At 70.6% G+C, this 228,437-nt stretch carries 218 protein-coding genes and 1 riboswitch (2 of these 219 cut by a window edge); of the genes, 130 read left to right on the forward strand and 88 right to left on the reverse strand.

Going from position 1 to position 228,437, the window contains the following annotated elements; translation table 11 throughout:
- From KZJ41_RS26570 to KZJ41_RS26600, 7 genes are all read right to left on the reverse strand, one after another.
- Positions 1-869 carry the 5' end (the start) of an acyl-CoA dehydrogenase gene (locus KZJ41_RS26570; protein ID WP_231772320.1) on the reverse strand. Its footprint begins 1,333 nt before the window's first position, so 869 of the gene's 2,202 nt are visible here — the first part of the coding sequence; its start codon is at positions 867-869; its stop codon lies off the left edge, out of view.
- 3 nt (positions 870-872) lie between these two features.
- The gene (locus KZJ41_RS26575) at positions 873-2,009 is read right to left on the reverse strand and encodes a steroid 3-ketoacyl-CoA thiolase (protein WP_029546581.1); all 1,137 of its coding nucleotides are present in this window, start codon (positions 2,007-2,009) and stop codon (positions 873-875) included.
- A 118-nt stretch (positions 2,010-2,127) separates the two neighbouring features.
- A complete protein-coding gene (locus tag KZJ41_RS26580) occupies positions 2,128-3,333 on the reverse strand; it encodes a DegT/DnrJ/EryC1/StrS aminotransferase family protein (RefSeq protein WP_006941691.1) in 1,206 nt (401 codons plus the stop codon).
- A gap of 29 nt (positions 3,334-3,362) precedes the next feature.
- On the reverse strand, positions 3,363-4,562 hold the full coding sequence (locus KZJ41_RS26585; protein WP_102800566.1) for a lipid-transfer protein: 1,200 nt from the start codon (positions 4,560-4,562) through the stop codon (positions 3,363-3,365).
- Positions 4,559-4,969, reverse strand: a complete 411-nt coding sequence (locus KZJ41_RS26590; RefSeq protein ID WP_006941693.1) for a MaoC/PaaZ C-terminal domain-containing protein — start codon at positions 4,967-4,969, stop codon at positions 4,559-4,561. Before KZJ41_RS26590 ends, KZJ41_RS26585 begins: the two co-directional genes overlap by 4 nt.
- A complete protein-coding gene (locus tag KZJ41_RS26595; protein WP_006941694.1) occupies positions 4,966-5,376 on the reverse strand; it encodes a Zn-ribbon domain-containing OB-fold protein in 411 nt (136 codons plus the stop codon). The genes KZJ41_RS26590 and KZJ41_RS26595 overlap by 4 nt, the downstream gene beginning before the upstream one ends.
- On the reverse strand, positions 5,376-5,939 hold the full coding sequence (locus KZJ41_RS26600) for a MaoC family dehydratase N-terminal domain-containing protein (RefSeq protein ID WP_006941702.1): 564 nt from the start codon (positions 5,937-5,939) through the stop codon (positions 5,376-5,378). The genes KZJ41_RS26595 and KZJ41_RS26600 overlap by 1 nt, the downstream gene beginning before the upstream one ends.
- A 140-nt stretch (positions 5,940-6,079) precedes the next feature.
- Here KZJ41_RS26600 and KZJ41_RS26605 point away from each other — a divergent pair, with 140 nt between their 5' ends.
- Positions 6,080-6,655: a TetR/AcrR family transcriptional regulator gene (locus KZJ41_RS26605; protein WP_006941703.1), complete on the forward strand. Its 576-nt coding sequence runs from the start codon at positions 6,080-6,082 to the stop codon at positions 6,653-6,655.
- 52 nt (positions 6,656-6,707) lie between these two features.
- On the opposite strand, the gene KZJ41_RS26610 is transcribed toward KZJ41_RS26605, so the two are convergent.
- The 7 genes from KZJ41_RS26610 to KZJ41_RS26640 all read right to left on the reverse strand — a co-directional run bounded on the left by KZJ41_RS26610 (position 6,708) and on the right by KZJ41_RS26640 (position 14,259).
- Positions 6,708-7,874, reverse strand: a complete 1,167-nt coding sequence (locus KZJ41_RS26610; protein ID WP_006941704.1) for a CoA transferase — start codon at positions 7,872-7,874, stop codon at positions 6,708-6,710.
- Positions 7,871-9,106 carry an acetyl-CoA C-acetyltransferase gene (locus KZJ41_RS26615; protein ID WP_006941705.1) on the reverse strand — a complete coding sequence of 412 codons (1,236 nt, stop codon included), beginning with the start codon at positions 9,104-9,106 and terminating at the stop codon, positions 7,871-7,873. The genes KZJ41_RS26610 and KZJ41_RS26615 overlap by 4 nt, the downstream gene beginning before the upstream one ends.
- Positions 9,093-10,790, reverse strand: coding sequence for an AMP-binding protein (locus KZJ41_RS26620; protein WP_006941706.1), 1,698 nt, complete (start codon positions 10,788-10,790; stop codon positions 9,093-9,095). Before KZJ41_RS26620 ends, KZJ41_RS26615 begins: the two co-directional genes overlap by 14 nt.
- Complete coding sequence (locus KZJ41_RS26625) at positions 10,787-11,644, reverse strand: alpha/beta fold hydrolase (RefSeq protein WP_006941707.1); 858 nt, start codon at positions 11,642-11,644, stop codon at positions 10,787-10,789. The genes KZJ41_RS26620 and KZJ41_RS26625 overlap by 4 nt, the downstream gene beginning before the upstream one ends.
- Positions 11,641-12,375, reverse strand: a complete 735-nt coding sequence (locus tag KZJ41_RS26630) for a hypothetical protein (RefSeq protein ID WP_006941709.1) — start codon at positions 12,373-12,375, stop codon at positions 11,641-11,643. The genes KZJ41_RS26625 and KZJ41_RS26630 overlap by 4 nt, the downstream gene beginning before the upstream one ends.
- Positions 12,372-13,568: an acyl-CoA dehydrogenase family protein gene (locus KZJ41_RS26635; RefSeq protein ID WP_006941711.1), complete on the reverse strand. Its 1,197-nt coding sequence runs from the start codon at positions 13,566-13,568 to the stop codon at positions 12,372-12,374. The genes KZJ41_RS26630 and KZJ41_RS26635 overlap by 4 nt, the downstream gene beginning before the upstream one ends.
- 88 nt (positions 13,569-13,656) lie before the next feature.
- Entirely contained in the window at positions 13,657-14,259 is a 603-nt protein-coding gene (locus tag KZJ41_RS26640; protein ID WP_029546592.1) for a TetR/AcrR family transcriptional regulator, read from the reverse strand.
- A gap of 123 nt (positions 14,260-14,382) precedes the next feature.
- Here KZJ41_RS26640 and KZJ41_RS26645 point away from each other — a divergent pair, with 123 nt between their 5' ends.
- The 3 genes from KZJ41_RS26645 to KZJ41_RS26655 are packed head-to-tail and all read left to right on the forward strand — an operon-like array spanning position 14,383 to position 16,828.
- Positions 14,383-14,877, forward strand: coding sequence for a nuclear transport factor 2 family protein (locus KZJ41_RS26645; RefSeq protein WP_006941715.1), 495 nt, complete (start codon positions 14,383-14,385; stop codon positions 14,875-14,877).
- Positions 14,874-15,215: a DUF485 domain-containing protein gene (locus KZJ41_RS26650; protein ID WP_006941716.1), complete on the forward strand. Its 342-nt coding sequence runs from the start codon at positions 14,874-14,876 to the stop codon at positions 15,213-15,215. The genes KZJ41_RS26645 and KZJ41_RS26650 overlap by 4 nt, the downstream gene beginning before the upstream one ends.
- Positions 15,212-16,828 carry a cation acetate symporter gene (locus KZJ41_RS26655; protein ID WP_006941717.1) on the forward strand — a complete coding sequence of 539 codons (1,617 nt, stop codon included), beginning with the start codon at positions 15,212-15,214 and terminating at the stop codon, positions 16,826-16,828. The genes KZJ41_RS26650 and KZJ41_RS26655 overlap by 4 nt, the downstream gene beginning before the upstream one ends.
- Positions 16,829-16,893: 65 nt before the next feature.
- Here the strand turns inward: KZJ41_RS26655 and KZJ41_RS26660 are convergent, their stop codons facing one another.
- The 4 genes from KZJ41_RS26660 to KZJ41_RS26675 form a co-directional block, all read right to left on the reverse strand.
- Positions 16,894-17,082, reverse strand: coding sequence for a hypothetical protein (locus KZJ41_RS26660; RefSeq protein WP_003938775.1), 189 nt, complete (start codon positions 17,080-17,082; stop codon positions 16,894-16,896).
- A 138-nt stretch (positions 17,083-17,220) separates the two neighbouring features.
- On the reverse strand, positions 17,221-17,757 hold the full coding sequence (locus KZJ41_RS26665) for a DinB family protein (protein ID WP_050036084.1): 537 nt from the start codon (positions 17,755-17,757) through the stop codon (positions 17,221-17,223).
- A 95-nt stretch (positions 17,758-17,852) separates the two neighbouring features.
- Positions 17,853-18,035, reverse strand: a complete 183-nt coding sequence (locus KZJ41_RS26670; RefSeq protein WP_006941721.1) for a hypothetical protein — start codon at positions 18,033-18,035, stop codon at positions 17,853-17,855.
- A gap of 97 nt (positions 18,036-18,132) precedes the next feature.
- On the reverse strand, positions 18,133-18,273 hold the full coding sequence (locus tag KZJ41_RS26675) for a hypothetical protein (RefSeq protein WP_006941722.1): 141 nt from the start codon (positions 18,271-18,273) through the stop codon (positions 18,133-18,135).
- 145 nt (positions 18,274-18,418) lie between these two features.
- Between KZJ41_RS26675 and KZJ41_RS26680 the strand changes: the two genes are divergently transcribed.
- The 5 genes from KZJ41_RS26680 to KZJ41_RS26700 all read left to right on the forward strand — a co-directional run bounded on the left by KZJ41_RS26680 (position 18,419) and on the right by KZJ41_RS26700 (position 23,521).
- The gene (locus KZJ41_RS26680; protein ID WP_102800567.1) at positions 18,419-18,841 is read left to right on the forward strand and encodes a MerR family transcriptional regulator; all 423 of its coding nucleotides are present in this window, start codon (positions 18,419-18,421) and stop codon (positions 18,839-18,841) included.
- Positions 18,842-18,953: 112 nt separating this feature from the next.
- Positions 18,954-19,895, forward strand: a complete 942-nt coding sequence (locus tag KZJ41_RS26685; RefSeq protein ID WP_231386039.1) for an aldo/keto reductase — start codon at positions 18,954-18,956, stop codon at positions 19,893-19,895.
- Positions 19,896-20,028: 133 nt separating this feature from the next.
- Positions 20,029-21,024, forward strand: a complete 996-nt coding sequence (locus KZJ41_RS26690) for a LacI family DNA-binding transcriptional regulator (protein WP_006941725.1) — start codon at positions 20,029-20,031, stop codon at positions 21,022-21,024.
- A 55-nt stretch (positions 21,025-21,079) separates the two neighbouring features.
- Complete coding sequence (aroQ, locus tag KZJ41_RS26695; protein WP_006941726.1) at positions 21,080-21,538, forward strand: type II 3-dehydroquinate dehydratase; 459 nt, start codon at positions 21,080-21,082, stop codon at positions 21,536-21,538.
- 153 nt (positions 21,539-21,691) lie between these two features.
- Positions 21,692-23,521 (forward strand): sugar phosphate isomerase/epimerase and 4-hydroxyphenylpyruvate domain-containing protein, encoded by a 1,830-nt coding sequence (locus tag KZJ41_RS26700; RefSeq protein ID WP_102800568.1) that lies wholly within the window; start codon positions 21,692-21,694, stop codon positions 23,519-23,521.
- A 7-nt stretch (positions 23,522-23,528) separates the two neighbouring features.
- On the opposite strand, the gene KZJ41_RS26705 is transcribed toward KZJ41_RS26700, so the two are convergent.
- Positions 23,529-24,533 (reverse strand): NAD-dependent epimerase/dehydratase family protein, encoded by a 1,005-nt coding sequence (locus KZJ41_RS26705; RefSeq protein ID WP_006941728.1) that lies wholly within the window; start codon positions 24,531-24,533, stop codon positions 23,529-23,531.
- 123 nt (positions 24,534-24,656) lie between these two features.
- Between KZJ41_RS26705 and KZJ41_RS26710 the strand changes: the two genes are divergently transcribed.
- Positions 24,657-25,658, forward strand: coding sequence for an MBL fold metallo-hydrolase (locus KZJ41_RS26710; protein ID WP_006941729.1), 1,002 nt, complete (start codon positions 24,657-24,659; stop codon positions 25,656-25,658).
- A gap of 34 nt (positions 25,659-25,692) precedes the next feature.
- Here KZJ41_RS26710 and KZJ41_RS26715 read toward each other — a convergent pair whose 3' ends face one another.
- The 4 genes from KZJ41_RS26715 to KZJ41_RS26730 all read right to left on the reverse strand — a co-directional run bounded on the left by KZJ41_RS26715 (position 25,693) and on the right by KZJ41_RS26730 (position 30,389).
- On the reverse strand, positions 25,693-27,720 hold the full coding sequence (locus KZJ41_RS26715; protein ID WP_006941730.1) for a TerD family protein: 2,028 nt from the start codon (positions 27,718-27,720) through the stop codon (positions 25,693-25,695).
- Positions 27,721-27,833: 113 nt separating this feature from the next.
- Positions 27,834-28,520: a hypothetical protein gene (locus tag KZJ41_RS26720; RefSeq protein ID WP_006941731.1), complete on the reverse strand. Its 687-nt coding sequence runs from the start codon at positions 28,518-28,520 to the stop codon at positions 27,834-27,836.
- Positions 28,521-28,601: 81 nt separating this feature from the next.
- Positions 28,602-29,687 carry a DUF475 domain-containing protein gene (locus KZJ41_RS26725; RefSeq protein WP_006941733.1) on the reverse strand — a complete coding sequence of 362 codons (1,086 nt, stop codon included), beginning with the start codon at positions 29,685-29,687 and terminating at the stop codon, positions 28,602-28,604.
- Between the two features lie 126 nt (positions 29,688-29,813).
- Positions 29,814-30,389 (reverse strand): TerD family protein, encoded by a 576-nt coding sequence (locus tag KZJ41_RS26730; RefSeq protein WP_006941734.1) that lies wholly within the window; start codon positions 30,387-30,389, stop codon positions 29,814-29,816.
- Positions 30,390-30,623: 234 nt separating this feature from the next.
- Between KZJ41_RS26730 and KZJ41_RS26735 the strand changes: the two genes are divergently transcribed.
- The 11 genes from KZJ41_RS26735 to KZJ41_RS26785 all read left to right on the forward strand — a co-directional run bounded on the left by KZJ41_RS26735 (position 30,624) and on the right by KZJ41_RS26785 (position 43,628).
- Positions 30,624-31,745 carry a hypothetical protein gene (locus tag KZJ41_RS26735; protein WP_044476232.1) on the forward strand — a complete coding sequence of 374 codons (1,122 nt, stop codon included), beginning with the start codon at positions 30,624-30,626 and terminating at the stop codon, positions 31,743-31,745.
- Complete coding sequence (locus KZJ41_RS26740) at positions 31,742-32,932, forward strand: HpcH/HpaI aldolase/citrate lyase family protein (protein ID WP_029546599.1); 1,191 nt, start codon at positions 31,742-31,744, stop codon at positions 32,930-32,932. Before KZJ41_RS26735 ends, KZJ41_RS26740 begins: the two co-directional genes overlap by 4 nt.
- Positions 32,929-34,197 carry a phosphoribosyltransferase family protein gene (locus KZJ41_RS26745; protein WP_006941746.1) on the forward strand — a complete coding sequence of 423 codons (1,269 nt, stop codon included), beginning with the start codon at positions 32,929-32,931 and terminating at the stop codon, positions 34,195-34,197. Before KZJ41_RS26740 ends, KZJ41_RS26745 begins: the two co-directional genes overlap by 4 nt.
- Positions 34,194-35,300, forward strand: coding sequence for a cysteine protease StiP family protein (locus tag KZJ41_RS26750; protein WP_006941747.1), 1,107 nt, complete (start codon positions 34,194-34,196; stop codon positions 35,298-35,300). Before KZJ41_RS26745 ends, KZJ41_RS26750 begins: the two co-directional genes overlap by 4 nt.
- A 35-nt stretch (positions 35,301-35,335) precedes the next feature.
- Positions 35,336-36,181 carry a hypothetical protein gene (locus KZJ41_RS26755; RefSeq protein ID WP_044476233.1) on the forward strand — a complete coding sequence of 282 codons (846 nt, stop codon included), beginning with the start codon at positions 35,336-35,338 and terminating at the stop codon, positions 36,179-36,181.
- 17 nt (positions 36,182-36,198) lie between these two features.
- Positions 36,199-37,503, forward strand: a complete 1,305-nt coding sequence (locus KZJ41_RS26760; protein WP_006941749.1) for a TerD family protein — start codon at positions 36,199-36,201, stop codon at positions 37,501-37,503.
- Between the two features lie 4 nt (positions 37,504-37,507).
- Entirely contained in the window at positions 37,508-39,013 is a 1,506-nt protein-coding gene (locus KZJ41_RS26765; protein WP_006941750.1) for a TerD family protein, read from the forward strand.
- Between the two features lie 243 nt (positions 39,014-39,256).
- Positions 39,257-40,819, forward strand: coding sequence for a long-chain-fatty-acid--CoA ligase (locus tag KZJ41_RS26770; protein ID WP_102800191.1), 1,563 nt, complete (start codon positions 39,257-39,259; stop codon positions 40,817-40,819).
- Positions 40,816-41,874 carry an MBL fold metallo-hydrolase gene (locus KZJ41_RS26775; protein WP_006941752.1) on the forward strand — a complete coding sequence of 353 codons (1,059 nt, stop codon included), beginning with the start codon at positions 40,816-40,818 and terminating at the stop codon, positions 41,872-41,874. Before KZJ41_RS26770 ends, KZJ41_RS26775 begins: the two co-directional genes overlap by 4 nt.
- Before the next feature lie 4 nt (positions 41,875-41,878).
- Positions 41,879-42,754 (forward strand): LysR family transcriptional regulator, encoded by an 876-nt coding sequence (locus KZJ41_RS26780; RefSeq protein WP_050036093.1) that lies wholly within the window; start codon positions 41,879-41,881, stop codon positions 42,752-42,754.
- A gap of 4 nt (positions 42,755-42,758) precedes the next feature.
- The gene (locus KZJ41_RS26785; protein ID WP_043799932.1) at positions 42,759-43,628 is read left to right on the forward strand and encodes a LysR family transcriptional regulator; all 870 of its coding nucleotides are present in this window, start codon (positions 42,759-42,761) and stop codon (positions 43,626-43,628) included.
- 62 nt (positions 43,629-43,690) lie between these two features.
- Here the strand turns inward: KZJ41_RS26785 and KZJ41_RS26790 are convergent, their stop codons facing one another.
- Positions 43,691-44,899 (reverse strand): acetyl-CoA C-acetyltransferase, encoded by a 1,209-nt coding sequence (locus KZJ41_RS26790; protein ID WP_029546606.1) that lies wholly within the window; start codon positions 44,897-44,899, stop codon positions 43,691-43,693.
- A gap of 52 nt (positions 44,900-44,951) precedes the next feature.
- On the reverse strand, positions 44,952-45,692 hold the full coding sequence (fabG, locus tag KZJ41_RS26795; protein ID WP_006944004.1) for a 3-oxoacyl-ACP reductase FabG: 741 nt from the start codon (positions 45,690-45,692) through the stop codon (positions 44,952-44,954).
- A 207-nt stretch (positions 45,693-45,899) separates the two neighbouring features.
- Between fabG and KZJ41_RS26800 the strand changes: the two genes are divergently transcribed.
- Positions 45,900-47,084: an acyl-CoA dehydrogenase family protein gene (locus KZJ41_RS26800; protein ID WP_029546608.1), complete on the forward strand. Its 1,185-nt coding sequence runs from the start codon at positions 45,900-45,902 to the stop codon at positions 47,082-47,084.
- Positions 47,085-47,324: 240 nt separating this feature from the next.
- Here the strand turns inward: KZJ41_RS26800 and KZJ41_RS26805 are convergent, their stop codons facing one another.
- From KZJ41_RS26805 to KZJ41_RS26820, 4 genes are all read right to left on the reverse strand, one after another.
- Positions 47,325-49,007: a class I adenylate-forming enzyme family protein gene (locus tag KZJ41_RS26805; RefSeq protein WP_065923593.1), complete on the reverse strand. Its 1,683-nt coding sequence runs from the start codon at positions 49,005-49,007 to the stop codon at positions 47,325-47,327.
- A 10-nt stretch (positions 49,008-49,017) separates the two neighbouring features.
- The gene (locus KZJ41_RS26810) at positions 49,018-49,782 is read right to left on the reverse strand and encodes an SDR family NAD(P)-dependent oxidoreductase (RefSeq protein WP_006944010.1); all 765 of its coding nucleotides are present in this window, start codon (positions 49,780-49,782) and stop codon (positions 49,018-49,020) included.
- A gap of 37 nt (positions 49,783-49,819) precedes the next feature.
- Positions 49,820-50,950: an acetyl-CoA C-acyltransferase gene (locus KZJ41_RS26815; RefSeq protein ID WP_006944012.1), complete on the reverse strand. Its 1,131-nt coding sequence runs from the start codon at positions 50,948-50,950 to the stop codon at positions 49,820-49,822.
- Between the two features lie 135 nt (positions 50,951-51,085).
- Positions 51,086-52,426 (reverse strand): MFS transporter, encoded by a 1,341-nt coding sequence (locus KZJ41_RS26820; RefSeq protein WP_006944017.1) that lies wholly within the window; start codon positions 52,424-52,426, stop codon positions 51,086-51,088.
- A gap of 315 nt (positions 52,427-52,741) precedes the next feature.
- On the opposite strand from KZJ41_RS26820, the gene KZJ41_RS26825 reads away from it, so the two are divergent.
- From KZJ41_RS26825 to KZJ41_RS26835, 3 genes are read left to right on the forward strand one after another with little or no spacing between them, the layout of a single operon-like run.
- The gene (locus KZJ41_RS26825) at positions 52,742-54,007 is read left to right on the forward strand and encodes a CoA transferase (protein WP_065923333.1); all 1,266 of its coding nucleotides are present in this window, start codon (positions 52,742-52,744) and stop codon (positions 54,005-54,007) included.
- A complete protein-coding gene (locus tag KZJ41_RS26830; RefSeq protein WP_006944025.1) occupies positions 54,004-55,197 on the forward strand; it encodes an acyl-CoA dehydrogenase family protein in 1,194 nt (397 codons plus the stop codon). Before KZJ41_RS26825 ends, KZJ41_RS26830 begins: the two co-directional genes overlap by 4 nt.
- Before the next feature lie 34 nt (positions 55,198-55,231).
- Positions 55,232-56,389, forward strand: coding sequence for an acyl-CoA dehydrogenase family protein (locus tag KZJ41_RS26835; protein ID WP_065923332.1), 1,158 nt, complete (start codon positions 55,232-55,234; stop codon positions 56,387-56,389).
- A gap of 99 nt (positions 56,390-56,488) precedes the next feature.
- Here the strand turns inward: KZJ41_RS26835 and KZJ41_RS26840 are convergent, their stop codons facing one another.
- The 8 genes from KZJ41_RS26840 to KZJ41_RS26875 form a co-directional block, all read right to left on the reverse strand.
- Positions 56,489-57,319, reverse strand: coding sequence for a sugar phosphate isomerase/epimerase (locus tag KZJ41_RS26840; RefSeq protein ID WP_065923331.1), 831 nt, complete (start codon positions 57,317-57,319; stop codon positions 56,489-56,491).
- Positions 57,316-59,046 (reverse strand): FAD-dependent oxidoreductase, encoded by a 1,731-nt coding sequence (locus tag KZJ41_RS26845; protein WP_050036096.1) that lies wholly within the window; start codon positions 59,044-59,046, stop codon positions 57,316-57,318. The genes KZJ41_RS26840 and KZJ41_RS26845 overlap by 4 nt, the downstream gene beginning before the upstream one ends.
- Entirely contained in the window at positions 59,043-60,137 is a 1,095-nt protein-coding gene (locus KZJ41_RS26850) for a Gfo/Idh/MocA family protein (protein WP_029546613.1), read from the reverse strand. Before KZJ41_RS26850 ends, KZJ41_RS26845 begins: the two co-directional genes overlap by 4 nt.
- Positions 60,137-60,973: an aldo/keto reductase gene (locus KZJ41_RS26855; protein ID WP_065923330.1), complete on the reverse strand. Its 837-nt coding sequence runs from the start codon at positions 60,971-60,973 to the stop codon at positions 60,137-60,139. The genes KZJ41_RS26850 and KZJ41_RS26855 overlap by 1 nt, the downstream gene beginning before the upstream one ends.
- On the reverse strand, positions 60,970-62,922 hold the full coding sequence (locus KZJ41_RS26860; RefSeq protein ID WP_065923329.1) for an FAD-dependent oxidoreductase: 1,953 nt from the start codon (positions 62,920-62,922) through the stop codon (positions 60,970-60,972). The genes KZJ41_RS26855 and KZJ41_RS26860 overlap by 4 nt, the downstream gene beginning before the upstream one ends.
- Positions 62,919-63,857, reverse strand: coding sequence for a shikimate dehydrogenase (locus KZJ41_RS26865; RefSeq protein WP_065923328.1), 939 nt, complete (start codon positions 63,855-63,857; stop codon positions 62,919-62,921). Before KZJ41_RS26865 ends, KZJ41_RS26860 begins: the two co-directional genes overlap by 4 nt.
- 68 nt (positions 63,858-63,925) lie before the next feature.
- Positions 63,926-65,290 (reverse strand): MFS transporter, encoded by a 1,365-nt coding sequence (locus KZJ41_RS26870; protein ID WP_065923592.1) that lies wholly within the window; start codon positions 65,288-65,290, stop codon positions 63,926-63,928.
- A 146-nt stretch (positions 65,291-65,436) separates the two neighbouring features.
- Entirely contained in the window at positions 65,437-66,330 is an 894-nt protein-coding gene (locus tag KZJ41_RS26875; protein WP_006944055.1) for a LysR family transcriptional regulator, read from the reverse strand.
- 132 nt (positions 66,331-66,462) lie between these two features.
- Between KZJ41_RS26875 and KZJ41_RS26880 the strand changes: the two genes are divergently transcribed.
- Positions 66,463-67,155, forward strand: coding sequence for an SDR family NAD(P)-dependent oxidoreductase (locus KZJ41_RS26880; RefSeq protein ID WP_006944056.1), 693 nt, complete (start codon positions 66,463-66,465; stop codon positions 67,153-67,155).
- Positions 67,156-67,306: 151 nt separating this feature from the next.
- Here the strand turns inward: KZJ41_RS26880 and KZJ41_RS26885 are convergent, their stop codons facing one another.
- Both KZJ41_RS26885 and KZJ41_RS26890 read right to left on the reverse strand, forming a co-directional pair.
- Positions 67,307-68,491, reverse strand: a complete 1,185-nt coding sequence (locus tag KZJ41_RS26885; protein WP_006944057.1) for a 4-hydroxybenzoate 3-monooxygenase — start codon at positions 68,489-68,491, stop codon at positions 67,307-67,309.
- A 98-nt stretch (positions 68,492-68,589) separates the two neighbouring features.
- Positions 68,590-69,354, reverse strand: a complete 765-nt coding sequence (locus KZJ41_RS26890) for an IclR family transcriptional regulator (protein WP_044476359.1) — start codon at positions 69,352-69,354, stop codon at positions 68,590-68,592.
- A gap of 57 nt (positions 69,355-69,411) precedes the next feature.
- On the opposite strand from KZJ41_RS26890, the gene KZJ41_RS26895 reads away from it, so the two are divergent.
- The 9 genes from KZJ41_RS26895 (at position 69,412) to KZJ41_RS26935 (ending at position 74,534) form a co-directional block, all read left to right on the forward strand.
- Positions 69,412-70,032: an AIM24 family protein gene (locus tag KZJ41_RS26895; RefSeq protein ID WP_006944059.1), complete on the forward strand. Its 621-nt coding sequence runs from the start codon at positions 69,412-69,414 to the stop codon at positions 70,030-70,032.
- An 11-nt stretch (positions 70,033-70,043) separates the two neighbouring features.
- Positions 70,044-70,790 (forward strand): AIM24 family protein, encoded by a 747-nt coding sequence (locus KZJ41_RS26900; protein WP_251549899.1) that lies wholly within the window; start codon positions 70,044-70,046, stop codon positions 70,788-70,790.
- Complete coding sequence (locus KZJ41_RS26905) at positions 70,787-71,542, forward strand: AIM24 family protein (RefSeq protein ID WP_006944062.1); 756 nt, start codon at positions 70,787-70,789, stop codon at positions 71,540-71,542. The genes KZJ41_RS26900 and KZJ41_RS26905 overlap by 4 nt, the downstream gene beginning before the upstream one ends.
- Before the next feature lie 196 nt (positions 71,543-71,738).
- Positions 71,739-71,936 carry a bacterioferritin-associated ferredoxin gene (locus KZJ41_RS26910; protein WP_006944063.1) on the forward strand — a complete coding sequence of 66 codons (198 nt, stop codon included), beginning with the start codon at positions 71,739-71,741 and terminating at the stop codon, positions 71,934-71,936.
- 45 nt (positions 71,937-71,981) lie between these two features.
- On the forward strand, positions 71,982-72,458 hold the full coding sequence (gene bfr / locus KZJ41_RS26915) for a bacterioferritin (RefSeq protein ID WP_006944064.1): 477 nt from the start codon (positions 71,982-71,984) through the stop codon (positions 72,456-72,458).
- Entirely contained in the window at positions 72,455-72,919 is a 465-nt protein-coding gene (locus KZJ41_RS26920) for a carboxymuconolactone decarboxylase family protein (RefSeq protein WP_006944065.1), read from the forward strand. Before bfr ends, KZJ41_RS26920 begins: the two co-directional genes overlap by 4 nt.
- Positions 72,920-72,964: 45 nt before the next feature.
- Positions 72,965-73,426, forward strand: coding sequence for a MarR family winged helix-turn-helix transcriptional regulator (locus KZJ41_RS26925; RefSeq protein ID WP_006944066.1), 462 nt, complete (start codon positions 72,965-72,967; stop codon positions 73,424-73,426).
- A gap of 17 nt (positions 73,427-73,443) precedes the next feature.
- Entirely contained in the window at positions 73,444-73,734 is a 291-nt protein-coding gene (locus KZJ41_RS26930) for a GNAT family N-acetyltransferase (RefSeq protein WP_006944067.1), read from the forward strand.
- 17 nt (positions 73,735-73,751) lie between these two features.
- Complete coding sequence (locus KZJ41_RS26935; RefSeq protein WP_006944068.1) at positions 73,752-74,534, forward strand: putative protein N(5)-glutamine methyltransferase; 783 nt, start codon at positions 73,752-73,754, stop codon at positions 74,532-74,534.
- A gap of 10 nt (positions 74,535-74,544) precedes the next feature.
- On the opposite strand, the gene KZJ41_RS26940 is transcribed toward KZJ41_RS26935, so the two are convergent.
- On the reverse strand, positions 74,545-75,066 hold the full coding sequence (locus KZJ41_RS26940; RefSeq protein ID WP_006944073.1) for a CGNR zinc finger domain-containing protein: 522 nt from the start codon (positions 75,064-75,066) through the stop codon (positions 74,545-74,547).
- 26 nt (positions 75,067-75,092) lie between these two features.
- On the opposite strand from KZJ41_RS26940, the gene KZJ41_RS26945 reads away from it, so the two are divergent.
- The 7 genes from KZJ41_RS26945 to KZJ41_RS28535 all read left to right on the forward strand — a co-directional run bounded on the left by KZJ41_RS26945 (position 75,093) and on the right by KZJ41_RS28535 (position 80,709).
- Entirely contained in the window at positions 75,093-75,263 is a 171-nt protein-coding gene (locus KZJ41_RS26945; RefSeq protein WP_006944075.1) for a hypothetical protein, read from the forward strand.
- 32 nt (positions 75,264-75,295) lie between these two features.
- Positions 75,296-75,817, forward strand: a complete 522-nt coding sequence (locus KZJ41_RS26950) for a DUF1992 domain-containing protein (RefSeq protein ID WP_006944077.1) — start codon at positions 75,296-75,298, stop codon at positions 75,815-75,817.
- Between the two features lie 264 nt (positions 75,818-76,081).
- Positions 76,082-76,990, forward strand: coding sequence for a polyphosphate polymerase domain-containing protein (locus KZJ41_RS26955; protein ID WP_006944080.1), 909 nt, complete (start codon positions 76,082-76,084; stop codon positions 76,988-76,990).
- Positions 76,991-77,059: 69 nt separating this feature from the next.
- Positions 77,060-77,737, forward strand: a complete 678-nt coding sequence (locus KZJ41_RS26960) for a DUF4956 domain-containing protein (protein ID WP_006944084.1) — start codon at positions 77,060-77,062, stop codon at positions 77,735-77,737.
- Positions 77,737-79,299 carry a CotH kinase family protein gene (locus KZJ41_RS26965; protein ID WP_251549901.1) on the forward strand — a complete coding sequence of 521 codons (1,563 nt, stop codon included), beginning with the start codon at positions 77,737-77,739 and terminating at the stop codon, positions 79,297-79,299. Before KZJ41_RS26960 ends, KZJ41_RS26965 begins: the two co-directional genes overlap by 1 nt.
- A 234-nt stretch (positions 79,300-79,533) precedes the next feature.
- Positions 79,534-80,115: an AAA family ATPase gene (locus tag KZJ41_RS26970; RefSeq protein WP_006944086.1), complete on the forward strand. Its 582-nt coding sequence runs from the start codon at positions 79,534-79,536 to the stop codon at positions 80,113-80,115.
- A 207-nt stretch (positions 80,116-80,322) separates the two neighbouring features.
- A complete protein-coding gene (locus tag KZJ41_RS28535) occupies positions 80,323-80,709 on the forward strand; it encodes a sigma factor-like helix-turn-helix DNA-binding protein (protein ID WP_044476360.1) in 387 nt (128 codons plus the stop codon).
- Here the strand turns inward: KZJ41_RS28535 and KZJ41_RS26980 are convergent.
- Both KZJ41_RS26980 and KZJ41_RS26985 read right to left on the reverse strand, forming a co-directional pair.
- A complete protein-coding gene (locus KZJ41_RS26980; RefSeq protein WP_006944088.1) occupies positions 80,627-82,261 on the reverse strand; it encodes an MDR family MFS transporter in 1,635 nt (544 codons plus the stop codon). The two genes, KZJ41_RS28535 and KZJ41_RS26980, sit on opposite strands and share 83 nt — an antisense overlap.
- Positions 82,258-82,872 carry a TetR family transcriptional regulator gene (locus KZJ41_RS26985; protein WP_006944090.1) on the reverse strand — a complete coding sequence of 205 codons (615 nt, stop codon included), beginning with the start codon at positions 82,870-82,872 and terminating at the stop codon, positions 82,258-82,260. The genes KZJ41_RS26980 and KZJ41_RS26985 overlap by 4 nt, the downstream gene beginning before the upstream one ends.
- Before the next feature lie 171 nt (positions 82,873-83,043).
- Here KZJ41_RS26985 and KZJ41_RS26990 point away from each other — a divergent pair, with 171 nt between their 5' ends.
- Positions 83,044-84,219, forward strand: coding sequence for an ATP-binding protein (locus KZJ41_RS26990; RefSeq protein WP_102800201.1), 1,176 nt, complete (start codon positions 83,044-83,046; stop codon positions 84,217-84,219).
- A 5-nt stretch (positions 84,220-84,224) separates the two neighbouring features.
- Here the strand turns inward: KZJ41_RS26990 and KZJ41_RS26995 are convergent, their stop codons facing one another.
- Positions 84,225-85,409, reverse strand: coding sequence for an ROK family protein (locus tag KZJ41_RS26995; RefSeq protein WP_043799978.1), 1,185 nt, complete (start codon positions 85,407-85,409; stop codon positions 84,225-84,227).
- A gap of 168 nt (positions 85,410-85,577) precedes the next feature.
- On the opposite strand from KZJ41_RS26995, the gene zwf reads away from it, so the two are divergent.
- From zwf to KZJ41_RS27070, 15 genes are all read left to right on the forward strand, one after another.
- Positions 85,578-87,041 carry a glucose-6-phosphate dehydrogenase gene (gene zwf / locus KZJ41_RS27000; RefSeq protein WP_006944101.1) on the forward strand — a complete coding sequence of 488 codons (1,464 nt, stop codon included), beginning with the start codon at positions 85,578-85,580 and terminating at the stop codon, positions 87,039-87,041.
- The gene (gene edd, locus KZJ41_RS27005; RefSeq protein ID WP_029546631.1) at positions 87,038-88,870 is read left to right on the forward strand and encodes a phosphogluconate dehydratase; all 1,833 of its coding nucleotides are present in this window, start codon (positions 87,038-87,040) and stop codon (positions 88,868-88,870) included. Before zwf ends, edd begins: the two co-directional genes overlap by 4 nt.
- 11 nt (positions 88,871-88,881) lie before the next feature.
- Positions 88,882-89,505 (forward strand): bifunctional 4-hydroxy-2-oxoglutarate aldolase/2-dehydro-3-deoxy-phosphogluconate aldolase, encoded by a 624-nt coding sequence (eda, locus tag KZJ41_RS27010; RefSeq protein WP_006944104.1) that lies wholly within the window; start codon positions 88,882-88,884, stop codon positions 89,503-89,505.
- 184 nt (positions 89,506-89,689) lie between these two features.
- A complete protein-coding gene (locus KZJ41_RS27015) occupies positions 89,690-90,856 on the forward strand; it encodes an ROK family transcriptional regulator (RefSeq protein WP_006944105.1) in 1,167 nt (388 codons plus the stop codon).
- A 213-nt stretch (positions 90,857-91,069) separates the two neighbouring features.
- Positions 91,070-92,512: a sugar porter family MFS transporter gene (locus tag KZJ41_RS27020; protein WP_065923320.1), complete on the forward strand. Its 1,443-nt coding sequence runs from the start codon at positions 91,070-91,072 to the stop codon at positions 92,510-92,512.
- Positions 92,513-92,556: 44 nt separating this feature from the next.
- The gene (locus KZJ41_RS27025; protein WP_006944107.1) at positions 92,557-93,543 is read left to right on the forward strand and encodes an ROK family glucokinase; all 987 of its coding nucleotides are present in this window, start codon (positions 92,557-92,559) and stop codon (positions 93,541-93,543) included.
- A gap of 196 nt (positions 93,544-93,739) precedes the next feature.
- Positions 93,740-95,020 carry an aldolase/citrate lyase family protein gene (locus KZJ41_RS27030; RefSeq protein ID WP_029546632.1) on the forward strand — a complete coding sequence of 427 codons (1,281 nt, stop codon included), beginning with the start codon at positions 93,740-93,742 and terminating at the stop codon, positions 95,018-95,020.
- Positions 95,008-96,342: an allantoinase AllB gene (gene allB / locus KZJ41_RS27035; protein WP_043799987.1), complete on the forward strand. Its 1,335-nt coding sequence runs from the start codon at positions 95,008-95,010 to the stop codon at positions 96,340-96,342. The genes KZJ41_RS27030 and allB overlap by 13 nt, the downstream gene beginning before the upstream one ends.
- Positions 96,339-97,307 carry an allantoicase gene (gene alc / locus KZJ41_RS27040; protein ID WP_102800203.1) on the forward strand — a complete coding sequence of 323 codons (969 nt, stop codon included), beginning with the start codon at positions 96,339-96,341 and terminating at the stop codon, positions 97,305-97,307. The genes allB and alc overlap by 4 nt, the downstream gene beginning before the upstream one ends.
- A gap of 174 nt (positions 97,308-97,481) precedes the next feature.
- On the forward strand, positions 97,482-98,864 hold the full coding sequence (locus tag KZJ41_RS27045) for a uracil-xanthine permease family protein (protein WP_006944112.1): 1,383 nt from the start codon (positions 97,482-97,484) through the stop codon (positions 98,862-98,864).
- Entirely contained in the window at positions 98,800-99,900 is a 1,101-nt protein-coding gene (locus tag KZJ41_RS27050) for an isopenicillin N synthase family dioxygenase (RefSeq protein WP_373566453.1), read from the forward strand. The genes KZJ41_RS27045 and KZJ41_RS27050 overlap by 65 nt, the downstream gene beginning before the upstream one ends.
- On the forward strand, positions 99,897-100,667 hold the full coding sequence (locus tag KZJ41_RS27055; protein ID WP_006944115.1) for an alpha/beta fold hydrolase: 771 nt from the start codon (positions 99,897-99,899) through the stop codon (positions 100,665-100,667). Before KZJ41_RS27050 ends, KZJ41_RS27055 begins: the two co-directional genes overlap by 4 nt.
- 9 nt (positions 100,668-100,676) lie before the next feature.
- On the forward strand, positions 100,677-101,567 hold the full coding sequence (locus tag KZJ41_RS27060; RefSeq protein WP_006944116.1) for a MoxR family ATPase: 891 nt from the start codon (positions 100,677-100,679) through the stop codon (positions 101,565-101,567).
- An 8-nt stretch (positions 101,568-101,575) separates the two neighbouring features.
- Positions 101,576-102,691, forward strand: coding sequence for a VWA domain-containing protein (locus tag KZJ41_RS27065; RefSeq protein WP_006944118.1), 1,116 nt, complete (start codon positions 101,576-101,578; stop codon positions 102,689-102,691).
- A complete protein-coding gene (locus KZJ41_RS27070; RefSeq protein ID WP_006944119.1) occupies positions 102,684-103,823 on the forward strand; it encodes an XdhC/CoxI family protein in 1,140 nt (379 codons plus the stop codon). Before KZJ41_RS27065 ends, KZJ41_RS27070 begins: the two co-directional genes overlap by 8 nt.
- A 22-nt stretch (positions 103,824-103,845) precedes the next feature.
- Here the strand turns inward: KZJ41_RS27070 and KZJ41_RS27075 are convergent, their stop codons facing one another.
- Positions 103,846-105,312 (reverse strand): aminotransferase class I/II-fold pyridoxal phosphate-dependent enzyme, encoded by a 1,467-nt coding sequence (locus KZJ41_RS27075; protein ID WP_006944120.1) that lies wholly within the window; start codon positions 105,310-105,312, stop codon positions 103,846-103,848.
- A gap of 216 nt (positions 105,313-105,528) precedes the next feature.
- Between KZJ41_RS27075 and KZJ41_RS27080 the strand changes: the two genes are divergently transcribed.
- From KZJ41_RS27080 to KZJ41_RS27095, 4 genes are read left to right on the forward strand one after another with little or no spacing between them, the layout of a single operon-like run.
- A complete protein-coding gene (locus tag KZJ41_RS27080; protein WP_006944121.1) occupies positions 105,529-106,035 on the forward strand; it encodes a (2Fe-2S)-binding protein in 507 nt (168 codons plus the stop codon).
- The gene (locus KZJ41_RS27085) at positions 106,032-108,419 is read left to right on the forward strand and encodes a xanthine dehydrogenase family protein molybdopterin-binding subunit (RefSeq protein WP_102800086.1); all 2,388 of its coding nucleotides are present in this window, start codon (positions 106,032-106,034) and stop codon (positions 108,417-108,419) included. The genes KZJ41_RS27080 and KZJ41_RS27085 overlap by 4 nt, the downstream gene beginning before the upstream one ends.
- Positions 108,416-109,273, forward strand: coding sequence for a xanthine dehydrogenase family protein subunit M (locus tag KZJ41_RS27090; RefSeq protein ID WP_043796811.1), 858 nt, complete (start codon positions 108,416-108,418; stop codon positions 109,271-109,273). Before KZJ41_RS27085 ends, KZJ41_RS27090 begins: the two co-directional genes overlap by 4 nt.
- 20 nt (positions 109,274-109,293) lie before the next feature.
- Positions 109,294-109,971 (forward strand): SRPBCC family protein, encoded by a 678-nt coding sequence (locus KZJ41_RS27095; RefSeq protein ID WP_006944129.1) that lies wholly within the window; start codon positions 109,294-109,296, stop codon positions 109,969-109,971.
- 109 nt (positions 109,972-110,080) lie between these two features.
- Here KZJ41_RS27095 and KZJ41_RS27100 read toward each other — a convergent pair whose 3' ends face one another.
- From KZJ41_RS27100 to KZJ41_RS27110, 3 genes are read right to left on the reverse strand one after another with little or no spacing between them, the layout of a single operon-like run.
- Positions 110,081-112,795 (reverse strand): molybdopterin cofactor-binding domain-containing protein, encoded by a 2,715-nt coding sequence (locus KZJ41_RS27100; protein ID WP_102800087.1) that lies wholly within the window; start codon positions 112,793-112,795, stop codon positions 110,081-110,083.
- The gene (locus tag KZJ41_RS27105; RefSeq protein ID WP_006944137.1) at positions 112,792-113,601 is read right to left on the reverse strand and encodes a xanthine dehydrogenase family protein subunit M; all 810 of its coding nucleotides are present in this window, start codon (positions 113,599-113,601) and stop codon (positions 112,792-112,794) included. Before KZJ41_RS27105 ends, KZJ41_RS27100 begins: the two co-directional genes overlap by 4 nt.
- 4 nt (positions 113,602-113,605) lie before the next feature.
- Positions 113,606-114,976 (reverse strand): 8-oxoguanine deaminase, encoded by a 1,371-nt coding sequence (locus KZJ41_RS27110; RefSeq protein WP_006944138.1) that lies wholly within the window; start codon positions 114,974-114,976, stop codon positions 113,606-113,608.
- Between the two features lie 142 nt (positions 114,977-115,118).
- On the opposite strand from KZJ41_RS27110, the gene KZJ41_RS27115 reads away from it, so the two are divergent.
- Positions 115,119-116,591 (forward strand): PucR family transcriptional regulator, encoded by a 1,473-nt coding sequence (locus tag KZJ41_RS27115; protein ID WP_029546639.1) that lies wholly within the window; start codon positions 115,119-115,121, stop codon positions 116,589-116,591.
- 10 nt (positions 116,592-116,601) lie between these two features.
- Here KZJ41_RS27115 and pucL read toward each other — a convergent pair whose 3' ends face one another.
- The 3 genes from pucL to uraD are packed head-to-tail and all read right to left on the reverse strand — an operon-like array spanning position 116,602 to position 118,365.
- Positions 116,602-117,516, reverse strand: coding sequence for a factor-independent urate hydroxylase (gene pucL / locus KZJ41_RS27120; RefSeq protein ID WP_065923315.1), 915 nt, complete (start codon positions 117,514-117,516; stop codon positions 116,602-116,604).
- 4 nt (positions 117,517-117,520) lie between these two features.
- Positions 117,521-117,847 (reverse strand): hydroxyisourate hydrolase, encoded by a 327-nt coding sequence (gene uraH / locus KZJ41_RS27125; RefSeq protein ID WP_006944145.1) that lies wholly within the window; start codon positions 117,845-117,847, stop codon positions 117,521-117,523.
- Positions 117,844-118,365 (reverse strand): 2-oxo-4-hydroxy-4-carboxy-5-ureidoimidazoline decarboxylase, encoded by a 522-nt coding sequence (gene uraD, locus KZJ41_RS27130; protein ID WP_065923314.1) that lies wholly within the window; start codon positions 118,363-118,365, stop codon positions 117,844-117,846. The genes uraH and uraD overlap by 4 nt, the downstream gene beginning before the upstream one ends.
- A gap of 155 nt (positions 118,366-118,520) precedes the next feature.
- Here uraD and KZJ41_RS27135 point away from each other — a divergent pair, with 155 nt between their 5' ends.
- Positions 118,521-119,423, forward strand: a complete 903-nt coding sequence (locus KZJ41_RS27135; protein WP_029546642.1) for an LLM class F420-dependent oxidoreductase — start codon at positions 118,521-118,523, stop codon at positions 119,421-119,423.
- A gap of 19 nt (positions 119,424-119,442) precedes the next feature.
- Here KZJ41_RS27135 and KZJ41_RS27140 read toward each other — a convergent pair whose 3' ends face one another.
- On the reverse strand, positions 119,443-120,171 hold the full coding sequence (locus KZJ41_RS27140; RefSeq protein WP_065923313.1) for a metalloregulator ArsR/SmtB family transcription factor: 729 nt from the start codon (positions 120,169-120,171) through the stop codon (positions 119,443-119,445).
- A gap of 92 nt (positions 120,172-120,263) precedes the next feature.
- On the opposite strand from KZJ41_RS27140, the gene KZJ41_RS27145 reads away from it, so the two are divergent.
- The 5 genes from KZJ41_RS27145 to KZJ41_RS27165 all read left to right on the forward strand — a co-directional run bounded on the left by KZJ41_RS27145 (position 120,264) and on the right by KZJ41_RS27165 (position 125,205).
- Positions 120,264-120,713, forward strand: coding sequence for a hypothetical protein (locus KZJ41_RS27145; protein ID WP_006944152.1), 450 nt, complete (start codon positions 120,264-120,266; stop codon positions 120,711-120,713).
- An 81-nt stretch (positions 120,714-120,794) separates the two neighbouring features.
- Positions 120,795-121,271, forward strand: coding sequence for a hypothetical protein (locus KZJ41_RS27150; protein ID WP_006944153.1), 477 nt, complete (start codon positions 120,795-120,797; stop codon positions 121,269-121,271).
- Between the two features lie 13 nt (positions 121,272-121,284).
- Positions 121,285-123,111 carry a glycoside hydrolase family 15 protein gene (locus tag KZJ41_RS27155; protein WP_065923312.1) on the forward strand — a complete coding sequence of 609 codons (1,827 nt, stop codon included), beginning with the start codon at positions 121,285-121,287 and terminating at the stop codon, positions 123,109-123,111.
- A gap of 52 nt (positions 123,112-123,163) precedes the next feature.
- Positions 123,164-123,805 carry a hypothetical protein gene (locus tag KZJ41_RS27160; protein WP_006944155.1) on the forward strand — a complete coding sequence of 214 codons (642 nt, stop codon included), beginning with the start codon at positions 123,164-123,166 and terminating at the stop codon, positions 123,803-123,805.
- Complete coding sequence (locus tag KZJ41_RS27165; RefSeq protein WP_029546646.1) at positions 123,802-125,205, forward strand: FAD-binding oxidoreductase; 1,404 nt, start codon at positions 123,802-123,804, stop codon at positions 125,203-125,205. Before KZJ41_RS27160 ends, KZJ41_RS27165 begins: the two co-directional genes overlap by 4 nt.
- 46 nt (positions 125,206-125,251) lie before the next feature.
- On the opposite strand, the gene KZJ41_RS27170 is transcribed toward KZJ41_RS27165, so the two are convergent.
- Entirely contained in the window at positions 125,252-125,698 is a 447-nt protein-coding gene (locus KZJ41_RS27170; RefSeq protein WP_080688420.1) for a MarR family winged helix-turn-helix transcriptional regulator, read from the reverse strand.
- 241 nt (positions 125,699-125,939) lie between these two features.
- Here KZJ41_RS27170 and KZJ41_RS27175 point away from each other — a divergent pair, with 241 nt between their 5' ends.
- Positions 125,940-126,587, forward strand: coding sequence for a maleylpyruvate isomerase family mycothiol-dependent enzyme (locus tag KZJ41_RS27175; RefSeq protein ID WP_029546648.1), 648 nt, complete (start codon positions 125,940-125,942; stop codon positions 126,585-126,587).
- A gap of 65 nt (positions 126,588-126,652) precedes the next feature.
- On the opposite strand, the gene KZJ41_RS27180 is transcribed toward KZJ41_RS27175, so the two are convergent.
- The 3 genes from KZJ41_RS27180 to KZJ41_RS27190 all read right to left on the reverse strand — a co-directional run bounded on the left by KZJ41_RS27180 (position 126,653) and on the right by KZJ41_RS27190 (position 129,384).
- Entirely contained in the window at positions 126,653-127,318 is a 666-nt protein-coding gene (locus KZJ41_RS27180; protein ID WP_050036127.1) for an FMN reductase, read from the reverse strand.
- Positions 127,315-128,460: an LLM class flavin-dependent oxidoreductase gene (locus tag KZJ41_RS27185; RefSeq protein ID WP_006932509.1), complete on the reverse strand. Its 1,146-nt coding sequence runs from the start codon at positions 128,458-128,460 to the stop codon at positions 127,315-127,317. The genes KZJ41_RS27180 and KZJ41_RS27185 overlap by 4 nt, the downstream gene beginning before the upstream one ends.
- 93 nt (positions 128,461-128,553) lie before the next feature.
- On the reverse strand, positions 128,554-129,384 hold the full coding sequence (locus KZJ41_RS27190; RefSeq protein ID WP_043796829.1) for an oxygenase MpaB family protein: 831 nt from the start codon (positions 129,382-129,384) through the stop codon (positions 128,554-128,556).
- Between the two features lie 258 nt (positions 129,385-129,642).
- On the opposite strand from KZJ41_RS27190, the gene KZJ41_RS27195 reads away from it, so the two are divergent.
- Together KZJ41_RS27195 and KZJ41_RS27200 are read left to right on the forward strand one after the other, a co-directional pair.
- Positions 129,643-130,323 carry a class I SAM-dependent methyltransferase gene (locus tag KZJ41_RS27195; RefSeq protein WP_043796830.1) on the forward strand — a complete coding sequence of 227 codons (681 nt, stop codon included), beginning with the start codon at positions 129,643-129,645 and terminating at the stop codon, positions 130,321-130,323.
- 47 nt (positions 130,324-130,370) lie between these two features.
- Positions 130,371-131,210 carry a triacylglycerol lipase gene (locus KZJ41_RS27200; protein WP_102800088.1) on the forward strand — a complete coding sequence of 280 codons (840 nt, stop codon included), beginning with the start codon at positions 130,371-130,373 and terminating at the stop codon, positions 131,208-131,210.
- A 9-nt stretch (positions 131,211-131,219) separates the two neighbouring features.
- On the opposite strand, the gene KZJ41_RS27205 is transcribed toward KZJ41_RS27200, so the two are convergent.
- Positions 131,220-132,203, reverse strand: a complete 984-nt coding sequence (locus tag KZJ41_RS27205) for a DUF389 domain-containing protein (RefSeq protein WP_102800089.1) — start codon at positions 132,201-132,203, stop codon at positions 131,220-131,222.
- Positions 132,204-132,341: 138 nt separating this feature from the next.
- On the opposite strand from KZJ41_RS27205, the gene KZJ41_RS27210 reads away from it, so the two are divergent.
- From KZJ41_RS27210 to KZJ41_RS27225, 4 genes are all read left to right on the forward strand, one after another.
- Positions 132,342-132,692 (forward strand): sigma factor-like helix-turn-helix DNA-binding protein, encoded by a 351-nt coding sequence (locus tag KZJ41_RS27210; protein WP_006932498.1) that lies wholly within the window; start codon positions 132,342-132,344, stop codon positions 132,690-132,692.
- Positions 132,644-133,090 carry a hypothetical protein gene (locus KZJ41_RS27215; protein ID WP_065923311.1) on the forward strand — a complete coding sequence of 149 codons (447 nt, stop codon included), beginning with the start codon at positions 132,644-132,646 and terminating at the stop codon, positions 133,088-133,090. The genes KZJ41_RS27210 and KZJ41_RS27215 overlap by 49 nt, the downstream gene beginning before the upstream one ends.
- Positions 133,091-133,135: 45 nt before the next feature.
- The gene (locus KZJ41_RS27220; RefSeq protein ID WP_037201237.1) at positions 133,136-133,627 is read left to right on the forward strand and encodes a DUF6069 family protein; all 492 of its coding nucleotides are present in this window, start codon (positions 133,136-133,138) and stop codon (positions 133,625-133,627) included.
- Positions 133,628-134,027: 400 nt separating this feature from the next.
- A complete protein-coding gene (locus KZJ41_RS27225) occupies positions 134,028-135,197 on the forward strand; it encodes a globin domain-containing protein (protein ID WP_043796911.1) in 1,170 nt (389 codons plus the stop codon).
- Between the two features lie 13 nt (positions 135,198-135,210).
- Here KZJ41_RS27225 and KZJ41_RS27230 read toward each other — a convergent pair whose 3' ends face one another.
- From KZJ41_RS27230 to KZJ41_RS27250, 5 genes are all read right to left on the reverse strand, one after another.
- Positions 135,211-135,702, reverse strand: coding sequence for a TspO/MBR family protein (locus KZJ41_RS27230; RefSeq protein ID WP_006943512.1), 492 nt, complete (start codon positions 135,700-135,702; stop codon positions 135,211-135,213).
- A 35-nt stretch (positions 135,703-135,737) separates the two neighbouring features.
- Positions 135,738-135,968, reverse strand: coding sequence for a hypothetical protein (locus KZJ41_RS27235; protein ID WP_029546658.1), 231 nt, complete (start codon positions 135,966-135,968; stop codon positions 135,738-135,740).
- Positions 135,969-136,184: 216 nt separating this feature from the next.
- Complete coding sequence (locus KZJ41_RS27240; protein WP_251549906.1) at positions 136,185-138,770, reverse strand: cation-transporting P-type ATPase; 2,586 nt, start codon at positions 138,768-138,770, stop codon at positions 136,185-136,187.
- Positions 138,771-138,950: 180 nt separating this feature from the next.
- Positions 138,951-140,252: an MFS transporter gene (locus tag KZJ41_RS27245; RefSeq protein ID WP_029546660.1), complete on the reverse strand. Its 1,302-nt coding sequence runs from the start codon at positions 140,250-140,252 to the stop codon at positions 138,951-138,953.
- Between the two features lie 101 nt (positions 140,253-140,353).
- Positions 140,354-142,021 (reverse strand): class I adenylate-forming enzyme family protein, encoded by a 1,668-nt coding sequence (locus KZJ41_RS27250; RefSeq protein WP_251549908.1) that lies wholly within the window; start codon positions 142,019-142,021, stop codon positions 140,354-140,356.
- 288 nt (positions 142,022-142,309) lie between these two features.
- On the opposite strand from KZJ41_RS27250, the gene KZJ41_RS27255 reads away from it, so the two are divergent.
- Positions 142,310-144,628, forward strand: a complete 2,319-nt coding sequence (locus KZJ41_RS27255; protein ID WP_251549910.1) for an FHA domain-containing protein — start codon at positions 142,310-142,312, stop codon at positions 144,626-144,628.
- Between the two features lie 16 nt (positions 144,629-144,644).
- Here KZJ41_RS27255 and KZJ41_RS27260 read toward each other — a convergent pair whose 3' ends face one another.
- A complete protein-coding gene (locus tag KZJ41_RS27260; RefSeq protein WP_029546661.1) occupies positions 144,645-145,223 on the reverse strand; it encodes a hypothetical protein in 579 nt (192 codons plus the stop codon).
- A 153-nt stretch (positions 145,224-145,376) separates the two neighbouring features.
- On the opposite strand from KZJ41_RS27260, the gene KZJ41_RS27265 reads away from it, so the two are divergent.
- Positions 145,377-146,363: a GlxA family transcriptional regulator gene (locus tag KZJ41_RS27265; protein ID WP_006943609.1), complete on the forward strand. Its 987-nt coding sequence runs from the start codon at positions 145,377-145,379 to the stop codon at positions 146,361-146,363.
- A 7-nt stretch (positions 146,364-146,370) separates the two neighbouring features.
- Here KZJ41_RS27265 and KZJ41_RS27270 read toward each other — a convergent pair whose 3' ends face one another.
- Positions 146,371-148,740: an FdhF/YdeP family oxidoreductase gene (locus KZJ41_RS27270; protein WP_251549913.1), complete on the reverse strand. Its 2,370-nt coding sequence runs from the start codon at positions 148,738-148,740 to the stop codon at positions 146,371-146,373.
- A 167-nt stretch (positions 148,741-148,907) separates the two neighbouring features.
- Between KZJ41_RS27270 and KZJ41_RS27275 the strand changes: the two genes are divergently transcribed.
- The 29 genes from KZJ41_RS27275 (at position 148,908) to sfnG (ending at position 180,627) form a co-directional block, all read left to right on the forward strand.
- Positions 148,908-150,482: an FMN-binding glutamate synthase family protein gene (locus tag KZJ41_RS27275; protein WP_102800091.1), complete on the forward strand. Its 1,575-nt coding sequence runs from the start codon at positions 148,908-148,910 to the stop codon at positions 150,480-150,482.
- A 107-nt stretch (positions 150,483-150,589) separates the two neighbouring features.
- Positions 150,590-150,760, forward strand: coding sequence for a hypothetical protein (locus KZJ41_RS27280; RefSeq protein ID WP_155951821.1), 171 nt, complete (start codon positions 150,590-150,592; stop codon positions 150,758-150,760).
- A 25-nt stretch (positions 150,761-150,785) separates the two neighbouring features.
- Positions 150,786-150,863, forward strand: a complete 78-nt coding sequence (locus KZJ41_RS28640) for an Ms4533A family Cys-rich leader peptide (RefSeq protein ID WP_368681482.1) — start codon at positions 150,786-150,788, stop codon at positions 150,861-150,863.
- Between the two features lie 210 nt (positions 150,864-151,073).
- On the forward strand, positions 151,074-152,105 hold the full coding sequence (locus tag KZJ41_RS27285; RefSeq protein ID WP_006943619.1) for a sulfate ABC transporter substrate-binding protein: 1,032 nt from the start codon (positions 151,074-151,076) through the stop codon (positions 152,103-152,105).
- Between the two features lie 10 nt (positions 152,106-152,115).
- Positions 152,116-152,994: a sulfate ABC transporter permease subunit CysT gene (gene cysT, locus KZJ41_RS27290; protein WP_373566454.1), complete on the forward strand. Its 879-nt coding sequence runs from the start codon at positions 152,116-152,118 to the stop codon at positions 152,992-152,994.
- Positions 152,991-153,797, forward strand: coding sequence for a sulfate ABC transporter permease subunit CysW (cysW, locus tag KZJ41_RS27295; RefSeq protein WP_010594194.1), 807 nt, complete (start codon positions 152,991-152,993; stop codon positions 153,795-153,797). Before cysT ends, cysW begins: the two co-directional genes overlap by 4 nt.
- Positions 153,794-154,807, forward strand: a complete 1,014-nt coding sequence (locus KZJ41_RS27300) for a sulfate/molybdate ABC transporter ATP-binding protein (protein WP_102800092.1) — start codon at positions 153,794-153,796, stop codon at positions 154,805-154,807. Before cysW ends, KZJ41_RS27300 begins: the two co-directional genes overlap by 4 nt.
- Positions 154,808-155,088: 281 nt before the next feature.
- On the forward strand, positions 155,089-156,060 hold the full coding sequence (locus KZJ41_RS27305) for an amino acid ABC transporter permease (protein WP_251549915.1): 972 nt from the start codon (positions 155,089-155,091) through the stop codon (positions 156,058-156,060).
- Positions 156,057-156,839, forward strand: a complete 783-nt coding sequence (locus tag KZJ41_RS27310) for an amino acid ABC transporter ATP-binding protein (protein ID WP_251549917.1) — start codon at positions 156,057-156,059, stop codon at positions 156,837-156,839. Before KZJ41_RS27305 ends, KZJ41_RS27310 begins: the two co-directional genes overlap by 4 nt.
- Positions 156,840-156,859: 20 nt before the next feature.
- Complete coding sequence (locus tag KZJ41_RS27315) at positions 156,860-157,819, forward strand: ABC transporter substrate-binding protein (protein WP_251551055.1); 960 nt, start codon at positions 156,860-156,862, stop codon at positions 157,817-157,819.
- Positions 157,820-157,846: 27 nt separating this feature from the next.
- A complete protein-coding gene (locus tag KZJ41_RS27320) occupies positions 157,847-158,977 on the forward strand; it encodes an FAD-dependent oxidoreductase (protein ID WP_251549919.1) in 1,131 nt (376 codons plus the stop codon).
- On the forward strand, positions 158,974-159,477 hold the full coding sequence (locus KZJ41_RS27325) for a GNAT family N-acetyltransferase (RefSeq protein WP_029546671.1): 504 nt from the start codon (positions 158,974-158,976) through the stop codon (positions 159,475-159,477). The genes KZJ41_RS27320 and KZJ41_RS27325 overlap by 4 nt, the downstream gene beginning before the upstream one ends.
- Positions 159,478-159,554: 77 nt before the next feature.
- Entirely contained in the window at positions 159,555-160,544 is a 990-nt protein-coding gene (locus tag KZJ41_RS27330; RefSeq protein ID WP_251549921.1) for an LLM class flavin-dependent oxidoreductase, read from the forward strand.
- A gap of 12 nt (positions 160,545-160,556) precedes the next feature.
- The gene (locus tag KZJ41_RS27335) at positions 160,557-161,978 is read left to right on the forward strand and encodes an MFS transporter (protein WP_251549926.1); all 1,422 of its coding nucleotides are present in this window, start codon (positions 160,557-160,559) and stop codon (positions 161,976-161,978) included.
- A 45-nt stretch (positions 161,979-162,023) separates the two neighbouring features.
- A riboswitch (SAM riboswitch) is annotated at positions 162,024-162,115 on the forward strand.
- 204 nt (positions 162,116-162,319) lie between these two features.
- Positions 162,320-163,951 (forward strand): ABC transporter substrate-binding protein, encoded by a 1,632-nt coding sequence (locus tag KZJ41_RS27340; protein ID WP_029546675.1) that lies wholly within the window; start codon positions 162,320-162,322, stop codon positions 163,949-163,951.
- Between the two features lie 3 nt (positions 163,952-163,954).
- A complete protein-coding gene (locus KZJ41_RS27345; protein ID WP_029546676.1) occupies positions 163,955-164,986 on the forward strand; it encodes an ABC transporter permease in 1,032 nt (343 codons plus the stop codon).
- Complete coding sequence (locus tag KZJ41_RS27350; protein ID WP_029546677.1) at positions 164,979-165,872, forward strand: ABC transporter permease; 894 nt, start codon at positions 164,979-164,981, stop codon at positions 165,870-165,872. The genes KZJ41_RS27345 and KZJ41_RS27350 overlap by 8 nt, the downstream gene beginning before the upstream one ends.
- Positions 165,869-167,470: an ABC transporter ATP-binding protein gene (locus KZJ41_RS27355; protein WP_029546678.1), complete on the forward strand. Its 1,602-nt coding sequence runs from the start codon at positions 165,869-165,871 to the stop codon at positions 167,468-167,470. Before KZJ41_RS27350 ends, KZJ41_RS27355 begins: the two co-directional genes overlap by 4 nt.
- Positions 167,460-168,563 (forward strand): LLM class flavin-dependent oxidoreductase, encoded by a 1,104-nt coding sequence (locus tag KZJ41_RS27360; protein WP_006943649.1) that lies wholly within the window; start codon positions 167,460-167,462, stop codon positions 168,561-168,563. The genes KZJ41_RS27355 and KZJ41_RS27360 overlap by 11 nt, the downstream gene beginning before the upstream one ends.
- A gap of 14 nt (positions 168,564-168,577) precedes the next feature.
- Entirely contained in the window at positions 168,578-169,948 is a 1,371-nt protein-coding gene (locus KZJ41_RS27365) for an NtaA/DmoA family FMN-dependent monooxygenase (protein ID WP_029546679.1), read from the forward strand.
- Positions 169,945-170,721, forward strand: coding sequence for a DUF1684 domain-containing protein (locus KZJ41_RS27370; protein WP_029546680.1), 777 nt, complete (start codon positions 169,945-169,947; stop codon positions 170,719-170,721). Before KZJ41_RS27365 ends, KZJ41_RS27370 begins: the two co-directional genes overlap by 4 nt.
- Positions 170,718-171,872, forward strand: a complete 1,155-nt coding sequence (locus KZJ41_RS27375; protein WP_029546681.1) for an LLM class flavin-dependent oxidoreductase — start codon at positions 170,718-170,720, stop codon at positions 171,870-171,872. The genes KZJ41_RS27370 and KZJ41_RS27375 overlap by 4 nt, the downstream gene beginning before the upstream one ends.
- A gap of 242 nt (positions 171,873-172,114) precedes the next feature.
- Positions 172,115-172,693, forward strand: coding sequence for a hypothetical protein (locus KZJ41_RS27380; protein ID WP_029546682.1), 579 nt, complete (start codon positions 172,115-172,117; stop codon positions 172,691-172,693).
- A 171-nt stretch (positions 172,694-172,864) separates the two neighbouring features.
- Positions 172,865-174,037: an LLM class flavin-dependent oxidoreductase gene (locus KZJ41_RS27385; protein ID WP_029546683.1), complete on the forward strand. Its 1,173-nt coding sequence runs from the start codon at positions 172,865-172,867 to the stop codon at positions 174,035-174,037.
- A 1-nt stretch (position 174,038) separates the two neighbouring features.
- Complete coding sequence (locus KZJ41_RS27390; RefSeq protein WP_006943657.1) at positions 174,039-175,253, forward strand: SfnB family sulfur acquisition oxidoreductase; 1,215 nt, start codon at positions 174,039-174,041, stop codon at positions 175,251-175,253.
- A 122-nt stretch (positions 175,254-175,375) separates the two neighbouring features.
- Entirely contained in the window at positions 175,376-176,593 is a 1,218-nt protein-coding gene (locus KZJ41_RS27395; RefSeq protein ID WP_029546684.1) for an acyl-CoA dehydrogenase family protein, read from the forward strand.
- On the forward strand, positions 176,590-178,002 hold the full coding sequence (locus KZJ41_RS27400; RefSeq protein ID WP_006943659.1) for an LLM class flavin-dependent oxidoreductase: 1,413 nt from the start codon (positions 176,590-176,592) through the stop codon (positions 178,000-178,002). The genes KZJ41_RS27395 and KZJ41_RS27400 overlap by 4 nt, the downstream gene beginning before the upstream one ends.
- A gap of 29 nt (positions 178,003-178,031) precedes the next feature.
- On the forward strand, positions 178,032-179,405 hold the full coding sequence (locus KZJ41_RS27405) for a styrene monooxygenase/indole monooxygenase family protein (RefSeq protein WP_029546685.1): 1,374 nt from the start codon (positions 178,032-178,034) through the stop codon (positions 179,403-179,405).
- Between the two features lie 100 nt (positions 179,406-179,505).
- Positions 179,506-180,627, forward strand: a complete 1,122-nt coding sequence (sfnG, locus tag KZJ41_RS27410) for a dimethylsulfone monooxygenase SfnG (RefSeq protein WP_029546686.1) — start codon at positions 179,506-179,508, stop codon at positions 180,625-180,627.
- 10 nt (positions 180,628-180,637) lie between these two features.
- Here sfnG and KZJ41_RS27415 read toward each other — a convergent pair whose 3' ends face one another.
- From KZJ41_RS27415 to KZJ41_RS27435, 6 genes are all read right to left on the reverse strand, one after another.
- Positions 180,638-181,129: an NADPH-dependent FMN reductase gene (locus tag KZJ41_RS27415; RefSeq protein ID WP_029546687.1), complete on the reverse strand. Its 492-nt coding sequence runs from the start codon at positions 181,127-181,129 to the stop codon at positions 180,638-180,640.
- A 228-nt stretch (positions 181,130-181,357) separates the two neighbouring features.
- Positions 181,358-181,870 (reverse strand): winged helix-turn-helix domain-containing protein, encoded by a 513-nt coding sequence (locus KZJ41_RS27420; RefSeq protein ID WP_029546688.1) that lies wholly within the window; start codon positions 181,868-181,870, stop codon positions 181,358-181,360.
- A 101-nt stretch (positions 181,871-181,971) separates the two neighbouring features.
- On the reverse strand, positions 181,972-182,535 hold the full coding sequence (locus tag KZJ41_RS27425; protein WP_029546689.1) for a flavin reductase family protein: 564 nt from the start codon (positions 182,533-182,535) through the stop codon (positions 181,972-181,974).
- Between the two features lie 64 nt (positions 182,536-182,599).
- The gene (locus KZJ41_RS28645; protein WP_353852504.1) at positions 182,600-182,671 is read right to left on the reverse strand and encodes a putative leader peptide; all 72 of its coding nucleotides are present in this window, start codon (positions 182,669-182,671) and stop codon (positions 182,600-182,602) included.
- A 95-nt stretch (positions 182,672-182,766) separates the two neighbouring features.
- Positions 182,767-183,612 (reverse strand): NADPH-dependent oxidoreductase, encoded by an 846-nt coding sequence (locus KZJ41_RS27430; protein ID WP_029546690.1) that lies wholly within the window; start codon positions 183,610-183,612, stop codon positions 182,767-182,769.
- A gap of 94 nt (positions 183,613-183,706) precedes the next feature.
- A complete protein-coding gene (locus KZJ41_RS27435) occupies positions 183,707-184,825 on the reverse strand; it encodes an LLM class flavin-dependent oxidoreductase (protein ID WP_029546691.1) in 1,119 nt (372 codons plus the stop codon).
- A 498-nt stretch (positions 184,826-185,323) separates the two neighbouring features.
- Between KZJ41_RS27435 and KZJ41_RS27440 the strand changes: the two genes are divergently transcribed.
- From KZJ41_RS27440 to KZJ41_RS27475, 8 genes are all read left to right on the forward strand, one after another.
- Complete coding sequence (locus tag KZJ41_RS27440) at positions 185,324-186,388, forward strand: isopenicillin N synthase family oxygenase (RefSeq protein ID WP_029546692.1); 1,065 nt, start codon at positions 185,324-185,326, stop codon at positions 186,386-186,388.
- Complete coding sequence (locus tag KZJ41_RS27445) at positions 186,385-187,224, forward strand: MetQ/NlpA family ABC transporter substrate-binding protein (protein ID WP_029546693.1); 840 nt, start codon at positions 186,385-186,387, stop codon at positions 187,222-187,224. The genes KZJ41_RS27440 and KZJ41_RS27445 overlap by 4 nt, the downstream gene beginning before the upstream one ends.
- Positions 187,221-188,231 carry a methionine ABC transporter ATP-binding protein gene (locus tag KZJ41_RS27450; RefSeq protein ID WP_029546694.1) on the forward strand — a complete coding sequence of 337 codons (1,011 nt, stop codon included), beginning with the start codon at positions 187,221-187,223 and terminating at the stop codon, positions 188,229-188,231. Before KZJ41_RS27445 ends, KZJ41_RS27450 begins: the two co-directional genes overlap by 4 nt.
- Entirely contained in the window at positions 188,228-188,896 is a 669-nt protein-coding gene (locus KZJ41_RS27455; protein WP_029546695.1) for a methionine ABC transporter permease, read from the forward strand. Before KZJ41_RS27450 ends, KZJ41_RS27455 begins: the two co-directional genes overlap by 4 nt.
- A 119-nt stretch (positions 188,897-189,015) precedes the next feature.
- Positions 189,016-190,059, forward strand: a complete 1,044-nt coding sequence (locus tag KZJ41_RS27460; protein ID WP_006943674.1) for a YeiH family protein — start codon at positions 189,016-189,018, stop codon at positions 190,057-190,059.
- 169 nt (positions 190,060-190,228) lie between these two features.
- On the forward strand, positions 190,229-192,190 hold the full coding sequence (locus tag KZJ41_RS27465; protein ID WP_029546696.1) for a gamma-glutamyltransferase family protein: 1,962 nt from the start codon (positions 190,229-190,231) through the stop codon (positions 192,188-192,190).
- A gap of 138 nt (positions 192,191-192,328) precedes the next feature.
- On the forward strand, positions 192,329-192,757 hold the full coding sequence (locus KZJ41_RS27470) for a CBS domain-containing protein (RefSeq protein ID WP_029546697.1): 429 nt from the start codon (positions 192,329-192,331) through the stop codon (positions 192,755-192,757).
- Positions 192,758-192,838: 81 nt separating this feature from the next.
- Positions 192,839-193,510 (forward strand): hypothetical protein, encoded by a 672-nt coding sequence (locus tag KZJ41_RS27475; protein ID WP_029546698.1) that lies wholly within the window; start codon positions 192,839-192,841, stop codon positions 193,508-193,510.
- On the opposite strand, the gene KZJ41_RS27480 is transcribed toward KZJ41_RS27475, so the two are convergent.
- The gene (locus KZJ41_RS27480) at positions 193,501-195,258 is read right to left on the reverse strand and encodes a cutinase family protein (protein ID WP_251549940.1); all 1,758 of its coding nucleotides are present in this window, start codon (positions 195,256-195,258) and stop codon (positions 193,501-193,503) included. The genes KZJ41_RS27475 and KZJ41_RS27480 overlap by 10 nt on opposite strands.
- Before the next feature lie 197 nt (positions 195,259-195,455).
- Between KZJ41_RS27480 and KZJ41_RS27485 the strand changes: the two genes are divergently transcribed.
- The 3 genes from KZJ41_RS27485 to KZJ41_RS27495 all read left to right on the forward strand — a co-directional run bounded on the left by KZJ41_RS27485 (position 195,456) and on the right by KZJ41_RS27495 (position 198,119).
- Entirely contained in the window at positions 195,456-196,016 is a 561-nt protein-coding gene (locus tag KZJ41_RS27485) for a dihydrofolate reductase family protein (RefSeq protein WP_029546700.1), read from the forward strand.
- Positions 196,017-196,074: 58 nt separating this feature from the next.
- A complete protein-coding gene (locus KZJ41_RS27490; RefSeq protein ID WP_029546701.1) occupies positions 196,075-196,491 on the forward strand; it encodes a TIGR03618 family F420-dependent PPOX class oxidoreductase in 417 nt (138 codons plus the stop codon).
- Between the two features lie 308 nt (positions 196,492-196,799).
- On the forward strand, positions 196,800-198,119 hold the full coding sequence (locus tag KZJ41_RS27495) for an aromatic acid/H+ symport family MFS transporter (RefSeq protein WP_029546702.1): 1,320 nt from the start codon (positions 196,800-196,802) through the stop codon (positions 198,117-198,119).
- Between the two features lie 110 nt (positions 198,120-198,229).
- On the opposite strand, the gene dnaB is transcribed toward KZJ41_RS27495, so the two are convergent.
- The 5 genes from dnaB to rpsF all read right to left on the reverse strand — a co-directional run bounded on the left by dnaB (position 198,230) and on the right by rpsF (position 203,540).
- Entirely contained in the window at positions 198,230-201,445 is a 3,216-nt protein-coding gene (gene dnaB / locus KZJ41_RS27500) for a replicative DNA helicase (protein ID WP_251549942.1), read from the reverse strand.
- A gap of 472 nt (positions 201,446-201,917) precedes the next feature.
- Entirely contained in the window at positions 201,918-202,373 is a 456-nt protein-coding gene (gene rplI, locus KZJ41_RS27505) for a 50S ribosomal protein L9 (protein ID WP_006932315.1), read from the reverse strand.
- Between the two features lie 19 nt (positions 202,374-202,392).
- Positions 202,393-202,635: a 30S ribosomal protein S18 gene (gene rpsR / locus KZJ41_RS27510; protein ID WP_003938621.1), complete on the reverse strand. Its 243-nt coding sequence runs from the start codon at positions 202,633-202,635 to the stop codon at positions 202,393-202,395.
- Positions 202,636-202,678: 43 nt separating this feature from the next.
- On the reverse strand, positions 202,679-203,188 hold the full coding sequence (locus tag KZJ41_RS27515) for a single-stranded DNA-binding protein (protein WP_006932313.1): 510 nt from the start codon (positions 203,186-203,188) through the stop codon (positions 202,679-202,681).
- Positions 203,189-203,252: 64 nt separating this feature from the next.
- On the reverse strand, positions 203,253-203,540 hold the full coding sequence (rpsF, locus tag KZJ41_RS27520) for a 30S ribosomal protein S6 (protein WP_003938619.1): 288 nt from the start codon (positions 203,538-203,540) through the stop codon (positions 203,253-203,255).
- Positions 203,541-203,670: 130 nt separating this feature from the next.
- Between rpsF and KZJ41_RS27525 the strand changes: the two genes are divergently transcribed.
- From KZJ41_RS27525 to KZJ41_RS27540, 4 genes are all read left to right on the forward strand, one after another.
- The gene (locus KZJ41_RS27525) at positions 203,671-205,014 is read left to right on the forward strand and encodes a glycosyltransferase 87 family protein (RefSeq protein ID WP_206530792.1); all 1,344 of its coding nucleotides are present in this window, start codon (positions 203,671-203,673) and stop codon (positions 205,012-205,014) included.
- Positions 205,011-205,610, forward strand: coding sequence for a GNAT family N-acetyltransferase (locus KZJ41_RS27530; protein WP_006932307.1), 600 nt, complete (start codon positions 205,011-205,013; stop codon positions 205,608-205,610). The genes KZJ41_RS27525 and KZJ41_RS27530 overlap by 4 nt, the downstream gene beginning before the upstream one ends.
- 76 nt (positions 205,611-205,686) lie before the next feature.
- Positions 205,687-206,037: a CD225/dispanin family protein gene (locus tag KZJ41_RS27535; RefSeq protein WP_006932305.1), complete on the forward strand. Its 351-nt coding sequence runs from the start codon at positions 205,687-205,689 to the stop codon at positions 206,035-206,037.
- Positions 206,038-206,048: 11 nt separating this feature from the next.
- Positions 206,049-206,462, forward strand: coding sequence for a DUF2752 domain-containing protein (locus KZJ41_RS27540; protein WP_043796892.1), 414 nt, complete (start codon positions 206,049-206,051; stop codon positions 206,460-206,462).
- 99 nt (positions 206,463-206,561) lie between these two features.
- On the opposite strand, the gene KZJ41_RS27545 is transcribed toward KZJ41_RS27540, so the two are convergent.
- The 3 genes from KZJ41_RS27545 to KZJ41_RS27555 form a co-directional block, all read right to left on the reverse strand.
- Positions 206,562-208,139, reverse strand: coding sequence for a glycosyltransferase family 87 protein (locus KZJ41_RS27545; protein WP_029546708.1), 1,578 nt, complete (start codon positions 208,137-208,139; stop codon positions 206,562-206,564).
- Positions 208,140-208,148: 9 nt separating this feature from the next.
- Positions 208,149-210,665, reverse strand: a complete 2,517-nt coding sequence (locus KZJ41_RS27550; RefSeq protein ID WP_231385975.1) for a transglycosylase domain-containing protein — start codon at positions 210,663-210,665, stop codon at positions 208,149-208,151.
- Between the two features lie 346 nt (positions 210,666-211,011).
- A complete protein-coding gene (locus KZJ41_RS27555; RefSeq protein WP_065923290.1) occupies positions 211,012-211,434 on the reverse strand; it encodes a DUF5318 domain-containing protein in 423 nt (140 codons plus the stop codon).
- A gap of 94 nt (positions 211,435-211,528) precedes the next feature.
- On the opposite strand from KZJ41_RS27555, the gene KZJ41_RS27560 reads away from it, so the two are divergent.
- The 5 genes from KZJ41_RS27560 (at position 211,529) to KZJ41_RS27580 (ending at position 215,517) form a co-directional block, all read left to right on the forward strand.
- Positions 211,529-212,359 (forward strand): DUF1707 domain-containing protein, encoded by an 831-nt coding sequence (locus tag KZJ41_RS27560; RefSeq protein ID WP_029546711.1) that lies wholly within the window; start codon positions 211,529-211,531, stop codon positions 212,357-212,359.
- A gap of 23 nt (positions 212,360-212,382) precedes the next feature.
- Positions 212,383-213,210, forward strand: a complete 828-nt coding sequence (locus tag KZJ41_RS27565) for a DUF1707 domain-containing protein (RefSeq protein ID WP_029546712.1) — start codon at positions 212,383-212,385, stop codon at positions 213,208-213,210.
- Positions 213,207-213,758, forward strand: a complete 552-nt coding sequence (locus KZJ41_RS27570) for a hypothetical protein (protein WP_231385976.1) — start codon at positions 213,207-213,209, stop codon at positions 213,756-213,758. Before KZJ41_RS27565 ends, KZJ41_RS27570 begins: the two co-directional genes overlap by 4 nt.
- Positions 213,759-213,878: 120 nt before the next feature.
- Complete coding sequence (locus KZJ41_RS27575; RefSeq protein ID WP_006932293.1) at positions 213,879-214,436, forward strand: PadR family transcriptional regulator; 558 nt, start codon at positions 213,879-213,881, stop codon at positions 214,434-214,436.
- Positions 214,429-215,517 (forward strand): inositol-3-phosphate synthase, encoded by a 1,089-nt coding sequence (locus KZJ41_RS27580; RefSeq protein WP_006932291.1) that lies wholly within the window; start codon positions 214,429-214,431, stop codon positions 215,515-215,517. Before KZJ41_RS27575 ends, KZJ41_RS27580 begins: the two co-directional genes overlap by 8 nt.
- A gap of 96 nt (positions 215,518-215,613) precedes the next feature.
- Here KZJ41_RS27580 and KZJ41_RS27585 read toward each other — a convergent pair whose 3' ends face one another.
- From KZJ41_RS27585 to KZJ41_RS27595, 3 genes are read right to left on the reverse strand one after another with little or no spacing between them, the layout of a single operon-like run.
- Positions 215,614-216,366, reverse strand: a complete 753-nt coding sequence (locus tag KZJ41_RS27585) for an SDR family oxidoreductase (RefSeq protein ID WP_006932290.1) — start codon at positions 216,364-216,366, stop codon at positions 215,614-215,616.
- Positions 216,363-217,433 carry a phosphotransferase family protein gene (locus KZJ41_RS27590; RefSeq protein ID WP_029546714.1) on the reverse strand — a complete coding sequence of 357 codons (1,071 nt, stop codon included), beginning with the start codon at positions 217,431-217,433 and terminating at the stop codon, positions 216,363-216,365. The genes KZJ41_RS27585 and KZJ41_RS27590 overlap by 4 nt, the downstream gene beginning before the upstream one ends.
- On the reverse strand, positions 217,430-218,680 hold the full coding sequence (locus KZJ41_RS27595; protein ID WP_029546715.1) for an acyl-CoA dehydrogenase family protein: 1,251 nt from the start codon (positions 218,678-218,680) through the stop codon (positions 217,430-217,432). The genes KZJ41_RS27590 and KZJ41_RS27595 overlap by 4 nt, the downstream gene beginning before the upstream one ends.
- 82 nt (positions 218,681-218,762) lie before the next feature.
- Between KZJ41_RS27595 and KZJ41_RS27600 the strand changes: the two genes are divergently transcribed.
- Positions 218,763-219,326: a TetR/AcrR family transcriptional regulator gene (locus KZJ41_RS27600; protein WP_006932287.1), complete on the forward strand. Its 564-nt coding sequence runs from the start codon at positions 218,763-218,765 to the stop codon at positions 219,324-219,326.
- Here KZJ41_RS27600 and KZJ41_RS27605 read toward each other — a convergent pair.
- Complete coding sequence (locus tag KZJ41_RS27605; protein WP_029546716.1) at positions 219,304-220,023, reverse strand: class I SAM-dependent methyltransferase; 720 nt, start codon at positions 220,021-220,023, stop codon at positions 219,304-219,306. The genes KZJ41_RS27600 and KZJ41_RS27605 overlap by 23 nt on opposite strands.
- Positions 220,024-220,139: 116 nt before the next feature.
- Between KZJ41_RS27605 and KZJ41_RS27610 the strand changes: the two genes are divergently transcribed.
- Positions 220,140-220,844, forward strand: a complete 705-nt coding sequence (locus KZJ41_RS27610) for a TetR/AcrR family transcriptional regulator (RefSeq protein ID WP_029546717.1) — start codon at positions 220,140-220,142, stop codon at positions 220,842-220,844.
- Here the strand turns inward: KZJ41_RS27610 and KZJ41_RS27615 are convergent.
- The 6 genes from KZJ41_RS27615 to KZJ41_RS27640 all read right to left on the reverse strand — a co-directional run bounded on the left by KZJ41_RS27615 (position 220,747) and on the right by KZJ41_RS27640 (position 227,695).
- A complete protein-coding gene (locus KZJ41_RS27615; protein WP_373566455.1) occupies positions 220,747-222,948 on the reverse strand; it encodes a transglycosylase domain-containing protein in 2,202 nt (733 codons plus the stop codon). The two genes, KZJ41_RS27610 and KZJ41_RS27615, sit on opposite strands and share 98 nt — an antisense overlap.
- Positions 222,949-223,058: 110 nt before the next feature.
- Entirely contained in the window at positions 223,059-223,256 is a 198-nt protein-coding gene (locus KZJ41_RS27620; RefSeq protein WP_006932283.1) for a hypothetical protein, read from the reverse strand.
- Positions 223,253-224,104 (reverse strand): carbohydrate ABC transporter permease, encoded by an 852-nt coding sequence (locus KZJ41_RS27625; RefSeq protein ID WP_006932281.1) that lies wholly within the window; start codon positions 224,102-224,104, stop codon positions 223,253-223,255. Before KZJ41_RS27625 ends, KZJ41_RS27620 begins: the two co-directional genes overlap by 4 nt.
- Positions 224,101-225,183 carry a carbohydrate ABC transporter permease gene (locus KZJ41_RS27630; protein ID WP_029546719.1) on the reverse strand — a complete coding sequence of 361 codons (1,083 nt, stop codon included), beginning with the start codon at positions 225,181-225,183 and terminating at the stop codon, positions 224,101-224,103. The genes KZJ41_RS27625 and KZJ41_RS27630 overlap by 4 nt, the downstream gene beginning before the upstream one ends.
- A 14-nt stretch (positions 225,184-225,197) precedes the next feature.
- On the reverse strand, positions 225,198-226,475 hold the full coding sequence (locus KZJ41_RS27635; protein WP_006932272.1) for an ABC transporter substrate-binding protein: 1,278 nt from the start codon (positions 226,473-226,475) through the stop codon (positions 225,198-225,200).
- Between the two features lie 146 nt (positions 226,476-226,621).
- A complete protein-coding gene (locus KZJ41_RS27640; RefSeq protein ID WP_029546720.1) occupies positions 226,622-227,695 on the reverse strand; it encodes an ABC transporter ATP-binding protein in 1,074 nt (357 codons plus the stop codon).
- Between the two features lie 85 nt (positions 227,696-227,780).
- On the opposite strand from KZJ41_RS27640, the gene KZJ41_RS27645 reads away from it, so the two are divergent.
- A protein-coding gene (locus tag KZJ41_RS27645) for a DUF2786 domain-containing protein (RefSeq protein ID WP_065923284.1) crosses the window boundary here: on the forward strand, positions 227,781-228,437 show its 5' portion. The gene runs 153 nt beyond the window's last position; 657 of the gene's 810 nt are visible here — the first part of the coding sequence; its start codon is at positions 227,781-227,783; the stop codon falls past the right edge of the window.

Below are 228,437 nucleotides of genomic sequence, written 5' to 3' on the forward strand. Positions count from 1 at the left end.
AGCCGCTGCTGCTCCCGGCCCTGCTGCACCGACCGGGCCGCGTCCCACGCTGCGGCACAGGCGATCTCGCTACGCACCAGCATCATCGCAGCCTTGTGCTGCACGGCCTGGAAGCTGCCCACCGGGCGGCCGAACTGGTGCCGGTTGCGGACGTGGTCCACGGCGGTGTCCAGCGCCCACGCCGCAAGCCCGGCCGCCTCGGCGCCGAGCACGGTGTTGACGATCAGCTGCACGTCGTCGTCGTCGATCGCCGGGAGCAGGTGCTCGGGCGTGATCGCCGCTCCGGACAGTCGCAGTCGTCCCACCGAGCGGGTGGGGTCCACGCCGTCGGCGAGCTCGACCTCTCCGGCCGCGGGCGGGAGCCTGAACCACACGGGCGCGCCGTCGGCGGTGGCGCGCACGATCACCTCGTCGGCGCCGGGCAACCCGAGCACCGGCTCGGAGACACCGGTGACCGTCCATCCCCGCCCCGACGTGATCGCGACGAGACCGGGGGTGGTGACGGCGGCACCGGTCGCTCCGTCGGCGAACCGCCGCAACAACTCCGCCGCGGTGCCCTCGGCCGGGAGGGTGGCGGTCAGCGCGCCGGCCACGACGGTGGACACCCATGGCCCGGGTACCAGGGCGCGGCCGAACTGCTCGGCCACGACCGCGAGTTCCGGCAGTCCCGCCCCACCGCCGCCGTGCTCCTCGGGCAGGTGCAGGGCGTGCAGGCCCTGCGCGATGCACGCATCCCAGATCTCGGGCCGCTTGCCCGCCGCCAGGTCGGCGAACGCGGCGCGGGTGCGTTCGATCGGGGCATGGCGACGGGCGAGGCCCGCGACGGAGTCGGCAAGGTCGCGATGGTCGGCGTCGAGTGCAATGGCCATGACTTACATCCGTTCCAGAATCATGCACGTGGTGGCAGCCGACGCGCAGATGGCGATCATCGCGACCTGCCGGTCCCGGCGTTCGAGTTCGTCGATCGCGGTGGCCAGCAGCCGGATTCCGGTGGCGCCGGCCGGGTGACCGAGGGCGATGGCACCGCCGCCGACGTTGAGCACGTCCGGGTCGACCTTGTGCACCTGGGCGAACGACATCGGCACGGCCGCGAAGGCTTCGTTGACCTCGAACAGGTCCACGTCGGCGACCGTCATCCCGGTGCGGTCGAACAGCACCTGCGCCGCGGCCACCGGACCGTCGAGCATGAACTCGGTGTCGCCGCCGATGACGCACTGCGCGAGCAGCCGGGCCCGCGGCGCCGCACCGAGTTCACGTGCCCTGTCCTCGGACATCAGGACCGCGGCGCTCGCCCCGTCGGACACCTGCGACGAGGTGCCGGCGGTGTGGAGACCGCCCTCGATCGTGGCACGCAACCGCGCGAGCGCCTCCATGCCGGTCTCGCGCAGTCCCTGGTCCCGGGTGACCGTGGTGTCGCCGTCGTCGCTCGGGACGGCGACGGGGATGATCTGCCGGTCGAACCACCCGGCGTCCCAGGCGTCGCGCGCCCGCTGCTGCGACCGCAGGCCGAACGCGTCGAGGTCCTCGCGGGAGAAGCCGCGGTGCCGGGCGATGCGATCGGCCGCCGTGTACTGGTCGGGGGTGTCCACCGACCACGACGCCGGCCGCGGGGTGCCGGCGCCGGTGCCGACCTTGTAGGTGAGCGGGACCCGCGACATCAGTTCGACGCCGCACGCCAGGCCGACCTCGAGGGTGCCGAGCGCGATCTGCCCGGCGACGAGATGCACCGCCTGCAGCGCGGTGCCGCACTGGGCGTCGATGGTGGTGGTCCCGGTGTGGGACGGCAGGCCGGCGTGCATCCACGCGGTGCGGGTGATGTTGCCGAACTGCTCCCCGATCGGGGTGACACACCCGCCGACGGCCTGCTCGACGAGGGTGGCATCGAGGTCGAGCCGGTCGAGCACGCCGCGTTGCGCGAGACCGAGCAACTCGGCGGCGTGCAGACCGGAGATCCAGCCGTCGCGCTTGCCGAAGGGGGTGCGTGCGGCGTCGACGATCACGGGCTTCATGCGGGCACCTGCACCCGGGTCCACTGCCGATTGTCGAGCCCGCGGACCTCGCGCCCGAATTCGTCGACGAGGCCGAGGCTGTCGCAGATGCGGCCGGTGAAACGAGACGGCACGGCGGTCACCTCCACTTCGCGGCGAAGGCGTGGATCGCGTCGGTCACGCGGGTGACCTCCTCGTCGGACAGCCCGTGGCTCATGCCGAGCGTCATGCCGCGCTCGAACACCGCATCGGCCTCGGGCAGGCCTTCGTCCGGCACGCGGTGCTCAACGCCCGCCATCATCGGGTGGCGGGTGATGTTGCCGCTCCACACGGTTCGCGTGTCGATGCCCTGCGCGTCGACGAATTCCTGCAGGTCGCTACGGGAGAACGGGGCGTCGGCGGTGACCGTGACGGGATAGCACAACCAGGCGGTGTCGAGTTCATCGGTCTCCACCGGCGTGCTGAAGAACTCGGGGTAGGCGCCGTACGCGGCGGTGAACTCCGCGAAGGTCTTGCGGCGCCGCTCGTAGTTCTGCGCGAGCTTGTTCAGCTGCACGACACCGTAGGCGGCGCCGAGTTCGGACGGCTCGAAGTTCCACGGCAGCAGGTCGAAGATGAAGTCGTTGTCGTAGTCGACCCCGTCCAGATCCTCCCGGAAGACGCGTCCACGTCCGTTGCCGAACAGGTTCGGCTCGGATCGACGTCCCCACCGGCGCAGCAGGAGTGCGCGATCGCGGGTCTGCTCGTCGTCCATCATGACCATGCCGCCGGTGCCGGCACACGTGATGATGTGGGCCATGGAGAAGCTGGTGACGGTCAGGTCGGCGCGCGCGCCGGTGGGCGTGCCGCGCAGCCGGGCGCCGAGGGTGTCGCAGGTGTCCTCGATCACCTTCAGGTCGTGCCGGTCGGCGACGGCCCGGATCGCGTCCCAGTCCGGGCAGTTGCCGGCGAGGTTCGGGATGAGCACGGCGCGGGTCCGGTCGGTGACCATCGCCTCGATCCTGGTGACGTCGACGTTGAACGTGTTCGGTTCGACGTCGACGAAGACCGGTATCAGGCCGGCGCGCACGAGGGGCGCGACGTCGGTGGAGAAGGTCAGCGGCGAGGTGATGACTTCGCTGCCCTTCGGCAGATCGAGCAGCTCGACCGCGAGGTACAGGCCGGAGGATCCGGAGTTGCACATCACGCCGTACTGCTTCCCGGACAGCTCGGGGATGCGGCGTTCGAGCTCGAGGACGTTCTTGCCGATGCGCAGCCCCTGATGGCCGCTGCGCAGGACGTCGACCACCGCTCGGATTTCGTCCTCGCCGTGGGTGGCGCGGGCATAGGTGATGCGTTCGGTCATGTCGGGACTTCCTCTGGATGGGTGGTCGGTCAGTTGTCGGTGGAGAGCACGAGTGCGCTGTGCGGCACCGGGGAGCCGCCCGTGACCAGAACGTTCGCCACGTCCTTGCCGGGCTGGTTCACCGACGTGCCGCGGATCAGCCGCACGCCCTCGGCGATTCCGTTGACGCCGTGGATGTATCCCTCGCCGAGTTGTCCGCCGTGGGTGTTGACGGGCAGACGGCCGTCGAGTTCGAGGTTGCCGTCCGCGATGAAGTCCTTGGCCTCGCCGCGGGCGCAGAACCCGTACTCCTCGAGTTGCAGCAGCACCATCGGGGTGAACGCGTCGTAGAGGATTGCGGCGTCGATGTCGTCCGGATCGATGCCCGCCTGATCCCAGAGCTGCCGTGCCACCAGCTCGACCTCGGGCATCTCGTCGATGTCCTCGCGGTAGTAGCTGCTCATGGAGATCTGCTGGGGCCCGACGCCTTGCGCGGCGGCGGAGACGACGGCCGGCGGGTGCGGCAGGTCGCGGGCCCGCTCGGTGCTGACGATCACCAGGGCCTGTCCGCCGTCGCTCTCCTGGCAGCAGTCGAGCAGCCGCAGCGGGTCGGCGATCATCCGGGAGTTCTGGTGCTCGTCGAGGGTGATGGGCCGCTCGTAGAACCATGCCTTGGGGTTGTTTGCGGCATGCTTGCGCGACAGCACGGAGATGCGGCCGAAGTCGGCGCTGGTCGCGCCGTACTTGTGCATGTAGCGCCGGGCGAGGAACGCCTCCTGCTGGGCGGGGGTGAGCAGCCCGTAGGGATTGATCCAGTTGCGGTATTCCTGATCGGTGTTGGCCGTGTAGGCGAACGGCGGCGGGCCGGCGCCGAACCGGGTGCCGGAACGTTCGTTGAAGGCCCGGTAGACGACCACGACGTCGGCGACACCGCTCGCGACGGCGAGCGCCGCCTGCTGCACGGGTGCGCATGCGCCGCCGCCGCCGTGCGGGATGCGGCTGAAGAACGTCAGTTCGGGGATGCCGAGTGCGCGGGCGACCGCGATCTCGGGGTTGGTCTCCATCGTGAACAGCGCGAAGCCGTCCACCTCCTCGACGCCGATCTGTGCGTCCTCGAGCGCGGCGAGCACACTCTCGCAGGCCAGCTGCCATTCGCTGCGCCCGGAGTTCTTGGAGAATTCGGTGGCGCCGATGCCGACGATCGCCGCCCTGCGGGCGAAGCCCCCGCCGGGAATTATCCTGCCGCTCATCGTGTCTGTCCTTCGTACGGTGCGACGGTGACCTCGGCGGTCACGTGCGTTCCTCGGGCGTTACGGCCGAGCACCTCGACGGTGACGGCGCCTGGGTCGACGCGGGTCACCGTCCCGGTCAGGCGCATGGTGTCGCCGGGAAAGTTGGGGACGCCCAGCCGCAGTGCGACGCGGCGGATGCGGGCGGTCGGCCCGGCCCAGTCGGTGATGTAGCGGTCGACGAATCCGTTCGTCGAGTTGATGCTCATGAAGATGTCGGGCGTGCCGCGCTTTCCGGCTGCGCCCGGATCGTGGTGCACGTCCTCGAAATCCTGGGAGGCGATGGCGGTGGCGACGATGGTGCTGCGATCGAGGGGCAGGTCCAGTGCCGGCAGTTCGGTGCCGACGGACACGGTCGGCAGGCTCATGCGGCACCTCCGCCCGGAAGACGCAGCTGCGGCAGGATTTCGCCGTGCGCGTGCTCGGCGAAGCCGACCTCGAGCTCCATGCCGATCTGCAGCCGGTCGTGCTCGACCCCGGCGATGTCGGCGACGATCCGGATGCCCTCCTCGAGGTCGATCAGCCCGACCGCGAGGGGATAGTCGAAGGACGGGTCCTTCGGGTGGTGGATCACGGTCCAGCTGTGCAGGGTGCCGCGGCGCGACGACTCGACAGCGTCCCATTTGAAGGAGCGGCACTTCGGGCACGCCGGTCCCGGCGGATGCCGGAGCGCGCCGCAGTCGCTGCAGCGCTGGATCTCGAGCCGGCCCTCGCGGGCGGCTGCGAACCAGAACTCGTTGTCCTGGGTGACGGTCAACCTGGGAACGGCCGTCATCACGCCTCCTCGGTGGTGTTCGGATTGAAGCGGAGCAATCGGAACCGCTCCTCGACGAGCAGTTCGCCGTGCTGGTTCTCGTAGCGTTTGTGCAGGGTGACGAAGCAGCCGCGGCCCAGGCCGGTGTGCTTGACCGGGGAGATCGACTCGATGGTGAAGTGCGCGGTGACGTGGTCGCCCGGGACGAGTTCGCGGTGGTAGTCCTGCTCGGCGTTGGTGGCGACGACGGAGGTGAAGCCGTGCCGGTCGAGCAGTGTCATCAGCGCGGAGTAGGCGAAGTCCTCGGTCCGTCCTTCGGCGCGCAGCCGCTGCACCTCGCGCCAGCGGCGGTAGCCGGCCATCACCCACGTCGAGATCATCGCGGGCGGGCACACCACGTCCGGTCGTCCGGTCGCGCGGGCCGCGTCCCGGTCGACGTAGACGGGGTTGTAGTCGTCGTGGGCCTCGACCCAGTTCCGGATCATCGCCTCGTCGACGGCGTACCGGGCCACCCGGGCGGGCTCGGCCACCTTCCCGACGTACTGTTCGAACTCGCGTTCCAACTCCTGTTCCAGCGTCGGCATGTCCGCACCACCTTTCTTGAGCAAGCGCTTGGTGCAGTACCGTAGGCGCGGGCGCCCCGCCAGGACTGCCCACTCCCACTCAGTTGGAACAGAGGGCGGAAAACTCGCGCCGAACCGGCGAATCGGAAGGTGAGGTAACCATGACGTCGGACCGACGCGACGAGATCATGCGGCTCGCGGCCGAACTCTTCGCGACCAAGGGGATCGGGCCGACGACGGTCCGCGACATCGGCGAACGCGCCGGAGTGTTCTCCGGCAGCCTGTACCACTTCTTCAGATCCAAGAATGCACTCGTCGCCGAGATCCTCAGCGGCTTCATGGCCGACATCGACCAGCGCTTCCGGCGCGTCGTGGAGACCTCGACGAGTCCCCGCGAGACTGTGCGCGGCCTGATCCACCAGACCCTCGTCGTGATCGAGGAGCATCCCCATCCGACGGCGATCTACCAGCAGAACCGGCAGTACCTGCGCGACAACGGCCTGCTCGACGTCGTCGACGCACCGTCGCGCACGGTGCGCGACTACTGGCTGACCACGATCGCCACCGGCGTCGCCGACGGCAGCTTCCGCTCCGACATCCCCGCCGAGGTCTTCTACCGCACGGTGCGGGACGCGCTGTGGGCGAGCATGCACTGGCCGGGACGGGACGGATACACCACCGACGAGTTCACCGACGTGCTCGTTGCGCTGTTCTTCGGCGGTTTCGCCGAGGAGTGACCGGGCTCGTCACCGGACCGAACGGCGCTCAGCGCACTCGACACGGCCGCGGTCAGCGCGCTCCGCCGGGTTCGTCTCCACGCTCGGGGGAGAGACCGAGTTCTTCGAGTACCTCTCGGGTGTGCTGCCCGTGGCGCGGCGCCGGGCGCGCCTCGGTGTACGTCCCGTCCCAGCGCAACGGGGAGCGCGCCGTCGGCACCGGGCCGACGCCGGGCTGCTCGACGCGTTCGATCACCGCGTACTCGCGGGCGGCCACCTCGTCCATGGTCCGGTACGGCGCCCACAGCACCCGGCTGCCGGACAGTTCCTTCTCGATCTCGGCGAGCGTGCGCGCCGCGAACCACGGACGCAGGATCGCCGTGATCTCGTCGCGCGCGGCGTAGCGGTCACCCTCGTCGGCGAACCGCAGCCCGCGGTGCCGTTCGAGCGCCGCGAAGACCTCGGCGGTGCCGGTGACCTCGACGAGCGATCGCCACTGTGCGGGGGTGAGGCCGACGACCATGACGGCGCGGCCGTCCGCCGTGGCGAAGTCGGACCCGTAGCTGCCGTAGAGCGCGTTGCCCTGCCGGTCGCGGGCCGAGCCGCGTTCCTCGGCCTCGGCCAGCCAGCCCATGCTCACGACCGCGGACACCGCGACGTCCTCGAGCGCGAGCTCGAGGTACGCGCCCTCCCCCGTGCGGTCCCGCCTGCGCAGCGCGGCGACGATGCCGAGGGCCGCCTGCACCCCGGTGATCAGGTCCCAGGCCGGGAGCACGTGGTTCACCGGGGCCGCAGCATCGACGGGCCCGGTCATGAGAGGCAGCCCGACAGCGGCGTTGACCGTGTAGTCCACGGCGGGGGTGCCGTCGGCGTTGCCGGCGATGTGCAGGTGGATCAGGTCGGGTCGTCGCGCGGCGAGCACCTCGTGGGCGAGCCACGGTGCGTGGGCCGCGTTCTCGAGCACCACCCCGGACCGGGCGATCAGCTCGGTGACGACGGCACGACCGTCCGCACTGCGCAGGTCCACCGCGACGGACCGCTTCGCCTGGTTCAACCCCGTCCAGTACAGGCTCGCCCCCGACTCCGCGAGGGGCCACCGCCCGCCGTCGACCGCGCCGGCGACCGGATCGACACGGACCACGTCGGCACCGAGCTCGGCGAGGATGCGCCCGGCGGTCGGACCGGCGACGAAGCTCGACAGGTCGACGACGCGGATCCCCTCGAGCGGCCGGGTCGTCATGCGGCCCTTTCGAAGATCGCCGTCAGCCCCTGCCCGCCACCGATGCACATCGTCTCGAGGCCGTAGCGCGCCCCGCGACGATCCAGTTCGCGCAGCAACGTGGCGAGGATGCGCACGCCGGTCGCCCCGACCGGGTGGCCGAGCGAGATTCCCGAACCGTTGACGTTCGTCCGCTCGAAATCGGTTGTCCCGAAGTTCCATTCACGGGTCACCGCGAGTGCCTGCGCCGCGAACGCCTCGTTGAGTTCGATCAGGTCGATGTCGGCGAGCGTCAGGCCGGCGCGCTTCAGGGCCTTCTCGGTGGACGGCACCGGGCCGATGCCCATCTCCGCCGGCGCGACGCCGGCCACCGCCCAGGTCACCAACCGGCCCAGGGGACGCAGGCCCAGGCGGTCCGCCTGCGCGCGGGTGGTGACGAGACAGGCTGCGGCACCGTCGTTCTGACCGCTGGCGTTGCCCGCGGTCACCGTCGCCTCCGGATCCTGCGCCGCCATGATCGGCCGCAGTTTCGCGAGGGTGTCGACGGAGGCGTCCGCGCGCGGATGCTCGTCCCGGTCCACGATGCGGTCGTCGCCCTTGCGCTGGGGCACCGCCACCGGCACGATCTCCTGCGCGAACACCCCGGATTCGATGGCGGCCACCGCGCGCCGGTGCGATTCGACGGCCAGCTCGTCCTGTTCGCGTCGGCCGATGCCGTACTTGCGGCGCAGGTTCTCGGCGGTCTCGAGCATCCCGCCGGGGACGGGATGGTGACGGCCGCCGGCGGTGACCCGGCCGCGGGCGAGGCGGTCGTGCAGGGCGGCCGGAGCCCCCTTGGCACCCCACCGCATCGATTCGGTGTAGTACTCGGCGCGGCTCATGGATTCGACGCCACCGGCGATCACGACGTCGGCGACGCCGGTCTGCACGCGCATCGCCGCGTCGAGCACGGCCTGCAGCCCGGACCCACACCGGCGGTCGAGCTGCAGGCCCGGCACCGTCACCGGCAGGCCCGCGTCGAGCGCGGCGACGCGGCCGATCGCGGGGGCCTCGCCGTTGGGATAGCACTGGCCGAAGATCACGTCGTCCACCGACTCCGGGTCGATGCCCGTGCGCGCCAGCAGTTCCGAGATCACCCCGGCGGCGAGGTCGGTGGCGGGGACGTCGACGAACGCCCCGCCGTACCGGCCCACCGGTGTGCGCAGCGGTTCGCAGATCACCACATCGGTTGCGGTCACATCAGTTGCGGTCACGTCGGAAGTCCCTTTCGCGGTCGGTCCATTGCTGCGCCCACTCACGCAGTTCCACGGCGCGGATCTTGGTGCCGTTGCCGCCCACCGTCGTGGGCATCGTCTCGATCACGTGGATCGTCGCCGGCACCTTGAACGCGGCCAGCGTCTCGGCGCACCACGCCTTCAGCGATGCCGCATCGAACTCGACGGCGTCCTCGACGGGGACGACGAACCCCACCGCCCGGGTGTAGCCGCCCTCGCCGGTGATGCCGACGACCTTCGCGGTCCGCACCCCGGGGTGTTCGGCGAGACGGTGCTCGATCTCGGCCGGGTCCACGAGAAACCCCCGCAGCCGCAGCACGTCTCCCATCCGGCACACGTAGGTGTAGCCGCCGTCTCCGGTCGCGACGGCGAGGTCGCCGCTGCGGAACCAGCCGTCGGCGGTGAATGCGCGGCGGGCGGCATCGGGGTTGCCGAGGTAGGCGTCGACGACGTTGGGGCCGCGCACCTGCAGCTCGCCCTGTTCCCCGTCCGGGAGGACACGGTCGTCGAGCGGGTCGGCGATGCGGACGTCGACCGACGGGTCGACCGGGCGGCCGCCGCCGTTCCAGCGCACCGACTCCGGGTCGCCGGCCGACCACAGCAACGCCAGCGCGAACACCTCGGACGACCCGAACACGCCCGAGGTGTGGGCGCCGAACTCGTCGCGCGCCCAGCGGGCGATCTCGTGCGAGCGGCCGAGGAAGTCGGCGATGCCGAGCCACTTCAGCGCCGACAGGTCGGCGCGCATCTCGGCGTGCCACGTGTCGTGGAGCCGGCCGAACAGGTCGTCGCCCCCGACAACGTGCGTGACGTACAGCTGTTCCATGCGGCGCAGGGTCGCCGCGGCATCGAAGACCGGCTCCATCAGCAGCGCGGCACCGCCGGCGAGCGCGGCCATGGCGGTGCTGTAGCCGAACACCCCGGAGACCGGCAGCACGCACAGCGCGACGTCGCCGGGCTCGACCCGCATGATCGCGGCGTCGGCGCGAGCGTGCCGCACGATCGCCGAGTCGCGGTGGGCGGCGAGCTTGGGGGTTCCGGTGGAGCCGGACGTGGTGAACGCGACGGCCAGCGGGTCCGCCGGATCGTCCTCCGCGCCGGCGGGCGTGAGCGTCGCGGTGTCGGGCGTGTCCGGGGCGCGCACGCCGCGGGTGTCGCCGCCGCCCGCGCACCAGGACCCGGCGCCGAGGTCGAAGGGGGCCGGATCGGCGGATCCCCCGCCGGGTTCGGCGACGACCGCGACCGCGGGAGCCGGCACCGCGGCGACCTCCGAGGCGGCACGGAGCGTGCCGAACAGGTCCAGGCCGTGGAAGCCGGCCGCGACGGCGACGACCGCCGGCCGCGCCGCGGTGAGGATGTGGGCCACCTCGGCGGTGTTGTAGCGGGTGTTCACGCCGATCACGTGGGCGCCGAGCGCCGCGGCCGCGAACTGCCACACGAGGGCGTCGGACCAGTTGGGCAACAGCACCGCGATGCACCGGCCGCGCCGGACGCCGACGGCCGCGAGTTCGGCCCGCACCGCCTGCACGCGGCGCCGCAGCTCCGCCCTGTTGCAGATCAGCAGCCGCCCGTCGGCGACGTCGTAGGTGGCGACGGCACCGGGATCGGCGGCGACGAGGTCGTCGAGGAACGCGGCCAGTCCGGAGGTGGTGGTCGCGGTCATGACAGCACCTCCGCGGTGGCGCCCCGCAGGTCGGTCAGCCACGAGTCGGCGAGGACGGCGAAGCCCTCCACCTCCTCCATGGGATAGTGGCCGACGCCGTCGAGCCGGGTGAACCGCGCCCGTCCCGGCGAGATGTCGTTGATCCGGACGGCGAGGTCCGCGACGGCGTCCGGGTCGAGCCACGGATCGTCGGCCCCGACGACGAGGTGGAGCGGGCAGGTCAGCAGCGGCAGCCGGTCGCGCACGTCGTGGGTGCCCCAGCCGATGAGGTCGGACGACGAGATCTCCGGGTCCTCCCGCTTGTGCATGAGGGCGATCCGGTGCGCCGTCGCGGCGGGTACCGAACGCCCGACGGAGGCGAGGGTGCCCAGATAGGTGCGTTCGGCGCGCGACGGCCCGGCGACGTCCTCGAGTTCGCGGCGCAGACCCGAGACATTGACGCGGCCGGGGCCGGCCTCGGCCTCCATCGCGACGGCGCCGGCGAGCGGCCGGTCCGGTCGGGTGGCGAGTTCGAGGGTCAGCTTGCCGCCGATCGAGCAGCCGAGCACGTACGGCCGGTGCACGTCGAGCGCGTCGAGCAGGGCGGTGAGCCAGTCGCCGTACGTGGTGAGGCTGGTGACCGGTCCGTCCGGGGCGGGCTCGGATCGGCCGTGTCCCGGCAGGTCGGGCACGAGCACGCGGTAGCCGCGGGCCGCGAGGTCGTGGGCGACGTGCCGCCACTGCACCCCGCTCTGCCCGGCGGTGTGGATGCACAGCACGGTGGGAAGCGCGTCGGGGGCGTGTTCGCCGGCGGGGGTGACGATCTCGACGAATCCGAGGGCTCCGTCGATGTCCAGGTAACGGGCCTCGATCATGAGCGGGCCTTTCTCGCGACGGCACGGGCGTGGCCGATGATCAGGTTCAGCGGTTTGGTGAGCCGAAGATACTCGTATCCGTCTCCGGTGGAGGAGAATTCGCCGCCGATTGCGCGGCGCATGAAGTCGTCGTGCGCACCGAGGATCAGGTCGACCCAGGTGTGGTCGGGTGCGACGAACGTGAAGGTGGCCCCGTGCGGGGTGCGCCGCGTGACGTCGACGATGCGGCCGCGGTAGATCCGCAGGTGCAGTTCCCGGTCGCCACAGCGGAGGCCGACGGTGCCGTCCCAGGTGGCCAGGGCGGACCCGAAGGCGGGGTCGGCCTCGAGGTGGTCACGGAGCAGCTCACCCCAGGCCGGAGTGCAGAAGTCCAGTGCCGGAACAGGTTCGGATGGCGTGGCGAGCCGCCAGGTCTCGGTGCCCTCCTCCCGCACGGCGCCGGCGGCATCGAGCACGCGGACGAACCGCTCGGCGGTGGTGCCCTCGACGCGGGTGACGACGGCCTCCGACCGGATCCGGTCCACCGCCGTGACCGGCGTGATCGCCGTCCAGCGCAGTCCCGTGCGGTGCGCGGCGGGCACGGGCGGGGTGAGCAGCTCGGCGGCGACGGTCCCGAGCGCGAACGTCCCTGTCGGGAGGACGATTCCGGACTCTGCGAGCAGGTCGGCGGCCATCCGGCCGGAACCGGCGGTGCGATCGCCGACGCGGAGGGTGTTCAGTGTGGTGCTCATGCGGTTTCCGGCCTTCCGAGCAGCTCGTCGGAGATGATGCGCATCTGGATCTCGCTGGTGCCTTCGAAGATCTTCGTCAGGCGGGCGTCGCGCCAGTGCCGTTCGACCTGGAAGTCCGTGGTGTAGCCGGCACCGCCGTGGATCTGCACGGCCTCGCTGGTCACCTGCTCTGCCATCTCGGTGGCGACGAGCTTGCACATCGACGCCTCGAGCGAGCAGCGCCGCCCGGTGTCGATGTCGGTGGCCACGGAGTACATCAGCTGGCGGGCCGCCTCGATGTCGGCCGCCATCTTCGCGATCTTGAACCGCAGGTGCTGGAAGTCCCCGATGGGACGGCCGAATTGGCGCCGGGTGTGTACGTAGGCGATCGAGTCCTCGAGGGCCGCACGGGCGAGGCCGATCGCGCGGGCCGCGGTGTGGGCCCGGCCGACCTCGAGCCCGGAGACGGCGAGATAGAAACCCTTGCCCTCCTCGCCGAGCATCTTGCCGGCGGGGATGCGGAAGTTGTCGAACGACAGCTCCCAGGTGTGCCAGCCGAAGTAGCCGATCTTGCGGACCTTGGTGCCCGAGATTCCCTCCGGGAACACGCCGCGCTGCTTCTCGACGAGGAACGCGCTGATCCCGCGGTGCGGCTTGGCCGGATCCTTGTGCGGATCGGTGCGGGCGAACAGCACCAGGTAGTCGGCCTCGTCGGCGTAGGTGCACCACATCTTGGTGCCGTTGACGACCCATTCGTCCCCGTCGCGGGTCGCCCGGCAGGAGATGTTGGCGACGTCGGAGCCGGCCTCCGCCTCGGACAGGGCGTACGCGCCGAGGTATTCGCCGCGAGCCACCTTCGGCAGCAGGGCGGCCTCCTGCTCGGGAGTGAAGCCACCGCCCATGCCGTTGCCGCGGGCGAGGAGACCGGACACGCTCATCCAGGCCCGGGACAGCTCCTCGGCGACCAGGCAGTACTCGAACACGCCGAGACCGAGGCCGCCGTGCTCCTCGGGGATCATGATGCCGAAGAACCCGATCTCGGCCATCTCCTTCTTCAGCGAGTCGGGGATGGTGCCCTGGACGGGGTCGAGCTCGTTGGCGACGGGCAGCACCTTCGTCATGGCGAAGTCACGGGCGAGGTCGCGGATGGCGAGGCGCTCTTCGGTGAGGTACCGCGGAGTGTCGGTACGGGGCTGCGACGGCCGGTGGGTCATGGGGGACTCCCTCGGGGAACCAGAATCTGGTTATTAACGCTTGTTCACCAAGTACAGCACGCCCCCGCCCGGGCGTCAACGCCGGAGTTCAGGCGGGGCGGTATCCGAGCAGGTTGAGCGCGTACCGGCCGTAGTCGTCGGCCACCTCGGCCGCGCCGAGCGGCCCGTCCGGGCGGAACCACAGCGGGATACCGGCGCACATCGTGAGGACCGCGGTCACGGCCTGGTGCACGTGCGGAACATCGAAAATCCCTATCCGGGAACCCTGTTCGGCGATCTCGACGAACAGCTGCTCCTGCGCGTCCCGCGAACCGACCACCCGCTTGCGATCCACCTCGCCGAGATACCGGAGCTCGGTGTTCGCCACCAGGCACTCACGCGGATTACGGGCGGTGAACAGCGCGTGCGCCACCACGGCGGCCCGCCAGCGCTCGGCGGGATCCGTACCCGCCTTGCGCAGCGCGTTGCGCGTGGCGGTGAATTGCTCGTCGCTGGCCGCCCGGAGGATCTCGACGAGCAACTCCGACTTGTTCTCGAAGTGGTTGTAGACGTTCGCAGCGCTGCAACCAGCACGATTGGCGATGGTGCGCATCGTCGCGCCGTGGAAACCGGCCGCGAAGAACTCGTCGAGCGCCGCGTCGAGGATCCGGTCCCGGACGCCCATCAGGGTCGTGCCCGATCGAGTGTTCATGAGATGGAGGGTAGAGGCCCAGGTCGGGACCAGCAAGAAGCCGGTCTTGACGGTGCGGTTGCCGCCCGTCTATGGTCCACCTCACATGAACATGCGTTAACCACTTCTTCGGAGGGCGCACCTGTGACCACCATCCCCGACATCACGCTCACCGAGCGCATCACCCGCCTCGAGGACCTCGAGGCGATCCGTTCGCTCGACGCCCGCTACTGCCGTCACCTCGACGACGGCGACTGGGACGCCCTGATGGACCTGTTCACCGACGACGGCGAGTTCGACGGCCTGTCCCATCCCCGCGGCAAGGCCGAGATGCGCGAGTTCTTCGCCGGCCTCGCCGCCGGAGGGCTGACCACGTTCTGGCACTTCATCACGAACATGGAGATCGACCTCGACGGCGACCGCGCCACCGTGCGGTCCTTCCTGTGGCAGCCCTGCGTGACCGACGGCGCCCCCGCCATCGCCGCCGGCCGCTACACCGACGAGGTGGTCAAGGTCGACGGCCGTTGGCGCTACCGGGTCAAGCAGGTCCGCTTCCACTTCTTCGGTCCGCTCGAGCAGGGCTGGGACGAGAACCTCTTCGCGCTGGAGACGGCACGCCGGGCGGCGGTGCGGCCGTGACCGAGTTGCAGACCGGAACGCAACCGACCTGGAGCGCGATGCTCTCCCTGCCCGAGGTCGTCGAACTGCGCCGCCGCCGGCGCACCGTCACCAACTCCCTCGGCGCCCTCGCGATCACGCTCTTCGCGTCCTTCCTCGTCGGCTTCGCCTACTTCCCCGAATTCCTCGGTGACACCGAGCTCCTCGGAGTTCCCCTCTCGCTGTGGGTCGTGTTCTCCCAGTTCGCCGGGACGTGGGTCCTCGTCTACGCCTACTTCCGGCTCACCCGCATCTACATCCAGCCCGCCGCCGACGCCGCCGTCGCGGCCGTCCTCGAGAACCAGGAGCGTGCGGCATGACCGGCGACGCCGACTACCTCGCGATCGCGATCTGCGCGGCGGTGATCTCGCTGACCCTGTGGGTCACGTTCGCCGTGTCCCGGCGGGCCCGCAGCGCCGACGGATTCTTCGCCGCCGGCCGCTCGATCTCGAGCTGGCAGAACGGCTTCGCGATCGCCGGTGAATTCATCTCGGCCGGAAGCTTTCTCGGAACCACCGGCCTGATCTTCTACAAGGGCGTCGACGGCGCCGTCATCCTCTGCACCTCGGTGATCTCGTTCCTGCCCGTGCTGTTCCTGCTCGCCGAGAAGATGCGCAACGTGGGCAAGTACACCCTCGCCGACGTACTCGTGTTCCGCACCGAGGCACGCAGCGTGCGGGTCGTCGTGGCGTTGAGCACCATCGCCACCGGCACCTTCGTGTTGCTCGCGCAACTCGTCGCGGCCGGGGTGCTGCTCGAGTCGGTCTCCGGTATCCCGTTCTGGCTGTCCGTCATCGTCGCCGGCACCCTCATGGGCATCTACGTCTTCGTCGGCGGCATGCTCGCCACCACGTGGGTGCAGGTCATCAAGTCCACGATCCTGTCGGTCCTCGCGATCGTGGTCGGGCTGGGCATCCTCGCGCAGTTCGGGTTCAGCTTCCCGAAGGTCCTCGACACCGCGACCGAGCACGCGGTTGCGGGCGAGGCCGTCCTGTCCCCGGGCCTGATCTTCGGGCAGACCAGCGCGCTGAACCTCGTCTCGTACTCGCTGGCGTTCGCGCTCGGCACGGCGGGCATGGCGCACATCCTGATCCGCTTCTTCACCGTCCCCGAGGCGAGCACCGCCCGACGCTCGCTGGGCTGGACCGTCGCGCTGTGCAGCATGTTCTACCTGATCGTCATCGTGATGGGCTTCGGCGCCGCAGCCCTGCTGGGGGACGGCGGCGCCGATCGGGTCGGCGCCGGCGGCAATCTCGCGGCGCCCGTGCTCGTCACCGAACTCGGCGGGGGCGTGGGCACGATCGGCGGCTCGATCGCCCTCGCGATGGTCGCGGCGGTCGCGTTCGCGAGCATCGTCGCCGTTGTCGCCGGCGTGGTGATCTCCGCCGCGGGCACCTTCGCCCGCGACATCTGGCCGGCGCTGACCCGCAAGCCGCCGGTGGACGAACTCGACGTCACGGCGCGCACGCGCGAGGAGAACGCCCAGGCCCGTGTCGCCCGGTTCGGTGCGGTGGCGTTCAGCGCCGTCGCGATCGGGCTGACCATGCTGATCGGCGACGACACGAACATCACCTACTTCATGGGAATGGCGTTCATGGTGGCCGGCAGCGCCCACCTGCCGTCGCTGGTGCTCAGCCTGAACTGGCGGCGCTTCAACAGCACCGGTGCCGTGTGGGGAATCCTCACCGGCCTGGTCTCGACCATCGTCAGTCTCATGCTCACCGAGGCGCTGTGGCTCGGCAGCGGCCCGGCACCCCTGACGATCCAGCTTCCGGTGATCGTCACCATGCCGCTCGGCCTTGCCGCGTGCGTCGTCGGCTCACTCGTGGCCGAGAAGCGACGCGGACGCTCCGCGCACGAGGACGAGAAGTTCGCCGAGATGCTGGTGCGCGCGGAAACCGGGATCGGGGCCGAGGTCGCGACCGCCCACTGACGACGACGCAGGCGGGCACCCGCACTCGGCCAGGTCCGAGCGGGGTGCCCGTCGCGTCGCCGTCGTCAGGGCAGGTCGAACAGCGTCGGATGGTCCTGCTGCGCCTGTTCGGCGAGCACCGCGCCGTGTCTCTCGCACATCTCGCGTGCGATGTGTTCGGGGCACGCGAGTTCGCGACCGATCTGTTCCCAGTCCCACCCGGACGCGTGCAGTTCCCAGGCGACGCGGCCGTCTTCGTCCCAGAGTGCCGACATGGCCCGATACTGCTCCGTGTCGAGCGCACGGCCAACGACATTCGTGCGCGTGTCGCGGATCGGGCTGCCGTCCCGCGACCGAAAGTGCTTCCCGCGCTCGTACGGACGCGCGCGGGAAGCACCGCCGCGCGCGGACGTCTAGTCGAAGGTCATGCCGGCGTCGGTGCCCTGCTGCATGGTGGTGTTCGCCCCGTCGAGGGATTCGCGGATGATGTCGGCATGACCGCTGTGGTGGGCGGTCTCCCGGATGATGTGCAGCAGCACCTTTCGGGCGCTCCACCACTGTCGCTCCGGCGCCCACGGCGCGGTGGGCAGCGGCACCTGCAGGTCGAGGTCCGCGAGGCCGGCGACGAAGGCCTCCGTCTGCTCCGCGATCGCCTCGTACCGCTCGAGCAGGCCGGCGACGGTCTCGTCGTCGCGCATGTAGTACTGCTCCATCGCGGACTCCATGTCGAACTCGGCGGTGTCGTCGAGTGTGCGGATCGTGTCGATCCAGTGCTGCTCGGTGGTCGAGACGTGCTTGAGCAGCCCACCCAGGGTCAGGTCGCTGACGGTGCTGCGGGTGCGGGCCTGCTCGTCGTCGAGGTTGCGGAGGGTGATCAGAAACATCTTCCGCTGCTCGGCCAGCATGTCGAGGATGTCGGCCCGTTCTCCGGAGAGGGTCCGCTCGGTCATGTCGCTTCCGCCCTTCGTGATGTCGATTCTGCGGCTACGACTACGACGGTAGGGACGAATGCGGACAGTTTTGGTCCTCGATAGGTGACCGGAAATCAGGTGGCGAAGAAGACCGCACCGGTCACCGGCACGAGCGTCAGGAACAGGACCGACAGGACGAACAGCGTGATCGTCAGCTTCCTGTTCCATCCGCCGCGCGTTCCGCTCGCGGCGAGCACGAAGAGCACGAATCCGACGCAGATGGACACGATGCCCACGATCACGGGTGTCTCGATCATCTGTTCATCATCCATCTGTTCGTCATCGCGGAGGGCCGCGCACCGCGCCCACGGTGGGCGGCGTCGGGAACGGCGACGTCCCCGACGCCGCCCGTGCTCAGCCCGGGCAGTGGATGGTCACGTGGCCGCATTTGACGGACGCGCTCGCGGTGGCGGCGTTCGCGGCGCCTGCGGTGCCGAGGACGACGGTGAACAAGGTCGCGACGACCGCGACGGTGGTGCGGATCCGGGTCTTCATGGCAGCCTCCTGAGGGTGGTGAGAAACGGGGTTCGCCCATCGTCGGCCGCCATCCGGGTCCTCGACAGGCACCCTGTGGTGCCGATGCGGCCACCCCGGATCGCCTTCGGAGCGCAGGACCACCCCCGAGGCGGATCATGAAGCCATGACGACCGCCCCTTCCGCGACGACCGTTGCGACCATCGCCGAGGCCGCCGAGCGCACCGGTCTGACCACCCACACCCTCCGCTATTACGAGCGCGACGGCCTCATGCTGCGTGCAATCGGCCGCTCCTCCTCCGGCCACCGGCTCTACACCGAGGACGACCTCTCCTGGGTGGTGCTGCTGACCCGGCTGCGGGCGACGGGCATGCCGATCCGCGAGATCCGCGAGTACGCGGCCCTCTGCCGGGCCGGCGGCGGCAACGAACAGGACCGCCTCGCGCTGCTCCGCGCGCACCGGGCGCGGGTGCTCACCCAACTCGACGAGGTGACCGAGCACCTCGCCGCGATCGACGGCAAGATCGACATCTACCTCTCCCGGACGAGCGGCCGCGACGACGGACCGTGCGAGAGCGCTCGCGCTTGACTTCGAGCGCGCTCGAAGGTCTTGACTCGACGCCATGACCACGAACAACACCTCCCGGCCCCCACTCGGCACCCGCACGCTCGGCACCGCGTCGCCGCTGACGGTCTCGGCGATGGGACTCGGGTGCATGGGCATGTCCGAGTTCTACGGCACCGGGGACGAGGCCGAGGCCGTCGCCACCATCCGCCGGGCCCTCGAGCTCGGCGTGACGTTGCTCGACACCGCCGACATGTACGGGCCGTTCACCAACGAGAACCTCGTCGGCCGCGCCGTCGCGGATCGCCGCGACCGCGTCGTCCTCGCGACCAAGTTCGGCAACGAGCGTGCCGAGGACGGCACCCGCCTCGGCATCAACGGCCGGCCCGAATACGTCCACACGGCCTGCGACGCGTCGCTCCGCCGCCTCGGCGTCGACCACATCGATCTCTACTACCAGCACCGCGTGGACAAGACCGTGCCGATCGAGGACACCGTCGGCGCGATGGCCGAACTGGTGCAGGCGGGGAAGGTCCGCCATCTGGGTCTGTCGGAGGCGTCCGCGGAGACGATCCGCCGGGCCCACGCCGTCCACCCGATCACCGCGCTGCAGACCGAGTACTCGCTGTTCACCCGCGACATCGAGGACGAGATCCTGCCGGCCCTGCGTGACCTCGGCATCGGGCTCGTGCCGTATTCGCCGCTCGGGCGCGGCATCCTGACGGGCGCGATCACGGCGCCGTCCGATCTCGAGAGCTCGGATTCTCGCCGCACCGCGTATTTCCCGCGATTCCAGGGTGCGGCGCTGGAGGCGAACCTGGCGCTCGTGACCGCCGTCCGCCGCCTGGCCCGGTCCAAGAACTGCACCCCGGGTCAGCTGGCACTGGCGTGGGTCCTCGCCCAGGGCGACGACGTGGTCCCCATCCCGGGGACGAAGCGGGTGCGTTTCCTCGAGGAGAACGTCGCGGCCGCGGCCGTGTCGCTCACCGCGGACGAGCTGGGCGCGATCGAGTCGGCGGTACCCCGGGAGGCGGTCGTGGGGGAGCGCTACGGGGACATGTCCAGCATCGACGGGTGAGCGACGCGTCGCCCGCTGGGTACGGTCGGCGGGCGACGCCCAGGCCGCCCCTCCGTGCAAGCGGTTACATGCAGCTTGACAAAGCGATGTAACCGCTTGCACAGTGGGTGGACCCCACACCCGAGGAGAACCCATGGCGACGCTTCGCGAGGTCGCAGCGCGCGCCGGCGTCTCGACCGCCACGGTCTCACGCGTGTTCTCCCGCCCGGAGGCCGTCAGTCCCGACACGCGCGCGAAGGTGTTCACCGCCGCGGAGGCACTGTCCTTCACCCCCAACCCCACCGCCCGCTCGCTCGCCCTCGGCCGCACCCACAACCTGGGCTTCCTCGTCCCGGACATCCGCAACCCCGTGTTCGGCCCCGCCGTCGAGTCGGCACAGGACCGGGCCCGCGCGCGCGGCTACTCCCTCTTCGTCGCGGCGGGCGAGGGACGGTCCGCGGACGAGCTGGACCTCGTCCGCGCGATCGCCCGGCAGGTCGACGGACTGGTTCTGATCGCCCCGCGCATGTCCGACACCGACCTCGAGGACCTCGCACGGGTCACGCCCGTCGTGCTCGTCAACCACACTGCCGGCGATCTGCCCGCCGTGCTGCTGTCCTCCGACGACGGCATGGTCGAGGCCGTCGAGCATCTCGCCGACGCCGGGCACACCGCCGTCACCTACCTCGGCGGCCCCGAGTACTGGCTCGCCCAGCGCCGCCGCCTCGCCGCCTTCGTGGAGGCCTGCGCCGGCCGGGGCATCACCGGCACGGTGCTCGGCCCCCTCGAGCCCGACTTCGTCGTCGCGGGCCGGAAGGCGGCCGAGGAACTGGTCGGCACCGGGACGACGGCCATCGTCGCGTACAACGACCAGGCCGCCGTCGGCCTCATGCAAGGATTCGCCGAGCACGGACTGCGGGCGGGCCGCGACTACTCCGTCGTCGGATTCGACGACTCGTGGCTCTGCGCGATGACCTCGCCGCCGCTGACCACCGTGCATCTCGCGTTCGACGAGGCCGGCGTGACTGCGATCGACCTGCTGTGCGACGTCCTCGAGGGAAAGACCACACCCCGCGCTGCGCCCGTGGAACTCGGCACCCACCTCGTCGTGCGCTCGAGCACCGTGACCGCCGGCCTGCCCGTCGGCTGACAGACCCGACCGGGAGATGCCCCCGGAACACGAAGAAAGCAAAGGAGATTCGTCCATGACCTCGGTGCTCGTCCTCAACGGCCCCAACCTCAACCTGCTCGGCACCCGCGAGCCCGGCGTGTACGGCGCGCAGACCCTCGAGGACGTGGAGACCCTGTGCCGCAACGTCGGCAAGGAACTGGGCGTCGACATCGACTTCCGGCAGTCCAACCACGAGGGCGTCCTCATCGACGCCCTCCACGACGCCGGCGCCGCGGTCGCCCGCGGGGAGTCCCTCGGGGTGGTGTTCAACGCGGGCGCCTACACGCACACCTCGGTGGCCCTGCACGATGCGATCAAGGGCGCCCACGTACCGCTCATCGAGTTGCACATCTCCAACGTCCATGCCCGCGAGGGGTTCCGCCACCACTCCTACATCTCCCCGGTCGCGTCCGGGATCATCGTGGGTCTCGGCGTCGCCGGCTACGAGTGGGCGCTGCGCGCGCTCGTGGCCCAGCGCACGGCGCAGGCGTAACCGGCGCCCCCACACCCCGAGACCGGTCCCCTCGCGCGCGACCCGCGGCGAGCCACCCCTGCCGATACCGGTGTGCGGGGCGAACCCGCCCTCGCGCACCGGTCCCCGATTCCGAGTCCGCCCGCACAGGCGGCACCGTGGAGGAGCCCGACCATGACCCACCCCCGTCCTGGGACCAAGCGCGCCAAGGCAATCGCCACCGTGTGCCTGTCCGGCACCCTCGAGGACAAGCTCGTCGCCGCCGCCCACGCCGGGTTCGACGGCATCGAACTGTTCGAACCCGACCTGATCGGCTCCCCGCTCACCCCCGCGGCGGTGCGCGAGCGCTGCGCCGAACTCGGGCTGAGCATCCCGCTGTATCAGCCCTTCCGCGACTTCGAGGCCGTCCCGGCCGAGATCCACGCCCGCAACATGCGCCGCGCGCGGCACAAGTTCGACGTGATGGAACAGCTCGGCACCGACCTCGTGCTGGTGTGCTCGTCGGTGTCGCCGCACACCGTCGACGATGTCGATCTCGCGGCCGCGCAGCTGCGGGAACTGGCGGATGCGGCAGCGCAGCGGGGCATGCGGATCGCCTTCGAGGCGCTGGCGTGGGGCCGCCACGTGAACACCTGGCAGCGCTCGTGGGAGATCGTGCGCCGGGCCGATCATCCGGCCCTCGGGCTGTGCCTCGACAGCTTCCACATCTTCTCCCGCACCAAGGACGTCGCCGGCATCGCGGACATCCCGGGCGAGAAGATCTTCTTCCTGCAACTCTCCGACGCACCGGAGATGGACATGAACGTCCTGCAGTGGAGCCGCCACTACCGGGTGTTCCCGGGCGAGGGCGAGTTCGATCTCGTCGGACTCGTCGGGCACGTCCTCGCGGCGGGTTACACCGGGCCGCTCTCGCTCGAGGTGTTCAACGATGTGTTCCGCCAGGCGGCGCCGGTGCCGACGGCGATCGACGCGATGCGCTCGCTGCTCGATCTGGAACTGCGGCTCGACGGTGACCCCAACCCGGTACAGGTGCGCGGGCACGCGTTCACGGAGATCGGAACTCCGCCCACCGCTGCGGAGCCGGTCCGTGCGGCCCTCGCCTCGCTCGGCTTCACCCACTCGGGGCAGCATCACAGCAAGCCGGTGGAGCTGTGGGAGCAGGGGGATGCGCGGGTGCTGGTGAACACCTCGAACCCGGCCCACAGCGCGGCCGAGGGCGCGGCCGTCACCGCTCTGGGGATCGAGGTCGCGGACGTCGGCGCCGTCTCCCGGCACGCCCACGAGCTGCTGGCACCGCAGCTGGCGCGGGTCGTCGGCCCGGGTGAGGCACCGTTGTCCGCAGTGGTCTCCCCGGACGGCACCGCCCTGTTCCTGTCGTCGCGGAGCGACGGCCCGGCGAACTGGCGCAACGACTTCCGCCCCACCGGCACGACGCCGACGACGGCGGTGGGCGTGCGGTGCACCGAGTACGTCGCGCTGACCCAGGCCTACGACCGATTCGACGAAGCCACGCTGTTCTACCGGTCGGTGCTGGGCCTGACCGACGCCGAGGCCGCCGAATACGCGGGACCGTTCGGCTTGGTGCGCAGCCGCGTCCTCGCCACGGACGGTTTCGAGGTCGGCCTGGTCGCACCCGTGCTCCGTCGCGGCGAATGGGCACCGGGCGTGCGGCACCCCCAGCACATCGCGTTCGGTGTCGATGATGCGGTGGAAGCCGCTCGCGCCCTGCATGATTCGGGAGCGCCGGTGCTCGAGATCCCCCGCAACTACTACGACGATCTGGATGCGCGCCTGGCTCCGGATCCGGAAATGCTTGCCGCCCTGCGGGAATACAACGTGCTCTACGATCGGGACGAGGACGGCGGCGAGCTGTTCCAGGTGTTCACCAAGGTCGTCAGTGCCCGGGTGTTCTTCGAACTGGTGCAGCGGCGCGGCGGCTACCGGGGTCACGGCACGGTCAACGCCCCGATCCGCATGGCCGCGCACGCGGCCGCACGACGCTGACCCACTGCTACCGGGCGCCACCCACCGCGCTCGCCAGCGCCGCGAGGGTCTGGGCGCTCGTGTAGTGCGGCTGCCAGCCGAGCTGCGTCCGGGCCCTCGTCGTGTCCATCACGACGGACGTGCGGCCCGTGTGGATCCACTCGACCATGGAGGGCAGGAACGGCAGCCGCGCCACCACGGCCGACGCGGCCGTCGCGACCGACGCCGGGACCCGGATCGGCCGGGCGCCGAGCGCGGCCGCGACGTCCGACAGCGACACCACCCCGTCGCCGGCGATGTTGTACGCGCCGGGCGGCCCCTCGGACGTCACGGCGGCGACGACGGCACTCGCGACGTCGTCGTGGTGCACGAGCTGGAGCGGATGACCGGGGTCCGGGAACACCGGGCGCGGCAGGGGCAGGGCGCCGGCGGCCTTCCGCACGGCCCCGGGCAGATGCCCGGTGACCTGCCGCCACGGCATGGCATCGGCCAGGGCGGTCGCGTGCGGCCCCGCGACGATGCAGGGCCGCAGCACGAACACCTCGAGGTCCGATCCGCGGGTGACCTCGTCGAGCACCCGCTCGAGTTCGGCCTTCTGTTCGGAGTAGTAGTGCTCGTGCGAGCCACGCGTGGGCACGTCCTCGGAGAGCGGGGTCGGATTGTCGGGGTGGTATCCGTACGCGGCGACGGACGAGGTGTACACGAGACGCCGCGGCCGGGCGGCGGCAACCGTCGCCTCGAAGACGTTGCGGGTCCCGGCGATGTTGATCCGGTGACTCTCGGCGCGCGAGCCCATGATGACGAAGGCCAGGTGCACGACGACGTCGGCCTCCGCGACCAGGGCGTCGACGGCGCCGCGGTCGAGGATGTCGCCCTGCCGGTACTCGGTCTTGGTCCAGCCCTGCCGGGCAGGATCGAACGGGCCTCGCGCCATGCCGAGGATCCGATCGATGCGCGGGTCCTGTTCGAGGGCCGCGACCGCGGCCCTGCCGATCTCGCCGGTGGGGCCGGTGACCGCAACCGTCGTTCCCATGGGATCCCCTTCGCTCGTGACGCCGTCCGTGCGATTCATACCGCGTTCCCGGGCCGGCCGGGGGCAAACCACGGTCCGGCTCGTGCGGTTAGACTCACCGCCACTGCGGACGGGGGGCGAACGGTGGGCGACGGCGGGTTGACGCAGATCGGCGACGGGGTGTGGGCGGTTGTGCGGACGCCGGGCGGCTGGGGAGAGGCGAACACCGGTCTCGTCGTCGATGCGGGCACGGCGTCGCTGGTCGTGGACACCGCGTGGGACACGCGGCTGGCGCGGCGGATCGCCGAGGCACAGCAGCTGCTGGTGTCGCGGGCACCGATCACCGAGGCCGTCAACACCCATTCCGACGGCGACCACTGGTGGGGCAACGACACGCTTCCGGCGACGGCCCGCATCACGACGAGTGCGGCCGCGCTGCGCGGCATGCGCGAGGATCTCCCTCCCGCCGCGGTGGCGGCGCTCGCGGCGGCCGGACGTCCGCTCGCCGCGCTGCCCGGGATGCTGGGCGCCGCGGCCGCCTACATGCGCCGGGTGCCGGGCGGCGCCCGCCTGCCGCTGCGATCGCCTCGGCTGCCCGACCACACATTCGACACAGTCCTGCGGCTCGATGTGGGGCAACGTCCGGTCCAGCTCGAGCGCCTCGGGCCGTGCCACACCGCCGGGGACCTCATCGCGCACGTGTCGGACGCCGGCATCGTGTTCGCCGGCGATCTGCTGTTCATCGGCTCGACCCCGATCCTGTGGCACGGGCCGCTGGAGAACTGGCTCGCCGCGATCGACCGGCTGCTGGCCCTGGACGCGGACCTCTACGTGCCCGGTCACGGGCCGCTGTGCGGACCCACGGAGATCCGCGAGTTGCGCGCCTACTGGGTGTGGCTCGAGCAGGCCGGCCGGGAACAGTACGCGCGCGGCGCCGGGCCGCTCGAGGCGGCCCGGCAGCTGGTGCGGGATCCCGAATTCGTCCGGTGGGGCGACTGGATCCACCCGGAGCGGATCGTCCTGAGCCTGAGCACGCTGTTCTACGGGTGGGACGGGCATCCGCCGGCGGCGCCGACCGTCGTGCGACGGGCGCGGGCGTTCGCCGACGCCGAGACGCTGCTGCGCGAGTTGTCCGCGAAACGATGAAGGGCCCGCCGGTAGGGCGAGCCCTCCCCCGGGCCTATTCGAACTCGGAAGCAGCCGGTTCGCCGAGAGGTGCCGGTTTGGGAGCAGCCGGCACCCACCCCCTCAGGGGCTGGACGACACCGGCATAGAACGAGTCGGTGGAAGAGGTCACGCTGGTGATGAATCCGGCGGCAGTTCCCGACCGTCGGCCTCCCATAGGGAAGCCCTGCTGAAGGGTGAAGCTGACGATCCGGCCGTCCCTCCCCTCGGTGAGGATCTTGGAATCGGCACGGACGGCGTCGAGATGCTCGCAGGCTTCGTTTCCGCGCTCGGAGAAGACTGCTTCCACTTGGACATCACCCGGTGCGTCCTTCAGTTGCCTCAGCAACCAGGACAATCGACGTGCCGAAGTGCCTTCGTCAGGAGCATCGATGGTGGTCCGGCAGCGGACACGGTTGGTGCGGAGATCGGCCACTACCACGAGATCACCGGCTGTTTCCGGAATACGGAGAAGGGCCTCGAGAGTCCCCTCGGACGCCAGCTTTTCTGCGAAGTAGGCGTTTCGTGCACTCGGGTCGTTGTTGTATCGCCGAGGTAGAACGTGTTTGACCGTCACTCCCAATTCAGCGGTCAAACGAAGCGCAAGATGCCGCGCCAAGGACACCCACGTGTCCGCCACTGCTGCCGCCTTCTTGTCGCCCGCACGCAAAGTTCCTGACGCGACGGCATCTCGGACCCCAACCCAATGGCGTCCCATGTCGACGAACTCGGCCGCACCGGACCGGGGGTGGTCCAGGTAGCGAAGAAACTCACCGAGAATCCACGCCTGCAGCGCATCGTCGACACCGCCGTGGGACAGAAGCATGCGAGCTTCGTGCGCTACCTCCGACCAGGACAGATGCCGCAGGGCCACCTTGGCGAGTTTGCGGCGGTCGACCTCGATGGGAAGCTCTCCCGCACTGGCAGGAATGTCGTTCGAAAGACTCACGACGACGTCGTACTTGTTCTTCCGCGCGACATCGAGATAGTTCTCCAACTGTTCCCGTCTGAGCTTGCCGTTCCCCGTCTTGACCTCGAGCAACGCGGTCCAGAGTTTGGCGCCACGCGACACCTTCAGCACGGCGTCGGGAATCACCTTCGACTCGCCCTGGGCGTACTGCACTTCGCAATAACCCTCGAACGCACCTGCCGGCGCCCCGACTCGGGAACAGATGGCACGGGCGAAAGGACGTACCGCCTGCATAGCCGCAACAAGCGCGGACGTTGCCCTGCGTTCCTGCTCTTCGCCGCTACCCACTCCAGCTACGGAGAAGAGTCGCGCAGGTTGCCAGGCGTCGTGCTCTGCGAGCTTGAAATCGATCGGCTTCGCCTTTGTGACAACTCGCCTGGTGGTTCGTACGCCGCGCCGCTTCGCTGAAGGTGCGGCGGATGTGCCGGCGTGGTCCTCGATGACATCCGCGACCGGAGCGGTCGGTGCCTCCCCGGCATCGGTGTGAGCGGAGTCGCGCACTGAGACGGTGTCACCGGCGTCGTGCGACGGTCCCCCCGGTTCCTCGTCGATGTCGACGCCGAAATCCGTCGCGAGCGCGGACAGACCGGAATCCCATCCTTGCCCGACAGCACGGACCTTCCATTCGCCGTTGCGCCGATAGATCTCCCCGAAAACGAAGGCAGCTTCGCTGGTCGCGTCTGCGGTCACGTACTCCGCCACCGGATGCCCTGCAGGGTCGACCACTCGCAGGGTGAGCTTGCCCAGGTCTCCGAATCTCCCGGTACCGAGGCTTCCCGCGAGCGCCACCGTGTGTACGTCGGCGGGCACGTCCGAGAGAACGACAGCGATCCGCGCCTGCGCTCCTTCTTCGGTTGTACTCGTGCCGAGGAACCGTACGGACCCGTCGGCGGACTCCGGCTGGTTGTAGAAGACGAAGTCCGCGTCCGAACGTACCTTTCGTTCGGAGCCGAGCAGCAGCGCCGAAGCGTCGACCTCGACCTCCGATTCGACCCACCCGACGACCACGTCGATCTGCGACAGGTCACTCGGCAGAGTGATGTTCTGTCCCTTGGACAGAATCGGAGATGTCACGGCAAACCCCCTGAGTAGTCGGCATCGTTCCACCCGAAGGGGTGAACCTCTGAAGGGATCGCTGTCGGCCCGATATTCGTTGCAGCCGAATGCCACCATCGGGCGCGATGGTGCTACTTGCGGCCCGGGGCCCAGTTCATGCCCCAACCGTAAGCACGATCGAGGTCGGACTGGCTGCCGTCGACGTACTCGACGAGCCGCGAGACGCTGATCTCGCGGCCGGTGTTCTGCAGCATCGCGATGGCACAGATGCGTGCGCCATTGTTCGGCGAGTCGAGGCGCACCTCGATCTGCGGTCCGGAGGGCGGAGTGAGGGTGACGACACCGTCCACGGCAGCCCAGTTCGGGGCGCCCTCGTAAATCATCGCGAAGATCAGGATCCGCCGGAATCGTTCGGGTTGGCCCAGGTCGATGCGCATGGTCTCACCGCCGGATACGGCGCCGGTCCGGTCGTCGCCGTCGAGTGCGATGAACGGGGGTTTCTCCAGCGCACCGAAGCTGTTCCCGAGGGCCTGGACGACGCCCTTGGAGCCGTCGGCAAGCTCGTAGAGGCAGGCGAGGTCGAGGTCGATGCCGCGGCCCGTCGCGCCACCCGTGAGCTTGGCGAGGAACCCCTGCTTCCGTGGGGCCGGGGATCCGCCCTGGGACCAGTTCAGGTTCACCTGGGTGATCCCTCGCTCCGCTCCGGACTTGGCGAGGCCGACCGTCGGAGCGGCCTTGGTGAGGCTGATCTTGCTCAGGCCGACTCCGCCCTGCTTGTCGCCGGGGTTCTTCGAGGGTCGGGTGTAATCGATTGCCATGGGTAAGACCTTTCCCTGGATACGAAGATGGGAACCCTCGATCGCTCGAACCGATCGAGGATTCCCATCGAAGTCGTGCGGTCAGGCGGCGACGGTCGCCTTCGCCTCCTGACGATTGCGGCGGATGCTGCTGGCGAACGCGGCACCGATGAGCGCGACCCCCACGAGACCCGTGACGATCTCGTTCACGTGATGGCCGATCGAGTACAGCAGGATGAACGCGAGCGCACCGATCGCCCAGTGCGCGCCGTGCTCGAGGTAGCGGTACTCCGAGAGGGTGCCCTTGCGGACGAGGAACACCGTGATCGAGCGGACGAACATCGCGCCGATGAAACCGAGGCCCAGGGCGATGATGATCGGGTCCGAGGTGATGGCGAACGCGCCGATCACGCCGTCGAAGGAGAACGACGCGTCGAGCACCTCGAGGTAGAGGAACAGGAAGAACCCGGCCTTGCCGGTGGCCTTGGCCAGCTGGGTGGGCCCGCCCGTCGGCTCTTCCTCTTCCTCGGGGATGTGGAACAGCTCGCCGAGCCCGTTGACGACGATGTAGGTGATCATGCCGAGCACGCCGGCGATCATCACGGTGGAGACCTTGTCCTCGGGAGCGAGGATCGTGGCGGTCAGCACCAGCAGCACCGAGGCGGTGACGACCTCGAGCTGGTCCAGCTTGCCGGCCCGCGCGAGCGGACGCTCGAGCCAGGCCAGCCACTTGATCTCGCGTTCCTCGAAGATGAAGTTCAGGAACAGCATCAGCAGGAACATGCCACCGAACCCGGCGATCTGCGGGTGGGCGTCGGTGATGATGGTCTCGTAGCTGGGGCTGCCGTCGGGGAAGTACGCGGCGTCGTTCGGCGGCGGGTTCAAGGCGAGGTCGAGTGCCTCGATCGGACCGAGGCCGGAGGCGATCCACACGATGAGCAGCGGGAAGATCAGCCGCATGCCGAACACGGCGATGAGGATGCCGATGGTGAGGAAGATCTTCTGCCAGAATTCGCTCATCCGCTGCAGCACGGTGGCGTTGATGACCGCGTTGTCGAACGAGAGCGAGACCTCGAGGATGCCGAGGATCGCGGCGAGGAACAGGGCCTGGGGTCCGCCGTAGAGGAAGGCGACCACCAGGGAGACGACGGTGACGGCAAACGATATGCCGAAGATGCGCAGAACCACGAAGCGTGGCCTTTCTGTCTGGATCGGGGCGGTGCAGGGTGGTTACTGCAGCAAATTATCGGTGAACCAAGGAAAGCGGCCCCCGGCGACGAAGCCGGGGGCCGGATCCGGAATCCGGATGCGACGTCAGACGTTGACGCCGTAGTCGCGGGCGATGCCCGCCAGGCCGGACGCGTAGCCCTGGCCGATGGCGCGGAACTTCCACTCCGCACCGTGCCGGTACAGCTCACCGAAGACCATGGCGGTCTCGGTGGAGGCGTCCTCCGACAGGTCGTAGCGGGCGAGCTCGTTGCCGTTGGCGCGGTCGACGACGCGGATGTACGCGTTGCGGACCTGTCCGAACGACTGGCTGCGGGAGTCGGCGTCGTAGATCGAGACCGGGAAGAAGATGCTCTCGATGTTGGCCGGCACGGCGCTCAGGTCGACGTTGACGACCTCGTCGTCGCCCTCGCCCTCGCCCGTGCGGTTGTCGCCGATGTGCTCGATCGAGCCGTCCGGGGACTTGAGGTTGTTGAAGAAGACGAAGTGCTGGTCCGAGACGACCTTCTTGTCGGCGCCGGTCGCGATCGCGCTGGCATCGAGGTCGAAGTCGGCACCGGTGGTGCTGCGGATGTCCCAGCCGAGGCCGACGGCCACGGCGGTGAGGTTCGGCGCTTCCTTGGTGAGGGAAACATTGCCGCCCTTGGTCAAGCTGACGCCCATGCGGGGTCCTTTCGATCTGTCGGTCCGGACGAGGTGCCCGGGCGGGCACGCCCGATTTGCGCGTGTCACTCCACCCTAATAGCTGTTCCGCGCCGACGCCCCATGCTCGAGGCGCGCGCACGGGGCCGAACCGCGCGGACCAGTACCATTCGGGGCGTGGCGAGCCGATGGACGCGCCGCCTCTTCGGCGGTGGGAGCACCGACGATCCGGTGGCCCGTGGCGCCTACGACGCGATGGTCGCCGCGTTCCTCGACATGGACCGCCGCCAGTCCGTCGCCGAGGCCGCCGTCACGGCCTCGCACGACCTCGCGCCGCAGCGCGGGCTGCGCCGCGAGTGGGAGCCCGTCCGCGAAGCCTGTTACCGCGCGGCCGAGACGTACCTGCACCTCGCCCGCACCGAACCGACCGATCCGCTCGCTCCCGCCCCGGCCTACGAACAGGCTCTGCAGCAGATCGGTCTCGCCACCCGCACCCTCGACCAGTTCTACGATCGCCACCGCGCACACCTCGAGCATTCGGTCGCGGTGGCACAGACCGTCCCGCAGCTCGCCCGGCAGGTCCGCACCGAGGCGCAGGCCGCGGCGGCGCTGGTGGACGCGCCCGAGCACGCCGCATACGCCGACTACCCGTCCGTGCGGGCCGCGGCGAACGCGCTCGACGCGGAGGTCCGCGCCCTGGATTCGGCGGTGGGAACCGGCGCCGTCCGAACGGCGGCACGGCGGGCCGAGGAGGCGGCCATCGCCCTGCGTCGCGCCCTCGCGCAGGCGCCGGACAAGGCCGAGTCCGCCCGGAAAGCTGTGGCATCCGTCACCACCCGCCTGTCGGCGGTCCGCACCCGCGCCGAGAGCCTGGCGCCGGCGTTCTCGGCCCTGCTGCGCGAGTTCAACGCGGCCAGCTCCGCCGACCTGTCCGGCAACGAGCGCGCCGCCCGCGAGTTCCTCGACCGGGCCGACGCCGACGTGACCGCGGCGCGAACGGCTTCGGCCGGGAACCGGCCCGAGCAGGCGCTCGAGCTGACCGCGGCGGCCCGGGCATCGCTCACCCAGGCGGAACGCTACGTCGACGCCGTCACCGAGCGGCTGTCCGTCCTCCGCGCGGTCCGCCGTGATCCGGCCGCGAAGGTGGAGCAGGTACGGTTCCGTCTGCGCGACGCGCAACAACTCGCGGTGCAACGGGGGTTGACCGCAGAATGGGGATCGGTGCTCGACGCGCAGCTCGATCGGATCGACAGGGCAGTCGGTTCGCTCACCGGCGTACACCCCGACTACTGGGCGTACGTCCGAGAGCTCGACGCCGTTTCGCGCTTCATCGCCGGCGTGGTGCAACGAATGAGAGGACGAACGGAAGAGGCATGAGTGGGGGAACCTTCGCCGATATGCGCACGATGCACCATTTCCACCACATGGACCGCGCGACCCGGGACACGCTGTTCCTGCATCCGCCGCAGGCATTCTCCGATGCCGACGAGCGCGATCGGCTCGCCGTCGCGCTCGGGGCCACCCTGTACGTCCCGGCCACCCGCGCGGATCTGACCGCCACGATCGCCCGCCGAGCCCGCGAGGGTGTCGCCTCGATGGTGATCGACCTCGAGGACGCCGTCGCCGATCATGAGGTCGAGGACGGCCTGCGCAACGCGGTCGCCACCCTCGACGAGCTCGCCGGCACCGCGGCCGCGACGATGCTGCTGTTCGTCCGGGTGCGCACCCCCGACGGTGTCGACCGCATCGCCGACATCCTGGGGCCCGGCGTCACCGCGTTGACCGGATTCGTTCTGCCCAAGTTCACCGCGGCGTCGGGGCCGGCCTTCCTCGATGCGGTGGCGGCGGCGTCCGAGCGGCTCGGCAAGCACCTGTACGCGATGCCGGTGCTCGAGTCCGCCGAGCTGGTGCACCGGCAGACCCGCGACGGCGAGCTGCAGCAGATCGCGGCACTGCTCGCCGGGCACCGTGACCGGGTGCTGGCGGTACGGATCGGGGCCACCGACATGTGCGGCACGTTCGGCATCCGCCGCGACCGCGACCTGACCATCTACGACGTACGCGTGGTCGTCGACGTCATTGCGGATGTCGTCAACTATCTCGGCCGCACCGACGGCACCGGATTCGTCATCACCGGTCCCGTCTGGGAGTACTTCGCCGATCACGAGCGCATGTTCCGCCCGATGCTGCGGGCCACGCCGTTCGCCGAGCACGACGCGGTGATGTTCCGCCAGCAGCTCGTCAGCCGGGATCTCGACGGGCTGCTCCGCGAGATCGCCCTCGACCGGGCGAACGGCATCCAGGGCAAGACCGTGATCCATCCCTCCCATGTGGCCGCGGTGCACGCCTTGTCCGCGGTCACCCACGAGGAGTACCACGACGCGGTCGACATCCTCGGCGGCGACGCAGGTGGCGTGCAGGCCTCCGGCTACCGCAACAAGATGAACGAGCGGCGTCCGCACCGCACCTGGGCGCAGCAGACGTTGCTGCGCGCCTCGGTGTTCGGCGTCACCAACAAGGGAGTCACTTTCGTGGACCTGCTGACGGCATTGGTGGACCGGTGACCGCGGGGTTGCAGTCACCCTGGGCGACGGAGCAATTCGGCCTGGAACTGCAGCACTTCGACTCGGCGACCGGCGACACCGTGCCGGACCTCGTCGTGCCGGGGCTGCGCCGCAACCCCCGTCGCGCACACCTGCTGGTCTCCACGGTGCTCGGCAAGCACATTCCCACCGACCCGGCCGCGGTCATCGGCGCGGGTGACCGGCTCGGCGATCTCGTCGCGGACCTGCTGGGCTCCGCCGCGCACGACACGGTCGTACTCGGATTCGCCGAAACCGCAACGGGCCTGGGTCATTGTGTGGCCAGCCGGCTGCGAGCGCGCTGCTACCTGCACTCCACCCGGCGTGACGTGCCCGGCGCCGGCACCTTCGCCGGGTTCGAGGAGGGCCACTCGCACGCCACGTCGCACCTGCTCCAGCCGACGTCGCCGGAGCTGTTCGCGAACGACGCACCGCTGGTCCTGGTGGACGACGAGATCTCCACCGGCGCCACGGCCGTCGACGCGATCCGGTCCCTGCACCGGCACCATCCTCGCGCCCGGTACGTCGTCGCGTCGCTCGTGGACATGCGCACCGCCGATCACCGTCGCGCGGTCGACGAGGCGGCCGCCGAACTCGGCGCCCGGATCGACCACGTGAGCCTCGCGGCGGGACACACGATCCTTCCCGACGGGCTCGTCGAGCGGGTCGCCGCACTGCCCGATCCGGATATGAATCCCGTTGCCTCACAAAGAGGCTCCGTGGATTTCGTGACGTTGCCGTGGCCGGCGACCGTGCCCGACGGCGGGCGGCACGGCTTCCTGCGCACCGACACCGCGGCTTTCGACGCCGCGATCGAGCACACGACCGAGGCCGTGGCCACCGCCCTCGGACCGGGACGGCCGGTCGTCGTGGTGGGCCACGAGGAACTGATGTACCTGCCACTGCGCATCGCCGACGCGCTCGCCCGCCGGGGGACCCCCACGCGGTTCCAGACCACCACCCGCTCCCCTGCGTACGTCCGGGACGTGCCCTGCTACCCCCTTCGGCGCGGATTCACCTTCATCGCACCCGAACCCGACGATGTCCCGCGGTACCTGTACAACGCGCGGTGGCCGGAGGAACGGGCACGGCTGCTGCTGGTGCTCGACGATCCCGCCGACACCGATCGCCTCCGGGCCGACGGTGGCCTGCTCGACGTGCTGACCGCCGCCGGGGAGGACGTGGTCGTCGCCGTCGTGCCCGCCACCGACCCGTCGGTGCTGCGCGCCGCCCGGGAGGGACGATGACCGTTCCGCTGGCCGGACCCGACTTCGGCTCCTACGCCCCGGACGAGGTGCGGTGGCTCCTCAAGGACCTCTCGCACGTCGCCCTCGAGGCCGACATCGCCGAGCGCGAACGCCGCATCCAGTCGGGTCTCGCCCACTACGCCGAGACGCTGCCGATCGAATACCAACCCGATGCCGCCTACCGCGAGCTGTTCGACAAGGTACTCGCCGCGACGGCGGGGCGCCTCGCCCACGCCGTCGGTACGGTCACCGAACTGCTGCTCGCCGAACGGGGCCGGGATCTGACGCTCGTATCACTGGCCCGCGCCGGCACTCCCGTCGGCATCCTGATCCGTCGCTGGGCGCAGCGGCACCACGGGCTGGACCTGCCGCACTACGCGGTGTCGATCGTGCGGGGCCGTGGCATCGACGTCGCCGCCCTCGACCACGTGACGGCGCGTCACGATCCGGCCTCGGTGGTGTTCGTCGACGGCTGGACCGGCAAGGGCGCCATCGCCCGCGAACTCGCGGCGGCCCTGGCCGAGTACCGGGCCGCGGGCGGTCCGGAACTCTCCGGCGACCTCGCCGTGCTCGCCGACCCCGGGTACTGCGTGCGGACCTACGGCACCCGCGACGACTTCCTCATCGCCTCGGCGTGCCTGAATTCCACTGTCTCCGGCCTGGTTTCACGCACCGTCCTCAACGAAACCCTGATCGGCCCGGGCGAGTTCCACGGCGCCAAGTTCTACGCCGAACTTGCCGGCGAGGACGTCTCGGCCGTCCTCCTCGACACCGTCGCTGCGGAATTCGGCGACCGGGACGCCGCAGTCACCGCCGCCGGGGACATCCTGCGGTCCGACCGCACCCCCACGTGGGCGGGCTGGGAGTCGGTGGAGAGGGTACGGGCCGAGTACGGCATCTCCACCGTCAACTACGTCAAGCCCGGTGTCGGTGAGACCACCCGGGTGCTGTTGCGGCGCGTGCCGTGGCGGGTGCTGGTCCGCGAGGCCGATGCCGAGGAGCACGCGCACATCCGGATGCTCGCCGCAGCCCGCGACGTGCCGGTCGAAACGGTTCCCGACCTGGCGTATTCCTGCATGGGACTGATCAAGGATCTGCCGTGACCACCGCCCTCGTCGCGACCGACCTCGACCGCACGATGATCTACTCGCGCGCCGCGATGGGCGAATCGCCCGTCGTCGACCGCGATCTGGTGTGTGTCGAGCACTACGACGGTGCGCCCCTGTCGTACCTGACCGTCACGTCCGCGCAGCGCCTGCGCGACCTGGCCGCCGCCGCGGTGGTGGTGGTGCCGACCACCACGCGCACCCCGGAACAGTTCCGGCGCATCGCGCTGCCCGGCGCACCGTGGCGCTACGCGATCGCCAGCAACGGCGGCGTGATCCTCGCCGACGGTGTGCCGGACACCGGGTGGCGGCAGGCGGTGGACGCGGGCGTGCGCGCCGAGGGCGCCGGACTCGACGAGGTCACCGCCGAACTGCGGCGCCGCGTCTCCGACGACTGGGTGCACAAGTTCCGCATCGCCGACGAGCTGTTCTGCTATCTCGTGATCGACGTCGCCGCCCAGCCGGTCGGATTCCTCGACGAATGGGACCACTGGTGCCGCGGCCGCGGATGGAGCGCCTCGCAGCAGGGCCGCAAGCTGTACACGATGCCGTCGGCGGTGTGCAAGAGCAAGGCCGTCGCCGAGGTCCGCCGGCGCCTGGTCGCCGACGGAACGCTCGCCCCGGATGCCGCGGTACTCGCCGCCGGGGACGGAGCGCTCGACGCCGAGATGCTGATCGCCGCCGACGCCGCGATCCGGCCGCGGCACGGCGAACTCGAGGCGCTGGACTGGCGGCACCCGACGGTGACGGTGACCCGGGAAACGGGGATCCGGGCCGGCGAGGAGATCCTGGCCTGGTTCGCCCGATACGCCCGGATCGGCGCGGGTTCGTACAGTGGCAGTGACGCTCCATGTTCCCCAAGACAGAGTTTCCAGTAACAGTGAGGACCCCTCCCGTGCCCGTATCTCTCGCCAAGGGTCAGAACGGCCCCCTCACCGCCACCGACGTCGTCGTCTCGCTCGAGCTGACCACCCCGGCCGACCTGTCTGCCCTGTTGGTCAAGGCCGACGGCAAGGTGCGCTCCGACGCCGACTTCGTCTTCTTCAACCAGCCGAGCGGGCCGGGGGTGCGGCTCGTGCCGGGCGCTCCCGGGCAGGCCGCGTCGCTGGCCGTGTCGCTGAACCAGGTGCCGGCAGACATCGACCAGGTGCGCGCGGTCATCACCCTCGACGACGCGTCGAGCAGCTTCGGTCGCTTCGCCCCGCCGTCAGCGCGGGTCTCCGACACCGCGGGCAACGTCCTCTACGAGTACCGGATCGACGGGCTGAGCAGCGAGTCGATCGTGATCGCCCTCGAGCTGTACCGGCGGCAGGGCGCGTGGAAGGTGCGGGCCGTCGGCCAAGGATACGCGGGCGGGTTCGCCGCGCTCGTGACCGATCACGGGGTGAGCGTCGACGACGCGCCCGCGGCGGCGCCGCAAACGGCTCAGCCCGCACCGCAGCCTGCGCAGCCCGTGCCGCCGTCGGTCCCGGCCGCGCCGCCCGTACCGCCGGCCTACTCCACGCCGCCGCCTTCTGCTCAGCAGCCCTACCAGCAGCCGGCCCCGCCGCAGCCGTACGTGCAGGCCTCCGCGCCGCAGCCGGCGCAGGACGCCCAGCCCGAGGTCAGCCTCACCAAGAGCCGGCCGGTCAGCCTCGTCAAGGGCCAGAAGGTCACCCTCCGCAAGGAGGGCGGTGTGGCCCTGACCTACCTGCGCATGGGGCTGGGCTGGGATCCGATCGCGAAGCGCGGTCTGTTCGGCAACCGTGCCGCCGACATCGACCTCGACGCGTCGGCCGTGCTGTTCGCCGACCAGAACCTCGTCGACGTCGCGTACTACGGCCAGCTGCGGTCCAAGGACGGCTCGGTCCAGCACCAGGGCGACAACCTCACCGGCGAGGGCGCCGGCGACGACGAGGTCGTGCTCGTCGACCTCACCCGGGTCCCGGCCCACATTACGACGGTCATGTTCATCGTCACCTCGTACAAGGGGCACACCTTCGAGCAGGTCGCGAACGCGTTCTGCCGGCTGGTGGACGGCACCAACAACGCCGAGCTGGCCCGCTACACCCTGCAGGGCGGTATGCCGTTCACCGGCATGGTGATGGCCAAGGTGTACCGGCAGGGGCAGGACTGGAAGCTTCAGGCGATCGGCGAGGGCATCCAGGCCAAGCATCCCGGGGAGGCCGCGCCGCAGCTCGGCCGGTTCCTGGTGTCCTGACGCCGTGACGGGGAGATTCGCGGCGGGGCAGAACGCCCCGCTGACGGCGCGCCGGGTCCGCTTCACGGCGCGCGCGGCAGGGCCGCTGGACGTGTGCGCGCTGGTGGTCGACGCGAACCTGCAGGTACGCACCTCCGCCGACGCCGTGTTCTACAACCAGCCCGGGGCGCTGGGCGTGGACCTGGCCGGCGACGCCGTCGTCGTGGATCTCGACCGGGTGTGCCCGCAGGCCGCCGCGGTGCTGTTGGCGGTCTCCTCGGACCGAGGGCCGGTGGGCGCGCTGTCCACCGACCTGACCGGGCCGCCCGGATCCGGGCCGGCGACGTTCGACGCGCCCGCCGGCGGTGCCGAGTCGGCGGTGATCTGCTGGGAGTTGTACCGCCGCGACGGCGGATGGAAGCTGCGGGCGGTGGGCCAGGGGTATACCGGTGGACTCGCCGAACTGTTCCGCGCGCACGGAGTGGACGTCGACGACGAGCCGGCTCCGCCCTCGCCGGATACCCCGGCGACGGTGCCGGTCGAACCGGAGCAGGCGTGGGAGCGGACCTGGCAGATCTTCGAGGACGCATCCCGCTCTGCCGCCGCGTTGGTCTCCGCGCACGACTACGCACTGCACCGGCTCGACGAGGAACTGTCCGCAGCCGTCTCCGACCCGGCCCGCCGCACCGGACCGGCCGCCGACCAGGCTCGGGCCGAGGCGAATCGGCGATGCGACGAGCTGATCGCCGCGGCTCGGGCCCGGCACGCCGCCGACACCGCGTTGTTGACCGAGGAACTGCGCGCCGTCGGCGCGGCCCTGCCCGCGGCGATGGCCTCGTGGGACGCACCGGCGTGGCAGCGGCCGGGTCTCGGCGGAAACGGGCTGCGGATAGGCGAACTCGGGGCCCCGGATCGCGACTCGCCGACACTTCCGTTGTGCCTCCCGTTGCCGCTGCGGCGCCCGCTGTGGGTCGACGGGGACTCCGTCGCCGCCGCCCCGATCGTGTCGGCCCTCGTGGTGCGGCTCCTCGCGGCGCACCCGGCGGCGCGACTCGACATCGTCGACACGGCCGGTGCGTTGTCCGCCCTCACCGATGTGGTGTCCTTCGCAGTGACGAGCCCGGTCGTCCGCGACGTCCCGGACATCGGACCCCGGCTGCGCGACGTGGCGCACACGGTCGATCTCGCCGCCCTGGCCGCGGCCGCGGATCCGGGTGCCGAGCCACCGGCGCCACGGATCGTGGTGCTCGCGGGTATCCCGCACGGCTACACCCGTGACGATCTGAGGCACGTCATCCGGATCGTGGAGGCGTCTGCGACACAGCCGGTTTCGGTGATCATCGTCGGCGAGGACGACGGTGTGACGGACGAGCCGTTGCTGGACCTGCTCTCGCAGGAGGCTCAGCACCTACCGGTGGCGCCGGGCACCCACATGGCCGATCCGTGGACCGGCACCGACTGGCAGCTCACGTTGGACACTGCGCCGGACCTCGACGGGCTCCGCCGCGTCGTCGCTGTGCTCGGGCGCTGAGCCTCGGGCTGAGCCGAACATCCGCGCGCGGCCGTGCTCCTTGCGCGCGTCCGTCGGGGACCGTACCCGCGCAGGAAGCACCTCCGCGCGCAAGGACAGTCGCGCGCCGCCGGTCCCGACATAGGCACTCGCTATCGGTCGCTGTGGATCTTGGACTTTGTTCCGCCGAGGCGCTGGTGATCGACTGATCGGGCACGGCGGCCCGACATCGAGGCGCTCGCCGAACGGAACGAGGAGTGGGATGTGAGCGGTCTGCACCTTCCGCAGCGGGTCCGGCAGCACGCGGCGGAACGGCCGGACGCACTTGCACTGACCTGCGGCGACACCACCGTCACCTTCGCCGAACTCGATCGGCGCACCAATCGGCTCGCGACCGCCCTGAGCGGTCTGGCCCGCCGCGGCGGTCGGATCGGAGCGCTCCTGCGCATGCGGCTCGAGGCCGCCGAGACCTTCGTCGCCTGCGGGAAAGCGGGGCTGGTGTTCGTCCCCCTGAACTGGCGGCTCACCCCGGCGGAGGCCGCCCGCATCGCCGAGGACGCGGAACTCGACGTGCTCGTCGTCGAATCCGGGTTCGCAGCGGCAGCCGAGGCGATCCGTGCCGCACTGCCCGGCCTGCCCGTCGTCCTCGTCGACACCGATCCCGGCGACGACCTGCTGCCCGGGGCGTGGACGTGGGAACGGCTCACCGCCACCGGCGCCGACACCGATCCCGGCCGCGGCGACGACCCCGACACGACGCTGCTGCAGCTGTACACCTCCGGCACCACCGGCACGCCGAAGGGGGTGCTCATCACCCACCGCAACCTCCACAACGACGAGGAGGGACAGCGCATCTACCACTGGCGGCCCGACTCGGTGGCGCTGAACGCGATGCCGCTGTTCCACATCGCCGGGGCCGGATGGCTGAGCACCTGCCTGTCCGCCGGTGTGCACGCCGTCCTGCTCGGCGAGTTCCAGCCACGCACCGTCGCGTCGCTCGTCGAACGCCATCGCATCACCCATGCGTTCCTGGTGCCCGCGACCGTCCAGATGCTGCTCGACCTGCCCGGCCTGGACACGTTCGACCTGTCGAGCCTGCAGTTGATCTTCTACGGCGCCTCCCCCGTCACGCCGTCGATGCTGCGCCGAGCCGTGCACACCCTCGGATGCGGATTCGTCCAGCGCTACGGGATGACGGAGACGAGCGGCTCCGTCACCGCGTTGCGCGTCGAGGATCACGACCCGACCGGTCCCCGCTCCTACCTGCTGCGCTCGGCAGGCCGTCCCATGCCCGGTGTGGAGATCGCCATCCGCGACGTGGCGACCGGGGAGGACCTGCCGGTGGGAGGGTCCGGCGAGATCGTGTGCCGCTCCCGCCACAACACGTCCGGCTACTGGCGGCGCCCGGAGGAGACCGCGGCGCTGTTCACCCACGACGGGTTCCTGCGCACCGGCGACGCCGGCCACCTCGACGAGGACGGCTACCTGTTCGTCACCGACCGGGTGAAGGACATGATCATCACCGGCGGGGAGAACGTCTACCCGATCGAGGTGGAGTCGGTGCTCGCCGAACATCCCGCCGTCGCCGAGGTCGCCGTGGTCGGGGTCCCCGACCGCAAGTGGGGCGAGGCCGTCACCGCCGTCGTGCGGGTGGCCGACGGTGCCGCCGTGCCGGACGAGAGCGAACTGGTCGCGTTCACCACCAGCCGGCTCGCCTCCTACAAGAAGCCGCAGCGCATCCACTTCGTGAGCGAGCTGCCGCGCAACGCCAGCGGCAAGATCCTCAAGCGCACGTTGCGCGACACCCTCGCGGGGGAGGTGTCGTGACCGCGGTCGAGGTCGTCGGCGTCGTGCAGCAGGAGGCGTGGCGGCGCGGCGAGCTGCCACCGGTCGAGCAGGTCCGGCCCGGGCTGTGGTCGATTCCCGTGCCCATGCCGAAGAACCCGCTGCGCTACGTGCTGGTCTACGCGCTGGCCCTGCCCGACGGCCTGGCCCTGATCGACGTCGGCTGGGACTCCGAACAGTCGTGGCAGGCCCTGGTCGACGGAATCCGGCAGACCGGGCACGACATCACCGAGGTCCGGTTCGCGGCGATCACGCACCTGCACCCGGACCACTTCGGCCTGGCGCCGCGGCTGCGCGAGGTCAGCGGTGCCGCACTGGCGATGCACGCCGCCGACGCGTCGCTGCTCGGCCACCACACCGCCACGGATCGGGAAGGGTTCACCGCGGCCTGGGCCCGGCAGCTGGCCCGGCTCGGAGCCCCCGAAGAGGTCCGATCGGGCGAGGTCATGGAACTGGTCCGGTTCGGGCCGCGCGAGTCGCTCGACGTCGTGCTCGACGACGGCACCCCCCTGGATCTGCCGGGCTGGGACCTGCACGCCGTGTGGACGCCCGGCCACACCCCCGGCCACCTGTGCTTCGTCGATCGCACCCACGAGCTGGTGTTCAGCGGCGACCACATGCTCCCCCGCATCAGTCCCAACATCTCCACCGTCCCGGGCGAACTGCCGAATCCGTTGCACCGCTACCTGCTGTCGCTGCACGCCACCACGAGCCTGCCCGACGGCGAGGTCTTCCCCGCCCACGAATACCGCTTCCGCGGTGTCGCTTCCCGCGCGCAGGCGCTGCTCGGCCACCACGAGGAACGTCTGGCCGAGATCGCCGAGGCCGTGTCCCGGCATCCCGGTTCCACGGCGTGGGAGGTCGCCACGCGGATCTCGTGGTCCCGTCCGTTCGAGACGATGTCGCCGCGTCTGTGCCGGCTCGCGGTGCGGGAGACCGACGCCCACCTGTTGGTTCTCGCCGACCGGGACGTGGTCACCGGGTGCGGTACCGACCCGGACCGCTGGATGCCGGCAACCGCCGTCCCCGTACGATGAGCCGGTGGACCTTCACCTCATCACCTATTTCGTCGCGGTCGTCGACCGGGGTGGGATCACGAAGGCCGCCCAGTCCCTCTACATTTCGCAGCCGTCGCTGTCGCAGGCCATTCGCACACTCGAACGTCGGCTCGGCACAACCCTGTTCGACCGGACCGGGCGCCGGCTCACGCTCACCGAGGACGGCCGCCGGCTCGACGTAGCGGCGCGCCGCATCCTCGCCGACGTCGAACGGGCGAAGGCGAAGGTCGCCGCGGTACGCGAACTCGCCTCGGGCCGCGTCGACGTGGTGACGTACTCGTCGTTCTCGTTCGACCCGATGATCGAGCTCGCCCGCCGCTTCCGTGACCGCTACCCGCACATCCTGGTGCGGATCGTCGACACGGACGGTCCCGCCGGGGTGCACACCGCGCTGCGCCGCGGCGAGGCGGAGATCGGCGTGACCGACCTGTCGGTCGAGCACGCGGGCATGATCACCGTGCCGCTGTTCGAGCAGGAGCTCGTGCTCGCCCTCCACCACGACCTCGCGGCCGACCTGCCGGACCCGATCCCGCGCACCCGTGTGCGGGACGTACCCCTCGTCGTCGATCTCGGCGACCGGACCAACGCCGCGAAGGCGGGCGGGCTGCTCGCCGAGAACGCCGCCAATGTCGTCGTCGACTGCGCCCACCCGGCGGCGACGTGGGGACTGGTGTGCCTGGGCACCGGCGCAACGGTGGTGCCCAGGCCGGTGGCCGAACAGCAGATGCCCACGGTGACGGTGCGGCCGCTGGAGCCGCCACTGACCCGGCCCGTCGGACTCGTGCTGCGGGCGGGCGAGCCGTCGCCGGCCGCGGCGGCGTTCCTCGACGTCGCCTCGACACTGCGGCAGGGAGTGTAGGACTGTGGATTTCCGGCAGGTGGAGTACTTCCTCGCGGTCGTCGAGAACAACGGCATCAACGGGGCCGCGACCGCGCTCGGCGTCGCGCAGCCGACGGTGTCGCAGGCCCTGCGCAGCCTCGAACGCGAGCTCGGCGTCGAGCTGTTCCACCGCATCGGTCGCGGCATGGTTCTCACCGCGGCGGGCCGCAGCCTCATCGGCCCGAGCCGGCAGATCCTGCGTGACGTGACCGCGGTCGAGGAGTTGCTCGCCACGTCGGACGGCGCGGTGGCGGGCCGGCTCGACATCATGGCCTTCCCGGCACTGTCCGCCGGCCCGCTGGTGGAGCTGATCGCGCGGTTCCGCCGCGAATATCCCAAGGTCGCGGTGCGGTTCTCGGCCCTGCAGGACGAGGAGCTGGTCGCGTCGCTGATCCGCGACGGTCACTGCGAGTTCGTCGTTGCGCACCTGCCGCTCGAGGGCGGCGACGGACTCGAGGTGATCGAGCTGGGCGAGCAGGAGTGGTGGCTGGCGTATCCGCCGGGATCCGAGCTGCCGGAGGGCCCGATCCACCTGTCCGAGCTGCCGGACATCCCCATGGTGTTCGCGCCGACCGGTGGGTCGATGGTCGATGCGGTGGAGTCGGCGCTGCGCGCGGCCGGTGCCCGTCCGGAGATCTCCGTCCTGGTCGGCCAGCGCGAAGTCCGGCTGCCGATGGTGGCAGCCGGACTCGGCGGGTCGATCGTGGATCGGGTGCCGGCGGAGGCCGCCGGGGACCGGCTCGTGGTGCGCGCATGCGAGCCGCGGCTGGTGGGCACGTACGGGCTCGCGTTCGATCCGGCGACCCTGTCTGCGGTGGGTCAGGCGTTCGTCGACCTGGTACGGCGGCGCTGACGCGCCGGTGCGTCCTTTGAGTTGCTCCCACAGCCCAAAGGACGCACCGGCCGCGAAGCGGCCTACACCCTCTCGAACACCGCGGCCAGACCCTGACCGCCGCCGATGCACATCGTCTCGAGGCCGTAACGGCCGTCGCGGCGGTGCAGTTCCCGGGCGAGCGTCGCCAGCATGCGGCCGCCGGTCGCGCCGACCGGGTGGCCCAGCGAGATGCCGGACCCGTGGACGTTGGTGCGCTCGAAATCGGCTGCGCCGAACTTCCATTCGCGAGTCACCGCGAGTGCCTGCGCCGCGAAGGCCTCGTTGAGTTCGATCACGTCGACGTCGGCGAGCGTGATGCCGGCCTTGGCGAGGGCCTTCTCCGTGGCCGGAACCGGGCCGATGCCCATGATCTTCGGAGCCACACCGGCCAGGCCCCAGGACACGACCCGCACGAGCGGGGTCAGGCCCAGCTCCGCGGCGCGCTCGGGGGTGGTGACGAGGCACATGGACGCGGCGTCGTTCTGGCCGCTGGCGTTACCGGCGGTGACCGTGGCCTCGGGATCCTGCTTGCCCATGATCGGCTTCAGCTTCGCCAGCGACTCGACGGTGACGTCCGGGCGGGGATGCTCGTCGGTGTCGATGACGTCGTCACCGGAGCGGGTCGTGACGGTGACCGGGACGATCTCCTCGGCGAGGATGCCGTTCTTCTGCGCGGCGACGGCGCGGGCGTGCGAGGACACCGCGAGCTCGTCCTGTTCGAGCCGGCTGATGCCGTAGTCGCGGCGCAGGTTCTCGGCGGTCTCGATCATGCCGCCGGGCACCGGGTAGAAGCGGCCGCCGGCGGTGGCCCGGGCACGCACGAGGCTGTCGTGCATCTGCACGCCGGTGCGGGCGCCGCCCCAGCGCATGTCGACGGAGTAGAACGAGGCGTTGCTCATCGACTCGGCACCACCGGCGACGACGACCTCGTTGTCGCCGTTGCCCACCTGGAGCGCAGCCTGGATGACGGCCTGCAGGCCGGAGCCGCAGCGACGGTCGATGTGCATGCCGGGCACCGTGATCGGCAGGCCCGCGTCGAGCGCGACGACGCGGCCGATGGCGGGGGCCTCGCTGTTGCCGTTGCAGTGGCCGAGAATGACGTCCTCGATCGCGTCGGGGGCGATTCCGGTGCGGTCGAGAAGACCCTTCAGTGCGGCGACACCGAGGTCGACGGCGGTGAGGGACTTGAACATTCCGCCGTAGCGGCCGATGGGAGTGCGGACGGGCTCGCAGATGACTACTTCGCGCATGACGACCTTCGGGAGAGGAGAGTGATTGTGAAAGAGACTGTGAGACAGGGACTCACATGAATCGGCCGCCGGTGACCTCGAGTACCGTACCGGTCATGTACGAGGACATGTCGGACGCGAGGAAGAGGGCCACGGACGCGATCTCGGACACCTCGCCGGGCCGGCCCATGGGGATCTCGCTCATCTTCTGATCCCAGGCCTTCTGCGGCATCGCCTCGGTCATCGCGGAACGGATCAGGCCCGGCTGGATCGCGTTGACCCGCACGCCGTGGTGCGCCATCTCCTTCGCGGCCGCCTTGGTGAGGCCGACGATGCCCGCCTTCGCGGCCGAGTAGTTGGTCTGGCCGACCATGCCGACCTTGCCGGAGAGCGAGGAGATGTTGACGATGGCGCCACGCTTGGAATCGCGCATGATCGCCGACGCCTTGCGGGTGCCGTGCCAGGTGCCCTTGAGGTGGACGGCGATCACCAGATCGAAGTCCTCCTCGGTCATGGTGCGCATCGTCGCGTCGCGGGTGATGCCGGCGTTGTTGACGACGACGTCGAGCGAGCCGAACCCGTCGACGGCCTCCGCGAGGAGCGTGTCCCACTCCTCCGCGTTCACCACGTTGCACCGCACCGCCCGGGCCACCTCGCGGCCACCGAGCTTCTCGGCGGCGGCTGTCGCGGCATCGAGGTCGAGGTCGCCGAGGACGACCCGGGCGCCGGCGTCGACGAACTCCTGTGCGATCGCGAAACCGATGCCCTGAGCGCCTCCGGTGATGACGGCGGTTCGGTTCTCCAGCAGTGACATGAGGTTCCTTTCGCACGAGCCCACCCGGTCCGGGGACGGTGGGAAGGCACCGATGAATCGAGGACGCGGGCGACGCCCGTCGGCTGATGCTCCGAATATACCGAGAGGACCGGTGATTCGACCCCGCCCCATTCATCGACAGTGCCTATGTGGCGATGGGGTGATTCGTATTGGACACCCGCCGCCCCGGAAACCGATGGTGGATTCATGACAACCTCGACTGCGACGCCGGCTGCCCAGGTCGACGACGACGACTTCCAGGAAATCCTCGCCCAGACCCGCGCGTTCGTGCGCGGCGTGGTGGTGCCGCGCGAGCAGGAGATCGCCGACACCAACGCGATTCCGGACGACATCCGCACCGCTGCCAAGGAGATGGGCCTGTTCGGGTACGCCATCCCGCAGGAGTGGGGTGGGCTGGGCCTGAACCTGGCGCAGGACGCCGAGCTGGCGATGGAGCTGGGCTACACCACGCTGTCGCTGCGGTCGATGTTCGGCACCAACAACGGCATCGCCGGGCAGGTCCTCGTCGGGTTCGGCACCGACGAGCAGAAGGCGCAGTGGCTCGAGAAGATCGCCTCCGGCGAGGTCGTCGCGTCCTTCGCGCTGACCGAGCCCGGCGCCGGCTCGAACCCGGCCGGGCTGCGCACCAAGGCCGTGCGCGACGGCGACGACTGGATTATCACCGGTGAGAAGCGGTTCATCACCAACGCCCCGCTCGCGGACCTGTTCGTCGTCTTCGCCCGCACCCGCCCCGCCGACGAGAACGGCACCGGCATCGCGGTGTTCCTGGTCCCGGCCGACACCGACGGGGTGCAGGTCGGCGCCAAGGACCGCAAGATGGGCCAGGAGGGGTCCTGGACGGCGGACGTGCACTTCACCGACGTGCGGGTGCCGGCCGCGGCGCTGGTCGGCGGCAGCGAGGACGTCGGCTACAAGGCCGCGATGACCTCCCTGGCCCGCGGGCGGGTGCACATCGCGGCGCTGTCGGTGGGGCAGGCGCAGCGCGCGCTGGACGAGTCGGTCGCGTACGCGGCGACCGCGACGCAGGGCGGCACCGCGATCGGCAACTTCCAGCTGGTGCAGGCGATGCTCGCCGATCAGCAGACCGGGGTGATGGCCGGGCGGGCGCTGGTGCGCGACGCGGCGCGGGCGTGGGTGGAGGGCACCGACCGGCGGATCGCACCGTCGGTGGCGAAGCTGTTCTGCACCGAGATGGTCGGCAAGGTCGCCGACCTGGCGGTGCAGATCCACGGCGGCACCGGGTACATGCGGGAGGTGCCGGTCGAGCGGATCTACCGGGACGTGCGGCTGCTGCGCCTGTACGAGGGCACCAGCGAGATCCAGCGTCTGATCATCGGCGGCGGACTGGTCAAGCAGGCCCAGCGCGGCTGACCCCGGAACGCGACGAGGGGCGGTGCCTGTCGAAGGCACCGCCCCTTTTCGTCTGTTCGTCCGAGCGAATGTATCGCTCACCTCGTCAGACCGACAGCATGGTCCATTCGCTCGGCGACGCGGCGACGCGGCGACGCGGTGACGCGGTGACACGGCGACACGGCGACACGGCGACACGGCGACACGGCGACACGGCGACAGGGCGACAGCCGGGCACCGTCGCGGTACCCGGCTGCCGGTTCAGCGTGAGGCCGCGGCCTGCTCGATCCGGGCCCGCAGATCCGTCTTGAGCACCTTGCCCGCCGCGGAGGTGGGCAGCGCGTCCACGAGGACGACCTCGCGAATCTTCTTGTAGGGCAGGACCTGCTCGGCAACGAATGCCATCAGCTCGGCAGGGTCGGGCTGCGCGCCCGGCACCGGCACCACGAAGGCGACCGGTTCCTGCCCGACGTTGCCGGCCTCGCGGCCGACCACCGCCGCCGTCGACACCGCAGGATGGGACACCAGGATCTCCTCGAGCTCACGCGGATACACGTTGTAGCCCTTGTAGATCAGCATGTCCTTGGCGCGGTCGCAGATATAGACGTAGCCGTCGGCGTCGCGGTAGGCGATGTCGCCGGTGTCGAGCCAGCCGTCCACGTACTGCTGGGCCGTGATCTCGGGATGGCCGAGGTAGCCGTCGGTCACCTGAGGCCCACGGACCCACAGTTCGCCGCGCTCGCCCTCGCCGAGGACGACGCTCGGATCGTCCTGGACCCGGATCTCGATCTCGGTGTCGAAGACGGGCAGGCCCACACTGCCGAGACGATAGGTGGACCCGATGATCAGCGGCATGGCGGTGACCACACACGTGCCCTCGGTCAGGCCGTAGCCCTCGGCCACGCGGGCGTTCGGGAACGCCGTACCGAGCGCCTCGAGCGTGACGTGGTCGATCGGCGCCGCCCCCGACGACACGACCCGCACCGACGTGGTGTCACGGCGGGCGACGTCGGGGTGGGTGGCCAGCGCATGCCACATGGCCGGGCTGCCGGTGATGTAGCTGGCGCGGTGCCGCTCCACGAGCTCGAGCATGCGGGCGGGGTCGAAGCGGCCCGCGAGCACCTGGGTGAGGCCGCACAGCAGCAGGAACGACGTGTTGATCAGCGCGTGGGCATGGAACAGGGGCGACACGACGACGGTGGCGCCCTCGCCGGGGATCACCCCGTGCACATCGAGACCCTCGATCGGGCGCAGCGCGACCAGCCCGTCGCCGGTGGTGACGACCTGGTGGGCGGCCCGCCACCCGCACATCTGGGTCACGTTGGCGACCACGTTGCGGTGCAGCACGCGCACGCCCTTGGAGATGCCGGTGGTACCGCCGGTGAAGGCCAGGTGCGCGACGTCCGTTCCGGCGACCTCCGCCGGCGTGAACGCCGTGGGCTGCCCGGCGAGGAACTCGTCGTACCGCACGACGGCCGCGGAGGTGGGGGCCACCTCCACCGGCTCGTCGGAGACCACCACGATCGTCACGGCCGTGGTGCCCGCCGCGGCGCCGAGGAGGACACCGAGCTGCTGCGGCTGGGTCACCGCCGCCACGGCGCCCGTCTCCTCGATCTGCTTGCGCAGGCCCGGTTCCGGTTGCAGCGGGTTGACCAGCGTCACGGTGGCGCCGGCCCGCAGCGCACCGTAATAGGCCACGATGAACTCGATGCAGTTGCCCACGTGCAGCAGCACCACGTCGCGCGGGGCGACACCGGCTCCCTGCAGGGCGGAGGCGAACTGCGCGGAGCGCTCGTCGAGCTCGCGGTACGTGCACACCCGTTCCCCGTCGACGATCGCCGGGCGGTCGCCGTAGAGGGCGGCCATGCTCGGCGCCCACACGCCCATCGTCACGTCCGGGTAGGACAGCGACATCGTCGACGGATCCGGCAGGTTCATGGTCATCCGTCCCACCTCAGCGCGGGGCCATGCGGATGGCACCGTCGAGACGGATGGTCTCACCGTTGAGGTAGCCGTTCTCGAGGATGTTGGTGGCCAGCCGGCCGAACTCGTCGGGGCGGCCCAGGCGCGCCGGGTTCGGCACGGTCTTCTCGAGCGAGGCACGCACATCGTCGCGCAGGCGCGCGAGCAGCGGGGTGTCCATGATGCCCGGCGCGATGGTGTTGACGCGGATGTTCTTGCTGGCCAGATCGCGGGCGGCGACGACGGTCATGCCGACGATGCCGGCCTTGGACGCCGAGTAGTTGATCTGGCCGATCTGCCCCTCGAAGGCGGCGACCGACGCGGTCATGACGATGGCGCCACGCTCGCCGTCGACCGGCTCGAGCGCGGCCATGCGCTCGGCACCGAGACGCAGCGCGTTGAACGAGCCGATCAGGTTCAGCCGGATCACGAACTCGAAGTCCTCGAGCGAACCGGCCTTGCCCTCCTTGTCGAGGACGCGCATCTTCCGGCCGGCGCCGGCGCAGTGCACGAGTCCGCGCAGGCCGCCGCGCTCGTGCGCGACGTCGAGGGCGGCGGCGAACTGCTCGGCGTCGGTGACGTCGGCGGCGGCGAAGGCCGCGCCGTCACCGAGGGAGCTCGCGACGTCGGCACCCGGCGAGCCAGGCAGGTCGATGAGGGTGACGGTGCCGCCGGCGTCGAGGACGCGGCGGGCGGTGGCCAGGCCGAGACCGGAGGCGCCGCCGGTGATCGCGACGGAAAGACCCTTCAGTTCCATATCTTTCGTTCCTTTTCGTGAAATGCGAAGCGGGGTGTCAGAGCAGTTCGAGGATGGTGGCGTTCGCCATGCCGCCGGCCTCGCACATCGACTGCAAGCCGTAACGGATGCCGTTGTCGCGCATGTGGTGCACGAGACGGGTCATGAGGATCGCGCCGGAGCCGCCGAGCGGGTGGCCGACGCCGATGGCGCCACCGAGGGGGTTGAGCCGGTCCATCGCGGCGCCGGTCTCGATCTGCCACGCGAGCGGCACCGGGGCGAACGCCTCGTTGATCTCGAAGGCGCCGATCTCATCGATGGACAGGCCCGACCGCTTCAGCGCCTTCTCGGTGGCCGCGATGGGACCGGTGAGCATGATGACCGGATCGTCGGCGGCGACGACGGCGGTGTGGATGCGGGCCATCGGGGTCCAGCCCTGCGCCGCGGCGTACTCGCTCGTGGTGATCAGCAGGGCACCGGCGCCGTCGGAGATCTGCGAGGAGTTGCCGGCGTGGATCACGCCGTCCTCCTTGAACACGGTCTTCAGCTTGGCCAGGGACTCGAGGCTGCCCCCGCGGCGGATGCCCTCGTCGGCGCTCAGGCCGGCGATCGGGGCGAGTTGCCCGGCGAAGGCGCCGGCGTCGGTCGCGGCCGCGGACAGCTCGTGCGAGCGCAGCGAGTACTCGTCGAGCGCGGTGCGGGACAGGCCCCACTTCTCGGCCATCATCTCCGCGCCGGTGCCCTGGCTGAAGCCCTCGACACCGAACCGCTCGAGAACCTCGGCCGGGAAGTGCTCACCGTTCTTGCTCGCGCTGCCCATCGGGACGCGGCTCATCGACTCCACGCCACCGGCGACGACCACGTCGCTCTGACCGGAGATCACGGTAGCCGCGGCGAACGAGACGGCCTGCTGGCTCGACCCGCAGGCGCGGTTCACGGTGGTGGCCGGAACCGTCTCGGGCCAGCCGGCGGCGAACACGGCACTGCGTGAGACGATTCCGGCCTGCTCGCCGACCTGGCTCACGCAACCCCACACGACATCCTCGACCGACGCGGGATCGAGCCCGGTGCGGTCGGCGAGGGCCCCGAGCACGTGTGCCGACAGGTTGGCGGGATGGATCTCGGACAGGGCACCGCCACGGCGCCCGATCGGAGTACGGACGGCATCGACGATCACGGCATCGCGCATGGGGATTCCTTACTGCAGTAGAAGAGCGAGGAGCGGAGACGACGACCGGCCGGGTGGTGGTCCTCGATATCGAGTCGATCACGCACCCGGCCGGTGGGGAAAGGACATTCGGTGGATGACTCCGTTAGGCGGAAGCTATGCCTTCGCGGTGGCGTCCGACTCGCCCCGGATGACGGCGCGGTCGCGCTCCGGGTTCGCGAAGATCAGGACGAGGATCGCCGCGACGATGCCGAGTGCACCGATGACCTGGAAGGCGGTCGCGTAGCCCTCGGCCGGGGTGGCCGCGTTGTCGACGAGCACGCCGGTGCCGTAGGGGGCGACCAGGCCGCCGACCGCCATCAGTGCGAGGAACACGCCCATCGTGCCTGCGGTCTGCTGCGGCGGGCACAGCTCCGAGATGGCGGCGTTGATCAGGGGGAAGACGATCGCGCCGAAGCCGTAGCCGATGGACACGGCCGCGACGGCGAGGCCGGGGGTGCCGATGCTGGGCAGGAAGACCAGGACCGAACCGCAGACGAGGACGCCGATGCCGGGAACGATGATCCGCACGACCCGGGAGCGGTAGCCGCGCTGGGCGAGCCGGTCGGTGACCGAACCGGAGGTGACCATGAGGACGAGACCGACGATCGACGGCAGGGCGAACATCGAACCGGCCTGCAGGGCGCTGTAGCCGAGGCCCACCTCGAAGTAGGAGGGCAGCCAGGTCAGCACGACGGTGGTGAGCGCGTAGACGACCATGATCAGGACGGCGCAGCTGATGAACGTGCGGGTGAGGAAGATCTTCTTCCACGGCACCGACGGTTCGGTGGATGCGGTGCCGGTCCCCTTCTTCACGGCCGTCGCGGTGAACGGGCCTTCCTTCCAGCCGGTCAGCCACGAGGCCATCCACACGGCGCCGAGGATCGACAGGGAGACCAGGGCGGCCCGCCAGCCCCACTCGACCGTGATGTAGGCGAGGATCGGGGCGAGAGCGATCTTGGCAACCGACGCCGAGCCGGCGAGGAAGGCGCCGGGCAGACCGCGCTTGGCCGGGGGATGCCAGGAGTACGCGGCGGTGTGCATGAGCGCCGAGCTGGGGCCTTCGGCCAGGCCGAGCAGCATGCGGGTGACGATCAGCATCACCAGGCTCGCCGAGACGACCAGCGGCAGCATGACCACCGACCACATCGCGGCCAGCGCAAGCAGCGCCCACCGCAGGGTGAGGTATTTGTTGAGCGGGCCGGCCAGGAAGCCGCCGAGTGTGAAGGTCACGAAGAACAGGGATCCGACGAGGCCGATCTGGGAAGAGGACAGTCCCAGCTCGCGAGCCAGCGGCTGCGCGATGATGCCCAGCACCGCCTTGTCGGCGTAGTTGACGACGTACAGGAAGATCACGAGGCCGGTCATGCCCCATGCCTGCTTGCCGCTGACGAGTGGTGCCGCCCCCTTCGGCGGGGCGCCGTGCGCTGCGTCGTGCGAGATTTCGCCAGTGGTCACCGGAGTGTCCCCTTAATGGCTCGAAGGGATATATCGATCGGACGGTGCGTCGGCGATCGAAGGAGATGCACCGATCAGGCGCTCGGGATCCATTCAACGTGGTCTAGGTCACTGAGGCAATGTCCCGTCGACGAATCGATCGATCGTCGAAACCTATGGACTTCCGGCCCTCCAATGCGAGGGCCATTGATCGGCGCTAACCGACCTATAGCCGAACGGTGTTGGCCCTGTGGCCCGGCGGTGCTGCATATTTGCTCGGACAGCTTCGCCGGCGCGCCCTGGGCTCCGGCGTCCGCCCGGATGAGGACAGGCGATATGAACTCCACTGCTTCCATCGACGAGCTTCCCTCGTCCACCGCGCCCCTGGCCGGTGTGCGGGTCATCGAGGTCTCGAGTTTCATCGCAGCCCCACTGTGCGGCATGACGCTCGCGCAGCTCGGCGCCGAGGTCGTCCGCGTCGACCCGATCGGCGGCGCTGCCGACTACCACCGGTGGCCCGTCACCGAGGACGGCGAGTCCATCTACTGGGCGGGCCTGAACAAGGGCAAGCGCTCCCTCGCGGCAGATTTCCGGGACCCGAACGCGCACAAGCTGATCCGGGACCTCATCACCGACGCCGGGGTGCTCGTCACCAACGCCGCGGGACGCGACTGGCTCAACTACGACGAGCTCGCCACGATCCGCCCCGATCTGATCCACGTGCAGGTCCTGGGCCGCGCGGACGGCGGTTCCGCCGTCGACTACACCGTCAACGCCGCCGCGGGCTTCCCGCTCGCCACCGGCCCCGTCGGCCACGCCGGACCGGTCAATCACCTGTTGCCGGCGTGGGACGTCGCATGCGGTCTCTACGCCGCGCTCTCGGTCGCGTCCGCGGTGCACCGCCGCGAGGTCACGGGTGCAGGCGCGAAGATCGTGCTCCCCCTCGAAGACGTCGCCCTCGCCACCGTCGGCAACCTCGGCTACCTCGCCGAGGCCCAGCTCGGCGGGCCCGACCGCGACCGGATCGGCAACGCCGTCTACGGCACCTACGGTCGCGATTTCACCACCTCCGACGGCGCGTCCTTCATGGTCGTCGCGCTGACCCCGCGCCACTTCCGCGACCTGACCGAACTGACCGGCACGACGGCCGCGGTCGACGCGCTCGAAGCCGCCCTCGGCGCCGACTTCCGCGACGAGGGCGCCCGCTACCGCCACCGCGAGGTACTCGACGCGTTGTTCGCCGTGTGGTTCCGCGAGCACACCGCCGCCGAGGTGGAGACCGCCCTGTCGGGCACCTCGATCCTGCACGAGCGGTACCGCACCTTCGCCGAGATCGCGAAAGACCCTCGCGTCACCGCCAATCCGATGTTCCAGTACGTCGAGCAGCCCCGCGTCGGCGGGCACCTGGCCCCCAGCCTGCCGATGTCGTTCGACGGCCTCCACCCCGCACCCCGGCCGGCGCCGGCCAACGGCGACGACACCGCCGCCGTCCTCAGCGAACACCTCGGCCTGACGCCCGAGGAGATCGATCGTCTCGCCACCGACGGGACCGTCGGTGTCCCCGCCGGCACCCTCCCCGCCCTCGAGAAGGACTTCGCATGACCCGTCTCGCCCAGACCCTCGGCCTCACCGAGTTCCAGACCGAGATCCTCGCCACCGTCCGGCAGTTCGTCGACCGGGAGATCATCCCGAACGCGCAGGAACTCGAGCACTCGGACACCTACCCGCAGGCCATCGTCGATCAGATGCGGGAGATGGGCCTGTTCGGGCTGATGATCCCCGAGGAGTACGGCGGGCTCGGCGAGTCGCTGCTCACCTATGCCCTGTGCGTCGAGGAACTCGCCCGCGGCTGGATGAGCGTGTCCGGCGTGATCAACACCCACTTCATCGTCGCCTACATGCTGCGCCAGCACGGCACCGACGAGCAGAAGAACTACTACCTGCCGAAGATGGCGACCGGCGAGACCCGCGGCGCCTTCTCTATGTCCGAGCCGGAACTGGGCTCGGACGTCGCCGCGATCCGCACGAAGGCCAAGCGTGACGCCGACGGCGACTACGTGATCAACGGCCAGAAGATGTGGCTGACCAACGGCGGCAGCTCGACCCTCGTGGCCGCGCTGGTGCGCACCGAGGAGGGTGCCGCCAAGCCCCACGAGAATCTCACCACGTTCCTCGTGGAGAAGCCCGCCGGCTTCGGCGAGGTCGTCCCCGGCGTCACCATCCCCGGCAAGATCGACAAGATGGGCTACAAGGGGATCGACACCACCGAGCTGATCTTCGACAACTACCGCGCCAAGGCGACCGATGTCCTCGGTGGCACTCCCGGCCGCGGCTTCTACCAGATGATGGACGGCGTCGAGGTCGGCCGCGTGAACGTCTCCGCCCGCGCCTGCGGCGTCGCCATCCGCGCGTTCGAACTCGCCGCCCGGTACGCGCAGCAGCGCACCACCTTCGGCAAGCCCATCGCGCAGCACCAGGCGATCTCCTTCTCCCTCGCGGAGATGGCGACGAAGGTCGAGGCCGCTCATCTGATGATGGTCAACGCCGCGCGGCTGAAGGACTCCGGCGAGCGCAACGACGTCGCCGCCGGCATGGCGAAATACCTCACCAGCGAGTACTGCTCGGAGGTCACCCAGGCCAGCTTCCGCATCCACGGCGGCTACGGCTATTCCAAGGAGTACGAGATCGAGCGGCTCATGCGCGAGGCACCGTTCCTGCTCATCGGCGAGGGCACCAGCGAGATCCAGAAGACGATCATCAGCAAGGGCGTACTGCGCAGCTACGCACTCTGATCCGCATCGACCCCATTCGAAGGAGAACCTTTCCGTGCAGCGAACCGTGTTCAACGAGGACCACGAGGCCTTCCGCAAGCTCGTCCGCGACTTCATCGCCAAGGAGGTCGCGCCGGTCCACCACGACTGGGAGGTCGAGGGGCATCCGCCGCGCGACTTCTACCGCCGTCTCGGTGAGCTCGGCGTGCTCGGCATCCAGGTGCCCGAGGAGTTCGGCGGGGGCGGCGAGAAGTCCATCAAGTTCAACGCCGTCGTCGCCGAGGAGACGGCCGCCGCGGGCGTGTCCTTCGGCAGCTACTCGGTGCATTCCAACCTGATCCTGCCGTACCTGCTCGAGTACGCTTCCGAGGAGCAGAAGCAGCGCTGGCTGCCCGGATTCGCCTCGGGTGAACTGATGTTCGCGATTGCGATGACCGAGCCCGGCACCGGGTCGGACCTGGCGAACATCTCGACGACGGCGAAGCTGTCGGCCGACGGCAGCCACTACGTCGTCAACGGCGCGAAGACGTTCATCACCGGTGGTGCGCTCGCCGACCGCATCCTCGTGGTGTGCCGCACGGCGCCCGCCACGCCGGAGGACCGCCGCGCGGGGCTGAGCATTCTCGTCGTCGACACCACCTCCGAGGGCTTTGCCGTGGGCCGCAAGATCGAGAAGATCGGCCTCAAGGCGTCCGACACCGCCGAGCTGTCCTTCACCGACGTGAAGGTGCCCGTGACGGACCGGCTCGGCGAGGAGGGATCCGGATTCTCGTACCTGACGCACAATCTCGCGCAGGAGCGGCTGACCATCGCATTCGGCGCATCGGCGTCCTCGGCCGCGGCGCTCTCGCACGCGATCGCGTACGTCAAGGACCGCAAGGTGTTCGGCAAGCCGGTCGCGTCGTTCCAGAACACCAAGTTCGTCCTCGCCGAGTGCGCCACCGAGGTCGAGGCGATCCGGCTCATGGTCGACCGTGCCCTCGACCTGCACGACGCGGGCGAGCTGACGGTCGCGGACGCGGCGAAGGCCAAGCTGTTCTGCACCGAGGCCGCCGGCCGGGTCATCGACAAGTGCCTGCAGCTGCACGGCGGCTACGGCTACATCACCGAGTACCCGATCGCGCGGCTCTACGCCGACACCCGCGTCAGCCGCATCTACGGCGGCACCAGCGAGGTCATGAAGACGATCATCGCCAAGGATCTCGGGCTCTGACCTCCGCCCGCACAGGATCCGTGCGGAGAACCGGAATCCGCCCACGCCACGGCGTGGGCGGATTCCGGTACTGCGAGCGAATTCGGTTGCGCTCCGGATTCACTCGACGATCGCGGTGGCCGGGACACGTCCGAGCACGGCCCTGGTGGCGGTGACGAGCTGCTCGAGCCAGGCGTCCGTGCCGATCGCCTGGCGCAGCGGCTCGTTCGGCAGCTCGATGCTCACCGGCAGCCCCTCCGGCAGGGCGGACCAGATCGCCGGCAGGTCGATGCCGCCCGTGCCGGGCACGAGCCTTTCCTCCCGGGCGTGCCGGATCAGTTCGGCGTGATCGCGCGGGGCGGGGGTGGCGCCGTCGCACATCTGGGCGTAGTGCAACCACTCGCGCGGGATGGCCGCCAGGTCGGCGACGGTCGTGGAAGAGCGCGCGACGTGCAGCGCGTCGACGAGCACACTGCGGGCCGGACCGTCGGCCCCGGCGACGATCTCGACGGCCGTCTTCGCGTCGGGAACCGCTGTCCACGGCATGAATTCGAGGCTCGCAACGATGCCGTAGGAGGCGCACAGCTCCGCCAGCCGCGCGTAGGAGTCGGTGAGACGGGCCCGGTCGGGGTCGTCGCCGCCGACCAGGACGGCCCGCGCCCCGAGCCGCGCGCCCGCCTCGAGCAGCGGAGCGTAGTCGGACGGGTCGAAATCCGGACCGAGACGGATGATCTCGAGATCAAACACCTCGACCGGGGAATCGGCGAGACGGCGGACGAGCGCGGAGAGCGCGGCGTCGTCCTCATGCAGCGGGTAGGCCGTGGTGCCGGGCGCCGCGGGCAGCAGACGCAGTCCGATCGTGTCGAATCCGTGCCGTTCGGCGAGATCGACGTGCTGCAGCGGCGGGGTGTCGAGGACGGTGAGGGCGGCGAGGCCGAGCGGGGTGCTCATCGGGTGGCTCCTGTGGTCGATGCGAGGCGGCGTCCGGTCAGGTACCCGAAGGTCATTGCCGGGCCCAGATTGATTCCGCCGGAGGGGTAGTGGCCGCCCATTACGCTGGACTGGTCGACGCCGACCGCGAACAGACCGTCGATCGGCCGGTCCTCGCGGTTCAGCACCCGGGACGACGAGTCGGTGACCAGGCCGGCGAACGTGCCGAAACTGCCGGGGACGACCTTGACGGCGTAGAACGGTCCGCGCTCGAGCGGCGCGAGGGACGGGTTGGGCCACGGGTTGTCCGCATCCCCGGACTTGACGTTGAACGGGGTGGTGCCGCGGCCGAATTCGGGATCCTCCCCGAGGCGTGCGCTCTCGTTGAACGCGGTGACGGTCTTCTCGAGCCCGTCCGGGTCGACGCCGATCCGCTCCGCGAGTTCGCGGAGCGTCCGGCCCTTCGAGAGGTATCCGGATCGCAGGTAGGGCCACGTCGGGATCGGGAAGGGCTTGGCCATGCCGAGCGGGAAGTACCGCAGGTACTGCTGGTCGGCGATCAGCCAGGAGCAGATCTCCTCGCCGTCCGGCACCTGTTCGACCATTGCCAGTGTGTAGTCGTGATATCCGAGCGCCTCGTTGACGAAACGGCGCCCGTCGGCCAGCACCCCGATGACACCGGGCTTTCCGCGGTCCAGGATGTGCGGGAACACGCCTTGCCTGCCGTTGCGGTACCGGACGAGGGATACGGGACAGTATGCCACCGGCGAGGCGAGCGAACGGTCCAGGCGGCCACCGACGGATTCGCCCAGCGAGATGCCGTCACCGGTCGTCGTCGACGGCGTGAGCGTCCAGTGTTCGCGTCCGGTCGGGGTGCGGGGGAACAGCTCTCGCCGCCGGTCGAGGTCGCGGGTGAACCCGCCGGTCGCGAGGACGACACCCCGGCGGGCGGACACCGTGTAGGCGCCGTCGGGGCCCTCGAGCCGGACACCGACGACACGGCCGGACGGGTCGGTGACGAGTGCGGTGGCGGCGGTGGCGACGCGGATGTCGGCGCCGGCATCGAGTGCGGAGCGCAGCAGCCGGCCCACGAGCGCCGTCCCGTTGACCAGTTGCTGGCCCCGACGCCTGGTGGCGAGGTCGAACATGTGGGTCGAGACGCGGCGCGCGCAGTGCAGGAACGCCCGGCCCGAGCGGGTCGAGTGCAGGAAGGCCTGCAGGTCCGGGCCGGCCATGATGCCCATGCCGAGGAACGAGGTCTCGTACAGCTGCCGCCGCAGCAGCGCGGCGACGTCGGGTCCGAGGCGGCGCAGGCTCACGGGCTTCGGCGCGACGGAGCGGTGTCCCGTGCCGGCGCCGGGGGTGTCACCGTGGATGTCGGCGATGGCGGCGCCGGGGACGAACTGCAGCGCCGTGTGGTGTTCGAAGAACTCGACCATCTCGGGGGCACCGTCGAGGAGCGCGTCCACCTTGGCGGCATCGAAGTTGTCCCCGAGCCGGTGTTCGAGGTAGCGGCGCGGCTCCGAGCGGTCCTCGTGCACCCCGTCGGCGTGGGCGAACAGGGTCCGCGGCGTCCACATCCACCCGCCCGACCAGGCGGTGGCGCCGCCGCACACGTCCGCCTTCTCGACGACGAGCACGGAGGCGCCCCCGTGGGCGGCAGCCACGGCCGTGGACAGGCCGCCCGCGCCGGACCCGACGACAACCACGTCGTAGGTGAGGGATTCGGACACTGTGTCGGGGGTCATCGGAGCTCCTTGCCGGACGAGACGAGGGTGGGTGCGGGCGCGAGGTCGACGACCCGGCCGGTGCGGGAGGATTCGTAGATCGCGGCGACGACGGCCAGGGAGGCGCGGGCGTCCCGCCCGGTCACCGCGGGCCGGCGGCCGGTCAGCACGGACTCGGCGAAGTCCTGGACCTGCAGGGTGTGGAAGTCGGCGAGGCCGGCATTGACGTCGCGGACGTCGAGATTGGCGTCGACCTCGGGGGAATACGGGGTTCGCAGCTCCACCTCGCCCGGCGCGGTCCACAGCTCGTTGACGCCCTCACGCCCCTCGGGGAACTCGAGGACGCTCGCGATCGCCCCGGTTGCGCCGATCACCGTCACGCGGTTGCCGAGGTTGTGGTTGGCGCCGGTGGTGGCGGTGATCGTCGCGGTGCCACCGGAGGCGAACGAGACGACGGCCGAGGCGCTGTCCTCGGTTTCGATGTGCTCGCCGTGGAAGCGGGTGCCGACGAAGCCACTGACGCGGACCGGCGCGCCCATGAACCACTGCAGCATGTCGATCTGGTGTACGGCCTGCGTCATGAGGACGCCCCCGCCGTCGGTGTCCCACCGCCCGCGCCACGCGTCGGCCGAGTAGTAGGTCGACGGGCGGTGCAGGATCACCGACACCTCCCCGAGGACGGGAACGCCGAGGCGGCCGTCGTCGATCGCCGCCTTGATGCGGCGCGCCGCGGGCCAGAATCGGCGCTGGAACAACACCCCGAAGGTGATGCCCGCGCGGTCGGCGGCCGCGATCATCCGGTCGGCCGCGGCCACGTCCACCGCGATCGGCTTCTCGCACAGCACGTGGATCCCGGCCTCGGCGGCGGCGAGGACGATCTGTTCGTGCACGGGGTGTGGTGTGCAGACGGTGCAGGCGTCGAGGCCGAGAGCGAACAACTCCGCCACCGATCCGACGGCGTGGGCGATGCCGTGCCGGGCGGCGAATGCGCGAGCGCGCTCCAGGTCGGGGTCGCAGCACGCGACGACCTCGACGCCGGGCACCTGCTGCAGTGCGTGCGCATGGTTGCCCGCGATCTTTCCGCATCCGACGATGCCTGCACGAAGGGGCATCAGAAGTGTTCCTCTCGTTCGACGTCCCGGGCCGCGGCTTCGCCGCGGTCGAGACGGTTCAGCGCGGCGACGTCCGCCGCCGTGAGTTCCACGTCGACGGCGGCCAGATTCTCGGACTGGCGCGCCGGGTTCGCCGACCGCGCGACCGGCACGACGCCCTGCGCGAGGTGCCAGGCCAGCACGACCTGCGCGCGCGTGCAGCCGACGCGGTCCGCGATCGAGGCGACGACGGGGGCGCCGAGCACCTCGCCGCGGCCGAGCGGGCTCCACGACTGGGTGAACACCCCGAGCTGGTCGTTCGCGCGGCGGACGGGCAGGCGGGCCAGCGACGGGTCCATCTGGATCTGGTTGACGGCGGGAGCCTCCCCGGTCTCGGCCACCACCTTGCGCAGATGGTGGCCGAGGAAGTTGGAAACCCCCACGTAGCGGACGAGCCCGGCGTCGCGGCACTCGAGCATGGCCTCGAAAGCCGCGGCGTACCGGTCGAACCGCGGCAGCGGCCAGTGGATGAGGAACAGGTCGAGCCGCTCGAGGCCGAGGCGCTCGAGGCTCCGCTCCACGGCACCGCGAACGTCGCCGGAAACATGGTCGCTGCCGCGGAGTTTGGTGGTGACGAACAGGTCGTCGCGGGGCACGCCGCAGGTGGCGAGGGCGGCGCCGACGGCGTCCTCGTTCCCGTAGATCGCTGCCGTGTCGATCAACCGGTATCCGGCCTCGATGCCGGCGAGCACGGCGCGCGTGGCGTCGGGCCCGACGAGGGGCCAGGTGCCCAGGCCGAGGCGCGGCAGCGCGGTGCGCACGGAATCCGGTGCCGGCGCGGTGGTCTCCGGGTTCACGCGTCGGCCCCCACGCTCGAATCGGCGGCCGCGGTGATGCGGACGGCGACGTCGGCGGCCGTGACGAGCGCGGCATGAAGGGAGCCGCCGTCGCCGCTCGCGTCCCCGACGGAATGGACGCCGAGCCGCGGCGCGAGCCGCCGCAGCTCGGTCAGCAGGCCGGCGCGTGGCTCGACGCCGTGCGAGACGAGCAGTTCCCCGGGCGCGGGCACGGTGCGCTGTTGCCCGTTCGTCGAGATGACCACCCGGTCGGCCTCGATGTGCGTGACGACGGACGACAGGTACGTGGTGAGGTTCTCGCTCGCCGCCAGCCGGGGCAGCAGGACGATCTTGCCGCGACGGCCGACATCGTGCGCGATCGTCTCCTGCGGACCGATCATCACCACCCTCGTGCCGTGCTGGAGCAGGTCGTCGGCCACCGCCGCGGCCTCCCGGTCGGCACCGAAGATCGTGATCGACTCGGGTGCGGGGTCTCCGGAGGCGAGGAACTCCCGCACGTCGCGGATCCGTCGCGTGCCGGCACCGGGAAGGTCGATCGCCGGTCCGCGCCCGCCGGTCGCGAGGACGATCGCGTCGAAGTCGAGCGGGGCCAGCGTGGCGGCATCGACTCTCGTACCGGTGTGGCAGGTGACATTCAGGTCCGCAAGTTCGTCGCGGTACCAGTCGACGATCCGGTGGTATTCCGGGTACTCGTGCAGCCGGGAGGCCAACGCGAAATCGCCACCCAGACTGCCGCGTTCGTCGTACAGGTCGACGCTGTGGCCCGCCAGGGCGAGCTCACGCGCGGCCGCCGTGCCGGCCGGTCCGCCGCCCACGACGGCGACGCGCACCGCGGTCCCGGCCGGCTTCGAGGGCTGCTCGAGTTCGCGACCGACCCACGGGTTGACCGAACACGGGATCGGCCCGGCCGCCAGGCTGTCGATGCAGTAGTTGCAGGCGATGCAGGGCCGGTACCGGCCCCCGTCGAGGGCACGGTTCGGGAAGTCCGGGTCGGCGTGCAGGGTCCGGGCCATGCTCACGAAGTCGGCCCGGCCGGAGGCGATGATCTGCTCCGCCGTCTCGGGTGAGCTGATCCGGCCGGCGACGCCCACCGGGATGTCGAAGTCGCGGGCATACGGTTCGGCGTACGGGGCGAGCAGACCGCGCTGCCACTCCCCCGGCTGGATGATCCACTGCCCCGACTCGTAGTTGCCCGCCGAAACGTCGAGGAAGTCCAGCCGGTGCGTGTCGATCGCGTCGATGCGCTCGCGCGTCGTCTCCGCGTCGAGCCCGCCGTCGACCGCCTCGAAGGCCGAGAAACGCAGTCCCAGAGTGATACCCGGCGCCATGGTGCGGACCGCGTCGATGACCCGGTTGACGAACAGCGTCGGCTCGGCCCACTCGTCGTCGCGGTGGTTGTATGCGGGCGAGAGGAACTGGTGGATGAGATAACCGTGCCCGCCGTGCAGGGAGATCACGTCGACGCCGGCCTCCGCGCAGCGTGCCGCAGCCTCACCGAAGCACTCGACGAGGTGCTCGATGTCGTCGCTGTCGAGCTGCTCGGGCATCTCGCCGCCGACGACCGCGCACGGGATCGGGGTGGGGGCGACCGGGACGAATCCGCTCACCGCGCCCTGCGCGGTGCGGCCCCCGTGGTTGAGTTCGACACCGACGAGCGCGCCGTGGGCGTGCACCGCCTCCGCCATCCGGGCGATGCCGGGGATGCGTTCGTCGACGTCCACACCCATCTGGCGGATGCGGCCCTTGCCGTCGGCCCGCACGTAGCTCGCCTCGGTGAAGACGAGCGCGGCGCCTCCGGCGGCACGTCGCTCGAGGTAGGCAATGTAGCGGTCGGTCATCGTGCCGTCGAGTTCGCAGTAGTTGCGTTCCATGGGCGCGGACACGAAGCGGTTGCGCAAACGGACCGAACCCATGTCCAGCGGTTGCGCGAAGGACGCGGTGGTGTTCATTCCATCTCCTGGTGGGCATCGGGACGTCCGGCCGGCGCACGGTCCACCGGCGCGGCCACGAGAACCCGGTCCGAGATCAGCTCGTCGAGGTGCTTCCGCATGCGGTCGACGTCGGGACGGATCCCGGTCAGCAGCGCGAACGTGTCGGCGGCCTGGGCGACGAGCATCTGCCCGCCGTCGAGCACGTCGCAGCCGAGAACCGCTGCGGCCGCGATCAGCTCGGTTCGGATCGGCCGGTAGACGATGTCCGCGACCCACAGCCCGGGGTGCAGGGCGCCGGTGTCGAACGGCGTTCCGGGGTGGCCGACCATGCCGATCGGCGAGGCGTTGACCACCCCGGTGCACGTGCGCAGGGCGGCGGGGATCGCCTCCGCCGGCAGAGCCGTGGCCCGTGTCGCGGGGAAGGCGGTGGACAGTCGCGCGCAGACGTCCGCGGCGCGGGCGGTGTCCACGTCGGCGATCCGCAGGTCCGCCACACCCGCGGCTGCGAGCGCGTAGGCCACCGCCGAGCCCGCACCGCCCGCACCGACCAGCACGACCGCATCCAGGGCGGCATCGGGCAGCCCGCGGCGCAGCGCCGTGAGGAATCCGCTGTGGTCCGTGTTGTGGCCGATCAGGCGCCCGTCCCGGACGACGACGGTGTTGACCGCGCCGAGCAGGCGGGCGTTGTCGGACAGGCCGTCGAGGGCCGGGATGACGACCTGCTTGCACGGGTGGGTGATGTTCAGGCCGGTGCAGCCGCCGGCGACGACGGCGCGCACCAGGTCGCCGGTGCGTTCGACGGGAACGTTCTCCGCCTCGAGGTCGAGCAGTTCGTAGCGGTAGTCGCTCACACCGAGTGCGGCGGCCTCGCGCTCGTGGAGGGCCGGCGACAGGGACGAGGCGATGCCTGCCCCCACGAGCCGGATGCGGTGGCGGGCGGTGGACGGGGTCACGGTTACTCCTACGGGGGTGGGACGGGCCCGTGGCCCCGGCGCGTCGGGCGCCGGGGCTCGGTGGCCGGTCAGACGTCGCTGCGGACGAGTTCCTGCGCCGGTCGCGCCGCCGGCGCCGGGCGACGCTCGCCCAGGTCCTCGGTGGGGGTGCGGTAGGTCTCCGGACCGGTGAGGGCGGCGATCGACGACAGCACCGCGAAGCCCAGGCACATCCAGGCGACCGGGGCCCAGTTGCTGGTGTCCCCCGCCGAGAGAATCTGCGCGACGGCGGGTGTGAATCCGGCGACGAGCAGACCGAGCATGAGGCTCACGGCCATGCCCGTGTACCGGACCCGGGCCGGGAACTGCTCCGGGAAGTAGGCCGGGTAGACACCGTTCGGCATGGCGTAGAAGAAGCCGATCAGCACGATCCCCGAGGCGAACACCAGTGGCGTGCTGCCGGTTCCGATGGCGTGGAAGAAGGCGAACACCATCGCGCCCGAGCCGAGGGCACCGAACACGAACACCGGCTTGCGGCCGATCCGGTCCGCGAGGAGCCCGGCCACGGGCTGGCTGAGCACCGCCACGAAGTTGGCGGCGGCGATCGCCCACAGCATCGTGGAGCGCTCGAAGCCTTCGACCTGCACGGCGTAGGCGAGTGCGAAGACGTTGACGATCGTGTTGATCATGGCGAACGTGGCGCTGAGGCTGATCCGCAGGACGGTGCGCCAGTGCGAGCGGAACATCTCGACGACCGGCAGGGTGGCGGTCTCGCCGTTCTCCTGGAGTTCCTCGAACACCTCGGGCTCGTCGAGCTTGCGGCGCAGCCACACCGCGACCACCGTGACGACGATGCTGAGCCAGAACGGCACCCGCCAGCCCCACGAGTACAGCGCCTCGTCGGGCAGCGATGCCACCGGGATGAACACGAGGCTCGAGATGACGATGCCGAACATGATGCCGCTCATGGTGAACGACGTGAAGAACGAGCGCCGGTGCGCCGGGGCGTGCTCGAGCGTCAGAGACGACGAGCCCGGGGATTCACCACCGGCCGACAGGCCCTGCAGCAGGCGCAGCAGCACCAGGATCACCGGCGCGGCGATGCCGATCTGCTCGTAGGTGGGCAGGCAGCCGATGACGAACGTGGCAATGCCCATCAGCATCAGGCAGGCCAGGAGGGCGTTGCGCCGGCCGAACTTGTCACCCCAGTGCCCCCACAGCACGGCGCCGAGCGGGCGGGCGATGTATGCGACGCCGAGGGTGCTGATCGACAGCAGCGTCGAGGTGGCTCCGTCGCCGGGAAAGAAGATCTTCCCGAAGACGAGGGCTGCGGCGGAGCCGTAGATGAAGAAGTCGTAGTACTCCAGGGTGCTGCCCAGGAAACCGGAGATGGCCGCCCGGCGGGCGTTCTCGTTCGGTCGTCCGTCGGGGCCGGCAGCGTGCGTGTTCGCCATGGCGTTCCTTTCGTCCCAGGATCCGACGGACGCCGAGTCGGCCATTCGGTGATGGCCCTCACAGTCGCCGGAACGAGACGAGCGTGACACGCCGCACTATGCAGCGTCCAACACTGAAAAAGTCTCAGATAAAGACCCTTATCGTCTCAATCGGGCGTCGGAAGAATCTCCTCGGCGACCTTCAAGGCCACCTCGAGCGCCGGCGACACGCGCCGGGGCGACCAGCCGATCCCGTGGTGCATGTAGACGGATTCTCCGGCGAGGGGGACGAAGACCGTGCCCGGCGGCGTGATCGTCGCGATGCTCGACGTCATCAACGCCACCCCCACGCCGGCCGAGACGAGCACCAGGATCATGTACGGGTCGGTGATCTCCTGGACCACGCGCGGGCGGAACCCCGCGTCGAGGCACGCACGCATGGCGCTCTCCTGCAGGGCCGACCCCGCCGACAACGGGGTGGTGATGAAGCCGTCGTCCGCGAGTTCGTGCAGGTCGATCTCCGGCTCTCCGGCGAGCGGGTGGTCGGAGGGCAGCACGGCACCGAACGACTCGCGGCGGATCAGCCGGGTGGCCACCGCCGTGGACTGGACCGGCAGCCCGACGAACGCGAGATCCAATGCACCACTTTCTAATTGGGTGACCGCCTCGCGGGTCATGATGCGGCCGACGAGGTCGAGCTCGATGTCCGGGTAACGCTGTCGCAGCGCCCGGGTCAGCGGCGGGAGCGAAAGATGGTTCAGCACACCGGTGAACCCGATCTTGATGCGGCCGTACACGCCGCCGGCGGACGCGCGCGTGGCCTGCCGTGCCGTCTCGACGCTTTCGAGGATGTGGTAGGCGTGGGGCAGGAAGGCGTGACCGCCCGCCGTGAGGGCGACGCTGCGCGTATTGCGCTCGAACAACGGCACACCGAGGTCCTTCTCGAGCTTGCGCACCGTCTGACTCAGGGGTGACTGCGCCATCTGCAAGCGGGCGGCGGCCCGGCCGAAGTGCAGCTCCTCCGCGACGGCGACGAAGGCCTGAAGCCAGCGGATCTCCATGTCGATCCCTTCGGGGACTTGACGACTGCACCTACAGCCGTATATCCAGATTCATACATGGTGCGTCTCCGATTGTTTCGATTTCGCACATGGATTCAGACTACTATCCACACACCGGCGAGGAGCAGCCGTATGGTGACCTATCCCTCGGGCGCGACCGCGCTCGTCACCGGCGGGGCGAGCGGAATCGGCGCGGCCTGCGCGAGGCGGCTGTCCGCCGCGGGCGTCCGGGTCGTCACCGCCGACATCGCGGACGGCGCCGACGAACGCGTCGACGTCACCGACCCCGCCGCCGTCGAACGGCTGCGAGAACGCCTGGGCCGGGTCGACATCCTCGTCAACAGCGCCGGCGTCGTGGGACCCTCGGCGCCGCTGGTCGACACCGAGCTGTCCGACTGGCACCGCACGTTCCGCATCAACGTCGACGGCACGTTCCTCGCATGCCGCGCCTTCGTTCCCGCGATGATCGGCGCCGGCTGGGGCCGGGTGGTGAATCTGGCGAGCATCGCGGCCAAGGACGGCAATCCGAAGCAGAGCGCCTACTCGGCGTCCAAGGCCGCGGTGATCGCGCTGACGAAGTCGCTCGGCAAGGAGATCGCGACGACCGGGGTGCTCGCCAACGTGGTTGCGCCCGCGGCGGTGGAGAGCCCGATGAACGCCGGAACGGATCCGGCGATCCTGGCGCGGTCGCAGAGCCTGACGCCGATGGCCCGGATGGGCAGGCCGGACGAGATCGCCGAACTCGTCGCCTGGCTCTCCTCGGACGCGCTGAGCTTCTCGACCGGCGCCGTATACGACGCGAGCGGCGGCCGCGCGTCGTACTGACGGTCCGCACTCGGCCGACGAGCGGGAGGTTTCCGCGTCCAGCGGGAACTTGTCGTCGGAGCTACTCGGCCGACGCCGCCGTCCCGGCCCGCTCGGCGCGACAAGCTCCCGTTCGACCCGGAGCAGGCTGCGCGCGGAGGGCGTCGGCGCGTCAGACCAGGGGCCACCCGGTGTACTGCTCGGCGATCAGGGTGCGTCCGGCGACGGAACGGGTGATCGCGTCGAGCTCGGCGTCCTGGCGCTTGTTGTCGAACGGGCTGCTGCCCGGGTGGGCGTGCAGCATCGACGACATCCACCACGAGAAGTGCTGGGCCCGCCACACGCGCGGCAGCACTTCCGCGGTGTAACCGTCGAGCCGGCCGCGTTCACCGCGGGTGAGGTACTCGTCCATCGAACGGGCCAGCACGAACACGTCCGCGACCGCGAGGTTGAGCCCCTTGGCGCCGGTCGGCGGGACGGTGTGCGCGGCATCGCCGGCGAGGAACAGGTTGCCGTGCTGCATGGGCTCGCACACGAAGCTGCGGAACTGCAGGATCGACTTCTCGAAGATCCGGCCGTCCTTGACCTCGGCCCCCTCCCCGTCGACCCGGGCGTGCAGTTCGCTCCAGATGCGGTCGTCGGACCAGTTGGCGACGTCGTCGTCCGGGTCCACCTGCAGGTAGTGCCGCTGCACGTCGGCGGTGCGGGTGGAGATCAGTGCGAAGCCCCGCTCGTGCCGGGCATAGATCAGTTCCTCCGACGAGCGGGGCGCCTCGGCGAGGATGCCGAGCCAGGCGAACGGGTACTGCCGGAAGTGGTCGGTGCGCACCTGCGGCGCCGGAATCAGACCGCGGGTGCCGGTGCGCGAGCCGTCGCAGCCGGCGACGAGCAGCGCGTCGAGGCGCTGCGGGTTGCCCTGCGCGTCGGTGTAGGTCAGGTACGGCCGATCGGTGAGGTGGTCGTGGACCTGCACGTCGGAGACACCGAAGCGGAGGTCGCCACCGTCGGCGAGACGGCGGGCGATGAGGTCCTTGTTGACCTCGTGCTGCGGGTAGACGGTGACCGCGCGCCCGACGAGTTCGTCGAACGCGATGCGGTGACCCCTGCCGCCGAAACGGAACTCCACGCCGTGGTGCTCGTAACCCTCGGCCTTCAGCCGGTCGCCGACGCCGGTCTCGACCATGAGGTCGACGGTGTTCTGCTCGAGCACGCCGGCGCGGATGGTGGCCTCGATGTCCTCCCGCGAGCGCGCCTCGAGCACGACGGACTCGATGCCGCGCAGGTGCAGCAGGTGCGACAGCATCAGCCCGGCGGGGCCGGCGCCGACGACGGCGACCTGGGTGCGGGATTCGCTCATGGGGGACTCCTCGGGATCGGGAAGCGGTGACGACCCTCACTGTCCCGAAGGAAGGTCCACGTCGTCACCCCCCACTTTCACTCAGCGAAAGACGGCTTTCAGGTCAGCCGCCGGGAGATGCCGCTCGCCGCCGCTCGCATGGCCGGGATCAACGGCGCGGGATCCGCATCGATCGACACCACCACCGATATCGCCGCGACGACCCGGCCGGAACGCTCCCGGATCGGTGCCGCCATCGCCATCGTGCCCACGTTCAGGTATTCGCGGCAGATCACGATGCCGGTGCGGCGGACGCCGTCGAGCACGCGCCGCAACCGGGCCTCGTCGGTGATCGTGGCGGGGGTGAACCGTTCGAGCCCGGCATCGAGCACCTCCTGCAGCAGCTCGGGCCCGCCGTGGGCGAGCAGCACCAGCCCACCGCTCGACGCGTGCAGCGGCAGCCGGCCGCCCGCCCGGCCGACCACGGCCACGGCACCGCGCGCCGACAACCGCTCGACGTAGAGCGCCTCGAGCCCCTCCCGGACGACCAGCTGCACGTTCTCCCGGGTCGCGTCGAACAGGTCCTCGAGATAGGGCATCGCCACCTGGCGCAGGCCGTGCGCGCGGGGCGCGAGGGCGCCGAGCTCCCACACCCGCACCCCGACCTGATAGCTGCCGTCCGCACGGCGTTCGAGTGCCCCGGCGTCGACGAGCTGGCCGCACAGCCGGAACACCGTCGGCAGGGGAAGCCCGGTCCGGCGGCTCAGTTCCGACTGGGTCAGGCGCGGGCGCTCGGCGGTGAACGCGCCCAGCACGGCGAAGGCGCGGCCGAGCAGGGTCCGGTCGGGAACATCGGGCACGCACCCATTGTGGGGTGTCCGCATCGGGCGGGCGCGAGCCGGAAGGGCGCACCGGCGGCCGAGCGTCTATCGTGTTCGCGCATGCGACTGGTCGAGAGATCGAAACGGGTCATAGAGGCGCACCTGAACAACACCAGCATCCGGGCACTGTCGGGGTCGATGGTGGCGTACGAGGGCCAGGTGCAGTTCAAGTCGGCCGGATTCGGCGGCGGCGAGGGCGTGCTGGCCGGCCTGCGGCAGCGGGCCACGGGTGAGGGCCTGTCGCTGATGGAGTGCGCCGGCAACGGCGTGGTCTATCTCGCCCACCAGGGGCAGGACGTCACGGTGCTCGAGTTGAACAACGAGACGCTGCAGGTCGAGTCGGAGCAACTGCTCGCCCTGAACGGCAACCTCACCACGAACGTCACGTTCGCCGGGGTGCGCGGCAACATGAGCGGCCAGGGCCTGTTCACCACGACGGTCACCGGCAGCGGGCAGGTCGCGCTGCTGTCGGCCGGTGGCCCACTGATCCACCTCGAGGTCTCGCCGCAGTACCCGCTCGTCGTCGACCCGGACGCGTTCGTGTGCGCGAAGGGACAGTTGAGCCAGTCGTTCGTCACCGACGTCTCGTGGCGCACGTTCGTCGGTCAGGGCAGCGGCGAGGCGTTCTCGCTGCGGTGGGACGGCATGGGCGTCGTGTCCATCCAGCCGGCGGAGCGGTGAGGGAGGCAGCGATGACGGAGGCAGCGATGACGGAGGCAGCGATGACGGAGGCAGCGGTGTTCTCGAAGATCAACGGCAAGGTCGTCAAGGTCGATCTGAACCAGTCCGGGCCGGTCGTCGCCCGTCGCGGCGCGATGCTGTTCTACACCGGCATGGTGCAGTTCGCTCCGCACCAGGTACCCGGGGCCGGTGCGATGCCGGGCATGGGCGGGATCGCCGGGATGGCGGGACGGATGATGCAGGGCGAGCACGAACGCACGATGCTCGCGCAGGGCAACGGCGTGGTGCACTACGGCTTCCGCGGCCTCGAGGTGCACGTGGTGGACCTGTCCGCGGGCGGCGAGCTGCGGGTGGAGGCGTCGCGGCTGCTGGGATACACCGCGAGCCTGCAGAGCTCGGTGGTGTCGATGTCGGCGCCCCCGACCGGGGGCGGCGGTGGCGGTGGCGGCTTCCTGGGCGCGCTGCGCAGCGCCGCCACCGGCATGGTGACCGGCACCGGCATGTTCACCACCCAGCTGTCCGGGCGCGGGGCCGCGGTGCTGCTCGGGCACGGTGGATTCCTCGAGCTGCAGGTCGGCGGGCCGGCCCCGGTCGTCGTCGACCCGCAGTCCTTCATCGCCGCCCACGGACCGGTGCGGACGGAACTGAAGTCCGCGATGAGCTGGCGCACCGCGGGGCGCAGCGGCGGCGAGGGCCTCCAGCTCGAATGCACCGGTCAGGGCATCGTCTACGTGCAAGCGTCAGAGGAGAAACTGTGAGCGTCGTCCTGAACCCGTCCCACCTCGTCGGCAGCGACAACCTGCCCGGCAACCACTACGCCTTCTGCATCGACCTGCAGAGCCCGTGGTTCCTGTCCAAGGGCGCGATGATCGCCTACTACGGGCAGGTGCAGTTCACCTCGCTCACCCACGGACTGCAGGGGCAGCTGCTGCAGATGGTGGCGCACCAGTTCTCGGCCCCGCTGTACATGGGTGACTACGTCGTCGCCGAGGGGTACGGGAAGCTGATCCTCGGTGACCGTGGGTACGACATCAACTCCTACGACCTCGACGACGGCAACCTCACCATCCGGGCCGCGAACCTGCTCGCGTTCGAGCCCGGGCTGTCGCTGAACCAGTCGATCGTGCCGGGCTTCCTCACGCTGATCGGGACGGGCAAGTTCCTCGCGTCGTCGAACGGGCCCGTGATGTTCGCCGAGCCGCCGCTGCGGGTCGATCCCGAGGCGCTCGTCGGGTGGGCGGACTGCCCGTCGCCGAGCCATCACTACGACGAGGCGTGGGTCAACGGCTTCGTGGCGGCGGGGGCGCGCATGTTCGGTGTGCAGTCCGGGGAGGAGCGGCAGTTCGACTTCACGGGCGCCGGGACCGTGCTCATCCAGTCCAGCGAGAAGGTGATCGACGACAGCGCGATCGTCCGGACCATCGAGGGACAGCTACCGGGTCTGACCCCCGGCGGTCTGCAGCGGATCAACCAGGTGGTGGCGTCGCAGTTGCAGTCACAGCAGCACTGAACTCGGCAGCCCTGAACTCGGCAGCCCTGAACTCGGCAGCCCTGAGCCCGGCAGCACCGGCCTCAGGGCACCCCGGGCCGGGACTGGGCACTTACCCGGGGCGCCCGAGGCCGGATTGTGACTACGCTCACAGGTAAGCCACACCTCATTGAGGTAAGGTTTGGTGAACCTAAGTAGTACGTCCAGGAGGGTCTCGATGATCGTCTGCAGCTGCCACGCTCTCTCGCACCGGCACATCGAGGCCCACATCGCTGCCGGGGCGCGCTGCACCCGCGAGATCGGCGCGGCCTGCCGCGCCGGCACCGACTGCGGACGGTGCGTCCGAAATATCTCGGCGATCGTTCGCGCATCCCGCGAGCGGGATGAGAGGATCGAACTCGAGACCGCCGTCTAGACCCCTACCCGGCGGTCGATCCGCGTTCGGTCCCCGGGAGGCGCCATGAAGGGCGACAAGAAGGTCATCGAGTACCTCAACGAGCAGCTCACCGCCGAGCTCACGGCGATCAACCAGTATTTCCTGCACTCGAAGATGCAGGACAACAACGGCTGGACCAAGCTCGCCGCGCACACCCGCGCCGAATCCTTCGAGGAGATGCGGCACGCCGAAACCCTCACCGACCGGATCCTGTTCCTCGAGGGCCTGCCCAACTACCAGCGGCTCGGCACGCTGCGGCTCGGCGAGACGGTCAAGGAGATGTTCGAGGCCGACCTGCAGGTCGAGATCGAGGCCCGCGACCGCCTCCGCAAGGGCTCCGAGTACATGCGCTCGGTCAGCGACATCACCTCGGCCCGCATCTTCGAGGAGATCCTCGCGAACGAGGAAGAACACATCGACTACCTGGAGACCCAGCTGGGCCTGCTCGAGCAGCTCGGCGAAGCCCTCTACATCTCCGTGCACGTATCGCCGCCGGAGTGAGCGAGGCGCGCGTCCCGATCGACAAGCAGACCCGCCCGGTGTACCGGGCGCAGATCGAGGTAGCCAAAGCGATCCGCCAGGCCACGGCCGACGCCGGACTCGAGCGTCGGCTCGTGGAGCTGGTGAACGTACGCGTCTCCCAGATGAACGGCTGCGCCTACTGCCTGGACGTGCACGTCCGGGACGCCCTGCGCGAGGGCGAGACCACCCAGCGACTCGCGGTGCTGCGGGCCTGGCGGGAGACGGACCTGTTCACCGAGCAGGAGCAGGCCGCTCTCGCCCTCGCCGAGTCGATCACCACGCTGCCCGACAGTCACCTGCAGGACCGGGACTACGACTTCGCGCGCGCCCGGCTCACCGAGGACGAACTCTCCGCGATCGCGTGGGTTGCCGTGGCGATGAACGCGTTCAACCGGATCTCCATCGTCAGCCGGCACCCGGTACGTCCCCCGCAACAGTGACGGCCGAATTGATTTCCTGAGCAACCACCCGGTTATTCTCGACGGATGACGAAGACCCGGTGGCTCAGCGACGACGAGCAGCGCACCTGGCGCGCCTACCTCGACAGCACCCGGCTGCTGATGAGCGCCCTGGACAAGCAGCTCACCCAGGACTCCGGGATGTCCCTCACCGACTACGAACTGCTGGTCGCCCTCTCGGAGGCCCCCGGCCGGCGGCTGCGCATGCGCGCCCTCGCCGACGCCGTCGTCACGACCCGCAGCGGCGTCACCCGCGCGATCAGCCGCCTCGTCGACGCCGGCTGGGTGCAACGCGTCGAATGCGACGAGGACAAGCGCGGCATGCTGGCCGAACTCACCGAGGCCGGCGCCGCGAAGCTGGCCCAGGCCAGCCCCGGACACGTCGAGGCCGTACGCTCCTACGTGTTCGACCTGCTCAGCCCTCAGGACGTGACCCGCTTCGGTGACACGTACACCGCGATGCGCGCGCACCTGCTCGACAACACCTGAACAGCCGGAGGAATGCCATGAGCGACCCGTCCGTCGTCGCCGTCCACAATCCGCAGCAACAGCGCTACGAACTGCGCGACGGCGACACCGTCGTCGGCTACACCCAGTACCACCCCGACGGCGACGTTCAACTCGTGTTCGACCACACCGAGGTCGACCGCGCCTACTCGGGCCAGGGCCTGTCGAGCACGCTGGTGCGGTTCGCGCTCGACGACGTGCGTGCCCGCGGCAAGCGGGTGGTGGCGATCTGCCCGTTCGTCGACGGCTTCATCGACAAGCACCCCGAATACAAGGATCTCGCCGACTGAGACCGGGACACGGCCGCATGCCGACTCCGCCGGATCCCTCCGCCGTCGCGGCCACCCTGCGGCGCGCGGGTTGCGTGTTCGCGGAGGAGGAGGCGCGGCTGCTCGTCGAGGCCGCCGGCACGCCCGGTGAGCTCGCCGGCATGGTGGATCGGCGCGCCGCCGGCGAGCCGCTCGAGCACATCCTCGGCTGGACCGAGTTCCACGGCCTGCGCATCCTCCTGGACCCCCGGGTGTTCGTGCCGCGCCGGCGCAGCGAATTCCTCGTCGATCGCGCCGTCGCTCTCGCCGTGCCCGGCGCCGTCGTCGTCGACCTGTGCTGCGGCTCGGGGGCCCTGGGTGCCGCGGTGGCGACGGCCGTTGCCGGGGTGGACCTGCATGCGACGGACCTCGATCCCGCCGCGGTGCGGTGCGCGGGCCGCAACGTCGCCGCGCTCGGCGGCCGGGTGTACGAGGGCGACCTCTACGACCCGCTCCCCGAGGTGCTGCGCGGACGCGTCCACCTCTTGCTGGCGAACGTGCCGTACGTACCGACCGCGGACCTGGCGCTGCTGCCCGCCGAGGCCCGGGACCACGAGGACCGCATCGCCCTCGACGGGGGCGCCGACGGCCTCGACGTGCTGCGGCGGGTGGCCGCGACGGCCGGGCGATGGCTGGCACCGGGCGGGCACCTGCTGGTCGAATCGAGCGAGCGGCAGGCCGCCGGGATCGCCGAGTGCTTCGCCCGCAGCGGGCTGATCCCGCAGGTGGTACACAGCGACGACGCGTTCGCGACCGTCGTCGTCGGCACCGCTCCGCGCTGATCGTCCCGGCTCACCCGACGTGCGCGGCCCGGTGCCGGCGCACGGCGTCGCGGTTCGCGCACCGCGGCGAGCAGTACCGCTGCCGCCCGTTGCGGGAGGTGTCCGCGTAGACGTGGTCGCACTCGTCGAGGGCGCAGCGGCCGAGGCGGTGCATGCCCCGGCCCACCAGGTGCAGGGCCGTTCCCACGGAGACGAGGGCCTCGACGACACCGGCGAGGGAATGCTGGTCGTCCCGGTAGTGCAGGTGCCAGCCGTCGCCGGCGTGGTTCGTCATGCGCGGGTACGCCGATGCGGCGGCAAGCATCTCGTTGACCAGCGCGGCGCGCTCGGCGTCCCCGGTCGCGTCGACGACGCGGCACCAGCGTCCGAGCATCGCGCCGACGCCGAGCAGGTCGTCGGCACCGACCGGGAAGTCGATCACCAGGCCCGCCTCGACGCAGCGCTGCACCAGCGCGTCGACGGTCACGGGTGGGTCGTTCACCAGATCCGCGGCGAGCCGCACGGCATATTCGCCGTAAGGGTTGAGATGCACAATGCCATTACATCACGCTGGGTGGCATGCAGACATCCCATCGCCACCACTGGACCGAGGTCTCCCGCCACCCGACGAGCGAAGGGGTGGTGCACTACCAGCGCTGCGCGTGCGGCCGCTGGCACATGGTCGCGACGCCCCTCGTCTCCGATCCGATCGGCGTGTCGGCGACGGTCCCGGTCACCCCGCGACCGTGAAACCCGGCGCCCCGCGGAGGACAATCGCCTCCATGACCGAGCGCAAGCGGCCGGACATCACCTTCGAGTCGTGGATCGAACGTCAGATCCGCGTCGCGCAGGAGCGGGGCGACTTCGACAACCTCAGGGGAGCCGGCAAACCCATCCCGCATCGCAGCGACGACGAGCTGTGGTGGGTGAAGGACTATCTGCGCCGGGAAGGACTGTCGACCGAGGCGTTGCTGCCGCCCCCGCTGCAACTGCGCAAGGAGATCGAGCGGTTGCGCAGCACCGTGCTCGACGTGCCCTCCGAGCCGGCGGTGCGGCAGATCGTCCGGGAGCTGAACCGGCGGATCGTGGACTGCCTGCGCGCACCGAGCGGCCCCCTGGTCCCCATCCACAGGGTCGACCCGGAGGAGGTGGTCCGGCAGTGGGCCGCGGACCGGGCGGAACTGCGGTCGAAACGCGCCGAGCGGGCCGCGGCAGCGGCCGCCGTGCTGCGCGAGTACGCCCCCGAGCCGCCGCGTCGGCGCTGGTGGCACCGAGTCCTGGGAATCCGGTCCGCCGGAACCTGAGGCGCAGAGCGGCGACGAGTTCGCTCCCCCGAATCCGCACGACCGCACAGCCGCGCGGTCCACAGCCGTCCGCGACCACCATTCGCTGATTGTCGGGGCGTTCGTCGGTTCGTGTCGCGGAGACGAAAGTGCAGTCCCGGTCGGCGTACCCGTTGCCAGCAGACTGCCAGGAACGTCCCAAGGTTCCTCGAGCGTCACCGGCTGTACTGGTGTCGTTCGCATCGCGTTCACCGCACAGCGGTTCGCCGACGAGAGGCCGGTTCCATGGGAGTGTTCGACCGATTCCGCACGTCCTCCGCGAAGGGCACGCACCGGGCGGAGGACGTCCCCACCGCACCGACCGGCTACCAGCAGACCGCCGGCAGGCTGCACGCCTTCAACCGCTACGAGATCAAATACTTCGTCGACGAGATGAAGGTCCCCGAACTGCGGCGGGAACTCGCGGCGCGGATGGACACCGATCCGTATTCGCCCCACGGCGGGTACCCGGTCACCTCGCTCTACTACGACACGCCGGACCTGCGGTTCTACTGGGAGAAGATCGAGGGCCTGCGGTTCCGGCGCAAGCTGCGGATGCGCCTGTACGGCAACCCTTCCGAATGCACCGACGACACGCCGGTGCACATCGAGATCAAGCAGCGCGTCAACCGCGTCACCCAGAAACGGCGCATCGCAGTGCCGTACGGGAACGCGCGACGCTGGCTCGACGGACGGCAGGAGATCGACTGCGAACCCTCGCAACGCCCGTTCGCCCACGAGGTGACGACGCTGATCGGCAACCTCGACCTGCGGCCGATCGTGACCACCGGCTACCTGCGGGAGGCGTTCGTCGGCCGCGAGGCCGACCTCGGCCTGCGAGTGACGATCGACCACAAGGTGCACGGCCGCGACCGCGACTTCCACTTCGCCTCGGGAGCACAGAACCGGTTCGTCGTCCCGCCGAGGCTGGCGATCGTCGAACTGAAGGCCAACGAACGCGTTCCGTACTGGGCGACCGATCTGACCGCCCGGCTGGACATGTCGGTCGTCCGCGTCTCGAAGTACTGCCAGTCCGTCGAGGCGTTCGGCCTCGCTCCGCGCTCCCGGATGGGCGCCCCCGAACTCGTTCTGCCGCAAGGCTTCGACGACCGTGTGCCGACCGGTCTCTTCGAGACCTCGACGATGGCGCGCTGACCGCCGCACCGTCTGCCCGCGTCCCCCGCACGGGCGCCGTTCCCGTCCCTACACCGAACCAGGACCATCATGAATTTCGACCTGCAAGACCTCAGCGGGACGTTCACGACGTTCGACATCATCGTGTCGCTGTCGCTGTCGTTCGTGCTCGCCTCGATCATCGGCTGGGTCTACCGCCACACCCACAGGAACGTCTCCTACAGCCAGTCCTACGTGCAGACCCTCGTGCTGGTCGGCATGGTGATCTCGCTGATCATGCTGGTCGTCGGCTCCAACATCGCCCGCGCGTTCGCACTCGTCGGCGCCCTGTCGGTGGTTCGATTCCGCAACGCCATCAAGGAAACTCGCGATGTAGGCTTCATCTTCCTGGTGATGGCCGTCGGCATGACGACCGGCACCCGCTTCTACCTGCTGGCGATCGCCGCGACGATCGCGATCTGCCTGGTGCTGCTGATCATGAACAAGTTCAACTGGTTCAAGCTCGACGTCCAGCGTCAGGTCGTGAAGGTGCAGGTGCCGCCGGAGCAGGAGTACAACGCGCTGGTCGAGGACGTGCTCATCCGGTACTGCTCCGAGTTCGAACTGGTCTCCACCGAATCCGTTCGCTCCGGTGCGCTGACCGAGCTGTACTACACCGCGCAGCTGAAGAAGGGCACGAAGCCGAACGAGCTGATCTCGGCCCTGAGTGCGGTCAACACCGGCCAGCGGGTGACCGTCCTGACCGGATACGACCAGACGGACATCTGATGGACGACACACCCACCGCCGGACAGTCGCCGCCGCGGCGCCGGCTCCGGCACCGGGTCCCGACGTCGCTGCGCCGGCACTGGAAACTCCTGGCTGTGTTCGTCGCGTTCGTGACGATCCTGGCGACCGTGTTCGGGGCGACCCGCATCCGCCCGTACATCACCGGCGACCCGACGATCATCGCCTCGGAGATCACCGACAACATCACCGGCACGGTGGACCTGTTCGACGCCTCGGTCCCGCACGAACTGTCGGTCGAGATCACCGACGCGGAATACGACGAGATGATCACCGCCTTCCAGAGCACCGGCGAGAAGAAGTGGGTCACCGCCGATGTCACCATCGACGGCACGCTGATCACCGACGTCTCGGTGCGGTTGAAGGGCAACTCCACCCTCATGGGCGTGCGCGGCGAGGACGCCGGGCCCGGCGGCGAGGGCTTCGAGCCCCCGGAGGGGATGGAGCTGCCCGACGGATTCGATCCGGCGGCCATGGGCGGCCCGGGCGGCATGTCGCAGGCGTCCGAGGACGATCCGACGTCGCTGCCGCTGCTCATCAGCTTCGACGAGAACGCCGGCGGCCGCGCCTACCAGGGCATGACCGAAATCTCGGTGCGTCCCGGCTCGCCCGTGCTCAACGAGGCGATGGCCCTGTCGCTGACCGCGGAGACCGGGCAGCCGACGCAGCGCTACGCGTACACGGTCTATTCGGTCAACGACAGCGCCACCACCACGCGCCTGCTGCTCGAACACCCCGACGACACGTATGCGAACTCCCTGTTCGACTCCGACGGCTACCTGTACAAGGCGGACGCGTCGTCGCGGTTCGAGTACATCGGCGACGACCAGTCGGACTACGCCGACCAGTTCGAGCAGATCAATGCGGTCGGGACGGGGAACCTGCAGCCGGTCGTCAGCTTCCTGAAATGGCTGGACTCGGCGAGCGACGAGGAGTTCGGCGCACACCTGTCGGAGTGGGTGGACGTGGACTCGTTCGCGCGGTACGTCGCCACGCAGAACCTGCTCGTCAACGGTGACGACATGAGCGGGCCGGGCCAGAACTACTACCTCTGGTACGACCTGCAGACGGGCAAGCTCTCCGTCGTGTCCTGGGACCTGAACCTGGCCATGCAAGGCGATGTCACCACCGGCCCGCACGACACCGTCTCGATGACACCCGGCGCGATGGGCGGCCCCGGGCAGGGCGAGGCCGGCACCGCGGCGGCCGACCCCGGCACCATGCCCCAGCCGCGTGGGATGCTGCCTCCGGGCGCAGCTGCACCGCAGGGCGGGCAGGGGGCAGGCCGGGTGCAGTCCGGCAACAGCCTGAAGACACGGTTCCTCGAATCCGACGCCTTCACCCAGGTCTACGAGGACGCCTACCGGGACCTCCACGAACAGATGTACGGCAGCGGACGCGCCATCGAGGTGCTCGACACCCTGGTCTCGACCGTCCCTGTCAGCGACGCACTCCCGGCCGCTTCCCTCCAGTCGAGCGCGGACTCGATGCGGTCCTGGATCGAACAGCGCACCGCTGCGCTCGCGGAGCTGCGTGACAGCTGAGCTGCGTGACAGTCGACCGGACGAGGCGCGAGCGCCGGGCGCGAGGTGCGGCCCGGTTTCACAGCCGGACCTCAGGAAGGACTCAGCGTCGGCCCAGTCCCTGCCGGCATCCTGGAGACGGCAGAATCGATCACGAATCTGCCCGCAGGGAAAGGAATCGTCATAACCACCTCAGCCCCGACGGTCCCCCACCCGGGACACCCGTCCGGGCGCGACACCGGTGCCGTCTTCCTGATGACCGGTGGCGTTCCCGGAGCGGGTAAGAGCACCCTGCTTCGCCGGATCGAGCACGACATCCCGGGTCTGACCGTTCTCGATCCGGAGCGCCGGGCCGAACGCCTCGCCGCCGCGCTTCCGCCGGGCCTGCCGTATCGCTGGTATCGGCCACTGGTCCATCTCATGCACACCCTCGACGTGGTGCGCACCCTCCTGGCCGGACCGCACCGGAGCGAAGGACCTGTGGCCGTTCACGACACCGCCACGCGCAGGCGCCGACGCGACTGGACGGCCCGCCTGGCACGGCGTCGAGGCTGGACGCCGGTGCTGGTCTTCCTCGACGTGCCCCGCGATGTCGCGCGGGCCGGACAGCACGCTCGCGGGCGCGTGGTGAACGAGTCGTCGTTCGCGCGGCACTGGCATCGGTGGACGGCTCTGCGACCGCACCTCACCCGCGAGGACGACGCCCCGGCCGGGGGTCCGTGGGACCACGTCGTCGTCACCACTCGCGACGATGCGAAGAGCCGGGTGTTCGGATTGCTGACGCAGGACGGGACGGACCGCTGCGCACTCGGCGGCGGATCCCCGTGCGCGCAGTGACGATCTCCGGTACGCAGTGACGATCTCCGGCACCGCAGTGGCATCGGCACCTCGGTGACCGGTGTCCCCGACACGTGTCGGGTTCACCGAAGGCGCACTTCCCAGCAGATCCACGGCTCACTCCCATGGACGCCCGAGGGTCGTCCGGTTGTGTGGGTGCGTGAACAGACGCGATGCGTCATGCCCCAGCAAGGAAGGCACGACTCGATGACAACTCCCACCCAGGCCGTCGATACCGCCGCCGCACGCGGGAATCGGCCGGACTCCGTATGCGAGAGGGACGGTCCGGAGCTGCGCGTGCTGCGCTGCGAGCGGCAGCACGTCGACGCGCTGCTCTCGACGCTCACCCGCAGGCAACGCGAAATCCTGCGCCTGCGGGTGGTCGAGGGGTTGTCTGTGGAGGAGTCCGCCGCCGTCCTGCGGACGACGCCCGGCGCCGTTCGTGTGGGTCAGCATCGCGCGTTGTCCCGCCTTCGGGCGGCGCTGGCCGACCCCGCGCGCATGGGCGCCGTCACGGGGCCGGGCGACTCCCGGCCTCGGCCTCGGCGGGGTGCGGTCGCGCGCCTGCCGCGTGCGTCAGCTGTTCCTCCGTGACCGCCTCACCGCGGGCGACCATGCCCGCCTCGTGCGACAGCGGGATCTGCCGCAGGAAGCACGCGATGACGAAGGCCACCAACAGGAATGGGATCAGGTACCAGAACACCGGTGCGAGGGAGTCGGCGTAGGCGTCGACCACGCCGGTGCGCACGGAGTCCGGCAGCTGGTTCAGGGCCGCGGGATCGAGCGTCGCCGTCGCCTGGCCGGCCTGCTCCGGGGAGGCCCCGGCTCCGGTGAACACGGCGGTGAGCTTCTCGGCCAGCCGGTTGGTGAAGATCGTGCCGAAGACCGCCACGCCGAGGGACGCGCCCACCTCCCGGAAGTAGTTGTTGGTGCTGGTCGCGGTCCCGATCTCGGTGGGCGGCACGGCGTTCTGCACCACGAGAACGACCACCTGCATGATCAGACCCAGGCCGAGGCCGAGGGTGAACAGCATCGTGCAGATCAGCCACAGCGGCGTGCTGCCTTCGAGGGTGGTCAGCCACAACATCGCGGCGGCCGTGACGAGGGCACCGGCGATGGGATACGCCTTGTAGTGACCGGTTTTCGTGATTGCGATGCCGGAGGCGATCGAGGTGGCCATCAGGCCGGCCATCATCGGGATCATCAGAAGGCCGGAGACCGCGGCCGAGGTGCCGGACGACATCTGCAGGAACGTCGGCATGAAGGCCAGCGCCGCGAACATGCCGAGGCCCACGGTGAAGCCGATCGCGGTGGCGTTGACGAAGATCGGATTGCGGAACAGCGACAGCGGGATGATCGGATCCTCGGCGCGGGACTCGACGAGGACGAAAAGGCTTGCCGCGACGAGCACTCCGACGGCGAGCGCGAGGGTCAGCGGATCCGTCCAGCCCCGGTCGCCACCGAAGTCCGTGAACAGGATCAGGCACGTGGTGGCGGCCGAGAGGGTGAGCACGCCGAGGAAGTCGACCTTCTTCTCGGGCCGCTTCGTGGGCAGCGTGAGGGTGAACCAGGCGATCGCGAAGGCGAGCACGCCGACGGGCAGGTTGATGTAGAAGGCCCAGTGCCAGGTCAGGTGGTCGACGAAGAAGCCGCCGAGCAGGGGGCCGGCGACGGCGGCCACACCGAAGACCGCACCGAGCGGACCCAGGTACTTGCCACGCTGGTCGGCCGGGACGATGTCGGCGATGATGGCCTGGGAGAGGATCATCAGGCCGCCGCCGCCGAGGCCCTGCATCGCGCGGAAGATCACGAACCACCAGAAGTCGGTGGCGAAGGCACAGCCGGCGGAGGCGAGGGTGAACACCGCGATGGCGACGAGGAAGAGGGTGCGGCGGCCGAACACGTCGCCGAACTTTCCGTAGATCGGCATCACGATGGTGGTCGCCAGCAGGTAGGCGGTGGTGATCCAGGCCTGGTGTTCGACGCCGCCGAGCTGCCCGACGATGGTCGGCATCGCGGTGGAGACGATGGTCTGGTCGAGGCTCGACAGCAGCATGCCGGCGATCAGCGCGGAGAAGATGAGCCAGATCCGGCGCTGCGTGAGCACCAACGGTGGTGCCGCGGGCCGGGACGACGTTGCGGTCACGGGTTTCCTGCCGTTTCGATGGGGTCGAGCCGCTGTCCGAACAGTCGCCGGACGATGTCGAGGTTGCGGAGCAGCAGCTCCGCGAAGGGTCGATCGGTGTCGTCGCCGAAGAACTCGTCGGCGGTGTGCCGGGTGATGTCGGCGAGCGCGTAGACGACGGTCCGCGGCAGCGGATCGTCGGGAGGCAGGTTCTCTCTCCGGGCGACGACCTCGGCGAACCGCCGGAGCTGGGCCTCGCCGTTGTGCAGGATGCGGGGCAGTAGCTGCGGCTCGCGGTGGATGATGTCGTGGTACTGCTTCGCGTGCTCGCGGGTGAAGTCGGTGCGCCCGATCTGGGTGAGGATCACCGCGACGAGGTCCTGGAGCAGCGTGGGGGAGATGCCGTCCCCGTCGTGCCGCCCGGCGGCCACGAAGGCGTCCTCCTCCTCGGGGGTCAGGCTGAGCGGGGGCTCGCCGAGGACCGCGTCCTCCTTGGACGGGAAGTAGTTGAAGAAGGTGCGCCGGGAGATCTCCACCCGCTCGCAGAGTTCCTCCACGGTGAACCCGGCAAGACCATGTCGGGCGGTGAGCGCGCGCGCCTCGCCGACGAGTGCGGCTCTGGTGCGCTCCATCCGGCGGTTCCGCCGCCCGGACGGAGTTGTTGCACTTTCATCCATAGAGTGCATGATTGCACCATTGTCCCGAGAGTGCAAAGAAGCCTGGTGTCTGCGGGCGACTATGGGACGTTATGGTCATTTATGGAGAACTTCAGATAGAACTCCATAAGTCTCTATACTCGCCCCATGGACCTCGAGCTCAATCCGTTCAAGCCCGGCTCCGGACTCCGGCCGCCGGCGCTCGAGGGGCGCGACGAGCAGATCGGGGCGTTCGAACTCCTGGTCGCCCGCAGCAAACGGCAGAACTACGACCGTGGCCCGATCCTGTCGGGACTGCGCGGGGTCGGGAAGACGACCCTGCTCAACACCCTCGTCGAGCACGCCGACCGGCAGGGATGGCTCACCATCGCCATCGAGGCCCGCCCCAGCGAGGCCGGCACCACCGCGGTCCGCGCCAAGCTCTCCCAGGAGCTGACGGTCGGACTGCGCCGCTACAGCCGCAAGCACCGGATCCAGCACGCGATCGACCCGCTCATCGACCTCGCCCGCGGCTTCTCCCTCGGCCTCGGCCTCGGCCCGGCGACCGCAAGCTTCTCCCTCGACCAGCGTCCGGCAGCCAGTGGCGACATCGATCTCGACCTCGAGGAACTCGTCGAAGCGATCACCGCCGAACTGCGGCCCAGATCCAGCGCATTCGGGTTGTTCATCGACGAGATGCAGGACCTCGACTCCGATCTGCTGTCGGCGCTGCTCGCCGTCCAGCACCGGGCGAGCCAGCGCGAATGGCCGTTCTTCCTCATCGGCGCCGGACTACCCAATCTTCCCGCGGTGCTGGCCGGCAACCGCTCGTACGCGGAGCGACAGTTCCTCTACAGCACCATCGGCCCCCTCACCCCGGCGGCCGCAGCCGACGCCCTGCGCATCCCGGTACGCCGTCAGGGCGGGGACTTCACCGACGACGCGCTCGCCGTGCTCGTCCAGGCCAGCGGCGGTTACCCGTACTTCCTCCAGGAGTACGGGAAGGCGATCTGGAACATCGCTCCACACAGCCCCTTTCAGCTCGAGGATGCCGAACTCGCCGTCGAGGTGGGCCGGCGTCACCTCGACGAGGGATTCTTCCCGTCGCGCTGGAACCGGGCGACCGACCGCGAGCGCCGTTACCTCACCGCGCTCGCCGCCACCGGCGAGGAGACCCCGCGGTCCGGGAAGGTCGCCCAGCTGATGGGCTCGACCGCCACCGGTGTCAGCGACGTCCGCAACTCGGCCATCCGCAAGGGCCTGATCTGGGCACCGGAGCACGGTCGCATCGCCTTCACCGTCCCGGGTATGGCCGACTTCATCCGCCGTCAACCGGCGGAGTAGCCGGATCAGCGGCCCCGCTCGGCCACCATCCGGTCCACGGCGCGCACGCTGAGCACCTGGTCGAGAGCCATGGAGGCGCAGCCGATCATCCCGGAGCGATCGCCGTGCGACCAGGGCAGGATCTGCAGGGCGCGGGTGGCCACGGACACCGCGTCGCGATAGAGGGTTTCGCGCAGTCCGGCGACGAACACGTCGTAGGCCTCGGCCATGTCGCCACCCACGACGAGCACCGCCGGGTCGAGGAGGTTGACGGCACCGGCGATCACCTCACCGATCCGCCGGCCGCTGTCCCGGATCATGCGGCGCGCCTCCGCATCCCCGCCGACGGCGAGGGCTACGACGTCGCGGATGTGGGTCACGTCCCGGCCCTGCTCCTGCAGGTCGCGGACCAGGGCCCAGCCCCCGGCGATCGCCTCGACGCAGCCGACGTCGCCGCAGCGGCACAGGACGCCCTGCGCGGCGGCGGTCTTGGTGTGCCCGATCTCGCCGGCCGCGCCCACCGCGCCGCGCTGCAGCACACCGCCCGACACGATGCCCGCACCGAGGCCCGTGGACGCCTTGATGAGGAGCATGTCATCGAATTTCCGTCGTTCGCCGAGCCTTTCGGCGAGCACCATGACGTTCGCGTCGTTGTCGACGAACACCGGCGCCGCACCGAGGCCGGCGAGGAAGGGCTGCAGCTCGACACCGTCCCAGCCGGCCATCATCGGCGAGTCGAGGCTGCAGCCGCGGACCGTGTCCACCGTGCCCGGCAGGCTCACCCCGATGCCGACGGTGCGGGGCGCGCCGGGACCGAGCGCGTCGCGCAGGTCGGCGAGGTGCGCGGCGATCTTCGGCATCAGCTCGCCCGGGCTCGCCCCGATCTCCTGCTCGAGGTCCTCGGTCCGGAGCAGTTCCCCGGCGAGATCGCAGACGGCGAGCTGGGTGCGGCTGCGGCCGATCGCGCCGACGAGCACGATGCCCGCGCCGGCCCCGAAGGTGAGGGTGAGCGGTGGCCGCCCACCGGTGGAGGGCCCCTCCTCCGTTTCGACGACGAGGCCGAGGTCCTGGAGTGCCGCGACCCGGGCGGCGACGGCGGTGCGGGAGAGCCCGGTGTGGTGCCCGATCTCGCTTCGGGTGGTCGCGGCGCCGGCGCGGACGAGGGCGAAGACCTCGCCCGCTGTGGCGGGCGCGCTGGAGGATCGGCTCATACCGCCATTGAACCAAGGAACCGCACCCGAGAGCGCCTCGTGCAGCCGCGGCGTGCTGCGTCGAACCGGACTTTGTTCTTAGAAATGCGTAAGTTTGTTGTTTCAGTGCGGAAGATGTTCTACGGTTGCCAGTGACAGCCCTCACCCCCTCATTCGGGAGGACAAGCCATGTCACCCGCCTCTCCCTGTACCGTCGTCGTCTTCGGCGGCACCGGCGACCTCGCCGTCCGTAAGCTCCTGCCCGCCCTCTACCTGCGCGATCACGACGGCCAGTTGCCGCCCGGCAGCCGGATCGTCGGCGCCGCGCGCGCCGGCCTCGACACCGACGGCTACCGCGACAAGGTCCGCGGCGAGCTCGCACGCTTCGTACCCGCCCACCTGCTGGATGCCGGCACCCTCACGCGGTTCCTGGACCGCCTCGACTACGTGAGCGTCGACTTCGCAGGCGGAGACGACTGGTCCGCCCTGCGCGACGTCCTGGCCCCGGACTCCGTGCGCGTGTTCTACCTCGCTTGCGCCCCTTCGCTGTTCGGGCCGATCTCCCATCACCTCGCCCGGCACGGACTCGTCGAGCCGACGTCGCGGGTGGTGCTCGAGAAGCCCATCGGCCGCGACCTCGCGTCCGCCCGCGCGATCAACGACGCGGTCGGCGAGGTGTTCGACGAGTCGCAGATCTTCCGCATCGACCACTACCTCGGCAAGGAGAGTGTCCAGAACCTGCTGGTCACCCGGTTCGCCAACACCCTGCTCGAGCCGCTGTGGAACTCGACGTGGATCGACCACGTGCAGATCACCGTCTCCGAATCCCTCGGCGTGGGCACCCGCGGCGGCTACTACGACACCTCCGGGGCGCTGCGCGACATGCTGCAGAACCACCTGCTGCAGGTGCTGTGCCTGGTGGCGATGGAACCGCCGACGGTCGTCGACCGCGAGACCGTGCGCGACGAGAAACTCAAGGTGCTGCAGGCACTGCGGCCGATGACGCCCGACGACGTCGAAAGATTCACCGTCACCGGGCAATACGGACCCGGATTGGTCGACGGCGGTGCCGTGCCCGGGTATCGCGACGAGGTGGAGAACCCGGACAGCCGCACCGAGACCTTCGTCGCGGTGCGCGCGGAGGTGCGCAACTGGCGCTGGGCCGGCGTGCCGTTCTACCTGCGCACCGGCAAGCGTCTCGAGAAGCGCAGTTCCGAGATCGTGGTGCAGTTCAAGGACGTTCCGCACCCGATGTTCCCCCGGGCCGAGGGCGCCACCGAACCCAATCGCCTGGTGATCCGGCTGCAGCCCGACGAGGGCATCTGCCTGCACATGACCGCCAAGGAACCCGGGCCCGGCGGGATCCGCCTGCGTCCGGTGTCGCTGGATCTGAACTACGTGGACGCGTTCGACCGTCCGTCCCCCGACGCGTACGAGCGGCTGCTGATGGACGTGGTGCGGGGTGACCCGACCCTGTTCATGCGCCGCGACGAGGTCGAGACCGCGTGGGCATGGGTCGAGCCGATCCTGCAGACCTGGGACCGCACCGGCCGGGTGCCGCGCCGCTACCCGGCGGGTACGTCCGGCCCCACCGACGCGATCACCCTCATCGAGCGCGACGGCCGCGCCTGGTACGAAGGACCTTCCTCATGAGCCACGTCCATCCCGTTCTCGCCCGGGTCACCGACCGCATCGTCCGGCGCAGCCGGGCCGAGCGTGCCGCCTACCTCGAGCGGCTGCGCGCCGCCGCCGACAAGGGGCCTGCCCGCGGGCGCCTCGCGTGCGCCAACCTGGCCCACGGATTCGCCGCGGCCGAGCCCGCCGACAAGTCCGCGCTGCGCGGGCTGGTGAAGCCGAACATCGCGATCGTCTCGTCCTACAACGACATGCTCTCGGCGCACCGGCCCTTCGAGGAGTACCCGGCGCGGCTGAAGGCCGCGGTCCTCGAGGCAGGCGGCATCGCACAGTTCGCCGGCGGCGTCCCGGCCATGTGCGACGGCATCACCCAGGGCCGCGACGGCATGCAGCTGTCGCTGTTCAGCCGCGACGTCATCGCGATGTCCACCGCTATCGCGTTGTCGCACGACATGTTCGACGGCGCGCTCATGCTCGGGGTCTGCGACAAGATCGTCCCCGGCATGCTGATCGGCGCCCTGGGCTTCGGGCACCTGCCGACGGTGTTCGTCCCGGCCGGGCCGATGACGTCGGGGCTGCCCAACGGCGAGAAGGCCCGGGTGCGGCAGCTCTACGCGGAGGGCCGCGCCCGACGCGAAGACCTGCTCGAGGCCGAGGCCGCGTCCTATCACGGCGCCGGCACGTGCACGTTCTTCGGCACCGCGAACTCCAATCAGCTGCTGATGGAGGTGATGGGCCTGCACCTGCCCGGCGCGAGCTTCGTCAACCCGGGCACCGAGCTGCGGGACGCGCTCACCGACGAGGCCGCGCGCCGCGTCACCGGCCTCACCGCGCTCGGCTCCGCCTTCACCCCGGTCGGGGAGGTCGTCGACGAGCGGGCCGTCGTCAACGGCTGCGTCGCACTGCTCGCCACCGGCGGCTCCACCAATCACACGATGCACCTGGTGGCGATCGCGCGGGCCGCGGGCATCACGCTCACGTGGCGCGACCTGGCGGACCTGTCGGCCGTCGTGCCGCTGCTCGCCCGGATCTACCCCAACGGCGCGGCCGACGTGAACCACTTCCACGCCGCCGGCGGGCTCGGTGTCGTCGTCTCGGAACTGCTCTCGGCGGGCCTGCTGCACGACGACGTCACCACCGTCGCCGGCCCCGGTCTGCACCGGTACACGCAGGAGCCGCGGCTGCGCGACGGGACGCTGCAGTGGGAGGCCGGGCCGTCCGAGAGCCTGGACCGCACCGTGCTGCGCGGCGTCGTGGACCCGTTCGCCGTGGACGGCGGGCTCAAGGTGCTCGACGGCAACCTCGGCGAGGCCGTGCTCAAGGTGTCCGCGGTCGCCCCGGAGCACCACATCGTCACCGCGCCGGCCCGGGTGTTCGACGACCAGGCCGACTTCCTCACGGCCTTCGAGGCGGGCGAACTCGACCGCGACGTCGTGGCGGTGCTGCGTTACCAGGGCCCGCGCGCGAACGGAATGCCGGAGCTGCACAAGCTCACCCCCGCGCTGGGGGTGCTGCAGGACCGCGGGCGCCGGGTCGCGCTGGTGACCGACGGCCGGATGTCGGGCGCGTCCGGCAAGGTTCCCGCCGCCATCCACGTCACGCCCGAGGCCGCGGCCGGCGGCCCGCTCGCGCGCGTCCGCGACGGCGACCTGATCACCGTCGACGCCGTCGCCGGCTCGCTGTGCGTGCACCTGTCCGACGCCACACTCGCCGACCGCGTGGCGACCGGCCACGCCCCCACCGACGACGCCTGGACGGGCACGGGCCGGGAACTGTTCGCGGGCCTGCGGGCCGCCGTGGGCCCGGCCACCCTCGGCGCCAGCGTCTTCCAACCCAACCCCGCGTGAAGGAGACCCCGATGAGCCTGCTGGACGTGACCCCCGTCGTTCCCGTCGTCGTGATAGACGATGCCGCGGACGCGGTCCCGATCGCCCGGGCCCTCGTCGACGGCGGTGTGCCGATGATCGAGCTGACTCTGCGCACCCCGTGCGCCCTCGAGGCGATCGAGCGGATCGCCGCCGAGGTTCCCGAGATCACCGTCGGTGCCGGCACGATCGTCGAACCCGGCCAGGCCGCGCAGGCCGCGGCGGCCGGCGCGCGCTTCCTGGTGTCGCCGGGCGCGACGGAGTCGCTGCTGAAGGCCATGACCGACACGGGACTGCCCCACCTGCCGGGTGCCGCGACCGTCTCGGAGGTGCTGCTGCTCCTCGAACGCGGCTACCGCGAGATGAAGTTCTTTCCCGCGGAGGCCGCGGGGGGCACCCGGTTCCTCGCGGCCGTCCACTCCCCCGTGCCCGCGGCCCGGTTCTGCCCCACCGGCGGGATCTCGGTCGCAACCGCCCCCGACTACCTCGCGCTGCCCAACGTCGGCTGCGTGGGGGGCTCGTGGCTCACCCCCGCCGATGCGGTGCAGACCCGGGACTGGGCCCGGATCACCCGCCTCGCGCAGGTGACCACGAAACTACGCCTGGCCGAGGCGTAGGCCGACCGGGCTCGCCCCCGTCCTACTCGGACGCGACGGGGGCGAGCCCTCGACGTTGCTGGATCCGCGCGTTTCGCCGTCAGCCGCGACCAGCGCGCGTGACGCGCGCATCCGACCAGGCCGGTCGCAGATCTTCCGCGCCGGCCGGAGCCAGCGGAGCGCCGGGGGACGGTACCCTGGGCGGATGCGTGAGGACACCGACCACCCCGGCTCGCAGTCGTCGCTGCGGTCGGCCAATCAGCAACGGGTGGTTCGGGTTCTGCAGTCCGGTGGCGAACTCACCCAGGCGGAGATCGCCCGGCGCACCGGTCTGGCCCCGGCCACGGTGTCGAATCTGGTGCGGGAACTGACCACCAGCGGCCTGGTGGAGGTGGCCGCGGCCGAGCGCCCGGGCCAGCGGGGGCGGGCCGTGAAGCTCACCCGGTCGGCGGGCCTGGCCGTCGGAATCGATTTCGGGCACCGGCATCTCACCGTCGCCGTCGCCGACCTGTCGCACGAGATCCTCGCCGAGAAGCGGGTCGAGCTGGCGACCGGACATCGCGCCGAGGACGGGATAACAAGGGCCGGTGCGCTTCTCGACGACGCCCTCGTCGAACTCGGGTGCGGACGCGACGCCGTCGCGGCCGTCGGCATGGGCCTGCCCGCGCCGGTCGAGTCCGCCACGCACCGGATCGGCGGGCCGTCGATCCTGCCGGGCTGGGTGGGCGTCGACCCGGCCGCACTGGCCGCCGAGCGGCTCGCGCTTCCCGTCCACGTCGACAACGACGCCAATCTCGGTGCGCTGGCCGAGCACATCTGGGGTGCCGGGTGCGGCGTGGACGACCTGGCCTACATCAAGCTGTCCGACGGCGTCGGCGCCGGACTGGTGCTGGACGGGCGGCTGTACCGGGGCCGCGCCGGCACGGCCGGCGAGATCGGCCACACCTCCCTCGACGAGTTCGGCCAGGTGTGCCGGTGCGGCAACCGCGGCTGCCTCGAGACGATGGTGGCCTCGCACGTGGTGATCGGGCTGCTCGAGCCGAGCCGGGGGCCCGGCCTGACGATCGCGGACGTGGTGGCACTCGCCGAGGCCGGCGACGCCGGGTGTGCCCGGGTGCTCGCGGACACCGGCCGCCACGTCGGGGTCGCGGCGGCGAGCCTGTGCAACCTGCTCAATCCGCAGCTCCTCCTGATCGGCGGCGAACTCGCCCTGGCGGGAGAGCTGCTGCTCGAGCCCCTGCGTCGCGCGATCGAGCGGTACGCGGTGCCCAGCGCCGCGCGCACCGTGCAGGTACGGACGGCGGCGCTCGGCGCCCGGGCCCAGGTACTCGGGGCGGTCGCCCTGGGACTGCGCGCGGCCAGCCCCCGCTGAAGATCATCTTCGAGGCTTCGGCGCCGACTCACGTCCAGAACTAGGTTCAAATTCGAACATAGGTAGCGTCTCAAGACGCTTTTTTCATTCATTTCTTGACGACTGACGCCGCTTCGTCCTACTGTGGTCCAGCACACAGTTCGCGTGACCGCCGCCACTCGCCTCCCGGAACGGGACCGCCGCGGCCGGGTCCCGCCGCCCACGAGGAGTCCCATGAGTAACCACGTCGCGCTCCCGACCGTCCCCGACACCGGACCGGACACCGCCGGCGCCCCGGTGCCGGTCCGCATCGCCGCCATCGCCGCGCTCGGCGGCCTGTTGTTCGGCTTCGACAGCGCCGTCATCAACGGTGCCGTGTCGGCCATCGAATCCCGGTTCGCCGTCTCGTCCGCCGTCCTCGGCTTCGCGGTCGCCTCGGCCCTGCTCGGCGCGGCCGGCGGCGCCGTCCTCGCCGGCCGCATCGCGGACCGCTACGGCCGGCTCACCACCATGCAGGTCGCCGCCGCGATGTTCCTGGTCAGCGCGCTGGGCACCGGATTCGCCTTCAACGTCGAAACTCTCGTCCTGTTCCGCATCGTCGGCGGTGTCGGCGTCGGACTCGCCTCCGTCATCGCCCCCGCCTACATCGCCGAGATCTCCCCCGCCCGGGTACGCGGTCGCCTGGGATCGCTGCAGCAGCTCGCGATCGTCGTCGGCATCTTCGCCGCTCTGCTCGTCGACTACGCCCTCGCCGCCCTCGCGGGTGGCTCCCGCGAGGAACTGTGGTTCGGGCTCGAGGCGTGGCGCTGGATGTTCCTGTCCATGACCGTTCCCGCCCTCGTGTACGGATTCCTGACGCTCACCATCCCGGAGTCCCCGCGCTATCTCGTCGCGAAGGGCCGCATCGGGGAGGCCCGCGGCATCCTCGGCACGCTGCTCGGCGAGCAGGGCATCGACCTGCGCATCGAATCGATCCGCGCCACCCTCGGCCACGAGCGCACCCCGTCGCTGCGCGACCTGAGGGGACCCGCGCTGGGCCTGCTGCCCATCGTGTGGATCGGCATCGGGCTGTCGGTGTTCCAGCAGTTCGTCGGCATCAACGTGATCTTCTACTACTCCAGCATCCTCTGGCAGGCAGTGGGATTCGACGAGAACAGCTCCCTCGTCATCACCGTCGTCACGTCCGTGGTCAACATCGCCACCACCCTCGTGGCCATCGCGTTCGTCGACCGCATCGGACGCCGGCCCCTGCTGATCATCGGCTCGGGCGGCATGGCCGTCACCCTCACCACGATGGCCGTCGTCTTCGCCACCGCCTCCACCACCGTCGTCGACGGTGTGACCACCCCGCACCTGACCGGACTGCAGGGACCGATCGCGCTGATCGCCGCGAACCTGTTCGTCGTCGCGTTCGGCATGTCGTGGGGACCGGTCGTGTGGGTCCTGCTCGGCGAGGCCTTCCCCAACCGGATCCGCGCGGCGGCACTGTCGCTCGCCGCCGGCGCGCAGTGGGCGGCCAACTGGGTCATCACCGTGAGCTTCCCCGCCATGAAGGAACTGTCGCTGGGGCTGTCGTACGGCTTCTACGCCGTGTGCGCGGTGCTGTCGCTGCTGTTCGTCCTGCGCTGGGTCAAGGAGACCAAGGGCCGCGAACTCGAGGACATGGACGCCGCCTGAATCCCGGGCACCCCGGTAACAGAACAGTCAGGGAGAGAACAGACATGGCACTGACCATCGGAATCGACGTGGGCGGCACCAAGGTCGCCGCCGGCGTGGTCGACGAACACGGCACCCTGCACGCCCGGCTCCGCCGCGCCACCCCGTCGGACGACCCCGCCCGCACCGAGGACGTCGTCGCCGACGTGGTCCGCGAACTCCGCGCCGCGCACGACGTGTGCGCGGTGGGCATCGGCGCCGCCGGATTCGTCGCGTCCGATCGCCGTACCGTGCTGTTCGCCCCCAACCTCGCGTGGCGCGGCGAACCGCTCGGCGAGGCCGTCGAGGCCGCGTGCGGGCTGCCGACCGTCGTCGAGAACGACGCCAACGCCGCCGCCTGGGGCGAGGCACGCTTCGGCGCCGGCCGGGGTGCCCGCACCGCGATCGTGCTCACCGTCGGCACCGGCATCGGCGGTGGTCTGATCATCGACGGCGCCCTGCACCGCGGAGCCTCGGGGCTGGCCGCGGAACTCGGCCATCTCAACGTCGAGCCGCACGGCCGTCGCTGCGGGTGCGGGAACCACGGCTGCTGGGAGCGTTACGCCAGCGGGCGGGCCCTGGTGCGGGAGGCGCAGGAGATCGCGAGCGTCTCGCCCGCGCTCGCCGGCCGGCTGCTCGAGCTGGCCGGCGGGCGCGCCGAGCAGATTACCGGGCACCACGTCACCACCGCCGCCCGCGAGGGCGACGCCGCCGCGCTCGAGTGCTTCCGCACGATCGGCACGTGGCTCGGGCACGGCATGGCGGACCTCGCCGCGTTCCTCGACCCGGAGGTGTTCGTCCTCGGCGGCGGTGTGTGCGAGGCCGGCGAACTGCTGCGCGGGCCCGCCGTCGCCACGTTCGCCCAGCGGCTGACCGGACGCGGGCACCGCCCGGCCGCCCCGGTGCGGCTGGCCGAGCTCGGCCCCGACGCCGGGATCGTCGGCGCCGCTGACCTGGCCCGGCGCCGCACGGATCTGTCGGCCACGCGCCTCGATCTCTCGGCCGCCGGCTGAGCACCCGCCCGGGTGGGGCGAGCGAATGTATCACCGACTCGGACTGAGGAGGTGAGCGATACATTCGCTCGCCGCACGCGGTCCACCGCGTAACACCGTCGTTACCGCGGTTAACCGTTCGCTTGACACGACGCCACTACCGTCGGCGGAGCCACGCGTATACAGCCGTGGATACAGACGACGGGAGTGTGCAGCGGTGGACGGACTCGAACGGCTCCACGCCTCGCTCGACGCGACGCTCGGGCCCGTCGACGCCGCGTACGCCACCGCCTATCCCGGGACGACACCGGCGCGGCAACCCGTGCACACCGTGTACGTGCCGGCCCACCGGTACGACGCGACGACCGTCGCCGAGTGGGGTGCACACGCCCGCCGGGCGCTCGACGAGAACTGCTCCGGCCCCGGCGACCTGGCCGGCGTGACGGGGATCGAACCGGAGCTCGCCGAACAGGTCCTACCGCTCGTGCGGGCCAAGCTCGGCACCGAGCCGATCGAAGATCTGCGCATCGACTTCGAGGACGGTTTTCCCCAGACGGACGTGCCCGGCCCGCACCGCGACACCGACGAGGACGCCCACGTCGCTCGGACCGCCACCGTTCTCGCGGGCAATCCCTCCGCCACCCCGTTCGTGGGGCTGCGCTTCAAGTGTCTCGAGCCCGCCACCCGCCGTCGCGGGATCCGCACGCTCGACGCCTTCGTCGGTGCTCTCGCCGAGAAGACCTCCGCTCCGGACGGTTTCGTCGTGACCCTGCCGAAGGTGACTGCACCCGAGCAGGTCTCCGCGATGGTCACCGTGTGCGAGCACCTCGAGCGTGCGCACGGGCTCGCCGTTCCCCTGCGGTTCGAGATCCAGATCGAGACCCCGCAGGCGATCTGCGGTCCCGACGGCACCGCGCAGGTGGCGCGGATGCTGCACGCCGCCGCGGGCCGTTGCGCGGGACTGCACTACGGCACCTACGACTACTCCGCCGCGTGCGGCATCGCCGCCGAATACCAGGCCATGGACCACCCCGTCGCCGACCACGCCAAGGCCACCATGCAGGTGGCCGCCGCCGGCACCGGCGTACCCCTGTCCGACGGATCCACCAACCGCCTCCCCGTCGGCACCCGCGAACAGATCCGGGCCGCGTGGGGCCTGCACGCCCGGCTGGTGGAGCGGTCGCTGCGCCGCGGGTTCTACCAGGGCTGGGACCTGCACCCCGCGCAACTGCCCACCCGCTATGCCGCGACGTTCGCGTTCTACCGCCGTTCGTTCCCCACCGCGGCGGCCCGCGTCGCCGCCTACCTGTCGCCGGGGCGTGACTCCGGCTATCTCGACGAACCCGCGACGGCCCGAGCCCTGGCCACATTCCTGCTCCGCGGCCTCGCCTGCGGAGCCCTCACCGAGACCGAGGTCCGCGACCGCGCGGAGACCACGCCGGACCGGCTGGCGCGGCTCGCGGGCCGACAGGAAGGACCCACCGGATGCCCACCGTGATCCGCACGCGACGCGCCGTCGTCGGCGACCGCGAACACCCCTGCTCGGTCGTGCTCCGGGACGGGCGCATCGCCGCGATCGGGGCCTACGACGCCCCTGCCCCCGCGGGCGCCGAGGAGGTTGTCCTCGCCGACGACGAGGCTCTTCTGCCCGGTCTGGTCGACACGCACGTGCACATCAACGACCCCGGCCGCACCGAGTGGGAGGGATTCGCGACCGCGACCCGCGCGGCCGCCGCGGGCGGCGTCACCACCGTCGTGGACATGCCGCTCAACTCCGTGCCGGCCACCGTCGACGTCGCTGCGCTGGAGGTCAAGAAGAAGGTTGCCGCCGAACAGATCTCGGTCGACGTCGGATTCTGGGGCGGCGCCGTGCCGGGCAACCTCGCCGACCTCGAACCGCTCTGGGACGCGGGCGTGTACGGCTTCAAGTGCTTCCTCGCCCATTCCGGGCTGGACGAGTATCCGCCGCTCGACCGGGAACAGATGCTCGCCGCGATGCGCACGATCGCGGGCTTCGGGGGCCTGCTCATCGTCCACGCCGAGGACGGGCCCACCCTCGACGCCCAGCCGCCGGCCGCGGGCCGCCGGTACGCCGGCTTCCTGCGGTCGCGTCCGCCGGCCGCGGAGTCGCGGGCCGTCGCCCAGGTGCTCGAGGGCGCCCGGGAAACGGGTTGCCGCACCCACATTCTGCACCTGTCCGACGCCGGGAGCCTGCCGCTGATCGCGCAGGCCAAGGCCGACGGCGTGCCCGTCACCGTCGAGACGTGCCCCCACTACCTGTCGCTGTTCAGCGAGGAGATCCTGGACGGTGCGACCCATTTCAAATGCTGCCCGCCGATCCGCGAGGCGAGCAACCGGGAAGACCTGTGGCGCGGCCTCGCCGAGGGCACGATCGACGCGGTGGTCTCGGACCACTCGCCGTGCGTGCCGGAACTGAAGAAGTTCGCGACCGGAGACTTCGCCGAGGCGTGGGGCGGCATCTCGTCGCTGCAGCTCGGCCTGCCGATCGTGTGGTCCCAGGCCAGGCGCCGCGGCCACACCCTGACGGAGGTGACCCGATGGATGGCCCGAGGCCCCCGCGACCTGGTGGGCATGACCGACCGGGGCGAGATCGCGATCGGCAACGTCGCGGACTTCTGCGTCCTCGCCCCCGACGACGCGTTCGTCGTCTTCCCCGAACGCCTGCACCACCGCAACGCCGTCACCCCCTATGCCGAGACCGCGCTTGCCGGGGTGGTCCGCGGGACGTGGCTCGGCGGCCGCCCCGTGGGCCGGACGCCGCGCGGGCGCCTGCTCGACCGTGAGAGGACGAACCCGTGACCGACCCCGCCTTCCTGCAGCTGCCCGACCTCGCGTCCCGGACCCTCGCCGGCTCCGTGGTGTACGCCAACGACGAACTGTTCGCCCAGCGGGAGAATCTCGTCACCCCGGAACCCCCGGCCTTCGACACCGGGGACTTCGGGCACAAGGGCAAGGTGTACGACGGCTGGGAGACCCGTCGGCGCCGCGAACCCGGCCACGACTTCGCGATCGTCCGGCTCGGGGTGCCCGGAGTCGTGCGCGGCGTGGTGATCGACACCGCATGGTTCACCGGCAACTACCCGCCGTTCGCCTCGGTGGACGCCGTCGAGACGGAGGGGTATCCGACACCGGACCAGCTGCTCGCGGCGCCGTGGCAGCCGATCCTCGACAAGGTGGCCCTCGCCGGGGACACCGCCAACACCTTCGCGGTCGACAGCGAATTCCGATGGACACACCTGCGGCTCAACATCTTTCCCGACGGTGGGGTGGCCCGGCTGCGGGTGCACGGCGAGCCCCGGCCCGACCCGGCGTTCCTCACCGGGACGATCGACCTCGCCGCGCTCGAGCACGGGGCCGACGTGGTGGACTGCTCGAACCGCTTCTACTCGTCCCCGCGCAACATCATCGCCCCCGGCCGGGCGCGGCACATGGGCGAGGGCTGGGAGAACGCCCGCCGCCGCGACGGCGGCAACGACCATGTGGTGGTGCGCCTGGCCGGGGAGGGCCACGTCGACCACGTCGAAATCGACACCTCGTACTTCGTCGGCAACGCCCCCGGGTGGGCACGACTGATCGGAATCCCGGACGGCGCAGCGCTCTCCGACGAATCCGCGTGGGTCGAGCTCGTGCCGCGGACGGCACTGCTGCCCGACTGCCGGCACCGGTTCCGCGTCGACGCGGCCGTGCCGTTGCGGCACGTGCGGCTCGACGTCTACCCCGACGGGGGCATCGCCCGGCTGCGCGTGCACGGGCGGCTGACGTAGGCGGTGCGTCCTTTGGGTGGCGGCAACAGCCCAAAGGGCACACCGGCGGCGTCAGCCGCCGGCGGTGAGAAATTGATTACCTGCGCGAAACGTGGTGGCTGTCGCCCGTAAAGGCGCTGGGCTAGAACTGTATTCATCACCGTATACAGCCTTGTGTCCCGGACGGAGCCCTCCATGGCAACAGCCCATCCCGTCGACACCCGACTGCCCTTCGGGCGGCAGTTGGCGTTCGGCATCCAGCACGTCCTGATCATGTACACCGGATGCATCACCGTCCCACTGGTCTTCGGCGCCGCCGTGGGTCTCGACCGCGAGACCGTCGCGATGCTCATCAACGCCGACCTGCTGATCGCCGGCCTGATCACGATCATCCAGAGCCTCGGCGTCGGCAAACTCGCCGGCGTCCGGCTGCCCATCGTCTGCGGCGCCACCTTCGCCGGGCTGACCCCGATGATCCTCATCGCCGAGGAATACGGCCTGCAGGCGGTGTACGGGTCGATGCTCGTCGGTGGCATCGTCGGTCTGGCCTTGGCGTGGCCGTTCGCGAAGGTGATCAAGTTCTTCCCACCGCTCGTGACCGGCGCCGTGCTCACCGTCGTCGGCATCTCCCTCATCGGTGTCGCCGGTGGGCTCATCGTCGGCACCGATCCCACCGCGCCCACGTTCGCCGATCCCGCGAACATCGCTCTCGCCGTGGCGGTCATGGCCGTCGCCATCGGATTCATCTGCCTCGGCCGCGGGATCTGGACGCAGCTCGGTGTGCTGATCGCCCTGCTCGTGGGCACCGTCGCCGCGCTGCCGATGGGCCTGATCGACCTCGGCGGTGTCTCCGGTTCCGCGTGGCTCGGTGTGCCCACTCCCTTCCACTTCGGTGGGCCCGAATTCCCGATCACCGCCGTCGTCGCCATGAGCATCGTGATGGCCGTCGTGTTCGCCGAGTCGACGGCGAGCATGCTCGCCGTCAGCGAGATCACCGGCAAGCCCGTCACCAAATCCGACATCGCCCGCGGCCTCGCCGGCGACGGCCTGTCCGGCATCTTCGGCGGCATCTTCAACGCGTTCGTCGACACGGTGTTCACGCAGAATGTCGGTGCCGTCGCCACCACCCGCGTCTACAGCCGCTACGTCACCGCCACCAGCGGCGTCATCCTCGTCGTGCTGGGTGCGCTGCCCAAGGTCGGCTCGGTCGTCGCCGCACTGCCCAAGCCCGTCGTCGGCGGGGTGGGCCTGATCCTGTTCGCCACCGTCGCCGTCGTCGGCATCAACACCCTGCGCAAGGTGGACCTCTCCGACCGGATCAACACCACCATCGCCGCGGTCGCCGTGGGCATCGGCCTCGTCCCCGAACTCGCGGAAGGCATGTTCGACAAGTTCCCGTCCGCCGCGCAGATTCTGCTCGGCAGTGGCATCACCCTCGCGGCGATCACCGCGTTCTCGCTCAACCTGCTGTTCAACCACACCAGGCTCGGCGCCGCGGCCCGGCGATCCGCCGATGGCACCCCCGGAACCGAAAGCGACCAGATCACAGGAGAATCCGTTGTCCCTGCCCACGCGTGAGCCCTTCGAGGTCCCGACGATCGACATCGGTCCGTATGTGACCGGCGGCGGGGACTCCGACCGACTCCGGATCGCCGAACAGATGGACGAGGCCTGCAGCCGCGTCGGATTCGTGCAGATCCTCGGTCACGGCATCCCCGGGACGATCCTCGACGACTTCACCACCGCCCTCGACGATTTCTTCGCCCTCCCGCTCGAGACGAAGAACCGCTACCGCGTCGCCGGCGCCAACCGCGGCTACAGTCCGCCGAAGAGCGAGTCGCTGAGCCTGAGCCTCGGGGTGGAATCCGCCGGGCGGATGAACGACTTCTTCGAGGCGTTCAACATCGGCACCGAGGCACGCTCGTTCCCCGAAGTGTCGCTGCCGGAGGAGGACTACGGTCTCAACGTGTGGCCGGACGTGCCCGGATTCCGGGCGGCGGTGCAGAATTACCGGGCGCACGCCGCGCGGGTGGCCCGCACCCTCACCCGCATCTTCGCCGACGCGCTGGGCCGGGAGCCGGACTTCTTCGACGCGCTCACCGACCACTCCATCGACGTGCTGCGGATGAACAACTACGCCCTGCCCGAAGGCACCGTCCGGCTCGACGGCGAACTCACCGGCATGGGAGAGCACACCGACTTCGGTCTGGTGACCGTGCTGTGGGCCGACCGCGTCGCCGGACTACAGGTGCTCGGCGGTGACGGCGTCTGGCACGACGTCGCCCCGATCGAGGGCGGCCTGCTCGTCAACCTCGGAGATCTGACGGCGCGGCTGACGGGCGACCGCTGGATGTCGACACTGCACCGCGTCAAGCCGCCGATCGTCGACGGCACCATCGTGCGCCGCCGCTCGGCCGCGTTCTTCCACGACGGCAACGTCGACGCGGTGATCGCCACGCTCCCCGAGTTCGCCGGCGACGAGTGCTACGAGCCCATCACCGTGCGCGAGCACATCAGAGCCAAGCTGGCCGGGTCGCGGCAGGGCCGGGCCAACACCGCCGCCGTCCGTGAGGCGGCCCGCGTGCTCGCCGCCGCGGGGCGGGACCTGCCGTGACACACGTCGTGCTGGTGCACGGGGCCTGGGCAGGGGCCTGGGTGTGGGACACCGTGCTGGGTCCGCTGCGCGCCGCGGGGTTCACTCCGCACGCGCTGGATCTGCCGGGCGCCGGCACGTGGGGCGCGACCGACGTCACCCTCGACGACGTCGCCGGCCACGTCGCCGCGCACGTCACCACGCTCGACGGCCCGGTGTTCCTCGTCGGGCACTCGGGCGGCGGCATCGTCGTCACCCAGGTGGCGGAGCAGCTCCCCGACCGTATCGCCGGGGTGGTGTACGTCGCGGGCATGATGCTGCCGTCGGGCACCGGGTTCGGGCAGCTGTGCGACGCCCTCGGTCTCGCACCACCGGTCGGGATCTCGCGGTGGCTGCGGCCCACGGCCGACGGACGGGGCACCGTGGTGCCCCCGGAAGCGGGGGCGGCGGTGTTCTTCCACGAAGCCGCCCCGGCCGACGCCGTCGCCGCCGCGCGCCGGCTCGTCCCGCAGCTCGAGACGGCCCGCCTCATGGCGCCGGCCTGGACACCGGAGCGGTTCGGGACCGTGCCCCGGCTGTACGTCGAGGCCACCCTCGACCGCACCGTCCCGCTGGTCGCCCAGCGCGAGATGCAGCGGCTCGTGCCCGGGGCCCGGGTGATCACGCTGGACACCGATCACGCGCCGCAGCTGTCGGCCCGCGACGAGCTGGTGGACGGCATTCGGCAATGGTGCCTTTCCGGACTTCCGGAGCTCCGAAAGGACGCCACGGCAGCGGCGCTGCCATAGGCTCGCAGCATGACGGCATCGGCGGCGATCGGCTCACCGGAGGAGCTGGCGCGGGCGCTGGACACGACGGGCTATCTCGCCGACGACGGCCTCGCAACGGTCGCCTTCCTGGCGCTGCGCATGGGCCGCCCGCTGTTCTGCGAGGGGGAACCCGGCACCGGCAAGACATCGCTGGCCATTGCCCTCGCCGACGCGCTGGCCCTGCCGCTGATCCGGTTGCAGTGCCACGAGGGCATCGATGCGTCCCAGGCCCTCTACGACTGGGACTTCCCCCGGCAGTTGCTGCACCTGCGCACCCTCGAGGCCGCGAGCGGCGGCCACCTGGAGGCCGAGGAGGCGGAACGCTCGCTGTACACCGAGCGGTTCCTGCTGGCGCGGCCCCTGCTGCAGGCGCTCACCGACGCGCCGTGCGTGCTGCTCGTCGACGAGATCGACCGGGCCGACGACGAGTTCGAGGCGTTCCTGCTGCAGGTGCTGGACGAGAACGCCGTCACCATCCCCGAGCTCGGGCAGGTGCGGGCGCAGACGCCGCCGCTGGTGGTGCTCACCTCCAACCGCACCCGCGAGGTGCACGACGCCCTCAAACGCCGCTGCCTGTACCACTGGCTCGAACATCCCGACCTCGCGCGGGAGGTGGAGATCCTGCGCCGCCGCATCCCGGGCATCGCCGAACACCTCGCGGAGCAGGTCGCCCACGCGGTGCAGACCATGCGCGGGATGGATCTGCTCAAGCCGCCCGGCGTCGCCGAGTCGCTGGACTGGGCACGAGCGCTGCGCGAACTCGACCGCGACGTGCTCGACGCGACGACCGCGGCCGCGACGCTGGGCGCCGTCCTCAAGTACCGGGAGGACCTCGACCGGGTGGTCCGCACCGGGCTCGACCGGCTCCTGACGGGGTGAGGCCCGCGATGACGACGGCCGCGGACGTCGGAGGTCCCCTCGTCGGGATCGCCGGGTTCACCCGCGCCCTCGCCGCGGCCGGCCTGCCCGTCGCCTCGGACGCCGCCGAGGCCTACGTGCGCGCCCTGCGCGAGATCGACCTCGGCGACCGCCGGCAGGTGTACTGGACCGGACGTGCCACCCTGTGCCACGACCCCGACGACATCCCCCGCTACGACCTCGCGTTCGAAAGCTGGTTCGGGGGAACGGCACCCGGCGTGACGTCGCCGCAGACCCGCACCCCGCGTCGGGCCCGCATCGCCGGACTCACATCCACGGGGGGTGACGAGACCGCCGGGGAGGGTCCGGAACTGCGGGTCGCCGCGGACGACGCCGACGTACTCCGCCGTCGCGACATCGCGGAACTGTCCGACGCCGAGCGGGCGCACCTCGCCGAGCTGATCGCCACGCTGCATCCGCGACCGCCCACCCGCCCGGCGATGCGGCTGCGCCCGTCGCGCCGGGGCCGCATCGACCCGCGCCGCACGGTGCGCCGGATGCTCGCGGCCGGGGGCGAGCCCGTCCGGCCGAGCCGGCACGGCAAGGCGACCCGTGCGCGCCGGGTGGTGCTGCTGCTCGACGTCTCCGGATCGATGAGCCCCTACGCGGACGCGCTGCTGCGGTTCGCGCACGTGGTGACCCGCGCCGATCCCGCCCACACCGAGGTGTTCTCCCTCGGCACACGCCTGACGCGGCTGTCGCGCGCGCTGCGGGCCCGCGACCCGGAACTCGCCCTCGCCGCGGCGGGCCGGGCGGTCCCCGACTGGGCGGGCGGCACCCGGCTCGGCGAGACCCTGCGGGCGTTCCTGGACCGGTGGGGCCGTCGTGGGCTCGCGCGCGGTGCCGTCGTGGTGATCTTCTCGGACGGCTGGGAACGCGGCGATCCCGGCCTGCTCGCCGAGCAGCTCGCCCAGCTGCGCCGCCTCGCCCGCGCCGTGCTGTGGGTCAACCCGCACGCCGGGGCGGCCGGGTACGAGCCGGTGCAGTCCGGCATCGCGGCCGCCCTGCCGCATCTCGACCGTCTGCTCGCCGGGCACAGCCTCGCGACGCTGCAGGAACTGCTGGAGGAGGTCCACCGTGCGTGAGGTTCTCGACGAACTCGACCGTCGCTACCGGGCCGGCGACACCGTCGCCTTGGGAACCGTGGTCTCGACGTTCCGTTCCGCGCCGCGCGCACCGGGCGCGGCGATGCTCGTCGCCGGCGACGGCACCGTGACCGGCAGCGTCTCCGGCGGTTGCGTGGAGGGCGCCGTGTACGAGCTCGCCCAGCAGGTGATCGAGGACGGTGTGCCCGTGTTGCAGCGGTACGGCGTGTCCGACGACGACGCCTTCGCCGTCGGGCTCACCTGCGGCGGCATCATCGACGTGTTCGTCGAACGGGTGGACGTCGCCGGATTCCCCGAGCTGGGCGAGGTCGTCGCGTCGGTGCGGGCCGGGGAACCCGTCGCGGTCGCCACCGTCACCGAGCATCCCGATCCGGCGTGGGTTGGTCGGCGCATGGCGGTGTGGCCGGATCGCGCGCACGGGGCGCTGGGGTCGGCGCGGGCGGACGACGCCGTCGCCGACGACACGCGGGGTCTGCTCGCCGCGGGCCGGACCGCGACGCTGCACTACGGGCCGGACGGGCAGCGCCGCGGCGAGGGCATGTCGGTGTTCGTCCACTCGTTCCAGCCGCCGCCGCGGTTGCTGGTGTTCGGCGCCATCGACTTCGCGGCCGCCATGGCACAGCTCGGCTCGTTCCTCGGCTACCGCGTGACGGTGTGCGACGCGCGGGGCGTGTTCACCACCGCCGCCCGGTTCCCGGCCGCCGACGAGGTGGTCGTGGACTGGCCGCACCGCTACCTCGCCGCCGAGGCGGCCGCGGGGCGCGTCGACTCGCGCACGGTCGTCACGGTGCTCACCCACGACCCGAAGTTCGACGTGCCGCTGCTCGAGGTGGCATTGCGGCTCGACCTGGCGTACGTCGGTGCCATGGGGTCGCGGCGGACGCACGAGGACCGGTTGGCGCGCCTGCGCGAAGCGGGGATGACGGAGGACGAGCTGGCGCGGCTGTGCTCCCCGATCGGCCTGGATCTGGGGGCGCGCACTCCGGAGGAGACCGCGGTGTCGATCGCGGCGGAGATCATCGCGCTGAAATGGGGTGGCCGGGGTGAGCACCTCGCCCGCACCGAGGGCCCGATCCACGCCCACGAGGACAGCGCGGTTCCCGGGCAGTAGGAGCTGCCCGGGGCGGCCGCGCTCAGCCCTCGGCGACGACCCGGAACTTCTCGAGCGAGGTGTCGGTCGCGTCGGGAATCACCATCCCGGCGTTCACGCCGCTGCGCAGGTAGTCGACGACGGCGTCGTCGAGCCGCTCACCCGGCACGACGGCGGGAATGCCCGGCGGATAGGGGGTGATCTGCTCGGCCGCGATGCGCCCGGCGGCCCGGCCCGCGTCGACCATCTCCGCCCTGCCGAAGAACGCGTCGCGCGGCGACATCACCGAGTCGAGCTGCAGCTCGCCGGGGCTCGGCAGATACATCTTCGGCGGCGGATCGAACGACTCCGCGGCCTGCGACAGCGACTCGAGCGCCGCGACGAGCCGGTCCGTGGTGCCCTCGTCGTCCGCCATGGAGAGGGTGGCCAGGATGCGCCGGTGATCGGTCATGCCGAGGTCGAGCCGGCAGTGCTCGCGCAGCCAGTCGCTGCACTGATAGCCGGAGACGCCGAGTTCGCTCACGTCCAGGAGGATCTGCAGCCGATCGAGATCGTGCGAGGCCTCCTCGCCGAGCAACCGGTCCTCGAGGACGGTCGGCCCGTCGATCGCGGCGATCCGGTCGCGGGTACGCCGAGCCAGCTGCAGTGCGTCACCGAGCAACTCGGCGCCGTGCTCGACCATCTGCCGGCGCCACCCGTCGATGGCCGAGTAGATCATCACGTTCGGGCTCGTGGTCATCAGCAGGTCGGCACAGGCCGACAGGTGCGCCCCGTCCACCAGGTCGCCTTGTAGGTGGTACACCGATCCTTGCTCGAATCCGGCACCCATCTTGTGGACGCTGACCACGCAGATGTCGGCGCCGGCGTCCATGGCCCAGGTGGGCAGGTCGTCGTGGAACGGCAGGTGCGCGCCCCACGCCTCGTCGACGATGAGGGGCTTGCCCCGCTCGTGGCAGACCTTCGCGATGCCCTCGAGGTCCGCGCACGTGCCGTAGGGGCTCGGGCTGACGATCAGCGCGCCGGCCGCATCCGGGTACTTCTCCCACGTCGCGCGCACCTGGTCCGGCGACGGCGGATGGGAGAAGTGCATCTCCTCGTCCCACCGGGGTGTGATCCAGCGGGGCGTGACGCCGCTGAAGATCAGCCCGGCGACGATCGACTTGTGCGAGTCCCGGCCGACGAGCAGTCCCCCCGGATCGTTGCCCGCCACCGCCATCATCGCGGCCTTCACCGACAGGGAGCTGCCGCAGGTGGAGAAGAACGCCTGCTCCGCTCCGACCGCCTCGGCCATGAGCTGCTCGGCCCGCGACAGGTAGCCGTTGCCCGACTTCCGGTCGTCGAGGCCGCCCGAGGCGAGCACGTCCGAGCGGAACGTGTCGAGCCCGAGGACCTTCTTCACCCGCGGGTCGGCACCGCGGCCTTGGCGGTGGCCGGGCGGAGAGAAGCCGTAACGGTCGAGCCGGTGGTACTGATCCAGTGCATCCAGCAGGGGAGTTTCGGACTGATCCATGCCCGGGGGGTACCCCGCACGCGGACCGAAAATGCCCTGCCGCGGGTCGGCTTCGCGAGTCGGATTCCCCCGTCCCGCCGCCACCCGCGCGGGAACGAGGTTGTTCCGCCACCGATTCGGCGAATCGGCGTATTCGGTGGTCATCGTTGGAGCACAGTGTCAGTGAACACTTCTCGACGATCTTGGATCCCGGATGTTCCCGGCATTGGAGGCCCGATGCGCATCACTGTCACCGTCGACGGGACGACCTACACGGACGAGGTGGAACCGAGGCTGCTGCTCGTGCACTACCTGCGCGACCGGCTCGGCAAGGTCGGCACCGTGGTGGGCTGCGACACCAGCAACTGCGGTGCCTGCACCGTGCACCTCGACGGCCGCAGCGTCAAATCCTGCTCGGTGCTCGCCGTGCAGGCCGACGGTGCGGAGGTCACGACCGTCGAAGGCCTGTCCCGCGACGGCGTGCTGCACCCCGTCCAGCAGGCATTCCACGACAACCACGCACTGCAGTGCGGCTACTGCACGCCCGGCATGATCATGTCGACGATCGACCTGCTCGAGGAGAACCCCGATCCCGACGAGCACGAGGTGCGGCTGGGTCTCGAGGGCAACCTGTGCCGCTGCACCGGCTACCAGAACATCGTGCGGGCGGCGCTGGACGCGGCGCAGAAGGCCCGGGCCGCCGAACTGCAGACGGACAACACGACGGCAGGAGGCGGGCGATGACCAGCACCGTCGAACCCGAGATCGGCCAGTCGCGGCGGCGCAAGGAGGACGAGCACCTCGTCACCGGGCGCACCCGCTGGACCGACAACCTCGTCCTCCCCGGGATGCTGCACATGGCGATCCTGCGCAGCCCGTTCGCCCACGCCCGCATCACCTCGATCGACACGTCGGAAGCACGGCAGAGACCCGGCGTGGTGGCGGTGCTCACCGGCGCGGACGCCTCGCCGGAGCAGGGCAGCCTGCCGTGCGCGTGGGTGATCACCCCCGATATGAAGATCCCGCCCGCGCCGTCCCTGGCCGTCGACACGGTCAACTTCGCCGGGGAGGCCGTCGCCCTCGTCGTCGCGCGCAGCGCCTACGAGGCCCACGACGCCCTCGAGGCGATCGACGTGGACTACGACGAGCTGCCCGTGGTCCTCGACCTGGCGATCGCCGCCCGCGACGGCGCCGACCTCGTGCACCCGGACCTCGGCACCAACGTCAGCGCCACCTGGACGTTCGACTCCGCCGAGGCCGGCACCGGCGGCGACGTCGAGCAGGCCATCCGCGACGCCGAGGTCGTCGTCGAGCGCACGTTCCGGCAGCAGCGGCTCATCCCGGCGTTCATGGAACCGCGCTCCGTCGTCGTCGACCCGACCGGGCCGCAGATCACCGTGTGGTCGGCCACGCAGATCCCGCACATCCTCAAGATCATGCTGGCGATGACGCTGGGCATCCCCGAGCACAAGCTGCGGGTGATCGCACCGGACGTCGGCGGTGGTTTCGGCGGCAAGCTGCAGGTGACCCCGGAGGAACTGCTCGCACTGCTCGTCGCGCGCCGGCTCGGGAAACCGGTCAAGTACACCGAGACCCGCAGCGAGTCGATGGTCGCGGCGCATCACGGCCGCGACCAGATCCAGAAGCTCACCCTCGCCGCGCGCCGCGACGGCACCGTCGTCGGCCTGAAGGTCGAGCTGCTCGCCGACATGGGCGCCTACCTGAGGCTCGTCACCCCGGGCGTACCGATCCTGGGCGCGTTCATGTTCAACGGCATCTACAAGTTCGGCGCCTACCACTTCTCGTGCACCAACGTGTTCACCAACAAGGTGCCCACCGACGCCTACCGCGGGGCGGGCCGGCCGGAGGCGACGTTCGGGATCGAACGGATCATGGACGAGCTCGCCGCCGAGCTGTCGATGGATCCGCTCGAGCTGCGCGCCAAGAACTGGATCCGGCACGAGGAGTTCCCGTTCGACACCGTCGCGGGCCTGACGTACGACTCGGGCAACTACGAGGCGGCCACCGCGAAGGCCCGCGATCTGTTCCGGTACGACGAGTTGCGCCGCGAGCAGGAGGAACGCCGCCGCCGGCAGGACCCGGTCCAGCTCGGCATCGGGGTGTCGACCTTCACCGAGATGTGCGGCCTGGCGCCGTCGCGGGTACTCGGCTCGCTCAACTACGGGGCGGGCGGCTGGGAGCACGCCGCGATCCGCATGCTGCCCACCGGCCGGGTGGAGGTGGTCACCGGTTCGTCGTCGCACGGGCAGGGCCACGAGACGGCGTGGAGCCAGATCGTCGCCGACCGGCTCGGAGTGCCGTTCGAGGACATCGAGGTGCTGCACGGCGACACGCAGACCTCGCCGAAGGGGTTGGACACCTATGGATCCCGGTCCCTCGCCGTCGGCGGTATGGCCGTGGTCAAGGCCGCGGAGAAGGTGATCGCGAAGGCCCGCCCGATCGCGGCGCACATGATGGAGTGCTCGGAGGACGACCTCGAGTTCGCCGAGGGCCGGTTCCGGGTCCGGGGTACCGAGAAGGCCGTGGGCATGAGCGACATCGCGCTCGCGGTGTTCACCGCGGCCGACCTGCCCGAAGGCATCGAGCCGAACCTGGATTCCGAGGCCACCTACGACCCGGACAACTTTTCGTTCCCGCACGGCACGCACCTGTGCGCCGCCGAGGTGGACACCGAGACCGGGCAGGTGCGCATCCGCTCGTACGTGTGCGTCGACGACGTCGGGCACGTCGTGAACCCGCTCATCGTGGAGGGGCAGGTGCACGGCGGCCTCGCCCAGGGCATCGCGCAGGCCCTGTACGAGGAGGCCGTCCACGACGAGTCCGGCACCCTGCTCAGCGGTTCGTTCGCCGAGTACCTGCTGCCGTCGGCCGCGGACCTGCCGACGTTCACCACCGACCGCACCGAGACCCCCGCCACCGGAAACCCGCTGGGCGTCAAGGGGGTCGGCGAGTCCGGCACGATCGCCTCCACGCCGGCGGTGGTCAACGCCGTCCTCGACGCCGTGCGCCACCTCGGCGTGCGGGACATCGAGATGCCGTGCACCCCGATGCGGGTGTGGCACGCCGTCGAATCAGCTCGGCAATCGGCTCAGGGAGGCGCCCGATGATTCCGTCGACGTTCGACTACGTCGCGCCCACCACCATCGACGAGGCCGTCGCCGCGCTGGCCGCGGCCGGGGAGGACGCCAAGATCATCGCCGGCGGGCAGAGCCTGATGCCGGTGCTGCGGCTGCGGTTGGCCGCCCCCACCACGCTCGTCGACCTCGGGCGCGTCCCCGACCTGCGGGGGGTGCGCGAGGACGGCGGCGACCTCGTGATCGGCGCGATGACCACCCACCACGACGTGATCCACGATCCGCTCGTGCGTGAACACGCGCGGCTGCTCGCCGAAGCCACGAGCACGGTGGCCGACCCGCAGATCCGGCACCGCGGCACCCTCGGTGGGGCCCTGGCCCACGCCGATCCGGCCGGGGATCTCGGCGCGCCGGTGCTCGCCCTCGAGGCCACCCTCGTCGCGGCCGGACCGTCGGGGCGGCGCAGCATCCCCGTCGCGGAGTTCTTCGACGACTACTTCACCACCACCCTGCAGCCCGAGGAGATCCTCGTCGAGGTGCGGATCCCCAAGCTCACGGGATGGGCGGCGCGGTACGAGAAGTTCAACCGGGTGGCCCACGCCTGGTCGATCGTCGCGGTCGCCGCCACCGTGCAGACGGACGGCGGCACGATCCGTCAGGCCCGGGTGGCGCTGACGAACATGGCGGCCGTGCCCGTGCGGGCGCACGCCGTCGAGCAGGCCCTCGTCGGGCAGCCCGCGACGGCGGACACCGTCCGTGCCGCCGCCGAGCAGGCCACCGAGGGCACCTCACCCATGAGCGACGGCAACGCCGACGCCGACTACCGCCGCCAGCTCGCGCGGGTGCTCACGCGCCGTGCCGTGGCGACGGCAGCGGACGTCGCCTGAGCACACACTGGAGACGAACCATGCAACTCGAACACCACATGTCCGTGCCGGCACCCATCGACGAGGTGTGGACGGCACTGCTCGACCCCGAGAAGGTGGCACCCTGCATGCCCGGCGCCACCCTCACCGGCGTCGACGGCAACACCTTCACCGGCACGGTGAAGATCAAGATGGGACCGGTACAGCTGCTGTACAAGGGCACCGGGGAGTTCGTCGAGACCGACGAGCAGGCCCGCCGCGCGGTCATGGAGGCCGCCGCGAAGGACTCGCGCGGCAACGGCACCGTGAACGCGACGTTCACGATCACCCTCGTCGGCGACGGCGACCGCACCGAGGGCACCGTCGTGACCGACCTGTCCATCACCGGCAAGCCCGCCCAGTTCGGGCGGGGCATGATCTCCGACGTCGGCGGCAAGATCATCGAGCAGTTCACGGCGTGCCTGGCGGACAAGCTCGGTGGCCCGCCCGCCCCGGTGCCGACGCCGGAGGCCGCCGCGCCCCCACCCCCGGCGGGCGGGGCCCCGGAGGTGACCCCGGCCGTGCCGGTGACGGCGGCACCACAGCCCACCGAGGCCGCGCCGCTGGACCTGATGCAGTACGCCCGCGGGTCCGTGCTCAAGCGCGTCGGCCCGGCAGTGGCCGTGTCGGCGCTGGTGGCCCTGATCGTCTACCTGCTGCTGCGGCGCCGCCACCCCTGAGACCGCCTGTTCGCCCCTCCCCTCCTCGAGCGAATGTATCGTTCCGTCGGCCTGATCGAGTGAGCGATACATTCGCTCGGCACGGGCGGGCCGACGGAACCGGCCCCGATCACTGCAGCAGCCGCCAGATCCGGTCGCGGGAGAGCGGCAGCTCGTGCGGCCGGACCCCGATCGCGCGGCGCACCGCGTTCGCCAGCGCGGGCGCCACCGGGTTGAAGGGCGCCTCGCTCATCGACTTCGCGCCCATCGGGCCGAGCGCGTCGTAGGTGTCGGCGAAATACACCTCGGTGCGGGGCAGGTCGGCGTACTGCGGAATGTGGTAGTTCCGCAGCGCATCGGTGACGACGCGGCCGGTGGCGTCGGTGACGAGTTCCTCGTACAGCGCGACCCCGATCGCCTGGGCGGCGCCGCCCTCCACCTGGCCGCGGCACTGCTCGGGGTTGACCACGACGCCGGCGTCGGCGGCCTGCACCGACTGCAGGATCCGCAGCTCGCCGGTGCGCACGTCGACGGCGACGCGGAAGGCCTGCACGTTGAACGACAACGAGCGGGGCAGGCCGCCGTGGCTGCCCTCGGCCCGCAGCGTGCCGCCGGCCGCGTCGAGCAGTTCGCCGGGGGCGACGAGGCGGCCGCCCGCACGCACCCCGTCCGCCTCGGGCACCGCGTCGTCGGGGTCGGTGCCGGTGATCTGTCCGGCGAGTTTGACCATCCGCCGGCGCAGTTCCCGCGCGGCGGCGAGCAGCGCCTTGGCGGCGACGACCGTCCCCGACGATCCGTACGCACCGGTGTCGTGGGTGGTGACGTCGGTGTCGGACTGGCGGATCCGGATGCGGTCGGGGTGGGTGGCCAGCTCGGTGGCGGCGATCTGGGTGTGCACGGTGGTGGTGCCGTTGCCGAACTCGGCGGTACCGACCCGCGCGAGATAGGTGCCGTCGCGCAGCAGTTCGACGGACGTGTCGGCGACGTGCCCGCCCGGCGGGTTCGACGCGATCATCGCCAGGGCCATGCCCTCACCGACGCGCCACTGCGGCCCGGCCGGTTCCCCGGCACCGCCTCGGCGCATCGCGTCCTGCACCAGGTCCAGGCACTGGTCCAGCCCGTAGCTGCCGAAGATCAGATCGCCGCCCTCCGGGTGCGCGCCCACCAGGTCGTCGCCGGGCACGACGACGTTGCGCCGCCGCAACTCGTACGGGTCCATGCCGAGTTCGACGGCGAGCTCGTCCATCGCCGACTCGATTGCGAAGATGATCTGCCCCAGCCCGTAACCGCGGAACGCGCCGGAGGGACGATTGTTGGTGTACACGGCCTGGGCGTCGACCCGCTTGTTCGGGCACCGGTACACCTCGACGGATTCGCCGCATCCGTGGAACATCACTCCCGCCGAATGGTTTCCGTAGGCGCCCGCGTCGGAGAGCACATCGATCGCCAGGGCGGTGAGGACGCCGTCGGCACCGGCCGCGACCGTGACGTCCACGCGCATCGGATGCCGGCACGGCGCGACGGTGAGCTGATCGGTGCGGGTGAACTCCCACTGCACCGGGCGTCCGGTGCGCAGGACGGCCGCCGCGACGACGTCCTCGGCGAGCATCTCCTGTTTGGCGCCGAAGCCGCCGCCGACGCGCGCGGCGAACACCCGTACCCGATCGCGGTCGAGACCGAAGATGTGGCACAGCTCGTCGCGGACGAGGAACGGCACCTGCGTGGAACTGCGGATCACCAGGCGGCCCCCGGTCGCGAGATCACCGCTGCCGTCGATCCACCCGATGGCGCCGTGGGTCTCGAGGTGGGTGTGCTGCACGCGCTGCGTCTGCCACCGGCCGCGCACGACGGCGGCGGCCGCGGCAACGCCGGCGTCGACGTCACCGACCTCGCCGTGCAGTTCGGCGACGAGGTTGCGCGACGGATCGGCGATGCGGTTCTCGGGTCCCTTGTCCGCGTGCAGCAGCGGAGCGCCGGGCCGGCGCGCCTCGTCCGGGTCCAGGACGTACGGCAGCACCTCGTATTCGACGGCGAGCAGGCGACATCCCTCCTGTGCGAGCGCCGGGGTCTCGGCGACGACGGCCGCGACCCGCTGCCCGTGGTGGCGCAGGATCCGGTCGAACAGCACGGTGTCGTCGGGGTCGTCGTCCCGGTGTTCGTGGCGGGCCGTGGAGTACGCGACGGCCGGGGCGTCGCGGTGACAGAGCACCGCGTGCACGCCGGGCAGTGCCTCGGCGGCGGTGGTGTCGATCGAGACGATCCGTGCGTGGGCGTGCGGGCTGCCGAGCACGGCGACGTGCAGCGCACCGGCGACGGTGGTGTCGAAGGTGTAGGGCTCGGCGCCGGTCACCACCCGCGCGGCGGCCGGGGCACGCAGGGACCGCCCGCAGGAGGGCCCGGGCGCGGGCGCCTCCACGTTGGTGACGCCGCGCAGCGCGTCGTCGACGGATCGGTAGCCGGTGCACCGGCACAGGTTCCCCTTGAGCCGGTTCGGCAGGTCCGTCAGATCGTCGTCGGTCAGGGTGGCGGCGGTGACGATCATTCCGGCCGTGCAGAATCCGCACTGGAACCCGGCGGCGTCGACGAACCGCTGCTGCAGCGGATGCAGATCGTCACCGGTACCGAGGCCGGCGACGGTGGTCACGGCGTGGCCCTCGGCACGCACGGCGGGAAAGACGCACGAGTGCACCGCCTCTCCGTCGACGAGGACCGAGCAGGCGCCGCAGTCGCCGGCGTCGCAGCCCTTCTTGACCTCGAAGTGGGCGTGCTCGCGCAGCAGCGTGCGCAGGCACTGTCCCGGCCGGGGGTCGGCGTCGAGTTCGCGGCCGTTGACGGTGAACCTCACGACAGTTCCTCTCGGATCTCGTCGGCCAGGACGGCGGTGACGGCGCGGCGCCAGTCGGCGGCGCCGTGCGCGTCGGTGAAGTACGCGTCGGCCGGCACACCGGTACGCAGCGCGTCGGCGAGTTCGCCGGGCGTGGGTGGCTCGGGGAATCGGAACACGTAGGGCCGCACGGTCGCGGCGGTCACCGACAGCGTGAAGGCGCCGTCGGGGCCGACGCGGCCGATCACCACCGCGCCGGAGCGGCCGAGTGGGGCGAGCGCGATCTTGCGGAACGCGGTGCGCGACGCCAGCGCCGCCGCGGGGACGTGCACGCTGCGCAGCACCTCGCCCGGCCCGAGCAGATTCGTTCCGTTTCCGGTAACGAACTGCTGCAAGGGAATCCGTCGCTCCGCGCCGTCCGGCGCCCAGATCAGGGCGGTGGCGTCGAGCGCCGTGGACAGCGAGATCATCGCCCCCGCCGGGAACGCGAGGCAGACATTGCCGCCGACGGTGGCGCGCTTCCAGATCTTCCACGAGGCGAGCAGTGCCGCCGCGCACTGATGGAACAGCGCTGCGCTCGGCCATGTTTCGGTTCCCGACAGCGCGGCGAGGCGTTCCACGGTGCAGGTGGCCGCGATCTCGAGACCCGCGTCGGTGACGGTCAGAGCGGGCCAGCGCAGCCCGGACAGGTCCAGCAGCCGGCGCAGGTACGGCTGCGGCTCGGAGAACAGCCACGTCCCGCCGCCGACGAACGCCGTAGCAGCGTCGGCGACGAGATCCTCTCGGGTACAGGCTATGTCGTATGCGGTCACGGTGTGCAGGTCCATGCGCTCACCCCGCCTTCGCCACCAGGGCGTCGTGCGCGGCGGCAACCTCCGCGGCCACCGACGTCTCGTCGACGGTGCGCACCTCGTCGCGGCGCACCACCTCGCGACCGTCGATCAGCAGCAGCTCGAGCGGCGGCTGGGAGCCGAGCACGAGCGCGGCGACGGGATCGGTGATGCCCGCATGGGCGAGCGTGTCGATCCGCCACAGCGCGAGGTCGGCGAGCTTGCCGACCTCCAGGGAGCCGATCTCGTTCTCCCGGCCGAGGACCCGCGCCCCGCCGACGGTCGCCAGTTCCAGGCTCTGCCGGACCGTCATCGCGCGCGGCCCGCTGCGGGCCCGGGCGAACAGCGCGGCGTGGTGGGCCTCCTCGAGCATGCAGCACGACTCGTTGCTCGCCGCCCCGTCGACCCCGAGACCGAGCGGTACCCCCGCCGCGTACAGGTCGGCGGCGCGGGCGATGCCGGCACCGAGGCGGGCGTTGGACGTCGGGCAGTGCGCCGCGCCCGTGCCCGAGGCGGCGAGCACCCCGATGTCGCGGTCGTCCAGGTGCACGGCGTGCGCGTACCAGACGTCGGGGCCTGTCCAGTCGAGCGACTCCATGTACTGCACCGGATTGCAGCCGAACCGCTCCATGCAGAAGTCCTGCTCGTCGAGGGTCTCCGCGAGGTGGGTGTGCAGCCGCACCCCCAGATCGCGGGCGAGCACCGCGGACTGCTTCAGCAACTCCGTGCTCACCGAGAACGGCGAGCACGGTGCGAGCGCGATCCGCAGCATGGACCCGAACGACGGATCGTGCCACCTCTCCACGGCCCGTTGGCTCTCGACGAGGATGGTGTCGAGGTCCTCGACGACGTGGTCCGGCGGCAGGCCGCCCGCGCTCGCGCCGAGGTCCATGGATCCGCGGCACGGGTGGAACCGGACGCCGACGTCCGCGGCCGCGGCGATCTCCGCACCGAAGACGTCGCCGCCGTCGCGCGGGACCACGTAGTGGTGGTCGGTGCTGGTGGTGCAGCCGGTGCGGACGAGGTGGGCGAGGGCGCCCTTCGCCGCGACGTGCACGGCGTCGGCGTCGATCCCGCCCCAGACGGGGTACAGCGTCGTCAGCCACTCGAAGAGGGTGTGGTCGACGGCGAGGCCTCGGGTGATCCACTGGTACAGGTGGTGGTGGGTGTTCACCAGGCCGGGCGTCAGCACACAGCCGGTGCCGTCCACGAGGGTGGCGTCGGCGTAGCCGCGCGGCTCGCCGGCGCCCACGGCGACGATCCGGTTGCCCTCGACGACGACGTGCCCGCGCCGGTACTCGGCCCGTCCGGCGTCCATCGTCACCACGTGCGCGCCCTGGATCACGATCGGCCGGGTGGTGTTCGGCTGCATCGGCGTTGCTCCTCACGCTCGTCGACGCTCCCAGTCAACGCCCCGGAAACCGCAACATCCCGGTCGGCACACACGAAACGGAACCGAAATATCGGCTTCGTATTGTGCGATCGTCCAAACCCGTCACCCGGAGGTGAACGCCGTGCTGCTACAGGATGTCCTCGACGCACCGGAGCTCGGAATCCGCCTGCTGCACGGCGACTCCGATGCGCTCACCCGCCCGGTGCTGCGGGCGTGCACGACCGACATGCCCGATCCCACCCGCTACGTGAGCGCGGGATCGTTGGTGTTCACCGGCCTCGTCTGGCGGCGCACCGCGGCGGACGCGGACCTGTTCGTCACGCTGCTCGCCCGCGCCGGGGTCTCCGCCCTCGCCGCCGGGGAGGCGCTGCACGGGCAGGTGCCGTCCGACGTGGTCGAGGCCTGCGTCCGGCACGGGATACCGCTGCTCTCGGTGCCCGAGGAGGTGCCGTTCAGCCGGGTCATCGAGTACATGACCGGCCGGATGGCCGGGGCGCGGATGGACCGGTTGCAGACCGGCCTGGCCCGGCAGCGACGGCTGCTCACCGCGGTCGCCGACGGGTGCAGCCTCGACGAACTCACGGACCGGACCGCCCGGGAGTTCGGGGTGTCGGCGTGGCTGCTCACCGCCACCGGGATGCCCGTCGCCGGCGCCGATCCCCTGCCCGACGAGGATGTCGACGCCCTCACCAGGACCGCGCTGACCGCCGATCGCCTGCCCGCCGAGGTGGCGGGGGGATACACGGTGCTGCCCGTCGGTTCGGGGCTCGCCGACCGGATCGGCTCGTGGTACCTCGTGGTCCGGCACGCCGGCACCCCGGAGGCGGAGTGCCTCGACGCCTTCGGCGAACTCGCCGCGGTGGCGGCCCTCGACCGGGTGCGGCGGGAGGAACGCCGCCGGCTCGGGTGGGAGGCCGCGGACCGGACGCCCCCCGGGGGCGACATCGACTGCGGCAGATCACCGGTCGCCGTGGTGGTCGACCGTGCCCCGGCCGGCACCCCGGAGCAGCGCGCCGCGATGCGGGCCGCCGTGCAGGACGCGTTGTCCGGCGCCGTCACCACCGTCGACGTCGCCGGGCGCGTCGTCGCGCTGGTCGACGGCGACGAGTCCGAGGTGGTTGCCGCGCTGCGGCGGCGCCTGGGGCGCCTCGCTCCCGCGCTGGCCCGGACTCGCCTACTCGTCGGTGTCAGTGCCTGCGGCACAGGCGAATCCGTTGACGGCGCGGTGCGCTCCGCGGCCGCCGCCGTCGCCGCGGCGCGCGGCGACGCGGGGGCGGTGTGCGTGCGGGCGGCCGAGCTCGATTCCGCGCTCGGGTTGTTCACCGCCGTTCCCGATCAGTTGCGCCGCGCGTTCGCCGGGCGCATCCTCGGGCCCGTGCTCGAGCACGACCGGCGCACCGACGCCGGGCTGCTCGCCACCCTCGAGGCGTTCCTCGACTGCGACGGCTCCTGGCGCCGCACGGCGGACCGACTGCACGTGCACCTGAACACGGTCCGCTACCGGATCGGCCGCGTCGAGGCACTCACCGGCCGCGACCTCGGACGCATCGGCGACCGGCTCGACGTGTACCTCGCCGTGCGCGCCCTGGCATGAGAGCGGCCCGTCAGACGGCGCCGGTGTAGGCGTCCCAGGCGATCCCGGCGTCGGGGGCGTCCTCGCGCTGCACCGTCGCCTGGATGAGGCCGTAGGGCCGGTCGTCGGCGTGGAAGACCTCGTTGTCGTTGACCACGCCGAACCGCTCGAGGTCGTAGACGAAGTGATGCTTGTTGGGGGCCGACAGCCGGATCTCGGCGACGAACGGGTACTTCTCGAGCACGGCGCGTCCCATCTCGAAAAGAGTCTGCTGCAGTGCTTTCGACTGAAGGTTCGCGAACCGCTCGAGCATGGTCGCCTTGATCCCGGCGTAGGTGGCGTCCCAGTCGACGTCGGTCGTGGTGAACCGCCACCTCGCGACGAGGCTCGTCGCCATCACCCGGTCGCGAGTCGGCTCGAGGACCGTGTACGGATCGGTGAGGAACCCGGCGAACTCGGAACCGGTGGACTTGAGTACGACGAGGTCCTTCAGCCCGCCGATCACCCATTCCCGGCGCGCCCGGCCGGAACCCTGGACGGTCACCGCGGCGGTGCGTACCTCGGAGCCCTTCCGGGTCCAGGTGTGGTCGTGCCCCACCCCGTCGACGGCGACGCGCTCCCAGGCGTATTCCTCGATCTCGATGCGAGCCGAGTGGACGGGTTCGACGTCGTCGACGAAGTGCCGCGCGAGGGCGAGGGCGTAGGTCTCGACGAACTCGACGCCCTTGGCGTAGGCGTAGATCGTCTGCTTCTGGGTGTCGGTGGGCAGGACGGTGCCCTGGTCGCCCTCGAGGTGCGCGGCGCCGAAGTCGCCGCGCAGGCAGGACGAGACGTTCATGTCGCGGATCTCGTGCCGCGGGGTGTCGCGATGGATCCGCACCACGCGGTTCTCGGCCTTGCCGTACTGGTGCGGTCCGAGAACGATCTTGCCGGTCAGTTCGGTCATGGGGTCAGCTCCCGCGGTAGGTGGAGTAGGCGAACGGGGACAGCAACAGCGGCACGTGGAAGTGATTGCCGGCCACAGAGATCCGGAAGGTGACGACGACCTCCGGATAGAAGGGGACGATGTCGCGCTCGGCGAACCAGTCGCCCGTGCCGAAGGTGAGGGTGTAGGTGCCGGGCGGCAGGGGCTCGTCGGTCAGTGCGCGGATCCGGCCGTCGTCGTCGGTGCGTCCCGTCCCGAGGACGCTGCCGTCCGCGCCGGCCAGGGCGACGTGCACTCCGGCTGCCGGAGTCCCGGTGGTGGCGTCGAGCACGTGCGTACTGAGGGTGCTCATCGCCCGCCCCCGCGGGATGCGAGGTCGGCCTCGTCGAGCACGAGACGTTCGAGCCGGAGCCGGGTGATGTCGGCCAGGGCGGAGCGCACCTCCGCGGCCTCGGTGGCGGGATCGTTGCCGAGGCGGCGGTGGAGGATGTCGAGCAGCTCGGCGGCGGACCGCCCGGCCGCGCGCACGAGGTACACGTGCCCGAACCTGTCCTCGTAGGCACGGTTGCCGGCGGCGAGGGCGGCAAGGATCCGGGCGTCGGCGGTGGCGACGGCCGACTGCTCCCGCTGCGACGACGCGCTCTCCGAACGTTCCCCGATGCGCGGATGCCCGGCCAGGGCCTCGGCCCGGCCGTGGTCGTCGAGACCCGCGATCGCGACGGACACGGCGTCGAGCAGGGCCGGACGGTCGCCGTACGGGCGTCCAGCGGCCACCCGGGCGGCCCAGGTCGCGCCGGCGCAGCAGGTCGTCAGCAGCGCGACGGCCTCGGGTTCCGGCAGGGCGTCGAACTCGGCGACGGTGTACGGCACGGGAGCCTCCTTCGTTCCGGTGTCTCCACCCTCGCGCAGGCGGGGCGGCTCCCGGGGTGCCCGCAGCTACAAAGTCGGCCGCGGTCCGGCGGAGGGGTTTGGACGATCATCCAGGGCCGCGGTCCGGGCCGACCGCCACCGATCGACCGCCCGGAATGAAACCGGCGGCGACGGAGGTTGGACCCGGCGTGACGGATTCGACGAAGGCAGAGAACACGACGCAGACTCCCCCGCTCGGCCGCTTCGGCGTCTGGCGGCACGCGACCGGCCTCCCACCGGAGACCGGAGCCGAGATCGAGAAGCTCGGCTACGGCACCATCTGGATCGGCGGTTCGCCGCCCGCCGACCTCGAGGTGGCCGAACGCCTCCTCGACGCCACCGAGAACATCGTCGTGGCCACCGGCATCGTCAACATCTGGACCGCCCCCGCCGACGAGATCGCGGCCTCCTACCACCGGCTCGAGGAACGCCATCCCGGCCGCTTCCTGCTCGGTGTCGGCGTCGGCCACCCCGAGGCGCACGGTGAGACGTACCGCAAGCCCTACGCGGCCCTGGTCGAGTACCTGGACGTGCTCGACCGCGAGGGCGTGCCCGAGGCGCGGCGGGTCCTCGCCGCGCTGGGACCGAAGGTGCTGAAGCTGTCCGCGGACCGGGCCGCCGGAGCCCACCCCTACCTCACCACCCCCGAGCACACCCGCGAGGCGCGCGCCGTTCTCGGCCCGGGCGCCGTGCTCGCCCCCGAGCAGAAGATCGTGCTATCCACCGACGTCGCCACGGCCCGCACCATCGGCCGCAAGGCCGTGGCCAACCCGTATCTGAAGCTGCGCAACTACCGTGCGAATCTGGAACGCACCGGCTTCACCGCCGAGGAACTCGACAACGACGGCACCGACCGGGTCGTCGACGCGCTCGTCGCGCACGGCGACGCGGAATACATCGCGTCGCGTCTGCGGGAGCACCTCGACGCCGGGGCGGACCACGTCGCGGTCCAGGCCCTGCCGATGCGGGACGACCCGGTTCCGGCCCTGCGGGAGGTCGCCGCGGCGCTCGGGCTCTGAGGCCCGGAACCGCGACGACTCACCGCTCTACGCCCCGGATCCGGACGCAGCAGAACCCCGGTTCCGGGGCGAGTTCCGCGCAGAGCCGGTCGGTCCCGAGTCCGGCGACGACCCCGTCGAGCAGGGCGAGGTTCATCCCGCAGACCAGTTCACGGTGCTCGTTCGCCAGCCGGTCGAACGGGCAGTTCGCCAACCGCATCTGCCCGTCGCCGGACAGGCGCGGCTCGTAGCCGTGCCGGGCGAGCAGCCGCGCCATACGTTCGAGGTCGGTACCTCCCGCGTCCATAGGACCGGGCACCGTTCCGGCGGGCACGGCCGGGGTGGCCGCATTCGCGGCAATACGCCGGCCGTGCTCGACGGCAGCGGTCCGCACCGCCTCCGCGATGGGCACCGAGTCGCGCATCGACCGCTCGATCGCGGCCGCCAGAACCTCCCCGGCGAGGTCGTAGCGCCGCTCGGGCAGGGAGATCGACAGCTCGCGCGACGAGCGCCGATAGAGCTTCGACGGCCGTCCTGCACCCGGGCCCGTCCGCCCCGAGAGCCTGCGGTACTCCGTCTCGAGCAGGCCCTCCTCCACGAGCCGGTCGAGGTGGAACCTCGCTGCGTGCAGCGGCAGGCCTACCGCGGCCGCAGCCTGCTCGCGCCCGACCGCGTCCGTTTGTGCGGCGACGTAGCGGTAGAGGGACCTTCGAGCCGGGTCTGCCAGCGCACCGATCCCCGACGCCTGTTCGGCGAACTCGTCCTGCACGATTCCCCCTTCTAAAAGAGAAACTTCTTGACGTAATCTACGTCACACTTCTAAAATCAAATCTACTCTCTCTTAGAAGTCAGGAGACTTCGATGAGCCACACGCCCACCTCCCCCACCACGCTCCACTCCACCCCGGCCGGCACGAACGCCGGCGCCCGCCAGGCATTCGTCCTTCTCCGGACCGTGTTCACGGTGGCCCCGATCGCCTTCGGTCTCGACAAGTTCGCGAACCTGCTCACCGACTGGGAGCGCTACCTCGCACCCTGGATCGACGACCTCGTCCCGGGCACCGCCCACCAAGCCATGCTCGCGGTCGGCGTGGTCGAGATCCTCGCCGGCATCGTCGTCGCGATCAGACCCGCCATCGGCGGCTACGTCGTGGCCGCATGGCTGCTCGGCATCATCGTCGACCTGGTCACCCTCGGCGGCTACCTCGACATCGCGCTGCGCGACTTCGGATTGGCGGTCGCCGCCCTCGCCCTGGCCCGGCTGGCCACCGCCCCGGTGACTCGCCGCGGACCCACCCCGGGCACATCGTGAAACCGAGCCGCCGGTTCACGGACGTCCGACGGCGACCGTGGACCGGCGGCAGCGACCTCCCCACCGAAAGGTGACTCCGCCATGGACTGGGCCGGATGGGCGCTCTTCGGATCGGTGGCCACCACCGCCCTGACCGCAGTCATGATCGCCGCCCAACTGGCCGGTTACAGCCGCCTGGATCTGCCGCTCGTGCTCGGCACCGTCGTCACCGCCGACCCGGATCGTGCCCGGGTGGTCGGATTCTTCATCCACCTCGCGATCGGCCAGGCCTTCGCACTCGGCTACGCCGCCACCTTCGCGCTGCTCCACCGGGCGACGTGGTGGCTGGGCATGCTGCTCGGCCTGCTGCACGTCGCGGTCGCCTTGACGGTCCTGCTGCCACTACTGCCGGGCGTGCATCCGCGCATGGCCTCCCATCGAGCCGGGCCGCGGAGCACCGCGGTCCTCGAACCACCCGGCCTGCTCGGCCTGAACTACGGTGCGCAGACCCCCGCCGTCGCCGTCGCCGCCCATCTCGTCTACGGCACCGCACTCGGCCTTCTTCTCCAGGTGCGCTGAAATGACTTTCAGGATGACCGATTTCGACGAGAGTGGCATCGAGGACAGGGCGGGCACGCAGACCCGGATCGGGGACTACGGCCTGCTGGGCGACACCCGCACCGCGGCCCTGGTCTCCGGCGACGGATCGCTCGACTGGCTCTGCGTGCCCCGCTTCGACGGAGATCCCGTCTTCGGCCGACTCGTCGGCGGAGCGCCGGCGGGGCGGTTCCGGCTCGGGCCCGAGGGGCATGCCACCGTCGTCCGGCGCCGCTACCGCACGCACACCGCAACGCTGGAAACCACCTGGGACCTCGGCAACACCCGGCTCACCCTGAGCGAGGCGATGATCGCGGAGGTGGCCGGACGGCTGCTCCCGGCGACCGTCCTCGTGCGTCGCCTCTCCGTCGAGGGCGAAACTGCGCGCGCCGTCGTCGAATTCGATCCGAGGCTCGGTGAACGCCACCACCCCCCGAAGGTGCGGCGCGGTCCCGACCTCGTGTGCGAGTGGGGCTCGCTCGCCCTGTCCCTGGCCTGCGACTCCGGCACCCCGATCCCGCCGGGCCGGCCGACCTCGATCCTCGTGACCCCGCGGCATCCGGTCACCGTCGTCCTGACTGTGGCCCACCGCGAGCCGCTGATCCACCTCCCTCCCTCCGCGGCCTGGGAGCTCGTGACCGAGGACGAGGCACGCTGGCGGGCGTGGACGGCGGAGATCGCTCACGATCTGCCCTGTCGTGAGGCCGTCGTGCGAAGCCTGCTGACGCTGCGGCTGCTCACGTATTCCCCGTCGGGGGCGCCGATCGCCGCCCCGACGACGTCGTTACCCGAGTGGCCCGGCGGGGTCCGGAACTGGGACTACCGCTACGCCTGGCCGCGCGACGCCAGCATCGGCGTCGCAGCCTTCCTGGGCGCGGGCAAGGTCGACGAGGCACGCGGGTTCCTCGGATGGCTCCTGCACGCCAGCCGCCTGCAGCGGCCCCGCCTGCCGGTCCTGTTCACCCTCGACGGCCGGCACGCCCCCGCCGAACGCACCCTGCCGGGATGGCCGGGCTTCGCGGGCAGCGTACCCGTGCGGCTCGGCAACGACGCGGCCGATCAGCATCAGCTCGACGGCTACGGCTGGGTCGTCGACGCCGCATGGACGTTCGTCCGCTCCGGTCGGCCGCTGAATTCGGAAACCTGGCGCATGGTAAGGGGATTCGCCGATCACGTCTGTGCACGGTGGCGTGACCCGGACGCCGGCATCTGGGAGATCCGGGGCGACGCCGACCACCACGTGCACTCCAAGATGATGGCCTGGCTCGCCCTCGACCGGGCCCTGCGCATCGCCGAGACCCACCGCCTGTCCAGCCGTCGTCGCCGGCGCTGGCTCGCGGCGCGAGACGACCTCGCCGACGAGGTGCTCGCCCGCGGCTTCGACCGGATCGGAAATCGGTACACCCGCACCTACGGGTCGCGTGACATCGATGCCGCCCTGCTCGTGCTCCCCGTCCTGGGCATGGAGGATCCGGACTCGCACCGGGTGCGCGGCACGATCGACGCGATCCGCAGCGAGCTGTCGGCCGGAGGCCCTCTGCTCTACCGATATCCCCCCGGACAGGACGGGCTGCCCGGCGTCGAGGGCGCGTTCCTGCCGTGCTCCTTCTGGCTGGTCCAGGCGCTGGCCTTCACCGGCCGGCGGACCGAAGCCGGGGAACTGTTCGAAACGCTGCTGCGGCGCGCCGGCCCCCTCGGCCTGCTCCCGGAAGAGGTGGACCCGGGCACCGGCGCCTACCTCGGCAATTACCCGCAGGCGCTCACCCATGCCGCGGTGGTACAGGCCGCCCTCGCCCTCCGGGCTCACGGGGGAAGCGGATGAGCGGGGCCTCCGGGACCTTCTCTCCCCGGCTCCGGTGTGGAACAGTTTCCTCATGGCGATCCTCACGATCGCAGGCGTCGCGACAGCGGTGAGCGCATTCGCCTTCTACCGCCGGTGGCACCTGCGGTGGGGAGCGACGACCGCCGAGCACGCCGGTGCGATGCCCGGAGACGACATCCTCTCCTCGGCGACGTTCACTGCGACCCGTGCCCTCACGATCGAGGCGCCGGCCGAGTGCGTGTGGCCGTGGATCGTCCAGGTCGGCTACAACCGGGCCGGCTTCTACTCCTACGACCGTCTCGACAATCTGGGGCGGCCCAGCGCGACGACGATCGATCCGCGCCTGCAGTGCATCGAGGTCGGCGACGTGGCGGCGCCGATGGCGAGTCGGGCCACGGCGGCGACGTCCTTCCGGGTGCACTCCTTCGATCCGGGGCGCTGCCTCGTCTGGGCGAAGCCGGATTCGACGTGGTCGTGGCGCCTCGATCCCATCGACGACGGGCGACGGACCCGGCTCGTGAGCCGGTTGAAGGCCTCCTACCGGCCCACGCCGTCGCTTCCGCTCACCGTCGCGCTGATGGAACTGGCCGATTTCCCGATGATGCGCAGGATGCTGCTCGGCATCCGGGAACGCGCCGAACGCCTCGCCGGAGACGATCCCGCCTGCTCCCGGCAACGTCTGGAGGACACATGACTCGTACGACCGGCGACCTCGGCATGCTGCGGGCCGCGATGGAGGGCCCGGTTCTCGGACCCGGCGACGCGGACTACGACGAAGCGCGCACGGTGTGGAACGCCGACATCGACCGCCGCCCGGCCGCGATCGCACAATGCCGGAGCACCGCCGACGTGAAGGCGGCGATCGCCTACGCGACCGAGCACGGAATGGAGATGGCCGTGCGCGCGGGTGCGCACAGCACCGCGGGCGCCTCGGTCGTCGACGACGGCCTGGTGATCGACCTCGGATCGATGGATCACGTCGTCGTCGACCCGGAGAGCAGGCGAGTACGGGTCGGCGGGGGCGCCCTGTTGCGTGACCTCGATGCCGCCACGCAGGCCCACGGGCTCGCCGTCCCGGCCGGTCTGATCAGTCACACGGGCGTCGCGGGACTGACGCTGGGCGGAGGAATGGGCTGGCTCACCCGGCAGGCCGGATTGAGCATCGACAACCTCGAGTCGGCCGAGGTCGTCACTGCCGACGGCCGGATCCTGCGTGCCGCCGAGGACGAGAATCCGGACCTGTTCTGGGCGATCCGGGGCGGCGGCGGCAACTTCGGGGTGGTGACGGAGTTCGAGTTCCGCCTGCACGAGGCCGGCCCCGTCGTGCAGTTCGGGCTCCTGTTCTGGGGCCTGGATCAAGGCACCGAGGTGTTGCGGCTCGCCCGGGAGGTCATCGATACGCTGCCCCGCGAGCTGAACATTGTGATCGCCGGCGTGAACGCCCCACCCGCCCCGTTCGTGCCCGAGCAATACCACCTCCAGCCCGGCTATGCCTTCCTCGTCACCGGTTTCGGAGCACCGCAGACGCACGAGGACGCGCTGGCGCGGATTCGGCGCGCTCTGCCACCGCTGTTCGAGTTCGTCACGCCGATGCCCTACGTCGACGTGCAGCAGCTGCTCGACGAGGGCAACGCGTGGGGCTTCTACTGCTACGACAAGGGTTGCTACGTCGAAGATCTCTCCGACGATCTGATCGCGACAGTCGTCGATGTCGTGCCGCAGAAGAACTCGCCCCTGTCGCTCCTGTTGTTCTACCGGCTGGACGAGGCGTACTGCGAAACGAGGGAGGACGACACCGCTTTCGGCGGCGGACGGACGCCACGCTTCGCCGTCTTCATCGTCGGCGTCTGTCCCGATCCCGGTCTGCTGCCACCGGAGCGGGCCTGGGTGCGGTCCGTCTGGGAGGCCCTGCGCCCGTATTCGGTCGGCATCGGCGCGTACGTCAACTCCATGGCCGAGTTCGAACAGGACCGGGTGCGCGCCGCCTACGGCCCCACCAAATATGCCCGACTGGCCGAGATCAAGGCGAAGTACGATCCGCACAACGTCTTTCATCGGAACGCCAACATCGTTCCCGATGTACGGCGCGCGTGACACCGACGGATGACCGCCCCACGTCCGGTGGGACGTGACCGGGCGACTACTCCCCCGACGGCCGATACGGATCGGTGATCTCACGGAGCAGGGTGAGCGCCTCGCGCAGCTGCTTCATCCGGCGCGCACCGAGATGCTCGGTCCACTCGGCCTCGATCCGCGCCTCCTCGGCCCGGGCGACGTGGCCGGCCTCGGCGCCGCGCGGAGCGATCCGCACGAGTCGCGCGCGGGCGTCGGTGGGGTCGACCGTGCGTTCGACGTAGCCGGCCCGCTCGAGCTGGTCGACGAGGAAGCTGGCTGTCTGCTTGGCCACCTGGGCCTGTTCGGCGAGAACTGTCAGCCGGGTCCCACCGGGTCCGATCCGGGCGGCCACCCGCGCCTGGGCGAGCGTGATGTCGTCGTAGCCGGCGCGCCGCAGCGCCGCGAGAATGCGGTTCTCCGCCGAGCGCTGGGCGATGAACATCAGCACGGCGGCACTGAGGTCCTCGGCCATCATCCTCCCTTGCCGATAGTCCGATCATCGAACTATATTGGTACCAACATCGTACTGATTGTGCCCGTCCGGGAGGTGCGATATGACCGGCGAACCGATCGCCGGGGACTCGATTCCCCGCGGCCACGACGCCGTGCGCGTCTTCGAGGGCGCGGGTGCTGTCCGGCTTCGCGGACGTCTTCGAGCTCGAACGCACCAGGACCCGGCCACCGGTGTTCCGCTGAGACGGAAGGCTCCGGCGATGAACGACGACGAGGTGTGGGCCGCGATCGACAGCGAGCGACGACGCACGGCCGACCTGCTCGGGCAGCTGTCCGACGACGAATGGGTACAGCCGTCGCTGTGCGACGGCTGGACGGTACGCGACGTCGCGGCCCACCTGACCCTGCAGCAGCTGACCGTCGGGGACTGCGTCCGGATGGTTCTGCGTCATCCCGGCCCGCTGAACTCGATGATCTGCGCCGCCGCCCGCCGACGGGCGACCCTGCCGACCGACCGGTTGATCGCGGACCTGCGCGCGACGATCGGTTCCCGCCGCCGCAACGTGGGGCTGACCAGCCTCGAGCCCCTGAGCGACATCCTCGTGCACGGCCAGGACATCGCGATCCCGCTGCACCGCGACCTCGAGATGCCGGTGACCGCGGCGGCCGCGGCGGCCACCCGCGTGTGGTCCTTCGGCGGCAGGGGCAAGGCCCGGGTCTTCCGCTCCCTTCCGCTGCGCGGCTACCGGCTCACCGCCACGGACGTCGAATGGTCGGCCGGGGAGGGGCCGGAGATCCGGGGGCCGATCTCCGCGATCCTGTTGCTGCTCACCGGCCGCCGCGTGGCGCTGCCCCTGGTGTCCGGGCCGGGCGCGGACGAGTTGCGCGCGCGGTTGCCGGCCGGGTGATCAGGTTTCGGATGCGGCACGGCCCGCCCGGTCCGCTCCGCGCCACACCGCGGTACGACGAGTTCTCAACCCATGTGGGCGCGCAGCAGATCCTGGAACGGCGTGCCGGGGGCGCGCAGCGAGTTCCCCGACGAGCGCGGCCGCGCCGGGGAGGACGCGGGCGTGAAGCCGTCCACACCGGTCCGTTCACCGACGACGAGCGCTGCGAGTTCCTCGGCCGCCCGCCGGATCCGGCTGCCGAGGGCGGCGCCGGCCTCCCCGTCGCCGAAGTCCTCGGTCGCGGCGAACACGCCCGTGGGGACGACCACCGCGCGCAGGAACGTCAGCAGTGGACGCATCGCGAAGTCGAGCACCATCGAGTGCCGGGCCGAGCCCGCGGTCGCGGCGACGATCGTGGGCATGCCGTTCAGCGCGTCGGTGTCGAGCACGTCGAAGAACATCTTGAACAGGCCGCTGTAACTCGCGGTGAACACCGGAGTGACGGCGATCAGACCGTCGGCGTGCGACACCTGCTCACGCGCCCGCGCGACGGCCGGGGCCGGCAGGCCGCCGGTGGCGACCGTGATCGCGAGATCGGTTGCGAGATCGCGGAGTTCGATCACCTCGACATCCGCGGACTCACCCCGCGCGCCGACCGCCGCGGTGACGGCGGCGGCGATCCGGTCCGCCAGCAGACGCGTCGACGACGGTTGCGAGAGCCCGGCGGTGACGACGACGATGCGGCGGCTCATCGGGCGTCGGCCTCCTCGGCGGCGGACAGATCCACCTTTGCGGGAACCACGAGGCGGTGCGGGGAATCCGGACCCGCGGCGACGAGCGAGGCGTGCGTCGGGGGCTCCGACGGCACGTGCGCCGGGCGGCGTCGTTCGAACTCGGTGCGCAGCACGGGCACGACCTCGCGGCCGAGGATCTCGATCTGCTCGAGCACCACGTCGAGGGGCAGACCGGCGTGGTCCATGAGGAACAGCTGCCGCTGGTAGTCGCCCGCGTAGTCGGCGAAGCCCAGGGTGCGCTCGATCACCTGCTCGGGGGTGCCGACGGTCAGCGGGGTCGTCGCGGAGAAGTCCTCGAGCGACGGTCCGTGACCGTAGACGGGGGCGTTGTCGAAGTACGGCCGGAAGACGCGCTTGGCCTTCTCCTCGGTCTCCGCCATGAACACCTGGCCGCCGAGGCCGACGATCGCCTGGTCGGCGGCGCCGTGGCCGTACTGCTCGAACCGGGTGCGGTAGAGGCTGATCATCTGCTGGATGTGTTCCCGGTTCCAGAAGATGTTGTTGTGGAAGAAGCCGTCGCCGTAGAACGCGGCCTGCTCGGCGATCTCCGGCGAGCGGATCGAGCCGTGCCACACGAACGGCGGGGTGTCGTCGAGCGGCCAGGGGGTCGAGGTGTAGCCGCGCAGCGGGGTGCGGAACTTGCCTTCCCAATCGAGGGCCTTCTCCCGCCACAGGCGGCGCAGCAGGTGGTAGTTCTCGATCGCGAGCGGGATGCCCTGGCGGATGTCCTTGCCGAACCACGGGTAGACCGGGCCGGTGTTGCCGCGGCCCATCATGAGGTCGACGCGGCCGCCCGAGAGGTGCTGCAGCATCGCGAAGTCCTCGGCGATCTTCAGCGGATCGTTCGTCGTGATCAGCGTCGTGGCCGTGGAAAGGATCAGTTTCTCGGTCCTGGCGGCGATCCAGCCGAGCATGGTGGTGGGCGACGACGGGACGAAGGGCGGATTGTGGTGCTCGCCGCTCGCGAAGACGTCGAGCCCGACCTCCTCGGCCTTCAGCGCGATCTCCGTCATCGCGACGATGCGTTCGTGCTCGGTGGGTACGCGGCCCGTGGTGGGGTCGCGGGTCACGTCGCCGATGGTGAAGATGCCGAACTGCACGATGAGCCTCCGTCAATAGTTGATTACTCAACTATACGAACCGGTGCGGTGCGGGCGATATTCCGGCCACCCGGACACCGGCGCGGCGGCATGTCAGAAGACGGGCAGGCCCAAGCGGCGCCGCAGGCGCAGGTCGACCAGATACGCCTTCCACGGAATGCTCCACAGTCCCGGCGTCAGCCGGTGCACGGCGCGCAGCAGGCGCAGGTACCGGGCGAAGGCGCGCTGGTCGTCCGACGACCACTCGAATTCCATGACCGCGCGGAATTCCGGCGGTAACGCTCCTCGTGTGACGAGCCGGAACGGGCGGCCGAGCGCTCGGTGTATCGCGTAGCCGGCCCGGCCCAGCCGGACCTCGAGGAAACGGAGGTCCGCCAGGGCGGCGAGATAGGTACGGACTTCGTCCGTCATCGACACCTCGTCCAGGCCCGCACGCCACACGCTGTCGTACTCCTCGCGCGTGACCGGCCACGCCCCGGGCCGCACGTTCAAGGTGGTGCCCAACGTGGCCCCGTCGCGAAGCACCCGCTCGTACTCGGCGTCGGTCAACGGACCGTGCAGGTATTCGTACTGGTCGACGAAGTACTTCAGCAGGCACACCGCCACCCACAACTGCAGCTTGGGAGAGTTGGCGCTGTAGGGGGTCACCGAATCCGGCCCGGACACGACCCGGGCGTGGATTCGCCGTACCGCTTCCCGCACGTAGGCGCGATCGTCCTCGTTGCCGAATACCGCCACCGCGAGGTACGTCGTGGTGGTGCGGGCGCGCTTGACGGGATGCAGATCCGCCCGGCCGGAGTGCACCGCGCTCTCGATCACTCCCTGCCCCACTCCGGGCACGGCCAGTTGCATGATGACATTCGCCGCGTTGATCGATCCCCCCAGAGGCGAGACAAGATCACCGACGGTACGGATCGTCCGCATACACCCTCCATCTGACAACGATCGTACTCACTTTACGCTGCACATCGACCCCACCTCAACGGCCCGCAGACCATTCGATCGAGCGTCGCCGGGTGCTCGCTACGGAGCGGGACGCGAGCGGGACCGTCTGCCGGGTCCACGATTCGGGCCCGCCCTCGGAGGCAGCCGAGGCACCATGTGTCGATCGGCATCGACGCCGGCGCGCCCGACCGCACAGGGCCGGCCGTCCACGGCCGGAAGTCACGAGGAAGGCACGGCATGGAACATGTCGACCGCGGCGCCCTGGACGCCCAGCGCGGACACTGGCAGCGCACCTATCGCGACAACCCGACGATGTACGGGCCCGCACCGAGCGAGCCAGCCCGGCGCGCCCTCGAGCTGTTCGACCGCGAGCAGGTGCGTGAGGTCCTCGAACTCGGCGCCGGCCAGGGCCGGGACACGCTGGCCTTCCTCCGGGCCGGGTTGTCGGTGACCGCGCTCGACTACGCGCCCGAGGGCCTCGGCGAACTCCGGCGCGGCGCGGCCGAGGCCGGCGTGGCCGACCGGCTCACGACCCGCGTGCACGACGTGCGTGAACCCCTGCCCGTCGCCGACGCGTCCGTCGACGCCGTCTACAGCCACATGCTCTTCAACATGGCCCTCACCACCGAGGAGATCGACGCGCTCGGCACCGAAGTGCATCGGGTGCTGCGCCCGGGCGGCTGGCACGTCTACACCGTGCGGCACACCGGCGACGCCCACTTCGCCACCGGGACGGACCGTGGCGACAACCTGACCGAGCACGGCGGGTTCGTCGTCCACTTCTTCGATCGGGCACTCGTCGAGCGTCTGGCGCAGGGATTCACCGAACCGCAGGTGGAAGCCTTCGAGGAAGGCGGCCTGCCGCGGCGACTGTGGCGCGTCACGCAGCAGAAGATCCGGCCCACGCCCGCGGGATGACGCCCTTTCGCGCATTTCGCGCCCCCGGACACCCGCCGGACGCGAGGATGGGCGACATGGTCGGCAGGCTCGCCCTCGTAGGGCTGATCGCGGCGTGCAGCATCGCGACCGCCGCACCCACGGCGGGCGCCGAACAGCGTGCCGCAGAGGCAACGACCGGCCCGCCGCAGGGCACCTTCGGCGCCGCGCTCGCCTACTCGCTGGCGCATCCCGGCGTCGTCCCGGCCGGGACGAACGATGTCGACTGCGTGCCCACACCGGCGCACCCCGAACCGGTGGTGCTCGTCCACGGCTTCCTCGAGAACTCCTACGCCAACTGGGCCGGATTGGCACCGGCGCTGAAGGCCGAGGGGTACTGCGTGTTCGCACTCGACTACGGCGCACCGCCGGGCGAGCCGTTCAAGGCGCGCGAGCCGATCCCGGACGCCGCCGGCGAACTGGCGGCGTTCGTCGACACCGTCCTGGCCGAAACCGGCGCCGAGCGAGTGAGCATCGTCGGTCACTCCAAGGGCGGCGCCGTCCCCCGGTGGTACGTGCGGTTCCTCGGCGGGGCGGACAAGACCAGCCGCATCGCCGGGCTGGCGCCGGCGAACTACCCTTCGCTCGGGCCGCCGTCGGTCGCGCAGGATGCCGTGCTCGCCGAGCTCAACGCCGGCAGCGACACCGTCGAGGGCGTCTCCTACACGGTCGTCGCCACCAGATACGACCAGGTGATCATCCCCTACACGGCGTCGTTCCTCACCGGGCCCGGCGCGCAGAACATCCTGCTGCAGGACGTGTGCCCCGCGAACACCGCCGACCACGTCTCGATCCCCTACGATCCGGTCGCCGAGCAGCTGGTGCTGGCCGCGCTGGACCCGGCCGGGGCGCGGCCGGTCGTGTGCTGAGCGCCGCCCCTACCCGCCGGGCAGGCGCCGCGTTCCGCCGATCACGAGGGTGACCTCCACGTCGACGTCGCGCAGCCCGGCCTCGTTCAGGGCGTCGCGCAGGGTCGCCGGATCCGCCTCGGGCGGCGGCCCGAGCACCTCGATCCACAGCACGGACTCGCGGAATCCGATGTCGGTGATCACCCAGCCCTGCTCCTGCGCCCACTGCTCCGCGACGGGGGCGACGTCGGCCTTCAGCGTCTCCTGCCGGATCACTCGCGTGCTGGACACCCCCAGGGGGACCGCGACGAGCACGACCGCGGCGACGACCGTGAGCACGCTGAGGCCGCGCAGGTCCCCGACCGTACGGCCGGCGCGGTGCGCCGCCCCGCGCACCCCCGCCAGCAGAAAGACCAGGGTGCCGGTGGCGACGATGGCGGCGACGTTGGTGGCGAACAGCAACAGGGCCCCACCGGCCTGCCGCGGCGCGCCGGACTCGAGGGTCAGGCCGACCACCGCGAGCGGCGGCACGAGCGAGATCGCGATCGCCACCCCGGGCAGGGTGTCGGACACATCGCGGCGCACCAGCGCGAAGGCCCCGACCGCACCGGTGGCCAAGGCGGCGACGAGGTCGATCATCCGCGGCGCGACCCGTCCCGCCACCTGGCTGTTGTTCTGCGCGAGCACGTCCAGCGGATCGAGCAGGCCCACCGCGAATCCGGTCGCGACCACCGCGGCCGATCCTGCCACGACGAGCAGCGCGGAGGCGATCAGGTTGCGGTGGTCGTTGAGGACGACGGCCAGCGCGGTCCCGACGATCGGCGTCATCAGCGGCGCCACGATCATGGCGCCGATGACGGTGGCGGTCGAGTCCGCGACGACGCCCGCCGAGGCGATGACCGCGGCCAGTACGAGCAAGGTCCAGAACGTCGCGCGCCGGGAACGGGGCCGGGCGTCCTCGGACAGGAACAGGGTGGAGGTCATCCGCTCGATGTCCTCGGTGGTGGGTCTCACGAAAGCCTCCTGGTGCGTCGTTCCGCGAGTGCATCACAGCAGACGCCGCGCGCCCACAGGATCGGGACACCGGTCCCTTCCGTCCGGGACACCGGTCGCGACACGATGTCCCGCACCGGACGGAGGAGGACGCACGCGGTGACGACGGACGAGGCGGTGACGACGGACAAGGCGGCGACACGACCCTCGACGCTGATCGCTGCCCTCCCGCACCGCTACCGTGCCGTGCTGCACTTGCGCATCGCGTGTGGCCTGTCGATCACCGACACGGCCCGTGCCCTGAACACCGATGCCACCTCCGTCCGGCTCGCCCAGCACCACGCCCTGAACCTGCTCCGGCAGCAGCTCGGCCACTCCCGGAACATGTCGGACCCCCGGCGCACACTGATCACAGAACCGGGGACCACCTCGCCCGGACGTACCGAGGAGGAGCGAGTGCCATGGAAACGGGGTGTGGGGCCTTCTTCAGCTGGACCTCACGACGGGTGACGTTGCCGCACTGCCTGCGTGCCGTCGCGGCGGGAACACCCACGCAGTCCGGGCTGACTCTCGATCACCGGGTCGCCTCGGGCACCGTCCGCGGCCGGCTGCTGGCCTATCACGACGCCGACGACGACGCCGACTACGTGGCCCTGCTGGTCGGCGACGTGGCCGGATCGGACGACGTGCCCGTGCGGGTGGTCGACGAGGAGCGACTGCTGGTGGAGGGTGCGCGCAGCACCGAGCCGGCGGAGATCCTCGTGGGCGCCCCCGACGCCCGCGACCCGGATGCGGAGCAGCGGGAGCTCGACCGGCAGCTGTGCCTGGGCGGCCCCGTGCGTTCGATGCTCGCGCATTCCGGTGCCCGTTCGGTCACCGTGGACTGGTGCGCGGTGGCCGCGGCATAGCTTGCGCGGAACGGACTTGACCTCGAGTCGACTCGAGGTTGAACGATGAGCGACGTCAGTTCATCGGCCCTTCCGGAGGACACCATGAGTGTTGTCAAGCCTCTCGACCGCACCACCACGTCGACCCTGCCCGCCTTCTCGCTCAGCCGTCCGATGGCGGTGCTCGTCCCGGTCGTCGTGGCTCTCGTCGCCAACGTCGCACTGTGGCTCGTCGGCCTCGCCGCCGGCGGCTCGTTCGAGGTGACCAACGGCGACACCGTCGAAAGCGCCGCCCCGGGCGGCGTTCTCGTCATGACCGTCGTCCCGCTCACCGTCGGCATGAGTCTCGCGGCGCTGCTCAGCCTGCGCTGGTTCGGCATCATCCGCGTCGCCGAGGTCGTCGGCGCGGTGGCCGCGCTCGGCACCATCGCGTCGACGATCGTCGCCGACTTCGACACCCCGAGCACGATCACGCTGTCGCTGATGCACGTGGTGATCGCACTTGTCGTCGTCGCGGGGCTCGAGGCGATGCGCAACCGCATTGCAGCCCAGCGGTAACCACCGGGGCGACGCAACCGTCCCGGGGAACCGGCCCGAAGGTCCCGATTGTCGCGGGACCTTCGGGCCGCCGCCGCACCCTCCGGCGACCGTGACCTACGGCACGGAGACCGACGCGTCTTCCGTTCCTCCCCAGGCACCTTCGCGGCGATGCGGGCACCGCCTGCAGGTGGTGCCGGTCGCACACGCGGCGCCGGCATTTCGTCCACATGCTTCGTCCACAGGACCGAAGTACCCGACCGCCCGGGACGTACGTCCCGAGATCTGTTCCCCGGCCGACCGTTCCGGGCACAGGGCGATTCGCGACAAGCAGTATTCCGCCCTAGAGTCGCTCCCCGGTGCGACGCGTCCGGCATGCGCCGCGCCGCACACGGACAGGATCGCGGAGGTGGCGGACATTGTGGACCCGAGACTGTGTGCGCTGATCCGCAGTAACGTCGAGGCCGTGTCCGCCCGCCCGGACGGCCTGCAAACCCTGTCGAAAGCGTTCTACGCCAACCTGTTCGCGCGTCATCCCGAGACCCGGCAGTACTTTCCCGCCGCCATGGGCGAGCAACGCGAACGCATCCTGCACGCCGTCGTCCACGTGGTGGACCGGCTGAGCCGACCCGAGACCGTCGTCCCGTTCCTCGAGCAGCTCGGCCGCGACCACCGCAAGTACGGCATCGAGCTGTGGCAGTACAAGGCGCTCACCGAGGCCCTGATCGATGCGGTGGCGCAGGCCGCCGGCGACGACTGGACCACCGAGCTCGACGACGCATGGCACCACGCGCTGCACCTCGTCGCCACCACGATGACCGAGGCCGCGGCCGCCGAAACCGGCCCCGCCGCCTGGGTGGGCACCGTCGTGGAGCACCGCAGACCGCTCGACGACGTCGCCGTCGTGCGCCTGCGGCTCGACCAGCCGATGGCGTACGAGCCGGGACAGTACGTGAGCGTGCAGGTTCCCGGGCGGCCGCGCATGTGGCGTTACCTGTCACCGGCGACGCCGCCGGACGCGGACGGCGCCGTGGAGTTCCATGTCCGTCGCGTCTCCGGCGGCTGGGTGAGCCCGTACATCGTGAGCCACGCCCGCGTCGGCGAGACGTGGGTGCTCGGCTCACCGATCGGCGCCCTGGGGGCGGAGACGATGCGGCCCGGCCCCGGTCGGCCGCGCCCGCTGCTGATGATCGCGTCGGGTACCGCGATCGCCCCCATGCGGGCCCAGCTCATGGCCCTCGCCCGGCGTCCCGCCACGCGGGCGGTCACCGTGTTCTACGCCGGGCGCTACCCGTGCGATCTCTACGACCTGCCGACCCTGTGGCACCTCGCCCGCACCAACCCGTGGCTGACGGTCGTGCCCGTGACCGAGTCGCCGACCGACCCGTGGTGGTTCACCGGCCCCACCGATCCGCCGGCCGGGCTGTCCCTCCTGGAGGGCCCGGTGAGCCGGTGCGTCGCCGAGGCCGGGGACTGGTCGGGGCACGACGTGCAGATCGCCGGGTCCCCCGCCATGATCCAGGCGACCAAGTTCCGGCTGCAGGCCACCGGCGTGCCCGCGGACCGCATCCGCCACGACCCGCTCTACTGACGACCGCGCTCGGTCAGGACCGGTTGAGCCGCGCGATCCGGCCGCTGAGGACCGTGGCGAACGCGCACCACACCGCGTACGGGCCGAGCGCGGCCCCCGCCGCCGGCTTCGCGAGGGCGGCGCGGCGCGCCAGGTCGGCGCTGCTCACCGCGAGCGCCCCGGCGACCACCGTCGCCGGCACGAGCCGATGTGCCTTGAAGAACACCCACGACCAGGACGCGTTGAGTGCCAGGTTCACCGCGAGGGCGGCCCGGTAGTAGGTGGCCTCGTCGACCCGCGCCTCCGATTCGAGCTCGTCGATGGCCACCGCGGAACTCACCGCGATGTCGCCGTACAGCGCCGTCCACACGACGGGGAAGACCGCACTCGGCGGCTGGAACGACGGCTTGCGCAGTCGCCGGTACCAGCGTGTGTCCACGTCCCGGGAGGCGATCGATCCCACCACCGCCGTCGCGGCGGTCGCCGCGGTCGTTCCGAGCAACGTGCGGCCGAACATGCTCGACATACCTGCTCTCCTTACTCCCGCCGTCGGCGAGGTCGTCACATCGCGAGGTCGTGGATCTGGGGGAAGGGCCGCTGCGGATGCGGCGGCGAGGGCTCGGGATCCGGCTCCGGCGGGAACGGCGGCTGCGGCTCCGGTGGGGTCGGCACCGGGTTCGGCTCCGGTGGGAACGGCGGCGGCGGCGTGGGCGTCGGCGGGATCGGCGGGGCAGGCTCGGGTGAGCCCGGCTCCGTGTCCGGGTCCGGTGCGGTCAGGCCGGGGACGATCATGGCGGGTCACTTCCGATCATCGGCGAGCGGTGTTCCGGGGATACCCGGTGCCGCGGCGGCGCAACCCCAGGTTCGGCACGTCAACGACGTCGACGGCCCGCACGTCTCCGTAGTGCTTGTGCAGAGCCCTAACTGTGACGACATCCATGCGGCTCCTCCTCTTCGGTCCCATCGTGCGCGTGCGGCGGGATGCCCGCACCCCGAACGCCCCGGGGCTCACTGCCAGCGACGGCGCACCCGCTTGTACACGGAGTCGACCACGAGGACCGCGGGGATGCCCAGCAGCGCGACCCCCAGCGCCTCGAGCGGCGGAACCGCGTGCCCGAGAACGTCGGCGACCGGGCCGACGCCGAGGAAGACGACGAGGGCGACGAGTTCGGCGAGCACGGCCCACAGCAGCAGCCGGTTCGAGCCCCACCCGAGCTGCCACGGTGGCCGGGTCGCGCTGCGGCAGGCGAACGCGGCGCCCACCTGACCGAGGACGACGGCGGTGAACGCGGCACCGGAGGCAGCGAGAAGCGCCGCCCCGGTGGGAAATTCGCCCCCGGGACGCCAGCCCGCGACGAGCAGCGCCACGAGGAACGCGCTCATCTCGACGATCGCCTCGGTCGGCCCGAGCACACCGAACACCCGGACCAACAGGGTTCCGTCGACGAGGTGGCGGCGTTCCGGCGGGCGTTTCAGCGTGTCCCGGCTCGGGGGCTCGCCACCGAGGGCGAGCGCCGGCAGCAGATCGGTGCCGATGTCGATGCACAGGATCTGCAGCACCCCCAGGGCGAGCGGGAACTGCCCGCCCGACAGGCCCCACAGCGCGAAGGGCGTCAGTTCGGCCACGTTGGAGGTCAGGTGATAGCTGAGGAAGCGGCGGATGTTGGCGTAGGTGGCACGGCCCTGTTCCACCGCGGTGAGGATGGTCGCGAAGTCGTCGTCGAGCAGCACCAGATCGGCGGCCTCGCGCGCAACGTCCGTGCCGCCCTCACCCATCGCCACCCCGATGTCGGCCTGCCGCAGGGCCGGTCCGTCGTTGACGCCGTCACCGGTCATCGCCACCACGTGGCCGCGGTCCTGCAGGGCCTTGGCCACACGCAGCTTCTGCTCGGGCGAGACGCGGCTGATCACGATGCCGTCCCGGTCGAGCAGGGCACCGAGCAGCTGATCGTCCTCGGGCAGGTCCTTGCCCTGCACCACCAGGCCCGCGGGCCCGAGCAGCCCGATCTCGCGGGCGATGGCGCGCGCGGTCTCTGGATGGTCGCCGGTGAGCATCGCGACCTTGATGCCGGCGCCGCGGGCGGCCCGCAACGCGGCCGGGACGGCGGTCCGCGGCGGATCCTCCATGCCGAGCAGGCCGAGGAGTTCGAGGTCGCGTTCGGCGAGGTCCGGGTCGGTCTCCACGCCGGGATCGGTCAGGGTCCGGCGGGCGACGGCGAGCACCCGCAGGCCCCGCGACGCCATGTCCGCGAGCGCCTCCTCCGCCCGGTCGACGAGCTCGCCCGGGTCGGCGCAGCGCGGAAGCACCGCGTCCGGGGCGCCCTTGAGGAGCAGCTGCCCGCCCACGATCACCGATTCGCGGCGGCGCCGGGGGTCGAACACGAACCGGCGGGTGACCGGCCCCGGCTGTGCGCCGGGGCCGGCGAGACGGGCCGCGAACGCGGCGATCGCCGCCTCCATCGGGTCACCGACCGCCCGCCACTCGTCGTCGTCGAGGGTGATCCCACCCTTCGAGGCGGCCGCACCGGCGAGACCGGCGGTCGCGGCCGCCGCCACCGCCGGCTCCGGGCCGGTCACCTCACCGGTGGGCGCATACCCCTCCCCGCGCACCGCCACGGTCCCGGCCGGGGTCCACGCCTCGACGACGTTCATCTGGTTCTGGGTGAGCGTGCCCGTCTTGTCGGTGCAGATGAACGTCGTCGAACCGAGGGTCTCGACGGCCTCGAGGTTGCGCACCAGCGCGTTGTCGCGGGCCATGCGCTGCGCCCCCATCGCCAGCGACAGCGTCACGGTGGGCAGCAGTCCCTCGGGCACGAGGGCGACGGTGATGCCCACCGCGAAGAGGAAGGCGTCCTGCCAGGAGATCCCCACCAGGAGAGACACGGCGAAGAACACCGCGCCGACGCCGACGGAACCGAAGGCGAGCGTCCGGACGATGCGCTGGATCTCCAGATCGAGCGGGCCGGGTGGACGTCGCACCGAGGTGGTCAGGGCCGCGATACCGGCGAGGCGGGTGTTCGCACCCGTAGCCGTGACGATCCCTTCGGATTCGCCCTCGGCGACGAATGTTCCGGCGAACACGGCCGCGCCGGCCGTGCGGAGCACCGGTTCGCTCTCCCCGGTGAGGGTGGATTCGTCGAAGGTGCAGCGGCCCGCGACCGCGAGGGTCAGATCGGCCGGGACCCGGTCGCCGCCGGTGAGCACGACGACGTCGCCGACCACCAGGTCGCGGGCGTCGACGGTGCGCACCGCCCCGTCGCGCCGCACGACGATGGTGGTGGGCAGCAGCTCCCCCAGGCGTTCGGCGGCCTTCTCGGCGCGCTCCTGCTGCACGAAGGCGAAGATGCCGTTGACGACGATCACCACGATCACGGCGATGCCCAGCTCCGGCATGCCCGCAACGAACGCGAGGGCCGAAGCGAACCACAACAGCAGCGCGAAGAAGTGCGTGAGCTGCGCGATCAGCCTGCGCCACCACGGCACCCGTCGCGCGGCCGGAAGCTGGTTCGGCCCGTCCCGGCGGAGCCGCGCGGCGGCCTCCCGGCCGGTGAGCCCGTCGCTGTCGAGCAGCCGCGCACCGGAATCTGCCTGCACACCGCCTCCTCGCCCACGGGATCGACGTGTCACCGCGACGAGGAGCGGGTACAGCACGCCGGGACCGGTCCCGCCGCTGCGGCAGCCCCAGCGTAACGGCATCCGGTCCGGGCCGCGGGACGTCGCGGGACACGGCTGCGCCCCGCCGTTCCGTGCCGGCGGGGCGCAGCCGATCGTCCGTCAGGCGTGTTCGAGGCGGATGCCCTTGGTCTCCTTCATGAAGACGCAGGCGATGCCGGTCAGCACGCACAGCACCATGATGTACACGCTGAACGCCCATCCGATGCCGCGGCCGATCAGGAGCTGATTCAGGTACGGGGCGGTTCCGCCGAACACCGCGACGGAGAACGAGTACGCGAAGCCGATCGCCTGGGTCCGCAGCCGGGTGGGGAAGCTCTCCGACAGCGTCGCCGACAGCACCGACGCGGGGACGGACACGACGAGCAGCGCGACGGTCGTCGCGACGAGCAGGGTCCATCCGGCCGAGGAGATCATCATCGTCAGCGGCAGCTGCAGCACGAGCATCAGTGCGGCGAACGCGAACAGCATCGGGCGGCGGCCGATCCGGTCGGACAGCATGCCCCAGAAGGGCAGGGAGACGAGCGCGATCGACTGGGCGATCACCGACATCCAGTAGGCGACGTCGGGGTCCATCCCCTGCTGGGTGATGGCGTAGGTGGCGACGTACGACGTCCAGGTGTAGTGGGCGGCGGTGATGCCGGAGGTCATGCCGATCATCAGCAGGATCGCGCGGACGACGGTCTTCCGCGGGATGCGCGGCTGCTCGTCCTGCTCCTGGTGGGCGTCGAACACGTCGCTCTCGTCCATGCTGCGACGCAGGTACAGGGCGACCAGGGCCAGGCAGGCGCCGATGAGGAACGGGATGCGCCAGCCCCATTCGGCGACGGCGGTTTCGGAGAGCGACGAGGTGACGGCGCCACCGATGCTGTAGGCGAGGACCGAGCCACCGAAGATCGCGATGAAGGCGACGCTGCCCCACATCCCGCGACGGTGCGGCGGGGCGATCTCACCGACGTACGAGTAGGCGGTGGCCGATTCGCCGCCGTGGGCGAAGCCCTGCATGATCCGCGCGGCGAGCAGGATCAGCGACGCCCACGCCCCGATGGACTCGTAGGTGGGCATGATGCCGATGACGAGGCTGCCCGTCGCCATCATGAGCATCGTGGTGACGAGGACGAACTTGCGGCCCCGCCGGTCGGCGATGCGGCCGAACACGATGCCGCCGAGGGGGCGCATGAGGAAGCCGACAGCGAAGACCGCGAGCGTGGACAGCAGCGCGGAGATCGGATCGGAGTTGTTGAACATCACCGCGGCGATGAACGGTGCGAAGACCGCGTAGGCGCTCCACTCGTACCACTCGAGCACGTTGCCGACCGCGCTGGCGAACAGCGATTTCTTCTTCGATGCCAGGGTGGGCGCGGTGTCGACCGCACCCCGGGTGTTCCGGACGTCGGTGTTCACGTCGTATCTCTTTTCGTTCGCGGGAGCGGTGGCCGAATGTCACATAGGTTCGATGTGACCGAACCCGTGTGACATTCGGTCACGCCGGAGGGGACGGACCGTCAGGCGGTCGGGGTGGGGATCGTGCGGTCGCGCAGGTCGCTGCGCCGGATCTTGCCGGTCTGGGTCTTGGGGAGGTTCTCGACGATGTGGACCCGGCGGGGCCGCTTGTAGGCGGCGAGGCGGTCGCGGACGAAGTCCACGAGCTCGCGCTCGGTGGCGTGGGCGTCGCGTTCGAGCGACACGTACGCCACCACGGATTCGCCCTGGTAGTCGTCGGGCTGGCCGACGACGGCGGCCTCGTGGACGGCGGGATGCTCGTACAGGGCGTCCTCGACCTCGCGGGGCCACACCTTGTATCCGGAGACGTTGATCTGGTCCTTCAGGCGGTCCACCAGGTAGACCCAGCCGTGCCGGTCGATGATCGCACCGTCGCCGGTGCGCAGCCGCCCGTCCGGCAGGGTGGCGGCGGACGCCTCGGGGTTGCGCCAGTACCCGGAGATCACCTGCGGGCCGGACAGTTCCAGTTCACCCTGCTTGCCGGGTTCGACGTCGGCGCCGTCCGCATCGACGACACGCGCGTCGAGCAGGGGCAGCGGGACGCCGATCGCGAGGGTGCCGCTGGCGGGGTCGACGGGTGCCCGCCGCCCGGGCGGTACCGCGATCACGCCGGAGGAGGTCTCGGTCATGCCGTAGGCGTTGTGGATGTACTTGCCGAACTTCGCTTCGAACTTCTCCACGGTCGCGGGCGGGATCGGCGCGCCGCCGGAGTAGAGGGTCTTGATCGAGGCGAAGTGGCGGGCCTCGGCGCCGGGGGTTTCGTACAGGGCGTTGAACACCGTGATCGAGCCGATCGTGAACGTGACCCCGTGCTCGACGAGGGCCTCGAGCGCGACCTCGGCGTTGAAGCGGTTCGCGAAGACCAGGGCGGTGTCGTGCACCAGCGCCAGCGTGGCGTTGATGACGGCGCCGGTGATGTGGAACAGCGGGGCGACGGCGAACACCGCGTCGCCGGCGGCCAGGCCGACGAAGGAACCGAAGGTGGTGGCCACGGCCAGCACGTTGGCGTGTGTGTTCATCGCACCCTTCGGCGGACCGGTGGTGCCCGAGGTGTAGGCGAGCAACGCGACGTCGTCGCCGGTGATCTCGACGTGGGGCGGCCGCCGGCCCCGGTGTTGTTCGATCAGCTCGACGAGGTCACCGTCGGGCGCGGCCACGGCGCGGTCCGTCGACGGGAAGACCCGGGCGTCGTCGCGGGTCTGGAAGTCCAGGTCACTGGTGCTGAAGATCCACCGCACGGAGCTGTCGCGGACGGTGTCCGCGGTCTCCGCGACGGCGGTGTCGGCGCACACGATGCCGACGATCTCGGCGTCGTCGACGAGGCGGCGCAGTTCGGCCCGCCGGTACATGGGGTTGAGCACGAGCGCCGCGGCCCCGAGCTTCCACAACGCGAGCAGGGTCAGCGCGTACTGGGGGATGTTCTGCAGGTAAATGCCCACCCGGTCGCCGCGCTGGACCCCACGGGCGGCGAGGGCGACGGCGAGGGCGTTGGAGAGCTCGTCGGTCTCGCGGGCGGTCAGCACACCGTCGAAGTAGGCGATGGCCTTGCCGTCCGGGTTGGCATCCACGCGGGCGCGCCACACGTCCACCAGGGAGACGAACGGCACCGCCGGCTCGGGATCGAGCCCGTTCGGGTAGAGCGCGGTCCAGGGGCGCTTCTCGGACGTCACGACGCAGTTCCTTCCACTCGACTGCGGAACCTTCCCCGCCACGACCGATCGCTCGGTCGGTAAGCGGTCTGTTAGTTAGTGTCCTGGGCCACACAAGCGCCTGTCAAATCGGGCACACCACACTCGCGCCGTCCTCGTCGACGGCCTGGCCTGGGCATTCCCGGAGTGGGAGAATCGGAGATCGACCGGCTCCCGGCGCACGATGCGACGAGCGGTCGGAAATCGTCGGTGGGCGGTCGAGGACCGCACGTCGGTGCGAGCGGACACGTCTGACGGAAGGCCGAGACGATGGACGACCTGGAGACCCGGCACGCGCAGGTCCTGCTCGAATGGGACGACGGGCGCGCCGGCTACGGCCCCGGCGCGACGGTGCGCATCGGCCGCGACCGATCGATGGACGTCACCCTCGACCACCCGGTGGTCTCCCGCGAACACGCGTTCCTGCACTGGGACGACGGGTGGTATCTCGTCGACTCCGGCAGCAAGAACGGGCTTTTCGTCGACGGCCGCCGGGTGGAGCGGGTCCGGGTCACCGGGACCGTCGTCGCCCGGCTCGGCGACCGGGCCGAGGGACCCGACCTCCGGATCTCCGTCGCCGAACCCGAGGCGACCCGCGAACGCAGATGGGGCCTGCTCGACCAGCTGACCGCGGTCCGCGCCGGCGACACCCGCGGACCGCTGCGCCGGCCCCGCCCCGCGCCCCGGCCCGGCGACGTGTCGATCGGCCGCGCCGCCGACAACGCCGTCGTCGTCCCCGACGTCCTGGCCTCCCGGCAGCACGCGGCCCTGCGCACCGGACCGTCCGGTCTCGAGATCGAGGACCTCGGCAGCGTCAACGGCACCTTCGTCGCCGGCACCCGGATCACCCGCGCCGCCCTCACCGAGGGCGACGTCGTGACGATCGGCAACACCGACCTCGTCGTCCGGAACGGCACCCTCGTCCCCCGGGAGAAGGTGGCGGCTCCCGCGACCGGTGGCCTGCGGGTCCGCGCCGTCGGGCTGACCATCGACGGGAATCGTCGACTGCTCCACGACGTCACCCTGGCCGCGCCGCCCGGCACGCTCACCGCCGTCATCGGCCCCTCCGGCGCCGGCAAATCCACCGTGGCCAAGATCGTGTCCGGCACCGGCAACCCCACCGACGGGGTCGTGGAGTTCGACGGCCACAGCGTGCACGCCGAATACCAGGCCCTGCGCTCCCGGATCGGTCTCGTCCCCCAGGACGACGTGCTCCACCGGCAACTCACCGTCCGCGAGGCCCTCGGCTACGCCGCCGAACTGCGGCTGCCGCCGGACACCACCCGCGCCGACCGCGACGAGGTGATCGCCCGGGTGCTCGCCGAGCTACAGCTCACCGAGCACGCCGGCACCCGCGTCGACCGCCTCTCCGGGGGCCAGCGCAAGCGCGCGTCGGTCGCCCTCGAACTGCTCACCGGGCCGTCGCTGCTGATCCTCGACGAACCCACCTCCGGCCTCGACCCGGCGCTCGACCGGCAGATCATGACCACGCTGCGCCGCCTCGCCGACTCCGGCCGGGTCGTCCTCGTCATCACGCACTCGCTGTCCTACCTCGAACTGTGCGACCAGGTGCTGCTGCTCGCCCCCGGCGGCAAGACCGCCTACGTCGGGCCGCCCGGCGAGGTCGGCGCCGCCCTCGGCAGCACCGACTGGGCGGAGATCTTCGCCCGCGTCGCGGCCGAACCCGACGCGGTGCACGCCGAGCACCTCGCCCGCAGCGCGGCCGTCGACCATCCCCCCGCCGCCGCCCCCGGGCCGCTGGGCCGCCCCGCCCACACCTCCCGCCGCCGACAGCTGAGCACCGTCGCCCGGCGGCAGATGCGGCTGATCCGTGCCGACCGCGGCTACCTCGTCTTCCTGTCACTGCTGCCGTTCATCCTCGGCGGGCTGTCGATCCTGGTGCCCGGCAGCGACGGATTCGGCCCACCGAGCCCGGGGGCGGAGCCCGGCGAGCTGGCGTTCATCCTCATCCTGCTGATCCTCGGCGCCTGCTTCATGGGCTCGTCGCTCACCGTCCGGGACCTCGTCGGCGAACGGATGATCTACCACCGCGAACGCGCCGCCGGGCTCGCGCCCTCGGCGTACCTGATCGCGAAGATCGTGGTGTTCTGCGCCGCCGCGATCGTGCAGTCGCTCGTGCTGGTCCTCGTCGTCCTCGTCGGCAAGGGCACCCCCGGGCCCGGCAGCGTGATCCCCTCCGGCAGCGTCGAACTCGTCGTCGACATCGCGCTGACCACGTGCGCCTGCGTGGTGGTCGGCCTGGCCCTGTCGGCCGTCGCCCGGTCCGGCGAACAGGTGATGCCGCTGCTCGTCGTGACGGTCATGGTGCAACTCGTGCTCAGCGGCGGCCTGATTCCCATCACCGGGCGCGCCGTGCTCGCCCAGCTGTCGTGGCTGTCGCCGTCGCGCTGGGGCTATGCCGCGACCGCCTCGACCGTCGACCTGCGTGCCAAGGACCCGACCGCCGAGGCCGACGTGCTGTGGCAGCACGCCCCGTCGTGGTGGCTGCTCTCCACCGGGATGCTGCTCCTCCTCGGCATCGTCTACGCCACGTTCACCTACACCCGGTTGCGGCTGCGCGCCCGGTGAGCGCGATGCCGATGTCTCACACGAGGACGAGCGCGACGGCGACCGCGATGTCGAGGACGGCGCAGAACTCGGCGAAGGAACGGTCCACGGTGACCCGGAGCCGATGGTGGACGAGATCCCACACGCCGTGCAGGAACCATCCGGCCGCGACGATGTACCGGGCTACGTCCGGATCGACGGCGAGCGCGACCAGGCCGAGCGCCCCGAAGGCGACCATGCCGGCCGCCTGGACGAGGAAACGGCGGTCGCGCAGCCGGCCGCGCACCGCGCCCACGACGACCACGACCGCCACCGCGGCGCCGATCAGCACCGTCGACGGCACGACGTCCAGCGCCCGCACCACGAACCACGCCGTGTAGGAGGCCGGGAACACCACCCACACCGCACGCGGGCGGTCGAGCACGGCCGTGACGAGATACAGGAACGGCAGCAGCATCATCATCTCGGTGAGGATCTCGACGCTCGCCTCGGCGGGCGTGCCGATCAGAGCGAACGCAAGAGCCGCCACCGTCGGCCAGCGCTGCGCCAGGAAGGCCGGCCCGGCCGAGCGGCGCGATGCGGGGCGGGCCGTGCTCACGGCCGTCGTGGTGTCCATGAGGTCTCCCGGGGGCAGTGGTGGGGGATGCCTCCACGATCGGCGGCCGGGGCCGGCCGGGCGAGACCCGGGCGCCGGACAGGTCCGGAAATTTGGGATCCCTGTCCGCCGGACACGTCGCGTCCGGGCCCGGCCCCGGTTACGGTCGACGGTGTGGACGAACGACTCGTGGTGGTCGTCGGCTACGACCGGGCGGAGCTGCTCGACATCGCCTGCGTGACGACCACGTTCGCGGCGGCGAACCGGTTCGGCGCGGTCCCGGCGTACCGGGTCGAGCTGGCCACCCCCGGCGGGGCCGCGATCACCTGCGACACCGGGCTCGTGCTGGCCGGACAGCGACGGCTCGAGCGGCTCGTCGGAACGCTCGACACCCTCGTGGTCTCCGGTGGCTTCGGGCACATCGACATGGCCGACGACGCCCGGTTCGTCGGCCACGTGCGCCGCCTGGCGCGGGACAGCCGCCGGGTGGCGTCCGTGTGCACGGGCGCCTCCGTCCTCGCGGCCGCCGGTCTGCTCGACGGCCGTCGCGCCACCACCCACTGGGCGTTCGCCGATCGGCTCGCCGCGCGGTATCCGCAGGTGCAGGTGGATCCGTTGCCGATCTTCGTGCGCGACGGGCACGTCGCCACCGCCGCCGGCGTCACCAGCGCCCTGGACCTCGCCCTCGCGTTCGTCGAGGAGGACCACGGCCCCGACATGGCCCGCCGGGTCTCCCGGGCCCTCGTCACCTACCTGCAGCGGCCGGGCAACCAGGCGCAGATGAGCATGTTCACCACGGCCCCCGAACCGAAGGACCGCGGGATGCGGCGCCTCGTCGACCACATCACCACCCACCTCGACGGCGATCTGTCGGCCGCCGCGCTCGCCGCGCGCGCCGGGATGAGCGAACGGCACCTCACCCGGATGTTCCTGCACCACCTGCACGACACACCCGCCCGCTACGTCCGCCGGGTTCGGCTCGAGTCCGCCGCCGTCCTGCTCACCACCACGTCGCTACCGGTCACGGCGGTCGCGGCGCGCTGCGGCTTCGGCACGGCCGAGACGCTGCGGCAGGCGTTCACCCGTCGCTACGGGGCGTCACCGGCGGCGTTCCGCGCCGGTCACTCGCGTACCGCGGCCCGGCACACCGGGGCCGGCTGAGCGGGTCTCAGGACAGGTACTCGGGGTCCGGGCAGGTCTTGTGCGACCAGTCCGACCCGAGGCGGCCCTGGTGCGAGTCCTCGGGGCACTCGCCGCTGCGCTCGCCCGCGCGCGCCAGGGACACCACGACGGATTTCGAGGTAGGGCAATTGCTCTGGCGTGCAGTCGAATCCAGCGGTACCAGCTCGTTGGTCTCGGGATAGTAGGCGGCCGCCGAGCCGCGCGGCGTGTCGTACTCGACAATCCGGAACGACCGCGCGCACCGGACCCGCTCGTCGCCGTCCCACCGGGTGAACAGGTCGACCAGGTCGCCGTCGTCGAAGCCGAGGGCGGCGATGTCGTCGCGGTGCAGGAAGATCACCCGCCGCCCGCCCTCGATGCCGCGGTACCGGTCGCTCAGCCCGTAGACGGTGGTGTTGAACTGGTCGTGGCTCCGCAGGGTCTGCAGGATCACGTGCCCCGCGGGCACCTGCAGCACGTCGATCGGGGAGACCGCGAACTCGGCCCGCCCGGAGGCGGTGTGGAAGGAGCGCGAATCGCGCGGCGGATGCGGCAGGACGAAGCCGCCCGGCCGCCGCACGTTCACGTCGTAGCTCTCGCACCCGGGCACCACCCGCGAGATCAGGCCGCGGACGACGCCGTAGTCGTCGCGCATCGCCTTCCAGTCGAGGCCGTACCGGTCCCCCAGCGTGGCCTCGGCGATCCGGGAGACGATCTCGACCTCGGACTTCAGGTGCGCGCTCGCCGGCGGCAACGGTCCGCGGGACGCGTGGACCGAGCACGTGGAGTCCTCGACCGTCACGAACTGCGGGCCCGACGCCTGCACGTCCTGCTCGGTGCGGCCCTTGGCCGGCAGGATCAGCGCCGTCTCCCCGCACACGAGATGCGACCGGTTGATCTTGGTGGAGACCTGCACCGTCATCCGGGCCCTGCGCATCGCCGCCGCGGTGACGTGGGTGTCCGGCGCGGCCTGCACGAAGTTGCCCCCGAGCCCCATGAAGAAGCGGGCCCGGTCGTCGCGCAGGGCCCGGATGGAGTCGACGGTGTCGAAGCCGTTCTCGCGCGGCGGATCGAAGCCGAACTCCCGTTGCAGCGCATCGAGGAAGTGGGCAGGCGGCCGCTCCCAGATACCCATGGTGCGGTCGCCCTGCACGTTCGAATGCCCGCGCACGGGGAACAGACCCGCGCCCCGCTTGCCGATGTTGCCCTGCGCGAGGGCCAGGTTGGTGACCTCCTTGATGGTGGCCACCGCGTTGCGGTGCTGGGTCAGGCCCATCGCCCAGCAGAACACCGTCGCGCGCGAGTCGCGCAGCAGCGTCGCCGCCTCGGTGATCTGCTCCCGCGACAGCCCCGTGGCGGTGGTGACGACGTCCCAGTCGACGCCGGCGACGTGGTGGCGCCACTGCTCGAAACCGTGGGTGTGCCGTTCGATGAACTCGTGGTCGAGCGCGTCCCATTCCACGAGCAGCGAACCGAACGCCTGCAGCAGCGCGAGGTCGCCGTTCAGCGCGATCGGCAGGTGCAGGTCCGACAGGTCGGTGCCGCGGCCGACGACCCCGCGTGGGGTCTGCGGATTGCGGAAGTTGACCAGGCCCGCCTCGCGCAGCGGGTTGATCGACAGGATCGTGGCGCCGTTGCGTTTCGCCTTCTCGAGGGCGGTCAGCATGCGCGGATGGTTCGTCCCCGGATTCTGGCCCTGCAGGACGATGAGCTCCGCGTGGTACACGTCGTCGAGCGTGACGCTCGCCTTGCCGATGCCGATCGACTCCTGCAGCGCGATGCTGGTGGACTCGTGGCACATGTTGGAGCAGTCGGGCAGGTTGTTCGTGCCGAAGGCCCGGGCGAACAGCTGGTAGGCGAATGCCACCTCGTTCGAGGCGCGCCCGGAGGTGTAGAAGATCGCCTCGTCGGGGCTGTCGAGCGCCTCGAGTTCCGCACCGATCAGGGCGAACGCCTCGTCCCAGTCGATCGGCTCGTAGTGGGTGGCGCCGGGCCGCTTGATCATCGGATACGTGATGCGGCCCTGCCGGCCGAGCCAGTGCTCGCTGTGCGAATCCAGGTCGGCGATGCTGTGTGCGGCGAAGAACTCGGGAGTGGCACGGCGCCGGGTCGCCTCCTCCGCCACCGCCTTCGCACCGTTCTCGCAGAACTCGGCGACCGATCGATGTCCCGGGTCCGGATCGGGCCACGCACAGCTCATGCAGTCGAAGCCCTCGGCCTGGTTCAGCCGCAACAGCGTCTGCGCCGTCCGGATCGGTCCCATCCGTTCGAGGGACCGCTTCAGCGACACCGCCACCGCGGTCGGGCCCGCGGCGTGATCCTCGGCGTCGTCGACCTCGAGGTCGCGCTCGTCGTAGTCCCGATCGTGTCTGCGCATCGCCGGCCCCTCGTCGTCCACACGGTGTCCGCGGTCGTCCACACCGTGTCCGCGCGCCCGGGTGCCCCGCGCACGCGTGTCGGTGCACTGCCTACCCGCGCGGCCCGCTCCCGAAACCGCGTTCACGAAGGTCGGCGGGCATCGCGGCAGCGTCGTACGGTGGCCCCATGAAGTGGTCGAAAGCCCTCGGAATCCCCGCCGCGGCGATGGCCGCGGTCGCCTCGTACGACCTGCTGCAGCGACGCCACGCGCTGCTGCGCAACTTCCCAGTCGTCGGGCACGGCCGCTACCTGCTCGAAGCGGTCGGTCCCGAGTTGCGGCAGTACATCACCACCGGCAACGACGAGGAGCGCCCCTTCACCCGCGATCAGCGTCGCTGGGTGTACGCGTCGTCGAAACTCGTGAACAACACCTTCGGTTTCGGCACCGACAACGACGTCGAATACACCGACGGTTACACGATCATCAAGCACCGCACGTTCTCCGAGACCCCGCCGTCGGCGGCGCCGCACGCCGGGGAGGAGCTGCGGATCCCGTCGGCGAAGATCCTCGGCGGGGCGCGCGGGCGGGCGAAGGCGTTCCGGCCGCAGTCGATCGTCAACATCTCGGCGATGAGCTTCGGCTCGCTGAGCGGGGCCGCCGTCTCGGCGCTCAACCGCGGTGCCGCCGCCAGCGGGTGCCTGCACAACACCGGCGAGGGCGGGCTGTCGCGCTACCACCGCAACGGGGCAGACCTGATCTTCCAGATCGGCACCGCGTACTTCGGCTGCCGCGACGAGGAGGGCCGGTTCGACCTGGCCCGGCTGAAGGCCGTCGTCGAGTCGGCGCCGGTGCGGGCGATCGAGATCAAACTGAGCCAGGGTGCCAAGCCCGGCCTCGGCGGCCTGCTGCCCGGAGCCAAGGTGACCCCCGAGATCGCCGAGATCCGCGGCATCCCGGAGGGCCGCGACTGTGTCAGCCCGTCGCGGCACACCACGTTCCACGACGTCGACAGCATGCTCGACTGGATCGAGCTGATCGCCCACGAGACCGGGTTGCCGGTCGGCATCAAGTCGGCGGTCGGCGACATGGCGTTCTGGCAGAACCTCGTCGACGCGATGTGCAACTCCGACCGCGGCGTCGACTTCGTGACGATCGACGGCGGCGAGGGTGGCACGGGCGCCGCGCCGCTCGTGTTCACGGACGCGGTCTCGCTGCCCTTCCGCAGCGGCTTCGCCCGGGTCTACAAGCTGTTCACGGAGGCGGGCCTCAGCGACGACGTGACGTTCATCGGCGCCGGCAAGCTCGGACTGCCCGACAACGCGGTGGTGGCGATGGCCCTGGGCTGCGACATGGTGAACATCGCGCGGGAGCCGATGCTCGCGATCGGCTGCATCCAGGCCCAGAAGTGCCACACCGACCGGTGTCCGACGGGCGTCGCCACCCAGAACCCGTGGCTCGAGCGGGGGCTCGACGTGGAGCTGAAGTCGGTGCGCGCCGCCAACTACATCCGGGCGCTGCGCCGGGACATCTTCAAGCTGGCCGAGGCGTGCGGCGTCGCGCATCCCGGTCTGATCACCCCGACCGACGTCGAGGTGGCGGACGGCAACCGCCGCGCGATCACGCTCGCGGAAATGTACGGCTACCAGCCCGGCTGGGGCCTGCCCGGCGCGTCGGACCGGGAAGAGATCACGCGGCTGATGCTCGGGGTCGCCGCGGCCGAGGGGGGCGAGGGCTCGCCCGGCGCGCGCACGGTGCCGTGACGCGGGTCGGGTCGCTGTCCAGAATCCGGACAGTTCGGGGCGCCGATCCCGCGTCACGCTGGAGCACGACCACTCGCGACACCGCGGAACCCGCCGGGAGGCAGATCGTGATCGACAAGATGTACGCCACGGTTCTCACCGTCGGCGGTGTCGTGTTCGCCGGCTGCCTGCTCCTCGGCGAGGCGATGGACGCGATGGGCGGCGGGGGCGGCGGTCGCGCCACCGGACTGCGCGCGCTTCCGGGCGACACCGCCGAACAGGCCGAGTGCCTCTGCTAGAGTCTGCCGCGTGTCCGCTACCGCCGTGCCTCGCGTCCGCCATGAACTGGCGCTGATCGCTGTCGGCGTGCGCGCGGTCGCCGACGTCGACTGTCGTCGCTGACTCCCGTCACCAACCCTTGCGGCATCGTTGCCGCCCCCGGTTGCCGAGGAGTCGCGTCGCCCCGTCCGGCGTGACATTCGTCGGCCCGACTCGTTCGGGTCCACGTCTCCACCACCTTCGTCCGTCCTGCGGAGCGTCTCCTCGAACCGGTGTGCCCGGGTCCTCCCCCGGTCTCGCACAGAGACACTCCTGCAGGAAAGGCATCACCTCATGAAGAGACGTTCGGGTCTGTTCGTCACCGCCCTCGCCGCCCTCGGCGCGACCGTGCTGACCGCGTGCTCCGGCGGATCCAGCGACACCGTGGGCGGAGGTGAGAGCAGCGGCGACGGCTCCGGCGGCACGATCAACCTGTACGCGTACGCCGTGCCGAAGCCCGGATTCGACAAGCTGATCCCCGCCTTCCAGGCCACCGAGGAGGGTGCGGACGTCGAGTTCCAGCAGTCCTACGGCGCCTCCGGCGATCAGTCCCGGAAGGTCAAGGACGGCGCCGAGGCGGACTTCGTCAACTTCTCCGTCGAGCCGGACATCACCCGTCTCGTCGACGCCGGGCTCGTCGAGGCCGATTGGAACTCCGGTCCGTACAACGGAATTCCCTTCGGTTCGGTGGTGACGATCGTGGTGCGCGAGGGCAACCCCAAGAACATCACCGACTGGGACGACCTGCTGCAGCCCGGCCTCGAGGTCGTCACGCCCAACCCGTTCAGTTCCGGCTCGGCCAAGTGGAACCTGCTCGCCCCCTACGCGGCGAAGAGCGACGGCGGCGCGAACCCGCAGGCGGGTCTGGACTACGTCACCACACTCGTGAACGAGCACGTCAAGATCCAGCCCAAGTCCGGTCGCGAGGCCACCGAGGCGTTCCTGCAGGGCTCCGGCGACGTGCTGCTCAGCTACGAGAACGAGGCGCTGTTCATCGAGCGCAACGGCGACCCTGTCGAGCACGTCACCCCGCCCACCACCTTCAAGATCGAGAATCCGGCTGCAGTGCTCACGAATTCGAAGAACGCCGAGAAGGCACGGGCGTTCGCGGACTTCCTCTACACCCCGCAGGCGCAGCGTCTGTGGGCGGAGGCGGGCTTCCGTCCCGTCGACCCCGCGGTGGCGGAGGAGTTCGCGGCCGACTTCCCGCAGCCGGCGAAGCTGTGGACGATCGCGGACCTGGGCGGCTGGAAGGCTGTCGACGAGCAGTTGTTCAAGGCCGAGACCGGCTCGATCGCCGTGATCTACGACAACGCCACGAAGTAGAGCCCGGACAGTGAGTATCACCGACAGCGCCACCGGGGTGGGATCGAGGCCGGCTCCCGCCCCGGCGACGCGCCGCCGCACTCCGCTGCGTGCAGCCACCGGCACGGTCGGACCGCTCGGCATCGGAGTGGCCGTGCTGTGGCTGTCCGTCATCGTTCTGTTGCCGCTCGCGGCGCTGGCCACCGAGGCGTTCGCCGACGGTCCGAGTGGCTTCTGGAACGCCGTCACCGCCCCGGCCGCGCTGGCGACGCTGCGGATCACCGTGGTCGTCTCCGCAATCGTCGCGGTCGTCAACGTGGTCATGGGCACCCTCATCGCGTGGGTACTGGTGCGCGACGAGTTCCCGGGCAAGAAGTTCGTCAATGCCCTGATCGACCTGCCCTTCGCGCTGCCCACCATCGTGGCGAGCATTGTGCTGCTGGCGCTGTACGGGCCGGAGAGCCCGATCGGTATCCATCTCAACGCCTCCCAGCCGGGGCTCGTCGTCGCGCTGGCATTCGTGACGCTGCCGTTCGTGGTGCGTTCGGTGCAGCCGGTGCTCCTCGAGGCGGACCGAGAGGTGGAAGAGGCCGCGGCGTCCCTCGGCGCGAACAACCTGACCATCTTCCGGTCCGTGGTACTGCCCGTGCTGACCCCGGCTGTCGTCAGCGGTGCCGGGCTCGCGTTCGCCCGTGCCCTCGGCGAATACGGATCGATCGTGCTCATCGGCGGCAACATCCCGTACGAGACCCAGGTGGCGTCGCAGTACATCCAGCAGCAGATCGAGATCGACCGCCCGGTGAACGCTGCCGCGGTGTCCGTGGCACTGCTGCTCATCGCCTTCGTCGTGCTGTTCGTGCTGCGCCTGGCAACGGGACGCAGCCTGCGCCGGGAGGAGGAGGACCGATGAAGGTCTCCCCGTGGACGCGAATCTCGCTGCGGACGATCGCACTCGGCTACCTGTTGGTCCTGTTGCTCGTTCCGATCGGGGTGATCCTCTACCGCACATTCGAGAACGGCGTGGGTGCGTTCCTCCAGTCGATCAGCACGCCCGCGGCGATCTCGGCGTTGAACCTGTCGCTGCTGATCGTCGCCATCGTGGTGCCCGTCAACGTCGTGTTCGGTGTCGTCGTCGCGCTTGCGCTCGTGCGCGGCCGGTTCCGCGGCCGCGGGCTGCTGCAAGCCGTGGTGGACCTGCCGTTCGCCGTCTCACCGATCGTCGTCGGTGTCGCCCTGATCATGCTGTGGGGTGCCGGCGGGTGGTTCGGAGGTGTCGAATCCCTCGGATTCAAGGTGATATTCGGGCTACCGGGCATGGTGATCGCCACGATCTTCGTCACCTTGCCGTTCGTCGTGCGCGAGGTCGAACCGGTGCTTCACGAGATCGGCCAGGAACAGGAGCAGGCCGCCGCGACACTCGGCGCGAACGGCTGGCAGACGTTCCGGCGCATCACCCTCCCCTCGATCCGGTGGGGCCTGACGTACGGCGTGGTCCTCACCGTCGCCCGCGCGCTCGGCGAGTTCGGGGCTGTCATCATGGTCTCGTCCGGCTTCCCCGGCGTGTCCCAGACCCTGACGTTGCTGGTGCACTCCCGCTACATCGACGACCACAACACCTTCGGCGCCTACTGCGCCGCGACCCTGCTCATGGCCATCGCCGTGATCGTGCTGCTGCTGATGACCCTGCTCGACCGCAAGAGGAGTACCAGATGATCACCGTCATGGGCGCACGAAAGAACTACGGCGACTTCGCGGCCCTCGACGACGTCGACATCGAGATCCCGTCCGGGTCGCTCACCGCGCTGCTCGGACCCTCGGGCTCCGGTAAGTCGACGCTGCTGCGGTCCATCGCCGGACTGGAAACCCTCGACGACGGCATCGTGCGCATCGGCGGCGACGACGTGACCGGCGTGACCCCGCAGAAGCGGGACATCGGTTTCGTCTTCCAGCACTACGCGGCGTTCAAGCACATGACCGTCCGCGAGAACGTCGCGTTCGGATTGAAGATCCGCAAGCGGCCCAAGACCGAAATCGGCCGCCGCGTCGACGAACTGCTCGGCATCGTCGGGCTCGACGGGTTCCAGCAACGCTATCCGGCACAGCTGTCCGGCGGCCAGCGCCAGCGCATGGCCCTGGCCCGCGCCCTCGCCGTCGATCCCAAGGTGCTGCTGCTCGACGAACCGTTCGGCGCGCTCGACGCCAAGGTGCGCGCCGACCTGCGCACGTGGCTGCGCCGCTTGCACGACGAGGTGCACGTGACCACCGTGCTGGTCACCCATGATCAGGAGGAGGCGCTCGACGTCGCCGACCGGATCGCCGTGATGAACCGGGGCCGCATCGAGCAGGTCGGAACCCCGCGGGACCTGTACGACCGGCCCGCGAACGACTTCGTGATGTCGTTCCTGGGCAATGTCTCCAGGCTCAACGGAAAGTTGGTGCGGCCGCACGACATCCGTCTCGGTCGCGAACCCGATCTCGCCCGCGCCCAGGACGCGGGCACCGCCGGGTCCGTGGGTGTCACCCGCGCGACGGTGGAGCGGGTCGTGCACCTCGGGTTCGAGGTCCGCGTCGAGCTGCGCAACGCCGCGACCGGTGAGGACTTCACCGCGCAGGTCACCCGCGGCGACGCACGCGCTCTCGGTCTCGCGCCCGGCGAGACCGTCTATGCGCGCGCGACCGAGGAACCGGCGCTGCCGGAGACGACGCGGGTGCCGATCGGCTAGAGCCACGCCCGCCCACCGGCGCCTCACTCGGCCGAATGTCACACAGGTTCAGTTGGATCGAACCCGTGTGACATTCGGCCATTCAGGCGTGCGGTATCACCCCGCGGACTGCTCGGGTCCTGCGGCGGGTTCGAATCACCCGGATCGGAATCCGTGACGAGCAGGACCCCGCCGGGCGACAGTGATGTCCACGCGCCCCGCCCGCTCGGTGTGCACGCCGATCACTCACCCGAGATCCGTGAAAGGTACTACCCGATGAACGCTTTCCCCGGTGGGTCGGCGTGAGCGCGCCGACCGGGATCCGTCCCGCGCCGGCGAGCACCGCCGAGCCCGACGACGCCGGGCTGGTCGTCGCCCCCGCCCGCCACCCGCTGCGCTGGCTGGTCGCCGCCCTCGCCCTCGTCCTGGTGGCGCAGTTCGTGCACGGCCTGGCTACCAACCCGGGCTGGGACTGGGCGACGTTCGCCCGGTACTTCACTGCACAGTCCGTGCTCTCGGCCCTGGTGGTGACCATCGAACTCACCGTGTGGGGAACGGTTCTCGGATTCGGGCTCGGCGTGCTGCTCGCCGTCGGCAGGCTGTCCAGGAATCCCGTCCTGCAGGTGATCTCCTGGGTGTACATCTGGGCGTTCCGATCCATCCCGCTCATCGTGCAGCTGCTGTTCTGGTTCAACATCGCGTACCTGTACCGAACGCTGTCGCTGGGTGTCCCGTTCGGACCGTCGTTCTTCGAGTTCGAGGTCACCGGCGTGATCTCCGGCTTCACCGCCGCGGTGATCGGCCTGGCCCTGCATCAGGCCGCCTACTCGGCGGAGATCATCCGCGCCGGCATCATCTCCGTGGACCACGGCCAGATCGAGGCGGCGCAGGCCCTGGGCATCCCTCGTCGCCGGCAGTTCTTCAAGATCGTTCTGCCGCAGGCCATGCGATCGATCCTGCCCAACGCCGCCAACGAGGTCATCAGCCTGTTCAAGGGCACCTCGATCGTCTCCACGATGGCGATCGCCGAGCTGTTCTATCAGGTGCAGGTCGTCTTCGGCCGCAACGGCCGGGTCGTGCCCCTGCTCATGGTGGCCACCGTCTGGTACATCGTGCTCACCACCGCGTTGTCGATCATCCAGTACTACGTGGAGCGGCACTACGCGCGCGGCTCGTCCCGCGTCCTCCCGCTCACCCCCTGGCAGAAGACCGTCGCCAAGTTCCGCGAGATCCGCGACTCGGGTATCGCCGCACCCCGGGGAGCCACCCGATGACCACGCCGGTCGATCCCACCCCGTACGCCGTCGACGTCCGGGGCGTGCACAAGTCGTTCGGATCCCTCGAGGTCCTCAGGGGTGTCGACCTGGAGGTCCGCAAGGGCGAGGTCACGGTGATCCTCGGCCCCTCCGGCTCCGGCAAGTCCACCCTGCTGCGCACCCTCAACCACCTCGAGAAGGTCGACCGCGGCACGGTTCGCATCGACGGCGAACTCGTCGGCTACCGCCGCCGGGGCAACAAGCTGCACGAGTTACGCGGGAGGGACATCCTCCGTCAACGGTCGCGCATCGGATTCGTGTTCCAGAACTTCAACCTCTTCCCGCACCTGACCGTGCTCGAGAACGTGATCGAGGCGCCGATCTCCGCGCAGCGCCGCGACCGCGCCGAGGTCGAGACGCTCGCCCGCGAACTGTTCGACCGGGTCGGCGTCGGCGACAAGATCCACGACTACCCCAAACAGCTGTCCGGTGGGCAGCAGCAGCGGGTCGCCATCGCCCGCGCCCTCGCGCTGCGCCCGGCCGTGATCCTGTTCGACGAGCCGACCTCCGCGCTCGACCCCGAACTGGTCGGCGAGGTGCTCGAGGTGATCCGCGACCTGGCCCGCGACGGTGCGACCCTGGTGATCGTCACCCACGAGATCGGCTTCGCGCGTGAGGTTGCCGACACCGTCGTGTTCATGGACGGCGGCGTCGTCGTCGAACAAGGTCCGCCCGCGCAGGTTCTCGACCGGCCCACCCAGGAACGCACCCGCGCCTTCCTGTCCAAAGTCCTCTGAAGTCCTCCCGAAAGGCAATGATGTCCGCGTTGACCCGACGCACGAGGCTGGTCGCCTCGGCCCTGACCGCCGTCGCCCTGCTGTCGGTCGCCGCCTGCGGCACCGACGAGCCCGACGCGGCCGGCGCCGCCGGCTACAACCTCACCGCCGACCAGAACCGCATCACCACCGACCCCGTACCCGAGATCGCGGCCAAGGTCCCGCAGTCCATCCGCGACCGCGGCACCCTCATCGTCACGGGGTCCGCCGGCACCGCACCCCCGCTGCGGTTCTACGCCGACGACGACAAGACCATCATCGGCTCCGAGACCGACTTCGCACATCTCCTCGGCGACGTTCTCGACCTCGACGTCGAGCTCACCGCCGCGGACTGGGCGCAGAACTTCGTGCGCGTCGACTCCGGTGAGGCGGACGTGTTCATCTCCAATGTCACCGTCACGGAGGAACGCAAGGAGAAGTACGACTTCTCCACCTACCGCCTCGACAACCTCGCCTTCGAGGTGAGGAAGGACAGCGGGATCGAGGTGCAGGACCCGAGGGATGTCGCGGGTCTGAAGGTCGGCGTGAGCTCCGGCACCAACCAGGAGGCGCTGCTCGTCGAGTGGAACGAGCAGAACGTCGCCGCGGGCCTCGAGCCCACCGAAATCCTCTACTTCCAGAACGCCACCGACTACTACCTCGCGCTCGGCTCCGGCCGCATCGACGCCTACTTCGGGCCCAATCCGTCCGCGTCGTTCCACGTCATCCAGGCCGGTGAGACCGAGATCGCCGGCACGTTCTCCGGCGCGGGCCCGGACCTGCAGGGCGAAATCGCGGTCCTGACCAAGAAGGACAACGGCCTGATCGAGGCGATCAACGCGGCGCTCAACCACGTCATCGAGAACGGCACCTACCAGCAGGTGCTCGACCGATGGGGTATCGCGAACGAGGCGGTCGAGACGTCGGTGATCAATCCTCCGGGCCTGCCGAAGAAGCAGTAACCGGACGACAGCCAGGGAGGGACAGCAATGAGCCGGGTGGAGCCCCGGGCCGACGTCGTGATCGTCGGGGGTGGCGTCATCGGATCGGCGGCGGCGTGGCGTCTGGCCACCCGCGGGAAGTCGGTGACCCTGCTCGAGCAGTTCGAGCCGGGTCATCGCCGCGGCGCCTCGCACGGCAGTTCCCGCATCTACCGGCAGGCCTACGACGGCGAGTTCTACACGGCGCTCGCCGGCCGTGCCCTGCCGCTCTGGCGGCACCTGCAGGACACCACGGGCACGGAGGTACTGACCCTCACCGGCGCGGTCGACCACGGACTGCCCGCCGTCGTCGAGTCGCGTGCCCGGTCGCTGGCCACCCTCGGCCTCCGGCACGAGGTCCTCGAGCCGTGCTCCGCGGAAACTCGTTGGCCCGGGATACGGTTCGACACGGCCGTCGTGCATCATCCGGAGGCGGGCCGGCTGCACGCCGACCGCGCGGTCGCCGCGTTCCAGGAGGCCGCGGCGCAGGCCGGGGCCGACGTGCGGCACGGGACCGTGGTCGAAAGCCTGCACAGCCACGGACATGGCGTCGACGTGGTCACCCCGGACGCGGTGGTGCGCGGCCGGCATGTCGTCGTCGCGGCCGGCGCATGGTCGCACCGGTTGCTCACCCGGACTTCGGATCCGGCGCCCCGCCTCCCGGCGATGCGCACGACGCAGGAGCAGCCCGCGCACTTCGTTCCCGTCACGGGGCCCGACTGGCCGAGCTTCGTCCATCACCCCGGCGCGTTGCTCACGACAGCCGGCATCTACGGGCTCGGCTCCGAGGACGGCATCAAGATCGGCGAGCACGGCACCGGACCCGAAGTGACGCCCGAGACGAGAACCTTCCGGGCCGACCCCGCCGGCGTCGCGCGGCTCGCCGCCTACGCTGCCCGGTGGCTGCCCGGCGTCGACCCGGGCAGCGCCGTGGCCGACACCTGCCTGTACACCAGCACACCCGACAGCAACTTCGTCGTGGACCGCATCGGCGCCGTCGTCGTGGCCGCGGGCTTCTCCGGGCACGGCTTCAAGTTCGCTCCCGCGATCGGCGAGCTGATCGCAGGGCTCGTCGAGGGCACGGCCGTCGCGCCGGAGCCGTTCCGGTTCGGCACCCGCGAGGCGGTGACCGCGCGATGACCACCGCCCGCCGCATCCAGGTCTGCCCCGTGCGGCAGGACGACCCACTGGCCGCCCCGCTGCTCGCCGAACTCGCCGTCGAGTACAGCACCCGCTACGAACGTCCGCTCGACGAGCAGATCCACACCCTCACCACCCACCCGGCCGACGAGTTCGCCGAACCCGACGGGACGTTGCTGGTGCTCGTCGAGGACGGAGAACCCGTCGCCGGTGGCGCGTTCCGCCGTTACGACGCGACCACCGCAGAGCTCAAGCGCATCTGGACGTCGAAGGCGCACCGCCGCCGCGGACTCGGCAGACTCGTGCTGGAGGAACTCGAGGCCGAGGCGGCCCGGAGGGGGTACGCCCGCATCTACCTGACCACCGGGTGGCGTCAACCCGAGGCGGTCGCGCTGTACCTGGCCGCGGGATACACCGCCCTGTTCGATCCCGGCCGACCGGCCGAGGAGATCGGGCCGCACCCCTTCGAGAAGACGCTGATCCGGTTGCGGACGGACTGAACCGCGCCGAGCGGCTCGAAGCAGTGCACGAATCGGACATCCACAGCCGTCGCGACGCGTGCGGACGTCCGATTCTCATGTGGACTCTCCGCCGCCACGATCCTCCCGAAGACCCCCCACCAGGCCGCGGCGGCTTCCTGGATCGCTCCCACCGGTACGAGCGCGCGGAGGAGAACCTGACGCTCATCCGTCAACTCTGGGATTCGTGGCGTAGCGACGACATCGTCGCCGACAAGGCCGGCGGCCGGTTCCTGCGTCGACCCGACGCCGGCGCCTTCGAACACCACGGCAACCACTTCGACGTGCACGGCAGGTTCACGGTTCCGCGCAGCCCCCAGGGACGCCCGGTGATCCTCCAGGCCGGGGTGTCCCCGCAGGGCCGGGACTTCGCTGCCGCGAACGCCGACGCCATCTTCTCCCCGTACGGGAAGCTGCCCGAGGCCACGGAGTTCTACCGAGATGTCAAGGCCCGGGCGATCGCTGCCGGCCGCTCCGCCGACGACATCAAGATCCTGCCGTCGGCGAGCTTCGTGATCGGTGACACCGAGGCCGAGGCCGTCGAGAAGTACCACGCGATCCGTAACCAGCAGGTCACCGGGCAGACCGCCCTGATCCTGCTCGAGCAGATCTGGAATCGGGATCTGTCCGAATACGATCCGGAGGGCCCGCTGCCGGACATCGATCCCGACCCCGACGCCGAGCCGATCATCCAGGGACGGGCGTTCGTCCACCAGGACCGGTTCGAGACCGTCGCACGGCTCCGCGCGATCGCGGAGGAGAAGAAGCTGACGCTGCGAGAGGTCGTGATCGACCAGTTCGAGCGCGGACCCCTCGTCGGTACCGCGGCACGGATCGCCGAGCAGATCGACGCCTTCGTGCAGAACGACGGCTCGGACGGGTTCATCCTCGGTTCGCACCTCGTGCCTTGGGGGCTCGACGATTTCGTCGACGAGGTGGTGCCCCTGCTGCAGGACCGTGGTGTCCTCCGCGCCGAGTACACCGGAACCACGCTGCGGCACAACCTCGGGCTGCGGGTGCCGGCCGATCCGGTGGCGGTCGGCGGTTAACCCACCTCCCGCGTGACACTCACCGATCGGGCGCAGACGCCCCGGCAGACGACGTCGGTGGTGCCGGTCTGTGCGGCCGCCGGCTTCACCACCCTGCTCGATTCGTCGGTGCTGAACATCGGCCTTCCCGCCTTGCGGACCGGTCTCGACGCGGGCGTTTCGCAGGTGCAGTGGATCCTGGCCGCATACTCGCTGAGCTTCGGTCTTGCGCTGGTCCCGGCAGGCCGGCTCGGCGATGTGGCCGGCCGGCGGCGGCTGTTCCTCGCGGGCATGACCCTCTTCGCGGTCATGGGGGTGTGCGGAGCTGTCGCGTCCGACCCCTGGACGGTCGTCGCCGCACGGGCCGGTCAGGGGGTCGGGGCGGGCCTGATCAGCGCGCAGGTGCTCGGGATCCTGGCCGAGAACTACACCGGCCCGGCGCGCGCCCGGGCCCTGGCCGCCTACAGCACGGCCGGAGGCCTCGCCGGGCTGTGCGGTCCGCTCGTCGGTGGGCTGGTGCTCGGCGCTGCACCCGGGGACTACGGGTGGCGTGTTCTGCTGATTCTCAACGTGCCGTGCGCACTCGTCACACTCGTGCTCGCGGCCCGCCGCCTGCCCCCGGATCGGGGACGACCGTCGGCCCGCAGCGGGGTCGATGCCGGGGGCCTCGCGCTGCTCGCGGCGGCCACGACGCTGGTGATGGTGCCCGTGGTCTCCGAACCGGGTCCGGTGGGTGCGGTGTTCGCCGTCGGGGGAGCGGCGGTCTCACTCGCCACCTTCCTGTGGTGGGAACGCCGTGTCGCCGTGCGCGGCGGCAAGCCCGTGCTGCTTCCCGAACTGACCGGATCCGGCGGATACATCCTCGGCACCTTGGTCGCACTGTTCTGGTTCGGCGCGGTGCTGTCCCTGAACACCGTCGTGAGCCTGTACCTCATCGAGGGGCGCGGCTATGCCGCGGTCCAGGCCGCCGCCGTGCTGTCCGCCGCCGCCGCGGCGATGGCCGTCGCCTCGGCCGTGGGGTGGCGGGTCGTCGCGCGATACGGCCGGGTGACGGTCGTCGTGGCGGTGGCGGCCGAGATCGCCGTCGTCGGTGGCTACGCCGCCGCTGTGCGGCACGACGCCACGATGCCGGTGTTCGTGGCGCTGGCCGCTCTGTCGGGCCTCTCGGGTGGATTCGTGGATGCACCCAACCGGGCGCTGACGCTCGAGTCGTCCCCGGCGGGTGGTCACGGTGTCGCGGCCGGGTTCCTGCAACTGTCACAGCGGTTGTCCGCGACGGTCGCCCTCGCCGCGGTGTCCGGCCTGTATCTGTCGGCGCTGGCGACGGACGGGGACGACTTCGCCGGTGCCGCGTCGGCCGGCCTCGCGGTGTGCGCCGCCATGCTCGCGATGTCGCTGCTCTGTGCGCTCGCCGACCGGCGTCGTCGTGCCGGCGCCGGGTTTCGATCACGGTGAGCGAAAGGGTTCTCCGAACTCGTTCGCAACGCGTACGGTCACCGGGAACCATCCAGAGCGACCGAGAGACCCGGCTCGACGACGTCGCAGCAACCCCCTGCCGCAGGTGAGGGTGCTACCGCCGGGAACGATGGAGGAGAAGGCATGGCAGGCGAGGGGTTCGTGGGCGCGTGGGCGCGCCTGCACGTCGACCTGTGCCGTCAGTGCTCGGGCATCTGTCGCCCCCGATCCTGTCGCGCCTGAGCGGCGCAACCCAGTCGAAGAACTACGACCGTCTGCCCGGCCGGTGGCATCGCGAAGCGCGGTGCCATCGGCGCCTCACGAGATCATGGAGTTCCCCGGTGCCTGTTCCGTTCACCTCTGCCGCCCGACGTCGCGCCGTCGCGGGCGCCACCGCCGCAATCCTCGCCGGTGGGCTCGCCGCGTGCGGCGCCGACACGGCGGGCACCTCCTCCGGTGGCGGCACCCCGCAGCCCGGCGGCACCCTGCGCTACGGCCTGTCCCAGGCCCCCACGTGTGCCGATCCCGCGCAGGCCGGCAGCAACCAGACCATCTACGTCGCCCGTCAGATCGTCGACTCGCTCACCGATCAGGACCCCGGGACCGGTGAACTGAAGCCGTGGCTCGCCGAAAGCTGGGAGGTGAACGGGGACGCCTCGGCGTTCACGTTCCGGCTGAAGGACGGCGTGACATTCAGTGACGGCACCCCGTTCACCGCGGAGTCGGTGAAGAAGAACTTCGACGCGATCGTCCAGACCCTCACCGGCGCCAAGGCAGCGCTGGCGGCGAGCTACCTGTCGGGGTACACCGGCACCACGGTGCTCGATCCGCTCACTGCCCAGGTGTCCTTCGCCGGACCGAACGCGCAGTTCCTGCAGGCGTCGTCGACGCTGCAACTCGGCTTCCTGTCCGACAGGGACGTCGCGAAGTCCGCGGAGGAGCGCTGCGCCGGCGACCTGTCCGGCACCGGTCCCTTCGTCTACGAGGACTACCAGCAGGACAAGTCCGCCACGCTGGTCAAGCGCACCGGATATTCATGGGGATCCGACGTTTTCGCGCACGACGGCGAGGCCTACCTCGATCGCATCGAGTTCACGATCGTCCCGGAGTCCGGTGTACGCACCGGCAGCCTCGCATCCGGCCAGCTCGACGCGATCAGCGATGCGCTGCCGCAGGACGCTTCCCAGATCGAAGGCAGCGGCGGACGGATCCTCACCACGCCGAACCCGGGTGTCCCGTTCGGTTTCCAGCCGAACGTCACCCGTGGCGTCCTGACCGATCCGGCGGTGCGCGCCGCGATCGTGCCGGCCCTCGACCGCCAGGAACTCGTCGACACCGTCCTCGGCCCCGATTTCCGGCCCGCGACCAGCACCCTCGCCTCCCGCACCCCCGGCTACGCCGGACTTGACGACGTCACCTACGACCCGGCGAAGTCGAAGTCGATCCTCGACGCCGCCGGCTGGGTTCCCGGCCCGGACGGCATCCGCGTCAAGGACGGCAACCGCCTGTCCTTCTCGGTGCTGTTCAGTTCGGTGTTCGCCGGCAACCAGGCGATCCTCGAGCTCGTGCAGCAGCAGCTGCGCGAGGTCGGTATCGACCTGCAGCTCGACCTGGTCTCCACCCCGGAAGCCACTGCCCGGCAGGGCGCGAAGGACTTCGACGCCACCTACTACAACAGCACGCGCGCCGACGGCGACATCCTGCGCACCACGTTCGGACTCGACGGGCGCAACCTCAACAACCGCGGCCCGATCCCGGCGCTGGACGAGGTCCTGTCCGCGCAGCTGCGCACCACCGACCCGGCCGAACGCGGCGAGCTGATCGAGCAGGCACAGCAGCTCGTCCTCGACAACGGCCTGTGGCTGCCGACCGTGGAGCTGTCCCAGGCCATCGGTGCGGCGGGGGCGGTGCAGGACCTGAAGTTCGAGGCCTCCGCCCGGTTGCAGTTCTTCGACACCTGGCTGAGCGAGTAGACCATGGCCCGGTATCTCGGTTCCCGGCTCGTGCAGGCGCTGTTGGTGCTGTGGGCGGCGTTCACCGTCTCGTTCGGCGTGCTGTACCTGCTGCCGTCCGACCCGGTGAGCATCGCGGTCGACGGCGCCGGCAGCGGCACACCGGTGGATGCGGCCGCTGTCGCGCAACTGCAGGAGCGGTACGGGCTCGACCGGCCGCTGTGGGAGCAGTACCTCACTGCGTTGAGCAACGCCGTCCGGGGTGACTTCGGCATCTCGATCGTCACGGGACAACCCGTGACCGACGCGATCGCCGCCGCCGTACCCAGCACCCTGGCCCTGGCCGCGGTCGCCCTGGCGCTCGCCGTGCTCCTCGGCACCTCGATCGCGTTCGTCGCCACGTATACGCGTGCCCGGTGGCTGCGCAGCACGCTGTTCTCGCTGCCGCCGCTCGGTGTCGCGGTTCCGACCTTCTGGGTGGGACTTCTTCTGCTCCAGCTCTTCTCGTTCCGGATGAAGCTGCTTCCGGCATTCGGCGACCAGGGCATCGAGCATCTGGTGCTGCCCGCGATCACCCTCGCGCTTCCCACCGGTGCGGTGATCGCGCAGGTCCTCGCCGCGAGCCTGCAGACCACATGGCGGCAACCGTTCGTCGAAGCAGCTCGCGCCAAGGGCGCGTCCCGGTGGCGCCTCCAGACCCGGCACACACTGCGGCTGTCCAGCATCCCCGCATTCACCATCGCCGGGGTGACAGTCGGCAACCTGTTGGCGGGGTCCGTGGTCGTCGAGACGGTGTTCTCCCGCGCCGGTGTCGGTCGTCTGACCCAGACTTCGGTTCTGGCGCAGGATATTCCCGTCGTCCAGGGCATCGTGGTCTTCAGTGCGGTGATCTTCGTGCTCGTCAACCTCGCGGTGGACCTGGTCTATCCGCTCATCGATCCGCGCATCGCCGACGGCCGTCGCGGCGGCGGTTCGCCCTCGCATCCGACGCCCGCCGAGGTGACCACCGAACTCACCGGCTTCGCGGTGGAGGAGGAGAGGAAGGCTCATGTCTGACGTCCTGATCCGGGAACCGGTCGCCGCATCCGCGCAGGCCGCGGCCGGGCTACACGGACCGTCCCGGCTCCGGGGAGCGACGAGCGCCCTGCGCCGCTACGGGGTTCTCGTGGTCTCGACGACCGTGCTGCTCCTCGCCGTCGGCTTCGCCCTGTTCCCCTCGGTCTTCGCGTCCGGTGATCCGCTGCAGGGCGTCCCGGCCGACAAGTTGCAGGGGCCGTCCGCGGCGCACTGGTTCGGCACCGACAACATCGGGCGCGACGTGTACACCCGGGTCGTGCACGGTGCGGGCCTGTCCCTGACCGCGACGCTCGTCGCCGTCGGAATCGCTCTCGTCGTCGGCTCGCTCGTCGGGTTGCTCTCCGGTGCGGTCGGCGGTGCGGTCGACGGGCTACTCATGCGGGTCGTCGATGTTCTGCTGTCCATCCCCGCCCTGCTGTTGTCCCTGGCGCTCGTCACCGCGCTCGGATTCGGCACCATGAACGTGGCGATCGCGGTCGGCGTCGGGCTCGTCGCGAACTTCGCCCGCGTCATGCGGTCGGAGGTCCTGCGCGTGCGCCGCGCCCTGTACGTCGAGGCGGCGTTCGCATGCGGTGCCCGCTGGCACAGAGTCCTGCGCCGGCACGTGCTGCGCAACTCGTACGCCCCCGTCGTCGCGCTCGCGGCGGTCGAGTTCGGCATGGCCGTGCTCGCTGTGTCGTCGCTGAGCTTCCTCGGCTTCGGCGCGGTGCCGCCCACCCCGGAGTGGGGATCGTTGATCTCCGAGGGCAGGAACTACCTGGCCACCGCCTGGTGGATGACGACGCTGCCCGGCCTGGTCATCGTGGCGGTCGTCCTGTCGGCGCATCGCCTCGGTCACGCCATCGAAGAACGGAGCACTCGATGACCGCGCCCCTGCTGGACGTACGCGACCTGCGGGTCGAGTACGGCAGCCGTCGCGACCCGGTCACCGCGGTGGACGGGGTCGGCTTCACGCTTTCCCGGGGTGAGGTCGTCGCGGTGGTCGGCGAGTCCGGTTCCGGCAAGTCGACGACCGCACACGCGATCCTCGGCCTGCTGTCGGGTAGCGGCCGGATCACCGGCGGCACCGTCACGTTCGACGGGCAGCGACTGGACACCCTGCCCGAACGCGCCTTCGAGAAGGTGCGCGGTGCCCGCATCGGACTCGTGCCACAGGACCCCACCACGTCCCTGAACCCGGTCGTCCGCATCGGTGACCAGGTCGCCGAGGTCCTGCGTATCCACGGTCGCGCCGACCGGCGCACCGCGAAGATCGACGCGCGGCGCATCCTCGCGGAAGCCGGGCTCGACGATCCCGAACTCCGTGCCAGGCAGTACCCGCAGGACCTGTCCGGCGGGCAGCGGCAGCGCGTGCTCATAGGCATCGCGCTCGCATGCCGGCCGGACCTCGTCATCGCCGACGAGCCGACCAGCGCCCTCGACGTCACCGTGCAGCGGCGCATCCTCGACCACCTCGACAGCCGCATCGCCGAGACCGGTACCGCGGTCCTGCTCATCACCCACGACCTCGGCGTCGCCGCCGACCGCGCCGACCGCATCGTCGTGATGTGCCAGGGCCGGATCGTCGAGACCGGGCCGGCCCGGCAGATCCTCGAGAACCCCCGGTACGAGTACACCCGGGCGCTCGTCGCCGCCGCACCGAGCCTCGCCGGCACCGCGGCCCGGCCCGGCCGCGGACCCGCGGAACCCCTGCTCACCGTGTCCGGGGTATCGAGGACCTTCCGCATCGACCGGCGCACGTCGCTCGAGGCGGTGCGCGACGTCTCCTTCTCGGTTCCGCGCGGTCGCACTCTGTCCCTGGTCGGCGAGTCCGGTTCCGGCAAGTCCACGGTGTCCCGCATCGCGATCCGATTGGAATCCGCCACGTCCGGGCAGGTCCGGTTCGACGGGCGGGACATCACCGCGCTGCGCGGCCGGGACCTGCGCGAGCTCCGCCGCCGGGTGCAGATCGTCCACCAGAACCCCTATGCGGCCCTGAATCCCAAGCTCCGCATCCGCGACGTCGTCGCCGAACCGCTCGAAGCCTTCGGCATCGGCACGAAAAGCGAGCGCGCCGAACGTGTTGCGGAGCTGCTCGGGCAGGTGGCGCTGAGCACGGCACACCTCGAGCGCAGACCCGCGGAACTGTCCGGCGGACAACGACAGCGCGTTGCGATCGCCCGCGCGCTCGCGCTGCACCCGGAACTCCTCGTGCTCGACGAGCCCGTCTCCGCGCTCGACGTGTCGGTCCAGGCGCAGATCCTCGACCTGCTCGCCCGCCTGCAGGACGAGCTGGGGCTGAGCTACCTGTTCATCTCCCACGATCTTGCCGTGGTCCGGCAGATCAGCGACACCGTCGCGGTGATGCGGTCCGGCGAAATCATCGAATCCGGGACCACCGCAGAGATTTTCGACAGACCACAGCACGAGTACACGAAACTGCTGCTCGATGCCATTCCAGGGAAGGTTCGGCATGCCCGATAGTTCACAGTTGTTGCTCGCCCTCGAATTCCGCGGAACCGGAACGCATCCGCATTCGTGGCGTCGCACGGATTCACGCGCGGAGGACGTGTTCACCGCCCGCTACTGGGCGGATATCGTGGGCCGCGCGGATCGTGCCGGCGTCGACCTGGCCTTCCTCCCCGACTCGTTCGGCATCGACTCCGATGCGGACACCGTGCGCGGCCGGCTCGAAGCGGTCGGCGTCGCCGCCCGGCTGTCCGCCGTCACCTCGCGGATCGGGCTGATCCCCACCGCGACGGTGACCCACACGGAACCGTTCCACGTGGCCAAGGCCGTGCAAACCCTCGACCACACCACGGCCGGCCGTGCGGGGTGGCAGGTCGCCGTCTCCGAGGGTGAGGACCGGGCCGCCCTGTTCGGCCGCAAGGGCACCCAGGACACCGGCTCACTGTGGACCGAGGCCGCCGAGGCCGCCGAGGTCGCGGCCCGCCTGTGGGACAGCTGGGAGGACGACGCCGAGATCCGCGACGTCGCCACCGGCCGGTTCGTCGACCGGGACAAGCTGCACTACATCGACTTCGTCGGCGAGCACTTCTCCGTCAAAGGTCCGTCGATCACGCCCCGGTCACCCCAGGGCCGGCCCCTCGTCGCGGTTGCGGCAGCGGACGAGCAGTCGTTCGACTTCGCCGCGGAGCGCGCCGATCTCGTGCGTATCGAGGCCGCCGACCTCGGGTCCGCCGCGAACCTGGCCGAACGCCTACGCGCGCAGGCCGGTGATCGGCGACCGGCGGTGCTGCTCGACATCGACGTGCTGCTCGCCGCGGACGACCCCACCGCCGCCGCGGACCTGGCCCAGCTCGAGAACTGGGCCGGCGCTGCCTACACGCCGGAGTCGCTGTTCTACCGCGGCGGCCCGGCCGGGCTGCTCGCACTCCTCGGGGACGTGGACGGCCTGGACGGCGTGGTGCTACGTCCGCTGGCCCTCGCCGGCACGGTCGCGGCGCTCACCGAACGGGTCCTGCCGGTGTTGCGGCCGCAGGTCCCGACGTCCACCGGAACCCTGCGGGACCGTCTCGGCCTGCCGCGCCCCGCCAACCGCTACGCCACCGCCTGAGGAGGCCGATCACCGTGCCGCAGAACACCGTTCGAAAGCAAGTCCACCTGGCCGCGCACTTCCCGGGCGTCAACAACACGACCGTGTGGGCGGATCCCGAATCGAAGAGCCAGATCGACTTCGAGTCCTTCCTGCACCTGGCCCGGACCGCAGAACGCGGACTGTTCGACTTCTTCTTCCTGGCCGAGGGACTGCGGCTGCGCGAGCACCGCGGCCGCATCCACGATCTCGACGTCGTCGGCCGGCCCGACACCCTCACGGTTCTCGAGGCCCTCGCCGGTGCGACGACCCACCTCGGGCTCGCGGGCACGATCAACACCACCTTCAACGAGCCGTACGAACTGGCCAAGCAGTTCGCCACCCTCGACCATCTGTCCGACGGCCGCGCCGCGTGGAACCTCGTCACCTCCTCCGACGCCTTCACCGGCGAGAACTTCCGGCGTGGCGGCTATCTCGACCACTCGCAGCGCTACGTCCGCGCCCACGAGATCGTCGACGTCACCCGGCGGCTGTGGGACGGCTGGCGCCCCGGAGCACCGGTCGTCGACCGCGAAAACGGCATCTTCGCGGCGGATTCCGACATCGCTCCGTTCGACATCCACACCACCCAGTTCGACATCTCCGGGCGGTTCGAGGTGCCACGCAGCCCGCAGGGACACCCGGTGCTCCTGCAGGCCGGCGACTCGGACGAGGGCCGCGAATTCGGCGCCGCCAAGGCCGACGCCATCTTCACCGGCCACGGCACCCTCGAGGAGGGCCACGCCTTCTACGCCGACGTCAAGGGCCGCCTCGCGAAGTACGGGCGCAGCCACGCCGACCTGAAGATCCTTCCGGCCGCGACGTTCGTCCTCGGCGACTCCGCGGAGGATGCGGCCGAGCGGGCCCGCCACATCCGGCTGCAGCAGGTGAGCCCGCAGACCGCGATCGCGTTCCTCGAGCAGGTGTGGGGCCGCGACCTGTCCGGGTACGACCCCGAGGGGCCGCTGCCGGACGTCGAACCGGAGGACAACCTGAACATCACGCGCGGCCGCGTCCGCCACGCCAAGGATCCGCGCGCCGTCGCGCTGGCCTGGCGGGAGAAGGCCGAGGCCGAGAAGCTCAGCATCCGCGAACTGATCATCGAGGTCACCGCGCGGCAGCAGTTCGTCGGCACCCCCGATCACGTCGCCGCCGAGATCGACCGCTATGTGCAGACCGACGCGAGCGACGGCTTCATCCTGGTTCCGCACCTCACCCCCGGCGGCCTCGACGAATTCGTCGACAAGGTCGTGCCGCTGCTGCAGGAACGCGGCAGTTTCCGCACCGAGTACGAGGGCGCCACCCTGCGCAGTCACCTCGACCTGCGCCACCCGCACGAGATCGACGAAGGAGTTCAGGCATCGTGACCACCACACTCGACCGAGAGACGTTCACCGAGGACTGGCGGAGCTGGCACGCAGCCCGCGAGGAGGCGCTGCGCCGCCCGGACGGCTGGCTCAGCCTGACCGGGCTGTACTGGCTGGACACCGAGCCCACGATCCTCGACGAGGTGCCCGGATTGTGGCGGGTGGACGGCGAGCGCGTGCTCCTCGAATCCGACGGCGGAACCGAGGTGCACGAGCCGATCGAGGGCGCACCCGGTGTCCGGGTCGCGGCCGGCGACGGCTACGCCGAGATCATCCGCCGCACCGGCCGGTTCGCCCTCCGCATCCACGATCCGAAGTCGCCGGCTCTGACGGCCTTCACCGGAATCCCCGCGTACGAGCCTGCGCCGGAGTGGGTGCTGCAGGGCCGCTTCGAGGCCTTCGATCAGGTGCGGACCGTCACCACCGGCGCCGTGGTCGACGGCCTCGAGCACCGCCACAGCGCGGCCGGGCTGATCCGCTTCACCCACGACGGCGCCGAGCACCGCCTCGTCGCGTTCGGCGACGGCTCGGGTCCGCTGCGCGTGCTGTTCACCGACGGAACCAGCGGCGTGACGACCTACCCGGCCGCGCGGATTCTCGAAGTCGCCGCGCCGACCGCCGACGGCTCGGTCACGCTCGACTTCACCCGGGCCGCCAACCTGCCGTGCGCGTTCACCGACGCGGCGACGTGCCCCATCGCCCCGGCGGAGAACCGGTTGCCGTTCGCCGTCGAGGCCGGCGAACGCACTCCGCGCGACGAGGAGGCCCGGTGACGACCGCATCGAATCCGGTGCCGCTCTCGGTCCTCGACCTCTCCCCAGTCAGCGAGGGATCCACCACGGCGCAGGCGTTGCACAACACCGTCGACCTGGCCCGGAGGACGGAAGGCTGGGGGTACCGCCGGTATTGGGTGGCCGAGCACCACTTCGTCGCCGTCGCGTCGTCGTCGCCGGCCGTGCTGATCGGCGCAATCGCCGCCGCCACCAGCACGATCCGCGTCGGCGCCGCCGCGGTTCAGCTCGGTCACAACACCGCGGCCGGTGTGGTCGAGGCGTTCGGCACGCTGGACGCGCTGTATCCGGGCAGGATCGACCTGGGACTCGGCCGGTCGGGACAGCGCCGGGCGGAGGCGCTCGCGGCCGTCCGGTCCGGGGCCGCCGAAGAGGAATCGCACCGCGCCACCGAGGTGCGCGACGGCCTGGTCATTCCGCCGCCGTACCAGCCCGGGCCGTTGCTGTCCTCGCCGCGCCTGGTTGCCGGGTTCGCCGCGTTGCAGCAGCCGGGGGCGCAGGCCCCGGACTTCGACGGGCAGGTGGACGACATCCTCGCTCTGCTGGACGGGACCTATCGCACCGAGGACGGGATCGAGCTGCACGCCAGCCCCGGCGAGGGCGCGGACGTCGAGCTGTGGGTCTTCGGGACCAGTGCGGGGCCGTCGGCGTCGCTGGCCGGACGGCTGGGTCTGCCGTTCGGTGCGAACTACCACGTCAGTCCCGGCACCACCGTCGAGGCGGTCGAGGCGTACCGCGCGGCGTTCCGCCCGTCCCGCTTCCTCGACCGGCCGTACGTGGTGGTGTCCGCCGACGCGGTCGTCGCCGACGACGACGCCACCGCGCGTGACCTGGCGGCCACGTACGGACACTGGACGCACAGCATCCGGTCCGGCCACGGGGCCGTCCCGTACCCGGACCCGGCCACGTCGGCACCGCTGAGCGACGAGGAGCGCAGCCTCGTCGACGACCGGCTGATCACCCAGTTCGTCGGCGCTCCCGCCACCGTGGCGGAGCGGCTCGAGTCGCTGCGGCGCGTCACCGGGGCGGACGAGCTCGTGGTCACGTCGGTGACGCACCGGCACGAGGACCGGCTGCGTTCGTACGAACTGCTGGCGCGCGAGTGGGGGCTCGCCGCGCTCCGCGCCGCATGACCCCGGTGGTGAACCCGCCCGGACGGCGGGTTCACCACCGAATCGAGCATTCCCGACCGATTGTGTAGGATATCGCCCATGGCACCCGAGACCGCAGCGACCGTCGTCGCCCGCTGGTGCCGTCGTCACGTCGATCTGGGCCGGACCTCCTCGGGCATCTGTACGGGCTGACCGCTCACAGCCCCTTCCGCCACGTCGCGCCGGAGTACCACCGGAGCGGCGCATGATCCAGGAGAAAACCCTTGTCGCACAACGCTACCCGGACCATCGATCGCCCCCTGCGTATTGCCGTCGAGCTTGCCGGGCCCGAGGGACCGCACTACTGGGCCGATCTGACCACCGGACGCGCCGACGAACCGGCGCTCGACCTGAGCGCCTCGCCGTCGAACGTGGTCCGGATCCGCGCCGCCGACCTGAGGGAGAGCGCGAAGCTCCGCGAACGGGCACGCTCCGAAGCCCGCGCCGACGGTCGCGATCCCGACAGCATCAGCGTCCTGGTCGATCTCGAGGTGCTCGTCGCCGAGGAGGCCCGCAGCGCCCGCAAGCAGTATGCGCTGCTCGACGGCCGTCGTCGCGCAGACACCCTGTCCTACATCGGCACCCCGCACGGCCTCGCCGGACTGATCGCCGACATCCACACCACCCGCGTGGCCGACGGCGTGACGCTCCTCCCGCTCGGTGCCGAGTTCACGATCGAGCACATCGTCGACGGCACCCTGCCGTGGCTCGAATCACGGGGGCTGGCAACGCCGTCGCCCGCTGTGGTGGAGGTCCTGCGCCGCTTCGGCACCGGGGACCGCGGGCTCATCCTGGCCTCCTGACCGTCGTTCGAGACGCGGGGCGAGAGTTTCTTCTCTCGCCCCGCCTTTCGTCGTCCGGTCCGCGCGTCCCGCTCGGCAGGGGCGCCGGGCGCCGTCCGGCGAGGACCAGAATTGGAATCGGACCGATTTCAACCGTGGCCCGCGCTCCGCCCCGCCCTTAACCTCGCAACAATGTCCCTCGCATTCCATTGGTTTCTTCCCACCTACGGCGACAGCCGCCTGATCGTCGGCGGCGGCCACGGAACGCCCGCTGGGGCGGCCCGCGGTGATCGGCGCGCCACCGTCGGGTACCTGGCGTCGATCGCCCGCGCCGCCGAGGAGTTCGGATTCGCCGGCGCACTCACCCCTACCGGCGCATGGTGCGAGGACGCCTTCCTCACCACGGCAATGGTGGCGCGCGAATCCGAGCGACTCGCCTTCCTCGTGGCGTTCCGCCCGGGACTGATCAGCCCCACCCTCGCCGCGCAGATGGCGGCGACGTTCTCACTGCACGCCCCGGGGCGGATCCTGCTCAACGTGGTGGTGGGCGGCGAGGCCCACGAGCAGCGCGCGTACGGCGACCGCCTCGGCAAGGACGAGCGGTACGCCCGAGCGGACGAGTTCCTCTCGATCGTCCGACGGTTGTGGGCCGGCGAGACCGTCACCCACTCCGGCACGCACCTGAACATCTCGGAAGCCGCGCTGGCCACGCTCCCGAGCCCTGTCCCCCCGTTGTACTTCGGTGGATCGTCCGCCGCGGCGGGCCCGGTGGCCGCCGAGCACGCCGACGTCTACCTCACCTGGGGTGAGCCGCCGGCGGCCGTCGCCGAAAAGATCGCATGGATCCGCGAACTCGCCTCCCGGCGCGGACGCACCATCCGGTTCGGCATCCGCCTGCACGTCATCACCCGGGATACCGCCGCCGATGCGTGGGCGCAGGCCGACCGGCTGATCGCGGCACTCGGCCCCGACACGGTGACCGCGGCACAGGCGGGTCTCGCACGCAGCGAGTCCGAAGGACAGCGCCGCATGCTCGCCCTGCACGAGAACAACCGGCGCAGCGGAGACTGGCGCGACGCCCGCAACCTGGAGGTGGCGCCGAACCTGTGGACCGGGGTGGGTCTCGTGCGCGGCGGGGCCGGGACGGCGCTGGTCGGCAGCCATACCGAAGTCGCCGACCGGATCGCCGAATACGCCGCGCTGGGCATCGACGAGTTCGTGCTCTCGGGATACCCGCACCTCGAGGAGCTGTACTGGTTCGGCGAGGGGGTGCTACCGGTCCTGCGGGAACGCGGCCTGTTCACCGGCGGTGCCGACGGCGCCGTGTCCGGAAGCGTTCCCTTCCTTCCCGCCGGGGTCCGCTGAGATGGGCACTGCCGAGGTCACATCCGGGATCGTCGACGGCGACCACGCGCTCGAGACGGCCACGGTGCTGGGCCGGCGATTCGCCGAGAACGCCACGCTCCGCGACGCGAACCGCGAACTGCCGCACACCCAGATCCGCGAGTTCGCCGGATCGGGCCTCGGCGCGGTGACGGTGCCCCGCGCGTACGGCGGGATCGACGTGCCCACCGAGACGCTCGTGGAGATCTTCCGGCTCCTCGCCGAGGCGGATCCGAGTATCGCGCAGATCCCCCAGTCCCACTTCACCTTCCTCGAACTGCTCCGGTCGCAGGGAACCCCGGATCAGCAGGAGTTCTTCTACGGTGAGGTGCGGTCCGGAGCCCTGTTCGCGAACGCGCAGAGCGAACGCGGCCCCCATCCCGTCGACGTGGACACCACGGTGCTCGTCCCGTCCGGTGCGGGTTTCACGCTCTCGGGCCGCAAGTTCTACAGCACGGGCGCCCTGTTCGCGGACTGGATCGCCGTGCGCGCCAGTGTGGTCGGCGACGGCGGCACCCCGGGCCGCGGCACTCCGAAGGCCGTGGCGTTCGTGCCCCGCGACGCCGCCGGGCTCACCGTCGTCGACGACTGGGACGGCATGGGGCAGCGCACCACCGCCAGTGGCACCGTCACCCTCGACGGCGTGACGGTGCCCGCCTCGTCGATCGTCCAGTACTCGGGGCTGTTCGACGGGCCCACCACCTACGGGGCACAGGCACAGATCCTGCACGCCGCGATCGACGTGGGGATCGCGACCGGCGCCCTGCGCGAGGCGGTCGTGCAGGCCGGCCGCGCCCGTCCCCACTTCGAGGCGGGAGTCGACCGCGCGGTGGACGATCCGCTACTGGCTCAGCTCGCCGGCGAGGTGACCGTCACGGTGCGGGCGGCCCAGGCCCTGCTGACCGTCGCGGCCCGCGCGGTGGACTCCGCGCGCGCCGACCTCGACGCCGACACCGCCGCGGCGGCATCGATCGACGTCGCCACCGCGAAGGTCGCGGCGACCCGCGCCGCGCTCGACGCCGCGAACGCGGTGTTCGAACTGGGCGGCACCCGAAGCGCATCCGGCGCGGCCAACCTGTCCCGCTACTGGCGCGACGCACGTACCCACACCCTGCACGACGCGACGCGCTGGAAACTGCAGCACATCGGCCGTTGGACGCTGGACGGGACATCTCCACCGCGGCACGGGGTGATCTGAGACGACCGCACGCCCGTTCCCCGGCGCCAGTATTGAACTCTGGCCGATCGCAACCGGTGCCATCGCGGGCCCGATTGTCCATCGTTGTGTCGACATCGACGCCACACCGAGGAGCATGACAGGTGAGCAGTTCAACGATCCAGACGCCGGCCGTGACCGACGACGAACTCCGGGAGCGCTTCCGGCCGATCTTCGACCGGATCGCCGAGGGAGCCGTCCAGCGCGAGCACGAGCGCCGGCTGCCGTTCCACGAGGTGCAGTGGCTGCGGGAGGCCCGTTTCGGCGCCCTGCGGGTGCCGGTCGGGTTCGGCGGCTTCGGTGCCACGATCCGTCAGCTGTTCGACCTGCTGATCGACCTCGCTGCCGCCGAGTCGAACCTGCCACAGGCGCTGCGCGTGCACTGGAGCTTCGTCGAGGACCAGCGGCTCGCGGGTGACGAACGAGCCCGGCACTGGCTCGCGGCCGCCGCGGACGGCACGCTCGTCGGCAACGCCATCACCGAACCGGGCGTGGGTGCCGCCGACCGCTACCGCACGACCCTCACCCGCAAGGGCGGCGACTGGGCCCTCGACGGAATCAAGTACTACAGCACCGGAAGCCTGTACGCCGACCACATCCTCGTCGCCGCGGACCGCGACGGCGAGCGGGTCTCGGTACTGGTGGACGCGCGGCAGGAGGGCGTCGAGCAGACCGACGACTGGGACGGTTTCGGCCAGCGGCTCACCGCGAGCGGTACCACCACCTTCACGGGAGTCGTGGTGCCGGAGGACCGCATCCTCGGGCCCGGCTACGGCGCCCCGGGCCGCACCTACGCGACCGCCTACCTGCAGCTGGTGCAGCTCGCGGTGCTCGCCGGCATCGCCCGGCGCGCCGAGGCCGACGCCGTCGACTGGGTTCGGGCGCGCACCCGCACGTTCACCCACGCCGTGGCCGACCTGCCACGGCACGACCCGCTGGTCCAGCAGGTGATCGGGAAGCTGTCGGCCGCGGCCTTCGGTGCCCGCGCCGCCGTGCTCGCCGTCGCCGACGACCTCGACGTCCTTCTCGACGCGGGCGCCGACGACCCCGAACTGCTCGACCGCGCCGAGGCTTCCGCCGCCCGCGCCCAGTCGGTGGTGATCGGGCTCGTCCTCGACGCGACGGCGCAGCTGTTCGAGGTCGGCGGCGCGTCCATCACCTCGTCGGAGGCGGCGCTGGACCGGCACTGGCGCAACGCACGGACCGTCGCGGCGCACAACCCGCTGATCTACAAGCAGCAGGCCGTCGGCGCCCATGTGCTCAACGGAGATCCGCTCCCCTACGCGTGGAGCGCGGGCCGTCGCCCCGGAGTCATCGCGTGACCCGGCACATCCGCTTCAACGCGTTCGACATGAACTGCGTGGCCCACCAGTCGCCCGGACTGTGGCGCCACCCCGCGGACCGGTCGCACCGCTACACCGACCTCGGGTACTGGACCGAACTTGCCCGGCTCCTCGAACGCGGCCTGTTCGACGGCCTGTTCATCGCCGACGTGCTCGGCACGTACGACGTCTACGGCGGCACCGACGAGGCGGCGCTGCGGCAGGGGGCGCAGGTCCCGGTGGCCGATCCGCTCCTGCTCGTCTCCGCGATGGCCGCGGCGACCGAGCATCTCGGCTTCGGCATCACCACCGGAACAGGATTCGAGCATCCCTACCCGTTCGCGCGGCGGCTCTCGACCCTCGACCACCTCACCCGCGGCCGCATCGGATGGAACGTCGTCACCGGATACCTGCCGTCCGCGGCCCGCAACTTCGGCGAGGCCGACCAGCTCGATCACGACACCCGCTACGACCACGCCGACGAGTACCTCGAGGTGCTCTACAAGCTGTGGGAGGGCTCCTGGGAGGACGACGCCGTCGTCCGGGACGCCGAGCGCGGCCTCTACATCGACCCGGAGAAGGTGCACCACATCGGGCATCGCGGTGCGCATTTCACGGTGCCCGGAATTCACCTGTCCGAACCGTCACCGCAGCGGTCTCCGGTGATCTATCAGGCCGGGGCGTCGCCGCGCGGCGTGCGCTTCGCGGCGGAGAACGCGGAGGCGATCTTCGTCGGGCCGCCGTCCAAGCGGGTCCTGCGCGACACCGTGGCCCGCATCCGGGCCGCGCTCGTCGACGCCGGCCGCGATCCGTACTCCGCGCGGATCTACGCCCTCGCCACGATCGTCACGGACGCCACCGACGAGGCGGCCGCGGCCAAACACGAGGAGTACAAGCGGTACGCCAGCCTCGAGGGCGCGCTGGTGTTCACCTCCGGCTGGATGGGTATCGACCTGTCCCGCTACGACCTCGACGAGCCGATCGGCAACGTCGAGAGCAACGCCATCCGCTCCGCGGTCGCGGCGTTCCAGGAGGCCGACGACGACGGCCGCGAATGGCGCGTCCGCGACATCGCCGAGTGGGCGAGCATCGGCGGACTGGGCCCCCGCTTCGTCGGCTCCGGCGAGTCCGTCGCCACCCGGTTGCAGGAGTGGGTGGCCGAAACCGACGTCGACGGGTTCAACCTTGCCTATGCCGTCACGCCCGGCTCGTTCGAGGACGTGATCACCCACGTCGTCCCCGTCCTCCAGGAGCGCGGTGCCTACCCGACGACCTACACCGAGGGAACGCTGCGCCACAAGCTCTTCGGCAAGGGCGACCGCCTCCCCGACGAGCATCGGGGCGCCCGCTACCGGCTCGGCGCGCCCCTCTCGACCGTGACCGACCGCCACCGCGCCTACGTCGGCTGATCCATCACCGCCCACCACGAGGAGTTTCCATGACCACCACTCGACGTTCCGTCGCCGTCGTCGGCGCCGGACTGGCCGGGACCACGGCCGCGCTCGGCTTCCTCGATGCCGGATTCGACGTCACCGTCCTCAGCGATCGGGATCGCGAGTCGCTGCGCAACGACGTGCCGGCGACCGGAACGGCCGTCTACTTCGGCAAGTCCCGCGAGTCCGACGCCCGGATCATCGAGGATCTGTACGCCGACGGACCCCATTCGACCGGCATGAGCACGCGCCTGTATTCGGGCGACGGCGACACCCGCGCCGAGGTCCTCGAGTTCGACCCGGATTTCCGGTACGTCGCGCAGGGCGTCGACGTCCGGCTGCGGGCGGACGACCGGGTGGGCCGTTTCCTCGACCGGGGTGGCCGGTTCGAGGTGCGCGCGGTGACGCCGGAGAGTCTCGATGCGATCGCCGCCGAGCACGACCTGACGCTCGTCGCGACCGGCAAGGGCGGCCTGTCGTCGCTGTTTCCCGTCGACGCCGAGCGCACCGTCTACCGCGAGCCCCAGCGCACCCTGCTGCTGGTGACGCTCCGGGGACTCGGGCACGGCCCGGACACGTGGGGTTACCGCTCCGAGGCGGGGGGCGCCCACAACCTGTTCAACCTGCACACCGAGTACGGCGAGGCCTGGCTCGGCCCGTACCTGCACAAGGACGCGGGTCCGACGTGGAGCTTCCTCGGCTTCGCCAAGCCGGGCAGCCCGTGGGTCGAGCGGTTCGAGGCGGTCACCGACGTCCACAGCGCCCGTCGCACCGTCGTCGAGCTGTACCGCGACTACTTCCCGCAGGACGCCCCCGAGGTGGAGAAGCTCGAGGTCATCGAGGCCGATCCGCACTCGTGGCTGCGCGGGGCCGTCACCCCGACGGTGCGACGGGCGGTGGGCCGCACGGCCGGGGGCCACGTCGTCGCCGCGATCGGCGACACCGCCATCGCGTTCGACCCCATCGCCGGCCAGGGCGCACAGAACACCGTGGTGCAGGTGGCGGCGCTGATCGAGGCGGCACGCGGCCACGAGGGCGAGTTCACCGCCGACTGGCTCACGGAGCAGTTCGAAAAGCACTGGGACGCCCGCGGTCACGCCGCCGCGGAGGTGACCCGGCTGTTCCTCGGCGATCCGAAGTACGCCGTGCACGCGGAGTTGCTCTTCCCCGCGGCGACCGTGAGTGAGCCGGTGGCCGCCGCGCTGTTCGGGTTCCTGTCCGAACCCGGCACGCTGCTCGGAATCGACACCCGCGACGACGTGCTGGCGTTCATCACCGCGCATGCCGGCGAGCCGGCCGAGGACGTGCTGGCGCGGTTCCAGCCGAGCGGCGGCTTCAGCGCGTCGCCGCTCGCCGGCGCAGCGGTCCAGCCCGCCTGACGACGACCCGGTCCCGACCGTCGCGACCGCTCGCGACGGTTGGGATCGGGTTGATTCCAACGATTGGGTGCGGCGGGTGCGGACGCTTGAATTGGTGCCCATGTCGACCGAACACATCACCCCCGAGATCAAGTTCGCCTACTGGGTGCCCAACGTCAGCGGCGGCCTCGTCACCTCGAACATCGAACAGCGCACCAGCTGGGACTACGACTACAACGTCCGGCTCGCCCGCACCGCCGAGAACAACGGCTTCGAGTACGCCCTGAGCCAGGTGCGGTACGAGGCCAGCTACGGCGCGGAGTTCCAGCACGAGTCCACCAGCTTCTCCCTCGCTCTCCTGCTGGCCACCGAGCGCCTGAAGGTGATCGCCGCCGTCCATCCCGGACTGTGGCAGCCGGCGGTGCTCGCCAAGCTGGGTGCCACCGCAGACCAGCTCTCCGGCGGCCGGTTCGCCGTCAACGTCGTCAGCGGCTGGTTCAAGGACGAGTTCACCCACCTCGGCGAGCCGTGGCTCGAGCACGACGAACGCTACCGCCGCAGTGCCGAGTTCCTGCAGGTGCTGCGCAAGATCTGGACCGAGGACGATGTCGACTTCCGCGGCGACTTCTACCGCATCCACGACTTCACCCTCAAGCCCAAGCCCGCCAACACGCCCGAGCGGCCCAATCCCGAACTGTTCCAGGGCGGTAACTCCACCGCCGCGATCGCCAATGGTGGCCGCTACGCGGACTGGTACTTCAGCAACGGCAAGGACTACGACGGCATCAGCGACCAGATCGCCGACCTGCGCGCCGTCGCCCGCGAGCACCAGCGCGAGGTCAGGGTCGGCCTCAACGGGTTCATCATCGCCCGCGACACCGAGAAGGAAGCGCGCGACACGCTCCGCGAGATCATCGAGAAGGCGAACCGCCCGGCGGTCGAGGGCTTCCGCGGCGCCGTGCAGCAGGCCGGTGCGTCCACCGGGGACAAGAAGGGCATGTGGGCCGACTCGACATTCGAGGACCTGGTCCAGTACAACGACGGCTTCCGCACCCAGCTCATCGGCACGCCCGAGCAGATCGCCCACCGCATCGTCGAATACCGCCGGCGCGGGGTCGATCTCATCCTGGCCGGCTTCCTCCACTTCCAGGAGGAGATCGAGTACTTCGGCGAGAAGGTGCTGCCGCTCGTGCGTGAACTCGAGGCCGCCGATCAGGACGACCGCGAGCCCGTGGTCGTCTGACGCGGCCCGATCACCGCCACGCGGATCGCAGGACCGGCGCCCAGCGCTCGGCGTAGTCCGCGATCCGCGTGTCGGTGGTGTAGGTGGAGTCGAGCAGGTACAGACCCGGCGCCGGGGTGGTGGCACCGAGTTCGACGATCACCGGCTCGAGCAGCAGGTCCGGGGCCATGGCGTGGGCCGGGCCGGCGCCGAGCATGAGCGGCACGGCGGTGACGTCGCGCAAGCCGTCGCCGGTGGCGAACTGGTCGAGGAACAGCTTGAGGATGCCGGTGTAGGCGGCCTTGAACGTGGGGCTGGCGAAGACCACGAGGTCCGAGGCGGCGACGGTGTCCACCGCCGCCTTGACGGCGTCGTCGCCCCAGCCGAGCAGGCCGGGTCCGAGGGTGATCACGTCGACGACGTGGTCGGGGGCGGTGCCGGTGAGTTCGGTGGCCAGGAGGGTGGCGGCGTCGAGGGTGCGGGAGCCGGGCTTGGGGTTGCCGGCGACGACGGTGGTCTTCACGCAGGGGCCTTTCCACACACATTCGAGGTATCCCGGCGCGGTGCGCTGCCGGGAGGTTCTGGTCGGACCGCGCTCACCGTGTGCACAGCTCTATCACCGCGTAGGTGGTGGCGACGTCCGGCCACCGGACCTCGGCGAACAGCCGCCGCAGTAGACCTTGCCTCTCGCACTCCGATTCGCGTGCGGCCGCCGAAGGGCGACCTGTGGGGAGGTCGTCGTGCCCGGCCGTCATGCGCACCGCCTCGTCAGCAGTTCCGTGATGTGAACGGCCGGGTGCGGGTCGAAGCGGTATCCGCTGCCGCGGACCGTGGAGATGATGCTGCCGAACTGCTGCAATTTGGTCCTGATCCGGGAGACGTGGACATCGACGTTCCGGCCACGACTGTCCACCTCCCGCATCCCGGTCCCGAGGTCACGCAGGACGGCCCGGGACACCACGGTCCTCGGGTTGCGGACGAGATAGGCGAGGATCTCGAACTCGCTGTGGCTGAGCAGCACTCGCCGGCCGTCGAGCAGGACGTCGCGGGCGGGAAGGTCGATGATCAACGGGATGGGGGTCGGGCTGAGCACCGTATGGGTGCTCACGCCCGGAACCAGATCCTGGGCGGCCTCGCGAAGGGCATCGGCGAGCGCTGCCAGGTCACGCGAGGAGTGTGTTCCGATGTCGGGCAGTCGCAGGACGAGAACGAGTTCGGCACCGGCGTCGGTGACTACGTCATTGCGAGTGTCGAGGATTTCCATGTGAGGCTCCGGTCGAGGAGGGGATCCGACGAGCTGACGGGCGATGCGGTGCGGCGACAGCTCGGACACTCGTTCCGGAGACTCGGCAGGCGACTCATGATTCACTCCTCCAATGCGACGGGGCGGTGGTAGGCACCCTCGTGGTACAGCAACGGAATACGCTTTCCCTCCGCCGGATTCGGGTCCTCGTGCGCACGAACCACGACACCGACGACCAGAGTGCTGTCACCGAGCGGAATCAACCGGTCGACGACAACCCGGAGCCAGACCGGCGTGCCGTGCAGGACGGGTTCACCGGATTCGATTCGGGTCCAGAGCGACTCGTCGGAGAACCGCTCCGCCGCGCTGCGCGCGAAGCGCTGCGCGAGATGCTGCTGATGCTCGCCCAACAGGTGGATCACCAACGACTCGGCCGAGCGGACGGCGCCGATGCTCGACGACGTGTCGGTGATGTTGAACGAGACCAGCGGCGGATCGAGGGAGAGCGAAGCGAAGGACGTCGCAGTGAACCCGACCGGGCCGGAGCCGGATTCGAGAGTGACGATCGTGACCCCGGCGGGGTGCCGCCGAAGGGCCGAGCGGTATTGGTCGCCACGGACGCCCGGAGCGTGCTCCGATGCGGCGGTGGCGGAGTATTCGAGGGCATTCGACATCGACAGGGACATAGCCGTTCCTTGAAGGAGGTACATACCGAGACGGAGGGAGGAGTCGGGAAGACACGTACTCAGGTCAGGAGGCACAGAGACACGAGCGGGTGCGGCACAGGTCCACGTGCCTGCGGCTCCACGCTGTTTCGGTCATAGTGCTCGATCCTCACCTGTCTGCAGTCGATCGTGGCCGGCCCCGACGGTCTTCGTCGGGGCACAGCCGAGGCGGTGCCGGGGTTGCCGGCGCCCCTAGTTCGTCGGGAAACCCCTTTCGCGCAACGCGTCTCGAAGTCGGCGGCGCGATCCCAGGGTACCCGGATCCGTCAGTCGTGCCACGATTCGCCCGGTCCAGCTGCCCGGCAGGCCCTGTCCACGGTAGAAGTCCTCGGCGCGGGTGTCGTACCGGGCGATACCCGCGTCCTGCGCCTCGAGTCGGTAACGGTCCCGGTGGCACACCACGTCGAAACCGAGTCGCGGCTTGACCTCGGCCCGCTCCGCCGGATCGGGGAAGCCGACCGAGAGGCCGACGACCGGGAAGACCCGCTGCGGCAGTTCCAGGACGTCGGCGACGCGCTCGGGCTCGTTGCGGATGCCACCGATGTACACGGTGCCCAGGCCGACCGATTCCGCCGCGACCACGGCATTCTGCGCGGCCAGGGCCGCGTCGACCACGCCGAGCAGGGTGCCCTCGGCGAAGTCCGCGTTGACGAGTTCTCGGCCGTGGACCGTAGCGATGTGCTCCGAGCGGGCGAAGTCTGCGAGCCAGACCAGGAAGAGCGGCGCGTGGCGGACCGCATCCTGATCGCCCGCAAGGGTGGCGAGCGCATCGATCCGCTCGCGGTCGGTGACGGCGACGACGGACCACAGCTGCAGATTGCTCGAGCTGGCCGCGGACGACGCGGCGGCGACGACGGCGCGCAGATGATCCTCGGGGACGGGACGGTCGAGGAACCGGCGCACCGACCGGTGCGCCAGCTGAGTCGCCAGCACCGCGTTCCAGGGGCCGGCCGTGTCGGCAGCACCGAAGCGTCGTTCGAGAGCATCGCGTCGTTCGAGAGCATCGCGTCGTTCGAGAGCATCGGAGCGAGCGACCACCCGATCCGCGCCGGCGCCGGGGTTCGCTGTGAGTGGGTGAGACGTGGTCACGAGTGGAGCCCTTCTGGCCGGTTCCCGGCCGGTCGACGGATCGCTATCGGCTGCCCACCGGCGAATCGGCGGTGAACCCTCTGGCGCGCTCAGTGTCGGATTCGCTCCACAGCGTCGTCGGCGGTATCTCCGCGCGCACCAGCGGCACGACCTCCTCGGCGAATCGACGCAGGGTGTCCTTCTGGCGTTCGAAGTCGAGCACGTGGTTGACGGATACGGATTGGAGGACGTGGCCGAAGCACTCGTGGTAGTCGAGGATCTTCTCGGCCACGCGATCCGGCGAACCGACCAGGGCCGGACCCCGCTCGACCGCCTCCTCGATCGTGCGGAAGCTGGTGGTCTTGCCGACGGCGCCCGGATCATGTTTCCTCTTGTCGGCCTGGCGTACCGCACCTTCGTAGATGGGCCGGTACTCCTCGATCGCCTTCTCCGTGGTGTCCGCGAGGAACAACCCGCCCGAACCCGATCCGACGTAGGCCTTCGCCGGGTCGTGACCGTGTGCGGCGTAGTGCTCGCGGTATCGATCGATCAGGACCTTGTAGTTCTCCCGGGGCTGCAGGGCGTTGGCCGTCACGATCGGGTCTCCCCACTTCGCCGCCAGGTCCACTGCGCGCGCCGACGTGGCGGATCCGTGCCAGATGCGGAACGGCCCGTCGAACGGGCGGGGCAGCGTCGTGACATCGGCGAGTGCCGCTCGGTACTCACCCGACCAGTCGACGTGTTCCTCCCGCAGCAGCCGGCGCAGCAGTTCGTAGTTCTCGGTGAGGTAGTCGTACTGTTTGCCGATGTCGAGGCCGAACAGGGGGTACTGGAGCACCTCGTTGCCCTTGCCGATGACGATCTCGAGGCGGCCCCGGCTCAGTTGATCGACGGTGCACAGATCCTCGGCGACGCGCACGGGATCGAGCACCGACAGCACGGTCACACCCGTGGACAACAGGATCCGCTCGGTGGCCTGTGCGATGGCACCGAGGACGACGGTCGGGCTGGACGAGAGCACGTCGCCGGCATGACGTTCGCCGACCGAGTAACTGTCGATGCCGAGCTGCTCGGCGAGCACGGCCATCTCGACGACGCGGTTCAGGCGCTCCGCGGGAGCGACGACGTCGCCGGTGACCGGATGCGGCGGGTTGAAGATGATGTCGAGGATCTGGAAGCGCACGAACTACAGAGTCTGCCGTCCCGGTGGGCGTCCGCGAAGGGTTGTCCTCGAGGTGATCGGAACCGTTGCACCCGGCCGGACACGTCGCCGTCGTCGTCTCGGCATCGGCGTCACGGTAGCCGTGCACCGGGGTCCGGACCAGGATTGCGATCGTCGTGATCCGAAATCGGTGCAGGTCGGACCCGCCCGAAAGGGCGTGGGTTGTCCGAGACCCGTCCACTGGATAGCGTGACCGTCCGGCAGCACCGAGGGCGGATTCCCGCCACGAACGGGCCGCGCCCGCGGCCCATCGGAGGAAAGATGGTCGGCACCAGTCACGCGCAGGTCGTGATCGCACGCGTCGTGGGCACGCACGCCCCGGCGTGTTGTTGTCGCTGACAGCCGTCCCACCGGACGCACCCGCGTCTCCCGATACCGACATCTCCTCCGGCCGCCGGTGCCGCGTTGCCCGTTTCCCGGGCACCCGGCGCTCGACGTGGCCCGAAAGGACTCCCTGCGATGCCTCCCTCGACCACCCTGCCCGTCGTCGACCTCACAGGCCTCGACGGCGATGCCGCCACCCGGGCCGCCCTGCTCGACCGGCTGCGTCGGGTCACGCACGAGGTCGGCTTCTTCCACCTGACCGGCCACGGCATCGACCCGGCCCTCGCCGACCGGCTGATCGCGGCGGCACGCGCGTTCTTCGCCCTGCCCGACCCCGTGAAGCTGGAGATCGAGAACTCCCACTCGCCTCATTTCCGCGGCTACACCCGCGTCGGGGGTGAACGAACCCAGGGATACGTGGACTGGCGCGAGCAACTCGACATCGGTCCCGAACGGGCTCCGGTGGCACAGTTCGACCCCCAGCGGCCGTGGGAGGTGCTGCACGGTCCGAACCTGTGGCCGAGCCGGGTGCCGCAGCTGCGGACGCTCGCGCTGCAGTGGATCGAGCAGGCCGGCGCGGTCGGCCGCCGGCTCCTCCGGGCATGGTCCGAATCCCTCTCCGCACCAGCCGATTTCTTCGACGGCGCGTTCGCGGACCCCGATCCGCTGCTGAAGATCGTACGGTACCCGGGCCACGACCGATCGATCACCGGACAGGGTGTGGGCAGTCACAAGGACGTGGGAGTTCTCACGCTGCTCTATCCGGAACCCGGAAGCACCGGCTTCCAGGTGGAGATCGACGGCACCTGGGTCGACGTCGAACCCCTGCCCGGACACTTCGTCGTCAACATCGGCGAACTCCTCGAACTGGCCACCGGCGGCTACCTGAAGGCGACGACGCACCGGGTCCTTCCGCCGGCTCCCGGCACCGACCGGGTATCCCTGCCGTTCTTCCTCAATCCCGCACTGGATCAGGCGTTGCCGCATGTGCCACTGCCCGGCGCACTCGCCGCCGAGGCCCGCGGCGTCGGTGCGGACGAGCACGGTGACGCCTTGCACGCCGTGTATGGGCTCAACGCGCTCAAGTCACGACTGCGGGCCCACCCCAACGTCACCGAGCGCCATCACGCCGACCTCTCGAACTCCCCCCTCCTCGCCGGCCGGCCCGGCGATCTCGACGAAAGCGAACACTCCGAATGACTCTGCGCCGCACCCTGTCCGTGGTCTCCGCCGTCGCCCTGGCCACCGGGCTGGCCGCCTGCTCCGCCTCCGGGACCGGCGAGGACACGCTCGTGATCTCCGCCTCCGCGACACCGCACGTCGAAATCCTGGAACACGTGCGGCAATCCGGTGCGCTCGGCGACGTCGTCCTCGACATCAAGCCCGTGACCGGCGAGGTGGACCCGAACGAGTTGCTCGAAGCCGGTGACGTCGACGCCAACTTCTTCCAGCACCACCCGTACCTCGCCGACTGGCAGCAGCAGAAGGGCGTGGACAACCTCGAGTCGGTCGCCTCCGTACACCTCGAACCGCTCGGCCTGTACTCGAACAAGATCGCCGCGGTCGCGGACCTGAAGGACGGCGACACGATCGCGCTGCCGAAGGACACGACCAATTTCGCGCGTGCGCTCTACCTCCTGGAGTCGGCGGGCCTGCTCGAACTCGACAAGCCGCTGTCCGAAGCGGACATCGCGACGGTCACTGCCGCGAACATCGTCTCGAATCCGAAGAACCTGAAATTCGTCGAGCTCGAACGCGCGCAGCTCGCGCGCACCGTCGACGATCCGGCGATCACGGCCTCGGTCGTCAACTCGAACTACGCGCTCGAAGCGGGGCTCAACCCCGCGGACGACAGCATCGTGCGGGAATCCGTCGACAACAACCCGTTCGAGAACATCCTCGTGGTGCGATCGGAGGATGCGTCCGATCCCGCCGTCACCGCCCTCGCGGACGCCCTCGAGTCGCCCGAGGTCGCCGCCTGGATCGCCGAGAACTACGACGGCGCGGTCGTACCCGTCCACGAGGTCGGCGCGTGATCGTCGTCGACGGACTCACCAAGTCGTACCCGGCAACGGGCGGCACCGGCACGATCGACGCACTCCGCGGAATCGACCTGAGGATCGACGAGGGAGAGGTCTTCGGCATCGTCGGCCCCAGCGGTTCCGGCAAGTCCACGCTGCTGCGGTGCCTGAACCTGCTGGAACGCCCCACGAGCGGACGCATCCTCCTGCGCGGCGAGGACCTCTCGCACCTGTCCGAAGGCCGGCTGCGCGCGTCCCGTCGCCGCATCGGCACCGTGTTCCAGCAGTTCAACCTCCTGCACTCCCGCACCGTCCGCGCGAACGTCGAGTTTCCGCTCGAGGTCGCCGGCGTACGGAGGACGGAGCGACGGGACCGGGCCGAGACGTTGCTCGAGCTGGTCGGGCTCACCGACAAGCGGGACGCCTTCCCCTCGCAGTTGTCCGGCGGGCAGCAGCAGCGCGTCGGCGTCGCGCGCGCACTCGCCGCCGAGCCCGACGTCCTGCTGTGCGACGAGGCGACCAGTGCCCTCGACCCGGCCACCACGGAGCAGGTGCTCGATCTGATCGCGACCGTCAACCGGACCCTCGGCGTCACCATCGTCGTCGTCACCCACGAGCTGTCCGTGGTGCGCCGGATCTGCACGTCGGCGGCGCTGCTGGACGGGGGCCGCATCGTCGAATCCGGTCCCGTGGCCGATCTCGTGGCCGACCCCCTCTCCCGCCTCGGTGATGCGCTGCTGCCGGCGGGCGTCGGCGAGCAGAACGGGGACGTGACCGCGCTCGTCACCGCCCGCGGCTCTGCCGTCGCCACGCCGTGGCTGTCCCGGCTCTCCCGCGACGTCGGGGTCGACGTCGCGGTCGTCGGTGGCCGGGTCGACCGTGTCGCCGGTACCGACATCGGCAAGCTGCACGTGCGTTTCGACGGCGACGTGGATCGCGACGCGGTGGACCGATTCTTCGCCGTCCTGCCCGACGTCACCGTCGCGTGGACGACCGGCGTCGTGGCGAGGGTCGGGGCATGAACAAACTCAGCTGGTACGACGCCCTGCCCGAGGTGTGGGCCGCCACGCTCGACACCCTCTACATGGTGGGCGTCGCCTTCCTCCTCACCGTCGTGGGCGGGGTGCTCGTGGGTGTTCTGCTGCACGTGACCGCGCCGGACGGGCTGCGCCCGATCCGCACGCTGTATCTCGTGGTCGGGGCCGTGGTCAACGTGTTCCGTTCGCTGCCGTTCCTGGTCCTGCTGATCGCGCTGATCGGTGTGACCCGTCTGGTGGTCGGGACTGCGATCGGGCCGACCGCCGCGCTCGTCCCCTTGACGATCGGCGCGATCCCGTTCTTTGCCCGCATCGTCGAGAGCGCGCTGCGAGAGGTTCCGCGTGGGCGGGTGGACGCGGCCCGGGCTATGGGGGCCTCGAACCGGCAGATCGTCACCAAAGTACTTCTTCCCGAATCGCTTTCGTCTCTGATCTCCGGTGCCACCCTCACCGCGGTTCTGCTGGTCGGCTACTCCGCGATGGCCGGGGTCGTCGGTGGCGGCGGGCTCGGCGACTTCGCCATCGTCTACGGGTACCAGCGCTTCAACACCCCGGTCCTGATGGTCGCGGTGGTGGTGTTGATCGTGCTCGTGCAGGCGCTGCAGACCGTGGGAGACGTCGCGGTGCGGGCGCTCGCACACCGGCGATGAAGTTCGCTTCGCGGCGGCGCGGCCGTGCCTACCGCGGCCCTGTCTCATATCGAATCGATATGAGGTGATGCCGAAACACCGTCTATCCGCGACGCACGCCACCCGCCAGGGTGGAGACCATGGCCACTTCTCTCCAGACGCTCTCGGCTCCGGCCGCGGTACGCCTGCGCGCTCCGCTTCCGGGACTCGCCGTCTGTGCTGCGGCGGCAGCGGCGGCCCTCGTCGCCGCCCGGCTCGCCGGGGGCATCAGCCCCCTGCTGATCGCCATCGTCCTCGGCGCACTCCTGGCCAACACGACCTCGCTCCCGGCGTCCACCGAACCCGGCCTGGCCGTGGCCTCGCGCCGGTTGCTCCGGATCGGGGTCGCCCTCCTCGGTCTGCAACTCCTCGTCACCGACGTGCTCGCCCTCGGCTGGGGCGTGCTCGGCCTCGTCGTGGCCGTGGTGGTCGGCGGCATCGCCGGAACGATGGCACTGGGCAGGATCCTCGGGCTCGACTGGACCCAGCGCCTGCTCGTCGCCTGCGGCTTCTCGATCTGCGGCGCCGCCGCCGTCGCCGCGGTGGACGGGGTCGTCGACGCCCGCAAGCAGCACGTGGTCACCGCCGTCGCACTGGTGGTCGTCTTCGGCACCGCCATGATCCCCGGCCTGCCGCTCGCGGCCTCCGCGCTGGGACTCGACACCACCCAGGCCGGCATGTGGGCCGGCGCCGCGATCCACGAGGTGGCGCAGGTCGTCGCCGCGGGCGAAGCCGTGGACGCCGGCAACGCCGGGGCGCTGGGCGCGAGCGCCCTTGCGGTGGCCGTGACCGTGAAGCTCGCCCGGGTCGCGATGCTCGCGCCCGTGGTCGCCTGGATCGGCGCGGTGTCCCGCCGCCGCAGCCGCGAGCAGACCGAAATGCGGCGGCCCCCGCTGGTGCCGCTGTTCCTGCTCGGCTTCCTCGGCTGCGTGGCCCTGCGCGCCACCGGCCTGCTCCCCGACCCGGCTCTGGACGTCGCCCGGCTCGCGCAGACGGCGCTGCTCACCGCCGCCATGTTCGCGCTCGGCACCGCCGTGCGCATCGACGTCCTGCGGGGCGTGGGCTGGCGGCCCTTCGCGCTCGCCGCCGCATCCACGGTGTGGGTCTCGGCGATCGCCCTCACCGGAATTGTGCTGCTGGGATAGCGGATACGCTCCACAGCCGCGCGCCGATCGGCCACACACAACAGTCGTGCCGCACGCGGGTGACCGGAAGGTTCGCGGCTGGACGCGGTGGCCCGGCACGACGGCCCGGCCGAAACGGATCTCGCGGGAAGCACTTCGGGCACCGGTGGCCGCTGTTACCGTCGGCGAGATGACACCGGTGGCGAAGGTGGGCTCCACGATCCGCGTCGCGATCGCCGCGGCACTGTCCGTCGCGCTGCTCGGCGCCTGCACGTCGGCCGGTGACGACTCGTCGGGGACCGCCGAATGCATCCACGTCCCCAACGGCACCCCGCTGTCCGCCGCCCCGCCCGCCCCGTCGGCGTCCGAAAGGGACCTGGCCACCAACCCCGAGGTCGCCACCGGCTACCGCGACGACATGACGGCGGTGACGACCGCGTCGTACGCGGTGTCCACTGCCAACCCGGTCTCGACGGAGGCGGCGTGCAAGGTGCTGCGCGACGGCGGCACCGTCGCCGACGCGCTGGTCGTCGCGCAGACGGTGCTCGGGCTCGTGGAGCCCCAGTCGTCGGGGATCGGCGGCGGCGCCTTCCTGCTCTACTACGACGCGGAGACCGGGCAGGTGCAGGCGTACGACGGCCGGGAGACGGCACCGATGTCGGCCACCGAGAACTACCTGCGCTGGATCAGCGACACCGACCGCACCGCGCCCCGGCCCGACGCCCGGGCCAGCGGCCGCTCGATCGGGGTGCCCGGAGTGGTGCGCCTGCTCGAGGAGGTGCACCGCGAACACGGGGGCACGGAGTGGGCCCGGTTGTTCGACCCGGCCATCTCCCTCGCCGACGACGGGGTGGTGATCAGCGACCGGATGGCCGAGTCGATCGCCGACTCGGCACCCGACCTCGCCGTCGACGACGAGGCGCGGGCGTACTTCCTGAACCCCGACGGCACGCCCAAGACCGCGGGCACCGTCCTGGTCAACCCGGCCATGGCGAAGACGCTCGGCGCCATCGCGTCCGGCGGCGCCGACGCCTTCTACACCGGAGCCCTCGCCCGGGACATCGTCGACGCCACCACCACCGAGGCGGGCGGCCGCACCCCCGGGACGATGACGGTCGACGACCTCGCCGGCTACGAGGTGAAGAAGCGCACCCCCCTCTGCACGCCCTATCGGGCGCACGAGGTCTGTGGCATGCCGAACCCGTCCTCGGGCGGGATCGCGGTGGCTGCGACGATGGGCATCCTCGGGAACTTCGACCTGTCCGCGCTGGGACCGACCGACGTCGACGAGAACGGTGGCGAGCCGACCGCCGACGCCGTGCACCTGATCTCCGAGGCCGAGCGCCTCGCGTACGCGGACCGCGACAAGTACGTGGCGGACTCGGACTTCGTTCCCCTGCCCGGCAATTCGCCGCAGACGCTGCTCGACGACGACTACCTGCGCGGGCGTGCGGGCCTCATCGACCCGGGCCGGAGCATGGGCACGGCACAACCCGGCGACTTCGGGCCGGTGCCCCTGGGCACCCCACCACAGGACCGCGAACACGGCACCAGCCACATCTCCATCGCCGACGAATACGGCAACGTGGCCTCGATGACCACGACGATCGAATCGGCGTTCGGGTCGTTCCACATGGTCGACGGCTTTCTGCTGAACAACCAGCTGACGGACTTCGCCGCCGAACCCGTGGACAAGGCCGGGGTGCCGGTGGCCAACCGCGTCGAACCGGGCAAGCGACCGCGCAGTTCGATGGCGCCGACGCTCGTCTTCGATCGCAATCCCGACGGCAGCCGCGGCGACCTGCGCATCGTCGTCGGCTCGCCGGGCGGTTCCGTCATCATCCAGTACGTGGTCAAGACGCTCGTCGGGATGCTCGACTGGGGCCTGGACCCGCAGCAGGCGGTGTCGGCGGTAGCGTTCGGCGCGGCGAACACCCCGGTCACCGGGGTCGGGGGCGAGCATCCGGCGATCGACGGCAGCGACGACGGCGCACGCGATCCGCTGGTGGCCGAGCTGCGCGCGCGAGGCCATCAGGTGGCGGTGCTCCCGCAGTCCAGCGGACTGAGTGCGCTCCGCCGGGACGAGTCGGGATGGGTTGGCGGCGCGGACCCCCGTCGCGAGGGCGCGGTGATGGGCGACGCCACCGGATAACGATCCGACGCGCGGTCCGGCCCATCGAGTCACGACTGGATAACCACACGGGGTCTCGTCGACCTGCAGGAATAAGATCGACAACCATCGATCGCCGTCACGGCGGATGACTGGGAGCGGATGGATCGGGGTGCCCGGATGCGGATCGCGGACGTGCTGCGGAACAAGGGGCCGGTCGTGGCCACGGTCGATCCGGACCTCTCGGTCGACGAGATGATCGGCGAACTCGCCCGCCACAACGTGGGCGCCCTCGTCGTGGTGGAGGGCGACGCCGTGATCGGCATCGTCTCCGAACGCGACGTCGTGCGCCGGCTCCACCAGCACGGTCCCGCCCTGCTCGACGCCCGTGTCCGGGACATCATGAGCACGACGGTGTCCACGTGCCTGCCCACCGACACGGTGAACAGCCTGGCCGAGACCATGACCGAACGCCGGATCCGGCACCTGCCCGTCGTGGTGGACGGCCACCTGGTAGGCATCGTCAGCATCGGTGACATCGTGAAGAGCCGGATCGACGAACTGCAGTGCGAACGCGACCAACTCGAGTCGTACATCGAGCACGGCTGAACCCGGGGCACCGGATTTCAGGGGGATTCTCCGGGTGATCCCGGATTACCCTGCGGCGCCTGCCGGACGACAGTGGACCATATGGCGAAGCGTCCGGGGCAGCGGTGGCGGCAGGCGACGGTGTGGCTGCACGTGGTCACGTCCGTGGGATGGATGGGCCAGGCCCTCGCGCTGCTCGTCCTGTTGACGCTGAGCCGCACCGCGGTGGATCCCGCCGTGCGGGTGGCCGGCACGACCATGGCGCAGCACCTCGACGGCACGCTGCTCGCTCCGCTGGCCAACGCGTCGGCATTCACGGGCTTTCTCCTCGCGGCGGCGACGCCGTGGGGATTCCTGCGCTACTGGTGGGTGGCGATCAAGTTCGTCCTCACCGTGGTCCAGGTGAACCTGGGGATCTTCCTGCTGTCGGCGGGCCTGAACGGCTCGGTGGCCGCCGTCCGCGACGGCACGTCCGGACCGGCGGGACCGATGATCGCGGGCACCGCTCTGATGATCAGCGCCCTCGCGTTCCAGGCGTGGTTGTCGGTCGCGAAACCGTGGGGCCGCACCCCGTGGTCGGCCGGGAAAGCGAAGCTGCCCGCCGCGCCGCCGTGGGTCTTCGCCATGGCGACCGGCGCGGTGGCCGCCGACCTCGCCGTCGCGACTCTGCTCGGCCATCCGCTGCCCGCCTTCGCCGCCCTGGCCCTGGTCGTCGCGTCGACGACCAGGGCCAGGGCGATCCGCGAGGCGAGCCCTCAGCCGGCCTACGGCTGAGGCACCGGCGTGGTCGTCGGGGTGGTGGTTGCGGCCGGCGTCGTGGTCCCGGGGGCACTCGACTCCGCGGTCGTCGGGGCGACGGTCGTCGGCTCGACGGTCGGCAGCGGCTCCACGGCAGGCAGGGGCTCCACGGCCGGCAGCGGGGACGGCGCTGCGGGCGAGGGAGCCGGGGCCGCGGGCGAGGGAGCCGGGGCCGCAGCCGGGACGGGCGGCACCGGTGCCGGCGAAGCCGACGAGGAGGCCGCGGCCCGAGTCGGCGACGCCGGGGTCGACGACGTGGTCGTCGGCGTGGTCGTGGTGGCCCCGGCGGCGGCCTTCTCCACGTCGCCGTCCGTCGTCGGCGGGAGCGGCGCCGGATCGATCGGCTTCGACGAGACGACGAGCTGCGGAGCGGTCGACTCGGCCTCGGCCTTGTCGAGCTCGCCGCTCTCGGCCTGCTTCGCCAGATGGGTCAGCCATGCCGCCGCGTACTGCGCGGACGTCAGGGGCTTTCCGTTCTCGGGGTCGGAATCGCGCCAGTAGTCGAAGTGGTGCCCGGTGTCCGGACCGAGGGTTTGCTGGTACGGATCGCTCAGCGCCACCTCGAGGGTGTTCTCGTTGTCGGCGATGAATCCGATGACCTCGTTGCGCAGCTTCGCGGGCAGATAGGTCAGGTCGATCAGCTCACCCGAGGTGATCTCGCCGTCCGTGCCGGTCGAGGCGACGTCGCGGACGGCCGGTTCGTAGGACGGATCCGACACCTTGATGAGGACGTCGAGGAAGGTCTCGTCGCTCTGCATCCAGTTCTCCTGCGACTGGATGTCGGCGAACGCGGCCATGGCGATCCGCCCGAGGACCGTGGCGACGTCCAGCGCGGTCTCCGGGGTGAGCCCGTCGCGCTCGAGCGCGTCGACGTTCAACTGCCGTCCTACGTTCACCGCGAGCTGCAGCAGGGCGATGTTCTCCGGAGCGGAGCAGGTCAGGTCGCCCTCCGAGCAGAACGACGCCACCTTGCCGTCCAGCGCCCCGAAGCTCCCCGAGGTGCCCGGCAGCGAACCGCTGCCCGACGCGCTGTTCCGGCCCGACTGGTAGGCGAGGTCGAATCCGTCCGGGTTGCGGAACTCGTCCTCCGCGCCGGGGAACGGTCCCTCACCCGCCGTGCGCCCGGCGTCGGCCAGGATGACCACACCCACGACCGAATCCGGATCGACGATCTCGTACGACCCGTCCTCGGCGCTTTCCTGGTTGCCGATCTCCATCGCCACGCGGCGCGCAACGTCGGCGCCCTCGCTGTACCCGACGACGGCGAACTTCGTGTCGGGGCATGCCTGGCGGATCGCCTGCATCACGGTCTCGGCGTTGTCCACGCCGGCCTCGACGGCGTCGTCGTACGACGACATGTTCGCTGGGTACTCGACGTACACGGCGGAGTAGGAACCCTCGGGCACGTCGTCCCGCGGCGCGTTCACGACCTCGTCGACCCAGGGGCTGCTGAAGTCGGTGGACGATGCGGCCGGCAGGGGGTTCCCGTCGGCGTCGAGGAGCATCGCGTGGGTGCCGGGGCGGGGACTGTCGTTGCGCCCGCCGACCGCGATGCTGACCATGTCGTGGCACTCGGTGACCGAGGCGGTCAGCGTCGTCGGGGCCGTCGACGGAGCCGACGGTTCCGAGACAGCGACGGCGACCACCGCCGCCGCGCCCAGCGCCACGGGTGCCACCGCAGCCGCGACAATCCGCTTGTTTCGCACCGCCCAGTCAAGTGCCATGGTCAATCCCCATCCGAAGTCGGTCCGTGCCGACGACCCTGATTGTGGTGTCGACGCGTCGGTCGGAAAGTCGTTCGAGACGGCAATCGTGTTACATGTCCGCGTCGTAGGCGTGGTCGCGATGAGTTCCCGGCGCCCGGGCGGTCGGTATCCCGTAGGCGGAGCGACACGGGCATCACGTCGGAAGGAGGGACCCGTTGCGGACACTTGCCATCACCCAGAACGTCACCCTCGACGGTTCGATCGAGATGCTGGGGGACTGGTTCGACCCCCAGGGTCAGGCGGAGGTGGACAATTCGGATCATCTGGCGGAACTGCACCGGCAGGACAGCGAGTCCGACGCGCTGGTGCTCGGCCGACGGACGTTCGAGGACTTCCGGGGCTACTGGCCGGGGCGGACCGACGATCCCACGGGCATCTCCGCGTATCTCGACCAGGTGCAGAAGTACGTGGTGTCCTCGACCGTGACGGATCCGCAGTGGCAGCACACCACCGTCCTCTCCGCCGAGCCTCTGGCCGCGATACGCGCCCTGAAGGCGCGCATGGGCCGGGACATCGTGGTCACCGGCAGCATCTCGCTGTGCCACGCCCTGATCGAGGCCGGACTCGTGGACGAATACCGGCTGTTCGTCCATCCCGTCGTGCAGGGCCGCGGACGCCGGTTGTTTCCGGACGGATTCGCGTTGCCGCGGCTGCGCCTGCTCGCAGCGAACGCCTTCCGTTCCGGCATCACCTTCTCCCGCTACGCGGCGGGCTGATTCCCCTGCGGCGGCAAACAGCCTCGGCACCGTCGTCGGCGCGAGTAGGCTACCGGGCATGGCCGATCTGTCCGGCGACGTGCGGGCTCTGCTCGGGGCGCGGAACATGGCGCACGTCGCGACGCTCATGCCCGACGGCTCGCCGCACGTCTCCCCGGTGTGGATCGCGGTCGAAGGTGATCACTTGGCGATATTCTCCGCTCAGGAGAACCGGAAGGTCGCCAATCTGCGCCGTGACGGGCGCGTCGCCGTGTCGGTCTGCGATGAGCACAACCCGTATCGGTCGGTCGTCGTCCGCGGCCGGGTCGTCGAGGAACTCGAAGGCGACGAAGCGGTCGCGATCATGGACCGAATGAGCAACCGCTACATCGGCAGCGACTTCCCCATGCGCTCAGCGATCGTGTCGCTCATCGAACCCGAGCGAGTTCACCTGCAGGATCTCCCGTTCCGACATCCCTCGGACACCGGAACCTGAGCCACAACACTCGAACGATCGGTTCCCGGGCCGCCCCGGCACGACGGCGACCGTGATCCGCACGCCGCACCGGAATTCGCGCGCTGAACTGCCGCAGCGAATTCCGGTGCGGCGCGTGAATTTTCGGCCAGAGCGGATCCCGACCCCCACCATCCCCGGACCGTAAGCACAATGGCCGTTTTCGCTGAGTGAAATAGATTCTGCCTGATCAATTTTCGCGGTCGGCCCCGCGCCGCGGCCGAGTTGACGTATCGCAGCGCGCGCAGTCACAATCCGAACGATCACTCGGTTACGAACAGGTGTGCACTATGCGAACAAGCTCGGATCGGACCGCCGCCCAGGCGCCCCGACACACAACCCGCTCCGCGAGTCTCGTCGTCGCGCTGTGCTGGGTCGCGGTACTTCTCGACGGCTTCGACCTCGTCGTTCTCGGCGCGGTGAATCCGGCGTTGCTGGACTACCCGGACTGGAACCTCGACGCAGGCGGCCTCACGGTCATCTCGACCGCCGGCCTGGTCGGCATGACACTCGGAGCCCTGGCTATCGGCACCCTCACCGACGTCCTCGGCCGGCGACGCACCCTCATCTTCTCCGTCACCGCCTTCTCGGTGCTGACACTCGCGTGTGCATTCGCGACCTCGCCGGAGATGCTCGGCGGCCTGCGCTTCCTCGCGGGTCTCGGGCTCGGCGGCGCACTGCCCACCGCGTTGGCGATCGTCGCCGAATTCATGCCCGGCAAAAAGGGATCCGCGTCGACGACCGTCATGACCGGCTATCACGTCGGCGCCGTGGCGACCGCGCTGCTGGCCCTCGTTCTCCTCGAAAGTTCGGGGTGGCGTTCGATGTTCATCGCGGGCACCCTGCCGGCGTTCGTCCTCGTCCCGCTGATGATCCGCTACCTGCCCGAGTCGCCGGCCTACCTGTCGGTGCGAGGCCGGCACGACGAAGCCGAGCGCATCGCCGCCGACTACGGACTTCCGCCCATCGATGTGACCACGGTGCCGTCGGACACCGACCGCCCCGCGGATGTCGCGAAGACCTCGAAACCGGGATCGCCGGTGCGGACTCTGTTCTCGCCGCAGCTGCTGCGCACCAGCGTGTCCATCTGGGTCACCTCATTCATGGGCCTGCTCCTGGTCTACGGCCTCAACACCTGGCTGCCGACGATCATGCGGGAAGCCGGATACGACCTCGGTGCGTCGCTGTCGCTGCTGCTCGTGCTCAACGCCGGTGCCGTCGCGGGCCTGCTCGTCGCCGGCCGCGTCGCCGACCGGATCGGTGCCCGCACCGCGGGCATCGCATGGTTCACGCTCGCCGCGCTGTTCCTCGCCACGCTCAGCATCAACCTCGCCTACGGCGTCTACGTGCTGGTGTTCCTCGCCGGGTGCTTCGTCTTCAGCTCCCAGGTACTCGTCTACGCCTTCACGAGCGCGGCCTACCCGGCCGAGGCACGCGCCACGGCGCTCGGCTGGTCCGCCGGCGTGGGCCGCATCGGCGCGATCTGCGGTCCGATCCTCGGCGGCGCGCTGCTGCAGGCCGGCGTCGCCTACCCCTGGGGCTTCTACGCCTTCGCCGCCGTCGGCGTACTCGGCGCCCTCGCGCTGTCGACGAGCCGGCCGGTGCGGTAACACTCGAAACTTGCTCACTGATTCGGAATTTGCCGCGTCAATTGCGTGGGTAGATTCCGAATCGGTGAGCGAATCCGTCGGACGTCGCTAAGTGATGCGAACCGGATCTCTCAGCCCCGCGCCATGTCCACGAACCGCGACAGGTGCAGCTGGTGCGCGACGGTGATGGTGGCGGTCGGACCGTTGCGGTGCTTGCCGAGGATCAGGTCCGCCTCGCCGCCGCGCGGGTCGTCACGTTCGAATGCGTCGGGCCGGTGCAGCAGGATCACCATGTCGGCGTCCTGCTCGAGACTGTTGTGCACCGAGATGCCGTCGGCAACGAAGTTGTGTGTGCCCGGGACGGTCCCGTCGAACACGTCCTGCTCACCGATGCTGGTGACGGACACGATCTCGTCCCAGTACACATTGTTGGTGGCGAGCATTTCGATGTCGGCGGTGTCGAGGACGCCCGCCACCTGGGCCAGACTCGATCGCGAACCCCCTGCGGACCGCGAAGCCGCGGCCGCGACCAGCTCACGGGGGGCGAGCTCCTCGACTGCGAGGAGCCGGCTCAGCGTCGCCTCAACGTCGGGTGTCAGGGTGTCGGCGTCGTGGCGTACGAGCTTCGGCCCGAGCTGAGCGAGCACCCACTGCGCCGCAGTGCCGTGTGCACCCACGTCGTGCAGGAAGACGGCCTGATTCTCCGGACCGGTGACGACAACATCCCAGCCCGAGCCTGTTCCGGCCGCGGCGATCCGAGCGAAGACACCGATTCGCAGGAGAAGGCGGGCCAAGTCGTCGGCGAGGCGCCGGTCTGCGGACGGATACCGGACAGCGGCTCGTCCTTCGACCGCGTCCCACGCGACGATCCCGTTGCCCTCCCAGACGTGGCACACGAGCGCGGCGATCTGTTCCTTCGGCAGCGAGAATGCCTGTGGCGGAACAGAGCTATCGGCGACGGTGCGCTCAGCCAGCGCGACGACGTCGTCCTCCGAGACGGCGTGCGTCTCGAGGGGGGCAGGAACCGCGCGGGGTACTGCGACGCGCTCCCCGGCCGTCAGCTCGCCGAGGGGAATCCACCCGTCCACGGTGAGGAAGGGATGGTTCGCGGTGGCCTCGACCTGACGCCCGGAGTCGAGCGTCAGACGGAACACTTCCTTGCGTCCGCTCGGGAACACCTTGGTCATCGGGCGGGCGACCATACGCATGCGCTCGTCCAGCGACCAGACGACGGGCTGTTCACCACTGGCCAGCAACTCGCCGAGGGTGACCGCGCAGCCGTTGTCCGCGCGCAGGACGCGGGTGCTCGCAGTGAGGCAACCCGACTCGCGAAGATCGGAGACCATCGGCTTCTTGTCGGTGCGCTGCTCGGGGCCACGGTTGAGCTGACAGATCGCGACCACCGGGACCTCGAGCTCCTTCGCGAGAAGCTTGAGGCTACGGGAGAATTCGGAGACCTCCTGCTGGCGGGACTCGACCTTCTTACCGGAGGTCATCAGCTGCAGGTAGTCGACGACGATCAGCCGGATGTCGTGTTTCTGCTTGAGGCGCCGCGCCTTTGCGCGGATCTCCATCATCGTCAGGTTGGGGGAGTCGTCGATGTACAGCGGCGCTTCGCTGATCTCGCTCATCCGCCGGGCGAGCCGGGTCCAGTCGTCGTCGGTCATGCGGCCCGAACGCATGTCGCCGAGCTTGATCTTCGCCTCGGCCGAGAGCAGCCGCATGACGATTTCGGTCTTGCCCATCTCGAGGGAGAACATGACGGAGGCCATGCCGTGCTTGACGGAGCAGGACCGCAGGAAGTCCATGCCGAGCGTGGAGTTGTGGGTGGGGATCATGGACCGTCCGGCGAGGTACAGGTGCTCGCCGTCGACCTCGACGCACCGCACCGGCACGGACTCGACGGGGCGGACGGCGACGATGCGGCGTTCCCGCGGCACCCCCGTGCGGGTCTCCTTGTGCGCCTTGGCCTTGCTGGGGAGGACGAAGACGTCGTCGTCGGTGGCGAAGCGCACCGTGGAGCCGGTGGTGGTGCAGGTGTAGCCGAGGCCGGCCAGGAGCTCGGCGACGTCGTCGCGCAGACGGGCGCAGTCGGATTCGAAGCGGACGGTGCCGTCGTCGCCGACGTGGCCGCCGGCGTCGAGCAGACCGGCGAGCAGCTCGCGCCGCTGCCGTTCCGCTGCCCGCTGGTAGGCGCCGGGGATGCGGGCGCCGAGCGTCATGAGTTCCTCGGCGAACCCGCCCTCGCCCTGCACCCGCATGTGCACGTGGGGATCGGCGGAGGGGCCGCCGAGCCAGGCGCCGAGGGTGAACGGGGCAACGGGCAGATCGGCGACGGGCAGCTGCAGCGCGGCGACATTGCCGACGACGTGACCGTCCGCGAGGGACGCGGCGATCTCCCCGGTGGTGCGCACGCGCGACGGGCCGCCGTCGGAGGTGACCCACTGGTGCTGTTCGTCGGCGACGAGGACGGTGCCGTCGGAGAATTTCACCTCGAAGCACGGCCGGCCGTGCAGCACCTCGGTGGCGGCCAGCACCCGGGTGGGGCGGCCGTGGGCGTCGAGGAGTTCGTCGCCGGCGGCGACCTCGCCCATGGTCGTCCAACCGCCGGGGGTGGGCAGGGGAGTGTCGAGGGCCAGCGCCTTGCCGACGCCCGGACGGGCGGCGACGATGATCATCTGCCCGGGATGGAGGCCGTTGGTGACCTCGTCGAGCTCGGCGAATCCGGTGGGCACACCGAGGGAGATGCCGCCGCGGCTGGCGATCGAGTCGATCTCGTCCATGGTGGGCTGCAACAGCTCTTCGAGCGGGACGAAGTCCTCGGACGTGCGGCGCTCGGAGACCTCGAAGATCTCGGCCTGGGCCCGGTCGACGACCTCGGCGACGTCCTGGCCCTCGGAGCCGGCGTAACCGTACTGGACGATGCGCGTTCCGGCCTCGACGAGGCGGCGCAGGATGGCCTTCTCGGCGACGATCTCGGCGTAGTAGCTCGCGTTCGCAGCGGTGGGCACGGTCTGGGTCAGGGTCACCAGGTAGGCGGCGCCCCCGATGCGGCGGAGTTCTCCGCGCCGGTCGAGTTCCGCGGACACCGTGACGGGGTCGGCGGGCTCACCGCGGCTGTAGAGGTCGAGGACGGCGTCGTAGACGGCCTGATGGGCGGGGCGGTAGAAATCGCCGGGCCGCAGCACTTCGAGCACGTCGGCGATGGCGTCCTTGCTGAGCAGCATGCCACCGAGCACGGACTGCTCCGCAACCATGTCCTGCGGGGGCTGGCGGCCGAAGTCGCCGGCCGGCTCCTCGGGCGGTCCCGGGTAGTCGGAATGGCCCCGATCGTCTACTACAGCCACGCGACGCCGTCCTTCCCCTTCTCGGCACCTCCGCCGCGGACAGACCCCGTCCACCGGCGCTCGACACCACTTCTACCCGGCCCCACCGACACGTCGTCCGGGACGCGCGCGCTCGACGTTAGGCACTCGGAGGGCGGCGTCCAAATCCGCCTGTGCACACAACTGTGGATGAATTGTGGAAAGGGGAGGACGGCCTTGTGCACCCCTTGGGGACAACCTGGGGACAACGCATCTCACACTTCGCATCGCTGCTGTTCAGACCGGTAAAATCGACTTTCACAGGTGTGGAGAACAATCGATTCGGCGTGTCGCCACGGATGTGTTTCCGGGCGTGTTCCGTCCTCCCGGCCCCGGAATGCCGTGCCGCGGATCACAAACCTACCGGTACCCCTGTGGGGTTATCCACAGCCCCTGTGGAAAGACGACGAAGAGCCCTGCACACAGTGTGTGCAGGGCTCTTCGGGAGCCGGAATCAGGCGGCCACGACGTTCAGATCGAACTTCGCGGTCACGTCCGGGTGCAGCTTCACGACGACCGTGTGCTTGCCGGTCGACTTGATGTGCGCCTTGGGCAGCTCGATGATGCGCTTGTCGACGACCGGGCCACCGGCGGCCTTGATGGCGCCGGCGACGTCGGCCGCGGTGACCGAGCCGAACAGCTTGCCCGAGTCCCCGGCGGTCTTCACGGCCAGGGAGACGTTCTCGAGGCCCTCGATGGCGGCCTTGAGCTCCTTGGCATGATCGAGGCCGCGCACCGCACGAGCCTCCTGGGCGCGGCGGATGCCCTCGACCTGCTTCTGGGCACCACGGGTGGCGACGATCGCCAGGCCGCGGGGCAGCAGGTAGTTGCGGCCGTAGCCGTCCTTGACCTCGACGGTGTCGCCAGGCGCACCGAGGTTGTCCACGTCAGCGGTGAGAATGAGCTTCATCGTGTGTCCCTCCCTTTCCTTAGCGAGCCGTCGAGACGTAAGGAAGCAGGGCCACCTCACGCGAGTTCTTCACAGCGATGGCAACGTCGCGCTGGTGCTGCACGCAGTTGCCCGTGACACGGCGAGCGCGGATCTTGCCGCGATCGCTGACGTACTTACGCAGCAGCGTCGTGTCCTTGTAGTCGATCTGCACGTTCTTTTCCTTGCAGAAGGTGCAGACCTTCTTCTTCAAAACCTTTTCGCGCGCGGGCGCCTTAGGCATGGTCTTTCTCCGTACTTTCCGAATGTTCCGATCGAAGGTCGGATCAGAACGGGGGTTCGTCGTCCCCGCCGAAGGAGCCCGCCGCCGCCGGCGCGCTGCCCCACGGGTCGTCCCCGCCGGTGCTCGCGCTGGCACGAGCCCCACCCGATCCTCCGGAGGAACCACCGAAGCCGCCCCCGCCACCGCCACGGCTGGCCTTGTTGACCTTGGCCGTCGCGTAGCGGAGCGAGGGGCCGATCTCGTCGACCTCGAGCTCCACGACAGTGCGCTTCTCGCCTTCACGCGTCTCGTAGCTGCGCTGCTTGAGGCGGCCCTGCACGATCACGCGCGAGCCACGGGTCAAGCTCTCGGCCACGTTCTCCGCCGCCTCGCGCCAGATGTTGCAGCGCAGGAACAGCGCCTCGCCGTCTTTCCACTCGTTGGACTGACGGTCGAAGATGCGGGGCGTCGACGCGACGGTGAAGTTCGCGACCGCAGCTCCCGCCGGGGTGAAACGCAGCTCGGGATCAGCCGTCAGATTGCCGATGACGGTGATGACGGTGTCGCCTGCCATGTGGTTCCTCCTGCTGTGTGTGGAGTCCTGATGCGCCCGAGCCTACGGCCGGACGCCGACAGACTCACTTGCCGTGGCGCAGAACCTTGGTGCGGAGCACCGACTCGTTCAGGCCGAGCTGGCGATCCAGCTCCGCAACCGTGGCGGGCGTAGCGCTGATGTCGATCACCGCGTAGATGCCTTCGCTGTGCTTGGCGATCTCGTACGCGAGACGACGCTTACCCCACACGTCGACCTTGTCGATCTTGCCGCCGTCCTGGCGAACGACGTTGAGGAACGTATCCAGCGACGGGGCGACAGTGCGCTCGTCCAGGCTGGGGTCGAGAATGACCATCAGTTCGTAATGACGCATAAGACCTCATCACCTCCTATGGACTATGGGCGGTCACGGACGGTCCGTGACAGGAGGGTCGTTGCGTCAGCAACCCATGCAGGCTACACGATGCGCCCTTGACCAGCGAAATTCGCCTAGGGTGAAGAACATGCGCACGAGTTCCCGGACGCCCGCGCTCGTCGCCGTCGTGACGTGCGCGCTCGCCATGTGGCTCGGCTACCTGAACAAGGCCCGCTGCGCCGCACCACCGTTCGACCCGCAGGGGCGCAGCGTGCGTTTCGACGCGGTCAAGGACGCCACGGTCTGCTACTCCGACATCCAGCAGCTGTGGATCGGTCGCGGCATCAACCTGCACCTGTTCCCGTTCCTCGACGGCGGCATCACCCGCGACGGCGTGCTCACCGGCGGCACCGTCGAGTACCCGGTGCTCAGCGGCATCCTCATGTGGGTGGGGGCCCTGCGCGCCGACACCGACGCCGAGTTCCTCCTGCACTCCGCGCTGCTGCTGGCACCGTTCGGCCTGCTCGTCGCCTGGTACCTCGGCCGGCTGGCCGGGTGGGCCGCGCTGCTCTGGTCGGCCACGCCGCCCCTCGTGATGTACGCGTTCCTGAACTGGGACCTGCCCGTCGTCGCGACCACCGTCGGGGCCGTCGCCGTGCTCGGGGTGCGCCGCTGGCCGCTGCGCACCCGCGCGGTGATCGCCGCCGTCCTGCTCGCCGTCGGGTTCTGTCTCAAGGTGTATCCCGGCATCTTCGTGCTGCCGCTGATCGCATACGTCCTCACCGGCGGGGACGAGCCCGGGCCGCGGCGGGACGTGCGGGGCGCGGTGGCGGTGGGCGCCGCGGCGGCGGCGACGGTGATCGCCGTGAACCTGCCGTTCGCGCTGCTCGGGTATCCGGGGTGGCGCGCATCGTTCGAGTTCCAGGGCAACCGCGCGGCCGACGCCACGAGCAATTCGATCTGGTACTGGGGGCTGCGGCCCCTCGTCGGGGGCTATCAGGACACCGAGGTCACGGCCGAGTACAACGACCTCGTCTCCGTCGTCTCGCCGTTGCTGATCTGCGCCGCCTTCGCGCTGGCGCTGTGGCTGGGGTGGCGGCGGTACCGTCGCGACGGCTGCTATCCCTGGGTGGCGGTCGGCGCCGCGATGCTGTGCGGATTCCTGCTGCTGCACAAGGTGCATTCGCCGCAGTACACCCTGTGGTTGCTGCCGTTCCTGGTGCTGCTGCGGGTGCGGTGGCCGCTGATCGTCTCGTACCTCACCGTGGACCTCGCGATCGGCATCGGCGTGTTCCTGTGGTTCGACGCGACCATGACCCGGACCGACACCACGATCCCGCTGCTGCTCACCCTCGTCGGGGTGTGGGGCCGGGCCGTGCTGCTCGTCGTACTGTTCTTCGTGTTCGCCGGCGCGCCGCTGCGCCGGCCCGACCCGACCCCACCCGACGAGGAGCGGCCCCGGATGCCGGCGATGAGCGGAAAACCCGGATGAGCACGGCCTGGTACGAACAGCCGGCGCTCGACGGCACGCGGATTCGCCTCGAACCGCTGGCCGCGGGACACGCGCCCGGCCTGCTCGCGGCCGTCGACGATGCCGACGCGATCTTCCGGTGGACGTCCGCCGACCTCCGGACACGTGACGACGCCGACGCGTTCGTCCGTACCGCGCTCGACGATCCGGACCGCCTGCCGTACGCGGTCGTCGACAAGTTCGTCGGCGCCGTTGTCGGCACCACGTCGTACTACCTGATCGATCCCCGGCACCGGACGCTGGCGGTCGGGCACACGTGGCTCTCGCGCGCGGTGCACGGTGGCGCCGCCAATCCCGAGTCGAAACTGCTGTTGCTGCGCCGCGCCTTCGACGATCTCGGCGCGGTCCGCGTGGAGTGGCACACCGACGAACACAACGCGCAGTCGCGCGCGGCGATCACCCGGCTCGGAGCCGGGTTCGAGGGCTTGCTGCGCAAGCATCGGCGGCGCCGCGACGGCAGTTGGCGCACCACCGCGCTGTTCGCGATGACCGACGACGACTGGCCGGCCGCCCGGGTGGGTCTCGAGGCGCGGGTGGCCGACCGCCTCGCCAGGTGACCGCGGCTGGTCTACCCTTCCGCGCGGGGGGACCCCGGAACAGGCTGGGATCCCGATGGGGTGATCGAGGACGACGATGAGCGACTATCCGCAGTACCCGCCGAACAATCCGGGCGGTTATCCCCCGCCGGGCGGATACGGGTACTACCCCGGCCCGCAGTTCGGGCCGCCGCCCGAGAACAACCTGGTGTGGGGCATTCTCACGACGATCCTGTGCTGCCTGCCGCTCGGTGTCGTCTCGATCATCAAGGCGAGCCAGGTGAACTCCCTGTGGGCGCAGGGCCAGTTCGATGCCGCACGCCGGGCGGCCGACGACGCGAAGAAGTGGGCGATCTGGTCGGTGGTGGCGAGCGTGGCGGTGTGGGTGGTGATCGTCGTCTTCTACATCGTCGTCCTCGCCGCGGCGGTCTCGTCGTCGAGCTACTGAGGCATCCGGTCGTGCAGACGCTCGCCGCCCGGCTCGCCGCACCCGTCGGGGTGGCGGCCGTGTCGGCGTGTGTGTGCGCGGCCGTCGCGTGGGCCGACCCGACGACGCCGGGCGGCCCGATCCCGCCGTGCCCGACCCGCGTCCTGTTCGGCATCTGGTGTCCCGGGTGCGGATCGTCGCGGATGCTGTATTCGCTGCTGCATCTCGATGTTCCGGACGCCCTGCGGTACAACGCGCTCGGGGTGCTCGCCGTGCTTCTCCTGGGGTGGTCGTTCGCCGTGTGGACGGCCGGCCGGGTCCGTGGCCACCGGATCGCCCAGTGGTACCAGTGGCGGTGGGCGCCGCAGCTCGTGCTGTGGGTCGTGCTGGGCTGGTTCGTCGTCCGCAACCTCCCCGTCGCGCCCTTCAACGCGCTCCGCGTGTAGACGGCGCTCGTCGCGGACGAGCACTAGCGCGCGAAAATGCTTCCCGCGCAAGTTTTTACGCGCACAGGCAGCACCCGTCGCGCGCGGCTCGGGCCGGGGCTACGGGACGGTGCTCGTCGCGGGTGTCTGCCGATCGGCCGATTCGGGAGGTGATGTCCGCCGGATGCCGGGACGGAGACGGCCCGGGAGCCGGCGCGGGGGAGCGTCGGGGGCATGGTCGAGCACGCCACCCACGGGGTCGTCGACGAAGCCGTAGCGCACGAGATCTTCGGCCGGCCGGAGAATCTGCCGGACGACGAGCGCGCACAGCGCCACGACCGCGAGGTCGCGCAGCAGGACGGTGGTCGTGAACCACTGCTCGGGCAGGCCCTTGTTCTCGGCGCCGAGATAGAAGTACATGCGCGGCACCCAGACGAGGGCGTCGATCGTCATCCACGCCAGCAGGATCCGCCGGTGCGGCAGAGCCAGCACGGCGAGCGGCACCAGCCACAGCGAGTACTGGGGGCTCCACACCTTGTTGGTGAGCAGGAACGCGGCAACCACGAGGAAGCACAGCTGGGCGAGGCGGGGGCGGCGCGGAGCCGTCCACGCGAGCCACGCGATGCCGGCGCAGGCCACGGCGAACAGCAGCAGCGACACCGAGTTCAGCGTGGAGGTGTCCCAGCCGGACCAGCCGGTCAGCGACCGCACGACGTTGTAGATCGAATCGGGGTCCGCGCCGCGGTCGGTGTTGAGCCGGAAGAACTCGGCCCAGCCGCGCGGGTAGAGGACCATGATCGGCAGGTTCACCACGAGCCACGCGACGGCCGCGGCACCGGCCGCCTGCCCGAGCGCCCGCAGCTTCCCGGTGCGCAGGCACAGCAGCAACAGCGGGCCGAACAGCAGCAGCGGATACAGCTTGGTGGCGGCACCGAGTCCGAGCAGCACCCCGGCGAGCACCGGTCGCCGTCGCGCCCAGGCCAGCAACCCGCCGGCCGCGAACGCGGTGGCGAGCGCATCGAAGTTGGTGAAGGCGTGCACGACGACCAGCGGCGAGGCGGCGACGAGCGCCGCGTCCCAGATGCGGCGGCCGGCGGAGAGAGCGGTGGCCCACACGGTGGCCAGCCAGGCCATGGCGAGACCGATGGCGACGATGTCGAAGTAGATCGCCACCTGCAGGCCGCCCGGAAGCCACGACGTGGCGTCCCAGGCCTTCGCGGCCCGCATCGAGACGTACTGGTAGAGGCCGGCGAGGACCGGATACTCCATGTACCGGACCTGGGTCTGCCCGTCCGGGCCGGGCTCCTCCCACGACGTCTTGTACGGGAAGGCGCCGGTACTCAGGCGTTCGGCGCCGTAGAGCGGCACGACGTCGGAGTAGCACATGGCGACGTACTGCCGGTTGTCGCTCCAGTCCAGTCCGAGCGCGCCGCCCTCGCCGACCGGTCCCTGCTGGATGCAGGCGGCCTTGGTGAACCAGCCGAGGGCGAGGAACACCACCGCGAGGAGCAGCATCGCGCGCAGCGGCGTGAAGAAGCGAGTGCGTCCGAGCAGGGCGTACCGCCCGACGGGTCCGCCGATGACGGTGGACAGGCGCGACACCGTCGGGTCGGTCCATCCGGGTGCGTCGCGCCAGTCCGCGGATCGGCGGTCTGCGACGAGCGGACCCGGCGACGCGAGCTCTCTCTTCTCGGTCACCCCGCGAGGCTACCCGCCGGGTGTGGCGCCGACGGGGTCCTCCTGGAACCGGCTGTTGCCGGACTGCTGGTCTTCACCGGTGCCGGTCGAGTCGTCCTGTGTCCCGAAGCCCGGCGTGTCCGCCTCCGTGGTGGGAGTCGGCGTGGGCACCCGCTGCGTGGTCGTCTGCGGCGCCACCCCCGGCATGGGGATGGTCACGCCCGGGAGGATCTCGACGTTGCGGGTCGTGATCTCCGGCGGCGTGGGCAGCTCCGGCGTCGTCCGCTCGGTCGTCGTGGGGGTCGGCGTCGTGGTCTTCGGCGGCGCCGGCGCGGAGTACGCCGGCACGCCGGCCTGTCCGGCGATCGGTTCGGGCGTCGGGAACTTCTCGACGTCGGTGCCGTCGAGGGCGCCGTCCATCGTGTCCTTCCAGATGTCCGACGGCAGGCCGGAGCCGTAGATCATGCCGCCCCAGCTGTTCTCCAGGGGCAGGCCCTGTTCGGTGCCGACCCACACGGCCGTGGACAGCGACGGCGTGTAGCCGACCATCCAGGCGTCCTTGTTCGAGCCGGTGTCCCCGAGCTGGGCGGTGCCGGTCTTGGAGGCGGACGGCCGGCCGCCGGCGAGGGCGTGCCCGTTGGAGTACGCGGCGATCGGCATCATCGCGGCGGTGGTGTTGTCGGCGACGGCCTCGTCGACCCGCTGTTCCCCGGCCGGGGTGCCGCGGTCGAGCAGCACCGTGCCGTCGGCGGTGACGACCTTCTGCACGAAGTAGGGCTCGTGGTAGGTGCCGGACGCGGCGAGCGTCGCATACGCCGACGCCATGTCGATCACGCGGGACTGGTACTGCCCGAGCACGATGCCGTAGTTGGGGCCGACGCCGCCCGGCTCGGTCAGGGTCTCGCCGACCCCGGGGATCTCCTCGGGGATGCCGAGCTGGTGCGCCATGTCGGCGATGGCCTGCGGGCCGTTGTCCATCTCGAGCATCATCCGGTAGAAGCTGGTGTTGAGCGACCGCTTCAGCGCCTCGGCGATGGTGCAGGTACCGCAGTTCTCGCCTTCGACGTTGCCGATCGAGATGCCGTTGACGGTGAGCGGGCCGCTGTCGTACATGGCGGACAACGGGTTGCCCTGGTCGAGGTTGGCGGCCAGGCCGAACACCTTGAACGACGATCCGGTCTGCAGGCCGGACTGGGCGAAATCGAACCCGGCGCCGTCGTCGCCGCCGTAGTAGGCACGGACGGCGCCGCTGCGCGGATCGACGGACACGACGGCGGTGCGCAGCTCCTCCGGCTCGCCCTCCATGTTGGTGCGGACGGCGTCGAGCGCGGCCTCCTGCGCCTGTGGGTCGATCGTGGTGGTGATCTGGAGTCCCTCGGTGTTGAGCAGGGTCTCGTCGATGCCTTCCTCGGAGAGCTCCCGGAGCACCTGGTTGCGCAGCAGGCCCTCCGGCCCGTTGCTCTGGCCGCCGTTGTCGACCTCGGCCAGCGGCACGTACCGCGGGTACTGCATCGACGCCCGGTCGGCCGCGTTCAGGGTGCCGGCGGACACCATCCCGTCGAGGACGTAGTTCCAGCGCGCCTGGGCGCCCTCCGGGTTGGTCTCCGGGTCCAGCAGCGACGGCAGCTGGATGGAGGAGGCGAGCACCGCGCCCTCCTCGACGCTGAGCTCGCCGACCGGCTTGCCGAAGTACGCCGTGGAGGCGGCGGCGATGCCGTACGCACCGCGCCCGAAGTAGATGGTGTTCAGGTAGGCGGCGAGGATGTCGTCCTTGGACCACTGGTTGGCCATCTTGGACGCGAGGACGAGTTCCTTCATCTTGCGGGTGAGGGTGCGCTCGGATCCGACCAGCGCCGTCTTCACGTACTGCTGGGTGATGGTCGAACCACCGCCGGCGCTCTCCCGGCCGAGGATGTTGTCGCGGGCCGCGCGGGCGAAGCCGCTGACCGAGAATCCCGGGTTGCTGTAGAAGTCGCGGTCCTCGGCGGCGAGCACGGCGTTGCGGACGTGCTCGGGAATCTCGTCGAGCCGCACCTCGGTGCGGTTGCCTTCGGGCGGCACCACCTTGGTGATGACGGTCGAGCCGTCGGCCGCGTAGACGGTGGCCACCTGGTTGGTCTTCAGGTCACCGGGTCGGGGGACCTCCTGGACGACGTAGGCCAACATGAACGCGAGGATGGGCAGTACCAGAGCCAGCGCCACGGCCGCGTAGCCGACGCGCCGCACGGTGCGCCAGCGCGTCGACTTGGGCTCGCCACCACCGCGGGGCGGCTCGTCGCCACCGCCGCGCGCGGTGGGCGGAGGCGTGGGGGGACGCCCGCCGGGCCCGGGCGGGCCGCCGGCCGGCCGGTTGGGCGGCTGCTGACGGTTCTGGTTCGGCACCGGGGGCCGGTTCTGGGGCGGCAGTTGCCGGGTGCGGTCCTGCGGCGGCTGCTGCGGTCGCGGCGCTTGTGGGTTCCCCGCGGCGAACTGCTGCGGCGGGTACGGCTGCGGCCCGCCCTGCTGGGGGCGCGGCTGCGGCGGATAGGGGCGTCCCGGAGGCGGCATCCGCCGATCCATGGGCGGCCCACCCCCGGGTGCGCGTCCGGGCGGGGGTCCCCCCACGGGTCCCGGTCGCCGCGGCGGCGGGGGACCTGCCGGTCCGTTCCCGTGCGGCGGCCTCGGCCGTTCGCCCTGCGGATCGTTGTGGGGGGAACTCACGTACTCATCTCCAACCGGTAGCGCGGACGCGGTGGCACGCGTCCTCGTTTCACGTCTGCAGACTTCGGTCTCGTCGGGCAGCGCGCGTTCGGGCAGTGCAGTGTTCTTCGGGCAGTGCAGTGTCACAAGGGGACGGAGTCACCGGGGACGGGGTCACCGGGGACGGGGCGGTTCAGCAGGGGTCGCGCACGGCTCACTCGCTCGCGGTGCGGCGGCTCTGGCCGGTCGACCTGCGGCGGGGCCGCTTGGGCGCGGGTTCCGCCCCCAGGACATAGGACTGGACAAGGTGGTTCCAGCTGCACGTGCGGCACACCTCGACCACGTGGACGGAGAACTCCTCCTGGCTGGCGGCCAGGCGGACCAGTTCCTCCGCGGTGCGGGCCGACCCGGACACCGGGCCGAGCTTGTCGCCGAACACCCACGACACGAGTGTCAGCTGCTCCTTGCGGCAGATCGGGCAGACCACGTCACTGCCCCGACCGTGGAACTTGGCGGCGCGGAGCAGGTAGGGGCTGGCGTCGCACACCTCTGCGACGCCGGTCCGCCCCGAGTAGACCTGGGCGAGCAGCGACCTGCGCTGCAGCGCGTAGTCCACCACCTGCCGCTGTATCCGCACGGGTCCAGAGTACGTGCGGACGGCACGTGGGTGGGCGGGGTGTGGGGCGCGCGACTGCGCGACGCGCCCATATCGGGCGTTCTAGGCTGCCCGGGTGGTGAGCCGACACACGCCGCGAACGCGGGCACGCGACATCGACCGGGCACTGGTCTGTGGCCGTCTCGACACCGCCTACGCCGACGGCCAGCTCGATTTCGGGGAGCACCGGGATCGGACGGCCCGGGCGATGTCCGCAAAGACGCTGGGCGAGCTCGCGGACCTGGTCCGCGACCTGCAGCCACCGGAGGATTCCGGGGACCTCGCAGCGCCGCCGTCGGGCCGCCGGCCCGGTCTGCGCCGGGCCGCCGCCGTGACGGTCGCGGTGGCGGCTGCGGCGGCCGGCGCGGCGGTGATGCTGTCGGATGGGGACGGCCCGGCGCCGGGACCCGCGGCGGTGCGGGAGCAGCCCGCCGCGCCGGTGGCGGTCCCCGACGACGGTGTCGATCCGATCGTTGTGACCCCGGTCCGGCCGCTCGAGCCCGGCGGGTTCGAGGCGGTTCTCGCGGCGGTGCGGGACCGCTTCGGCAACACGGTCGTGTACCGGCTGGTCCTCCGTCCGGAGCGGGCCCACATCGAACGGGCGCTGCCGGACGAGCCGGGCCGGATCGCGACGTACACCTACGCGGGTGGGGCACTGCGGGCCCAACCGGTGACGGTGCAGCGCTTCCCCGGCTACCAGGACTTCGACCTCGGCGCGGTCGACGCGGGGGCCGTGACCGCCCGGATCGCGGAGGCGCCCGCGCTGGTCGGCCTGCCCGGCGGCACGGTCTCGCACGTGTCGTTCGCCCACGACGGCACCCCGGCGGTGACCATCTACGTCGAGTCCGGCGACGGCACGCGGTACGTGAAGATTCTGTTCGACGGCGGCGTGCTGGGCGTGTTCTGAGCTGCGTCGTTACGATCTCCCGCATGATCGGCCGCCATTCGCCTTCCACCAGGGCACGCGACGCCGATCGGGCTGCGGTCCGGGCGCGGCTCGACGCGGCGTATGCGGACGGTCAGCTCTCGGGCGCCGAGCACGAGGTCCGGGATGCGCGCGCCGGTGCGGCGGACACGCTCGGCGAGCTCGACGAACTGGTCGCCGACCTGCAGGCGAGCCCGGGCGCCGCCGCGGCGGCACGGGTCCGCGCCTGGGGTCCCTGGGTGTTCGCCGGGGCCGTGGTGACGGCGGCGGTGGTGGCGGGGGTGGCGACGTTCCGCTGGGTGCGCGCCGACCCGCCACCCGCCGGGGCGCAGCAGGCGCTGTACCTCGACCCGGCGGCGCTGCGACCGGTCGTGGTGCCGACGCCGAGCCTGGTGACCCGGGCGGGCCTCGAGCAGTACCGGGCCGACCACCTGGCGGCGTTCGGGAACACGCTCGTCGACAAGGTGGACTTCTTCGAGCAGCACGCGAGCATCACCCGCTCCGTCCCCGACGTCCCGGACCGCATGGTGTCGTACACCTACCGCGGCGGTTTCGACCCGGACCATGCGCCCCGGACCCGTGCCGTGGACACCCCGGTGGTCGACCTGGCGACGCTGGACGTCGACGAGATCGCCCGCTACGTCGCGGGGGCGCCGCAGAGCGTCGGCGTGCCGGACGGCACGGTCGGCCACATCTCGGTCGGCTTCTCGTACGACCAGCCGTCGGTGCGCATCTTCGTGCGCAACACGGCGGGCGAGACCGGATTCCTCGAGGTGACGCCGCAGGGCGAACTGATCGAGCTGCATCGGTTCGAGAACCGGGGGACCCGGTGAGGGCCCGGCGTGTGGTGATCGCGGCGACGACCGTCGCGGTGGGGGCCGTGACGGGCGCGCTGGCGGGAGTCGTCGGGAACGCGGCGGACGGGCCGGAGCCGCTGCCGGACCTGACGTCGCCGCAGGGGCTGGCCCGGTTCGTCGAGGACTATCGGGCCGAGTTCGGCGACACGCTGGTCGACGACCTGACCCTGTTCCCGGAGCATGCGTCGTTCGACCGGGCGGTGGCCGGCGATCCGCACCGGTATCTCTCGTACACCTTCGACGGCGAGTTCGACTCGTGGAGCAGTCCGAGTACCCGGCCGTCGGATGCGGTGGCCTTCGATCTGGCGGGCCTGGACCTGGTCGCGGTGTCGGAGATGATCCTCGGCGCTCCCGCGACGCTGCGGGTGCCCGACGGCCGGGTGGAGCAGGTCGGCGTCGACGTCGACGACGAGGGCCGGGCCACGGTCGTGGTCCACGCGCAGCGTCCCGGCACCGATCAGGGCGGGCATCTCGTCTTCGCGTTCGACGGCACGCCGATCGCGGTGTTCCCGTACGAACCCTGACCGATTTACCGATACCCGTTGTTACATGCACTCCGCTCCAGTATCGTCCTATATATCGGTGCGATATAATCGACAATCGCATCACTCGGATAAGTTCATCGACACGGTGGAGGAGGCCCTTTGCTCGAGCTGGCAATCCTCGGGCTGCTCCTCGAGTCGCCCATGCACGGCTACGAGCTCCGCAAACGACTGACCGGACTGCTCGGCGCGTTCCGCGCCTTTTCCTACGGTTCCCTCTACCCGACGCTGCGACGTATGCAGGCCGACGGACTCATCGAGGAGGACTCGGGAGCACCCGGCACCGTCATGCGACGAGCCCGTCGCGTGTACCAGCTCACCCCGGAGGGCCGTAAGCGCTTCTCCGAGCTGGTGGCCGACACCGGGCCGCAGAACTACACCGACGACGGTTTCGGCGTGCACCTCGCCTTCTTCAGCCGCACCCCCGCCGAGGCGCGGATGCGGATCCTCGAGGGCAGGCGCCGCCAGGTCGAGGAGCGCAGAGAAGGGCTCCGCGACGCAATCGGGCGGGCGAGCGGCACCTTGGACCGCTACACCCGTCAGCTTCATCAGCTCGGGCTCGAGTCGAGCGAGCGCGAGGTCCGCTGGCTCAACGAATTGATCGCCGCCGAGCAGTCGACAGCACAACGCAACACAGAAGGAGAACCCGACCATGGGTGAGAACAGCACCTCGGTGCGCGTGGCCATTGTAGGCGTGGGGAACTGTGCCTCGTCCCTGGTCCAGGGCGTCGAGTACTACAAGGACGCGGAGGCGGGCACCACCGTTCCGGGCCTGATGCATGTCGAGTTCGGCCGGTACCACGTGCGCGACGTCCAGTTCGTCGCCGCGTTCGACGTGGACGCGAAGAAGGTCGGCTTCGACCTCTCCGAGGCGATCTTCGCCAGCGAGAACAACACCATCAAGATCGCCGACGTGCCGCCGAGCGGCGTCACCGTCCAGCGCGGCCACACCCTCGACGGCATCGGCAAGTACTACGCCGAGACCATCGAGCTCTCCGAGGCCGAGCCCGTGGACGTCGTGCAGGCGCTGAAGGACGCGAAGGTCGACGTGCTCGTGTCCTACCTGCCCGTCGGTTCCGAAGAGGCCGACAAGTTCTACGCCCAGTGCTGCATCGACGCCGGCGTCGCCTTCGTCAACGCGCTGCCCGTGTTCATCGCCTCCGACCCGGAGTGGGCCGCCAAGTTCACCGAGGCCGGCGTCCCGATCGTCGGCGACGACATCAAGTCGCAGGTCGGCGCCACCATCACCCACCGCGTGATGGCGAAGCTGTTCGAGGACCGCGGTGTGCAGCTCGACCGCACCATGCAGCTCAACGTCGGCGGCAACATGGACTTCAAGAACATGCTCGAGCGTGAGCGCCTCGAGTCGAAGAAGATCTCCAAGACCCAGGCCGTCACCTCCAACCTCAAGAAGGAGATGGGCGCCAACGACGTCCACATCGGCCCGTCCGACCACGTCGGCTGGCTCGACGACCGCAAGTGGGCGTACGTCCGCCTCGAGGGCCGCGCCTTCGGTGACGTGCCGCTGAACCTCGAGTACAAGCTCGAGGTGTGGGACTCGCCCAACTCGGCCGGCATCATCATCGACGCCATCCGCGCCGCGAAGATCGCCAAGGACCGCGGCATCGGCGGCCCCGTGCTGCCGGCCTCCGCCTACCTGATGAAGTCCCCGCCGGTCCAGATGGCCGACGACAAGGCTCGCGCCGAGCTCGAGGCCTTCATCATCGGCGCCGACGCCTGATCCGCGGCTTCCACCGCCTCTGTGGCCGAATGTCACATTCCTTCGATCCAACTGAAGGAATGTGACATTCGGCCACTTCGCGTCGGGGGCGGGAACTCACACCATCCGGCTGACGACGGACAGCGGCAGCACCTTCATCGCATAGGCGAGCGGCGTCCACGGCCAGCTCGGGACGTACGCCTTGTGCGGTTCCTTCTCGATCGCGGCCGCCAGCGCGCGGCACCCGGTCTCGGTGTCGACGATGAACGGCACGTTCTCGACCTTCTCGTTGATCTCCGAGCGGATGAACCCCGGGAAGATCGTGCTCACCCGGATGCCCGTGCGGGCCAGGTCCGCACGCATGCCCTCGCCGAGCGCCGCGACGGCGGCCTTCGACGCCGCGTACGTCGTGAGATTGCGCGGCATCCCGCGCACCGCACTCACCGACGAGATCAGCACCACGTGACCGGCGTTGCGGGGGCGCATGAGCTCGAGGGCGGCCTCGCTCTGCGCCAGCGCGCCCAGGAAATTGGTGTTCGCCGTCTGCGCATTGGCGCGGAAGTAGCCCGTGCCCAGCGGCTGTCCCTTGCCCAGGCCCGCGTTGACGATCACCCGGTCGAGGCCGCCGAGTTCGTCGTCGAACTCCCGGAACACCGTGAACACGTCCTCGTGCCGGTCCACGTCGAGCCGCCGCACCGCGACGGTGATGCCCGGGTGCTTCGCGAGCAGTTCGTCGCGCAACTCCTCGAGTCGCTCGATCCGTCGCGCCGCGAGGGCGAGGTTGCGTCCCCGCGCGGCGAATTCGCGGGCCATGCCGGCGCCGAGGCCGGAGCTCGCGCCGGTGATCAGGATGTTCCTCCGCGTGCTCATGCACGTCCCCCCTCGATCTCGTCGATCAGCGTGTTGCACCGCGAGTCCAGGTAGCCGACGATCACCCAGAAGTCCTTGAACGCCGGGTTGGTGGTCTGCCCGTGGTGGTAGCGGTAGTAGATCTGCTGGGCGATCACCGCGAGCCGGAAGAGCCCGAAGACCTCGTAGAAGCCCCAGTTGTCCACGGCGAGGCCGGTCTTCTGCGAGTAGTAGTCGACGATCTCGCGGCGGGTGAGCATGCCCGGCAGGTCCGACGGCTGCCGCTTGGTGGCGACCAGCATCGGATCGTCGTCCGCCTGCACCCAGTAGGCGAGGGACGAGCCGAGATCCATGAGCGGATCGCCGACGGTGGCCAGCTCCCAGTCCAGCACCGCGACGGGCTGCAGCGGGTCGTGCTCGTCGAGCACCACGTTGTCGAGCCGGAAGTCCCCGTGGATGACCGCCGATGCCACGTCGGCGGGCTGGGTCTCGTCCAGCCACTTGGTGACCCGCGCGAAGTCCGGGACGTTCTCGGTGCGCGCCTTCTCGTAGCGCGCGGTCCATCCCGCGACCTGGCGCGCGACATACCCCGAGCCGCGACTGAATTCGCTCAGACCCGTGGACGCGGGGTCGACGCCGTGCAGTTCGACGAGCAGGTCGACGATCCGCAGGCACAGCGTGCGGGTGCGCTCGGGTGTCAGGTCGAGCTCGGCCGGCGGGTTCGCCCGCAGGATCGTCCCCGGTACCCGCTCCATCACGTAGAAGTCGCTGCCGAGCACGCTGTGGTCGGTGCACAGGCCGACCATGCGCGGCACGTACCGGTAGGCGGGCGCGAGCAGCGACTGGATGCGGTACTCGCGGACCATGTCGTGACCGGAGGACGGCTTGGCTCCCACCGGCGGCCGGCGCAGCACGAGGTCCCGGTCGGGGTAGCGCAACAGATAGGTGAGATTCGAAGCGCCACCGGAGAACTGGTGGACCTCGGGGGTCCCGGCGATGCCGGCGTGCTCGCCGAGCCAGGCCGCGACGGCCGCGACGTCGAAGGTGTCCTCGTCGCGGACGGCGCGGGCGTTGTCGGGAATCGTCACTTGCGCCCCTCCGGGTTGTTGTACTTGCCGAGTTCGAAGCGGGCCACCAGGCCCTGGTGCACCTCGTCGGGGCCGTCGGCCAGGCGCAGCGCCCGCGCGGCCGTCCAGGCACCGGCGAGCGGGAAGTCGTCCGAAAGACCTGCGCCGCCATGGATCTGGATGGCGAAGTCGATCACCTGCTGCACCACGCGCGGGGTGGCGACCTTGATCTCGGAGACGGCGGAACGCGCGCCGGACAGGCCCTGGGTGTCGAGCAGCCAGGCGGTGTGCAGCACGAGCAGCCGCAGCTGATTGATCGCGATGCGGGCGTCGGCGATGCGCTCGCGGTTGCCGCCGAGGTTGACCAGGGGCTTGCCGAACGCGACGCGGTCGAGGCCCCGGCGGCAGGCGAGTTCGAGGGCGTGCTCGGCGAGCCCGATCAGGCGCATGCAGTGGTGGACGCGGCCGGGACCGAGGCGGCCCTGGGCGATCTCGAATCCGCGGCCGGGGCCGGCGATGATCGCGTCGAGCGGCAGGCGCACGTCGGTGAACGACACCTCGCCGTGGCCGCCGGGCTCGTCGTAGAAGCCCATGGCGGACAGCATCCGCTCGACCTTCACCCCGGGGGTGTCGATCGGCACCAGCACCATCGAGTGCTGCTGGTGCTTGGGTGCGTGCGGGTCGGTGAGGCCCATGAAGATGAGGATCTTGCAGTCGGGGCTGCCGATGCCCGTGCTCCACCACTTGCTTCCGTTGAGCACCACCTCGTCGCCCTCGACGACGGCGGTGGCCGCCATGTTCGTCGCGTCCGAGGACGCGACACCGGGCTCGGTCATGCAGAACGCCGAGCGGATCTCGCCGTCGAGGAGGGGACGCAGCCAGCGTTCCTTCTGTTCGGGGCTGCCGTAGTGGTAGAGCACCTCCATGTTGCCGGTGTCCGGGGCGTCGCAGTTGAAGATCGACGACCGGAACGGGGAGCGGCCCATCTCCTCCGCCAGGGGGGCGTATTCGACGTTCGACAGGCCCGCACCGAGTTCGGAATCGGGGAGGAAGAGGTTCCACAGGCCCTGGGCGCGGGCCTTGCGCTGCAGTTCGCGGAACTCGTCGGGCACCGACCACGTCGCGGCACCCGAGCTGTCGCCGCGCGCCGCGAAGGGGGCGACCCGCTCCCGGCGCAGCCGCTCCTCCACGGGCACCACCTCGGTGGCGACGAAGCTGCGCAGCCGCTCGAGATACTCGCGCGAGCGTTCCGATTGACCGAAATCCATGAGGCCTCCGTGGCTCTAACTGAGCAATGCTTAGTTAGACTAGCCGGGCGCGCAGCACACCATCAAGAGGGAGGGACCATCCGTGAGCACCGAGAAGCGGCGGCGCCTGCCTCCGGAGGAACGCAAACGCCAGCTCGTCGCCATCGGCCTGCAGGAACTGGCCGCCCGGCCCATCCATGCGTTGTCCGTCGACCGGGTCGCCGAGATCGCCGGGATCTCCCGGGGTCTGCTGTTCCGCTACTTCCCCACCAAACAGGACTTCTACGTCGCCGTCGTGGCCGCGGCCGCGCGGCGCCTGCTGCGGGCCGCGGTCCCTGATCCCGACGACACCGATCCGTTGCGCGCCGTCGTGTATGCCTTCGTCTCGTTCATCGACCGGCACGGGCAGAACTATCAGGCGCTGTTCCACGGCGGATTCGGCGCCGACCCACAGATCCGGGAGATCCGCGAGGCCATGCGGGGCACCATGGTCGAACGGACCCTGACCGCGCTCGGCACCGAGGGCGACGCATGGACGATCATGCGGTTGCGGGGCTGGTGGGCGATGGTCGAGTCGCTCTCGATCGACCGGACCGCCGAGCCGTCCGTGTCGGTCGACGACGTCGTCGACCATGCCGTCCGGCTCATCCGCGAGGACCGGGTCTGACCGCCACCAGGCAGCCGGTCGACGGCCGGATCTCGTGGAAGGCCGGCTCGTCGAATCCGGCCCTCCGCAGTGCGCCCGCGTAGTTGCGGACGTCGACGGCGGCGATCGGGTCGACCGCCCGGGCGACGTCCGAGGCGCCGGCCTCGTCGTGACGGTGGCGCATCGCACGGGTCAGGACCCGCACCGCGATCGGGCGGATCCGGTCGGTGGGGTACATGTCGGCGAGCAGCAACCGGCCGCCCGGACGGAGCACCCGGAAGAACTGGGCCAGCGCGTCGTCGCGCCGGCCTTCGGGGATGTGGTGCATCGAGAACGTCGCGGTCACCGCGTCGAACGACTCGTCGGGGTCGTCGAGCTCCTGCGCCGTACCGACGCGGAACTCGCAGTGGGGCAGCCTTCGCGCCCGTGCGGTCGCGTGGTCGATCATCTGCCGCGACGGGTCCACCCCCACCACGTGCCCCGTGGGACCGACCCGCTCGGCCAGAACGCGGGCGAATGCCCCCGGTCCGCAACCGATGTCGAGAACGGCCTGCCCGCGCTGGAGGCCGAGCAGGTCCGCCGCCGCGGCGTCGACCCGCGATCGCCGACCGGCGAAGAAGATCGTGTTGAAGGCGGCATAACCACGGACCCGGGTGATCAGCACCCCCGGTCCGTCGTCGTGGACGGTGGACTGTCGCTGGAAGTCGTTGTGTCTCATGGCTCCATGGTTACGACGGTCGCCGCGCGACGCCAGGAGCGAAACCCCGGAAAGTGTCCGGTTCCGGACACTCGGGCGCACAATGTGCGGTAACGCCGACGACCACAGGAGAACCCGTGCCGCCCACCGAGGACCGCCGTGTCCGACGGACCCGCAACGAACTGCACCGAGCGCTGATCGAGTTGCTCACCGAGAAGGGCTACGACCGCGTCTCCGTCCGCGACATCCTCGATCGCGCCGACGTCGGCCGCTCCACGTTCTACCACCACTTCCGCGACAAGGACGACCTGCTGGTGGTCAGCTGCACCGAATACGTGCAGCGGGCCGTCGAGGAACGCGCTCGGGGACGGCAGACGCCGTGGGGACCGGTGCGCACCGTGTTCGACCTGTGCGAGCAGCACCCGCGGTTGTACGAGGCGCTGGCCGGCCGGCGCAGCGACGCCGTGCTCGTGCGCGCCACCACCCACATGGTCCACGAGGTCCTCGCCGGCCACCTGCGCGAACAGTGCGAGGCGGGGGAGGCGGAGTGTGATCCGGCGGTGCGGTTCCTCGCGTGGGGGATCGTCGGCCTGTTCGGTCCTGTCGCCGCGGGCGAGCTGACGGCCGCGCAGGCGTTCGCCACGTTCGAGGCCGCGACGCGACCGTGGCGTCTCTCGGACCCCGGGCCGGTCCGACCCGGGGGTCCGGCGGCGGTACCGCTCACCCCCACGGCGGCGCCATCACCTATCCGGGAATCTGGATCGTCACGCCCGGCAGGACCTCGATCTGCTGCGGCACCTGGATCTCCGGCGGCAGCTCCACCGGCGGCGCCGGGATCGTGATCGGCGGCAGCTCCGGCAGCTGCAGCTGGGGCAGCTGCACGGGCGCCGGGGCGTTGTTCGACGGGGCCGTCACCCCGGTGTCGACGGGCACGCCCGCCTGCCCGCCGATCGGCTCGGGCCACGGGAAGCTCTCGACCTCGGTGCCCTCGAGGGCACCGTCCATCGTGCCCTTCCAGATGTCCGACGGCAGCATCGAACCGTAGATCGACCCGCCCCAGCTGTTCGTGATCGCGGTGCCGTCCGGCGTGCCGACCCACACCGCGGTCGACAGCGACGGGGTGTACCCGACCATCCAGGCGTCCTTGTTCAGGCCGGTGTCACCGAGCTGGGTGGTCCCGGTCTTCGCCGCCGACGGCCGCCCGCCCGCGAGCGCGTGTCCGCGCGAGTACGCGGCGATCGGCTGCATCGCCTGCGTGACGTTGTCCGCGACGGCCGGGTCGAGGCGCTGCTCGCCCGGGGACGCGGGCCGGTCCAGCAGCACCTCGCCCTCCGCGTTGACGACCCGCTGCACGAAGTACGGCTGGTGGTAGGTCCCCGACGCGGCGAGCGTGGCGTACGCCGACGCCATGTCGATCACCCGCGACTGGTACTGGCCCAGCACGATGCCGCCCTCCGGCGCGCCGCCGTTGTGGCTGAGCGTGGGGCCCTCGATGCCGGGAATCTCGAGCGGGATGCCGGCCTCGTGGGCGGCGTCGGCGATCTTCTGCGGCCCGTCCTCCATGGCCAGCATCAGCCGGTAGAAGCTGGTGTTCAGCGACCGCTTCAGCGCCTCGGCGATGGTGCACACGCCGCACGACTCGCCCTCGACGTTGCCGATCTCGAGATTGCCGACGGTCAGCGGAGCGCTGCTGAACCGGGCGTTCAGGCCGATGCCGTCCTTCAGCGCCGCGACGAGGCCGAACACCTTGAACGCCGAGCCGGTCTGCACGGGTGCCTGCGCGAAGTCGAACCCGGCACCCTCCTCGCCGCCGTAGTACGCCCGGACCGCGCCGGTGCGCGGATCGATCGACACGACGGCCGTGCGCAGGTTCGCCGGTTCGCCCTCGAGGGTCTCGCGAGCCGAGTCGATCGCCGCCTGCTGCGCCCGCGGATCGATCGTCGTCGTGATCTGCAGGCCCTCGGTGCTGAGCACCTGGCCGCTGATGCCCGCCGCCTCGAGCTCGCGGATCACCTGGGTGCGCAGCAGCCCCTCCGGTCCGCCGGCCTCGTTGGCCTGCGTCGCCTGCGCGGCCGGCACCGTCGGAGGAAACTCCTGGGCCTCGCGTTCGGCGGTGTCGAGCTCGCCCATCTCGACCATGCCGTCGAGGACGTAGTTCCAGCGCGCCTCGATCGCCGGCCGGTTGAACTCGGGGTCGAGCGCCGACGGGGTCTGGATCACCCCGGCGAGCACAGCGCCCTCGGCCACCGACAGCTCCCCGACCGGCTTGCCGAAGTACGCCTGCGCGGCGGCGGCGATGCCGTAGGCGCCGCGGCCGAAGTAGATGGTGTTCAGGTACGCCTGCAGGATCTCGTCCTTGGACCACTGCCTGGCCATCTTCGTCGAGATCACCAGCTCCCGCATCTTGCGGGTGACGGTCCGGTCGGCGCCGACGAGCACGTTCTTGACGTACTGCTGGGTGATGGTGGACCCGCCGCCGGCGGTTTCCTTGCCGAGCACGTTGTCGCGGGCCGCGCGGGCGAAGCCGCTGACCGAGAAGCCCGGGTTGCTGTAGAAGTTGCGGTCCTCGGCCGAGAGCACGGCGTTGCGCACGTGCTCCGGGATCTCCGCGAGGTCGACCTCGACACGGTTGCCCTCGGGTGGCACGATCCGGCTCAGCTCGGTGGTACCGTCCGCGGCGTAGACCGTCGCGACCTGATTGGTCCTCATGTCCGACGGGCGGGGCACGTCCGTCGACATGTACGCCACCGCGAACGCGAGCGCCGGCACGAGCACCAGAACGGCCACCACGGCGAGCGCGATGTTGCCGACGATGCGCCACCGCCGCGCTTTCGCAGCGGCGGTGGGTTTCCTGTGCTGGGGGTTCGACGGGGTCGTAGAACTCACACGTACCACTTTCTCGGAAAGATCCGGGTCCGACGAATGATCGCACCCTCTCGATCGCATGGTACGGAGTTCCGTCCCGATGTGACGGGTACCGCAGGCCGCGCGGACACCGCTCGGCCCGCGCGCCCCGGCGGAGAAACCGCCTCCGAGCTGCGGCGATACGGCACCCCTCAGGAGCCCGCGCGCCGCCAGGCCCGGAACGTCAGCCCCCACGCCGCCACGCACCCGAGCAGCACCAGCGACGGGACCACCCCGGGCGAGGCGGACAGCAGCTCGGCGACCGCACCGACCAGCGCCAGCAGCGTGACCATGGTCAGGAACCCGAGCAGCAGCTCGAGCCGCTGCCGGCGCGACGGCCGGCGGCTCACGACTTGACGCCGCCGGCGGTCAGGCCCGCGATGATGCGACGCTGGAAGATCAGCACCATCACCACCAGCGGCACCATCACCAGGGTGCCGCCCGCCATGATCGACGCATACGGCGTCACATACGGGTCGGTCCCGGTGAACCGGGCCATCGCCACGGTCACCGGGGCGGTCTTCTCGCTCGACAGCTGCGACATGAGCAGGAACTCGTTGACGGTCGCGATGAACGCGAGGATCGCGGTGGTGAACAGCGCCGGCGCCGCGAGCGGCAGCATGATCATCCGGAACGCCTGGCCCCGGCTGGCGCCGTCCATGCGGGCGGCCTCCTCGAGCTCCCAGGGCAGCTCGGAGAAGAACGAGGTCAGCGTGTAGATCGTCAGCGGCAGCACGAACGAGATGTTCGGGATGATCAGGGCCTTGTAGCTGCCGATCCAGCCGATGTCGGTGAACAGCTGGAACAGCGGCGTCACCAGTGCGACGACGGGGAACATCGATGCGCCGAGGATGATGCCGGTGACGAAGTACTTGCCGCGGAAGTCGAACCGGGACAGCGCGTAGGCGGTGAAGACACCGACCAGCAGCGCGATCGCGGTGGTGGCCCCGGCGATGATCACGCTGTTGAGCAGCGCCCGGGAGAAGTTGACCTTCGCGGACGGGTCCAGGGCGTCCGCGAAGTTCTGCAGCGTCGGGTTCGTCGGCCACGGCGTGGTGCTGAACGTGTCCGCCGGGTCGCGCAGCGCGGTGACGATCATCCAGTAGCACGGGGCCAGGCCCCACACGACGATGAGTGCGACGCCGGCGTAGGTGCCGATGCTGCCGCGCAGGGCCTTGCCGGTGCCCGGTCGGCTCATGCCGGGGTCCCCTTCCGCTGTTCTTCCTGCGTGCGCACCGCGTTGGCGCCGAGGAACCGGACCAGGACGAACGCCACCGCGAAGATGATGAGGAACGTGATCGTCGACAGGGCCGACGCGGAGTTCGCGCCCTGGCGCATCTGGTCGACCACCAGCACCGAGATGGTGGAGGTGGCCGGGTTGGAGCCCATCATGATGGCGGGCAGGTCGTACATGCGCAGCGCGTCCATCGTGCGGAACAGGATCGCGACCATGAGCGCCGGCTTCACCAGCGGCAGCGTGATCTGGGTGAACCGCTGCCAGGCGGACGCGCCGTCGACCTTGGCGGCCTCGTACACGTCCGACGGGATCATCTGCAGCCCGGCCAGGATGAGCAGCGCCATGAACGGAGCGGTCTTCCACACGTCGGCGACGATGATCGCGAACCGCGCGGGCCACGGGTCGGCCGTCCACAGGATCTCGGTGCCGAGGATCTGGTTGGCGATGCCGTCGTTGGCGAAGATGAAGAACCACAGCTTCGCGGTGACCGCGGTGGGGATCGCCCACGGCACCAGCACCGACGCGCGCAGCAGGCCGCGACCGCGGAACGACTTCGCCATCACCAGCGCCATCGCGAACCCGATGACCGTCTCCAGCGCCACCGTCACCACGGTGAAGAAGAAGGTGTTGCCCACCGAACCCCAGAACTGCGAGCCGAGGGTGCCCGGCGGGCACGGGATCGAGCCCGTCGCGGTGCCGCAGCTCTGCGTGATCCAGCGGACGTAGTTCTCGACGCCGACGAAGCCGCCGGTGACGAACCGGCCCGTCTCGGGATCGAGCTTCTTCGCGTCGCCGTGGAACGACATCCACACCGCCCGGCCGAGCGGATACAGGATGACGACGGCCAGCACGACCAGTGTCGGCGCGACGAACGCCCACACCGGTATCCGCCGGCGCGCCTTCACTGCCGCGGCCGGCGGCTCGGGGGGCTCGGGAGCCCGGTGCCGGCCGCCTCCACGGCCACGGTCGGGACCGATCACTGCGGTCCCGACCGTGGTGGTGGGCGACTGGTCCGCGGGCTCGACCTGCGGCTTCGCCATGTACTACTCCTGCATCAGTTGCCGGCGGTCTCGATGCCGGCCTTGGTGTCCGCGAGCGCCTGATCCACCGTCTTCTCACCGCGGATCGCCGCGTAGGCGTTGTCGCGGATGGCCTTGGAGACCTGCGAGTAGTACGGGGTGACCGGACGCGGCTGCGCGTTGGCCAGGGATTCCTTCAGCGTCGCGAAGTACGGGTACTGCTCGAGGATCTGCGGGTCGTCGTAGACCTCCTCGAGGACCGGCGCGCCACCGGCCTCGGCGTAGTAGGTCTGCGACTTGCGCGTCTGCATGAACTCGAGGAAGTCGCGGGCGGTCGCCGGCGCATCGGAGAACGCGCTGATGCCGACGTTGTAGCCGCCCAGGGTGGAGGCGCCGGGGCCGTCCACGCCCGGCAGCACCGCGATGCCGTAGCGGCCGGCGACCGACGAGGACTCACCGTCGGTGAAGAAGCCCGGCCAGGTGCGCATGAACAGGGCGCGGCCCTCGCCGAAGGCGTTCTGCGACTCGCCCTCGGTGTACGTCTGCGCGGCCTCGGGGATGGTCCCGTCCTTGAACGAGTCGACGACGAACTGCAGCCCCTCGGCGGTCTTGTCATCGATGGCCGGCGTGGTGCCGTCCTCGGCGACGAAGCTGCCACCGTAGGCGTTGACGATCTCGGAGACGTTGACCGTCAGGCCCTCGTAGTTCTTGAACTGGCCGACGTAGCAGTCGATGCCCGCCTCCTGCGCCTTCGGGCACTGCTCCTTCAGCTCCGCCCACGTGGCGGGGGCCTTGTCGACCAGGTCGGTGCGGTAGTACAGGAACGCGCCGTTGGTGTTCTTCGGCGCCGCGTACAGGGTGCCGTTGTAGGTGGCGGAGTCGACCGTGGCGGGCAGCAGGCCGCCGGTCTCGATCGCGTAGTCACCCTCGAGCGGCCGCAGCCAGCCGTTGGCCGCGAACTCGGCGGTGTTGGTGACGTCCACGGCGATGAGGTCGTACTCGTCGCTCTGGGCCTGCATGCGCTGGGTGATGTCGTCGCGCTGCTGGTCCGCTTCCTTGCCCAGCGGCTTGAAGGTGACCTGCTCGTCCGGGTGCTCCGCGTTCCAGTCGGCGATGATGCTCTCGAGCGCCGTGTTCAGCGGATCCTGACCCTCGACGATCGTGATGGGGCCGCGGCCCTCACCGCCGGCGGCGGTGCCCCCTTCGCTGCCCGAGTCCGAGCCGCCGTCGGAGGAACAGGCCGTGAGCACCAGCAGCGACGCGGCGGACGCCGCGACCGCCGCGCGGCGCATCGCCTTCGAGTTCAGAATCATGAATGACTCCCCGTTGAGATCGTGAGAAAAGCCTCGTCGGCGGCACCCGGCCACCGACATCGGCCCTTACTCTGGCATGGAGGGCACCGGAGTGCAGGGATTCCGCGCGACCTTGATCGGTTCCGTGTCGTGCCCTGCCGCTAGGCTCAGCCCAGGCGACGTCCGTCGGATGTGGTGAAGACGTGCACCTGGTCCGGGTCGAACCGCAGGTGCACCCGCTCGCCCTTGTGGGGCGGATTGCGCCAGTCCCCGCGCGCGACGACCTGCTGCGGGCGGCCGGCGATCTGGGCGCGGCCGTAGATGTAGGCGTCGGAGCCGAGTTCCTCGACGACGTCGACGTCCATCCCCAGGCCGTCGGGCGCGATCTCGAAATGCTCGGGACGGATGCCGACCACCACCTCCGACTCGGTGACCCGGCCGACGACGTCGCGCGGCACCTGCACGGCGGTGTCGCCGAGCATCACCCCGCGGTCGAAGACCGGCAGCCTGAACAGGTTCATCGCCGGCGAGCCCATGAATCCGGCGACGAACACGTTGGCGGGCTTGTTGTAGAGCACGCGCGGCGACGCGCACTGCTGCAGAATCCCCTTGTCGAGCACGGCGACGCGGTCGCCCATCGTCATGGCCTCCACCTGATCGTGCGTGACGTAGACGGTGGTGGTGCCGAGGCGGCGCTGCAGCTGCGCGATCTGGGTGCGGGTCTGCACGCGCAGCTTCGCGTCGAGGTTGGACAGCGGCTCGTCCATCAGGAACACCTGCGGCTGGCGGACGATGGCGCGGCCCATGGCGACACGCTGCCGCTGCCCACCGGACAGCGCCTTGGGCTTGCGGTCGAGGTACTGCTCGAGGTCGAGCATCTTCGCGACCTCCTCGACCCGTGCGCGGATCTCCGCCTTCGGCGTCTTGGCGAGCTTGAGGGCGAAGCCCATGTTCTCGGCGACGGACATGTGCGGGTAGAGGGCGTAGTTCTGGAACACCATCGCGATGTCCCGGTCCTTGGGCTCCTGCGCCGTGACGTCGCGGCCGCCGATGAGGATGCGTCCGCTGTGCACCTGTTCGAGTCCCGCGAGCATCCGCAGGGAGGTGGACTTGCCGCAGCCGGACGGGCCGACCAGGACGAGGAACTCGCCGTCCTCGATCTCCAGGTTCAACGCGTCGACGGCAGGCGTGGTCGACCCGGGGAACAGACAGGTCGCGTGGTCGAAGGTCACTGGGGCCATGGCAGGAGAATAGGCGACCCCGTCGCCGTGGTGTCCTTTCGGATCACCACGGGTCCGAAAGGGCACCACGGCGTAGCCTGCCTGGGTGAGTTCGGAGAAGATGCTGACCCGCATCGGTGGCCTGCTCCGTCAGGCGGAATCCACCGACAACCCCCACGAGGCCGACGCGTTCCTCGCCGCCGCGCAGCGGCTGGCCACGGCGGCGTCGGTGGATCTGGCGGTGGCGCGTGCCCACACGGCGGGCCGGGAGCGCCGGGCCACCCCCGTGCAGCGCCTGATCACCATCGGCGAGGCCGGCCGGAAGGGGTTGCGGACGTACGCGCAGCTGTTCCTGGCGATCGCCGCCGCCAACGACGTCCAGTGCGACATCACCACGACGTCGACGGTGATCTACGCCTACGGCTTCGCCTCCGACATCGACGTGTGCGAGGCGCTGTACTCCTCGCTGCTGGTGCAGATGGTCCGCGCCTCCGACGCGTACCTGCGCTCGGGCACCTACAAGGAGGAGACGACGGTGCGCACGGTGGTCGAGACCCGCGGGGGACGGCGGGTGCGGGCCCGGGTGCGCCGGCCCGTCGCGGCCGTCACCGCGCGGCTGAACTTCCAGTCGGCGTTCGCGGCGCGGATCGGCCGGCGGCTCGCGGAGGCGAAGCAGGACGCGGAGCAGGAGGCGGCGGCCGCCGCACCGGGCACGGCCCTGGCACTGCGGGACAAGCAGATCGAGCTGCGAGACTTCTACCGC

Origin of the sequence: Rhodococcus sp. 11-3 (assembly GCF_023704055.1) — a bacterium.
Taxonomy (GTDB): Bacteria; Actinomycetota; Actinomycetes; order Mycobacteriales; family Mycobacteriaceae; genus Rhodococcus; species Rhodococcus aetherivorans.

Coding starts and splice junctions, on each gene's coding strand:
- KZJ41_RS27145 (WP_006944152.1), top strand. CDS start 120,264: ATGAGCCACACGCCCACCTCCCCCACCACGCTCCACTCCACCCCGGCC.
- rplI (WP_006932315.1), bottom strand. CDS start 202,373: ATGAAGCTCATTCTCACCGCTGACGTGGACAACCTCGGTGCGCCTGGC.
- KZJ41_RS27595 (WP_029546715.1), bottom strand. CDS start 218,680: ATGGATTTCGGTCAATCGGAACGCTCGCGCGAGTATCTCGAGCGGCTG.
- KZJ41_RS26680 (WP_102800567.1), top strand. CDS start 18,419: ATGACGACCGCCCCTTCCGCGACGACCGTTGCGACCATCGCCGAGGCC.
- KZJ41_RS27165 (WP_029546646.1), top strand. CDS start 123,802: ATGACTCGTACGACCGGCGACCTCGGCATGCTGCGGGCCGCGATGGAG.
- KZJ41_RS27390 (WP_006943657.1), top strand. CDS start 174,039: ATGGGCACTGCCGAGGTCACATCCGGGATCGTCGACGGCGACCACGCG.
- KZJ41_RS27110 (WP_006944138.1), bottom strand. CDS start 114,976: ATGCAGCCGAACACCACCCGGCCGATCGTGATCCAGGGCGCGCACGTG.
- KZJ41_RS27625 (WP_006932281.1), bottom strand. CDS start 224,104: ATGAGCCGACCGGGCACCGGCAAGGCCCTGCGCGGCAGCATCGGCACC.
- KZJ41_RS27525 (WP_206530792.1), top strand. CDS start 203,671: ATGCGCACGAGTTCCCGGACGCCCGCGCTCGTCGCCGTCGTGACGTGC.
- KZJ41_RS27360 (WP_006943649.1), top strand. CDS start 167,460: ATGCCCGATAGTTCACAGTTGTTGCTCGCCCTCGAATTCCGCGGAACC.
- KZJ41_RS27285 (WP_006943619.1), top strand. CDS start 151,074: ATGAAGAGACGTTCGGGTCTGTTCGTCACCGCCCTCGCCGCCCTCGGC.
- KZJ41_RS27230 (WP_006943512.1), bottom strand. CDS start 135,702: ATGTCGAGCATGTTCGGCCGCACGTTGCTCGGAACGACCGCGGCGACC.
- KZJ41_RS27615 (WP_373566455.1), bottom strand. CDS start 222,948: ATGCGATCGAGAGGGTGCGATCATTCGTCGGACCCGGATCTTTCCGAG.
- KZJ41_RS26640 (WP_029546592.1), bottom strand. CDS start 14,259: ATGAACACTCGATCGGGCACGACCCTGATGGGCGTCCGGGACCGGATC.
- KZJ41_RS27585 (WP_006932290.1), bottom strand. CDS start 216,366: ATGAGCACGCGGAGGAACATCCTGATCACCGGCGCGAGCTCCGGCCTC.
- KZJ41_RS27530 (WP_006932307.1), top strand. CDS start 205,011: ATGAGCACGGCCTGGTACGAACAGCCGGCGCTCGACGGCACGCGGATT.
- KZJ41_RS26720 (WP_006941731.1), bottom strand. CDS start 28,520: ATGGCAATCGATTACACCCGACCCTCGAAGAACCCCGGCGACAAGCAG.
- KZJ41_RS26605 (WP_006941703.1), top strand. CDS start 6,080: ATGACGTCGGACCGACGCGACGAGATCATGCGGCTCGCGGCCGAACTC.
- KZJ41_RS26930 (WP_006944067.1), top strand. CDS start 73,444: ATGAGCGACCCGTCCGTCGTCGCCGTCCACAATCCGCAGCAACAGCGC.
- KZJ41_RS26850 (WP_029546613.1), bottom strand. CDS start 60,137: ATGCCCCTTCGTGCAGGCATCGTCGGATGCGGAAAGATCGCGGGCAAC.
- KZJ41_RS27580 (WP_006932291.1), top strand. CDS start 214,429: ATGGGTGAGAACAGCACCTCGGTGCGCGTGGCCATTGTAGGCGTGGGG.
- KZJ41_RS27095 (WP_006944129.1), top strand. CDS start 109,294: ATGCAACTCGAACACCACATGTCCGTGCCGGCACCCATCGACGAGGTG.
- KZJ41_RS26790 (WP_029546606.1), bottom strand. CDS start 44,899: ATGCGCGAAGTAGTCATCTGCGAGCCCGTCCGCACTCCCATCGGCCGC.
- KZJ41_RS26690 (WP_006941725.1), top strand. CDS start 20,029: ATGGCGACGCTTCGCGAGGTCGCAGCGCGCGCCGGCGTCTCGACCGCC.
- KZJ41_RS26625 (WP_006941707.1), bottom strand. CDS start 11,644: ATGATCGAGGCCCGTTACCTGGACATCGACGGAGCCCTCGGATTCGTC.
- KZJ41_RS26935 (WP_006944068.1), top strand. CDS start 73,752: ATGCCGACTCCGCCGGATCCCTCCGCCGTCGCGGCCACCCTGCGGCGC.
- KZJ41_RS26810 (WP_006944010.1), bottom strand. CDS start 49,782: ATGGAACTGAAGGGTCTTTCCGTCGCGATCACCGGCGGCGCCTCCGGT.
- KZJ41_RS27420 (WP_029546688.1), bottom strand. CDS start 181,870: ATGGAAATCCTCGACACTCGCAATGACGTAGTCACCGACGCCGGTGCC.
- KZJ41_RS26965 (WP_251549901.1), top strand. CDS start 77,737: ATGGACGACACACCCACCGCCGGACAGTCGCCGCCGCGGCGCCGGCTC.
- KZJ41_RS26800 (WP_029546608.1), top strand. CDS start 45,900: ATGACAACCTCGACTGCGACGCCGGCTGCCCAGGTCGACGACGACGAC.
- KZJ41_RS26990 (WP_102800201.1), top strand. CDS start 83,044: ATGGACCTCGAGCTCAATCCGTTCAAGCCCGGCTCCGGACTCCGGCCG.
- KZJ41_RS27310 (WP_251549917.1), top strand. CDS start 156,057: ATGACCACGCCGGTCGATCCCACCCCGTACGCCGTCGACGTCCGGGGC.
- KZJ41_RS26755 (WP_044476233.1), top strand. CDS start 35,336: ATGATCTACTCGCGCGCCGCGATGGGCGAATCGCCCGTCGTCGACCGC.
- KZJ41_RS27085 (WP_102800086.1), top strand. CDS start 106,032: ATGACCAGCACCGTCGAACCCGAGATCGGCCAGTCGCGGCGGCGCAAG.
- fabG (WP_006944004.1), bottom strand. CDS start 45,692: ATGTCACTGCTGGAGAACCGAACCGCCGTCATCACCGGAGGCGCTCAG.
- KZJ41_RS27170 (WP_080688420.1), bottom strand. CDS start 125,698: ATGGCCGAGGACCTCAGTGCCGCCGTGCTGATGTTCATCGCCCAGCGC.
- KZJ41_RS27135 (WP_029546642.1), top strand. CDS start 118,521: ATGAAACCGGCGGCGACGGAGGTTGGACCCGGCGTGACGGATTCGACG.
- KZJ41_RS26595 (WP_006941694.1), bottom strand. CDS start 5,376: ATGACGGCCGTTCCCAGGTTGACCGTCACCCAGGACAACGAGTTCTGG.
- uraH (WP_006944145.1), bottom strand. CDS start 117,847: ATGAGCACCCTCAGTACGCACGTGCTCGACGCCACCACCGGGACTCCG.
- KZJ41_RS27315 (WP_251551055.1), top strand. CDS start 156,860: ATGTCCGCGTTGACCCGACGCACGAGGCTGGTCGCCTCGGCCCTGACC.
- KZJ41_RS26945 (WP_006944075.1), top strand. CDS start 75,093: ATGCAGACATCCCATCGCCACCACTGGACCGAGGTCTCCCGCCACCCG.
- KZJ41_RS26610 (WP_006941704.1), bottom strand. CDS start 7,874: ATGACGACCCGGCCGCTCGAGGGGATCCGCGTCGTCGACCTGTCGAGC.
- KZJ41_RS27195 (WP_043796830.1), top strand. CDS start 129,643: ATGGAACATGTCGACCGCGGCGCCCTGGACGCCCAGCGCGGACACTGG.
- KZJ41_RS27175 (WP_029546648.1), top strand. CDS start 125,940: ATGAACGACGACGAGGTGTGGGCCGCGATCGACAGCGAGCGACGACGC.
- KZJ41_RS26730 (WP_006941734.1), bottom strand. CDS start 30,389: ATGGGCGTCAGCTTGACCAAGGGCGGCAATGTTTCCCTCACCAAGGAA.
- allB (WP_043799987.1), top strand. CDS start 95,008: ATGCCCACCGTGATCCGCACGCGACGCGCCGTCGTCGGCGACCGCGAA.
- KZJ41_RS26895 (WP_006944059.1), top strand. CDS start 69,412: ATGCGACTGGTCGAGAGATCGAAACGGGTCATAGAGGCGCACCTGAAC.
- KZJ41_RS27015 (WP_006944105.1), top strand. CDS start 89,690: ATGCGTGAGGACACCGACCACCCCGGCTCGCAGTCGTCGCTGCGGTCG.
- KZJ41_RS26600 (WP_006941702.1), bottom strand. CDS start 5,939: ATGCCGACGCTGGAACAGGAGTTGGAACGCGAGTTCGAACAGTACGTC.
- eda (WP_006944104.1), top strand. CDS start 88,882: ATGAGCCTGCTGGACGTGACCCCCGTCGTTCCCGTCGTCGTGATAGAC.
- KZJ41_RS27150 (WP_006944153.1), top strand. CDS start 120,795: ATGGACTGGGCCGGATGGGCGCTCTTCGGATCGGTGGCCACCACCGCC.
- KZJ41_RS27020 (WP_065923320.1), top strand. CDS start 91,070: ATGAGTAACCACGTCGCGCTCCCGACCGTCCCCGACACCGGACCGGAC.
- KZJ41_RS26815 (WP_006944012.1), bottom strand. CDS start 50,950: ATGCGCGATGCCGTGATCGTCGATGCCGTCCGTACTCCGATCGGGCGC.
- rpsR (WP_003938621.1), bottom strand. CDS start 202,635: ATGCCTAAGGCGCCCGCGCGCGAAAAGGTTTTGAAGAAGAAGGTCTGC.
- KZJ41_RS27475 (WP_029546698.1), top strand. CDS start 192,839: ATGGCGAAGCGTCCGGGGCAGCGGTGGCGGCAGGCGACGGTGTGGCTG.
- KZJ41_RS26655 (WP_006941717.1), top strand. CDS start 15,212: ATGACCGGCGACGCCGACTACCTCGCGATCGCGATCTGCGCGGCGGTG.
- KZJ41_RS26900 (WP_251549899.1), top strand. CDS start 70,044: ATGACGGAGGCAGCGATGACGGAGGCAGCGATGACGGAGGCAGCGGTG.
- KZJ41_RS26985 (WP_006944090.1), bottom strand. CDS start 82,872: ATGGAGCGCACCAGAGCCGCACTCGTCGGCGAGGCGCGCGCGCTCACC.
- KZJ41_RS27215 (WP_065923311.1), top strand. CDS start 132,644: ATGGAAACGGGGTGTGGGGCCTTCTTCAGCTGGACCTCACGACGGGTG.
- bfr (WP_006944064.1), top strand. CDS start 71,982: ATGAAGGGCGACAAGAAGGTCATCGAGTACCTCAACGAGCAGCTCACC.
- KZJ41_RS27455 (WP_029546695.1), top strand. CDS start 188,228: ATGAACAAACTCAGCTGGTACGACGCCCTGCCCGAGGTGTGGGCCGCC.
- KZJ41_RS26890 (WP_044476359.1), bottom strand. CDS start 69,354: ATGCGGACACCCCACAATGGGTGCGTGCCCGATGTTCCCGACCGGACC.
- KZJ41_RS26585 (WP_102800566.1), bottom strand. CDS start 4,562: ATGAGCGGCAGGATAATTCCCGGCGGGGGCTTCGCCCGCAGGGCGGCG.
- KZJ41_RS27465 (WP_029546696.1), top strand. CDS start 190,229: ATGACACCGGTGGCGAAGGTGGGCTCCACGATCCGCGTCGCGATCGCC.
- KZJ41_RS27065 (WP_006944118.1), top strand. CDS start 101,576: ATGACGACGGCCGCGGACGTCGGAGGTCCCCTCGTCGGGATCGCCGGG.
- KZJ41_RS26750 (WP_006941747.1), top strand. CDS start 34,194: ATGACCGTTCCGCTGGCCGGACCCGACTTCGGCTCCTACGCCCCGGAC.
- KZJ41_RS26870 (WP_065923592.1), bottom strand. CDS start 65,290: ATGGCGAACACGCACGCTGCCGGCCCCGACGGACGACCGAACGAGAAC.
- KZJ41_RS27060 (WP_006944116.1), top strand. CDS start 100,677: ATGACGGCATCGGCGGCGATCGGCTCACCGGAGGAGCTGGCGCGGGCG.
- KZJ41_RS26635 (WP_006941711.1), bottom strand. CDS start 13,568: ATGACCCACCGGCCGTCGCAGCCCCGTACCGACACTCCGCGGTACCTC.
- KZJ41_RS26885 (WP_006944057.1), bottom strand. CDS start 68,491: ATGAGCGAATCCCGCACCCAGGTCGCCGTCGTCGGCGCCGGCCCCGCC.
- KZJ41_RS27605 (WP_029546716.1), bottom strand. CDS start 220,023: ATGAGACACAACGACTTCCAGCGACAGTCCACCGTCCACGACGACGGA.
- KZJ41_RS26880 (WP_006944056.1), top strand. CDS start 66,463: ATGGTGACCTATCCCTCGGGCGCGACCGCGCTCGTCACCGGCGGGGCG.
- KZJ41_RS27490 (WP_029546701.1), top strand. CDS start 196,075: ATGGCCGATCTGTCCGGCGACGTGCGGGCTCTGCTCGGGGCGCGGAAC.
- KZJ41_RS26825 (WP_065923333.1), top strand. CDS start 52,742: ATGAACTCCACTGCTTCCATCGACGAGCTTCCCTCGTCCACCGCGCCC.
- zwf (WP_006944101.1), top strand. CDS start 85,578: ATGTCACCCGCCTCTCCCTGTACCGTCGTCGTCTTCGGCGGCACCGGC.
- KZJ41_RS27220 (WP_037201237.1), top strand. CDS start 133,136: ATGAGCGACGTCAGTTCATCGGCCCTTCCGGAGGACACCATGAGTGTT.
- KZJ41_RS27425 (WP_029546689.1), bottom strand. CDS start 182,535: ATGTCCCTGTCGATGTCGAATGCCCTCGAATACTCCGCCACCGCCGCA.
- KZJ41_RS26805 (WP_065923593.1), bottom strand. CDS start 49,007: ATGACCATGAACCTGCCGGATCCGTCGACGATGTCGCTGTCCTACCCG.
- KZJ41_RS27385 (WP_029546683.1), top strand. CDS start 172,865: ATGTCCCTCGCATTCCATTGGTTTCTTCCCACCTACGGCGACAGCCGC.
- KZJ41_RS27105 (WP_006944137.1), bottom strand. CDS start 113,601: ATGGACCTGCACACCGTGACCGCATACGACATAGCCTGTACCCGAGAG.
- aroQ (WP_006941726.1), top strand. CDS start 21,080: ATGACCTCGGTGCTCGTCCTCAACGGCCCCAACCTCAACCTGCTCGGC.
- KZJ41_RS27180 (WP_050036127.1), bottom strand. CDS start 127,318: ATGAGCCGCCGCATCGTCGTCGTCACCGCCGGGCTCTCGCAACCGTCG.
- KZJ41_RS27630 (WP_029546719.1), bottom strand. CDS start 225,183: ATGGCGAAGCCGCAGGTCGAGCCCGCGGACCAGTCGCCCACCACCACG.
- KZJ41_RS27495 (WP_029546702.1), top strand. CDS start 196,800: ATGCGAACAAGCTCGGATCGGACCGCCGCCCAGGCGCCCCGACACACA.
- KZJ41_RS26845 (WP_050036096.1), bottom strand. CDS start 59,046: ATGACCCCCGACACAGTGTCCGAATCCCTCACCTACGACGTGGTTGTC.
- KZJ41_RS27275 (WP_102800091.1), top strand. CDS start 148,908: ATGAAGTGGTCGAAAGCCCTCGGAATCCCCGCCGCGGCGATGGCCGCG.
- KZJ41_RS27160 (WP_006944155.1), top strand. CDS start 123,164: ATGGCGATCCTCACGATCGCAGGCGTCGCGACAGCGGTGAGCGCATTC.
- KZJ41_RS26910 (WP_006944063.1), top strand. CDS start 71,739: ATGATCGTCTGCAGCTGCCACGCTCTCTCGCACCGGCACATCGAGGCC.
- edd (WP_029546631.1), top strand. CDS start 87,038: ATGAGCCACGTCCATCCCGTTCTCGCCCGGGTCACCGACCGCATCGTC.
- KZJ41_RS26995 (WP_043799978.1), bottom strand. CDS start 85,409: ATGAGCCGATCCTCCAGCGCGCCCGCCACAGCGGGCGAGGTCTTCGCC.
- KZJ41_RS27200 (WP_102800088.1), top strand. CDS start 130,371: ATGGGCGACATGGTCGGCAGGCTCGCCCTCGTAGGGCTGATCGCGGCG.
- KZJ41_RS27550 (WP_231385975.1), bottom strand. CDS start 210,665: ATGCCGCCTCCGGGACGCCCCTATCCGCCGCAGCCGCGCCCCCAGCAG.
- KZJ41_RS26675 (WP_006941722.1), bottom strand. CDS start 18,273: ATGAAGACCCGGATCCGCACCACCGTCGCGGTCGTCGCGACCTTGTTC.
- KZJ41_RS26580 (WP_006941691.1), bottom strand. CDS start 3,333: ATGACCGAACGCATCACCTATGCCCGCGCCACCCACGGCGAGGACGAA.
- KZJ41_RS27235 (WP_029546658.1), bottom strand. CDS start 135,968: ATGATCGTCCCCGGCCTGACCGCACCGGACCCGGACACGGAGCCGGGC.
- KZJ41_RS27460 (WP_006943674.1), top strand. CDS start 189,016: ATGGCCACTTCTCTCCAGACGCTCTCGGCTCCGGCCGCGGTACGCCTG.
- KZJ41_RS27090 (WP_043796811.1), top strand. CDS start 108,416: ATGATTCCGTCGACGTTCGACTACGTCGCGCCCACCACCATCGACGAG.
- KZJ41_RS27330 (WP_251549921.1), top strand. CDS start 159,555: ATGTGGACTCTCCGCCGCCACGATCCTCCCGAAGACCCCCCACCAGGC.
- KZJ41_RS26955 (WP_006944080.1), top strand. CDS start 76,082: ATGGGAGTGTTCGACCGATTCCGCACGTCCTCCGCGAAGGGCACGCAC.
- KZJ41_RS27075 (WP_006944120.1), bottom strand. CDS start 105,312: ATGGATCAGTCCGAAACTCCCCTGCTGGATGCACTGGATCAGTACCAC.
- KZJ41_RS26670 (WP_006941721.1), bottom strand. CDS start 18,035: ATGATCGAGACACCCGTGATCGTGGGCATCGTGTCCATCTGCGTCGGA.
- KZJ41_RS27515 (WP_006932313.1), bottom strand. CDS start 203,188: ATGGCAGGCGACACCGTCATCACCGTCATCGGCAATCTGACGGCTGAT.
- cysW (WP_010594194.1), top strand. CDS start 152,991: ATGAAGGTCTCCCCGTGGACGCGAATCTCGCTGCGGACGATCGCACTC.
- KZJ41_RS27640 (WP_029546720.1), bottom strand. CDS start 227,695: ATGGCCCCAGTGACCTTCGACCACGCGACCTGTCTGTTCCCCGGGTCG.
- KZJ41_RS28535 (WP_044476360.1), top strand. CDS start 80,323: ATGACAACTCCCACCCAGGCCGTCGATACCGCCGCCGCACGCGGGAAT.
- KZJ41_RS26925 (WP_006944066.1), top strand. CDS start 72,965: ATGACGAAGACCCGGTGGCTCAGCGACGACGAGCAGCGCACCTGGCGC.
- KZJ41_RS26590 (WP_006941693.1), bottom strand. CDS start 4,969: ATGAGCCTGCCGACCGTGTCCGTCGGCACCGAACTGCCGGCACTGGAC.
- KZJ41_RS26840 (WP_065923331.1), bottom strand. CDS start 57,319: ATGAGCACCCCGCTCGGCCTCGCCGCCCTCACCGTCCTCGACACCCCG.
- KZJ41_RS27190 (WP_043796829.1), bottom strand. CDS start 129,384: ATGCGGACGATCCGTACCGTCGGTGATCTTGTCTCGCCTCTGGGGGGA.
- KZJ41_RS26735 (WP_044476232.1), top strand. CDS start 30,624: ATGGTCGCCGCGTTCCTCGACATGGACCGCCGCCAGTCCGTCGCCGAG.
- KZJ41_RS27535 (WP_006932305.1), top strand. CDS start 205,687: ATGAGCGACTATCCGCAGTACCCGCCGAACAATCCGGGCGGTTATCCC.
- KZJ41_RS27270 (WP_251549913.1), bottom strand. CDS start 148,740: ATGCGCAGACACGATCGGGACTACGACGAGCGCGACCTCGAGGTCGAC.
- KZJ41_RS26875 (WP_006944055.1), bottom strand. CDS start 66,330: ATGGAGATCCGCTGGCTTCAGGCCTTCGTCGCCGTCGCGGAGGAGCTG.
- KZJ41_RS27480 (WP_251549940.1), bottom strand. CDS start 195,258: ATGGCACTTGACTGGGCGGTGCGAAACAAGCGGATTGTCGCGGCTGCG.
- KZJ41_RS27445 (WP_029546693.1), top strand. CDS start 186,385: ATGACTCTGCGCCGCACCCTGTCCGTGGTCTCCGCCGTCGCCCTGGCC.
- KZJ41_RS26660 (WP_003938775.1), bottom strand. CDS start 17,082: ATGTCGGCACTCTGGGACGAAGACGGCCGCGTCGCCTGGGAACTGCAC.
- KZJ41_RS27350 (WP_029546677.1), top strand. CDS start 164,979: ATGTCTGACGTCCTGATCCGGGAACCGGTCGCCGCATCCGCGCAGGCC.
- KZJ41_RS26970 (WP_006944086.1), top strand. CDS start 79,534: ATGACCGGTGGCGTTCCCGGAGCGGGTAAGAGCACCCTGCTTCGCCGG.
- KZJ41_RS27355 (WP_029546678.1), top strand. CDS start 165,869: ATGACCGCGCCCCTGCTGGACGTACGCGACCTGCGGGTCGAGTACGGC.
- KZJ41_RS27405 (WP_029546685.1), top strand. CDS start 178,032: ATGACCACCACTCGACGTTCCGTCGCCGTCGTCGGCGCCGGACTGGCC.
- KZJ41_RS27440 (WP_029546692.1), top strand. CDS start 185,324: ATGCCTCCCTCGACCACCCTGCCCGTCGTCGACCTCACAGGCCTCGAC.
- KZJ41_RS26685 (WP_231386039.1), top strand. CDS start 18,954: ATGGGACTCGGGTGCATGGGCATGTCCGAGTTCTACGGCACCGGGGAC.
- KZJ41_RS27155 (WP_065923312.1), top strand. CDS start 121,285: ATGACCGATTTCGACGAGAGTGGCATCGAGGACAGGGCGGGCACGCAG.
- KZJ41_RS27300 (WP_102800092.1), top strand. CDS start 153,794: ATGATCACCGTCATGGGCGCACGAAAGAACTACGGCGACTTCGCGGCC.
- KZJ41_RS27635 (WP_006932272.1), bottom strand. CDS start 226,475: ATGATTCTGAACTCGAAGGCGATGCGCCGCGCGGCGGTCGCGGCGTCC.
- KZJ41_RS27565 (WP_029546712.1), top strand. CDS start 212,383: ATGATCGGCCGCCATTCGCCTTCCACCAGGGCACGCGACGCCGATCGG.
- KZJ41_RS26740 (WP_029546599.1), top strand. CDS start 31,742: ATGAGTGGGGGAACCTTCGCCGATATGCGCACGATGCACCATTTCCAC.
- KZJ41_RS27325 (WP_029546671.1), top strand. CDS start 158,974: ATGACCACCGCCCGCCGCATCCAGGTCTGCCCCGTGCGGCAGGACGAC.
- KZJ41_RS26665 (WP_050036084.1), bottom strand. CDS start 17,757: ATGACCGAGCGGACCCTCTCCGGAGAACGGGCCGACATCCTCGACATG.
- KZJ41_RS26960 (WP_006944084.1), top strand. CDS start 77,060: ATGAATTTCGACCTGCAAGACCTCAGCGGGACGTTCACGACGTTCGAC.
- KZJ41_RS26620 (WP_006941706.1), bottom strand. CDS start 10,790: ATGACCGCGACCACCACCTCCGGACTGGCCGCGTTCCTCGACGACCTC.
- KZJ41_RS26700 (WP_102800568.1), top strand. CDS start 21,692: ATGACCCACCCCCGTCCTGGGACCAAGCGCGCCAAGGCAATCGCCACC.
- KZJ41_RS27050 (WP_373566453.1), top strand. CDS start 98,800: ATGGCACCCCCGGAACCGAAAGCGACCAGATCACAGGAGAATCCGTTG.
- KZJ41_RS27080 (WP_006944121.1), top strand. CDS start 105,529: ATGCGCATCACTGTCACCGTCGACGGGACGACCTACACGGACGAGGTG.
- KZJ41_RS26705 (WP_006941728.1), bottom strand. CDS start 24,533: ATGGGAACGACGGTTGCGGTCACCGGCCCCACCGGCGAGATCGGCAGG.
- KZJ41_RS26830 (WP_006944025.1), top strand. CDS start 54,004: ATGACCCGTCTCGCCCAGACCCTCGGCCTCACCGAGTTCCAGACCGAG.
- KZJ41_RS26860 (WP_065923329.1), bottom strand. CDS start 62,922: ATGAACACCACCGCGTCCTTCGCGCAACCGCTGGACATGGGTTCGGTC.
- KZJ41_RS27320 (WP_251549919.1), top strand. CDS start 157,847: ATGAGCCGGGTGGAGCCCCGGGCCGACGTCGTGATCGTCGGGGGTGGC.
- KZJ41_RS26575 (WP_029546581.1), bottom strand. CDS start 2,009: ATGAAGCCCGTGATCGTCGACGCCGCACGCACCCCCTTCGGCAAGCGC.
- KZJ41_RS27260 (WP_029546661.1), bottom strand. CDS start 145,223: ATGGACACCACGACGGCCGTGAGCACGGCCCGCCCCGCATCGCGCCGC.
- pucL (WP_065923315.1), bottom strand. CDS start 117,516: ATGACCGAACTGACCGGCAAGATCGTTCTCGGACCGCACCAGTACGGC.
- KZJ41_RS27045 (WP_006944112.1), top strand. CDS start 97,482: ATGGCAACAGCCCATCCCGTCGACACCCGACTGCCCTTCGGGCGGCAG.
- sfnG (WP_029546686.1), top strand. CDS start 179,506: ATGTCGACCGAACACATCACCCCCGAGATCAAGTTCGCCTACTGGGTG.
- KZJ41_RS26630 (WP_006941709.1), bottom strand. CDS start 12,375: ATGAGCACCACACTGAACACCCTCCGCGTCGGCGATCGCACCGCCGGT.
- KZJ41_RS27470 (WP_029546697.1), top strand. CDS start 192,329: ATGCGGATCGCGGACGTGCTGCGGAACAAGGGGCCGGTCGTGGCCACG.
- KZJ41_RS27255 (WP_251549910.1), top strand. CDS start 142,310: ATGGACGACCTGGAGACCCGGCACGCGCAGGTCCTGCTCGAATGGGAC.
- rpsF (WP_003938619.1), bottom strand. CDS start 203,540: ATGCGTCATTACGAACTGATGGTCATTCTCGACCCCAGCCTGGACGAG.
- KZJ41_RS27025 (WP_006944107.1), top strand. CDS start 92,557: ATGGCACTGACCATCGGAATCGACGTGGGCGGCACCAAGGTCGCCGCC.
- KZJ41_RS26950 (WP_006944077.1), top strand. CDS start 75,296: ATGACCGAGCGCAAGCGGCCGGACATCACCTTCGAGTCGTGGATCGAA.
- KZJ41_RS27345 (WP_029546676.1), top strand. CDS start 163,955: ATGGCCCGGTATCTCGGTTCCCGGCTCGTGCAGGCGCTGTTGGTGCTG.